Source organism: Synechococcus sp. CBW1006, assembly GCF_015840525.1.
Taxonomy (GTDB): Bacteria; Cyanobacteriota; Cyanobacteriia; order PCC-6307; family Cyanobiaceae; genus CBW1002.
The window spans coordinates 789,551-1,015,606 of sequence record NZ_CP060396.1 but is presented as its reverse complement, the minus strand read 5'-3'; the positions used below and the strand labels follow the sequence as shown (position 1 = coordinate 1,015,606).

The 226,056-nt window shown below is 65.6% G+C and carries 206 protein-coding genes, 4 pseudogenes and 1 riboswitch (2 of these 211 only partly in view); of the genes and pseudogenes, 99 read left to right on the top strand and 111 right to left on the bottom strand.

All coding sequences use genetic code 11. The annotated features are described in order from the left end of the window. The 3 genes in view from H8F26_RS04760 to H8F26_RS04750 are tightly spaced (at most 20 nt apart) and all read left to right on the top strand, a layout consistent with a single transcriptional unit that may run on beyond the window. On the top strand, window positions 1-249 hold the 3' portion of the coding sequence (locus tag H8F26_RS04760; RefSeq protein ID WP_197157865.1) for a GspE/PulE family protein. 1,662 nt of this gene lie to the left of the window's left edge; the window shows 249 of its 1,911 coding nt (coding positions 1,663-1,911); its start codon lies off the left edge, out of view; the stop codon is at window positions 247-249. Between the two features lie 9 nt (window positions 250-258). Continuing rightward, window positions 259-1,338 carry a type IV pilus twitching motility protein PilT gene (locus H8F26_RS04755; protein ID WP_197157863.1) on the top strand — a complete coding sequence of 360 codons (1,080 nt, stop codon included), beginning with the start codon at window positions 259-261 and terminating at the stop codon, window positions 1,336-1,338. Window positions 1,339-1,358: 20 nt separating this feature from the next. Beyond that, complete coding sequence (locus tag H8F26_RS04750; protein WP_197157861.1) at window positions 1,359-2,621, top strand: type II secretion system F family protein; 1,263 nt, start codon at window positions 1,359-1,361, stop codon at window positions 2,619-2,621. 303 nt (window positions 2,622-2,924) lie between these two features. On the opposite strand, the gene H8F26_RS04745 is transcribed toward H8F26_RS04750, so the two are convergent. Then, window positions 2,925-4,193 (bottom strand): NAD(P)/FAD-dependent oxidoreductase, encoded by a 1,269-nt coding sequence (locus H8F26_RS04745; RefSeq protein WP_197158986.1) that lies wholly within the window; start codon window positions 4,191-4,193, stop codon window positions 2,925-2,927. Window positions 4,194-4,199: 6 nt separating this feature from the next. Between H8F26_RS04745 and dusA the strand changes: the two genes are divergently transcribed. After that, window positions 4,200-5,240 (top strand): tRNA dihydrouridine(20/20a) synthase DusA, encoded by a 1,041-nt coding sequence (gene dusA / locus H8F26_RS04740; RefSeq protein WP_197157859.1) that lies wholly within the window; start codon window positions 4,200-4,202, stop codon window positions 5,238-5,240. Between the two features lie 10 nt (window positions 5,241-5,250). Here dusA and H8F26_RS04735 read toward each other — a convergent pair whose 3' ends face one another. The 7 genes from H8F26_RS04735 to H8F26_RS04705 all read right to left on the bottom strand — a co-directional run bounded on the left by H8F26_RS04735 (window position 5,251) and on the right by H8F26_RS04705 (window position 13,051). Then, window positions 5,251-5,775 carry an RNA-binding protein gene (locus H8F26_RS04735; protein ID WP_197157857.1) on the bottom strand — a complete coding sequence of 175 codons (525 nt, stop codon included), beginning with the start codon at window positions 5,773-5,775 and terminating at the stop codon, window positions 5,251-5,253. An 85-nt stretch (window positions 5,776-5,860) separates the two neighbouring features. Then, window positions 5,861-7,336 (bottom strand): argininosuccinate lyase, encoded by a 1,476-nt coding sequence (gene argH, locus H8F26_RS04730; protein ID WP_197157855.1) that lies wholly within the window; start codon window positions 7,334-7,336, stop codon window positions 5,861-5,863. Window positions 7,337-7,441: 105 nt separating this feature from the next. Further along, window positions 7,442-8,938 carry a PP2C family protein-serine/threonine phosphatase gene (locus H8F26_RS04725; RefSeq protein ID WP_231605474.1) on the bottom strand — a complete coding sequence of 499 codons (1,497 nt, stop codon included), beginning with the start codon at window positions 8,936-8,938 and terminating at the stop codon, window positions 7,442-7,444. A gap of 88 nt (window positions 8,939-9,026) precedes the next feature. Next, window positions 9,027-10,547: a signal recognition particle-docking protein FtsY gene (gene ftsY, locus H8F26_RS04720; protein WP_370594687.1), complete on the bottom strand. Its 1,521-nt coding sequence runs from the start codon at window positions 10,545-10,547 to the stop codon at window positions 9,027-9,029. A gap of 443 nt (window positions 10,548-10,990) precedes the next feature. After that, complete coding sequence (nusB, locus tag H8F26_RS04715; protein ID WP_197157854.1) at window positions 10,991-11,614, bottom strand: transcription antitermination factor NusB; 624 nt, start codon at window positions 11,612-11,614, stop codon at window positions 10,991-10,993. Further along, complete coding sequence (locus tag H8F26_RS04710; RefSeq protein ID WP_197157852.1) at window positions 11,614-12,342, bottom strand: DUF502 domain-containing protein; 729 nt, start codon at window positions 12,340-12,342, stop codon at window positions 11,614-11,616. Before H8F26_RS04710 ends, nusB begins: the two co-directional genes overlap by 1 nt. Window positions 12,343-12,400: 58 nt before the next feature. Continuing rightward, window positions 12,401-13,051, bottom strand: a complete 651-nt coding sequence (locus H8F26_RS04705) for an HpsJ family protein (RefSeq protein WP_197157850.1) — start codon at window positions 13,049-13,051, stop codon at window positions 12,401-12,403. 35 nt (window positions 13,052-13,086) lie between these two features. On the opposite strand from H8F26_RS04705, the gene queG reads away from it, so the two are divergent. From queG to H8F26_RS04690, 3 genes are all read left to right on the top strand, one after another. Continuing rightward, on the top strand, window positions 13,087-14,037 hold the full coding sequence (gene queG, locus H8F26_RS04700) for a tRNA epoxyqueuosine(34) reductase QueG (protein WP_197157848.1): 951 nt from the start codon (window positions 13,087-13,089) through the stop codon (window positions 14,035-14,037). Window positions 14,038-14,098: 61 nt separating this feature from the next. Then, on the top strand, window positions 14,099-15,034 hold the full coding sequence (locus H8F26_RS04695) for a tetratricopeptide repeat protein (RefSeq protein ID WP_197157846.1): 936 nt from the start codon (window positions 14,099-14,101) through the stop codon (window positions 15,032-15,034). Window positions 15,035-15,102: 68 nt separating this feature from the next. Continuing rightward, window positions 15,103-17,565, top strand: a complete 2,463-nt coding sequence (locus tag H8F26_RS04690; protein WP_197157844.1) for a DNA topoisomerase (ATP-hydrolyzing) subunit A — start codon at window positions 15,103-15,105, stop codon at window positions 17,563-17,565. A gap of 18 nt (window positions 17,566-17,583) precedes the next feature. On the opposite strand, the gene purF is transcribed toward H8F26_RS04690, so the two are convergent. From purF to H8F26_RS04655, 7 genes are all read right to left on the bottom strand, one after another. Further along, entirely contained in the window at window positions 17,584-19,062 is a 1,479-nt protein-coding gene (gene purF, locus H8F26_RS04685; RefSeq protein WP_231605472.1) for an amidophosphoribosyltransferase, read from the bottom strand. 66 nt (window positions 19,063-19,128) lie between these two features. After that, entirely contained in the window at window positions 19,129-21,558 is a 2,430-nt protein-coding gene (purL, locus tag H8F26_RS04680; RefSeq protein WP_197157840.1) for a phosphoribosylformylglycinamidine synthase subunit PurL, read from the bottom strand. Window positions 21,559-21,632: 74 nt separating this feature from the next. Next, window positions 21,633-22,442 carry an RNA methyltransferase gene (locus H8F26_RS04675; RefSeq protein ID WP_197157838.1) on the bottom strand — a complete coding sequence of 270 codons (810 nt, stop codon included), beginning with the start codon at window positions 22,440-22,442 and terminating at the stop codon, window positions 21,633-21,635. Window positions 22,443-22,447: 5 nt separating this feature from the next. Next, window positions 22,448-23,593, bottom strand: a complete 1,146-nt coding sequence (gene dnaN, locus H8F26_RS04670; protein WP_197158983.1) for a DNA polymerase III subunit beta — start codon at window positions 23,591-23,593, stop codon at window positions 22,448-22,450. A 496-nt stretch (window positions 23,594-24,089) separates the two neighbouring features. Then, window positions 24,090-25,148 carry a threonine synthase gene (thrC, locus tag H8F26_RS04665; RefSeq protein WP_197158982.1) on the bottom strand — a complete coding sequence of 353 codons (1,059 nt, stop codon included), beginning with the start codon at window positions 25,146-25,148 and terminating at the stop codon, window positions 24,090-24,092. Between the two features lie 123 nt (window positions 25,149-25,271). Next, window positions 25,272-25,871 (bottom strand): alpha/beta hydrolase, encoded by a 600-nt coding sequence (locus tag H8F26_RS04660; protein ID WP_231598119.1) that lies wholly within the window; start codon window positions 25,869-25,871, stop codon window positions 25,272-25,274. 97 nt (window positions 25,872-25,968) lie between these two features. After that, the gene (locus H8F26_RS04655; protein ID WP_231605471.1) at window positions 25,969-28,071 is read right to left on the bottom strand and encodes an AarF/ABC1/UbiB kinase family protein; all 2,103 of its coding nucleotides are present in this window, start codon (window positions 28,069-28,071) and stop codon (window positions 25,969-25,971) included. A gap of 98 nt (window positions 28,072-28,169) precedes the next feature. Between H8F26_RS04655 and recN the strand changes: the two genes are divergently transcribed. The 5 genes from recN to uvrA all read left to right on the top strand — a co-directional run bounded on the left by recN (window position 28,170) and on the right by uvrA (window position 35,945). Further along, window positions 28,170-29,876, top strand: a complete 1,707-nt coding sequence (gene recN / locus H8F26_RS04650; RefSeq protein ID WP_197157834.1) for a DNA repair protein RecN — start codon at window positions 28,170-28,172, stop codon at window positions 29,874-29,876. A 36-nt stretch (window positions 29,877-29,912) separates the two neighbouring features. Continuing rightward, window positions 29,913-30,881 (top strand): oxidoreductase, encoded by a 969-nt coding sequence (locus H8F26_RS04645; protein WP_231598121.1) that lies wholly within the window; start codon window positions 29,913-29,915, stop codon window positions 30,879-30,881. Window positions 30,882-30,938: 57 nt separating this feature from the next. After that, window positions 30,939-32,075, top strand: coding sequence for an IS5 family transposase (locus H8F26_RS04640; RefSeq protein ID WP_197153730.1), 1,137 nt, complete (start codon window positions 30,939-30,941; stop codon window positions 32,073-32,075). Window positions 32,076-32,278: 203 nt separating this feature from the next. Next, a complete protein-coding gene (locus H8F26_RS04635; RefSeq protein WP_197171295.1) occupies window positions 32,279-32,866 on the top strand; it encodes an alpha/beta hydrolase in 588 nt (195 codons plus the stop codon). 76 nt (window positions 32,867-32,942) lie between these two features. Beyond that, window positions 32,943-35,945, top strand: coding sequence for an excinuclease ABC subunit UvrA (uvrA, locus tag H8F26_RS04630; protein ID WP_197157828.1), 3,003 nt, complete (start codon window positions 32,943-32,945; stop codon window positions 35,943-35,945). 44 nt (window positions 35,946-35,989) lie between these two features. Here uvrA and H8F26_RS04625 read toward each other — a convergent pair whose 3' ends face one another. From H8F26_RS04625 to H8F26_RS04615, 3 genes and pseudogenes are all read right to left on the bottom strand, one after another. Next, window positions 35,990-36,394, bottom strand: coding sequence for an adenylate/guanylate cyclase domain-containing protein (locus H8F26_RS04625; RefSeq protein WP_255518588.1), 405 nt, complete (start codon window positions 36,392-36,394; stop codon window positions 35,990-35,992). A gap of 325 nt (window positions 36,395-36,719) precedes the next feature. Beyond that, a pseudogene (locus tag H8F26_RS20075) lies at window positions 36,720-36,815 on the bottom strand (2Fe-2S iron-sulfur cluster-binding protein); the annotation flags it as partial. 117 nt (window positions 36,816-36,932) lie between these two features. Further along, window positions 36,933-37,538, bottom strand: coding sequence for an HD domain-containing protein (locus H8F26_RS04615; protein WP_197157824.1), 606 nt, complete (start codon window positions 37,536-37,538; stop codon window positions 36,933-36,935). Between the two features lie 75 nt (window positions 37,539-37,613). Here H8F26_RS04615 and H8F26_RS04610 point away from each other — a divergent pair, with 75 nt between their 5' ends. Then, window positions 37,614-38,171, top strand: coding sequence for a hypothetical protein (locus tag H8F26_RS04610; protein ID WP_197157822.1), 558 nt, complete (start codon window positions 37,614-37,616; stop codon window positions 38,169-38,171). A 34-nt stretch (window positions 38,172-38,205) separates the two neighbouring features. Here H8F26_RS04610 and H8F26_RS04605 read toward each other — a convergent pair whose 3' ends face one another. Then, on the bottom strand, window positions 38,206-39,147 hold the full coding sequence (locus tag H8F26_RS04605) for a DUF389 domain-containing protein (RefSeq protein ID WP_197157820.1): 942 nt from the start codon (window positions 39,145-39,147) through the stop codon (window positions 38,206-38,208). Window positions 39,148-39,349: 202 nt separating this feature from the next. Here H8F26_RS04605 and H8F26_RS04600 point away from each other — a divergent pair, with 202 nt between their 5' ends. The 6 genes from H8F26_RS04600 to H8F26_RS04575 all read left to right on the top strand — a co-directional run bounded on the left by H8F26_RS04600 (window position 39,350) and on the right by H8F26_RS04575 (window position 47,916). Continuing rightward, complete coding sequence (locus tag H8F26_RS04600; protein WP_197157818.1) at window positions 39,350-40,144, top strand: FUSC family protein; 795 nt, start codon at window positions 39,350-39,352, stop codon at window positions 40,142-40,144. Window positions 40,145-40,146: 2 nt separating this feature from the next. Further along, complete coding sequence (locus tag H8F26_RS04595; RefSeq protein ID WP_197157816.1) at window positions 40,147-41,178, top strand: FUSC family protein; 1,032 nt, start codon at window positions 40,147-40,149, stop codon at window positions 41,176-41,178. 39 nt (window positions 41,179-41,217) lie between these two features. Then, window positions 41,218-42,414 (top strand): phosphatidylserine/phosphatidylglycerophosphate/cardiolipin synthase family protein, encoded by a 1,197-nt coding sequence (locus H8F26_RS04590; RefSeq protein ID WP_197157814.1) that lies wholly within the window; start codon window positions 41,218-41,220, stop codon window positions 42,412-42,414. A gap of 91 nt (window positions 42,415-42,505) precedes the next feature. Beyond that, window positions 42,506-44,023, top strand: a complete 1,518-nt coding sequence (locus H8F26_RS04585; protein ID WP_197157812.1) for an alpha/beta fold hydrolase — start codon at window positions 42,506-42,508, stop codon at window positions 44,021-44,023. 352 nt (window positions 44,024-44,375) lie between these two features. Further along, on the top strand, window positions 44,376-46,643 hold the full coding sequence (locus H8F26_RS04580; RefSeq protein WP_197157810.1) for an HAD family hydrolase: 2,268 nt from the start codon (window positions 44,376-44,378) through the stop codon (window positions 46,641-46,643). A gap of 7 nt (window positions 46,644-46,650) precedes the next feature. Beyond that, window positions 46,651-47,916, top strand: a complete 1,266-nt coding sequence (locus tag H8F26_RS04575) for a DUF389 domain-containing protein (protein WP_231605470.1) — start codon at window positions 46,651-46,653, stop codon at window positions 47,914-47,916. A 47-nt stretch (window positions 47,917-47,963) separates the two neighbouring features. Here the strand turns inward: H8F26_RS04575 and H8F26_RS04570 are convergent, their stop codons facing one another. Continuing rightward, complete coding sequence (locus tag H8F26_RS04570) at window positions 47,964-49,073, bottom strand: LCP family protein (RefSeq protein ID WP_197157808.1); 1,110 nt, start codon at window positions 49,071-49,073, stop codon at window positions 47,964-47,966. A gap of 111 nt (window positions 49,074-49,184) precedes the next feature. Then, window positions 49,185-50,378: a formate-dependent phosphoribosylglycinamide formyltransferase gene (gene purT / locus H8F26_RS04565; RefSeq protein WP_197157806.1), complete on the bottom strand. Its 1,194-nt coding sequence runs from the start codon at window positions 50,376-50,378 to the stop codon at window positions 49,185-49,187. A gap of 128 nt (window positions 50,379-50,506) precedes the next feature. Here purT and H8F26_RS04560 point away from each other — a divergent pair, with 128 nt between their 5' ends. Further along, on the top strand, window positions 50,507-50,674 hold the full coding sequence (locus H8F26_RS04560; RefSeq protein ID WP_197157804.1) for a cytochrome B6: 168 nt from the start codon (window positions 50,507-50,509) through the stop codon (window positions 50,672-50,674). A gap of 16 nt (window positions 50,675-50,690) precedes the next feature. On the opposite strand, the gene H8F26_RS04555 is transcribed toward H8F26_RS04560, so the two are convergent. The 3 genes from H8F26_RS04555 to H8F26_RS04545 all read right to left on the bottom strand — a co-directional run bounded on the left by H8F26_RS04555 (window position 50,691) and on the right by H8F26_RS04545 (window position 52,453). After that, window positions 50,691-50,939: a hypothetical protein gene (locus H8F26_RS04555; RefSeq protein ID WP_197157802.1), complete on the bottom strand. Its 249-nt coding sequence runs from the start codon at window positions 50,937-50,939 to the stop codon at window positions 50,691-50,693. A gap of 44 nt (window positions 50,940-50,983) precedes the next feature. Beyond that, the gene (mraY, locus tag H8F26_RS04550; RefSeq protein ID WP_197157801.1) at window positions 50,984-52,087 is read right to left on the bottom strand and encodes a phospho-N-acetylmuramoyl-pentapeptide-transferase; all 1,104 of its coding nucleotides are present in this window, start codon (window positions 52,085-52,087) and stop codon (window positions 50,984-50,986) included. Between the two features lie 81 nt (window positions 52,088-52,168). Further along, complete coding sequence (locus H8F26_RS04545) at window positions 52,169-52,453, bottom strand: DUF3134 family protein (RefSeq protein WP_197157799.1); 285 nt, start codon at window positions 52,451-52,453, stop codon at window positions 52,169-52,171. 213 nt (window positions 52,454-52,666) lie between these two features. Between H8F26_RS04545 and H8F26_RS04540 the strand changes: the two genes are divergently transcribed. Beyond that, on the top strand, window positions 52,667-52,978 hold the full coding sequence (locus H8F26_RS04540; protein ID WP_231605469.1) for a hypothetical protein: 312 nt from the start codon (window positions 52,667-52,669) through the stop codon (window positions 52,976-52,978). 18 nt (window positions 52,979-52,996) lie between these two features. Continuing rightward, window positions 52,997-54,208 carry an argininosuccinate synthase gene (locus H8F26_RS04535; RefSeq protein ID WP_197157797.1) on the top strand — a complete coding sequence of 404 codons (1,212 nt, stop codon included), beginning with the start codon at window positions 52,997-52,999 and terminating at the stop codon, window positions 54,206-54,208. Here the strand turns inward: H8F26_RS04535 and H8F26_RS04530 are convergent. From H8F26_RS04530 to H8F26_RS04520, 3 genes are all read right to left on the bottom strand, one after another. Continuing rightward, on the bottom strand, window positions 54,147-54,833 hold the full coding sequence (locus H8F26_RS04530) for a hypothetical protein (RefSeq protein ID WP_197157795.1): 687 nt from the start codon (window positions 54,831-54,833) through the stop codon (window positions 54,147-54,149). The genes H8F26_RS04535 and H8F26_RS04530 overlap by 62 nt on opposite strands. Window positions 54,834-54,977: 144 nt before the next feature. Then, window positions 54,978-55,337: a 30S ribosomal protein S6 gene (gene rpsF, locus H8F26_RS04525; protein ID WP_197157793.1), complete on the bottom strand. Its 360-nt coding sequence runs from the start codon at window positions 55,335-55,337 to the stop codon at window positions 54,978-54,980. A 113-nt stretch (window positions 55,338-55,450) separates the two neighbouring features. Beyond that, entirely contained in the window at window positions 55,451-55,918 is a 468-nt protein-coding gene (locus tag H8F26_RS04520) for a Tic20 family protein (RefSeq protein ID WP_197157791.1), read from the bottom strand. A 206-nt stretch (window positions 55,919-56,124) separates the two neighbouring features. Between H8F26_RS04520 and H8F26_RS04515 the strand changes: the two genes are divergently transcribed. Then, window positions 56,125-56,751: a glycosyltransferase gene (locus H8F26_RS04515; protein ID WP_197157789.1), complete on the top strand. Its 627-nt coding sequence runs from the start codon at window positions 56,125-56,127 to the stop codon at window positions 56,749-56,751. Between the two features lie 96 nt (window positions 56,752-56,847). Further along, entirely contained in the window at window positions 56,848-57,048 is a 201-nt protein-coding gene (locus H8F26_RS04510) for a hypothetical protein (RefSeq protein WP_197157787.1), read from the top strand. 16 nt (window positions 57,049-57,064) lie between these two features. Here H8F26_RS04510 and H8F26_RS04505 read toward each other — a convergent pair whose 3' ends face one another. Continuing rightward, a complete protein-coding gene (locus H8F26_RS04505; RefSeq protein ID WP_197157785.1) occupies window positions 57,065-58,093 on the bottom strand; it encodes a UbiA family prenyltransferase in 1,029 nt (342 codons plus the stop codon). After that, window positions 58,090-59,481, bottom strand: coding sequence for a cytochrome P450 (locus H8F26_RS04500; protein WP_197157784.1), 1,392 nt, complete (start codon window positions 59,479-59,481; stop codon window positions 58,090-58,092). The genes H8F26_RS04505 and H8F26_RS04500 overlap by 4 nt, the downstream gene beginning before the upstream one ends. A 46-nt stretch (window positions 59,482-59,527) precedes the next feature. On the opposite strand from H8F26_RS04500, the gene H8F26_RS04495 reads away from it, so the two are divergent. Beyond that, window positions 59,528-60,427, top strand: a complete 900-nt coding sequence (locus H8F26_RS04495) for a hypothetical protein (RefSeq protein WP_197157782.1) — start codon at window positions 59,528-59,530, stop codon at window positions 60,425-60,427. Between the two features lie 55 nt (window positions 60,428-60,482). Here the strand turns inward: H8F26_RS04495 and H8F26_RS04490 are convergent, their stop codons facing one another. Further along, window positions 60,483-61,022 carry a bifunctional 2-polyprenyl-6-hydroxyphenol methylase/3-demethylubiquinol 3-O-methyltransferase UbiG gene (locus H8F26_RS04490; RefSeq protein ID WP_197157780.1) on the bottom strand — a complete coding sequence of 180 codons (540 nt, stop codon included), beginning with the start codon at window positions 61,020-61,022 and terminating at the stop codon, window positions 60,483-60,485. Window positions 61,023-61,106: 84 nt separating this feature from the next. On the opposite strand from H8F26_RS04490, the gene H8F26_RS04485 reads away from it, so the two are divergent. Beyond that, window positions 61,107-61,985, top strand: coding sequence for a sulfotransferase domain-containing protein (locus H8F26_RS04485; protein ID WP_197157778.1), 879 nt, complete (start codon window positions 61,107-61,109; stop codon window positions 61,983-61,985). A 307-nt stretch (window positions 61,986-62,292) separates the two neighbouring features. Here H8F26_RS04485 and H8F26_RS04480 read toward each other — a convergent pair whose 3' ends face one another. Genes H8F26_RS04480 through H8F26_RS04470 form a run of 3 tightly spaced genes read right to left on the bottom strand, consistent with a single transcriptional unit; the run spans window position 62,293 to window position 66,193 of the window. Beyond that, a complete protein-coding gene (locus H8F26_RS04480; protein WP_197153730.1) occupies window positions 62,293-63,429 on the bottom strand; it encodes an IS5 family transposase in 1,137 nt (378 codons plus the stop codon). Window positions 63,430-63,475: 46 nt separating this feature from the next. Continuing rightward, window positions 63,476-65,254, bottom strand: a complete 1,779-nt coding sequence (locus H8F26_RS04475; protein WP_197157776.1) for an ATP-grasp domain-containing protein — start codon at window positions 65,252-65,254, stop codon at window positions 63,476-63,478. Between the two features lie 3 nt (window positions 65,255-65,257). Further along, window positions 65,258-66,193 carry a shikimate dehydrogenase gene (locus H8F26_RS04470; protein WP_197157774.1) on the bottom strand — a complete coding sequence of 312 codons (936 nt, stop codon included), beginning with the start codon at window positions 66,191-66,193 and terminating at the stop codon, window positions 65,258-65,260. Window positions 66,194-66,339: 146 nt separating this feature from the next. Here H8F26_RS04470 and dnaK point away from each other — a divergent pair, with 146 nt between their 5' ends. After that, window positions 66,340-68,253: a molecular chaperone DnaK gene (dnaK, locus tag H8F26_RS04465; RefSeq protein ID WP_197157772.1), complete on the top strand. Its 1,914-nt coding sequence runs from the start codon at window positions 66,340-66,342 to the stop codon at window positions 68,251-68,253. Between the two features lie 84 nt (window positions 68,254-68,337). Here the strand turns inward: dnaK and H8F26_RS04460 are convergent, their stop codons facing one another. Beyond that, the gene (locus H8F26_RS04460; RefSeq protein ID WP_197157770.1) at window positions 68,338-69,519 is read right to left on the bottom strand and encodes an FAD-binding oxidoreductase; all 1,182 of its coding nucleotides are present in this window, start codon (window positions 69,517-69,519) and stop codon (window positions 68,338-68,340) included. 5 nt (window positions 69,520-69,524) lie between these two features. Further along, window positions 69,525-70,031: a photosystem II protein PsbQ gene (psbQ, locus tag H8F26_RS04455; RefSeq protein WP_197157768.1), complete on the bottom strand. Its 507-nt coding sequence runs from the start codon at window positions 70,029-70,031 to the stop codon at window positions 69,525-69,527. A 109-nt stretch (window positions 70,032-70,140) separates the two neighbouring features. Between psbQ and purU the strand changes: the two genes are divergently transcribed. Then, window positions 70,141-71,028: a formyltetrahydrofolate deformylase gene (gene purU, locus H8F26_RS04450; RefSeq protein WP_197157766.1), complete on the top strand. Its 888-nt coding sequence runs from the start codon at window positions 70,141-70,143 to the stop codon at window positions 71,026-71,028. 29 nt (window positions 71,029-71,057) lie between these two features. Further along, window positions 71,058-72,383, top strand: coding sequence for an O-antigen ligase (locus H8F26_RS04445; protein WP_231605583.1), 1,326 nt, complete (start codon window positions 71,058-71,060; stop codon window positions 72,381-72,383). Between the two features lie 18 nt (window positions 72,384-72,401). On the opposite strand, the gene H8F26_RS04440 is transcribed toward H8F26_RS04445, so the two are convergent. Next, the gene (locus H8F26_RS04440; protein ID WP_197157762.1) at window positions 72,402-74,054 is read right to left on the bottom strand and encodes a radical SAM protein; all 1,653 of its coding nucleotides are present in this window, start codon (window positions 74,052-74,054) and stop codon (window positions 72,402-72,404) included. A gap of 76 nt (window positions 74,055-74,130) precedes the next feature. Here H8F26_RS04440 and H8F26_RS04435 point away from each other — a divergent pair, with 76 nt between their 5' ends. The 7 genes from H8F26_RS04435 to H8F26_RS04410 all read left to right on the top strand — a co-directional run bounded on the left by H8F26_RS04435 (window position 74,131) and on the right by H8F26_RS04410 (window position 79,659). Next, entirely contained in the window at window positions 74,131-74,622 is a 492-nt protein-coding gene (locus H8F26_RS04435; RefSeq protein ID WP_197157760.1) for a hypothetical protein, read from the top strand. Then, window positions 74,571-75,200, top strand: a complete 630-nt coding sequence (locus H8F26_RS19850) for an ISAs1 family transposase (protein ID WP_197154053.1) — start codon at window positions 74,571-74,573, stop codon at window positions 75,198-75,200. Before H8F26_RS04435 ends, H8F26_RS19850 begins: the two co-directional genes overlap by 52 nt. Beyond that, the gene (locus tag H8F26_RS19845; RefSeq protein ID WP_197158914.1) at window positions 75,197-75,736 is read left to right on the top strand and encodes an ISAs1 family transposase; all 540 of its coding nucleotides are present in this window, start codon (window positions 75,197-75,199) and stop codon (window positions 75,734-75,736) included. Before H8F26_RS19850 ends, H8F26_RS19845 begins: the two co-directional genes overlap by 4 nt. A gap of 409 nt (window positions 75,737-76,145) precedes the next feature. After that, a complete protein-coding gene (locus H8F26_RS04420; protein ID WP_231597702.1) occupies window positions 76,146-77,489 on the top strand; it encodes an IS110 family transposase in 1,344 nt (447 codons plus the stop codon). A 99-nt stretch (window positions 77,490-77,588) separates the two neighbouring features. After that, the gene (locus H8F26_RS19220; RefSeq protein ID WP_197157219.1) at window positions 77,589-78,098 is read left to right on the top strand and encodes a transposase; all 510 of its coding nucleotides are present in this window, start codon (window positions 77,589-77,591) and stop codon (window positions 78,096-78,098) included. Next, window positions 78,095-79,153, top strand: coding sequence for an IS3 family transposase (locus H8F26_RS04415; protein WP_231605467.1), 1,059 nt, complete (start codon window positions 78,095-78,097; stop codon window positions 79,151-79,153). The genes H8F26_RS19220 and H8F26_RS04415 overlap by 4 nt, the downstream gene beginning before the upstream one ends. Before the next feature lie 263 nt (window positions 79,154-79,416). Beyond that, the gene (locus tag H8F26_RS04410) at window positions 79,417-79,659 is read left to right on the top strand and encodes a hypothetical protein (RefSeq protein ID WP_197157758.1); all 243 of its coding nucleotides are present in this window, start codon (window positions 79,417-79,419) and stop codon (window positions 79,657-79,659) included. Window positions 79,660-79,709: 50 nt separating this feature from the next. Here H8F26_RS04410 and H8F26_RS04405 read toward each other — a convergent pair whose 3' ends face one another. Further along, entirely contained in the window at window positions 79,710-81,200 is a 1,491-nt protein-coding gene (locus H8F26_RS04405) for an IS66 family transposase (RefSeq protein ID WP_197153750.1), read from the bottom strand. 159 nt (window positions 81,201-81,359) lie between these two features. On the opposite strand from H8F26_RS04405, the gene H8F26_RS04400 reads away from it, so the two are divergent. Then, window positions 81,360-81,569, top strand: coding sequence for a hypothetical protein (locus H8F26_RS04400; RefSeq protein ID WP_197157756.1), 210 nt, complete (start codon window positions 81,360-81,362; stop codon window positions 81,567-81,569). Window positions 81,570-82,177: 608 nt separating this feature from the next. On the opposite strand, the gene H8F26_RS04395 is transcribed toward H8F26_RS04400, so the two are convergent. Next, window positions 82,178-83,596 (bottom strand): ClC family H(+)/Cl(-) exchange transporter, encoded by a 1,419-nt coding sequence (locus tag H8F26_RS04395; protein ID WP_197158977.1) that lies wholly within the window; start codon window positions 83,594-83,596, stop codon window positions 82,178-82,180. 26 nt (window positions 83,597-83,622) lie between these two features. Then, the gene (acnB, locus tag H8F26_RS04390) at window positions 83,623-86,274 is read right to left on the bottom strand and encodes a bifunctional aconitate hydratase 2/2-methylisocitrate dehydratase (RefSeq protein WP_197157754.1); all 2,652 of its coding nucleotides are present in this window, start codon (window positions 86,272-86,274) and stop codon (window positions 83,623-83,625) included. A gap of 153 nt (window positions 86,275-86,427) precedes the next feature. Here acnB and H8F26_RS04385 point away from each other — a divergent pair, with 153 nt between their 5' ends. Continuing rightward, on the top strand, window positions 86,428-87,501 hold the full coding sequence (locus H8F26_RS04385) for a 3-deoxy-7-phosphoheptulonate synthase (RefSeq protein ID WP_197157752.1): 1,074 nt from the start codon (window positions 86,428-86,430) through the stop codon (window positions 87,499-87,501). Between the two features lie 138 nt (window positions 87,502-87,639). Then, window positions 87,640-87,963 carry a hypothetical protein gene (locus H8F26_RS04380; protein WP_197157750.1) on the top strand — a complete coding sequence of 108 codons (324 nt, stop codon included), beginning with the start codon at window positions 87,640-87,642 and terminating at the stop codon, window positions 87,961-87,963. Window positions 87,964-87,974: 11 nt separating this feature from the next. Here the strand turns inward: H8F26_RS04380 and H8F26_RS04375 are convergent, their stop codons facing one another. The 4 genes from H8F26_RS04375 to H8F26_RS04360 all read right to left on the bottom strand — a co-directional run bounded on the left by H8F26_RS04375 (window position 87,975) and on the right by H8F26_RS04360 (window position 93,285). Further along, window positions 87,975-88,673 (bottom strand): diacylglycerol/polyprenol kinase family protein, encoded by a 699-nt coding sequence (locus H8F26_RS04375; protein ID WP_231598125.1) that lies wholly within the window; start codon window positions 88,671-88,673, stop codon window positions 87,975-87,977. Window positions 88,674-88,687: 14 nt separating this feature from the next. Next, window positions 88,688-89,692, bottom strand: a complete 1,005-nt coding sequence (locus tag H8F26_RS04370; protein WP_197157748.1) for a sigma-70 family RNA polymerase sigma factor — start codon at window positions 89,690-89,692, stop codon at window positions 88,688-88,690. A gap of 133 nt (window positions 89,693-89,825) precedes the next feature. Beyond that, the gene (ppk1, locus tag H8F26_RS04365) at window positions 89,826-91,958 is read right to left on the bottom strand and encodes a polyphosphate kinase 1 (protein ID WP_197157746.1); all 2,133 of its coding nucleotides are present in this window, start codon (window positions 91,956-91,958) and stop codon (window positions 89,826-89,828) included. Between the two features lie 67 nt (window positions 91,959-92,025). Then, on the bottom strand, window positions 92,026-93,285 hold the full coding sequence (locus H8F26_RS04360; protein WP_231605466.1) for an MFS transporter: 1,260 nt from the start codon (window positions 93,283-93,285) through the stop codon (window positions 92,026-92,028). Window positions 93,286-93,380: 95 nt separating this feature from the next. Here H8F26_RS04360 and H8F26_RS04355 point away from each other — a divergent pair, with 95 nt between their 5' ends. The 12 genes and pseudogenes from H8F26_RS04355 (at window position 93,381) to H8F26_RS04300 (ending at window position 107,323) form a co-directional block, all read left to right on the top strand. Next, window positions 93,381-94,043, top strand: coding sequence for a succinate dehydrogenase (locus H8F26_RS04355; RefSeq protein WP_197157742.1), 663 nt, complete (start codon window positions 93,381-93,383; stop codon window positions 94,041-94,043). Beyond that, complete coding sequence (locus tag H8F26_RS04350; protein ID WP_231605464.1) at window positions 94,040-96,007, top strand: fumarate reductase/succinate dehydrogenase flavoprotein subunit; 1,968 nt, start codon at window positions 94,040-94,042, stop codon at window positions 96,005-96,007. Before H8F26_RS04355 ends, H8F26_RS04350 begins: the two co-directional genes overlap by 4 nt. Beyond that, complete coding sequence (locus tag H8F26_RS04345) at window positions 96,004-96,753, top strand: succinate dehydrogenase/fumarate reductase iron-sulfur subunit (RefSeq protein WP_197157740.1); 750 nt, start codon at window positions 96,004-96,006, stop codon at window positions 96,751-96,753. Before H8F26_RS04350 ends, H8F26_RS04345 begins: the two co-directional genes overlap by 4 nt. A 118-nt stretch (window positions 96,754-96,871) precedes the next feature. Beyond that, complete coding sequence (gene moaC / locus H8F26_RS04340; RefSeq protein ID WP_197158974.1) at window positions 96,872-97,327, top strand: cyclic pyranopterin monophosphate synthase MoaC; 456 nt, start codon at window positions 96,872-96,874, stop codon at window positions 97,325-97,327. A 61-nt stretch (window positions 97,328-97,388) separates the two neighbouring features. After that, window positions 97,389-97,775 (top strand): YbjQ family protein, encoded by a 387-nt coding sequence (locus tag H8F26_RS04335; RefSeq protein ID WP_197157738.1) that lies wholly within the window; start codon window positions 97,389-97,391, stop codon window positions 97,773-97,775. Window positions 97,776-97,792: 17 nt separating this feature from the next. Then, window positions 97,793-99,076 carry a molybdopterin molybdotransferase MoeA gene (locus tag H8F26_RS04330; RefSeq protein WP_231605463.1) on the top strand — a complete coding sequence of 428 codons (1,284 nt, stop codon included), beginning with the start codon at window positions 97,793-97,795 and terminating at the stop codon, window positions 99,074-99,076. A 118-nt stretch (window positions 99,077-99,194) separates the two neighbouring features. Then, window positions 99,195-101,378 (top strand): HAD-IIB family hydrolase, encoded by a 2,184-nt coding sequence (locus H8F26_RS04325; RefSeq protein WP_197157736.1) that lies wholly within the window; start codon window positions 99,195-99,197, stop codon window positions 101,376-101,378. A gap of 65 nt (window positions 101,379-101,443) precedes the next feature. Then, the gene (locus H8F26_RS04320) at window positions 101,444-102,304 is read left to right on the top strand and encodes an HAD-IIB family hydrolase (protein ID WP_197157734.1); all 861 of its coding nucleotides are present in this window, start codon (window positions 101,444-101,446) and stop codon (window positions 102,302-102,304) included. Between the two features lie 105 nt (window positions 102,305-102,409). Next, window positions 102,410-103,339: pseudogene (locus tag H8F26_RS20070) on the top strand (alpha-amylase family glycosyl hydrolase); the annotation flags it as partial. Between the two features lie 183 nt (window positions 103,340-103,522). Next, complete coding sequence (locus H8F26_RS04310) at window positions 103,523-104,659, top strand: IS5 family transposase (protein ID WP_197153730.1); 1,137 nt, start codon at window positions 103,523-103,525, stop codon at window positions 104,657-104,659. 192 nt (window positions 104,660-104,851) lie between these two features. After that, on the top strand, window positions 104,852-105,739 hold the full coding sequence (locus tag H8F26_RS04305; protein WP_197157732.1) for an alpha-glucosidase C-terminal domain-containing protein: 888 nt from the start codon (window positions 104,852-104,854) through the stop codon (window positions 105,737-105,739). 186 nt (window positions 105,740-105,925) lie between these two features. After that, a complete protein-coding gene (locus H8F26_RS04300) occupies window positions 105,926-107,323 on the top strand; it encodes a carbohydrate porin (protein WP_231605462.1) in 1,398 nt (465 codons plus the stop codon). 42 nt (window positions 107,324-107,365) lie between these two features. Here the strand turns inward: H8F26_RS04300 and H8F26_RS04295 are convergent, their stop codons facing one another. The 3 genes from H8F26_RS04295 to H8F26_RS04285 are packed head-to-tail and all read right to left on the bottom strand — an operon-like array spanning window position 107,366 to window position 108,871. Then, entirely contained in the window at window positions 107,366-108,097 is a 732-nt protein-coding gene (locus tag H8F26_RS04295; RefSeq protein WP_197157728.1) for a sulfite exporter TauE/SafE family protein, read from the bottom strand. Further along, window positions 108,097-108,591 (bottom strand): molybdenum cofactor biosynthesis protein MoaE, encoded by a 495-nt coding sequence (locus tag H8F26_RS04290; protein WP_370594670.1) that lies wholly within the window; start codon window positions 108,589-108,591, stop codon window positions 108,097-108,099. Before H8F26_RS04290 ends, H8F26_RS04295 begins: the two co-directional genes overlap by 1 nt. Further along, a complete protein-coding gene (locus tag H8F26_RS04285; RefSeq protein ID WP_197157725.1) occupies window positions 108,584-108,871 on the bottom strand; it encodes a MoaD/ThiS family protein in 288 nt (95 codons plus the stop codon). The genes H8F26_RS04290 and H8F26_RS04285 overlap by 8 nt, the downstream gene beginning before the upstream one ends. Before the next feature lie 414 nt (window positions 108,872-109,285). Here H8F26_RS04285 and H8F26_RS04280 point away from each other — a divergent pair, with 414 nt between their 5' ends. The 6 genes from H8F26_RS04280 to H8F26_RS04255 all read left to right on the top strand — a co-directional run bounded on the left by H8F26_RS04280 (window position 109,286) and on the right by H8F26_RS04255 (window position 114,465). After that, the gene (locus tag H8F26_RS04280; RefSeq protein ID WP_197157723.1) at window positions 109,286-109,879 is read left to right on the top strand and encodes a nucleoside deaminase; all 594 of its coding nucleotides are present in this window, start codon (window positions 109,286-109,288) and stop codon (window positions 109,877-109,879) included. Window positions 109,880-109,893: 14 nt separating this feature from the next. After that, window positions 109,894-110,847: an antibiotic biosynthesis monooxygenase gene (locus tag H8F26_RS04275; protein ID WP_197157721.1), complete on the top strand. Its 954-nt coding sequence runs from the start codon at window positions 109,894-109,896 to the stop codon at window positions 110,845-110,847. A gap of 80 nt (window positions 110,848-110,927) precedes the next feature. Further along, window positions 110,928-112,316: an FAD-binding oxidoreductase gene (locus H8F26_RS04270; RefSeq protein WP_197157719.1), complete on the top strand. Its 1,389-nt coding sequence runs from the start codon at window positions 110,928-110,930 to the stop codon at window positions 112,314-112,316. A gap of 53 nt (window positions 112,317-112,369) precedes the next feature. Further along, a complete protein-coding gene (gene moaB / locus H8F26_RS04265; RefSeq protein WP_197158972.1) occupies window positions 112,370-112,915 on the top strand; it encodes a molybdenum cofactor biosynthesis protein B in 546 nt (181 codons plus the stop codon). Next, window positions 112,912-114,222 (top strand): diacylglycerol kinase family protein, encoded by a 1,311-nt coding sequence (locus tag H8F26_RS04260; protein ID WP_197157717.1) that lies wholly within the window; start codon window positions 112,912-112,914, stop codon window positions 114,220-114,222. Before moaB ends, H8F26_RS04260 begins: the two co-directional genes overlap by 4 nt. A gap of 30 nt (window positions 114,223-114,252) precedes the next feature. After that, window positions 114,253-114,465: a hypothetical protein gene (locus H8F26_RS04255; protein WP_231605461.1), complete on the top strand. Its 213-nt coding sequence runs from the start codon at window positions 114,253-114,255 to the stop codon at window positions 114,463-114,465. Between the two features lie 329 nt (window positions 114,466-114,794). Here H8F26_RS04255 and H8F26_RS04250 read toward each other — a convergent pair whose 3' ends face one another. Together H8F26_RS04250 and H8F26_RS19210 are read right to left on the bottom strand one after the other, a co-directional pair. Continuing rightward, a complete protein-coding gene (locus H8F26_RS04250) occupies window positions 114,795-115,622 on the bottom strand; it encodes an FMN-binding glutamate synthase family protein (protein WP_231605460.1) in 828 nt (275 codons plus the stop codon). 59 nt (window positions 115,623-115,681) lie between these two features. Then, window positions 115,682-116,050, bottom strand: a complete 369-nt coding sequence (locus tag H8F26_RS19210; RefSeq protein WP_231605459.1) for a CDGSH iron-sulfur domain-containing protein — start codon at window positions 116,048-116,050, stop codon at window positions 115,682-115,684. Between the two features lie 658 nt (window positions 116,051-116,708). Here H8F26_RS19210 and H8F26_RS04245 point away from each other — a divergent pair. From H8F26_RS04245 to H8F26_RS04235, 3 genes are all read left to right on the top strand, one after another. Next, window positions 116,709-118,259, top strand: coding sequence for an IS5 family transposase (locus H8F26_RS04245; RefSeq protein ID WP_197157713.1), 1,551 nt, complete (start codon window positions 116,709-116,711; stop codon window positions 118,257-118,259). A 634-nt stretch (window positions 118,260-118,893) separates the two neighbouring features. Beyond that, window positions 118,894-120,129 (top strand): IS256 family transposase, encoded by a 1,236-nt coding sequence (locus H8F26_RS04240; RefSeq protein ID WP_197154771.1) that lies wholly within the window; start codon window positions 118,894-118,896, stop codon window positions 120,127-120,129. Between the two features lie 341 nt (window positions 120,130-120,470). Beyond that, window positions 120,471-121,961, top strand: a complete 1,491-nt coding sequence (locus tag H8F26_RS04235; RefSeq protein ID WP_197153750.1) for an IS66 family transposase — start codon at window positions 120,471-120,473, stop codon at window positions 121,959-121,961. A gap of 168 nt (window positions 121,962-122,129) precedes the next feature. On the opposite strand, the pseudogene H8F26_RS04230 reads toward H8F26_RS04235, so the two are convergent. From H8F26_RS04230 to H8F26_RS04160, 15 genes and pseudogenes are all read right to left on the bottom strand, one after another. Further along, window positions 122,130-122,381 (bottom strand): annotated as a pseudogene (locus H8F26_RS04230) (transposase); the annotation flags it as partial. Window positions 122,382-122,469: 88 nt separating this feature from the next. Next, window positions 122,470-123,072, bottom strand: coding sequence for a CatB-related O-acetyltransferase (locus H8F26_RS04225; protein WP_197157711.1), 603 nt, complete (start codon window positions 123,070-123,072; stop codon window positions 122,470-122,472). An 834-nt stretch (window positions 123,073-123,906) separates the two neighbouring features. Continuing rightward, the gene (locus H8F26_RS04220) at window positions 123,907-125,427 is read right to left on the bottom strand and encodes a DUF1254 domain-containing protein (protein WP_197157709.1); all 1,521 of its coding nucleotides are present in this window, start codon (window positions 125,425-125,427) and stop codon (window positions 123,907-123,909) included. Window positions 125,428-125,471: 44 nt separating this feature from the next. Beyond that, window positions 125,472-126,422, bottom strand: coding sequence for a DUF1254 domain-containing protein (locus H8F26_RS04215; protein WP_231605458.1), 951 nt, complete (start codon window positions 126,420-126,422; stop codon window positions 125,472-125,474). A 64-nt stretch (window positions 126,423-126,486) separates the two neighbouring features. Further along, the gene (locus H8F26_RS19840) at window positions 126,487-127,026 is read right to left on the bottom strand and encodes an ISAs1 family transposase (protein WP_197158971.1); all 540 of its coding nucleotides are present in this window, start codon (window positions 127,024-127,026) and stop codon (window positions 126,487-126,489) included. After that, window positions 127,023-127,652 carry an ISAs1 family transposase gene (locus tag H8F26_RS19835; protein ID WP_197154053.1) on the bottom strand — a complete coding sequence of 210 codons (630 nt, stop codon included), beginning with the start codon at window positions 127,650-127,652 and terminating at the stop codon, window positions 127,023-127,025. The genes H8F26_RS19840 and H8F26_RS19835 overlap by 4 nt, the downstream gene beginning before the upstream one ends. Then, window positions 127,601-128,290: a DUF1254 domain-containing protein gene (locus H8F26_RS04200; RefSeq protein ID WP_231605457.1), complete on the bottom strand. Its 690-nt coding sequence runs from the start codon at window positions 128,288-128,290 to the stop codon at window positions 127,601-127,603. Before H8F26_RS04200 ends, H8F26_RS19835 begins: the two co-directional genes overlap by 52 nt. Before the next feature lie 129 nt (window positions 128,291-128,419). After that, window positions 128,420-128,755, bottom strand: coding sequence for a type II toxin-antitoxin system PemK/MazF family toxin (locus H8F26_RS04195; RefSeq protein ID WP_197157707.1), 336 nt, complete (start codon window positions 128,753-128,755; stop codon window positions 128,420-128,422). Continuing rightward, window positions 128,749-128,988 (bottom strand): AbrB/MazE/SpoVT family DNA-binding domain-containing protein, encoded by a 240-nt coding sequence (locus tag H8F26_RS04190; protein ID WP_231605456.1) that lies wholly within the window; start codon window positions 128,986-128,988, stop codon window positions 128,749-128,751. The genes H8F26_RS04195 and H8F26_RS04190 overlap by 7 nt, the downstream gene beginning before the upstream one ends. A 153-nt stretch (window positions 128,989-129,141) precedes the next feature. Then, window positions 129,142-129,450, bottom strand: a complete 309-nt coding sequence (locus tag H8F26_RS04185) for an addiction module antidote protein (RefSeq protein ID WP_197157703.1) — start codon at window positions 129,448-129,450, stop codon at window positions 129,142-129,144. A 9-nt stretch (window positions 129,451-129,459) separates the two neighbouring features. Further along, entirely contained in the window at window positions 129,460-129,750 is a 291-nt protein-coding gene (locus H8F26_RS04180; protein ID WP_197157702.1) for a type II toxin-antitoxin system RelE/ParE family toxin, read from the bottom strand. Window positions 129,751-129,904: 154 nt separating this feature from the next. Next, window positions 129,905-130,132 carry a type II toxin-antitoxin system HicA family toxin gene (locus H8F26_RS04175; protein ID WP_197157700.1) on the bottom strand — a complete coding sequence of 76 codons (228 nt, stop codon included), beginning with the start codon at window positions 130,130-130,132 and terminating at the stop codon, window positions 129,905-129,907. Window positions 130,133-130,134: 2 nt separating this feature from the next. Beyond that, on the bottom strand, window positions 130,135-130,344 hold the full coding sequence (locus H8F26_RS20065) for a type II toxin-antitoxin system HicB family antitoxin (protein ID WP_197157698.1): 210 nt from the start codon (window positions 130,342-130,344) through the stop codon (window positions 130,135-130,137). 1,206 nt (window positions 130,345-131,550) lie between these two features. Next, window positions 131,551-132,183: a tyrosine-type recombinase/integrase gene (locus tag H8F26_RS04165; RefSeq protein ID WP_231605455.1), complete on the bottom strand. Its 633-nt coding sequence runs from the start codon at window positions 132,181-132,183 to the stop codon at window positions 131,551-131,553. Between the two features lie 124 nt (window positions 132,184-132,307). After that, a complete protein-coding gene (locus tag H8F26_RS04160; RefSeq protein ID WP_197157696.1) occupies window positions 132,308-133,216 on the bottom strand; it encodes an MBL fold metallo-hydrolase in 909 nt (302 codons plus the stop codon). Between the two features lie 99 nt (window positions 133,217-133,315). Here H8F26_RS04160 and H8F26_RS04155 point away from each other — a divergent pair, with 99 nt between their 5' ends. Beyond that, on the top strand, window positions 133,316-134,329 hold the full coding sequence (locus H8F26_RS04155; RefSeq protein ID WP_197157694.1) for a methyltransferase: 1,014 nt from the start codon (window positions 133,316-133,318) through the stop codon (window positions 134,327-134,329). Window positions 134,330-134,347: 18 nt separating this feature from the next. Next, window positions 134,348-135,769 carry an adenylate/guanylate cyclase domain-containing protein gene (locus H8F26_RS04150; protein WP_197157692.1) on the top strand — a complete coding sequence of 474 codons (1,422 nt, stop codon included), beginning with the start codon at window positions 134,348-134,350 and terminating at the stop codon, window positions 135,767-135,769. 23 nt (window positions 135,770-135,792) lie between these two features. Here H8F26_RS04150 and H8F26_RS04145 read toward each other — a convergent pair whose 3' ends face one another. From H8F26_RS04145 to H8F26_RS04135, 3 genes are all read right to left on the bottom strand, one after another. Further along, window positions 135,793-136,914, bottom strand: a complete 1,122-nt coding sequence (locus tag H8F26_RS04145) for a GTP 3',8-cyclase MoaA (RefSeq protein WP_231605581.1) — start codon at window positions 136,912-136,914, stop codon at window positions 135,793-135,795. 98 nt (window positions 136,915-137,012) lie between these two features. Then, entirely contained in the window at window positions 137,013-137,636 is a 624-nt protein-coding gene (locus H8F26_RS04140; RefSeq protein WP_231605453.1) for a molybdenum cofactor guanylyltransferase, read from the bottom strand. Between the two features lie 171 nt (window positions 137,637-137,807). Beyond that, complete coding sequence (locus H8F26_RS04135) at window positions 137,808-139,031, bottom strand: transposase (RefSeq protein ID WP_197157690.1); 1,224 nt, start codon at window positions 139,029-139,031, stop codon at window positions 137,808-137,810. 323 nt (window positions 139,032-139,354) lie between these two features. On the opposite strand from H8F26_RS04135, the gene H8F26_RS04130 reads away from it, so the two are divergent. Together H8F26_RS04130 and H8F26_RS04125 are read left to right on the top strand one after the other, a co-directional pair. Then, complete coding sequence (locus tag H8F26_RS04130; protein ID WP_197157688.1) at window positions 139,355-140,917, top strand: MFS transporter; 1,563 nt, start codon at window positions 139,355-139,357, stop codon at window positions 140,915-140,917. A gap of 93 nt (window positions 140,918-141,010) precedes the next feature. Further along, on the top strand, window positions 141,011-143,215 hold the full coding sequence (locus H8F26_RS04125) for a molybdopterin oxidoreductase family protein (protein ID WP_197157686.1): 2,205 nt from the start codon (window positions 141,011-141,013) through the stop codon (window positions 143,213-143,215). On the opposite strand, the gene H8F26_RS04120 is transcribed toward H8F26_RS04125, so the two are convergent. Then, complete coding sequence (locus H8F26_RS04120) at window positions 143,176-143,646, bottom strand: nitrate reductase associated protein (RefSeq protein ID WP_197157685.1); 471 nt, start codon at window positions 143,644-143,646, stop codon at window positions 143,176-143,178. The two genes, H8F26_RS04125 and H8F26_RS04120, sit on opposite strands and share 40 nt — an antisense overlap. Further along, a complete protein-coding gene (locus H8F26_RS04115) occupies window positions 143,636-144,751 on the bottom strand; it encodes an anthranilate phosphoribosyltransferase family protein (RefSeq protein WP_197157683.1) in 1,116 nt (371 codons plus the stop codon). Before H8F26_RS04115 ends, H8F26_RS04120 begins: the two co-directional genes overlap by 11 nt. A gap of 423 nt (window positions 144,752-145,174) precedes the next feature. Here H8F26_RS04115 and H8F26_RS04110 point away from each other — a divergent pair, with 423 nt between their 5' ends. Together H8F26_RS04110 and H8F26_RS04105 are read left to right on the top strand one after the other, a co-directional pair. Then, window positions 145,175-145,378 (top strand): hypothetical protein, encoded by a 204-nt coding sequence (locus H8F26_RS04110; protein ID WP_197157681.1) that lies wholly within the window; start codon window positions 145,175-145,177, stop codon window positions 145,376-145,378. 314 nt (window positions 145,379-145,692) lie between these two features. Beyond that, a complete protein-coding gene (locus H8F26_RS04105; protein WP_197158968.1) occupies window positions 145,693-147,261 on the top strand; it encodes a ferredoxin--nitrite reductase in 1,569 nt (522 codons plus the stop codon). Here H8F26_RS04105 and H8F26_RS04100 read toward each other — a convergent pair. Then, window positions 147,191-147,631: a hypothetical protein gene (locus H8F26_RS04100; RefSeq protein ID WP_197157679.1), complete on the bottom strand. Its 441-nt coding sequence runs from the start codon at window positions 147,629-147,631 to the stop codon at window positions 147,191-147,193. The genes H8F26_RS04105 and H8F26_RS04100 overlap by 71 nt on opposite strands. Window positions 147,632-147,768: 137 nt before the next feature. Here H8F26_RS04100 and H8F26_RS04095 point away from each other — a divergent pair, with 137 nt between their 5' ends. From H8F26_RS04095 to H8F26_RS04080, 4 genes are all read left to right on the top strand, one after another. Continuing rightward, the gene (locus H8F26_RS04095) at window positions 147,769-149,019 is read left to right on the top strand and encodes a hypothetical protein (protein ID WP_197157677.1); all 1,251 of its coding nucleotides are present in this window, start codon (window positions 147,769-147,771) and stop codon (window positions 149,017-149,019) included. Next, on the top strand, window positions 149,016-149,804 hold the full coding sequence (gene cobA, locus H8F26_RS04090; protein WP_197157675.1) for a uroporphyrinogen-III C-methyltransferase: 789 nt from the start codon (window positions 149,016-149,018) through the stop codon (window positions 149,802-149,804). The genes H8F26_RS04095 and cobA overlap by 4 nt, the downstream gene beginning before the upstream one ends. A gap of 94 nt (window positions 149,805-149,898) precedes the next feature. Beyond that, complete coding sequence (locus H8F26_RS04085; protein ID WP_197157673.1) at window positions 149,899-150,822, top strand: SWIM zinc finger family protein; 924 nt, start codon at window positions 149,899-149,901, stop codon at window positions 150,820-150,822. Then, window positions 150,815-151,360: an MEKHLA domain-containing protein gene (locus H8F26_RS04080; RefSeq protein WP_370594669.1), complete on the top strand. Its 546-nt coding sequence runs from the start codon at window positions 150,815-150,817 to the stop codon at window positions 151,358-151,360. Before H8F26_RS04085 ends, H8F26_RS04080 begins: the two co-directional genes overlap by 8 nt. 10 nt (window positions 151,361-151,370) lie before the next feature. Here the strand turns inward: H8F26_RS04080 and H8F26_RS04075 are convergent, their stop codons facing one another. Both H8F26_RS04075 and H8F26_RS19830 read right to left on the bottom strand, forming a co-directional pair. Continuing rightward, window positions 151,371-152,711 carry an NRAMP family divalent metal transporter gene (locus H8F26_RS04075; RefSeq protein ID WP_231605580.1) on the bottom strand — a complete coding sequence of 447 codons (1,341 nt, stop codon included), beginning with the start codon at window positions 152,709-152,711 and terminating at the stop codon, window positions 151,371-151,373. A 5-nt stretch (window positions 152,712-152,716) separates the two neighbouring features. Next, window positions 152,717-152,851 (bottom strand): hypothetical protein, encoded by a 135-nt coding sequence (locus H8F26_RS19830; RefSeq protein ID WP_255518225.1) that lies wholly within the window; start codon window positions 152,849-152,851, stop codon window positions 152,717-152,719. Between H8F26_RS19830 and H8F26_RS04070 the strand changes: the two genes are divergently transcribed. After that, on the top strand, window positions 152,850-154,598 hold the full coding sequence (locus H8F26_RS04070) for a diflavin flavoprotein (protein WP_197157671.1): 1,749 nt from the start codon (window positions 152,850-152,852) through the stop codon (window positions 154,596-154,598). The genes H8F26_RS19830 and H8F26_RS04070 overlap by 2 nt on opposite strands. A gap of 34 nt (window positions 154,599-154,632) precedes the next feature. On the opposite strand, the gene H8F26_RS04065 is transcribed toward H8F26_RS04070, so the two are convergent. Next, window positions 154,633-155,772: a branched-chain amino acid ABC transporter substrate-binding protein gene (locus tag H8F26_RS04065; protein ID WP_197157669.1), complete on the bottom strand. Its 1,140-nt coding sequence runs from the start codon at window positions 155,770-155,772 to the stop codon at window positions 154,633-154,635. 129 nt (window positions 155,773-155,901) lie between these two features. Here H8F26_RS04065 and H8F26_RS04060 point away from each other — a divergent pair, with 129 nt between their 5' ends. Beyond that, window positions 155,902-157,725: a diflavin flavoprotein gene (locus H8F26_RS04060; RefSeq protein WP_197157667.1), complete on the top strand. Its 1,824-nt coding sequence runs from the start codon at window positions 155,902-155,904 to the stop codon at window positions 157,723-157,725. 181 nt (window positions 157,726-157,906) lie between these two features. After that, window positions 157,907-158,617: a rubrerythrin family protein gene (locus tag H8F26_RS19975; protein WP_197157665.1), complete on the top strand. Its 711-nt coding sequence runs from the start codon at window positions 157,907-157,909 to the stop codon at window positions 158,615-158,617. Between the two features lie 217 nt (window positions 158,618-158,834). On the opposite strand, the gene H8F26_RS19200 is transcribed toward H8F26_RS19975, so the two are convergent. Both H8F26_RS19200 and H8F26_RS04050 read right to left on the bottom strand, forming a co-directional pair. Then, window positions 158,835-159,026, bottom strand: coding sequence for a transposase (locus H8F26_RS19200; protein ID WP_231605579.1), 192 nt, complete (start codon window positions 159,024-159,026; stop codon window positions 158,835-158,837). 99 nt (window positions 159,027-159,125) lie between these two features. Continuing rightward, the gene (locus tag H8F26_RS04050) at window positions 159,126-159,869 is read right to left on the bottom strand and encodes an IS5 family transposase (RefSeq protein ID WP_231605452.1); all 744 of its coding nucleotides are present in this window, start codon (window positions 159,867-159,869) and stop codon (window positions 159,126-159,128) included. Between the two features lie 252 nt (window positions 159,870-160,121). Here H8F26_RS04050 and H8F26_RS19815 point away from each other — a divergent pair, with 252 nt between their 5' ends. The 4 genes and pseudogenes from H8F26_RS19815 to H8F26_RS04035 all read left to right on the top strand — a co-directional run bounded on the left by H8F26_RS19815 (window position 160,122) and on the right by H8F26_RS04035 (window position 163,401). Beyond that, window positions 160,122-160,250, top strand: a complete 129-nt coding sequence (locus H8F26_RS19815) for a hypothetical protein (protein WP_255518591.1) — start codon at window positions 160,122-160,124, stop codon at window positions 160,248-160,250. Between the two features lie 132 nt (window positions 160,251-160,382). Beyond that, complete coding sequence (locus H8F26_RS04045; protein WP_197154771.1) at window positions 160,383-161,618, top strand: IS256 family transposase; 1,236 nt, start codon at window positions 160,383-160,385, stop codon at window positions 161,616-161,618. Between the two features lie 284 nt (window positions 161,619-161,902). Beyond that, a pseudogene (locus tag H8F26_RS04040) lies at window positions 161,903-162,943 on the top strand (IS5 family transposase); the annotation flags it as partial. A 242-nt stretch (window positions 162,944-163,185) separates the two neighbouring features. Then, window positions 163,186-163,401 (top strand): hypothetical protein, encoded by a 216-nt coding sequence (locus H8F26_RS04035; protein WP_197157663.1) that lies wholly within the window; start codon window positions 163,186-163,188, stop codon window positions 163,399-163,401. Window positions 163,402-163,518: 117 nt separating this feature from the next. Here the strand turns inward: H8F26_RS04035 and H8F26_RS04030 are convergent, their stop codons facing one another. The 4 genes from H8F26_RS04030 to H8F26_RS04015 all read right to left on the bottom strand — a co-directional run bounded on the left by H8F26_RS04030 (window position 163,519) and on the right by H8F26_RS04015 (window position 168,705). Continuing rightward, window positions 163,519-163,716, bottom strand: a complete 198-nt coding sequence (locus H8F26_RS04030; protein WP_231598237.1) for a hypothetical protein — start codon at window positions 163,714-163,716, stop codon at window positions 163,519-163,521. 172 nt (window positions 163,717-163,888) lie between these two features. Further along, window positions 163,889-166,846 carry an aminomethyl-transferring glycine dehydrogenase gene (gene gcvP, locus H8F26_RS04025; protein ID WP_231605577.1) on the bottom strand — a complete coding sequence of 986 codons (2,958 nt, stop codon included), beginning with the start codon at window positions 166,844-166,846 and terminating at the stop codon, window positions 163,889-163,891. 116 nt (window positions 166,847-166,962) lie between these two features. Next, window positions 166,963-167,352 carry a glycine cleavage system protein GcvH gene (gcvH, locus tag H8F26_RS04020; protein WP_197157659.1) on the bottom strand — a complete coding sequence of 130 codons (390 nt, stop codon included), beginning with the start codon at window positions 167,350-167,352 and terminating at the stop codon, window positions 166,963-166,965. 72 nt (window positions 167,353-167,424) lie between these two features. After that, complete coding sequence (locus H8F26_RS04015; protein ID WP_197157658.1) at window positions 167,425-168,705, bottom strand: methionine gamma-lyase family protein; 1,281 nt, start codon at window positions 168,703-168,705, stop codon at window positions 167,425-167,427. Window positions 168,706-168,913: 208 nt separating this feature from the next. Between H8F26_RS04015 and H8F26_RS04010 the strand changes: the two genes are divergently transcribed. Beyond that, window positions 168,914-169,813, top strand: coding sequence for a fatty acid desaturase (locus H8F26_RS04010; RefSeq protein ID WP_231598239.1), 900 nt, complete (start codon window positions 168,914-168,916; stop codon window positions 169,811-169,813). A gap of 31 nt (window positions 169,814-169,844) precedes the next feature. On the opposite strand, the gene H8F26_RS04005 is transcribed toward H8F26_RS04010, so the two are convergent. Continuing rightward, a complete protein-coding gene (locus tag H8F26_RS04005; protein WP_197157656.1) occupies window positions 169,845-170,654 on the bottom strand; it encodes a hypothetical protein in 810 nt (269 codons plus the stop codon). Between the two features lie 58 nt (window positions 170,655-170,712). Here H8F26_RS04005 and H8F26_RS04000 point away from each other — a divergent pair, with 58 nt between their 5' ends. The 4 genes from H8F26_RS04000 (at window position 170,713) to H8F26_RS03985 (ending at window position 174,971) form a co-directional block, all read left to right on the top strand. After that, entirely contained in the window at window positions 170,713-171,738 is a 1,026-nt protein-coding gene (locus H8F26_RS04000; RefSeq protein WP_197157654.1) for a fatty acid desaturase, read from the top strand. A 36-nt stretch (window positions 171,739-171,774) separates the two neighbouring features. After that, window positions 171,775-172,233 carry a 50S ribosomal protein L9 gene (gene rplI / locus H8F26_RS03995; RefSeq protein WP_197157652.1) on the top strand — a complete coding sequence of 153 codons (459 nt, stop codon included), beginning with the start codon at window positions 171,775-171,777 and terminating at the stop codon, window positions 172,231-172,233. 115 nt (window positions 172,234-172,348) lie between these two features. Then, the gene (gene dnaB, locus H8F26_RS03990) at window positions 172,349-173,755 is read left to right on the top strand and encodes a replicative DNA helicase (RefSeq protein WP_197157650.1); all 1,407 of its coding nucleotides are present in this window, start codon (window positions 172,349-172,351) and stop codon (window positions 173,753-173,755) included. Between the two features lie 349 nt (window positions 173,756-174,104). Beyond that, entirely contained in the window at window positions 174,105-174,971 is an 867-nt protein-coding gene (locus H8F26_RS03985) for a polysaccharide pyruvyl transferase family protein (RefSeq protein WP_197157648.1), read from the top strand. A 111-nt stretch (window positions 174,972-175,082) separates the two neighbouring features. On the opposite strand, the gene H8F26_RS03980 is transcribed toward H8F26_RS03985, so the two are convergent. From H8F26_RS03980 to ruvB, 8 genes are all read right to left on the bottom strand, one after another. Next, the gene (locus tag H8F26_RS03980) at window positions 175,083-176,231 is read right to left on the bottom strand and encodes a hypothetical protein (protein ID WP_197157646.1); all 1,149 of its coding nucleotides are present in this window, start codon (window positions 176,229-176,231) and stop codon (window positions 175,083-175,085) included. Between the two features lie 236 nt (window positions 176,232-176,467). After that, the gene (locus tag H8F26_RS03975) at window positions 176,468-177,943 is read right to left on the bottom strand and encodes a glycosyltransferase family 25 protein (RefSeq protein ID WP_231605451.1); all 1,476 of its coding nucleotides are present in this window, start codon (window positions 177,941-177,943) and stop codon (window positions 176,468-176,470) included. Window positions 177,944-178,331: 388 nt separating this feature from the next. Continuing rightward, window positions 178,332-179,732 carry a phosphomethylpyrimidine synthase ThiC gene (gene thiC, locus H8F26_RS03970; protein ID WP_197158963.1) on the bottom strand — a complete coding sequence of 467 codons (1,401 nt, stop codon included), beginning with the start codon at window positions 179,730-179,732 and terminating at the stop codon, window positions 178,332-178,334. A gap of 76 nt (window positions 179,733-179,808) precedes the next feature. Beyond that, window positions 179,809-179,924, bottom strand: a riboswitch (TPP riboswitch). Window positions 179,925-179,959: 35 nt separating this feature from the next. Then, entirely contained in the window at window positions 179,960-180,592 is a 633-nt protein-coding gene (locus tag H8F26_RS03965) for a HEAT repeat domain-containing protein (protein WP_197157642.1), read from the bottom strand. Next, window positions 180,585-180,818 carry a DUF3188 domain-containing protein gene (locus tag H8F26_RS03960; protein WP_197157640.1) on the bottom strand — a complete coding sequence of 78 codons (234 nt, stop codon included), beginning with the start codon at window positions 180,816-180,818 and terminating at the stop codon, window positions 180,585-180,587. Before H8F26_RS03960 ends, H8F26_RS03965 begins: the two co-directional genes overlap by 8 nt. Further along, window positions 180,815-182,092, bottom strand: a complete 1,278-nt coding sequence (locus H8F26_RS03955; RefSeq protein ID WP_197157638.1) for an amidohydrolase — start codon at window positions 182,090-182,092, stop codon at window positions 180,815-180,817. The genes H8F26_RS03960 and H8F26_RS03955 overlap by 4 nt, the downstream gene beginning before the upstream one ends. Before the next feature lie 11 nt (window positions 182,093-182,103). Further along, complete coding sequence (locus H8F26_RS03950) at window positions 182,104-182,946, bottom strand: tetratricopeptide repeat protein (protein ID WP_197158962.1); 843 nt, start codon at window positions 182,944-182,946, stop codon at window positions 182,104-182,106. A 47-nt stretch (window positions 182,947-182,993) separates the two neighbouring features. Next, on the bottom strand, window positions 182,994-184,091 hold the full coding sequence (ruvB, locus tag H8F26_RS03945) for a Holliday junction branch migration DNA helicase RuvB (RefSeq protein ID WP_197157636.1): 1,098 nt from the start codon (window positions 184,089-184,091) through the stop codon (window positions 182,994-182,996). A 69-nt stretch (window positions 184,092-184,160) separates the two neighbouring features. Between ruvB and smpB the strand changes: the two genes are divergently transcribed. Continuing rightward, window positions 184,161-184,658, top strand: coding sequence for an SsrA-binding protein SmpB (smpB, locus tag H8F26_RS03940; protein ID WP_197157634.1), 498 nt, complete (start codon window positions 184,161-184,163; stop codon window positions 184,656-184,658). Window positions 184,659-184,677: 19 nt separating this feature from the next. Here the strand turns inward: smpB and H8F26_RS03935 are convergent, their stop codons facing one another. Both H8F26_RS03935 and H8F26_RS03930 read right to left on the bottom strand, forming a co-directional pair. Beyond that, window positions 184,678-186,765 (bottom strand): phosphotransferase, encoded by a 2,088-nt coding sequence (locus H8F26_RS03935; RefSeq protein WP_197157632.1) that lies wholly within the window; start codon window positions 186,763-186,765, stop codon window positions 184,678-184,680. Beyond that, window positions 186,765-187,769: a cysteine synthase A gene (locus H8F26_RS03930; RefSeq protein WP_197157630.1), complete on the bottom strand. Its 1,005-nt coding sequence runs from the start codon at window positions 187,767-187,769 to the stop codon at window positions 186,765-186,767. The genes H8F26_RS03935 and H8F26_RS03930 overlap by 1 nt, the downstream gene beginning before the upstream one ends. Window positions 187,770-187,849: 80 nt before the next feature. Here H8F26_RS03930 and H8F26_RS03925 point away from each other — a divergent pair, with 80 nt between their 5' ends. Genes H8F26_RS03925 through H8F26_RS03905 form a run of 5 tightly spaced genes read left to right on the top strand, consistent with a single transcriptional unit; the run spans window position 187,850 to window position 191,952 of the window. Continuing rightward, window positions 187,850-189,259 carry an ergothioneine biosynthesis protein EgtB gene (locus H8F26_RS03925; RefSeq protein ID WP_197157628.1) on the top strand — a complete coding sequence of 470 codons (1,410 nt, stop codon included), beginning with the start codon at window positions 187,850-187,852 and terminating at the stop codon, window positions 189,257-189,259. Then, on the top strand, window positions 189,256-190,272 hold the full coding sequence (egtD, locus tag H8F26_RS03920; RefSeq protein WP_197157626.1) for an L-histidine N(alpha)-methyltransferase: 1,017 nt from the start codon (window positions 189,256-189,258) through the stop codon (window positions 190,270-190,272). The genes H8F26_RS03925 and egtD overlap by 4 nt, the downstream gene beginning before the upstream one ends. 16 nt (window positions 190,273-190,288) lie before the next feature. Further along, on the top strand, window positions 190,289-190,552 hold the full coding sequence (locus H8F26_RS03915; protein ID WP_197157624.1) for a hercynine metabolism small protein: 264 nt from the start codon (window positions 190,289-190,291) through the stop codon (window positions 190,550-190,552). A 10-nt stretch (window positions 190,553-190,562) separates the two neighbouring features. After that, entirely contained in the window at window positions 190,563-191,138 is a 576-nt protein-coding gene (locus H8F26_RS03910) for a hercynine metabolism protein (RefSeq protein ID WP_197157622.1), read from the top strand. A 16-nt stretch (window positions 191,139-191,154) separates the two neighbouring features. Continuing rightward, on the top strand, window positions 191,155-191,952 hold the full coding sequence (locus H8F26_RS03905) for a YdcF family protein (protein WP_197157620.1): 798 nt from the start codon (window positions 191,155-191,157) through the stop codon (window positions 191,950-191,952). A 12-nt stretch (window positions 191,953-191,964) separates the two neighbouring features. On the opposite strand, the gene H8F26_RS03900 is transcribed toward H8F26_RS03905, so the two are convergent. The 7 genes from H8F26_RS03900 to H8F26_RS03870 all read right to left on the bottom strand — a co-directional run bounded on the left by H8F26_RS03900 (window position 191,965) and on the right by H8F26_RS03870 (window position 198,722). Beyond that, entirely contained in the window at window positions 191,965-192,228 is a 264-nt protein-coding gene (locus H8F26_RS03900) for a hypothetical protein (RefSeq protein ID WP_035832975.1), read from the bottom strand. Between the two features lie 59 nt (window positions 192,229-192,287). Then, window positions 192,288-193,814 (bottom strand): lysine--tRNA ligase, encoded by a 1,527-nt coding sequence (gene lysS / locus H8F26_RS03895; RefSeq protein ID WP_197157618.1) that lies wholly within the window; start codon window positions 193,812-193,814, stop codon window positions 192,288-192,290. 104 nt (window positions 193,815-193,918) lie between these two features. Further along, a complete protein-coding gene (gene rpaB, locus H8F26_RS03890; protein WP_197158961.1) occupies window positions 193,919-194,674 on the bottom strand; it encodes a response regulator transcription factor RpaB in 756 nt (251 codons plus the stop codon). Window positions 194,675-194,889: 215 nt separating this feature from the next. Continuing rightward, entirely contained in the window at window positions 194,890-196,284 is a 1,395-nt protein-coding gene (locus H8F26_RS03885; protein WP_231605450.1) for an extracellular solute-binding protein, read from the bottom strand. A gap of 10 nt (window positions 196,285-196,294) precedes the next feature. Next, window positions 196,295-196,924, bottom strand: coding sequence for a rod shape-determining protein MreD (locus H8F26_RS03880; protein ID WP_197157616.1), 630 nt, complete (start codon window positions 196,922-196,924; stop codon window positions 196,295-196,297). Beyond that, entirely contained in the window at window positions 196,924-197,670 is a 747-nt protein-coding gene (gene mreC / locus H8F26_RS03875; protein ID WP_197157615.1) for a rod shape-determining protein MreC, read from the bottom strand. Before mreC ends, H8F26_RS03880 begins: the two co-directional genes overlap by 1 nt. 5 nt (window positions 197,671-197,675) lie before the next feature. Then, window positions 197,676-198,722 (bottom strand): rod shape-determining protein, encoded by a 1,047-nt coding sequence (locus tag H8F26_RS03870; RefSeq protein ID WP_197157613.1) that lies wholly within the window; start codon window positions 198,720-198,722, stop codon window positions 197,676-197,678. 171 nt (window positions 198,723-198,893) lie between these two features. On the opposite strand from H8F26_RS03870, the gene H8F26_RS03865 reads away from it, so the two are divergent. Continuing rightward, window positions 198,894-199,286 (top strand): single-stranded DNA-binding protein, encoded by a 393-nt coding sequence (locus tag H8F26_RS03865; protein ID WP_197157611.1) that lies wholly within the window; start codon window positions 198,894-198,896, stop codon window positions 199,284-199,286. Window positions 199,287-199,342: 56 nt separating this feature from the next. On the opposite strand, the gene ahcY is transcribed toward H8F26_RS03865, so the two are convergent. After that, on the bottom strand, window positions 199,343-200,770 hold the full coding sequence (ahcY, locus tag H8F26_RS03860; RefSeq protein WP_197157609.1) for an adenosylhomocysteinase: 1,428 nt from the start codon (window positions 200,768-200,770) through the stop codon (window positions 199,343-199,345). A 141-nt stretch (window positions 200,771-200,911) separates the two neighbouring features. On the opposite strand from ahcY, the gene tsaE reads away from it, so the two are divergent. Then, window positions 200,912-201,367 carry a tRNA (adenosine(37)-N6)-threonylcarbamoyltransferase complex ATPase subunit type 1 TsaE gene (gene tsaE / locus H8F26_RS03855; RefSeq protein ID WP_197157607.1) on the top strand — a complete coding sequence of 152 codons (456 nt, stop codon included), beginning with the start codon at window positions 200,912-200,914 and terminating at the stop codon, window positions 201,365-201,367. Here tsaE and H8F26_RS03850 read toward each other — a convergent pair. Genes H8F26_RS03850 through H8F26_RS03825 form a run of 6 tightly spaced genes read right to left on the bottom strand, consistent with a single transcriptional unit; the run spans window position 201,364 to window position 209,009 of the window. Next, window positions 201,364-202,383: a carbohydrate kinase gene (locus H8F26_RS03850; RefSeq protein ID WP_197157605.1), complete on the bottom strand. Its 1,020-nt coding sequence runs from the start codon at window positions 202,381-202,383 to the stop codon at window positions 201,364-201,366. The genes tsaE and H8F26_RS03850 overlap by 4 nt on opposite strands. A gap of 50 nt (window positions 202,384-202,433) precedes the next feature. Beyond that, window positions 202,434-203,639 carry an 8-oxo-dGTP diphosphatase MutT gene (gene mutT, locus H8F26_RS03845; RefSeq protein ID WP_231605449.1) on the bottom strand — a complete coding sequence of 402 codons (1,206 nt, stop codon included), beginning with the start codon at window positions 203,637-203,639 and terminating at the stop codon, window positions 202,434-202,436. Then, window positions 203,626-204,363 carry a putative 2OG-Fe(II) oxygenase gene (locus H8F26_RS03840; RefSeq protein WP_197158959.1) on the bottom strand — a complete coding sequence of 246 codons (738 nt, stop codon included), beginning with the start codon at window positions 204,361-204,363 and terminating at the stop codon, window positions 203,626-203,628. The genes mutT and H8F26_RS03840 overlap by 14 nt, the downstream gene beginning before the upstream one ends. 43 nt (window positions 204,364-204,406) lie before the next feature. Next, window positions 204,407-206,197, bottom strand: coding sequence for a glycosyltransferase family 39 protein (locus H8F26_RS03835; RefSeq protein WP_197157601.1), 1,791 nt, complete (start codon window positions 206,195-206,197; stop codon window positions 204,407-204,409). Next, on the bottom strand, window positions 206,194-208,350 hold the full coding sequence (locus H8F26_RS03830; RefSeq protein ID WP_231605448.1) for a glycosyltransferase family 39 protein: 2,157 nt from the start codon (window positions 208,348-208,350) through the stop codon (window positions 206,194-206,196). Before H8F26_RS03830 ends, H8F26_RS03835 begins: the two co-directional genes overlap by 4 nt. A 26-nt stretch (window positions 208,351-208,376) precedes the next feature. Continuing rightward, a complete protein-coding gene (locus H8F26_RS03825) occupies window positions 208,377-209,009 on the bottom strand; it encodes a cysteine hydrolase family protein (protein WP_197157599.1) in 633 nt (210 codons plus the stop codon). Between the two features lie 77 nt (window positions 209,010-209,086). Here H8F26_RS03825 and H8F26_RS03820 point away from each other — a divergent pair, with 77 nt between their 5' ends. After that, window positions 209,087-210,496: a glutamine synthetase family protein gene (locus H8F26_RS03820; protein WP_197157597.1), complete on the top strand. Its 1,410-nt coding sequence runs from the start codon at window positions 209,087-209,089 to the stop codon at window positions 210,494-210,496. 2 nt (window positions 210,497-210,498) lie between these two features. Here H8F26_RS03820 and H8F26_RS03815 read toward each other — a convergent pair whose 3' ends face one another. The 3 genes from H8F26_RS03815 to H8F26_RS03805 all read right to left on the bottom strand — a co-directional run bounded on the left by H8F26_RS03815 (window position 210,499) and on the right by H8F26_RS03805 (window position 214,350). Continuing rightward, window positions 210,499-211,485, bottom strand: a complete 987-nt coding sequence (locus H8F26_RS03815) for an RpoD/SigA family RNA polymerase sigma factor (protein ID WP_304623210.1) — start codon at window positions 211,483-211,485, stop codon at window positions 210,499-210,501. A 145-nt stretch (window positions 211,486-211,630) separates the two neighbouring features. Further along, window positions 211,631-213,073 carry a magnesium transporter gene (gene mgtE, locus H8F26_RS03810; protein ID WP_231605447.1) on the bottom strand — a complete coding sequence of 481 codons (1,443 nt, stop codon included), beginning with the start codon at window positions 213,071-213,073 and terminating at the stop codon, window positions 211,631-211,633. 122 nt (window positions 213,074-213,195) lie between these two features. Then, window positions 213,196-214,350, bottom strand: coding sequence for a nucleotide disphospho-sugar-binding domain-containing protein (locus H8F26_RS03805; protein ID WP_197157594.1), 1,155 nt, complete (start codon window positions 214,348-214,350; stop codon window positions 213,196-213,198). Window positions 214,351-214,697: 347 nt separating this feature from the next. Between H8F26_RS03805 and H8F26_RS03800 the strand changes: the two genes are divergently transcribed. Then, the gene (locus tag H8F26_RS03800; protein WP_197157592.1) at window positions 214,698-215,447 is read left to right on the top strand and encodes a sulfotransferase family 2 domain-containing protein; all 750 of its coding nucleotides are present in this window, start codon (window positions 214,698-214,700) and stop codon (window positions 215,445-215,447) included. 120 nt (window positions 215,448-215,567) lie between these two features. After that, window positions 215,568-216,047, top strand: a complete 480-nt coding sequence (locus H8F26_RS03795) for a glutathione peroxidase (RefSeq protein ID WP_197157590.1) — start codon at window positions 215,568-215,570, stop codon at window positions 216,045-216,047. 1 nt (window position 216,048) lies between these two features. On the opposite strand, the gene H8F26_RS03790 is transcribed toward H8F26_RS03795, so the two are convergent. Genes H8F26_RS03790 through gyrB form a run of 4 tightly spaced genes read right to left on the bottom strand, consistent with a single transcriptional unit; the run spans window position 216,049 to window position 219,134 of the window. Next, window positions 216,049-216,462: a CrcB family protein gene (locus H8F26_RS03790; protein ID WP_231605446.1), complete on the bottom strand. Its 414-nt coding sequence runs from the start codon at window positions 216,460-216,462 to the stop codon at window positions 216,049-216,051. Beyond that, window positions 216,455-216,820, bottom strand: a complete 366-nt coding sequence (locus H8F26_RS03785; RefSeq protein ID WP_197157588.1) for a CrcB family protein — start codon at window positions 216,818-216,820, stop codon at window positions 216,455-216,457. Before H8F26_RS03785 ends, H8F26_RS03790 begins: the two co-directional genes overlap by 8 nt. Window positions 216,821-216,831: 11 nt before the next feature. After that, window positions 216,832-217,176 (bottom strand): SH3 domain-containing protein, encoded by a 345-nt coding sequence (locus tag H8F26_RS03780; protein ID WP_197157586.1) that lies wholly within the window; start codon window positions 217,174-217,176, stop codon window positions 216,832-216,834. After that, a complete protein-coding gene (gyrB, locus tag H8F26_RS03775; protein WP_197157584.1) occupies window positions 217,176-219,134 on the bottom strand; it encodes a DNA topoisomerase (ATP-hydrolyzing) subunit B in 1,959 nt (652 codons plus the stop codon). The genes H8F26_RS03780 and gyrB overlap by 1 nt, the downstream gene beginning before the upstream one ends. Before the next feature lie 188 nt (window positions 219,135-219,322). Here gyrB and miaA point away from each other — a divergent pair, with 188 nt between their 5' ends. Together miaA and infC are read left to right on the top strand one after the other, a co-directional pair. Beyond that, complete coding sequence (miaA, locus tag H8F26_RS03770; protein WP_231605445.1) at window positions 219,323-220,264, top strand: tRNA (adenosine(37)-N6)-dimethylallyltransferase MiaA; 942 nt, start codon at window positions 219,323-219,325, stop codon at window positions 220,262-220,264. Between the two features lie 61 nt (window positions 220,265-220,325). Next, complete coding sequence (infC, locus tag H8F26_RS03765; RefSeq protein ID WP_322757840.1) at window positions 220,326-220,994, top strand: translation initiation factor IF-3; 669 nt, start codon at window positions 220,326-220,328, stop codon at window positions 220,992-220,994. A 53-nt stretch (window positions 220,995-221,047) separates the two neighbouring features. On the opposite strand, the gene H8F26_RS03760 is transcribed toward infC, so the two are convergent. Then, window positions 221,048-221,905, bottom strand: a complete 858-nt coding sequence (locus H8F26_RS03760) for a dienelactone hydrolase family protein (protein ID WP_197157582.1) — start codon at window positions 221,903-221,905, stop codon at window positions 221,048-221,050. A gap of 145 nt (window positions 221,906-222,050) precedes the next feature. On the opposite strand from H8F26_RS03760, the gene H8F26_RS03755 reads away from it, so the two are divergent. The 4 genes in view from H8F26_RS03755 to H8F26_RS03740 are tightly spaced (at most 44 nt apart) and all read left to right on the top strand, a layout consistent with a single transcriptional unit that may run on beyond the window. Further along, window positions 222,051-223,046, top strand: a complete 996-nt coding sequence (locus H8F26_RS03755) for a GntR family transcriptional regulator (protein ID WP_197157580.1) — start codon at window positions 222,051-222,053, stop codon at window positions 223,044-223,046. A gap of 24 nt (window positions 223,047-223,070) precedes the next feature. Then, window positions 223,071-223,811 carry a serine O-acetyltransferase gene (cysE, locus tag H8F26_RS03750; protein WP_197157579.1) on the top strand — a complete coding sequence of 247 codons (741 nt, stop codon included), beginning with the start codon at window positions 223,071-223,073 and terminating at the stop codon, window positions 223,809-223,811. A 23-nt stretch (window positions 223,812-223,834) separates the two neighbouring features. Then, window positions 223,835-224,662, top strand: coding sequence for an ABC transporter permease (locus H8F26_RS03745; protein ID WP_197157577.1), 828 nt, complete (start codon window positions 223,835-223,837; stop codon window positions 224,660-224,662). 44 nt (window positions 224,663-224,706) lie between these two features. Beyond that, window positions 224,707-226,056, top strand: partial view of an ABC transporter ATP-binding protein gene (locus tag H8F26_RS03740; protein ID WP_197157575.1) — the 5' portion only. 63 nt of this gene lie beyond the right edge of the window; only the first 1,350 of its 1,413 coding nucleotides appear in the window; its start codon is at window positions 224,707-224,709; the stop codon falls past the right edge of the window.

Below are 226,056 nucleotides of genomic sequence, written 5' to 3'. Positions count from 1 at the left end.
CGAGCCACCACAGACGTCCTGAGGCGCCTGGCTCTCGAAAGTGGCATGAAGACCTTGCTCGGCTATGGCCTCGATCTGGTTCGCAACGGCGACACCACCCTCGAGGAGGTGGAACGGATGCTGCTCACAGACACGGGTCTGGAATCAGAGCGGCGGGCGCGGATGCTCTCCACGCTCACCTGTGCAGGCTGTGGTGCTGGGCTGCGGGAAGAGTGGCTGGAATGCCCCTACTGTCTGCAAAGCCGCTAAAGACGTGCCATGGACCTGATGATCGAGGATCTGATGGGCAAACTGGTTGAAGATGGCGGTAGTGATCTTCACCTCAGTGCCGGGATGCCTCCTTACGGACGCTTCAATGGCCAGCTTCGTCCGATGACGGAGACAGCGTTGAAGGAGGAAGACTGCAACAGACTGATCTTCATGTTGCTGAACAACGCCCAGCGCAAGCAACTGGAGCAAACCTGGGAACTGGACTGCTCCTATGGCCTCAAAGGCGTCTCCCGATTCCGGGTGAACGTCTATCGCCAACGCGGCACCTACGCCGCTTGCCTGAGAGCTCTTGGCAACAAGATTCCCACTCTGGACATGCTTGGACTTCCACCGATTGTGGAAGAGATGAGTCGTATCCCCAAAGGGCTGGTACTGGTAACCGGTCCGACAGGCTCCGGAAAAACCACCACTCTGGCGGCAATTCTGGATCACATCAACCACACCCGAGCTGAGCATATCCTCACGATCGAGGATCCGATCGAGTTCACCTACCGTTCCGATCAAAGCATCATCCACCAACGTGAGCTCAGTCAAGACACCCGCAGTTTCGCCAATGCCCTGCGGGCAGCTCTTCGCGAAGATCCGGACGTGATCCTGGTTGGTGAGATGCGGGACCTGGAGACGATCCAACTGGCAGTGACCGCAGCCGAAACTGGGCACCTGGTGTTCGGCACCCTGCACACCAGTTCCGCCTCCCAGACGGTGGATCGGATGGTGGACGTTTTCCCGGCGGGCCAGCAGGATCAGATCAGGGTGCAACTCAGCAGCAGCCTGATGGCTGTGTTTTCCCAGACTCTCTGCAGGCGCTGGAATCCGAAACCCGGCCAATTCGGCCGGGTGATGGCTCAGGAGATCATGATCAACACTCCTGCCATCTCCAATCTGGTGCGCGAAGGAAAAACTGCCCAGCTTTATTCCCAGATGCAGACCGGGGCCAGCCTCGGCATGCAGACCCTGGAGAAGGCCCTGGCCAATCTGGTGCTTTCCGAGGAGGTGAAACTGGAGGAGGCTCTCAGCAAGACTGCCAAACCGGAGGAACTACGCCGCCTGGTGGATCAGCTTTCCTGAACACTTACACCTGAACGGCCGTGCCCACTTTCATTGCCACCTACAAGACAAACCGCGGCAAGCAGGTCAGCCTCAATGTGGATGCGGCTGACGTGATCACGGCCAAGCGCAACCTGCGGCGGCGCGGGATTCAAGCCACATCAATCAAACAACAGGTCGACGCCAGATCATCTGCTCTCACCCGGTCAGCCAAGGGAAGCAGCGGCAGCAACCTGATGGACCAGATCAACGGGTTGCTTGAGGGAAAACCGGGCATCAAGGAGAAAGCCTTGTTCGCCAGCAAGATGGCGGCCCTGGTGGATGCGGGGGTTCCGATCGTGCGGGGCCTCAATCTGATGGCCGCCCAACAGAAGCATCCCCTGTTCAAGCGGGCCCTTACCGCCGTCAGCCTGGAAGTGAGCCAGGGAGACAGCCTTGGTGCCGCCATTCGCCGCTGGCCGAAGGTATTCGACAAGCTCACGATCGCTATGATCGAAGCCGGGGAGTTGGGCGGCGTCCTGGATGACACCCTGAAACGTCTTGCCAAACTACTGGAAGATAACGCCAAACTCCAGAATCAGATCAAGGGAGCCATGGGCTATCCCATCGCTGTGCTGGTGATCGCCATCCTCGTCTTTCTGGGCATGACGATCTTTCTGATTCCCACTTTCGCCGAAATTTTCGACAGCCTGGGTGCTGAGCTGCCGGCCTTGACCCAGATGATGGTGAATCTGAGCGCTACGCTGAGATCCAGCTTCTCACTTTTCCTGGTTGGAGGTTTGATTGTAAGCGCCTGGCTTTTCGGACGGGTTTACGCCACGCCGAAGGGTCGAAGAAATATCGATGCAAGCATTCTGAGAATCCCCCTCTTTGGCGAGCTGATCCGCACATCGGCTACGGCTCAATTCTGCCGCACCTTCAGCTCCTTAGCCAAGGCAGGCGTCCCGATTCTATTGGCGCTTGATATCGTCAGAGAAACAACAAGTAACACCATCATTTCGGACGCGATCGATGCAAGCCGAAGAGACATCCTCGAGGGCATTCCTCTCAGCGTCGCCATTGCCCGGAAAAATGTGTTTCCAGAGATGGCCGTTGGCATGATGGCCATCGGCGAAGAAACTGGTGAACTGGATACAATGCTCAACAAGGTTGCAGATTTTTACGAAGACGAAGTTTCGGCTACTGTCAAAGCACTCACCTCCATGCTGGAGCCCGCAATGATCGTTTTCGTGGGAGGCATTGTTGCTTCGATTCTCCTGGCAATGTATCTTCCAATGTTCTCCGTATTTGACAAAATTCGATGAAAGATTAATTTGTTTAGAGAATAAATTATGACCACTATTCGATACTGCTACTTCATGAATTAATTGGTATGAATTGTCCCAAGAGAATGATTGTTCTCCCAGGGGTGTCCTGAGTCCTTGTCATTCAGACTTGTCCGACCATGCCTGGGTTGATCATCAACCCGTCTGATTGACACGGAACACTGGCGGATGCACTGGTCATCTCCGCCCTTCCACGAGTCTCAGGACCCAACTGCCCAACTGCCCAACTGCCCAACTGCCTGGTTTGCACAGGATCGCTGACTGCTTTGAATCGGATCATGATCAGCGGTTCTCAGCTCCAAGCCCCTGACCGGCCAGCCAGCCCGAACTCCAGCAGTGCTGGAAGTTGAATCCTCCGGTCACCCCATCCACATCGAGAAGTTCGCCCACCAGATACAGGCCTTTCTGTTGCCGACTCTCCATCGTGGCCAGGTTCACCTCGCCGAGGCAGACGCCACCGGCAGTGACGAATTCCTCCCCGAATGGCCCGCGGCCCCGCACCGTGTAGCGACTGGCGCGCAGGGCCGTGATCAAACCCTTTTGACCGCGAGCGGGCAGATCAGCCCAGCGCAGCTGCCGATCCAGGCCCTGCTCCTCCAACAGATGCCACCAGAGGCGCCGGCTCAGCTCCGGCCAGGGCCGGGCCGTGGCCAGCTGGCGCCTGGCCTGCTCACGGCGCAACCTGCCGAAGAGCAGCTCCAGATCGACCAGACTCCGGCCACCGCTCCAGTCCACCTGCAGGAGACCGCGATAACCCTGCTCCTTCAGGGCTCGGGCGGCAAAAGCCGTGAGCCGCAGACAGGCCGGACCACTCAGGCCCCAGTGGGTGATCAGCACGGTGCCACGCTGGCGGAAACGCTCACCAGCAGCACGCTCAAGACCTGGCAGCAGCTCCAGACCCACAGGGTCCATCACCACCCCGGCCAGCTTCGTGAGAGCCGGTGCCTCCAGGGCCAGAGTGAACAACGAGGGCACCGGCGGCACCAGGGTGTGGCCCAGGGAGGCGGCCAGCTGGCGCCCGCTCGGATGGCTGCCGGTGGCCAGCACCAGCTGGACACAGTCGAGCCGGACGCGAACACCGGCACCGGTCCGCACCTCCAGGCTGAAGCCACCACCGCTGCGGACCTCCGCCCGTTGCAGCGCCGCTCCAGTGCAGAGGCGCACTCCGGCGGCAGTCGCCGCGCGCCGCAGGGTCTCGATCACCGACTGGGAACGGTTGGAACGGGGAAACAGGCGACCGTCGGCCTCCTCCACCAGCTCCAGGCCATGGGCATCGAACCATGCCACCGCATCGCCGCAGGCAAACCGGGAGAAGGGGCCCCGCAGCGCCCGGGCACCCCGCGGATAGTGGCCGACCAACTCGGCCGGATCCCAGCAGGCATGGGTGACATTGCAACGGCCACCGCCGCTGATCCGCACCTTGTGGAGCGGCTCCGGCGTGGCTTCCAGCAGCAGCACATCGCCGCGACCCGCCTCGGCTGCAGCCACGGCCGCCATGAAGCCGGCCGGACCGCCGCCCGCCACCACCACGGCAGCGCGACTGGGCAGCATGGGGTCATGGCACACACCGTCGACAGCCGTCACCCGATCACCAGTCATCGCTTCAGTGTGGCGCCGATGCTGGACTACACCGATCGGCACTTCCGGGTGCTGATGCGCCAGGTGAGCCGCCGTTGCCTGTTGTACACGGAAATGGTGGTGGCGCAGGCGCTCCACCATGCCAGCCGCCATCGCGATCCGCAGGAGCGGCAGCGGCGTCTGGAGCGGCTGATCGGTTTCGATCCGATCGAACATCCCCTGGCACTGCAGCTGGGCGGTGATGATCCGGTGCTCCTGGCGGAGGCCGCCTCACTCGCTGCCGCCTGGGGCTACGACGAGATCAACCTCAACGTGGGCTGCCCCAGCCAGAAGGTGCAGCAGGGGCGCTTCGGCGCCTGTCTGATGGCTGATCCTCAGCGGGTGGCCCGCTGCGTGGCGGCCATGGCCGAGGCCAGCGGCCTGGCGGTCACGGTGAAACACCGGATCGGCATCGATGACCATGACTCCTACGAGGCGCTGCTGGACTTCGTCGACACGGTGGCGTCGGCCGGCTGCCAACGCTTTGCCGTGCATGCACGGAAAGCCTGGCTGGAAGGGCTCGATCCCAAGCAGAACCGCACCATCCCCCCCCTGCGCCATGCGCTGGTCCATCGGCTCAAGGCCGATCGTCCCGCCCTCACGATCGAACTGAACGGTGGTCTGCAGACGCCGGCGGCCTGCCTGGAGCACCTCGATCTCGTGGACGGGGTGATGGTGGGCCGGGCGGCCTATGACCATCCCCTGCGCTGGGCACGTGTGGACGCCGATCTGTTCAACGACACCGCACGACCGATGGCCCGGGCCTCCACCGTGGTGCGGGGCGTGATGCCCCACGCCGAACGCTGGTGCTCAAGCGGCGGGCGCCTCTGGCCGATCGCTCGTCACCTGGTGCAGGTGGTGGAAGGCGTGAGTGGGGCACGCCACTGGCGGCGGGACCTCACCAGGGCAGCCGGGTCACGCCAGGCCGGCGTGGAGGTCCTGGAGCAGGCCGCGCTCCAGCTGGAGGAGCGCGGCTACTGAAGCAGCCGGTTCAGCCTTCGGCTCCGCTGTAGTGGCCACCATCGGCAGCACCGGTCTCAGCCGATCCGCCGCCGCTGCGGCGACGGCGGGTGCGGCCAGCTTCAAAGCCATCCGAGGCGCCGCCATAACCACCGGAAGGAGCGCCGCCGCCACCGCCGTAGCTGCGGTCTTCCCAGCCACGGGCTCCGGATCCCCGATCGGCGGCATAGCCGCCACCACCGCCTGAGTCGCCCCGGCCATAGCCGCCGCCACCGCCGCCGCCGTACCCACCACCACCACGACGCGGGGCGCTGCCACGGGGTTCGGCCTTGTTGATCCGCAGGGGGCGACCCATCAGCTCGGCACCCTGAAGGCCCTCGATGGCACGGGCTTCGGTCTCCTCATCCGCCATCTCGACAAAGGCGAAGCCACGCTTGCGCCCCGAATCCCGCTCCAGCGGCAGCGCACAGCTGCTCACCTCGCCGAAGGGGGCAAACAACTCCGCCACATCTTCCTGCTCCGCGCGGAAGGGGAGGTTGCCAACGAAAATACTCACGGACCTGGGGGGCGCCACGCGGCGCCGACGACCACAGAAGCCTAGGAGCGAAGTGGCCAATCGCCGGGATTCCGGCGGGCAGAGGTCACGGCGTGCAACGGTCCTGGGGCAACAGCCGCTGCCGCATCACCTGCAGCCGCGCCTGCACCTGCTCGAAGCCCGTGCCACCCTCGCTGCGGCGGGCGGCCACCACCTGCCGCGGTGCGATGGCGGCGTAGATGTCGTCGGCGAAAGCCGGATGCAACGCCTGCCAGCGCGGCAGGGGCAGATCCCGGAGCAGCACTCCCTCCTGCAGGCAGGTCTTCACCAGACCACCGACAAGCTGGTAGGCCTCGCGAAAGGGCACCCCCCGAGCCACCAGGTAATCGGCCACATCGGTGGCATTGGAAAAATCAGCGGCTACAGCCGCCTCGAGGCGTTGCGGACGGAAGGCCAGCCCCTCCTCGAACAGGATCGCCATCGCCTCAAGGCAATCCAGGCAGGTACGCACCCCGTCGAACAGGGCTTCCTTGTCTTCCTGGAAATCTTTGTTGTAAGCAAGCGGCAGCCCCTTGATCATCGTGAGCAGGCCCATCAGATGGCCGAACACCCGGCCGCTCTTGCCCCGCACCAGTTCCGGTACATCGGGGTTCTTCTTCTGGGGCATCAGGCTGCTACCCGTGGCACAGCGGTCGGTGAGGGCCACAAAGCCGAACTCTTCGCTGGCCCAGAGGATCACTTCCTCGCTGAGGCGGCTGAGATGCACCAGCACCAGGCTGGCGGCGGCCATGAATTCCACGGCGAAATCGCGGTCGCTGACCGCATCGAGGCTGTTGGCGTAGATGGTGTCGAAACCCAGCTCGGCGGCCGTCTGACGGCGATCGATCGGCACCGGCGTCCCCGCCAGGGCCGCCGCCCCGAGGGGGCAGATGTTGACCCGCCGCCGCACATCCGCGAGGCGGGAGCGATCGCGCTCGGCCATCTCGATGTAGGCCAGCAGATGGTGGGCCAGGCAGACCGGCTGGGCCCGCTGCAGGTGGGTGTAACCGGGGATGAGCACCTCGGAATGGCGTTCGGCCTGGGCCAGCAGGGCGCGCTCAAAACGCGCCAGGGCCGCATCGATGGCATCGATCTGCTGCCGCAGCCAGAGGCGCAGATCGGTGCCGACCTGATCGTTGCGGCTGCGGCCGGTGTGGAGCTTCTTGCCGAGGGGGCCGAGCCCTTCGATCAGGCGCCGTTCCACGGCGAAGTGCACGTCTTCGGCCTCCAGGCCCGGCTGGAACAGGCCGGCGGCCGCCTCGGCCCGCACGGCTTCCAGACCCTCGATCAGCTGATCGGCTTCCTCCGCGCTGATCACGCCGCAGCGGCCCAGCATGCGGGCATGGGCCACGGAGCCATCGAGATCCTGCTGCAGCAGAGCGATGTCGAACCCGATCGAGGCATTGAAACGCTCGATCGCCGGATGCAGCCCCTGCTCGAAACGATCGCTCCAGCTGCCGGCCGTTCCGCCGGTCACACCCCGATCCGCAGGCTCGCCGGTGGCCGCACCGCTGGTGGAGGGGGAGGGGGAGTCGGCTGCCATCGGGCCAGGCACTGGGGCGATCCGTCAGCTTGCCACCCAGGGCCGATGGGATTCAGCCAGGGCCGCTGGCCTCAGCGGCGGTCGGGCCTTGCTGCGGCCAGCGTTTCACCGCAGACCGGCTGCGGCGGGCAGGGACGGCAGCATCACCTCCTCGCGCACCTTCAGCACCACCAGGGAGGCATCGTCGTCGGGCTGGCGATCGTCGCCGACGAAGCGATCGAGGCGGGCGAACAGGTGATCGAGGATCCCCTGGGCACCCACCCCAGACCGACAGGCGGCATGCAGTGCCCGCACGAGACGCTCCTCCTCGAAGCGCTCGCCGGTGAGACCGGGGGCTTCGGTGACACCATCGGTGTAATAGAGCAGCACGTCTCCGGGTTCCAGCACCAGCTGGCCGCAGCCGTACTCGGCCTCGCTCTGCAGACCGATCAGCAGACCCGGGGCATCGAGCCGCTCCACCCTGCCGCTCTGGCGCCGCCAGATCAGTGGTGGATTGTGGGCGGCATTGGCGTAACGCAGCAGGCGGGTGCGGGGGTCGAAATCGGAATAGAAGAGCGTCACGAAGCGGTGCGAGTGGGCCAGGTCTTCCTGGGCCAGCTGGTTGAGGTCGTGCAGGATCCGATCCGGCGCGTGGCCGCTCAGCACCTCCGCCCGCAGCATGCCCCGCAGCAGGGTCATGAGCAGACCCGCCGGCACCCCCTTGCCCATCACATCGCCCATCACCAGCGCCCAACGCCCCTGCTCGCGGCGGCGGCCCATCAGTTGCGGCCGGGTGGGGATGAAGTCGTAGTAATCGCCGCCCACCTGGAAGGCCGGCCGGCAACGGGCCGCCAGTTCCACCCCCTCAATCACCGGGCAGTGGTCGGGCAGCAGCTGGGCCTGGATCTCGGCACCACTGCTGAGCTGGCGATCGAGCCGCTCGTGGCGCCGCATATCCGCCAGCAGCAGCTCGTTCTCCAGGGCAACACCGGTGAGATCGGCCACCAGCTGGATGTGGCGTTGGTTCACCTCGCTCCAGCACAACCCATCCGGGCCACTGAACACGTAGAGCCGCCCCCGCTGATTGCTGCGGGCCACCACCGACGTGCCGAACACCTGAACCTCACCGAGCAGTCGGGCGACCAGCTGATCGAGCAGCTGCACCACCGCTTCCTCACTGGCCTGGGCCTGGAGGTCGCTGTCGGGCAGAGCGGCGATCTGGCGCAGCAGCTTGGCGCAGCGATCCGGCGGCGAGGCCTGCAGCTGCTCGCGCCAGAGCCGACCATCGGGGTGAAAGACCACCAGCAGGGCCCCCTCGGCCTCCACCAGCCGCGCCGCCACCAGGGCCACCAGCTCGAGAAAACGGCTGAGGTTGGTGAAGCTGCGCAGGGCGAAACCCAGCGACGCCAGCAGTTCGCCGTTGCGGCGTTGCTCGCGACTGAGGCTGTCGAGCAGCTGCCGCAGCGAAGCTGTGGCCGTGAGTGGTGCAGAGGCGGGGGGCGCGATCGCCTCGGGGTCCGGTTGCACGGCGGCAGGATCGGCGCTGGCGGGTAGCGGCGACGGGGCCATGGCGGCCCTGGGCGGCGGCTTGGTGCTCAAGGAGCGGCCGCGGGGAGCTCGCAAGGTAGCAGTGGTTTCCGATCGCCATGGACGCCATCGCAACCGGGGCACCACGGCGGCACGGCTGCGGCGCAAGCCTGGGTCGAACGGCTCAGACCGCCAGCAGGGCCTCGACGAACTCGAAGCTGTTGAAGGGCCGCAGGTCGCGGATTCCCTCGCCGGCGCCGATGAAGCGAATCGGCAGACCGGCCTCGTGGGCCACGGCGATGGCCACACCGCCCCGGGCACTGCCATCGAGCTTGGTGAGCACCACGCCCGTGAGTCCGGCGGCCTTGGCAAAGGCCATCGCCTGGCGCAGGCCGTTCTGACCCTGGCTGGCATCCAGCACCAGCAGCGATTCCACGGCGGCATCGGGGGCCAGCTTGTCGATGATGCGCCGCACCTTGGCCAGCTCCTCCATCAGGTTGTGCTTGGTCTGGAGGCGGCCGGCGGTGTCCACCAGCACGAGCTCGGTGCCCTTGGACTGGGCCGCGCCGATGGCGTCGTAAACCACGGCAGCGGGATCGGCATTGGCGCTCGGGTTGGCGATCACCGCCACGCCGCTGCGCTCACCCCAGATCTGCACCTGCTGCACGGCGGCGGCCCGGAAGGTGTCGGCCGCGGCGATCAGGCAGCTGTAGCCACTGCGCACCGCCAGGTTGGCCAGCTTGCCGAGGGTGGTGGTCTTGCCGACGCCGTTGACCCCCACCATCAGCCAGACGTTGAGCCGTTCCCGCTCGGGGGCGAGCAGGGGAACGCCACTGGCGGTGATCGGTTCGTCCAGGAGGCCACGCAGCTGTTCCTTGAGGAACCGGATGCCTTCAGCCGGGTCCACCACCTCCTCGTTGAGGCGCTGCCTCAGGGCCTCGAGCACCTGATCGGTGGCCTGCACGCCCACATCGGCGCGCAGCAGGGTGGTTTCGAAGTCGTCGAGCACCTCGGGGGTGAGCGGATCGTCGCCGAGGCGATCGAGCAGCTGGGTGACGAAACCGCGCCGGGTCTTCTCAAGGCCGCGGCGCAGACGACCCAGCCAGTCGATCTCCTCCAGGGAGATGTCGTCGAGCTGGCGGCCCTGGGCGGCCAGCACCTCGGCCGACCAGGTGAAGGTGTCGTCGAAGGCGCCGAGGCTGGGTTCGGCGGCATCCGCCTGCGGCGAGGGCTGAGCAGGAGCGACTGCAGGGGAGCCGGAAGTGGAAGTGGAAGTGGAAGTCTCTGAGGGTGCGGGAGCAGAGCCGGTGTCAGCCAGCTCCGCGGAGGCGATCAGCTCCTGCTGACGCTGGCGCCGCTGGGCCGCGGCTTGCTCAAGCAGGGACAGACCGGCCGCGGGTGCAGGGGAAGCTTGCGGCGATGGGGCGCTGGGGGAGTTGTCTGGTGACGACGCTGCAACGTCTGACTCCTCAAAGGAAGCTGAGGCAGAGGGTGCAGAAGCAGAAGCAGAAGAGGCGGTGGCAGAACCACCGGCATCAATCGGCGTGGTGGCACTAGCTCTGGCGCTGGACTCCTGAGGCGGCAGTTCCTGGGCCACATCAACGGACGCAGCACTGGGCCCGGGGGGCTCAGTCGGAACCTGCTCAGGCAGGGGCTGCGGTGGGGGGGCCTGCTCAGGGGTGGGTGGCGCTGCAGACGCTGGCAAGGCCCCCGGCTCGGGAGCCGGGGGGGCTGGAACGGCGGCAGGCTGGGCTGGGGCAGGCTCCGCGGCGGCGGCGGCAGCCTGCTGCTGGGCCTTGAGCCGAGCATAGGCCTGACGGGCCCACTCCAGAGCGTCCTGATCGACGGAGGGGCCGCTCGCCGGGGAACCGGAGGGGCTGGGTGCTGGGGCAGCCGTTGCCGGCTCGATCGGGGCTGACGCCGGCTGGGAAGGCTCCGAGGTTGCGGGTTCGGAGGGCCCCGGAGGCTCGAGCGACGCGACGGACCCGTCTGCAGCCCGTCCGTCCGGTGACCCGGGCTCCGCAACCTCAGGAGCGATCGCCTCCGAATCCTGGCCGGGGACAGGCGGCACCGAAGCCGGTTCGGGCTCCTGCTGCGGCTGGCTGCGAGGGACCAGGTTGCGCTTGAACCAGTCGAACACCATGGCGATCAGCTCGCGGAGACGGACCGGGTGAAGCGGCGCAGCACGCCGTTGATCATGCGGCGGCCCTGCTCGTCGCTGTAGCGGTTGGCCAGTTCCACCGCCTCGTTGCACGCCACCGCCGGCGGCGTCTGGAAGTGCTCCAGGTCGACCACCGCGAGGCGCAGGATGTCGCGGTCGATGCGGGGCAGGCGGCCGAGACGCCAGCCCTCCATCACGCCATCGAGACGGGCATCCACAGCCTCGCGCTGCCGCAGCACCTCCCGGGCCCGCTCCAGGGCACCACGACGCACGTCGTCCTGGTCGGAGAGCAGCAGCAGGCGCGGCAGCTCCAGGCTGGCCGACAGCCGATTCAGGGCCTGCTCCGCCTGGGCGATGCCCTCCTGCAGATGCTGGCGCACCTTCGGCAAGCTGGCCTCGCCGCTGTCCTGCAGCTCGCTGTCGAGCAGCTGCTGCTGGGCACCCTGCAGATCCTCCGCGGAGCGATCGAGCGATTCACGCACGTGCTGGCTGAGGCTGGCCATGGCCTGCTGCAGCAGGGTCTCGAGCGAGAGATCGGCCGCTGGAACGCGGTCGTTGGTCTGGCCGAGCATCAGCAGGGCCAGTTCGCGGGCAAGGGTGCGGCTCTGCATCAGGAGAGTTGGGGGGCGCGCAGCTGGGCCAGCAGGCTGGAGAAGCTGCGATTGGACGTGGGCTCGCGTTCGTCGGGGCTGACGATGCCGGCCGAGATGATCGTGCGGAAGGCATCCTCCACCGAGATGTCGATGTCTCTGACGGAGCTCTCGGGCACCACTGCATACCAGCCGGTGGTGGGGTTGGGAGCGGTGGGGATGAACACGCTCAGCATCGGCTCGGTGAAACTGGCCTGGAGACTGGTGGCCAGGGTGGCGGTGACGAAGCCGAGCGCATAGAGACCCTCGCGTGGATACTCGACCAGCACCACCCGGCGGAAGCGGCCGGAATTGCCCTGCAGGAAGGTTTCCAGCAGCTGCTTGAGGGTTTTGTAGACCGAGCCGGCCAGGGGGATGCGCAGCAGGGTTCCCTCGCCGAACTCCAGCAGCCAGCGGCCCACGATGTTGCGGGCCATCAGGCCGATCAGCAGGATGCCCAGCAGCGGCACCAGCAGACCGACGCCGAGGTTGATCAGCTCCTGCAACACCGGGTTGAGGGTGTTGAAGGGATTGAACTGCTTCGGGATCGAGGTGAGGAACGCCAGCACGAAGCGGCTCACCGTGGTGGCCAGCCAGATGGTAGTGGCCAGCGGGATCACCACCAGCAGACCGGCGATCAGATCGTTCTTGAGATCCTGCTGGAGGCGATCGCCCAGCGGCTGATCAGGCCTGGGACTGGATGGAACCAAACGACAACCCGGAGCTCCGGCCTATAGCAACCTGCTGGCAACTTAGCCAGGCACCGCTTCAGAGCAGAGCGACGAGGGCCACGAGTACGAAGGAGACCGCCAGAACAACGGCTGTGCCGGTACCGCCGATGCGGCGTTGATTCACGGCCAGATCGCGGGCCCGCTCCTGCTGCCGAAGCTGCTGCTCGGCCTGGTCAAGCTGGCGCCCCATCAGCTCCTTGACCATCTGACGCTTCTGCTCATCGGTGCCCTGGGCGGGCAGCTGGCCGGCCTGCTCGGCCTGCTGGACGAACTGCTGAATCGCCTCGGGGTTCTCCATCTGGGCCCGGGCCATCTCCAGCTGGCCCTTCTTGGCCGCCAGGCCCTGATCGGTCTGATCGGCCATGGCCCGATCGCCGCTGATCGACATCGGCACCGCCACCAGCAGAGCGATGGCAAGCACGGCGCTCAGGACCGCCACCACCCAGCGCAGGGGGGTGCGGCCTGCAGTGGGCTCGTCGAGGCGGCCACCGAACAGCATCAGCAGCACACCCACCAGGGCCATCGGCGACTGGGTGACGAGCCGATCGACGACGAGCTGGCGGTAGCCCTCCTCGCCCCAGTTCCAGAGGGGCAACAGCACCGCCAGCTGCAGCAGCAACAGCACCACCAGCGTGATTCCCAGCCAACGGAGCAGAAAGCCGAGGCGACCGAAGGTGGCGGAACTCACAGGCAGGATGACGGGATGGAGCAACTGTACGGGCCGTGAGCCGGGCCGCCCTGGCGGTCGCCCTCAAGCAGCAGGCGACGGCGCTCGGCTTCGCGGCGGTGGGCATCGCCGCTGTGCCCCCCGGCCCGCGACTGGCTCTGCGCACGGCGGCGCTGCAGCGCTGGCTGGAGGCCGGCCACCAGGGCTCCATGGCCTGGATGAGCGATCCGCGCCGCCGCACTGCGGAGGCCCTGCTGCCGGGGGTGCGCAGCCTGCTGGCGGTGGGCCTCAGTTACTACGTGGCGGCCGAGCGGGCACCCGGCAGCCTGGCGGTGGCCCGCTACGGCTGGGGGCGTGACTACCACCGGGTGATCGATGGTCGCCTGCGGCGTCTGGGGCGGTGGCTCGAGGCCGAAGCACCGGGCACCGGCTGGCGTGCCTGCGTGGACAGCGCGCCGCTGCTGGACAAGGCCTGGGCCGAGGAGGCAGGCCTCGGCTGGATCGGCAAGAACGGCAACCTGATCCATCGCCAGCATGGATCCTGGCTGCTGCTGGGCCATCTGCTCACCACCCTGGACCTGCCGGCCGACCACCCCGCCGAACCACTCTGCGGCTCCTGCAGCCGCTGCCTCGAGGCCTGCCCCACCGGCGCCCTGCCGGAACCCTTTGTGGTGGATGCCCGCCGCTGCCTCGCCTTCCACACGATCGAAAATCGCGATTCGGAATTACCGGAGCCCATCACCGCGGCGATGGGCCCCTGGGTGGCCGGCTGCGACATCTGCCAGGACGTGTGTCCGTGGAATCAGCAGCCGCTGGAGAGCAGCCCCGACCCGGAGGTGCAGCCGCGGCCCTGGCTGCTCAACCTGCGGGCCGAGACGGCCCTGGGCTGGGATGACGCCACCTGGGACGAGCACCTGCGGGCCTCGGCCCTGCGCCGCATCAAGCCCTGGATGTGGCGCCGCAATCTGCGGGCGGCGGCGGCAGGCAGGGCGAGCGGCTGTCCCTAGGGTGGAGCCTCCCTGTTGGGCAGTTGTGATCCGGCGCTGGTGGCAGTTCAGGAGCAAAGGGATGGCATCTGAGTTCACGCCGGCCGCGAGCCTGGCGAGGCGGAGTCTGCGGACCTGGGCCCTGGCCATGCCGCTGGGGATCGGCCTGTGGGCCACTCAGATGGCGCCGGCCCGGGCGCTGGTGCCCTATGTGTTCGTCCCCCAGAGCCCGGAACTGGCGGGCGCTGGTCTGGGAATTGCCCAGGCGGCCGGCCGGCTGCTGCGGCTTGGCCAGGCCGAGGACGCCGCGCGACTGGCGGCGCTCACCGTGCAGCTGCTGCCCCAGGATCCGCGCGGTTGGCTGCTGCTGGCGGAAGCCCAGCTGCGCAGCAACCAGCTCGACGAGGCCGCCGCTGCCCTGGCCCGGGCCAAGGAACTCGATCCGCGCAATCCCGGCATCTGGTTCGCCCAGGGATCCCTGGCCCTGCGCAACGGCGAACCGCAACAGGCGGTGGGTCTGTTGCAACAGGGGATCAAGCTGGATGGCCGCAATCCCGGCGCCTACTTCGATCTGGGCAACGCCCATCTGCTGCTGGGCGATTCCGGCGCAGCTCTCTCTGCCTTTGAGCGGGCCTCCGGCCTGCGCAAAGACTTCTGGGAAGCGATCAATAACCAGGGTCTGGTGCTCTACGAGCAGGGCCGCGGCAAAGAGGCGATCGATCGCTGGCGCCGGGTGCTGAAGATCCGACCCGAAGCCGCCGAACCCAGCCTGGCGCTGGCAGCCGGCCTCTACGCCAGTGGACCGCAGCAGCAGGCAGAGGCTCGCCAGCTGGCGGCCCAGGCCCTGGATGACGAACCCAATTACGTGCTCGACAGCTTTCAGAAAGAACAGCTCTGGGGCGACAGACTGAGGGCCAGCACCCGCCGGCTTCTGGAGGATCCAGAGCTCAAGAGCGTGGTGGACCGCGCCAACGCCAACGCAGAATCCAGCACGGATCCGGAGGAGTCGACACCTTGACCTCGGGGAGAAACCGCACAGGATCTGTAGGCTGAGCCCCACTTTTCGCCCTCACACCGAAGACCCGGATGGCCGAGGAGCGCGTTCAGCCCATCGCCCTGCATCAGGAAATGCAGCGCTCCTACCTCGAATACGCGATGAGCGTGATCGTGGGACGGGCCCTTCCGGACGTGCGCGATGGGCTCAAGCCAGTGCAGCGGCGCATCCTGTTCGCGATGCACGAGCTGGGACTGACCCCGGATCGGCCCTACCGCAAGTGCGCCCGGGTCGTAGGCGATGTGCTCGGCAAATACCACCCCCACGGTGATCAGGCGGTCTACGACGCCCTTGTGCGGCTGGTGCAGACCTTCGCCAGCCGCCACCCGCTCCTGGACGGCCACGGCAACTTCGGCTCCGTCGATGACGATCCGCCGGCGGCGATGCGGTACACCGAAACCCGGTTGGCTCCGATCGCCCATGAGGCGATGCTTGAGGAGATCGGCAGCGACACGGTCGATTTCGCCCCCAACTTCGACGGCTCCCAGCAGGAGCCCACGGTGCTGCCGGCCCAGCTGCCCTTCCTGCTGCTGAATGGCTGCACCGGCATCGCCGTGGGGATGGCCACGAGCATCCCGCCCCACAACCTCGGCGAGGTGGTGGATGCCCTGATCGCCCTGGTGCGCAAGCCCGACCTCAGCGACGAGAAGCTGCTGCAACTGGTGCCCGGCCCCGACTTCCCCACCGGCGGCGAGGTGCTGATCGGCAGCGGTCTTCGCGACACCTACCTGGGCGGCCGCGGCAGCATTCCGATGCGGGGGGTGGCCCACACCGAGGAGGTGCAGCCCGGCAAGGGTCGCCACCGCCGCAGTGCCGTCGTGATCACCGAGCTGCCGTATCAGCTCAGCAAGGCCGGCTGGATCGAGAAGCTGGCCGACCAGGTGAATGAGGGCAAGATCGGCGGCATCGCCGACATCCGCGATGAAAGCGATCGCGAAGGCATGCGAGTGGTGGTGGAACTGCGCCGTGATGCGGACGCCACCAAGGTGCTGGCCGACCTGCAGCGCCGCACCGCCCTGCAGAGCAATTTCGGCGCCATTCTGCTGGCCCTGGTGAACGGCCAGCCGGTGCAGCTCACCCTGCGGCGCATGCTGCAGGAATTCCTGGAATACCGCGAACTCACCCTGATCCGCCGGACCAACCATGCCCTGCGCCGCTGCGAAGACCGGCTGGAGGTGGTGGAAGGCCTGATCCGGGCCCTGGAGGCGCTCCAGCAGGTGATTGCCCTGATCACCGCGGCTCCCGATTCCGCCACCGCCCGCGCCAGCCTGCAGGTGCAGCTGGATCTGAGCGAGCGCCAGGCCGATGCGGTGCTGGCGATGCCGCTGCGGCGGCTCACGGGACTGGAACAGGAGAGCCTGCGCAAGGAGGTCGAGGAACTGCGGGTCGAACGCAGCCGTCTGCGCACCCTGCTCGACGACCGCGACGCCCTGCTTGACCATCTGGTGGCCGAACTGAAGCGCCTGCGCAAGCGCTATGCCACGCCGCGACGCACCCGCCTGATCGAGGGGGGCGATGAGCTGGTGGCGCAGCGCAGCGCCGCCGTGCGTCCCAACGCCGAACTGCAGCGCCAGCAGGCCTTCGAGGCCCTGGCCAGCGACAGCCGCCTGCTGATCCTGGCCGATGGATCCGTGAAGATCGTCGGCCCGCAGCTGCTGGGCCGCCTCCATCTCGAGGAACCCGCGCCACTGGCGGAACAGCCACCGCCAGCCCGGCTGATCCTGCCGACCGCCGGCCAGCCCAACCTGCTCGCCTTCACCGCCAATGGCCGGGTGGCCCTGCTGCGCTGGGAATTTGCCGGCCAGCAACAGGGAGGGCTGGAGCGCTTCCTGCCCGACAGCCTCGAGGGCGAAACGGTGGTTCAGGTGCTGCCTCTGCCCAGCCAGGCCAGCGGCACAAGCCTCGGTCTGCTCAGCAGCGACGGCCGCTTCAAGCGGCTTCCCCTGGAGGACTTTCAGGAACTCTCCGGCCGGGCCGCCACCGTGCTCAAGCTCAAGGAGGGCGTCCACCTGCTGCGGGTGGTGCCCTGCCATGACGGCCAGGATGTGGTGGTGGCCAGCAGCACCGGCCGCCTGCTGCGTCTGGCGGTGGAGGAAGCCAACCTGCCGCTGATGGGACGCACCGCTCAGGGGCCGGTACTGCTGCGGTTGCTGCCGGGCGAGGCAGTGGTGGGCGCCGCCGCCGTGGCCACCGGCGGAGACGTGCTGCTGGCCAGCCGTCTGGGCCTGCTCAAGCGCCTGGCCGTGGAGAATCTGCGGCCGTGTCAGCGGGGTGATCTGGGCCAGATCGCCATCCGCTTCCGCGATCGCCGTGATGCCCTGGTGGATCTCTGCGGAGCCGAAACGGCCATGGTGAGCGTTGTGATCTCAGAGATCCGCAGCGTGCGGCTCGCCACCGCAGAGCTGGAGCGCCAGGACAGCAGCGGCGACGGCGAACTGCTGGGCCTGCGCGAACGGGAAACGGTTCAGGCCCTGGTGCCCCTGATCACCGGCTGAACAGCGGAGAATCTCGCTTCAGCCGACCAGCGCCAGACCGGCCGGTTCGAGCATCAGCTTGCTGGCCCTGACTTCGTCCGGCAGGTCAATCGGATAGGCACCGTCGAAGCAGGCGGTGCAGAAGTGGCTGGAATTGGCCTGGGCCGCGTCCACCATGCCCTGCTTGCTGAGGTAGGCCAGCGAATCGACGCCGAGATGGGCGCTGATCTCAGCCAGGGTCAGACGGGCGGCGATCAACTGATCCTGGGTGTCGGTATCGATGCCGTAGAAGCAGGGGTGGGTCACCGGCGGTGAGCTGATGCGCATGTGCACCTCGGTGGCGCCGGCCTCCCGCAGGGCCGCCACCAGCTTGCGGCTGGTGGTGCCCCGCACGATCGAGTCGTCGATCACCACCACCCGCTTGCCGGCGAGCACATCCGGCAGGGGGTTGAGCTTGACGCGGATGCCCGCTTCCCGCATCGCCTGGGTGGGCTGGATGAAGGTGCGACCGACGTAGCGGTTCTTGATCAGACCGTCGGCGAAGGCGATTCCACTGACCTGGGAGTAGCCGATCGCGGCCGGAATGCCGGAATCGGGCACGCCGATCACCAGATCAGCCTCCACAGGGGTTTCACGGGCCAGAGCTTCGCCGATGCGGACGCGGTAGCTGTAGAGCGATTCGCCGAAGAAACGGCTGTCGGGGCGTGCGAAGTAGATCATCTCGAACACGCACAACTTGGCCGGCTCTTCACACCAGCGGCTGCGCAGAGGTTCAGGTTCACCAACACGGAAGTGAATGATCTCGCCGGCACCCACATCATCGATGTAGGTGGCGCCGATGATATCGAGCCCACAGGTTTCACTGCTGGCCACCCAGCGGGCCTCCTGCCGCTCACCGATGTGGCCGAACACGAGGGGACGGATGCCGTGGCCGTCGCGCAGGGCAAACAGGCCCTCGGGGGTCCCGATCACCAGACTGAAGGCACCGCGGCACTGGCCGGCGGCCGCGCGGATGGCCTCATCCCAGCCCAGGCCCCCGTTCACGGCGTGCTGCACAGCGAAGGCGATCAGCTCCGAATCCGTGGTGGAGGTGAACTCACCGGCGAGGTGATCCAGCGAGAGGCGCAGCTCCGCCGCATTGACCAGGTTGCCGTTGTGGGCCAGCGCAAAGGGCCCGAGGCGGGTCATCAGCACCACCGGCTGGGCATTGCAGACCTTGCTGCTGCCGGTGGTGGAATAGCGGTTGTGGCCGATCGCCAGGTCGCCGGGCATGCGTTCGAGCACGTCCTGGTCGAACACCTGGCTGACCAGGCCCATGTCCTTGTGCAGCCGCACCTTGGGGCCATCGAACACGGCGATACCGGCCGACTCCTGGCCGCGGTGCTGCAGGGCGTAGAGACCGAAGTAGGTGAGGTTGGCCACCGGCTGACCGGGGGACAGCACGGCGAATACCCCACAGGCCTCCTCAGGCTTGTCGGGCCTCAGCTCATCACGGGCAACGGGCTGGTGTTGCTGCAAGACCCTGCCCACCTAAAGCTTGACTGCATCATTGTGCATCAGCCGCGACATCAGGGCTCGGACCGGCTAAACGCTGGGGGGCAGCGCCTGGCCCAGGCGCCGCGGGATCGCCTGTTCAAACGCCTCACCAAGGTCGTCCACGGCCAGGTTCAGCAGGGTCGTGCCGCCGCGGTTGAAGGTCAGGGCAGCAGGGGCCCCGGAGGCGGCCTGCACGGCACCGAGGCACTGGGCCGGAATGGCGGCACCAGCGGCGGCGGCCTGATCGAGGGCCTGCTGCCAGGCGGCGGCATCGGCGCCCGCGATGCTCACCAGCACCCGGGCACCGCCTTCGGCGAACAGCAGACGATCCGGCCGGAGGTCACCGGCCGGCAGCTGCAGCTCTGCCCCCAGACCGGAGGCGATGCAGGCCTCGGCCACGGCCACGGCCAGCCCTCCGTCGCTGAGATCGTGGGCAGATGCCACCAGGCCCTGCGCAATCGCCTGACGCAGGAAGGCCTGGACGCGCTTCTCCAGCTGCAGATCGATCAGCGGCGGCCGACCGGTGACGGCCCCGTGAATGCGCTCCAGGTAGCTGCTGCCGGCCAGGCTGACCCGCTCATCGGGCTCCGAAGCCGTGGCAGGTGCCGAGGCGGTGGCGTCCAGCGGCACCCCCAGCAGCCAGATGGCATCGCCGGGCTGACGCCAGGCCAGGCCACGGACCAGCGCGAGATCGGACACCAGCCCCACCATGCCCACCACGGGGGTGGGGTGAATCGGCTGCATCTGGCCGTCTGGAAGCCGGGTCTCGTTGTAGAGGGAGACGTTGCCACCGGTCACTGGGGTCTCCAGGGCGCTGCAGGCCGCCGAGAGGCCGCGGCAAGCCAGGGCCAGCTGCCAGTAGCCGGTGGGGGTCTCAGGCGACGGGAAGTTGAGGTTGTCGGTCACGGCCAGGGGTTCGGCACCGACGCAGCTGAGGTTGCGGGCCGCTTCGGCCACAGCCGCCATGCCGCCGCGCTCCGGATCGAGGGCCACCCAGCGGTTGGGGCAGTCCACCACCGCCGCCACACCGCGGCTGGCGGCCTGCATCGCCCCCTCTCCCCGCTGGGGCCGCAACCGCACCACGGCCGCATCCGCTCCGCCGGGCAGCACCACGGTGTTGGCCTGCACCTGATGGTCGTACTGGCAGAACACCCACCGCTTGGAGGCGATGGTGGGGTCGTCGAGCAACTGCAGCAGCACCGCACCCCAGCCCAGGCTCTGACCGGCCAGGGGGCCGTTCACCGGCGTGATGCCAGCCTGGGTGGCCTGCGGCAGCTGGGCCTCGCTCCAGCGCCAGTGGGCCTGGATGGCGGCGGGGGGCTCGCTGAGCAATGTGTGGTGGTTGATCGGGGTGTCGTCGGCCAGGGCACTGGCGGGCACCTCCGCCGCCACCGACCCGTGCTGCAGCACCCGCACCACGTTCTCCTCGAGCACCCGGCCCACCTCCGCCGCCTGCAGGCCCCAGCGGGTGAAACGCTCCATCAACGCCTGCTGACGCCCGGGCTTCACCACGAACAGCATCCGCTCCTGGGACTCACTCAGCAGGAACTCGTAGGCGGTCATGCCGCTCTCGCGGGCGGGCACCCGGTCGAGATCGAGCTCGATGCCCAGCCCCCCCTTGGCGGCCATCTCGGAGCAACTGCAGGTGAGGCCGGCGGCGCCCATGTCCTGGGCGGCCACCACATCACCGCTCTGGAAAGCCTCGAGGCAGGCCTCGATCAGACCCTTCTCCAGGAAGGGATCGCCCACCTGCACGGCGGGGCGGTCGTCGAGGGAGGCCGCGGTGAGCTCGGCACTGGCGAAGCTGGCACCGCCCATGCCATCGCGACCGGTGGTGCTGCCCACGTAGACCACCGGATAGCCAACCCCCTCGGCGCCGGAGCAGACGATCTCCTCGGTTTCCATCAGCCCCAGGGCCATGGCATTCACCAGCGGGTTGCCGGAGTAGCTGGGGTCGAAGGCCACCTCACCGCCCACGGTGGGCACACCGACGCAGTTGCCGTAGTGGGCGATGCCGGCCACCACGCCCTCCATCAGACCCACGTTGCGCTCATCTTCGAGCGGCCCGAAGCGCAGGGCATTGAGCAGGGCGATCGGCCGGGCGCCCATGGTGAAGATGTCGCGCAGGATGCCGCCCACCCCCGTGGCCGCCCCCTGAAACGGCTCCACGGCCGAGGGGTGGTTGTGGCTCTCGATCTTGAAGGCGAGCCGCTGCCCTTCGCCCAGGTCGACCACGCCGGCGTTCTCACCGGGGCCCACGAGGATGCGGGGGCCGGTCGTGGGGAACTGGCTGAGCAGTGGCCGTGAATTGCGGTAGCAGCAGTGCTCCGACCACATCACGCCGAACATGCCCAGTTCGGCCCGATTCGGTTCCCGCCCAAGCCGCCGCACGATCTCGTCGTAATCGGCCTGGCTCAGGCCTTCCTTGCGCAGCGCCTCGGGCAGCGAAAAGGAGGCGGAAGCCGCGGGGGACGGCATGGTGGCAGCCAGGCAACGGTGCTCCACTCTGGCCGAGGGGCCGACCAACCCGGCTGGGCAGGCGGATCGGGCCGTCAGACCCAGGGATCGGCATCAGCGCCGGGATCCCTGCGGGAGCGCGGCTGGGAGCGGGGCAGTGCCTCGTCGGGATCAGAGTCGCTCTCCCACTGATCCCAGGCCTCGCGCTCCGGCCTGCGCTCCAGGGGATCCTCGGGGTCCTCCCGCCAACGCCCCTGGGGCTCCCAGGGGGGCTCCTCCAGCCAACCCTCCAGCCGGCCTTCAAAGCGATCCCCCACCTGATCGATCTGGTCGCGCCAGCGGCCGGTCTCCTGTTCCAGCTGCTCCTTCCAGCGCCGTGAGCGGCGCAGCAGTTCCTGCCGCACGCTGGCGCGGGCCAGGGGCAGCTCGTCGAGGCTGCCCAGGGCCGTGCGCACCATGCCGGGCTGTTGATCCACGATCCGCTCGGGGGTGAGGCGCCAGCGGCTGCTGCCCGGCAGCCGCGGATCACTGCGGGCAATCAGGTAGTGGCGGATGCGGCCACTGCGCAGCTCCACCGCCGCATCCACCACGCTGCCGAGGGGCTGGCCCTCCTGGCCCAGCAGGGCGGCATCGAACAGGGTCGGCAGCCGCTCCAAAGTGGCCGGATCCGTCTCGGCCGGCTCTCCCTGCACATAGGCCTCACCCTCCCCGAGCCCCCGCAGCTGATTCAGCCGCCAGACCAGCCGTTGATTGCCGAAGGCCGAGGGCCTGGTGACCCAACCGAGCAGACGGTGGACCGGCGGATGCATCCAGCCGATCAGGCCGGGACCGTGATCCAGGCCCTGGTCGCAGCGGACCCGGCGTTGCAGCAGATCGCTGAGCAGCAGCTGCTCGGGAAGGGCCACGCCACTCAACCGCGAATCTGAACAGGCATCACCAGATAGGTGAAGGCGCCCTCATCGGCCGTCGAGAGCACCGCCGGCGTGGTCGGTCCGTTGCAGTGCAGGATCACCCGCTCGCTGGCCATCACCTTGAGCCCTTCAAGCACGTAGCGCACGTTGAAGGCGATTTCGATCGGCTCCCCTTCCAGCTGGGCCGCCAGGGTCTCGGCGCCGCTGCCCACGTCCTGGGCGTCGGCGCGGATGTGCACCTGAGCGGAGGCCGGCTCGGTGCTGATCTTGACCACGTTGTTGTGCTGATCGGCCAGCACCGCCACCCGCTCCAGAGCGGCCGTGAAAGCCCGGCGATCCATGGCGATGCTGCGCCCGAAGCTGTCGGGGATCAACTGGCGATAGTTGGGATAGGTGCCATCGAGGGTGCGGCTGGTGAGCACCTGATCCGCCGAGAGGAACACCACCTGGCCGCGGTCGCAGAAGAGGTTGAGCGGATCATCCGACTGACGCACACTCAGCAGCCGCTCCAGCTCCCGCAGGGACCGGGCCGGCACGGTGACGGCAAAGGATTCGCTCTCGACCTCGGGATCGATGCGCAGGGCCTGATCCAGCTTGAGCACGGCCAGCCGGTGGCCATCGGTGGCGGCGCACTCGAGTGAGTCGTTCTCGAGGCGGAGATGGACGCCCGTGAGCACCTGCTTGGCCTCATCGGCGCTGCTGGCGAAGATGGTGGCGCGCAAGCCCTTGACCAGGGCCTCGGCATCGAGACGGATCGGGGTGCCGGCCTGCACCAGGGGCAGATCGGGGAAGTCATCGGCAGGCATGCCCCGCATGCGGTAGCTGCCCGAGAGGGAGGTGAGCTCCACCTGCTCGGTGCCGTCGTCGCAGTGGAGCGTGATCGGACTGTCGGAGGAGAGACGGGAGACGATCTCGCCGAACAGCCGGGCCGGCAGGGTGATGGCGCCGCTGGCCTCCACGGAGGCCGGCAGGCTGGTCTGGATGCCGAGGCTGAGGTCGAAGCCGGTGAGGCTGAGACGACCGGTGCCGGCATCGGCGGTGAGCAGCACGTTGGCCAGCACCGGATGGGTGGGCCGAGCGGAGACGGCCCGGCTGACCAACTGAAGGCTGGCACTGAGTTCGGCCTGGGAACAGACCAGCTTCATGGGGGTTTCTGGAGGCCTGGCGGCCGGCAGATCGGCCCCACCACCGTTCCACAGGGCGGCGCCAAGCGCAACGCACCGGCTGGCCGGATTCCCGCTTTCCACCCCACTTTCCCCAACCCGACTGCCAAAAGGATTGATTTTTTTCTGAATAACAATCCCAACCCGTAGTCGTAGAGCCTGGGGAATCGGGGGAAAACAGCATTAAACCCTTTGCGCTGCAACTGTTTTGCTCTCACAGGCATGAGGAAAACGCCGGAGGAAAACCCTGGAAATCGCAGCTTTCCACCAAATCCCGGCCCTGGGGAAAACCAGGGCCGTCCCGGGTGTCCGGTCGCGTTCATTTTCCCCAGCTCAGGGAATCCCTTTTCCCGGGGTTTTCAGCAGGCGGTTTCAGGGTTGGCTGCGTCCTGAGATCCCGCTGATTCGCAACAAAAAAGCCCCCGATCGGGGGCTGATGACCAGAGCCGCGGTCGCGCTGATCCCAGGGCCGTGAGGCTCAGAAGCCCATCACCTTGGCCACTGTGGCCGTGTCGGGTTCGATGCCGGCGTGGAACTTGGCGTCGTTGTGTTCAATGGCCGTGGTGGGGTCCTTGAGGCCATTGCCGGTGAGCACGCACACCACCGTGGCGCCGCTCGGTACCTCCTCACGTCGTTTGAGCAGCCCCGCCACCGAAGCGGCGCTGGCCGGTTCGCAGAACACGCCTTCTCCAGCCCCGAGCAGCTTGTAGGCCTCAATGATCTCGGTGTCCGTCACGGCCATGAAGTCACCGTTGCTCTCGGCCCGGGCCTTGAGGGCGTTCTCCTTGTTCACCGGGTTGCCGATGCGGATGGCGGTGGCGATCGTGTCGGGTTGCTCCACCGTGTGGCCCAGCACAAGCGGGGCGGCTCCGGCGGCCTGGAAGCCCATCATCCTCGGCAGCTTCCAGCTGCGGCCTGCCTGGCGGTACTCGCGGAAGCCCATCCAGTAGGCGCTGATGTTGCCGGCGTTGCCGACCGGAATGCAGAGCCAGTCGGGCGCTTCGCCGAGGGCGTCCACCACTTCGAAGGCGGCGGTCTTCTGCCCCTGAAGGCGGAAGGGATTGAGCGAGTTCACCAGGGTGACGGGGTAGCGGTCAGCCACCTCCCGCACGATCGCCAGGGCCCGGTCGAAGTTGCCCTGCACCGCCAGCACTTCGGCGCCGTACAGCAGGGCCTGGGCCAGCTTCCCCTGGGCCACGTAGCCATCCGGGATCAGCACGAAGGCCCGCATGCCACCCCGGCGCGCATAGGCCGCGGCCGCGGCGGAGGTGTTGCCGGTGCTGGCGCAGATCACCGCTTCCGAACCCGCTTCCTTGGCCTTGCTGATCGCCATGGTCATACCCCGGTCCTTGAAGGAGCCGGTGGGGTTGAGACCGTCGTATTTGAGGAACACCCGCACGCCACGGCCGATCCGTTCGGCGATCGACGCAGCCGGGATTAGCGGCGTGGCTCCTTCCCGCAGGGTCACCACCGGCGTGGCATCGCTCACCGGCAGCCAGGCGCGGTAGGCCTCAATCAGGCCCGGCCAGTCCTGCATCACCGGCTGGGCGCCGAAGGGACCGGTGCCATGGCGCCGGAAGGAACGGAGCAGGGGCACGGGGCAGGGTCTGGAGGCTGGAGGCGAATCTACGGCGCGACTCAGGCTGACCCTGGCCCGGATTCAGGAGCCAGGCTTGGCACCGACATCACCTCGCAGGCCATCAAGGGGAGATTCCGAGAAGAAGCGCACCAGGTCGGTCACGGAGCTCGCCTTGCTCATCAGCCCCAGCAAGGCAGGAATGCTGACCTCGATCTCGTTGGTGGGGTAGGCCTTGAGGAAGCCGATTGGCGACAGCTTGCCGGAGTCTTCAGCGGCACCCAGCACCAGCGCCGATCGCATCGCCTGCACCCCCACCGTCTCAGCGTTGAGTGGGTAGATGATCTGGGCGGCCCGCGCCAGGATCGCCTCGCCGATGCTGGTGTTGAGCAGGCGGCTGACCAGCACGACCGGAACGGTCATCGATTGGTTGAGCAGTTTGGCGGCTTCTTCCGGCTTCTGCTTGCTGAACTTGAGCACGTCCGCGAGCAGACCGCGGGCCTCTCCGGTGGTGGCCAGGTGCTCCAGATCCGCCACTGGAATCGAGCGGCGGAAGGCCCCGCTCACGAACACCAGGTTCTCGCCGGCCAGGGCCGCAGGGGAGCTGGCCCAGAGCCCGAGTCCCAGCAGGGCGGCCCCCAGACGGTGGCACTGGCGGGGCTGCCGCCCGGACCGCTTCTGCACGGAACTCTCCGAAGAATGGCCTTCATCGTAGGAGCAGTGTTTGGGTGGGAGCTGAGTGGCGGCTGCGGGACAGGCCGGTTCACCGCCCCCGCTCGCTTCAGGCACTGGCCAGATCGGCGCTGCGCTGGGGCGCCACCAACACATCCCGCAGCAGCCGCACCACGCCACGTTCGGCCAGCCCCCGGGCGACCTGGGCCCCCATGCGGCGCAGATCGGGTTCCCCCACCAGACGCGGCAGCCGCTTCAGCAGCAACTGGGGTTCGAAGCCGGGCAGGGCCCGCAGGATCAGCACCAGCTGCCGCACCGGTTCCAGATCCAGCAAGGGCTCGCTGGCTTCCCAGGGATCGCGGCGGCGCAGACCGGGTGGCTGCAGCCTGGTCGGCAGCCGTTGGCCGAGCCGCAGGGTGGCCTGCCAGGCCACCGCATCCATCCGCTCCACCACCGCGTCGACCAGCTGCTGACGCAGCAGACCCCCCTGGGGAGAAAAGAGGAAATCGAGCACCTGGTCGAGCAGGGTGTCCAGATCGAGCTGGCTCCCCTTGGAGGCGCTGGCGATGAGGTTGTCGAGGCGCTGCCAGCGGAAGATCTCGCCATCGAAGAGCATTTCCTTGAGGCTCTGCCGCAGGCTGGGATCGGGATCCTCCATCAGGCGGCGGGCGAAGTAGGGATAAGCGGCACCGAGGATCTTGAAATCAGGATCCACGCTCAGGGCGATGCCCTCGAGGGTCACCAGCGAGCGGATGATCAGGGCGTAGTAGGGCGGAACCTGGAAGGGGAAGCGATACATCACCCCGGAGAGATCATCGGTCACCGCTTTGAAATCCATCCGGCTCACGCCCATCTCCAGCGCCTGGCCGAAGACGCTCTCGAAGGCGGGAACAATCGGTTCCAGGTTCACATCCTCTGCCAGAAAGCCGAGGCTGACGAAGTCCTTGGACAGGGCGCTGAAGTTGCGATTCACCAGATGAACCACCGCCTGAATCAAGCCCGTACGGGCCTCACGGCTCACCTCGCTCATCATGCCGAAATCGAGATAGGCCAACCGCCCGTCGCTCAGGGCCAGCAGGTTGCCGGGGTGGGGATCGGCGTGGAAGAATCCGTGCTCCAGCAGTTGCTGCAGGCTGCAGTCGACTCCGATGCTCACCATCACATCCGGATCGATGCCGAGGGCCTGGACCGCCTCGAGGTTGGTGAGCTTCACCCCTTCGATCCACTGCATCGTGAGCACCCGGCGGCTGGTGGCCTGGTGGTAGATCAAGGGAACGGCGATCAGGCGGTTGTGGGCGTGCAGCGCGCGAAAGCGGTCGGCATTGGCGGCTTCATGGAAATAATCCATCTCCTCGAATACCCGCCGGCCCAGCTCATCGATCAGCCCGACCAGATCGCTGCGGATCAGCCGCACGTTCTGATTCAGCCAAGCGGCGATATTGCGCACGATGTAGAGATCCAGCGTGATCTGCTCCCTCAGTCCTGGACGCTGCACCTTCACGGCCACCCGCTCACCGGTACGGAGAACGCCGCGATGGACCTGTCCCAGGGACGCAGCCGAGATCGGCTCCCGTTCAAGGCTGGCGTAGATCGCTTCGACCGGTGCGCCCAGATCCTCTTCGATGCAGGCCATCGCCAGGGCTGAATCGAAGCCCGGCAGCTGGTCCTGCAGTTGGGCCAGTTCCTCCAGCAGCATCGGCGGAACGATGTCCGGCCGGGTGGAGAGGGCCTGTCCGGCCTTGATGAACGCGGGCCCCAGATCCACCAGCAGGTTGGCGCATTCGCGGGCCCTGGCCCGGGAGCGTTCAGGGTTGGCCAGCATGCCCAGCAGCCAGTCGGTCCCCACACCGAGCAGATAGAGGCCGATCGGAATCAGGGTCTGGGCCAGTCGGCGCAGGAGCCGCTGGGGATGTCCGGCATAGATCCTGGTGATCGCTGCCGGGTCGTACTCCAGCAGGCCGGCGGCTTCAATGAAATCGCCCAGCTCGGGCGAGCCGCCTCGAGCGGTGGTGCTCAGATCCGGCCAGGGTGTCGATCCTCCAGCCTCCCCTCCTGGACGCGCTGATGAGCGTGGAGTTGCCGAGTGGACTGCATCTCTGAAAACACTGTCCTGATGCGCAGCCTCTTCGAGGACCCTCTCTTCCACGCCAGCCTCTCCGAAGACAGCGGCGCGCATGGCGTCGGCAGCGGCGTCAGCGGCGGTTCGAACCATGCCCCAGCGCCTGTGGCGCAATCCCGTACACCCTCTTCTAGAACAATCGCAAGGCCGCTACGGTCGGGGCGAACACGTGTTCCATACCGGAGGCCGGGGTGCTCACGGGGCTGCGCCTGGAGAACATTGCCCTGATCGAACAGCTGGAGCTCGGTTTCGCGCCGGGGTTCACCGTGTTCACGGGAGAGACGGGGGCCGGTAAGTCGCTGTTGCTCGATGCCCTCGATGCCCTGCTGGGCGGTGCCCAGGGCAGTGCCGGTGCCCGGCTGCTGCGCCCTCGGGCGGAGCGGGCCGTGATCGAGGCCAGCTTCAGCCTCGATCCACCGCTGGAAGTCTGGCTGGCCCAGCAGGAGATCGAGAGCCAGGAGGGTGAGCTCTGGCTCAGCCGGGAGTGGCGCCGCAGCGAGGAGCGCCTCACCAGCCGCAATCGCCTCAATGGCGTGCTGGTCAGCCGCGCTCAGTTGCAGGAGCTGCGGCCCCTGCTGCTGGATCTCACCGTGCAGGGACAGACGCAGCAGCTGGCCCGCCCCGGTCTGCAGCGGCGTTGGCTGGATCGCTTTGCGGGTGAGCCGATCCAGTTGCTGCTTGATCCGGTGCGTCAGGCTTTTGGCCAGTGGCGTGATGCGGTCGAGGCGCTGGAGGCGGCGCAGCGCGATCGCGATCAGCTGGAGCGCGAGCGGATCGCTCAGGAGCAGCGGCTTGAGGATCTGGAGGCGGCGGACCTCGACGACCCGTTTGAGGTGCAGCGCCTCCAGAGCGAGCAGGACCGCCTCGCCCACGGGGTGCGTCTGCAGGAGGGGGTGATGAGCTTGCAGGGGCGCCTGGTGGAGGGGGCCGAGCAGGCGCCTTCGGTGTTCGATCACCTGGCTGCCTGCGAGCAGGAGCTCGCTGTGATGGAGGGGCTGGATGGTTCGGTCAGCCCCCTGCGCCAGCGCTGCACCGAGGGTTTCGTGCAGCTTCAGGATCTGATGCGCGATCTCGATCGCTACGCCGCTTCGCTGGAGAGCGATCCAGCCAGCCTGGCCCAGCTCCAGGACCGCCTCGCCACCCTCAAGGCGCTGGAGCGCCGCCACGGCTCTGATCTCGCTGGCCTGATCAGCCTGCGGGACGCGCTGCGCCAGCAGCTGGCTCCCGGTGGCGCAGCGGCGTCCCTGGCTGCCCTTGAGCAGCGGGAACAGCAGGCGCGTCAGCGGCGGGATGGTCTCAATGCCGCCCTGCACGAGCGGCGCCAGGCGGCGGCCCGGACGCTGGAGCAGCAGCTGATGCAGGCCCTGCGGCCCATGGGTCTGGCCAATGTGCGTTTTGAGGTGCGGGTGGAGGCCGCCCCGGCCGGTGAGGAGGGCGCCGATGCGGTGCAGTTCCTGTTTTCCGCCAACCCGGGTCAGCCCCTGGCGCCCCTGGCGGAGGTGGCCTCGGGGGGGGAGATGAGCCGCTTCCTGCTCGCCCTCAAGACCTGCCTGGCCGCGGCCGATGCCCACGTCACCCTGCTGTTTGACGAGATCGATACGGGGGTCAGTGGCCGGGTGAGTGGGGCGATGGCGGAGTTGCTGCAGCGCCTGGCCCTGCAGCGGCAGGTGTTCTGTGTCACCCACCAGCCCCTGGTGGCGGCTGCGGCGGATCACCACTACCGCGTCAGCAAGCAGGTCGTCGACGGCGTCACCCACACCCAGGTGTCCCACCTGCGGGACACTCGCGCCCGCCAGGCGGAGCTGGCCGAGCTGGCCGGCGGTGATTCCGGTGACGCCCGCCTGTTTGCCGCCAGCCTGCTGGATCGGGCCGCCGCGCCGCCGCGGCCGGATCGCTAGAACCACCCTGCCGCCGCTCCGCTTTCCGTGCCTGCCGTGCCGCCGCGCTGGACCGCCGCTGCCATCCCCGATCTGAGCGGCCGCATTGCCCTGGTGACCGGTGCCAACAGCGGCCTGGGCCTGGAAACCGCCCGGGCCCTGGCCCACCATGGCGCCACCGTGGTGCTGGCCTGCCGCAACCGGCGCCGCGGCGAGGAGGCTCGCCAGGCCTTGCTGCCGGCGGCCCGTGGGCCGCTTGATCTGCTGGAGCTGGACCTGGCCGATCTGGCGCAGGTGGTCGCGGCGGCCGGTTGGATGGAGGAGCAGTACGGCCGGTTTGATCTGCTGATCAACAACGCCGGTGTGATGGCGCCGCCCCGCACCCTCAGCCGTGATGGGTTCGAACTGCAGTTCGCCACCAACCACCTGGGTCATTTCGCCCTCACCCTGGCCCTGCTGCCTCTGCTCGAGGGCCAGCCCGATGCCCGCGTGGTCACGGTCACCTCCGGTGCCCAGTACTTCGGCCGCATCGCCTTCGATGATCTGCAGGCGGAGCGCTCCTACGACCGCTGGCGCGCCTACGGCCAGAGCAAACTCGCCAACGTGATGTTCGCCCTGGAGCTGCAGCAGCGTCTGGAGCAGGCCGGCAGCACGGTGCGCTCCTTCGCGGCCCACCCCGGCCTGGCCCGCACCAATCTTCAGCCCGCTTCGGTGGAGGCCAGCGGTGCCCGCTTCGAGGCCCTGGCCTACCGGTTGATGGATCCCCTCTTCCAGAGCGCCGCCATGGGGGCTTTGCCCCAGCTGTTTGCCGCCACGGCCCCGCAGGCGGAAGGTGGCGGCCATTACGGCCCCGATCAATGGGGTGGTCTGCGGGGCTGGCCCGCGGCGGTGCGGGTTGCCCCGGCCGCCCTCGATGGCCAGCAGCGCCGCCGGCTGTGGGAGTGCAGTGAAGCGCTCTGCGCTGCCGCCAGCCCTGCGCTGGCCACCCGGATGTCGGCAGTGGGCACTGCAGTGAGCCCTGCCTAAGAGTTTGCTGAAAAACCCCGCCGCCTCTGCGAAAATAGGGCAACTGCCCCAGGTTTGATGCGAGGTCAGCAGGAGCGCAGCGGCTCCTTGTTCTCCTACGTCTCGATCGAGGAGCGGATCCCGACCAGCCATCCACTCAGGCGGATTCGCAAGCTGGCGGATCAGGCCCTCGATCGACTCAATCCCACCTTCTGCAGGTTGTATGCCTCAGAAGGGAGACCATCGGTGCCGCCAGAGCAGCTGCTGCTGGCCTCGTTGTTGCAGGCGTTCTACGGCATCCGCTCCGAGAGGCTGCTGCTGGAGCAGGTCCACTACAACCTGCTGTTCCGCTGGTTTGTGGGCTTGAGCCCTGACGATGCGATCTGGCATCCGACCACATTCACCAAGAATCGTGATCGGCTCCTCACTGACGACGTCATGGGGCTGTTCCTGGAGAAGCTGATGGGAGCACCCGAGGTCAAACCGCTGCTCAGTGACGAGCACTTTTCGGTGGACGGCACGTTGCTCCAGGCCTGGGCGTCACACGCTTCCTTGGAGCGGATCGATGGCCAGGAGGATCCTCCGCCTCCGCCCACAGGTCCTGGCGAAGGATTCGGTGCTCCCAAAGAGGGAAAGAAGCGCGCCAAAGGGGACTTTCGCGGCATCAAGCTCAGCAACGAGACCCACCGCTCCAGCACCGATCCTGAGGCACGGCTGGCCCGGAAATCGAATGCCCATCCAGCGCAGCTGAGCTATCGGGGCCATGTCCTCATGGACAACCGCCACGACCTGATCGTCGATTGCCGCGTCACCCAGGCCACGGGCACCGGTGAGCGGGATGCCGCCAAAGAGATGGCAGCAGACCTCACCGGTGCCCACCAGAAGACCGTCGGCGCCGACAAGAACTACGACACCAAAGGGTTTGTCGCTGAGATGCGGCGGATCGGTGTCACGCCCCACGTGGCCCAGAACACGGCCCGCAGCGGTGGCTCAGCCATTGATGGCCGCACCACCCGTCACGTGGGCTACTCCAAATCGATCAACGCCCGCCGGGGGATCGAAAAGGTGTTTGGTTGGATCAAGGCGTTCGGAGGGCTGCGCCAGTTCAAACTGCGCGGTACCGAGAAGGTCGGCGCCGTGTTTGGCCTGCATGTGATCGCCTACAACCTGATCCGCCTGGGCAACCTGCTCAAGCCCGCGATGGAGGCGGCATGAACAGCCCGTTGTCCAGAGGTGTGCCCAATAGGCCTCAACCAATGCCTTGCAGAGAGGCCAACGATGCCGAAATCGGGCTGTTTGCGGCTCTGATAGCCGCCGATCCGTCTTTTTGAGCCGGAAATCCACTGATGCCTGTGGAAAACTGGCTCGTGGGTTGGTTTTTCAGCAAACTCCTAAGTTGGCCGCAGCTCCTGGGTGTCGTGGTGCCGCGTCTTCGTTCCCTTGCCGCCCCTCTGGCTGCCGGTCTGCTGCTGTTGCCTGCGCTGGCACCGCCCGCCGCCCATGCGGCCGAGCAGGTGGTGTTCGTCAGCGGGGCCTTCCGCCGCTCGATTCCGGTGGCGGATCTGGCCCATCTTGCGGAAACCGGCGAAGCGCGAGGCCTGCTGGGGGATGTGCTGCGGCTGGGACGGCAGAACCCGGCTGAGCTGGCCAAGCTCCTGAATGTGCAGATCCGCCTGCCCCTGGTGCTCACCAGCCGTCTGCTCGGCACCCGCATCGGCGAGGCGGCCCTCAACCGGGTCGCCCGGATCGTCTTCCCCCTCAAGGCACCGGGCGTGGCGGTTCCGGCCCTGCGGGCCGCCACGATCCTGGGGCTGGAGAAGGGGGACGGCAGCCTGTCGCCGCTCGGCTTCCTGCAGGCCTATCCCAACCAGGATCTGGCGGTGAGCTTGCCTCAGCTCAGGATTGCTTTCAACCGACTCAACTCGGTCACCGATGTGGTGCGCGGCTTTTTGGAAACGGATCTGGGCGGCCAGAGCGGTGCTGCCGGCAATGGCACCGCCCCCTAGCCGGGCCAGGAGGGTGCTGGATCACTGAATGGGTCAGGCCAGCGCGCCTAGAATCCACCGTTCACCAGGCCGCCGCATGCCCCGCGCCACAGCCTCTGCCAGCCCCGCGGCAACAGCAGCGGCCCCGAACGGCGCCACCAGTGCCAGCGAGGCTGCCCTCACCCTTAACGGCGGCAGCCTTGAGGATGTGATCCGGGTGCGGGGCGCCAGGCAGCACAACCTCAAGAACGTCGATCTCACGATTCCGCGCAATCGCCTGGTGGTGTTCACCGGCGTGAGCGGCAGCGGCAAGAGCTCGCTGGCCTTCGACACGATCTTCGCCGAAGGGCAGCGCCGCTACGTCGAGAGCCTCTCGGCCTACGCGCGCCAGTTCCTCGGCCAGGTGGACAAGCCGGATGTGGATGCGATCGAGGGGCTCTCGCCGGCGATCTCGATCGATCAGAAATCCACCAGCCACAATCCCCGCTCCACCGTGGGCACGGTGACCGAGATTCAGGACTATCTGCGCCTGTTGTTCGGTCGGGCTGGTGAGCCCCACTGCCCCCAGTGCGACCGCTCGATCCGGCCCCAGACCATCGACGAGATGGTCGACCAGATCCTCACCCTTCCCGAGGGCACCCGCTACCAGCTGCTGGCGCCGGTGGTGCGGGGCAAGAAGGGCACCCACGTGAAGCTGCTGGGGGGCCTGGTGGCGGAGGGCTTCGCGCGGGTGCGGATCAACGGCGAGGTGCGCGAACTGGCCGACAACATCGAGCTCGACAAGAACCACGCCCACCACATCGAGGTGGTGGTCGACCGGCTCGTGGCCCGCGATGGCATCCAGGAGCGGCTCACCGATTCGCTGCGCACGGCCCTGAAGCGCGGCGACGGTCTGTCCCTGGTGGAGGTGGTGCCCAAGACCGGCGAGGAGCTGCCGGAGGGGCTGGAGCGGGAGCGCCTCTATTCGGAGAACTTCGCCTGCCCGGTGCATGGCGCCGTGATGGAGGAGCTCTCGCCGCGGCTGTTCTCCTTCAACAGCCCCTATGGCGCCTGTCCGGATTGCCATGGCCTCGGCCACCTGCGCCAGTTCACCGAGGATCGGGTGGTGCCGGATCCGTCGCTGCCGGTCTATGCGGCGATCGCCCCCTGGAGCGACAAAGACAGCTCCTACTACTTCTCCCTGCTCTACTCGGTGGGGGAGGCCTTCGGTTTCGAGATCAAGCTGCCCTGGAGCGAACTCAGCCAGGAGCAGCGCCAGGTGCTGCTGCATGGCAGCAGCGAGCCGATCCCGATCCAGGCCGACAGCCGCTACCGCAAGAGCCAGACCTACGAGCGTCCCTTCGAGGGCATCCTGCCGATCCTGGAGCGGCAGCTGCGCGATGCCAGCGGTGAGGCGGTGCGGCAGAAACTGGAGAAGTACCTCGAACTGGTGCCCTGCTCCACCTGCCAGGGGCTGCGGCTGCGGCCCGAGGCCCTGGCGGTGCGGGTGGGTCCGTACCGGATCCACGAGCTCACCAGCACCAGCGTGGGCGAGAGCCTGGCCCGGATCGAGGCGCTGATGGGGGTGGGGGCCAGTGCCGGGGCGCCGCCGCTGCTCAGCCCCCGCCAGATCCAGATCGGCGACCTGGTGCTGCGGGAGATTCGCATGCGCCTCAAGTTCCTGCTCGATGTGGGGCTCGACTACCTCAGCCTCGACCGCCCGGCCATGACCCTTTCGGGCGGGGAGGCCCAGCGCATCCGCCTCGCCACCCAGATCGGTGCCGGCCTCACCGGCGTGCTCTACGTGCTGGATGAGCCGAGCATCGGCCTGCACCAGCGGGACAACGATCGCCTGCTGGCCACCCTGCTGAAGCTGCGGGATCTGGGCAACACCCTGATCGTGGTGGAACACGACGAGGACACGATCCGCGCCGCCGACTATGTGGTGGACATCGGTCCCGGCGCCGGGGTGCACGGCGGCCGCATCGTGTCCGAGGGAGGTCTTGAGCAGCTGCTGGCGGCGGAGGATTCACTCACCGGCGCCTACCTCAGCGGCAGGCGCTCGATTCCCACCCCCGCGGAGCGCCGCCAGGCCTGCACCCGCCAGCTCACCCTGGTGAACTGCCGCCGCAACAACCTGGACGACATCAGCGTTGAGATCCCACTGGGGCGGCTGGTGTGCGTGACCGGTGTGAGCGGCAGCGGCAAGAGCACCCTGGTCAATGAGCTGCTCCATCCGGCCTTGGAGCACAAGCTCGGCCTGAAGGTGCCTTTCCCCTCGGGGCTGGAGTCGCTGAAGGGGATGAAGTCGATCGACAAGGTGATCGTGATCGACCAGAGCCCGATCGGTCGCACGCCCCGGTCCAATCCAGCCACCTATACCGGCGCGTTTGATCCGATCCGCCAGGTGTTCGCCGCCACGGTGGAGGCCAAGGCCCGCGGCTACCAGGTGGGTCAGTTCAGCTTCAACGTCAAAGGGGGGCGCTGCGAGGCCTGCAGCGGGCAGGGCGTCAATGTGATCGAGATGAATTTCCTGCCGGATGTGTATGTGCAGTGTGATGTCTGCAAGGGGGCGCGCTACAACCGCGAGACCCTGCAGGTGACCTACAAGGGCTTCACCATCGCCGATGTGCTGCAGATGACGGTGGAGCAGGCTGCCGATGTGTTCTCCGCTATCCCCCAGGCGGCGGATCGATTGCGCACCCTGGTGGATGTGGGTCTGGGCTACATCAAGCTCGGCCAGCCGGCGCCCACCCTCTCTGGTGGGGAAGCGCAGCGGGTGAAGCTCGCCACCGAGCTCTCCAAACGTGCCACCGGGAAAACGCTCTATCTGATCGATGAACCCACCACTGGCCTGAGCTTCTACGACGTGCACAAGCTGATGGACGTGATGCAGCGGCTGGTGGACAAGGGCAATTCAATCCTGGTGATCGAGCACAACCTCGATGTGATCCGCTGTGCCGACTGGATCATCGACCTCGGGCCTGAAGGGGGCGACAAGGGCGGTGAGATCGTGGTCTGCGGCACCCCGGAGGAGGTGGCGGAACATCCCACCAGTCACACCGGCCGGTACCTCAAGCAGGTGCTGGAGCAGCATCCCCCTGTGGAGGTGGCTGCCTGATCGTTGGCTGCCTGGCGGTTGGATGTGCCGGTGATTCCTGCCTGTCAGACAGGGATACGAGCGGGATAGACCGTCATCGTCTGGCTGACGCCCTTGAGGGGCACCTCATGTTTTTCCTGGATTAGATCGCGGGATTCCGTGAGGTTGTCCCAGACGGCCTGGCTGATCAGGATGTCGCAATTGAAATCCCTGGTCTTGCGCTCAATTCGGCTGGTGATATTCACGCAATCACCCACAAGCCCGAAGCGCAGGTCGTCTACCGGGCCAGTGTTCTCCACGACGGTGGGTCCGTAATGGATGCCGATGCCAACGTCAACAGAGCGATTGAATTCCTTTCGGAGTGCTTCGGAGAGCACGAGGATTCTTTTGCGGATTGCAAAGGCGGTTTTCACAGCATCTTCGCAATAGGATCCTGAATCGGTTTCCTGGATGCCGAATACACAGCTCAGTTCGTCGCCAACCCAGAGGTTGATCGTTCCATGGTTTTAGACAATCTCCTCCTTCAGTGCCGTGAAATAGCGATTCAGGATATACACCAAGTCGAACGCGGGAATGCTTTCTGAAAGGGGGGTGAATCCTTTGAGATCCACGAACAGGATCGCCAGGGATCGAACAACGCCTAACCCCCCCCTGTTTGGCTTTTCGTTTTTCCGCTTTCCTCTCCCCGGGAGGTTTGATCAGTCGCTTGATCTTCACCTTTCCTCTGTCGCGAAATCTCGTCGCACAGCCCAGCCGTATGTTATCCGGCCAGTGGAGGCGCTCGGCAATGCGTGCTTCCTCAGGGGTTCTTGGCTCCAGATAATCCAGCCCTTCGAGAACCTCAACCTTGCAGGAGCTGCAGATGGTTTTTCCTCCGCATGCCGAAACCATTTCGATATCGGATTCGATCGCGATATCGAGCAGCGTCTTGTCCGGGTGATGCCAGGGAGTGCTCAGCTGAGCGCATGCCCAGTTGATCTCCATGCGCGATAGAGTGTTTTAGCAATTCTAGTTCAACTCTCCTCCTCTTGTCTCTGGCTCCGGCGCCGGGGGATCCCACGGTCTGCGCAGAACGCGGCGGACCATCGGAATGAAGGTCTCGATTGGTTCTTGGGGATAGTCCGGATCGAATGAGACCTCGTCGTACAGGGCGCAGAATTCAGCGGTGTAGGCGAAGTGCGGGCTCTCCCGGTAGGCCTCCCGGCCGTTCGGGTCGATGCCCACCTGGCTGCCGTAGAAGTAGGTCTGGAACACCGGATGGTGGGCGAGCATCCAGTGGTTCTCCTCCCGGATGAACGGCTTGAGGATGGCGGCGATCACCTCACCGTGATTGAGGGGGCCGAGTGCCTCCCCCACGTCGTGCAGCAGGGCCACCACCACGGTTTCCTCGTCGCGGCCGTCCCGCAGGGCCCGGGTCGCCGCCTGCAGGGAATGGGTGCGGCGATCCACGGGATAGGCCTCGTCCCCGCCCAGCCTCTCCAGCAGATCGAGCAGCAGATCCGGGAGCTGCAGCAGGTTCTGCTCATGCACCGTGCGCAGCAGCCGGAAATCGTCCGGGCTCATCTCGTCCATGCGGTGGAACCGCATGCGCTCGCCCTGCGGCGTTGGCTCCATGGTCTGCGGAAGTACCCTCATCCTCACCCTATGGAGCAGGCCTCCCACCGGGTGGAGGGAGCTGTGAACAGTCCCATGGCGTTCGGACGCTCCGGTGCCACCATCCAGGGATCCAGGCACGCGGATGCCCGCTTCCGGAGCCAGTTCCCCATGTCCTATCGACAGGCCGACGAACCCCTCCGCTGGCGGTGGCGTTACCGCGGCACCGGCACCAGTACAGGCAGTGGCAATGGCGAACGCATCCGGGCCCAGGGCCGCTTCCTCACCGATCGGGACCCCGACGGGGATGGCTTCCACGAAATTCTGCGCATCCGTGGCCAGCGCAACGGGGACCGGATCACCGGGCTGGTGCCCGCTGGCACCTCCATCCCCGGTAATGCCCCCTACACCGGCGACAACCTCGTGCGCTACGAGCCCCGGCGCTTGCCGGAGGGGCGGAAGAGCGATCCCCAGCTGACCCAGAGCGGCATCCAGTTCGCCCTGGCGGATGGCACCTACTCGAACGTGTTCCACGCCGGCTTCCTCACTCCGCCCACGGGCCTGGACTTTCATTCCGTGCCGCCCTTCCCCCAGGGGCCCACGCCCCCCAACAGTGAATCTCCCGTGCTGTTCCGTGCCTGGGTCGTGGGTTGACGCCTTCCGGTGCGGTGTGCGGTAACTGGGGAGTTCAGGGGGCGAGCGTGCTGCGGTAGCTCCTCACTTCCGTGGGGACATGCCGGATCGTGGTGGTGACTGTGCCGAGGCCACTCTTCTCCAGCACCTGACTCAATTCCCCGTGCAGCTGATCCAGGATCTGATCATCGAGCAGGCTGGATGGGGCATAGAGCTGGAAGTCGACCTTCACCCCTTTGGAATTTGTCTGGACGCTCAGATTCTTGAGCTGAATCACTTCGCGGTAGTGGGGATACCGCTCCCACAGTTTCGCGATCTGGCTGTCGATCCTTTTCTCCAGGATGAATTCCCCCATCGCTCCACTCAAGGGCCCGCTCACCACGGCCAGCAGGAGCCCCAGAGACACCAGGCTCACCCCCGCCCGTCGCCAGTGGCCGTACCGCTGCCACAGGAAGACGAGGGATGCGGCCACGGTGATGCCGATCAGGTTGGCGCAGAAGAGCAGCAGGGCTCCCGTTGTGACCTGATTGCCGATCCCGATGGGTACGGCGGTTTCCACCGAGACGCCGATGTCGTCGTGCAGGCCGAGGCCGATTCCTGCGACACACAGCGGCGGGACCAGGGCCACGGCGATCGCGACGCCTGCGATGGAATTGGCGATCTTGGGCCTGGTCAGGGAGAAGGCGCCGGCGGCACCGGCCGCCAGTGCGATGCCGAGATCCACGATGTTGGGTGTGGTGCGGGCGATGATTTCCTGGCTGAGGATCGTGGCCGGCACCGCTTCATCCAGAGCCCAGGCCAGAAGCATCACCGTGGCACTGCCCAGCAGAATCGTGACCAGGGAGCGTTGAATGAGGATCCCGTCGGAGGTGCTGATCCCGAAGGCACAACTCAGGATCGGATTCATCAACGGAGCCACGATCATGGCCCCGATCACCACAGCCGGGCTGTCGACCAGAAGCCCCAGTGTTGCAATGATCGTGGACGTGATCAGCAATACAAAGAACGACAGGCTTGGAAAGGAGGATTCCACCCTGTCTTCCTGCAGGGAGTCATGGCTGATCGGCGGCTCTGCTGGGGTGTTCCGGCTTCGGCGAAGGCCTCCGAGGAACTTCAGAGCGCGTGGGGGAAGTGTCACGAAGCCGCTGAGTTTCTGTTTCGCAGTGTGGTCGGGATGATCCACTCCTGACCACAGCAAGATGCCGTTGCGCTCCCTCTCCCCGCAGCAGACCAGAAACGCCCTTCTGGTGGGGTTCGCCGGTTTTCTCGCCACTGCCCTCTACCTCTGGTCCGGGCCTGCGGTAGCGGCCGAACAGGGCTTCTATCTGGTGTACGGAGCCGTGCGCAGCCTGCTGCCCAGCCGGGATGCCTCCCTGCAGGCGGCCCAGGCACGGCTGCTGGGCACGGCCTTCGGCGGGGTGGTGGTGTTCCTGGTGATGCTCGCCTTCCGCGACTGGCTCGCCATGGGGGTGGCCTACGTGCTGATTCATCGGATCGGTCGGCGCTGCGGCTTCAGCAGCGCCACCCTTGTGAACGCGGGGGTGATGGTGGTGCTCCTGCTCGGTGTGCCCGCCTACGGGGCCATGGGGTTCCGCTATGTCTTCGATCGCACCCTCTGGCATGCCCTGGGCCTCGGGATCGGCATGGCCGTGGAGCGTCTGTTCTGGCCGGATGCGCCACTGCAGCGCCTGATCACCAGCGAACGGGCTCTGGTGCAGCGGCTGCACGATCTGCTGGCCGGCCGCCAGGTTTGCTCGGCCGAGTCCCTGATCGCCAGCTATGCGGAGCACCGGGCGGTCCGCTCGGAGGTTCTGCGGGGCAGCGAGGCGGCCCTGCTGCAGTCCCCCTCCTACCGCGATCGCCACGACTGCCTCGAGATCGCCCTGCGCCACGCCGTGGCCATGCTGCGCGGCCCCACGGTGCTCAAGACCCTGGATGAACGGGCCTGCCGGGAGGCCCTGGGGCGCTACGGCACCTTCCCGGAGCTGGCCTGAGCATGGCCTCCTCCCCCTCGTCGTCCTCGCCCGCGCCCCTGGCGCTGATCCTCCGCAACGGCAGCGTGCTGGCGCTGCTGATGGCCGCCGCCGCCTTCCTGCGCCTGCCCGAGGGGCTGTTCCTGGCGCTGGGGGCCCTCACGGTGCTCGAGTCCGACCTCGGCCAGGGCGTGCTGGCCGGCCGGGAGCGCCTGCTCGGCACCCTCTGCGGCCTGGTGGCGGTGGTGATCGCGGCTGGCGCCCTCGGCGGCGCACCGCTGCCCCTGGCGATCTTCGGGGGGCTCACCCTGGTGCGTCTGTTCAGCTTCGCGGCGGGCCTGCGCAGCGGCTACATCGTGGGCGGGCAGGTGGTGGCGGGGAGCCTGCTCCACCACGGCCTCGAGTGGTGGCCCTATGCCCTGTTCCGCACGGTCACCACCCTGCTGGGGGTGGGGATCGGCATTCTCGTGTCGCGGCACATCAACAGCCAGCGCAGCCTGCTGCTCTGGCAGGCCGACTGCCGCCAGTGGCTGCTCGACCTGGCCGATGCCCTCGAGCGTGTGGCCCTGACCCAGCACTCGGAGGAGCCCTATCTGCGGATGCGGGAGCGGCGCGATGGCCTGCGCCGGCGCCTGCCGCAGCTGGCGGCCGAGCAGGGGGTGCTCCATCTCAGCGGCGAGGATCCCCTCAACCTGGCGCAGGATCTGCTGCTCCAGGCCGGCACGGTGCTCAGCTGTGCCCGCGATCTCCACCCCATCCTTGCCGCGGCCGGGCCCGGCTCCGCCGCGGCCACCTTCCCCTGGGCTCCCCTGATCAGCTGTGGGGCGGCCCACTTGCGCGCCTCTGCCTGCGGCTCCGATGGGCGCCGCAGCCGCCGGGATCTGCAGGCTCTGCGGCAGCGGCTGCAGCGCCAGCTGGAGGATCAGCCCCCCTCAGGCGAAGGCGAGCTGCTGCTCTGCAGCCGCCTGCTGATGCTCAGCGATGCCCTGCTCAGCCTGCGCAGACTTCCCGCTGGGGCCCGGCCTGCCCTGGCCGGCCCGGTCCGCGCTCCTTAGCCTGAGATCCCAGTGGCAGGAGTGTCTCCGGCCTCGTCCATGCTTGAGTCCCTCTCCCCTGCGCCCTTCCTGGAGCCGGATCCCCGGCCCGCCTTGCCGGACTGGGCCCGCTCCGCTTCTTCCTCCTCCGCCCTCTTCCCGTTCGGGACACCGCCGGAGCCGCCGGCGCCCGAGGGGGCCATGCTGTCCTGGTCCGCGGAGCCGGAGCGCGACGCCCGGGGCAGCCGCGGCGATGCCGCCGATTCCTCCCGTGATCCCCTCACCGGGGAACCCTTCGATCGTCTGCAGGTGCTGCCCGAGGATGGCCGGCGCATCTACCGCAAGGCCTTCGCCCTGGCTGAGCGGCAGATCCGCATCGAGATCTGCGTGCTGGAGGATCCGAAGATCCTGGCCGGCCTGCGGGATGCCCTGGACCGCGGCGTGCGGGTGCGGGCGATCGTGGACCGGGGCAAATACGAGGCGCTGGAGCCGGAACGGCAGAACCTGGCGGCGGAGTTCGTGGCCGCCGGCGGGGAGCTGCACCTCAGCAATCCGATCTTTCCGCGCTCTTTTCCCAAGACGATCCTGATCGATTCGAAGCTGCTGGTGTACGGCTCCGCCTGCCTCGACTCCACCACCTTCGCCCAGTACCGCGATTTCGCCCTCAGCAGCACCGATCCCACCGTGCTGCGCACGATCCGCCGCCTCTTCGCCAACGACTGGGCCTATTCGGCCCCGGTGGGACAGGAACCGCCCGCCTTCAATCCCACTCCCCCAGTGGAGCCGCCGGAGCTGCTGATCGCACCGCGCAACGCCGCCTCCGGCATGGCGGATCTCTACCAGCAGGCCGAGCGGCGGCTGGATGTGTACACCGAGGAGCTGGGCAATGCGGCCCTCGAGAGCGAACTGGTGGCGGCGGTGGCCCGCGGGGTGATCGTGCGTCTGATCACCCCGGTACAGGTGAACGGCGCCAGTGAGGAGCAGAACCGCCAGCACACCGCATCGATCCAGGCCCTCGCGGCCGCCGGCGTGCGGGTGCGCACCAGCGGGCCGCTCGAGAGCTTCGATGCGCCCTACATGCATGCCCGCGCCGCCCGGGTGGATGGGCGCCTCGCCTATGTGGGCTCGATCAGCCTCTCCCCCGACTCGGCGACCCTGAACCGGGAGATGGGTCTGATCGAGGACGATCCCACCATCGTGGCCCAGCTCGGTCGCCAGTTCGTCAAGGATTTCCGGCGCCTGACCCCGGCAGCCTGACCCCGGCAGCCTGTGGCGCCGGTTGCTGTTGCCGGGGTCGGATGGATCACAATTCCCTGCAGGCCTTTCCCTCCCGACCTCCTCTCCTCCGATGCGCGTTTCCAGTGTCCGGCTTCGTCGCATCGGCTGGCTGGCGGCCGGGCTGGCCCTGGCCACTGCTGCGGCTCCCGCCCGCTCCCTGGAAACGGTGGTGCTGCAGTTGCCCTTGATGGAGACCAGCTTCAGCGTCAAACTCAGCGAGCTGGAGCAACCGGCCAGACTTCTGAGCGGCAGCAGCGATCTGGCTGAGCTTGATCGCGCCACCAATGGTGCCGTGGGGCGGCAGTTGCTGGAGGTGTTCAATCGCCCCCTGCCCTTGCAGGTGGAGGCTGTGGTGGATCAGGCCAGCGGCACGCCCCTGCTCACCCAGGCGCTGCTCGCCGTGTCCGCCCTGGGCCAGGTGGAGGGGCTGCCTGCGGGCGCCGACATCGGCGGGGACCAGCTGGCAGAGGCTGTGCGGCAGGCGGCCTCCGGCGGGCAGCTCACCCTGCTGTCCCTGCTGCGCGCCCTGCCCGGCGACTCCGTGACTGTGGACCTGGGGAAGGCTCTGTCGGCAGCCCGTCGGCTGCAGAAGCAGCAGGCCCCCGCCGTGGAGCTGGTGCGCGACCTCCCGCCCGCAACCCAGGATCCAGCCCTCTCCGCGCCTGGTGCCTTCACCCCGGTGCGCAGCAGCTTCACCCTGCCGGTGTCCTATCGCCCTGAACCCCTGAACGTGGTGCTGTTCAAGCCCTCCCATGGGGGCAATGGCCAGCTGGTGGTGATCTCCCACGGCCTCTGGGATGCTCCCGAGAGCTTCGAGGGCTGGGCGCGCCACCTGGCCAGCCACGGCTACACCGTGGTGCTGCCTCTCCACCCGGGCAGCGACCGCGACCAGCAGCGGGCCATGCTCTCAGGAGAGGCGAAGCCCCCCAGCCCGGAGGAGCTGCGGCTGCGCCCGCTCGATGTGAAGGCCATTCTCGATGGCTTCACCGGAGCCGATACTCAGAACGCTGTGGTGATCGGTCACTCCTGGGGCGCCACCACCGCTCTGCAGCTGGCCGGGCTGAAGCCCAGCAGCAGTCGGTTGCATCAGAGCTGCAACGACAGCAAGGATCCCGACCGCAACATGAGCTGGGTGCTCCAGTGCAGCTTCCTCAGCAGCGCCGATCGCTCCAACGTGGCTGATCCACGGGTGATCGCCGTGGCGGCGGTGAGTCCGCCCCTTTTTCTGCTGTTTGATCAGGGAAGCTCCGCCGGCATGTCGGCCCGGACCCTGCTGGTGACCGGAAGCCGTGACTGGGTTGTGCCTGCCGGCCCCGAGGCGATCGCTCCCTTCAGTCGCTCGCGCCCGGCCGGGCATCAGTTGGTGGTGGCCGGTGGCGGCGACCATTTCAACCTGCGTGGACCAGCGACTGGCGATGGCGGCCCACTCCGGGGTCTGTTGCTGGGCTGGGTGAACGGGGCCTATGCCGCCGGTCCCAACGTGCGGCCGGCTCCCGGTGCTCCGCCCCTGCTTCCAGCCGACGGCTGGGGGGATGCTGACAAGCCGTTGGTGGATGCCACCACCAGCGTGCTTCCGTTGCAGCGCTGAGCGTCGCAGCGCAGACCACACTCCACCTGCGGTGGGCAGCCTCGGCTGGGTGTCCTCGGTGCGGCGGAGCCCATTCTTTGTCTGTGAACGCTGACAGGGCTGGGCCGGGGCCCTTGCGTGGCCGGGCGGCCTGATGCCGTACTCGTGCGGGATCTGTGCCCGATGCAGCCATGCTGCGCCTGCGCTTGGCCGGTTTTCCCTGCAGCGTGATTCCGAAAAGTTGGCTATTGATCCCTTACGTACTCAATCACTTCCACCCTCTTGTCACGGCTGACGCCGTGGTCATTGACCACCCCTGACGCCGTGGTCATCGACCACTGCTCACCCGTTTGTCCACCACTTCGGGGCCGCCATGGGTTTCAACATCCTCCACCTGCATCTGCACGGTCTGTTTCGAGGTCATGACCTGGAGCTGGGTCGTGATCCCGATACCGGTGGCCAGACCACCTACGTGCTGGAACTGGCCCGGGCAATGGCAGCACGGCCCGAGGTGGAGCGGGTCGAGGTGGTCACCCGGCTGATCCGCGACCGCCGCGTTTCGTCCGATTACGCCCGGCCGTTGGAGCCGATCGGGCCTGATGCCGCCATCCGTCGCCTTCCCTTCGGTCCGCCGCGCTATCTGCGCAAGGAACTGCTCTGGCCCCACCTCGACGAGCTGGCCGACGCCCTCACGGAGGTTCTGGTGGCTCAGCCACGCCTGCCGGACTGGATCCACGCCCATTACGCCGATGCCGGGTATGTGGGGGCCTTGCTGAGGCGCCGGCTTGGCATCCCGTTGGTGTTCACGGGCCATTCGCTCGGACGTGAGAAGCGCCGCCGGCTGATGCTCTCCGGTCTCGATCCTCGCCAGATCGAGCAGACCTACGCCATGGCCCGTCGCATCGATGCCGAGGAGCTGGTCCTGGCCCATGCGTCGATGGTGGTCACCAGCACCAGCCAGGAACGGGAGCAGCAGTACGCCCGCTATGGCCGCTTCCGGCTGGAGCAGGCCCGTGTCATCCCTCCCGGTGTGGACGCCCGCCAGTTCCGGCCGCCCTTGAGCGGTGAGGTTGAAACGGCGATCGAGCAGTTGCTCCAGCCCTTTCTGCGCGATCCGGCCAAGCCTCCGGTGCTGGCCATCTGCCGTGCCGATCACCGCAAGAACATCCCGGCCCTGGTGGAGGTGTTCGGCCGCTCCGAGCACCTACGCAAGAACCACAATCTGGTGCTGGTGCTCGGCTGCCGCGACGACCCCCGTGAGCTGGAGAAACAGCAGCGCGAGGTGTTCCAGCAGGTGTTCGAGCAGGTGGACCGCTTCGATCTCTACGGCCAGGTGGCCTATCCGAAGCAACACCGACGCGACCAGATTCCGGCCTTCTACCGCTGGGCGGCCCAGCTGGGCGGCGTCTTCGTCAATCCTGCGCTCACCGAGCCCTTCGGTCTCACCCTGCTGGAGGCGGCGGCCTGTGGCCTGCCGATCGTGGCCACCGATGATGGCGGCCCCCGCGACATCCTCAGCCGCACCGACAGCGGTCTGCTGGTGGACGTCTCCGATCTCGATGCCCTGCAGCAGGCGCTGGAGGCAAGCCTGGCGAGTCCCCTGCTCTGGCGTCGCTGGTCGGAGAACGGCATCGAAGCGGTCAGCCGCCATTTCAGCTGGAATGCCCATGTCTGCAGCTACCTGGGTGAGGCCGCTGCCGCTGCCGCTGCCGCTCGCCATGCCGAAGTGGTGCGACACTCCGCTGCTGCCGCCAGCTCCGATGCCAGTGTGCCGGGAACATCCGGTCCCATGGTGGTTCCCCCCAGACGCTTGGCTCCGCCCCAGCGCCTGCTGCTCTTCGATCTCGATGTCTTGCTGGCTTCGCCCGATGACGCCAGCCTTGTGGAGCTGCGCCGTCGGCTGGAGGCTGACCCTCGCCTGTCGGTGGGTGTGTTCAGCGGCCGTTCCTTCAAGGCGGCCTGCCAGCGCTTTGCCGAGCTGCATCTGCCGGCACCTCGCGTCACGATCACCCAGGCCGGTACTGACATCCGTTTCCGCGATCTGTCTGGTCCTGAGCTGGGCTGGTGCGATCCGGGCCTGGGCGATGTCGAGCCTGGCGGCGAGAGGGTCGCACCTGGCCTTGAGATCGCCGACCTGGTGCTGGACCCGCTCTGGCAGCAGCAGATCGGCCGCAGCTGGCAGCGCCAGGAGGTGGTTGCGGCCATGGCTGAGCTCGAGCCGCGCCTCTGCCTGCAGGACGAGAGCGAGCAGGGGCCTTACAAGGTGAGCTATGTGTTGCAGGAGCCTGATCAGGGCATCCTGCCGCTGGTGCGGCAGGCCCTGCGCAATCATGCCCTGCAGGCCAGGCCCCATGTGTTTCAGCACTGGTTCCTGGATGTGCTGCCGCTCACGGCTTCCAAGGCGGAAGCGATCCGCTACGTGGCGCTGCGCTGGAAGCTGCCGCTCAGCAGCATTCTGGTGGGGGCCAGCCAGCAGGGCGACGGGGAACTGCTGCAGGGCCTGCCCCTGGGCGTGGTGCCTGAAGACCATGATCCCTCGCTCGAATCCCTGAGGGGGCACCGCCGTGTGTACTTCTCCTCAAAGCCCCAGGCCTGGGGCCTGCTGGATGGTTTAGATCACCATCGATTCCTGCGCCGCTGAGCCTGGCGTGCCACCAGATCTTGATGATCGCAAAGCCCCGTCGGCATGGTCACGGGGTGATGCCCCAGACAACCCCTTCCTGAAGCGACTGCGCCGGGAGTTTGAGGCTGACGCACGCCTCAGCCAGGTTTTCCTCGTGCTCTCGGTGGGCGCGAGCCTGATCGCCACCTTCGGTCTGCTTTCCAACAGCGCCGCCGTGGTGATCGGCGCCATGGTGGTGGCGCCCTGGATCCTGCCCCTCCAGGCGATCGCTTACGGCATCCTGCGCGGCCGCTTCAACCTGGTGCTGCGGGCCTTGATCACCTTGATGCTGGGGGTGACGACCACGGTGATCCTGTCTGTGGGGATCGGGCGCCTGCTTGGTTTCGCCACCTACGGCAGCGAAGTACTCAGCCGCACCAACCCCAACCTGCTTGATCTGGCCATCGCCCTGGTGGCCGGTGCCCTGGCCATTTATGCCAAGTTGCGCCGTGATGCGGTCTCCTCTCTGGCTGGCCTGGCGATCGCGGTGGCGCTGGTGCCGCCCGTTTGCAGCATGGGCCTGGTGCTGGCCAGTGGTGATTTCAGAAGCGCCCTCGGCGCCGGTCTGCTGTTTGTGACCAACCTGCTGGGCATCCTCAGCGGTGCGCTGGTGGCCCTCGCTGTGGTTGAACCCAGCTTCCGCCTGGTGCTGCTGCGCAGTCGGCTGGGCCTCACCAGCCTGGGCCTGACGGCCTTGCTGCTGGTGCCCCTCACCGGCAGTCTGGTCGGGCTGTTGCGCCAGGCCCGCCAGGGGGCGAGTCTGCGCCAGGTGGAGCAAGCGATTGCGCAGAGTCTGCGCAATCGCACGATCACCCTCGGCCGCGATGCCCAGCTGGTGGGTGTGAACATCGACTGGGCCCAGAATCCTCCCCTGATCCGCGCCTATGTGCGGGTGACCGATCCGACGCTTCCGACGCCGGCTCAAGTGGCAGCGGTGCAGAAGTTCATCAACAGCCAGCAACCCATCCGCTACCGGCTGGTGGTGCAGAAGTCCGCCATTGTGGTGGTGGGTCCCGAGGCCAAGCCCAACCCCTCGCAAAAACTGCCGATCGGATCGGAGATTCCGCCGCCGCCCCTGCGGGAAGGCGACGCTCCGATTCCGCGGATTCCGCCCCCGCCGGCACCGCCTCCGGTACCGGACGAGTCAGAACGACAAAGCACGCCCCCGTCCGAAGCGTCGGTGGGGTCCGAGGTGGGCGGCTCGTCCGATGGTGCTTCAGCAGAATCCGTGCCGAAGAACCAGGAGCCCTGAACCCGTCTCCTCCGCTGTCTGCTGGCTGGTCAGGGTCGCTCGGCTGCTCAGTAGCGGCTCTCTCCTGAAGGCTGGAATTCGGCAGCGGCGCGAACCCCCTCGCTGGTGCCGTCCGCAGCAGCCCCATCCTGGCCGCCTTGGCCTGCTCCAGGCTCGGGCATCCAGTAACTGAGATCGTTGTACCAATACAGGTGGCCGGGCAGTTGCTCGGTCTTCAGCCTCGTGGTGGCCATCGACCCCATCAGCCGAGCGAGATCCACCGGAGACAGGTCCGTGCGGATGTCGTCTCCGGCGATGCGGAGCAGCTCCGGCAGGCGGGTCACCGTGCCGGGTTGCACCAGCTTGCGGAACACGGCTGAGAGCACCAGCTTCTGGCGCTCGAGGCGGCCGATGTCGCCGAGTTCGTCGTGACGGAAGCGGAGGAATCCCTCCAGGTTCTCGCCTTTGAGAACCTGCACGCCGGGGTAGAGGTCGATGTAGAGGCCCTGGCTGTTGTCCACGTAGTACATGCGCTTGGGCACATCCAGCTCCACTCCGTCGAGGGCGTCCGCCAGCCGCTGCACGGCGCGCAGGTTCACCTTGAGGTAGTGGTCCACGGGCGCGTCCAGCAGCTGGGTCAGTTCCCGCTTGACCGCCTCAGGGCCGCCAAGGGCGTAGAGGGCGTTGGCCTTCTGGACGCCGAAGTCGGGTGTTTCGATGTAGGTGTCGCGGGGCACCTGGGTGAGCTCGGTGGTGCCGTCCTTGACCTGGACCGTGAGCATCACATCGGTGCTGCCGCTCACCGCATCGGTCCCGAGCACCAGGATCCGGCGTTGTTGGGCGAGAGGATTGATCAGGCTGGTGACACTGCTCGATCCTTGTTTCAGCCCTGCCACCACCGGTGTGATCCAGTGGGGCAGTGGACCAGCCAGGGCATAGCCGAGAACGGCACCCAATCCGAAGGCCAGCAAGGGTGGGCGGCGCCGACCAGACGCCGCGCCGGTCTGGACTTCGGCCACTGTCGCCTTGCCGGGTCGTGCCTGGTTGCCATCGACCGGTGGACCCAGCGCTTTGCTGGCGCGTTGCTGGCGCCGCCGGCGGGTGAGGTCTGTGATGGCGGCAGCGCCCCTGGCCGCGGCCTCCCGATTGGAACGGGGTGTGGGTTGGGCCTGGCTCATGGTGGGTCCTGATCGGCGCACCTTACGGGCGATGCTCGCTTCCGGCCAGTGGCCTGAGGCGCTTTGCCGAGCGGTTCCTGTCCGTTGTCATGCCCGGAATCCGTCCCCAGATCAGATGGCGCCCACCCGCACGCAGGCTGCTGCGGCATCGGCGCGCCGCCGTGCTTCGGTCAGATCTGCGCCCCGAGCCAGAGCCACGCCCATGCGTCGCTGCGGGTGGGCCTCGGGCTTGCCGAACAGCAGAACCTCGGTGTCCGGCTCGGCCAGAGCTGCGGCGACGCCGTCGTAGCGCACCGTGCTGGCCTTGCCCGGCGCCAGGATCACCCGGCTGGCGGCGGGGCCGAGCGAGCGGATCTCCGGGATTGGCAGGCCCAGAACCGCCCGCAGATGCAGGGCGAATTCGCTCAGGTTCTGGCCCACCAGGGTCACCAGCCCGGTGTCATGGGGGCGTGGCGAGAGTTCCGAGAACACCACCTCCTCACGACCGGGTTCGCCACAGAGGAAGAATTCCACGCCAAACAGGCCAGCACCGCCCAGGTTGTCGGTCACGGCCCTGGCCATGGCCTGCGCGGCCGCCAGCTGCTCGCGTCCCAGTGCCGCCGGCTGCCAGCTGCACTGGTAGTCGCCCCGCTCCTGAAGATGGCCGATCGGCGGGCAGAACAGGGTTGGACCCTGCCACTGCTTCACCGTGAGCAGGGTGATCTCCAGATCAAACCGCAGGAACTCCTCCACGATCACCCGGGTTCCCGCCCCGCGCGCCCCTGCCAGGGCGGCCTCCCAGGCGGCGCCGATGCCCTCGGGACCCTGCACCACGCTCTGCCCCTTGCCGGAGGAACTCATCACCGGTTTGACCACCACCGGCCAGCCCAGGGGAGCCGCGGCCGCCGCCAGCTCCTCGGCGCTGGCGGCGTAGGCGAAACGGGCTGTGCGCAGGCCCAGTTCAGCGGCGGCCAGGTCGCGGATGCGGTCGCGGTTCATGGTCACGGCCGTGGCCCGCGCCGTGGGGATCACGGTGATGCCCTCGGCCTCGAGGGCGGCCAGGGCATCCACAGCCAGTGCCTCGATCTCCGGAATCACCAGATCGGGTTGGTGGCGCCGCACGACGGCCGTCAAGGCCGCGGCGTCGCCCATGGCCACCACCTCCGCCTGATCCGCCACCTGCATGGCCGGTGCGTTCGGGTAGCGATCCACCGCGATCACCCGGCAGCCCAGGCGCTGGGCTGCGATCGCCACTTCCTTGCCCAGCTCACCGCTGCCCAGCAGCATCAGGGTGCGGGGGAAGGGGGCACTGCTGGGATCGGGCATCGAGGGGGATCCTTGGGAGCTGGGTTGGTGGACCTTGATCCTCGCCTCCGCCGGTCCAGCCTGTCGCAGGAGCCTGGGGTGGCGCTGCTAGAGAGGGGCTCGCCTTCGCTTCCGGCGGACTCTCCCCCATGCGCGCCGATCTCCCCCTGGCCTTCAGCACCGCCGGCGATGCGGCCGGTGGATTGCTGTTCGGCTGGGACATCGCCACCTTGCAGCAGGGGGCGCTGGTCTACCTCGGCCTGTCGTCGCTGGCCTTTGTGGTGGTCTGGGTGGTGGGCTACCTGCGCCGCGGCTGAGGCCTTCTGCAGCGCTTCAGCTCTCCAGGCCGGACATGAGCGTGAGCTGCCGCTCCGGCTTTTCCTCACTGATGAAGCCATAGGACTCGAACACGGCCGGATCGGGATGGGTGATCCGCTGGCCTGTGCTGTCGCGTTCCAGCCGGAAGCCCTCGGTTGCCATGCGGCGCATCAGGGCCGCCGCTTCTTCGAAACGGGCTGCCATCGCCTCCAGGCTGGCGCAATCGCCGGTGAGCCCTTGTTCCTTCCAGGTGAAATAGGCCATGACGGGTGCGGTTGAGGGTGACGGTGGGCTCAGGGATGGAGGGCTCAGGGCAGGAGCACCAGGCCCATCAGCACAAGTAGCAAGCTTGCGCCCCAGAAGCTGAACACCACGCGTTGTTCGCTGATGCCGCCCAGCTCGAAGTGGTGATGCAGCGGCGCCATCCGAAACAGGCGGCGGCCCTGGCCATCGGCACCCTTGGTGGCCTTGAACACCCAGACCTGCAGGATCACCGACAGCGATTCCGCCAGGAACACGCCCCCCATCAGCAGCAGCGGCCAGAGGCTGTTGCTGAGAAGGGCCACGGCGGTGAGCGCCGCGCCCATGGCCAGGGAGCCCGTGTCCCCCATGAACAGCCGGGCCGGATGGCGATTGTGGGCCAGGAAGCCGAGCCAGCAACCGGCCATCGCCACGCAGAAGGCCGCCAGGGCCGGATCCCCTTCGTGACCTCGCAGCATCAGTTGCAGGCCCATGCCGGTGAAGACCACCGCGCCGCAGCCCGCCGCCAGCCCATCGAGACCATCGGTGAGGTTGGTGGCGTTGCTCTCCGCCAGGAACACGAACAGGCCCAGGGGCCAGATCAGCAGCCCCAGGGGCAGAATCCAGCCGAAGGGCAGGGCGATGTCACCGCCGTCGGCGCCGCCGAGCCACTGGCCCTGGGCGGCCCAGAGCAGGAACAGCAGGGCCGCGCCGGCCTGCAGCATCAGTTTGCCGCGGGGGCTGAGGCCGGTGTTGGTCAGTTTGGTGAGGCTGCGCCAGTCGTCGACGGCGCCGATCGCCATGTAGGCCAGGGTGATGGCGGCTATCGCCAGCAGCCTGGGGTCCTCAGGGCTCACCAGGCCTCCCACCAGGACCCCCACCGGCACCACCAGCAGGCCCCCCATGGTGGGGGTGCCGGCCTTGCTGAGATGACCCTGCGGCCCTTCCTCGCGGATCACCTGGCCGAGCTTGAGCCGGCGCAATCGAGGCACACCCCAGGCGGTGGTCAGAGCGCTGATCGCCAGGGCCACCACCAGGGGCAGACTGAGCATCGAGTTGGCCACCAGGGCGTCGCTGAGCAGGCAGGCGCCCAGCAGCACCAGGCTGAGCACGGCTGCTGCCGTTCTGGCGGTGCGCGGCCTGGAGCGATCGGCAGGACTGGCGGCTGTCACGGACACTGCGGGAGAGGGCGCTCAGTTTCCCGCAGCGCTGGTTCCCGCAGCACTGGCTGCTTGCCGGAGCGGCCCGGGGCTTCAGTCCTCCCAGGCCTCGTCGTTCTGGTCGTCGGCCGCGTTGTAGTCCTCCTTCTCGCCCATCAGGGCGGAGAGTTCCTCCTCCTCCACCGTGCTCACTTCCGTGCTGGCGGTTTCCTCGTCGGCCACGAGCCGGCCGGTGGTCTCCAGCCAGCTGAGCAGATCGGGCTCGTCCCGCAAGGGCAGCACCGGAGCCGGGTCCACGCGGCGGTAGCGGGTCAGCGAGGGGTTGATGCTGTCCAGCGATCCCGTCAGGGTGCCGGAGGTGGAGGCGAGATCACTCATGCCGTCGCGCGGACTCTTCAATGGCCAATCAGACACACTAGCTGCCAGCTGATCGATCGACCCGATCAACCCCTTGGATCAACCCCCCGGCTTTGCAGCCCAGCCGTTCGGCCGGACTGGTTTCGGGTCCACAGGCTCCGCGGTGCCCGGGTTCTGCTCCAGTGGCGTCGTTGAAGCAGTTTTCGGTGGAGCGACTCTTCTTCAGTCGTTCCTGTGCAGCTGTTCTGGCGAAGAAGCGGCATCCTGGTTCTGGCCGTTCTCCCGGCGTTCGCCCCCCTCGTTGTCCCCATGGCCCTCAGCAGCAAGCTCGCCTCGGTGCTGCGCCTCTGGACCCTGGCCCTGGCCCTCAGCGCCCTGCTGGTCGCGGCCGGCCAGCACTGGAGCGCCGCGCTGGTGCCGCGTGCCTGGCTGATCGGCGTGCTGTTGTTCAGCCCGTCCCTGGGGCTGGCGCTGTGGATCGCCGCGCAGTGGCGTCTCCCCCCGCACGGGACCCCGGTCGGTGAGGGGGGAGAATCGGGCGACTAAGTCCATGGAGACGGGTTGATGGGTCGGGCCAAGAAGGCGGTGCTGGCGTATTCCGGCGGCGTCGACACCAGCGTCTGCATCCCCTACCTGATGAACGAGTGGGGCGTGGAGGAGGTGATCACCTTCGCCGCGGATCTCGGCCAGGGCGATGAACTGGAGCCCATTCGCCAGAAGGCCCTCAATTCCGGAGCCAGCCAGTCGATCGTGGGCGACCTGATCGAGCCCTTCATCACCGAGTTCGCCTTCCCGGCGATCCGGGCCAATGCCCTGTACGAGGGTCGCTATCCCCTCTCCACCGCCCTGGCCCGCCCCCTGATCGCCCGTCGCCTGGTGGAGATCGCTCGGGAGGTGGGAGCGGATGCCGTGGCCCATGGCTGCACCGGCAAGGGCAACGACCAGGTGCGCTTCGATGTGGCCATCGGTGCCCTGGCTCCTGATCTGAAGGTGCTCACCCCGGCCCGGGAGTGGGGCATGAGCCGCGAAGAGACCATCGCCTATGGCGAGCGTTGCGGCATCCCCTCACCCGTGAGCAAGGGATCTCCCTATTCGATCGATCTCAACCTGCTCGGCCGCTCGATCGAGGCCGGTCCGCTGGAGGATCCGATGGTGGAGCCTCCCGAGGAGATCTACGCCATGACCTGCTCGGTGGAAGCGGCTCCGGCAGACCCGCAGCTGGTGGAGATTGCTTTCGAGCAGGGCAATCCCGTGGCGATCGATGGCGTCCGCCTCGATTCGGTCAGCCTGATCCGCCAGGCCAATGCCCTCGCCGGTGGCCACGGTTTCGGCCGGCTGGACATGATCGAGAACCGGGTGGTGGGCATCAAGAGCCGCGAGATCTACGAGACCCCCGGCCTGTTGCTGCTGATCCGGGCCCACCAGGAACTGGAAAGCCTCACCCTGGCCGCCGATGTGCTGCGCACCAAGCGTCAGCTCGAAATGCAGTGGGCCGATCTGGTGTATCAGGGCCTCTGGTTCGGCCCGCTCAAAGATGCCCTCGACGGCTTCTTCGATCGCACCCAGTCCAGCGTCAATGGGTTGGTGCGGCTGCGGTTGCACAAAGGCAACGCCACGGTGGTGGGCCGCAGCAGCAGCAGCGACAGCCTCTACGTGCCGGATATGGCCACCTACGGCTCCGAAGACCAGTTCGACCACAGAGCCGCAGAGGGCTTCATTTACGTCTGGGGTCTTCCGACCCGTTTGTGGGCAGGCCGCCATCGCTCCGGCGGCTGACCGTCTTGCGGTTCCGCCGGCTCAGACTGAAGGCGTGGCGGACCGCCTGGGGGATGCGGGGCCGTTGCGGCAGCTGGGGCAGTAGCGGTGCGGGCTCTGCTGTCTCAGCGGCACTCGTTGTCCCCGGCCCTTTCCCGGCATCCGATGAGGAAGACGCTGTGGGTCGGCCAGAGCCCACCCGCGCCTGAAATGGTGTCCACTGCAGGGGTGGCCGTGGAGGCACCTCTGCGGGATTGGCTGCTGTCGGTCCAGGGAGAGGCGTGGGAGGGGTTGAGGGTGTTGCGTTGGCGGGATCGCCAGTCACCACGGACTCAGCTGGCTGCAGCAGACGCATCTGGGAGCGCAGTCCTTCATTTTCGCTGAGGAGCCGCTGCTGGTGGGCGAGCAGGGGCTGGAGCCGTTGTTGAAATTTTCGCTCGAAGATCTCCGGCAGTTCCTGCAGAAGCTCCTGCATCGCCTCGAGCTCCGCGCGGGTGCTGGCCAGTTCCCGCTCCAGCATCTGCTGCTGCCAGGCCTGCTGCTGCATCTGCTGCGGGCTGACCGTCTGCTGCCAGGTCGAGAGAGGCCCACCAGCCTGTGGCGGATCGGGCGGCAGATGCGGAGGGTGGGAACGATCCGGCTCCATGGCGCGACCTTACTGGCCTCCTGGGACCATTACAAGACATGGCGAACGGTGGAGCTGTGGCCCTGTCGCCGCCAGCCCATGGAAAAGCCCCGGCCAGAGCCGGGGCTGAAGTTCATCGCGGATCTGTCGGGAGACAGGCAGGCTTCAGGCGCCGGCGGGTTGTTCCTGAGGCTCGCCAGCGGCACCGGTCGTGCTCCGGGGCGCGGGCATGGGACCATCCTGCTTGACGGTGAGATAGCGGATCACATCTTCCGAGAGGCGCATCGCACGCTCCAGGGGGGCGACCTGCTGTCCGTCACCGTTGTGATTGAGCTGGACGTAGATGCCTTCGCGGTTCTTGGCGATCGAATAGGCCAGACGGCGCTTGCCGCGCATCTGGCAGTCGAGCACCTCGCCACCGGCCTCGGTCACGAGGTCGCGGTATTTGGTCACATGGGTTTCCACCTCCTCTTCCGGAATGTCCGGACGGAGGATGTACATGGTTTCGTAATAAGGCTGCGTCATGGTCGCCTGTCGGGAATCGCCGCGTCGGGCATGGGCTGAAGGGACCTTGGCAGGACCTTCAGCGACGGATTGACCATCCTATCAGCGCACCCTCTCTGGTCCTGGGCGCCGACTCAGTGGAGCTGCATCCGCACCGCCTCGGAGAGGCTGGGGATGTCGGCTTCCTTGCCCCGCAGGCACTGGATCACGGTGAACAGCACCAGAACCAGCGTGCCAAGGAAGATGGTGTTGCTGAGGGTGCGCAGGGCGAAGCCGCCGCCGAGAGGTGCCAGCAACACGTTGAAAGCCAGCGAAATCAGGATCAGCACGATGTCGATCAGGATCGCCTGCAACGCGTTGAAGCGGATCAGGTAAGGCACCTGTGGATTGCGGACCACCGCCAGGAACAGCACCAGGAACAGGAGAAAGCCGCCGAAGGGGATCTGGTTCTGCAACAGCGCCAGAGGAAGCGCCGGCAAGGTGAGCCACTGCAAGGCTGGGAACAGGCCAAACAGAGCGCGTCCGAAGGGAACGGCATCGGCCCAGGGCAGCGCATAGATCACTGCGGCCAGCAGCCGTTGCCAGATCGGGGGTGCCTGCATCGCCAGGGTGCTGCCGGTTGACCCGGAATAAGTTGGACAAAAGTTTAGGGTGGAAGCATTCGGTCCACGCTTCCTGTGATCGGTCGGTGCGCCTCCGTCCCGCCCTCATCTGGATCTGATCCATAGTGTTGGCTTGACCATGGGGCCCGAGGTTATGGATTTAATCTGGTGCATGTTCGATCGGTGATCTCGATGGTGCCCAACTGATGGATCTCACCCTCTGCATGGTGGTGAAGAACGAGATCAAGAATCTCCCAGAAGGATTAGGAAAAATCCGGGATCTTCTCGATGAAGTGATCGTGGTGGATACCGGTTCCACCGATGGTACTCAAGCCTACTTGCGTGAAGAGCTGGGCATCGAACCCTTGCAGACAACAATGCAAGTCAGCACGGCCTATTCTAAGTCGCCTTCGCGTAACATGGCAATCGCTAGGGTGCGCACCGAATGGGTGTTGAGCCTCGATGCGGATGAGCGAATTGCGCCGCAGGTGCTGCAGTTTCTGGGTGCACATCAGCCGGCATCTGAGGAGGCTGGTTTCTTCGGGTTGTGGCGCAACCATGTGGCCGAAACCCCCAGCTTTGATGATTACAAGCTTTTCCTGTTTCGTCGGCAGTATCGAAAGCGTGGTCTGGTTCATGAGAATGTCCAGGTTGATATTCGCGAGTCTGGGCATCGTGCTCGCTGGCTCAAGGAACTGGTGGTGGACCATTTCCCCGATCCCGGTCTGCATCGCCATAAAACCACGTTTTATCAGCAGCGACTTGAATCTGCGGTCGCCATGGATCCGTTATGGATTCGTCATCACTGGTTTTTAGGGTATATGCACTTTTAGCAGGGTGATCTGGAACAGGCCATTCCCTATCTCGAAACCGCTCTTTATTCCGATCATCCCCTCTTTCCGGTTGAGCGGCTGAACAGTGCCATGGTGTTGGCGACAATTCTGGCCAGGCAGACAGAGCAGGAGGCGCTCGGCACTGTGCTGAAGCAAGTGTCTGATCTGTATCAGAGCGTGCTGAATGATTTTGAGGTGCAGATCAACCGGGCTTTTGCTCCATGGCTGGAGCGCACGATGTCCTGCTGGCAGGAAGGGCGGCTGGCCGCTATCGACTGTGCGCGTTTCGCTCGTTGAGAATGGCCACTTGTCCTCAGGGCGCACCGGAGAGAATCCGGACCTTCTCCTGAACTTCCGGGATCAGCCAGAGAGCGATACAGACGGCTACTGTCACGCCCGCGACGGCATCGACATGGTTGCTGAAGGCGAAAAGTACAGCCAGATAGAGGGGCATGAAGATGTTGTAGAGCCCGGAGAATGGGGCATAGCTGGAGCCATCGATCACCCTCAGGCGATGAGAGGGAAGCAACAGCAGATACCCAGCGAGTATGGCCAGATAGGCGGGCAGGAACCAGGCCAGCATGGGAATATCCCGCTGCAGGATCAGTAGCGCGATCAGCAGTGTCAGCGTTTCGAGGGGGAAGAGCAGGAAGCGCCCGAGGCGCCGCATGCTCGCCAGTCCCTGGGAAGTAGCGAGGGTTTCAGTGCTGCTTCTCAGGTCGGCCTGATAATCATCGATCTGGTGAGCAAGGATGTAGCGGAGTCCTACCAGGCCGTTCAGAAGGCAAAGCAGCAAGGCCGCCGGGCTCCACGTACCCAGGGCCTGAAAGATCAGGATCACCGGCAGGAATCGCTGGGCTGCACTTGCGGTGATCAGGCCCAGAGCACCTCGTTCCTTCAGTCGCAGGGGTGGGGCCGAGTAGGCCGTGGATGAGCCGTAACAGGCCAGCAGCAGCAGCAGCACCGCTCCATCCGAGGCGAACTGGAGAATGCCGAGGCTTGCCGCAGCCCCCAGCCAGCAACCCAGAAGCGTTCGTCCTTCTCCCACCCGCAGATGGGAGAAGGCGTTCGGTTTGCCAGCAGCGCCATCGCTCCTGACATCATAGAAGGAGTTCACCATGTAGCCGTAGGCGGCCAGTAGGCAGAGCTGAAGAAACAGCAACGCGATCGCCAGCGGATCGGCAGGCTCTTCCCGGCTATCCGCCTGCAGCTGGGTGATCAGCAGACAGGAGATCAGAAAGGGCAGCTTGGACGTGGCCCACTCTTTCCAGCGGGTGAGGGCCTGGATCTGGCGGATGAAGCGGCCCAGGCCATTGGCTCTCGGTGGCGGTGAAGTGGTCACGCCGTGACAGGTGGCCGTTGGGTGGCCGTAACCATCGAGTGCTGGCCCAGGACGCGTAGTTTCAGGGATTCGGGTGGGGCGAGCAGCACACCTCGCCGGACAGGCAGCCATGCAGGCTCTCCCACCACTTCAAGATCCCATGAGCGGATGACCTGAGCAATCACCAGCTTCATCTCGATCAGGGCCAGCGACATGCCAAGACATTTGCGTGGACCCTCTCCGAATGGCCAGAATTCATAGGGCGAAAAGGCTTTTTCCAGAAAGCGTTCCGGTCGGAACGACAGGGGATCCTGGTAGATGTCCTCCCGCCGATGGGTGAGTTGCATGCATGGCACCAGTCGAGTGCCGGCAGGCAGGATATGGCCCTCAACCACAAGGGATTGTTGTAAGACTCGTGGTGTCTCCACCGGCCCCGGATAAAGCCGCAGCACCTCGTGGCACACAGCTGTGAGATAGGGGAGATTCAGGATGCCCTCTGGTGCGCGAGCACTCTCGACCTCCAGCTCTTTGCGCAACTGGCTCAGCACCCCTGGATTGGCGTAGATCAGCGCCAGCGCCCAGGCCAGGGCTGACGCTGTCGTCTCGTGTCCAGCAAAGAGCAGGGTGATGACCCGGTCCACCAGTCGCCGCTGCGATTGTTCCGGATCGCTGGGATCGAGATCCTGAAGCAACGTGCCGAGCACAGTGTCATCGGCCGAGGTCAACTTTTTCTCAAGATGAAGTTTTGCCTCCTCGCCGATCGCCTCCTCAAGTCTTTTTCGCACTTTCACAAGTCGGTTCCAGGGACTCAGCCAGGGCAGACTCCAGGGGGGAAGAAGCAGAAAGATCACCGTCAGGAGTCGATGATTTACCAGCGCCACACTGCGAATCAGTTCACGTTTCACTTTCAATACTCCTACTGTGTCGTGGCTGCCGAGTACGAGATCGAAGATCACCCGAAGTGTTACCTCCTGGGTGAAATCTCTGGCCCTGAAGGTCGTTCCTGCTTTCCAATCCCCTGTGAGTTCATTGCAGATCTGCAGGATTTCGCTGCAGCTGCTGAGGATGCGTTCGCCCTGGAACAGGGGGGCCAACAGGCGGCGATCCTTTCGATGGTCGGCTCCATTGCGGTACTGAATGGATTGACGGCCCAGGAGGCCGACCAGCACCCGAGCACCGCGACGGGGTTGGTAGAGGCCCGGGTTGGCCGTCATGATCTGACGTACGGCTTCCGGGCTTCCGAAGAAGACCGAGGGTTGTGGTCCCTTGGATCCAAGGCTGAACGGGTCTCCGTAGCGCTGGCTCCACTGGCGCAGCGATGGCATCGGACGAAGCAGCAACTGCAGTTGGTCGAGCCAGGCGGGGCGCCCCGGTCCAGGAGGGAGTGTCATGCCGGAAGGATGGTTCACGGATCAACCTAGGTGGCATGATCCCTTTCCCCCTCCCATCAGCCCCGTGCTCGACCAGTGGGAGATTTTGCTTATGGCCCCTACTTCAGCCCGGCTTCAGTCCAGCCTTGTCAAGGGCAGGAGAGCGCTGGAGTCCCTGCAGAGCAGGGATGGCAGCTTTGCGTTTTTCCAGCAGCAGCCAATCGACCACGCCTTCATGCCTGGCGGCCCACCGACCGATCCACTGTTTGCCACGCTGACGGTTCTGTTGGCCGCAGGGGATCAGCTCTCGAAGCCCAGTCTTGAGCGGGCCGTGATGTCGATTGCAATCCGGCGGGGTGCTGATGGACACTGGAATTACGATCCTGCTCTTGGGATTCCGTCGGACTCTGACGATACGGCTTGTGCCCTGGCCGTGTTGGCCCGATTCTCTCCAGAGCAGATTCGGGTCAGCGATGCAAAAATGCTGCGTAGCTACTGGCGGAGTCCGGCTGGGCCCTTTCGCACCTGGAACAGCCAGGAGCTTCCCTGGGATCGATCGGATCGTGACGATGTGGTCGTCAACTGCAACGTGGCTTACGCTCTGAAATGTATGGGCGCTCCACTCAATAGAGCGGAGCGCTGCTGCCTGGAGTCGATGCTGAGCATGGCAGATCAGCGCTCGCGTTATTACTGTTCCGTGCTGACAGTGGGTTATGCGGCGCGGCGGGCTGGCTTTGATCCTTACCTTTCGAAGTGTGTGCGCCTTGCGAGCTCAGCCTTGTCGCTCAATTCCCTGGAGATGGCCCAGTCGCTTCTAATTGCGGGGGGCCAGGATGCATCGCTTTCCGATGCGTTGCTCACTGGCCAGGCCAGCGACGGGACCTGGCCTGCGGCCCCATGGTGCGATGGTGAGGGATTTCGCCCCTGGGGTTCCCGTGCGATCACGACGGCCTTGTGCCTAGAGGCACTGCAACAGCTCAAATGATGACCTGCAGCTGGTTTAGGGTGCACAGCCGGGACAAGGGTCGATCATTGCCTGTTCAATTCTGATCGCGTCGACGGAAGATCAGCAAGGGACTGAGCTTGGTAAAGTTAGCGAAAAGCATAAATCTCCATAGAATGTCTGCAGTTTTTTCCTGCAGATATCTGGTGTATTGTTTTCCGAATCTGGCAACAATGTATTGGGGGCTCAGAGTGAGTTTTTCCGACAGCAGGGAATCGCCCCCGCTCGGGCGACGCAACTGAAGATGCTGGTGTAGTGCAAGATAAAAGACAGTATCAGATTTCTGTTTTGTTAATCCCAGCTGGGCAAGGGCATTGGGAATGGAAAGATCCTGCTCGATTACAGTGGCTTTATACTGGCAAAGTATCTGGCGTGCAGTGAGAGTGCACTGTGGATCACTGTCCACAGCCGTGACATGGGAGGCACCCACCTGCAGTGCCTCAAATGAATTCAGGCCAAAGTGACAGCCTAGATCGAGAACGCGTTTTCCTTGGCAGATAGCTCTCAGCGGCTGGAAATCGAGTGAGCGCTCCCAGTTGCTCAGGCCGATGAAGGCCTTGTGAGGCTTGTCAGCCATGATCCTTCCCAGCTATCCATACGGTAACCGGGATCAATTTCTGATAAGTCCTGTGCTAAACTTTGTTTAAAAGACGTCGTGCTAATGACCGCTAAGCCTGTGTTTCTTCTTGGCTTTGGTGCCATGAAGGCTGGCACCACGTGGCTCTATCGCTATTTGCGAGATAATGAACTCGTCTCCTTTGGTCCCTCCAAGGAGATGCATGCTTGGACGATGTACTTTGACCCGTCTCGGTCACGTATTTCCCTTAGGCTTGGCAATGCCTTGAAAGGGTATGTTTGCGCCGACGCTCGTCGTGCTGGTGTCGCCCGTGCAGAGCTTCTGCGGGAGGTGAAGCTGACATCGTTTGGACTAGACCCAAGCAGCTATCTGCGCCTTTTTCAGCAGCTCGCTGCTTCACATTCGCGCCCAGTGGCAGATATCACTCCGGATTATTCACGCTTGCATCCGCAACAGGTCTCCAGCATACGTGATTTTCTGGAGCCTCATTTCGAGCTTCGCCCCCTGTTCCTGATGCGCGATCCGGTTGACCGACTATTCTCGGATTGCAAGCATGTAGCCCGTCATCATTCAACTGGCTCCAGCTCCGATACGGTCGTGACTGGTGTCTCTCTCTTCCGCGCCAAGCTGGACAGACGCGACCGCCTTCCGGGTGGACTTAAGTCGAATTACAAACATGTTTGTGAGATGTTGGATGCGGCCTTCGGCGATCAGAAGTCATTGTATCTCTTCTATGAAGATCTCTTCTGCTCGGAGTCAATCCGGCGGGTGACGGATTTTATTGCTGTTCCATTTGTAGAACCAGATCCCCGGGTCCGTTTTAATGCCGATCCAGAGCAGATCTGCCTCGCTCCTGAGTTGATGCGAGAGGCGGTTCAAATGCTTTTGCCTGTTTATCGATTTGTGGAAGCTCGTTTTGGATCGTTGCCTCGGCGTTGGCAGGAGAATCTGAGTTTGCTCTGAACCTTCTCGGCTGTTTGGAGAACAGTCGTGTGGAATCTGTCATCAGATCAAGGCATTTGCCGCTTCAGGATCATCGGGCTTGATGCGCAGTGAGCTTCTGAAAAGGAAATCGCAGTACGAAGTAGACTTAAGAGTTTGCTGAAAAACCAACCCACGAGCCAGTTTTCCACAGGCATCAGTGGATTTCCGGCTCAAAAAGACGGATCGGCGGCTATCAGAGCCGCAAACAGCCCGATTTCGGCATCGTTGGCCTCTCTGCAAGGCATTGGTTGAGGCCTATTGGGCACACCTCTGGACAACGGGCTGTTCATGCCGCCTCCATCGCGGGCTTGAGCAGGTTGCCCAGGCGGATCAGGTTGTAGGCGATCACATGCAGGCCAAACACGGCGCCGACCTTCTCGGTACCGCGCAGTTTGAACTGGCGCAGCCCTCCGAACGCCTTGATCCAACCAAACACCTTTTCGATCCCCCGGCGGGCGTTGATCGATTTGGAGTAGCCCACGTGACGGGTGGTGCGGCCATCAATGGCTGAGCCACCGCTGCGGGCCGTGTTCTGGGCCACGTGGGGCGTGACACCGATCCGCCGCATCTCAGCGACAAACCCTTTGGTGTCGTAGTTCTTGTCGGCGCCGACGGTCTTCTGGTGGGCACCGGTGAGGTCTGCTGCCATCTCTTTGGCGGCATCCCGCTCACCGGTGCCCGTGGCCTGGGTGACGCGGCAATCGACGATCAGGTCGTGGCGGTTGTCCATGAGGACATGGCCCCGATAGCTCAGCTGCGCTGGATGGGCATTCGATTTCCGGGCCAGCCGTGCCTCAGGATCGGTGCTGGAGCGGTGGGTCTCGTTGCTGAGCTTGATGCCGCGAAAGTCCCCTTTGGCGCGCTTCTTTCCCTCTTTGGGAGCACCGAATCCTTCGCCAGGACCTGTGGGCGGAGGCGGAGGATCCTCCTGGCCATCGATCCGCTCCAAGGAAGCGTGTGACGCCCAGGCCTGGAGCAACGTGCCGTCCACCGAAAAGTGCTCGTCACTGAGCAGCGGTTTGACCTCGGGTGCTCCCATCAGCTTCTCCAGGAACAGCCCCATGACGTCGTCAGTGAGGAGCCGATCACGATTCTTGGTGAATGTGGTCGGATGCCAGATCGCATCGTCAGGGCTCAAGCCCACAAACCAGCGGAACAGCAGGTTGTAGTGGACCTGCTCCAGCAGCAGCCTCTCGGAGCGGATGCCGTAGAACGCCTGCAACAACGAGGCCAGCAGCAGCTGCTCTGGCGGCACCGATGGTCTCCCTTCTGAGGCATACAACCTGCAGAAGGTGGGATTGAGTCGATCGAGGGCCTGATCCGCCAGCTTGCGAATCCGCCTGAGTGGATGGCTGGTCGGGATCCGCTCCTCGATCGAGACGTAGGAGAACAAGGAGCCGCTGCGCTCCTGCTGACCTCGCATCAAACCTGGGGCAGTTGCCCTATTTTCGCAGAGGCGGCGGGGTTTTTCAGCAAACTCTTAAGGTCTTCTTGTTCTTTCCCTCTGGCCCGTCCGGGAGGATCCGCAGCGATGTGATGTGGTTCGTCGGCAAGCCATGCTCCACAACTTCGCTTGCACTGAGGCAGCACAGAGCTCGATCCAGAAGTGGTTCATTGAGCAGCAAACGGGCAGCCTGAGCTCCGTTGGCATGGTTCTGGGAAAGGATGCTTTTCTCATAGTAAACTCTGCTGCGGGTGGAATAGCCCGAACATCGCAGTTCTTTGGCCAACTTCCTGGCTATCTCCTGCAGTTCTGGTTCTGATCTTTCCGCTTCGCTGATCAGGAGATGCACTTCGATTCTGCCGAGTTCTGGCAGGGTTTCCCGCAGGATCTGTTCGAAGGGTTCCAGGCTTCCTTCCCCGCCAATCTGGGGAATGCCATTCACTTCCAGCACCACGCCGCCACCCTCGAGCCAACTGCGCGCTCCGTCTTCCAGCAGTAGGTCGACTCCAGCGATGTTCAGCCTCAGAACGGCGGCACAGCGGCACGCCAGCAACAGGTTGTCTGGATGCAGGCGGGTCGGATCGATCAGAACCTGCTCTCCTCCTGTGGAAACATTGGCTTTACGTCGCAGCGGCAGAAAGATTCCCTCGGCTGGCACGCTCTCAGGTGTAAGGCCAGCTTCTGCGAGCAAGTCGAGAGCCTCGTGATCGAGATCAATGCTGAAGCGTCCATTCGCAAGATGCTCTGCCTGATGTCGCGGTGACGCCTGGACGATGGCCATCAATTCGGTCACCGTAGAGTGTCCATCTCCGCGGACACCCCCAGGGTGGCGAAGGATCACCTTGACTACCTTGCCCTCTACCACGGTGATTCGGTAGTCCAAACCCCGCACGAACTGCTGAACGAGAACCTTCTGCGAGAGGTTCCGGGCTTCGGCATAGCTCTTCAGGAATTGTTCTTCCGTGCTGATGCCGGCGTTCACTCCAATGCCCCCATCCGTGTCATCCGGCTTGATCACGAGGGGATAGCCGATGGTCTGTGCGGCCTGGAGGGCTTCCTCTGCGGTGGTCACCACAAGGAAGGTGGGCACTGGAATCCCATGGCCCGTCAGCACTTCTCCTGTATGACTCTTTCTGCGGGCTATATCGATGCCGATGCCGGAGGTTTTGCAGGTGACCGTGCTTCGGAACAGGCGTGCATGGCATCCATCTCCCAGTCTGTATATCTGATTGATGTAGTTCGAGGCACGAACTCCCAGTTGGGCAGCTTTTCTGAGCAGGTGGACAGTGTTGATCCCCTGGCACCCATGGGTTTGAAATTTGCGGCGCAGCTGATCCAGTGCGGCTGTCTGGGACGTGAGGACCTGACGCTCCTGTTGTGGATGTCTCAGAAGAAGCTCGATTGTGCTTTGACTCCAAAGAATCAGTTCTTTCGCCATGTCAGGACTCCAGTAATGGATCACCAACAGGGCGTTTTCCCAGAGGGCGGGGCTCTTGGAGCCAAGGGTCATCAGGTGTTGCCACGGATAAACTGGGCAGCGGATGCCACCATGAGCCCGGTAATAGGACTCCACCAGCAGCGGCAACAGGCTGGTGCCGGCAGCATCCACGAAATGAACCTGACCTCTGTCGAAGGGTCTGCTGGCGAAGATGGCCGTCAGGGCACTGTTGACCCTTTGTTGCACCTTCTGTTCCACGATGCGCGAGCTCACCCTCGCCACCAGGGCCGGCTGTACTGAGCCGTAGGCGTATCCCGGCAGAGTCTTCGCCTGCAGCTTGATCCAGGAGCTGTTGTTCTTGTCCACGGTTCAGCTCTCGCCCTGTTTGATTTCGATTTTCAGCTGCTGCAGAGCCGCCTGTCGCATCGCCGTGACGGGCACCTCGGTCAGGCCGCTCCACAGCCGCAGGCTGGCTGCCCCCTGCTGGACCAGCATCTCCAGCCCGTCCAGGCTCTGGCATCCCCTGGCACTGGCGGTCTGGAGCAGGGCCGTGGGCCGTGGCGTGTAGATCAGGTCGTAGACGGTGCTGCCCGGCCGCAGGGTCTCCAGGTCGCCAGGGCTGAGTGGGCACCGCCGAGCTGCGTCGGGGTCAGTAGCCGAAGCCATACCCACCGGGGTGGTGTTGACCACCAGATCCGCATCGGCCAGAGCGTTCTGCAGGGCTCGGTTGCTGGGAGTCCATTGCAGCCCCTGCAGCGGTTTCGCCCAACTGCGGCAGGGGGCGAGCAGGGCCTCGAGGTGTGCGCTGCTGCGGCCGGCCACCTGAATGGCTGCACAGCCCAGTTCCACCAGACCGGCGATCACGGCTCGGGCACTGCCGCCGCAGCCCAGCACCACGGCACGCTGGCCTTGCCAGCTGCTTCCCCCTGCACGCAGGGGTGCCAGGAATCCCTCCACATCGGTGTTGTCCCCCAGCCAGCCGCCGTTCGGGAGGCGCACCAGGGTGTTGACAGCGCCCACCCGCTCGGCCAGGGGTGAGAGCTCCCGGCACAGGGCTGCCACGGCCTGCTTGTGGGGCAGGGTCACGTTGAGGCCGCGGCAGTCCATCGCTTCGAGGCCCCGCAGCACCTCGCCCAGGTGCTCGGCCGGCGTCGGTAGGGCGAGGTAGACCCAATCGAGCCCCAGCCCCTTCAGGGCGGCGTTGTGCATCACCGGCGAGAGCGAGTGACGCACGGGATCGCCCAGCACGCCCACCAGGGAGGTGCTGCCGCTGATCGGCTGAGCGAAGCGGGAAACGAGGGCCATGGCGACAGCGCCGGAGGCCCAGACCGTAGGGATTCACAGGGCCCTGTACGGCAGCGGTTCGGGAACCACACCTCGCCTTGGTCAGGCCTCGCTGCTGAAGATGCCTTCATTCAGAACTTGCTTCTCCACTCAGGAGGTGGGAACCCATGGGAAAGGTTGTTGGCATTGACCTCGGCACGACGAACAGCTGTGTCGCCGTGATGGAGGGCGGCAAGCCCACGGTGATCGCCAACGCTGAAGGGTTCCGCACGACGCCCTCAGTGGTGGCTTACACCAAAAATCAGGATCAGTTGGTCGGTCAGATCGCCAAGCGTCAGGCGGTCATGAATCCGGAGAACACTTTCTATTCCGTGAAGCGCTTCATCGGCCGCCGTGTCGATGAAGTCAACGAAGAATCGAAGGAAGTGAGTTATGGCGTCGAGAAGGCCGGCTCCAACGTCAAGGTGAAGTGTCCGGTGCTGAACAAGCAGTTCGCACCTGAGGAAGTGAGTGCCCAGGTGCTGCGCAAGCTGGCGGAAGACGCTGGCAAGTATCTCGGTGAAACGGTCACCCAGGCGGTGATCACCGTGCCCGCCTATTTCAACGACTCGCAGCGACAGGCCACCAAGGACGCCGGCAAGATCGCCGGCCTTGAGGTGCTGCGCATCATCAACGAGCCCACGGCCGCGGCTCTGGCCTATGGCCTCGACAAGAAGAGCAACGAGCGCATCCTCGTGTTCGACCTGGGCGGCGGCACCTTCGACGTGTCGGTGCTGGAGGTGGGTGACGGTGTGTTCGAAGTGCTCTCCACCTCCGGTGATACCCACCTGGGTGGCGACGACTTCGACAAGGTGATCGTCGACTACCTCGCAGACAGCTTCAAGTCGAACGAGGGCATCGACCTGCGTCAGGACAAGCAGGCCCTGCAGCGCCTCACCGAGGCCGCCGAGAAGGCCAAGATCGAGCTCTCCAGCGCCACCCAGAGTGAGATCAACCTGCCGTTCATCACGGCCACCCCTGAAGGTCCCAAGCACCTCGATCTCACCCTCACCCGCGCCAAGTTCGAGGAGCTGGCCAGCAAGCTGATCGACCGCTGCCGCGTGCCGGTGGAGCAGGCCCTCAAGGACGCCAAGCTCTCCTCCTCAGAGCTCGACGAAGTGGTGATGGTGGGCGGCTCCACCCGTATCCCCGCCGTTCTTGAGCTGGTCAAGCGGGTCACCGGCAAGGATCCCAACCAGACCGTCAACCCCGATGAGGTGGTGGCCGTGGGTGCCGCCATCCAGGGCGGTGTGCTCGCCGGTGAGGTGAAGGACATCCTGCTGCTGGACGTCACGCCGCTCTCGCTGGGTGTGGAGACCCTCGGTGGCGTGATGACCAAGATGATCACCCGCAACACCACCATCCCCACCAAGAAGTCGGAGACCTACTCCACCGCCGTGGATGGGCAGACCAACGTGGAGATCCACGTGCTGCAGGGGGAGCGCGAGATGGCCAGCGACAACAAGTCGCTCGGCACCTTCCGCCTCGATGGCATCCCCCCCGCTCCCCGCGGCGTGCCCCAGATCGAAGTCACCTTCGACATCGACGCCAACGGCATCCTCAGCGTCACCGCCAAGGACAAGGGCAGCGGCAAAGAGCAGAGCATCTCGATCACCGGCGCCTCCACCCTCAGTGATAACGAGGTGGAGAAGATGGTCAAGGACGCCGAAGCGAACGCCTCCGCCGACAAGGAGAAGCGCGAGCGCATCGACCTCAAGAACCAGGCCGAAACCCTGGTTTACCAGTCCGAGAAGCAACTCGGTGAGCTGGGCGACAAGGTGAGTGCCGACGACAAGGCCAAGGTGGAGGGATTCTCCAAGACGCTCAAGGAAGCGATCGACAAGGAGGATTACGACACCATGAAGAGCACCCTCGAGCAGCTCCAGCAGGCCCTCTACGCCGCCGGTGCCTCTGTGTACCAGCAGGCGGGCGCTGAAGCAGGCGCCGAGGCCCCCGGTGGCAACGGGGCGTCCGGTTCCAACGGAGCCTCCGCCGCCAGCAGCGACGATGTGATCGACGCCGAATTCACCGAGAGCAAGTGAGCCTGCGGGCGGCCCTGCCGCTCCGATTCCGATCCGCTCCCTGATCCAGCCCCCCTACTTGGGGGGCTTTTTGCTGGCAGGTGCTCAGGTCCCAGCCGCCGGAAGTGTTGCTGGCTCCAGTTGCTGGGCCACCCACTCGGCGCTGGCCGGCGCCAGCAGCACGCCGTTGCGGTAGTGGCCGCTCACCAGCAGCAGGCCGTCTGCCAGGGCTTCCAGCAGGGGTGCCGGCTTGCCCTGGGGACGGCAACGGCACCCCTGCCAGCTGTGCAGAAGCCGTGCCTGTTGCAGCCACGGGGGTGCCTCCCCTTTCAGGCTGCGCAACCGCTCCAGGGCCAGCGGATCGGCCCGCTCTCCCGGCTCCAGGGTGGCGCCCAGCCAGAGGCGCCGACCACCGGTCAGATCGGGCCGGGGCACCAGGTTGAGGCCGCGCCACACCAGCGCTCCCGGCCAGCTCCACAGGGCTTCATCGTTCGCGTCTGGGCCTCGTTCCAGCTCCAGGGCCTGGCCCAGCACCGGCTCGAGCGGCGGGATGGCAGCAGCCCCCGCGAGCTCTGGCACCTGGCGCAGCAGCCCCGCCGATCCCAGGCCGGCGGCGATCACCACCCAGTCGGCCCGGTGGTGGTCGCCGCCGGCGAGCACGGCGCTCCAGCCCCCGTTCACCGGTCGCTCCAGGCGCAGCACCCGCTCGGCCAGTCCTTGCACTCCTTGCCGCAGACCATCCCCCAGCAGGGCCTCCAGGGCGGCGATCGGATCGATCTGGCCATCGCGGGGGGAGTACAGCCCGCCCAGGGCGGCGGCGGGCACCAACGGATCCAGCCGCTCCAGCTGCGGCCGCTCCCACCACTCCAGCGGCACCCCTCGCTTTTGCCGCTCCAGCACCAGCCGCTGCTGGCGCTCCTGGGTCTCGGCATCAGCGGCCAGCACCAGCAGGCCCGGACGGCGTGGCACAGGCCAGCCAGCCTCCGCCAGCTGCCGGCACCACAGGTCCCAGAGGATGCGGCTGCGCTGCCGCAGGCGCCAGCCCCGGCCACTGCTGCGCTGTGCGACATCGGCCATCAGCAGCCCCAGGGCCGCGCGGCTGCCACTGCGAACCGCTGGGTCAGGCTTGCCGACCTCACTCCCCTTGGGCCCAGCCAGGGCGGGATCGATCAGAACGACGGCATGGCCCTGCTGCTGCAGCCACCAGGCGGTGGACGCACCAACAAGGCCCGCCCCGATGACGATCACGTCAGCGCGGCGGGCCCCGCAGGTGCTGGCCTGGTGCAAGCGGGTCAGGCCTGCTCGGCGGCGTCGAGAGCTGGGGCAGGAATCACTTCGGCATAGGAGCCGAAGCCGCTGGCCACCTGGATGTACGACTTGCGCAGCCGCTCGCCGTCCTGGAGGCGGGCGGCTTCATCGAGCTGGGCCAGGGCGCTCTTGAGCTGGTCGGCGCGCTTGCCGGCTTCGGCCCGGTCGGCGGGCAGCAGGCGCTGGTTGATGTAGAGCATCTCGCGGCCCACTTCCTGCATGGGTCCGTGGATCAGGTTGCGGGTGAAGACCCAGTCGCGCTGGTTGACCAGATTGGCCAGCTCAGGCAAGCGATCCTTGGCGGCGAGGAAGCCCTCGGCCTGACGGGTGATCAGGGCCATGTCCGCCGGGCTGATGCTGGGGGCCTTGCGGCTCTGGCCGCCATCGCAGGCCGCCAGCGACACCGAAAGCACCAGGGCGACGCCGATCATCACCAGGCGGCGCAGCAGGTCGAAGACACCCGTTCTGGAGGCAGTGCTGGCAGCAACCATGGGAATTCGCCGACCGGGCGTTCAATGCGGCGTGATTTTACCCGTGGCCCCTGTCGGCGGAGATCGGCGTTCCGCTCGGCACAATTGCGGTTCCGCCCTTCGCGCCGGCATGAGCTCCCCCACGGCCATCCTCCAGGTCATCTGTCCGGACCGTCCGGCCCTGGTGAGCGAGCTCTCCGGCTGGGTGGCCGCCAACGGCGGCAACATCCGCCACGCCGATCACCACACCGATGCCGGTGCCGGCCTGTTCCTCAGCCGGATCGAGTGGGCGCTGGACGGTTTCGGGCTGCCGCGGCAAGCGATCACGCCCGCGGTGCTGGCCCTGGCCGAGCGGCTGGGGGGGGAAGGACAGGTGCACTTCTCCGATGAAACGCCCCGGGTGGCGATCTTCGTGAGCAAGCAGGACCATGCCCTGGTGGATCTGCTCTGGCGCACCCGGGCCGGCGAGCTGCCGATGCTGGTGCCGCTGGTGGTGTCGAACCATCCGGATCTGCGGCAGGTGGCCGAAGGCTTCGGGGTTCAGTTCGTCCATCTGCCGATGACGACGGAGACCAAGGCCGAGGTGGAGCTTCAGCAACTGGCCCTGCTGGAGCAGCACGGCATTGAGCTGGTGGTGCTGGCCAAGTACATGCAGGTGCTCAGCCCGGCCTGGCTCGAGGGGTTCATGGGCGGGGGACGCTCCAGGTCAACGGTCCAGCGGCAGGTGATCAACATCCACCACTCCTTTCTGCCGGCCTTCAAGGGGGCGCAGCCCTATCACCGTGCCTGGGAGCGGGGCGTGAAGCTGATCGGCGCCACCGCCCACTACGTCACCGAGGATCTCGACGGCGGCCCGATCATTGAGCAGGCCACCGTGCACGTCAGCCACCGCGACGATGTGGACGATCTGATCCGCAAGGGGCGCGACACCGAGCGGCTCGCCTTGGCGCGGGCGCTGCGCTTGCATCTGCGCCGGCAGGTGATGGTCTATCGCGGCCGCACGGCCGTGTTCGATTGATGGCAACTGATCTGAGGCCGTTGGCCGCGATTCGCCTGGCCGCGCTCGATGCGCACCTGCTCGGTCATCGACCTGCTGACGCGTCCCCCCTGGGCTGGCGATGTTTTCAGCTGGGTCTGTTTCTGTTGGCCAGCAGTGCCTTCCTGGGGGGATTGCTGCTGTTCGTGGCCCTGATCCAGGGGAGCCGCGGTCGCTCCTCGCTCTGGCAGGACGGGAGCAATCGGGTGCTGCTGCTGATCGCCCTGCTGATGGTGGCCGGCTGCTTCGGGGCCCGCAGCGGCGGCCTGGCCTGGGTGGGACTGGGCAACTGGTTGCCGTTCTTCTGGGCGTTCTGGGGCTATCAGCCCTATCTGGCCACGCCGGCGGCCCGGCGGCGGGTGGCCCTGTGGCTGGTGGCCGGCACCGTGCCCGTGGTGATCACCGGCCTGGGCCAGCTCTGGTTTGGCTGGAGCGGCCCGTTTCAGGTGTTGGGGGGTCTGATCATCTGGCACCTCAAGGCAGGCGGCAGCCCGGACGATCGTCTTGCCGGCCTGTTCGACTACGCCAACATCGCCGGCTCCTGGCTGGTCCTGGCCTGGCCTCTGCAACTGGCGGCGCTGCTCGAGACCTGGCAGCGCTGGCGCCAGGGGGTGCGGGATCCCGCTGGTGGCGGCGTGCCATCCCGGTCAGCCGGGATCCTGCTGGCCCTGGCCCTGCTGATGGCGTCAGGCGTGGTGGCGGCCGTGTACCTCACCGATTCCCGCAACGCCTGGGGTGCCCTGGTGCTGGCGGTGCCGCTGGTGGTGGGGCCAGCCAGCTGGCTGTGGCTGCTGCCCCTGCTGACCCTGCTGGTGGTGCTGGTGGCGCTGGCCAGCGTGCAGGGGGTGCCGGAGCTGGTGCAGGAGCCCCTGCGCCAGCTGGTGCCTGAAGCGATCTGGGGCCGGCTCAGCGACCTGGAGCACAGCGGCGATCGGGTGCAGGCCTCCACCCGGCTGGCCCAGTGGGGTGTGGCCCTGGAGTTGATCGGCGAACGCCCCTGGCTCGGCTGGGGCGCGGCGGCCTTCAGCCTGATCTATCCGCTGCGCACGGGCCAGTGGCATGGCCATCCCCACAATCTGCCGATCGACCTGGCCGTGAGCCACGGTCTGCCGGTGGCGGTGCTGCTGGTGGGCTTCGTGCTCTGGCTGTTGCTGCGTGCCGCCTGGTTCGGCATGGCCGCGTCCAGCCTGTTCGAGCGGGCCTGGTGGACGGCGACCCTGGTGCTGGTGGCCTTGCATGCCACGGATATGCCCTTCTATGACAGCCGCATCAATGTGGCCGGCTGGGTGCTGCTGGCCGGGCTGTCCCAGGTGGGCCGCCCGCCGGCGTCCCACTGAGACCTGGTCGGAGCGGGTTCAGCCGATGGCCTCCTGCCTGGGCAGTGCGTCCTGCCGGTGCCGCTGCAGGGTGGCTTCAGGCAGGGGACCCTGCAGATGTGCCCAGGGCAGCACCCGGCCCGGTTCCCATTCGGCGTGCACCACCTCCTCCCAGGCCGGTGGCCGTGGCAGCGGCGAACCGGCAGCCGGCTCCAGTTCGCCTGCCTGCGCCGCCCGGTAGGCCTTCTTCCAGCCCCCCAGGCTGTCGTGACTGCCGCGGGCGGCGGCGATCACCGGCGCGAGCCGCCGGTCGCTGCGCGACAGCAGGGCCTGGATCACGCTCCAGCCATAGCTTTCCGGCCGCAGCTCGATCCCCTTGGGCTTGAGCCGCTTGGCCAGCAGCTTGAGCCGTTTCTCGGCCTCCGGCCGCACGCCCTGCCACTGGAACGGAGTGTGGGCCTTGGGCACGAAGGTGCTCACCCCCAGGGTCAGCCGCAGCCCCGGGGTCGCCTTTTTCAGCGCCAGCATCAGGGCGGCGGTGGCCTCCACATCGGCCTCCTCCTCGCTGGGCAGGCCCACCATGCCGTAGAGCTTCAGGCCGCTGAGGCCACCCTCTCGGGCGTAGCGAGCCGCGGCGTCGATCTCCTCGGTGGAAAGTTTCTTGTTCACCACCTGCCGCATCCGCTCGCTGCCGCTCTCGATCGCGATCGTCAGCGACTTGCTGCCCCGCTTCGCCAGGATGCGCCCCAGCTCGGCGGTCACCGTGGCGGCCCGCACCGAGCTGACGCTCACCCGGGTGCCCTCAAAGCGGTCCTGATCCAGCCACTGCAGCAGCTCCGGGAACTGGGGATGCTGCGTCACCGAAGCCCCCAGCAGCCCCAGGCGCTTCGTCACCGCCAGACCCTTTTCCACAGCCGGGATCAGGCCGTCGTCGAGGGATGGCGTGCGGAAGGGCAGGGTGAGATAACTGGCCAGGCAGAAGCGGCAGAGTTCCGGACAGCTGCGCACCACCTCCACCATGTGGATGTCGGGCCAGGCGGCCTCCGGGGTGATCACCGTGGAGTGGCTGAGGGTGTTGCCCCGCCAGGTCTGTTTGGCCACCGTGGACGGCACGCCCGCCTCGATCGGCTCCACCGCCAGCAGTGCACCGCCGACTGCATAGCGGGGGGCATAGAGGCTGGGCACGTAGATCCCCGGCACCTGGGCCAGGGCCCGCAGCCGCTCCGCCCGTGGTTGATCCCGATGCTGCTGCACGGCATCGATGAAGGCCGGCAGGAGCTCCTCGCCATCACCGAGCAGCACCACATCGAAGAAAGGCGCCAGCGGCTCCGGGTTGGCGGTGAGCACCGGTCCGCCGCCGAACACGATCGGATCACTCTCGCCGCGCTGCTCGGCCCAGAGAGGGATGTGTTGCTGCTCCAGCAGATCCAGCAGCACCGGCCCGTCCAGCTCCCAGCTCAACGACAGGCCGAACAGGTCGCCATGACGGTGGGGTGGGTCACTGCGATCCGTGAACAGGCGCCGCACATCCACGTCGGCGCGCCGCGCCAGGGTCGCCCAGACCACCTGGTAGCCCAGGCTGGTGATCCCCACGGAGTAGGTGCTGGGGAAGGCCAGCACGGCCCGCAGGGCACCGGCGACGGGCTGGGCGGGCTCGAACAGCAGGGTTTCCTGGTTCAGGGGGAGGGGCATGCCAATCGATCAGTCTCACGGATCCCTGGTGCCGGTTGCCTGGCCTGGCTAGAGCGGGGGCTGCTGAACGGGTGTCATGCCGAAGCTGCAGGTGATCTCACCGTTTGAATACAACCCCACGCAGGATCCCGCTAATGTCACCTTCCTGCAGGGGATCAAGGGAGGCGATCAACGGGACACCTATCTGCTGACCGGCAGCATCAATGCCACCGGCCCGGGTTCTGTCGGCCTTGTCTACGAGGGTCCGCTCGACTCGGTGCAACGTGATGGGGTGAGTGGTTCCGGCACCTGGTACACCATCAACGTTCCCGAAACAGGCGCCTTCACCAACGTCAATGGCACCAGCGTCTACGGCCCCGACAACCTCGGCGCTGGTCTGGTCGATCTGGTGGGGGCTTACACGCGCAATGTCAGCGGCGGGTCGGCCTCAGGGGCAGGGCCGCCTGAAAGTCCGTCCAGCTTGCCCTTGGCGCCCCTGCCGCGGCCTGGTTTGCTCGCGGGACCAGCCCCTCAGCAATGCCCCAGACCGCTGCTCCCGCTGTTGATTTCAACGCCGATGCCGACCTGATCAGCTTCCTCAAGGCCATCCCCGATGGCCGTTACCGCCGCGGGGTGCGCTACCCGCAGTGGTACCTGCTGCTGGTGGCGGTGCTTGGGATCCTCAGCGACTGCCGCAGCTCCCGCGATCTGGAGGCGTTCGCCAGGCGGCACCGGGAGGTGTTGAACCAGGCCCTGGGGCTGAATTTCAAGCGCTGGCCTTCGGACGCCACCTTCCTCTACCTGTTCAACAAGGCGCACCTGCAGCAGTTCGGCGAGGTGCTCCAGGCCTGGATGATCAGCCATATCCCAGGCGGTACAACGGCTGTGGAGCAGTTGGTGTGCGATGGCAAGACCCTGAAGGGTTCAGCCATCGAGACCGATGACGGCAACCACCGCTTTGTCGCCCAGGTGACGGTCTACGCCCGAGCCCTCGGTGTCGCCTTGGCTCAGAAGGCCTACGACACCCATGAATCGAGCGAGCGAGCAGCGCTCAAAGAGCTGCTGAGCACGATGGATTTAGAGGGCAAGCTGATCCAGGCGGATGCCCTGCACACGACGCAGGCGTTTTTCGCTGGTGCCTCGAGCAGGGAGCCGACGTCGCCCTGACCGTCAAAACGAATCAGCCCAGGCTCCATCGGCAGATCAGCCGCCAGTTCGAGGGAAAACGTCGGATCCCTTTCACTGCAACGGATCAGGAGAAACGCCATGGGCGTGACACGCGCTGGGAGCTCAGGGCCAAGGAAGCCCCCGATCACATCAAGGAAGCCTGGCCGGGCAGCGCCTGGATCGTGGAGCTGATCACCACGACCACCAAGCGCAACGGCAAGCACAGTGTCACCAGGCACTTGTTCATCACGACCGTTCGCACAGCTCCAGAAGGCCTGCTGCGCCTGATCCGGCAACGCTGGAGCATTGAAAACGAATGGCACTGGGCCCGCGACACCCAGCTCGGTGAGGACGCCCACCGCTATACCCATCGCATCGGTGCACCGGTGTTTGCGTTCCTGCGGACCGTGGTCATGAACCTGCTGCGGCGCGGCGGCTACCGCTCGATCCGACGGGGGCTCCGGGAACTGGCTTACGACATCAGAGGGATGCTGGCGTTGGGCGGGGTTCAGCTCGCGGGAGCGAGGTTGGAGTGACTTTCAGGCAACCCTGGCCTCAGGGGAGGATCCCAACACCGTGGGCTTTCTCTATACCGGTGCCATTGATGGCTCCACCAGTTCCGGCTACCGCAGCTTTCAGGGTCAGACCCCCCCAGTGTCAGCAAACGAACCAGTACGCGCGTACGCCCTCGCGCCCGAAACACCCACGGCCAAGCCAGAGCGCCCTTGCCACTCTGGTCATGAGGACATCGGGCCATGGCCGATGACATCTTTGGAGGCCTGACCCCGAAAGCAAACGTGGCCTGGGATTCGAATTGCGCTCCCTGCCCTGGCGACGGCTCGACTGACCAATGAGTTAGTCGGCCGATCCCGATTAGGAATTTGCTGATTTTAGTGCGCGAATCCTGCCTGATGCCCTCCCGATCACCTAGTGAGTCCTTAAGCCATGGGAGAACCAATTTCAGCAGGCAAGCGCCGAGCTCGTCTGAAAGTCATTAACCCTCGTTCCGCTGGAATTGATGTCGGCAGTAGATTCCACGTTGTTGCTGTTCCTGTCGAGCTTGATCCGAATCCCGTCCGCAAGTTTTCAAGCTTCACAAAGGATCTAATCGCACTCGCCGAATGGCTGCTGGCAGTTGGAATTAGCACCATTGCCATGGAGTCCACTGGAATCTACTGGGTTCCGCTTTACGAGATTCTCTCTGGCAAAGGCATTGACGTCTTTCTTGTTAATGCCAGGCACGCCAAGAATGTTCCGGGCCGCAAGACGGATATCAACGATGCACAATGGCTTCAGCAGCTCCACAGCTACGGCCTGGTGAGAGCAAGCTTTCGTCCAGACCAAAAAATCACAGAACTACGCTCATATCTGCGGCAGCGTGATCAACTTGTTCGATACCGCTCGTCTCATCAGCAACACATCCAGAAGGCGCTGATGCTTATGAATCTTCAGCTTCATCATGTTGTCAGAGATATCAGCGGACTAACCGGTAGGCGAATCATCGATGCCATACTTTCAGGTGAGAGGGACCCCGAAAGACTCGCTTCTCTCCGAGACAGACGCTGCAAGGAGAGCGCGGCAACAATTGCGGCTGCTCTTGAGGGGAACTACCAAGACGATCACTTGTTCTCTTTGAAGATCGCAGTTGAGCTCTTTGACACCTATTCAGAGAAGATCAGGGCCTGCGAGCTTGCGGCACAATCATTGATGACAGAGCTTGCCGGCTCGGACTATCAAGATCCAGGCAGTCAACCTGGGGATTGGAAGATATGCGGACATGGCTTTGCATTTAACCCAACCCACCTAATTCAAGCCTTGTCAGGCCACAATCTTCTAAGGCTTCCGGGATTAGGACCAACAACAGTTCTCACGCTCATTAGTGAGTGTGGGTTGGACATGAAGCGCTGGCCCAGTGCCCAGCATTTTGTGTCATGGCTGGGACTCAGTCCTCAGAACAGGATCTCAGGGGGAAAGGTACTTTCTTCACGAACACGACAGGGCACTACGCGAGCAGGTAGTGCCTTTTGGATGGCTGCCGTACCGCTGGGAAGAACGAATACTGCACTGGGTGCTTTTCAACGTCGTCTGGCAGCACGTGCCGGAAAGAGTAAAGCATTAATTGCTACTGCCCGAAAGCTTGCCATTCTTTACTACAAGACGCTCCGTGATGGTTTGGTATATCAGGATCCCGGTGCTGCCGCATATCAGGAGGAATCAAGGGATCGTCAGATTCGTGGTCTCCAGCGACGCGCCATTGCCCTTGGTTTTCAACTTGTTGCCTCTGCTTGAGGTGTGGTCAGTCAGCCGAGATCCCTGTTGGCCGTTGGTGTTTCTTAGGAAGAAGTCCGCTCGGTTTGACCCGTCCACCTGGGGGCCCAACCGACGACTATGCAACCGCCCTATGACGCCGCTCTGCGGGAAGCCGTCCGCCTGCGGATGAGCCCTCCGAACCTTGAGAGCGTGGCTGAGATCGCCCGCGACACCGGGATCACGGCGCAGACCATCTACAACTGGCGGAGCCAGTGGCAGAAGCAGGGCCAGCTGGTGCCTGCCACGAACCGGCCGCCGGAGCAGTGGAGCGCTGCCGACAAGCTGGCAGCCGTGATCCAGGCCGCAGGACTGAACGGAAGCGAGCTCGGGTCGTTCTGCAGGGAGCGGGGGCTGTACCCCAAGCAGGTTGCCCGTTGGCGCCAGGCCGCCGAGGATGCCAATGGCCCCAGCGCGCCGAGCATGGCTGATCAGCGGGAACTGCAACGCAAGAATCAGGAACTGGTCCGGCGGAATCGCCAGCTGGAGCGTGAATTGCAGAAGAAAGAAAAAGCACTGACAGAAGCGGCGACGTTGTTGATGCTCTCAAAAAAGTTCAACCAGATCTTTCAACCGGACGAGGATCCTTGATTCCGTCTGGCGATCGCGGTGCGATCGTCGCGCTTCTACAGGAAGGCATCAGTCGTGGCCTTTCGGCCAAGGCCATTGCTGATCTTTTCGGCCTGGCGACACGCACGCTGAGGCGATGGGGCTTGATGATTCGGACCCAGGGATTCAGCTGCGATCAACGCAAGGGAGCGTCCAGGCATGTCATGCATCGTTTCAGCGAGGAGGAGCGCCAACAGGTGTTGTCCACTGTCAACGATCCACGCTTTGCCGATCTCACGCCTGGTCAGATCGTGGCGATCCTTGCCGAGGAGGGAGTCTACGTGGGATCGGAGTCAACGATTTACCGCATCATGCGCCAGAAAGGCCTGTTAAATCATCGCGGCAGGAGCCGCCCACCGCGGGAGCCAAGAGAGCCACCCGTGCTGGAGGCAACGGGCATCCATCAAGTGCTGGCCTGGGATATCACCCTGTTGCCGGGGCCTGTGAAGGGTCAATTCTACTACCTTTATATGGTGATGGATGTGTGGAGCCGGCGCATCCTTGGCGTTGAGGTGCACGATCGTGAATGCGGCGAACTGGCCAAGCACTTCTTTGATCGTGTCTGCCGTGATGAAGGGATCAGCTCGGGGTCGACCACGATCCTGCACGCCGATAACGGAGCACCCATGCGCTCCTACACCTTGGCCGCCAAGCTGGCCGAGCTCGGCATCTCCCTGTCATTCTCGCGGCCGCGGGTGAGCAATGACAACGCCTACGTTGAGTCATGGTTCCGAACCATGAAATATCACCAGAGCTATCCAGTGCGTCGTTTCCGGGATCTTCTCTCAGTGCGTGCCTGGGTCGATGGTTTTGTTGACTGGTACAACGCTGAGCATCGTCACAGCGGCATCAAGTATGTGACGCCCAATCAACGTCACTACGGAGAAGCTGACGCGATCTGCAGAGTCCGTCAGCAGACCTATGAGCAGGCGCGTGCGCAACATCCACGCCGCTGGGCCAGGCCACCTCGCGATTGGGCTCAGCCAACAGTCGTGCGGGTCAACCATCCCAGACCGCAGGACACTGTCGCTGCTTGAAGATCAGAAACCCAGGCCCCAGGGGGTTGTGGTTGGACCGCCCGCAAGAGGCGGGCCGGCCTCAGCCTCCGACCGGGGGCCGGCCGCTCAAGCCTGCGCTCCTGATCAACGCGCGATGACGATCAACATCCGATCTCGAAGCCCATGATCCTCCATCCGGAGTAGGCTTTCTGAGGTACTCAGATCAGTACCCTGAGCGGACATCTTTGCTGATAGGCGCCGACCCGCAGCGGTGAAGCAGCTCCTACACCTTTGTCCACAGCGTGGATGGGGGGCTGGCCGTGGGCAACTGCGACATCGCTTCCGCCGATTCCCTGACGGGTTACAGCCTTGTCTCCACCGCCTTTCTTGTGGATCTGGACAGCGGCCGGCAGATCAACATCCGCTTCCCCGACTTGGGTCTGGATATCACCCATACGGCCTATGGCATCTGGGAGAATGGAGATGACTCCTACACCGTATGCGTTCAGGGGTCGGGACGCCCCACCGCACGAATGCAAGCCTGATCGCTCACCGCTGAGCGATCAGAGACTCTTCCTTGTCCTTTCTTCTGCCTTCAGGGATCGCTCAGCAGTGACGGCATCACCCCATCGCGGTGATGGGCGATCCAGGCCTGCTCCAGGAACTCCCAGACATCCCGCCCCTGTTGCCTGAGGGTAGTGGTGACCGTGAGCAGGCGGCTCCGGCAGATCGCACCTTGGCGGGATTGGACTCCTTGACTGATCTTGCGCTGAATCACCGATTGGCGCAGGGCACGTTCTGCGGCGTTGTTGGTGGGCTCTATTCCCTCGTTCTCCAGGAAGGTCCACAACCCACCTGTCACCTTCTGGAGCTGCTGGCACGTGCGCACTGTGCTGGCCCAAGGCGTTCGCTCGCCGCGCTGGTAGCCGAGCTCTACTACCCGCTGCAGCGTGGTCTCAAAGGTCTGGCGGATCGGCCGGCAGCTTTGCTGCAAGGCGGGCCAGTCAATCTTTCCCTCCTTGTAGCGGTGCCAGTGGCCAAACAGCTGCTGCTGCAGGCCCAGCAGCTGGGCTCCGAATTCAGCGCTGGCGCCCGGGCGTTCGGCGATGGCCGTCAGGTCGCGGATCAGGTGCGCCCAGCACAGCTGGCGCTGCTTGGTGGGCAGGTGGTTGTAGGCCGAGAAGCGATCGCTCACCACAATCCCGCCAAAGGCGTTCCCCAGCAGCTCGATGGCAGCGGTCGTCGATCGACTCAGCCCTTGCACAAATACCGTCACCACGGCGGTGACCATGACCCACTGCCAGCCCCGCTTTCCAGTGGGATTGTTGCCGTCGGCATTGCCGGTGGGGGCGCCAGTTTCATCTACGTAGGCCACCGGCTGCACGCGGGCAAAAGCAAGGGCCTCCTGCATGGGCTGCTCCAGTGCTGCACTCAAGCGCTGGCGGACCCGTGCAATCGCGCCGCGGCTCATCTCCACTCCTACCAGCTGCTGGAGCAGGGCCTGGGTCTTGCTGAAACTCAACGGAAAGGCACTGCCCAGCAGGCCCACCAGTGCACTGAGCCTTGGGCCGTAGTGACTGGCCTCCACATCCGCCGGCAACGAGGCGCAGGTGCTGGTGGAACAGCAGGGGCAGACCAGGCGATGCAGCCGGTGCTCGATCACCAGCGGGGTAATCGGCGGGATCTCGATCACCTGATGGCGCAGGGGATCGAGATCCTCTCCCTGGAGCAAGGTGCCACAGCGGCGGCAGGCATCAGGGTGGTGATCCACCACCTGATCCACCCGCTCGATCGACAGCAGCTCTGGTCCGGATCCGGGATGGCCCTGCTGGCCGCCCCGCTTGCGGCCACTGCCCTTGCGCCGTTCTGGCGGCTTAAAACCCAGACCATCACTGGAGGGAGGTTTGGATGAGTTGCGAGAGCTGCGTCCGATCCGCTCACGCAGGTTTGCCAACTCGGTGGCCAAGGAGGTGAGTTGGCCGCGCAACAGCTCGATCTCCTGCTGCTGGGCGTTGATCAGCGCTCTGACGCTGGCGGGAGTTTCCAGCCAGTCGGCTTCTGGAATTCCAGCCGGATGTGCGGTCATCACAGGCGGGTCTCTACCTGAGATGCAACCGGAAATCAAGCTGTCGTCAAGGGTTCAGCAGGGCCGATGTTCGCCGCGAGCTGTCACGCCCCCTGAACGGATACCCTACACCATTGCTCGACTGATAATGGTAAGTACCGCCTGCCTGCCGCCTCCGTGGTGACGGTCAAACGCAAGTCCTCCGAGGCTTTCAAAGCCAAAGTCCGCTGGCGCGATCTGGACGTGGTGAAGAGCGATTCCTGCGTTCCCAGTGTGCTCACCACCGCTAACTCCCAGTATGGCGATGTGACCGTGGGTTTTGCCAATTATCCCAATCCTGACGGCACTCTCGCTGCTGCCGACTTCGTTGCCCAGCCCTTGATTCTCTGAGCCTGCTCAGCGACACGACAGCGCCTGTCTGCCTGGATTTACTCAGCCCGTCAACAGGCGCCTTTGCGCTGATGATGAACTTGCGATAATGGAGGATTCGAGTCTCTCCTTGGCCGGGCTCAATGCTGAGGTAACGCAGTCAGTCGTGCTTTGTTTACGGAAGTCAGAAGGGTTGCAGGTGCGCCTGGATAGCTTGCATGGAGATGGCCAAAGTCGGTATGGTGAGCATGTTGCGCTTGGCGCTGGATTTCGCGCAGGCAACACCTTCTTGGTAATGCAGTCGATGGAGAATGCTTGCAAGACAGTGGAACTCCATCGTCTGGCGAATTGAGTTGCGAGGGTGCCGCTGGAGGCCCTTTTTCTGACGTTGATGATCTGGCAGTCAGACGCGCCTGTATCGAGGCAGAAGCCGCGCATCTGGGAGTGAAGTTTCGCTGCAATCGTGATGACGGAGGCTCGTAGGATGATGGCATTGTTGCCGGCATCCATCAGGGAAAAATCCTTGAGGTTGGATCCTGTCGCGTCATCACTGAACATCAGGCCGGCTCATGAAGTCCATCAACGCTCGCGCCAGAGGGCCCGGCCGGACTGGATATTCCCAGCCACGATCAGGTCGACGAATTGCTCGGCTCAGCGATTGAGTGGTGAGCCGCCGCTGTCCCTTTTCCGTTGGCGTCGAAGGCCCGCAGCAGCTCGATCTGGCGTTCGTAGATCGATTGTCCATGCAGGACCTGGGTCACCAGGAAGCTGGCCAGGCAGGCCACCAGGATCGGCTTGAGGATCAGCAGGTCTTTGGTGAGGGCGAAGGCGAGGAACACGGCGGTGATCGGCGTGCGGGAGCAGCCCGCCACAAAGGCCCCCATGCCCGCGAACACGAAGGTGGTGGGCACGTGGCCGGTGAGGTGCTCGGCCAGGCCCCCGCAGGCCAGGCCGATGGTGGCCCCCAGGGTGAGCATCGGCGCGAACAGGCCCCCGGGAGCTCCGGACGCTGCGGAAAGACCCGTGCTGAAGAACAGCAGGACGAAGATCCCCAGCGCCGTGCCGATTTCCACATGGCCCTCAGCCACGGCCTGCTGCAGGCCGGCATTGTTGCGGAATTCCGGCGGCAGGCAGGCATACACCAGGCCGAGGAGAACCCCGGCGATCACCATGCGGCTCACCAGATGCGGGGCGAACCAGCGGTGGCTCAGCCACTGCATGCGGATCACGTAGCGGCAGTAGAGCTCTGCCAGCAGACCCACCACGATCCCGAGCGCGATCAGGTAGAGCAGATCCACGGGCAGGAACCGGAGCATGGGGGTGAATTCCCTGTCCAGCAGGAAGCCCTTGACGTTCAGACCGCTGGACTGAAGACCCAGGGCCGTCAGTCCCATCACATCGGCCCAGGTGTCGGCCAGGAAGGTGGTGACCAGCACCAGCAGGAGCACCACCGGCCGGGCACCGCGCAGCAGTTCTTCCACGGCGTAGAAGAAGCCGCCGATCGGAGCGTGAAACACGGCCGCGATGCCCGCCCCGCCGCCGGCGGCCACGATCACCCTCAGGAAGGCCGCAGGGGCCCGCAGCACCTTGGCCAGCCGCCAGGCCACCGATCCCCCCATCTGTACCGAAGGTCCTTCGGGACCGAGCGGAAAGCCCGAGCCGATGGCCAGGATCCCCGCCACCAGCTTCACCATTGCCACGCGGAAACCCATCGGCATGGGACGTCCCTTGAGGAAGACCATCACCTGGGTGATCCCCGATCCCGCCGCCGTGGGGGCCAGCTCCCGGATCAGCAGCGCCGAGACCAGACCCCCCAGCCCGCCCATCAGGGGCAGCACCAGGGCGGCGGGAGCCATCTCCAGCAGCCTCAGTCGCCAGGTGCCCAGCCAGCCCACGCCGGTCTTGAACAGCAGGGCGGCGGCGGCGGCACTGAAGCCGGTGAGCAGCAACGCCAGGGCCACAGCCCACCAGCGCTCCTCGATGAGCCTGCGGATGCTCCGGGTGGATTGCCAGCTGTCCCTGTCGAAGTGGAAGGCCCTCAGCCGCAGGGACCGCAGGGCCTCGATGGGTGGAATCAAACTCCTGCCAGCACCTTGGCCTCCTCCTCGCTGCTCACCACGCGGCCCTGGTCTTCGAAGCCCTCGATCTGGTCGAAGTTGAGGTAGCGGTAGAGCGTGGCGCCGTTGGGGTCGATCTTCTCGGCGGCGATCGCCAGGTAGTCCTCCTTGGTGGGGATGCGGCCCAGCTGGGCGCACACCGCCGCCAGTTCGGCGCTGCCCAGGTACACCTGCGCACCGTTGCCGAGGCGGTTGTTGAAGTTGCGGGTGCTGGTGGAGAACACGGTGGTGTCGTCTTCCACCCGGGCCTGGTTGCCCATGCACAGCGAGCAGCCCGGCATCTCCATGCGACTGCCGGCCGCCTCGAAGATCGCGTAGTAGCCCTCCTGCCTGAGCATCTCCTCGTCCATGCGGGTGGGGGGGCAGACCCAGAGGCGGGCGGCATTGGCGCCCTGGCCCTCCAGCACCGTGGCGGCGGCCCGGTAGTGGCCGATGTTGGTCATGCAGGAGCCGATGAACACCTCATCGATCGGCGCGCCCGCCACCTCCGAGAGCGTCTTGACGTTGTCGGGGTCGTTGGGGCAGGCCAGGATCGGTTCGGTGATCGCATCGAGGTCGATTTCGATCACGGCGGCGTACTCCGCATCGGCATCGGCCTCCATCAGCACCGGCTTGGCCAGCCAGGCCTCCATCGCCTGGATCCGGCGGGCCAGGGTGCGGGCATCGCCGTAGCCGCGGGCGATCATGTTCTTCAGCAGAGCCACGTTGCTGCGCAGGTATTCGCTCACCGTTTCCACGCTGAGCTTGATGGTGCTGCCGGCGCAGGAACGTTCGGCGGTCGCATCCGTCAGTTCAAAAGCCTGCTCCAGCTTGAGATCGGGCAGGCCCTCGATCTCCATGATCCGGCCGTTGAACACGTTCTTCTTGCCCTCCTTGGCCACCGTGAGCAGCCCCTGCTGGATCGCCACGTAGGGAATCGCGTTCACCACATCGCGCAGGGTCACGCCCGGCTGCAGGGAACCTGAAAATCTCACCAGCACCGATTCGGGCATGTCGAGCGGCATGGCGCCGATGGCGGCGGCGAAGGCCACCAGGCCCGAGCCGGCCGGGAAGGAGATGCCCAGGGGGAAGCGGGTGTGGCTGTCGCCGCCGGTGCCCACGGTGTCGGGCAGCAGCATGCGGTTGAGCCAGCTGTGGATGATGCCGTCGCCGGGTCGCAGCGCCACGCCGCCGCGGGAGGCCATGAAGTCGGGCAGTTCGGCGTGGGTCCTGAGGTCCACCGGCTTGGGATAGGCGGCGGTGTGGCAGAAGCTCTGCATCACCAGATCCGCCGAGAAGCCGAGGCAGGCCAGCTCCTTCATCTCGTCGCGGGTCATGGGCCCGGTGGTGTCCTGGGAGCCCACGGTGGTCATCAGCGGCTCGCAGCTGGTGCCCGGCCGCACGCCCGCCAGGCCACAGGCCTTGCCCACCATCTTCTGGGCCAGGGTGAAGCCCTTGCCGGTGTCGGCCGGGGCCACCGGCCGGATGAACAGATCCGAGGCGGGCAGGCCCAGCTGGGCGCGCACCTTGTCGGTCAGGGAGCGGCCGATCATCAGGGGGATGCGGCCGCCGGCCCGCACCTCGTCGGTGATCGTGCTGGGCTTGAGCTCGAAGCGGGCCACGATCTCGCCGGCGTTGGCTTCACCGGCCGCCCGCTCGATCGTGCCGGCATAGGGGCGGATCGTGATCACATCGCCGGAGTTGAGGGCGGTCACGTCGCACTCGATCGGCAGGGCGCCGGAGTCTTCAGCCGTGTTGAAGAAGATCGGCGCGATCTTGCTGCCCAGCACCACGCCGCCGCTGCGTTTGTTGGGCACATGGGGGATGTCGGTGCCGGTGTGCCAGAGCACCGAGTTGATGGCGGATTTGCGGGAGCTGCCGGTGCCCACCACATCGCCCACGTAGGCCACCGGGTGGCCCTTGGTCTTGAGCTCGGCGATCAGCTCCAGGCCGCCGGGCATGCGGGTCTCCAGCATCGCCATGGCGTGCAGGGGGATGTCCGGCCGGGTGGTGGCGTGGGTGGCGGGGGAGAGGTCGTCGGTGTTGGTTTCGCCCTCCACCTTGAACACCGTCACGGTGATCTCGGCCGGCAGCTCGGGCTTGGCGGTGAACCACTCGGCGGCGGCCCAGCTGTCGATCACCCGCCTGGCGTAGGGGTTGCGCTCGGCCAGCTCGAAAACGTCGTGGTAGGCGTCGTAGACCAGCAGGGTGCGGCTGAGGCCCTCGGCCGCTGTCTCGGCGATGGTGCTGTCGTCGCTGCTGAGCAGTTCGATCAGGGCGCCCACGTTGTAGCCGCCGATCATGGTGGCCAGCAGCTGCACGGCTTCCACCGGGCTCACCAGGGGGCTGCTGACGCTGCCCTGGGCCACGCCGCTCAGCCAGCCGGCCTTCACGTAGGCCGCCTCATCCACCCCCGGCGGGATGCGCTCGCTGAGCAGGTGCAGCAGAAAGGCCTCCTCCCCGGCTGGCGGTGCCGCCAGCAGCTCGGTGAGGGCCTGGGTCTCGGCGGCGTTCAGGGGCAGGGGCGGCACCCCCAGGGCCTGCCGTTCCGCCGCGGCGGCGCGGTAGCTGCTGAGGACACTGGCCGGATCGGGGGAGGAGCTGGCAGGGCTCGAGCTGGCAACGGTCATCCCAGGGGTTTCGGCTTCTGCCCTCCATTGTTCTTGCCAGCCCGGCCGGCTGTTGGTGGCGACCGTTGCCAAAGGTTCACTCCGAACGGCCCGCGGAAGCCGATGACTAGGGTGAAGTCCGTTCCGCGGCGCCAGACGAGCAGCCCAGGGTTCATGACAGCCACCTCCGATCTGCACGTGGTGGAGACCCGGCCCCTCGTTCCACCGGCACTGCTGCACCGGGATCTGCCGATCACGGAGACCTCTTCCGCCACGGTGCAGCAGGCCCGCGAGCGCATCAAGGCGATCCTGCGCGGCGACGATGCCCGCATGCTGGTGATCGTGGGTCCGTGCTCGGTGCACGATGTGGCCGCGGCCCAGGAGTACGCCGCGGCGATTCAGGAGCTGCGCCAGCGCCACCGCGGCGAGCTGGAGGTGGTGATGCGGGTCTATTTCGAGAAGCCCCGCACCACCGTGGGCTGGAAGGGGTTGATCAACGATCCCCATCTCGACGGCAGCTACGACATCAACACCGGCCTGCGCCGCGCCCGCACCCTGCTGCTCCACCTCGCTGAGATGGGACTGCCGGCCGCCACCGAGCTGCTCGATCCGGTGGTGCCCCAGTACATCGCCGACCTGATCAGCTGGACCGCCATCGGCGCCCGCACCACCGAAAGCCAGACCCACCGGGAGATGGCCTCGGGACTGTCGATGCCGATCGGCTTCAAGAACGGCACCGATGGCAGTGCCACCACCGCCATCCATGCCATGCAGGCGGCGGCGCGGCCGCACCATTTCCTGGGCATCAACAGCGAGGGGCAGGCCTCGATCGTGACCACCACCGGTAATCCCGATGGTCATCTGGTGCTGCGCGGCGGCAAGACCGGCACCAACTACAACCGCGAAGCGATTGAGGCGGCCTCCCTCTCCCTGGAGAAGGAGAACCTGCCGGCCCGGCTGATGGTGGATTGCAGCCACGGCAATTCCAACAAGGACTACCGCCGTCAGGGCGAGGTGCTGGAGCAGGTGGCCGAGCAGCTGCGCCAGGGCTCCCGGCGGGTGATGGGCGTGATGCTGGAAAGTCATCTGGTGGCGGGCAGTCAGAAGATCCCCAAGGACCTCAGCCAGCTCGCCTACGGCCAGAGCATCACCGATGCCTGCATCGATCTGGCCACCACGCGGCAGTTGCTCGACCATCTCGCCGCTGCGGTGCGCCAGACCTGTGATCGGCAGCTGGCGGCGGCATGACGACCTGAATCCTGCTAATTGGCACTCAAGGATTGCGAGTGCCAAAGTATGATGATTCCATCGAAATGTTCCTTGTGGACATGCGATCTCTTGGATCTCGGTACGTTTGGACTCCTCGTGTGATTCAGGAGTTCCGTGATGAGCTATCTCCTGCAGTTCTGTGGCCTGACCGACCCTCTCCAGCTCTTCTATCTGGAGCAGACGGCAGGGCCGGCCTTCGGGGGCTTCCGCCCCTTCCAGCTCGACGACCTGCTCGCCTGGGCCGTGGACACCGCCCGTGGCCGCTGCTGGGATCCGGCGCTGATCGAGCGCACCGTGCTGGATGAGTGGATCGAGCGGGCTGATGTGATCCGCCAGTGGCAGCTGCGGCTGCGGGAGGAGCCGGCGGATCGGATGGTGGTTGCCGGACTGGGCACGCAGCGCGACTGGGAATGCCGCTGTGAGCACTTGCTGCAGGCCTGAGGGCTCGGCGGCTACAGGCTGGCTCCGGGGTAGCAGAGGCTCCAGAGCCAGCCCACGGCCAGGGGCACCGTGAGGTTGTCGAGGCCGAGCAGGGCCGCCTGCTCCAGCAGGCAGGCCACCAGGGCGATGCCGATGGGGACCAGCCAGGTCGTGGCGCCGCCGACGGCCGGGCTGGGCACTGCCGAGAAGGCCTGCAGCAACAGCAGCACGCTGAGGCTGGCGGCGGCCATGGCGCTGGTGCCCGCCACGGATTTGCGCTGGCCCCAGAGACGCCAGCTGGGCGAGGCGACCGAGACACCCACCAGGCCCGCCAGGCCATCCCCCCAGGCCATCACCAGCACGCCCGCTGCCACGGCAGCGGCCTGATCCGGCCAGTACAACCACAGCAGCAGGGTGACAGCGGCTCCGTAGGCCACGGTGCCGTAACTGGCGCGGCCCACGTCTTCGATGGCGGGCAGCACCCGCAGGCGGTGATTGAGAGCGGCCAGGGCGGTGATCAGCCCAGCCAGGCCGATGGCAATGTTGCGGTCGATCCCCAGCCACCAGGCCAGCAGGATCACCGGACCGCAGCCCACATGCACGACCTTGCGGCGCCACTCACGTTGCTCAGGCCAGCGCTTCGCCATGGCCGTGGCGGCTCCTGCCAGCAGGCCGAGCCAGAGGGCCAGGACGCCGATGCCGACCAGCTGGCTCAGGGCCCAGTTGTCCACCGGAAGGGTCGTGCTCAGGCAGCCTGCTGTCCGTAGGTGGTGCGGTTGCTCATCAGCCGCAGCTTCATGATCGCCTTGGTTTCAAGCTGCCGCACCCGCTCGCGGGAGACGTTGATCTGGCGGCCGATCTCGGCGAGGGTCTGGGGTTCGGTGCCCTCCAGACCAAACCGCATCTGCAGGATGCGGCGCTCGCGTTCGTTCAGCTGGGCCAGCCAGGTGCCGAGGTGCTCCTTCTGGAACAGGCGGTCCATCGATTCGATGTGCGCCCCGCTGGCCGGATCGGCGATCAGTTCCCCCAGGGTGCTGCGGTCTTCGTCGCCACGGGCGTGGGCGTCGAGGGAGGCGCAGGGGGCGCTCTGCGAGACGAGGTCTTCGAGTTCGTTCGGAGGGATGCCCATGGCATGGGCCAGCTCCAGCCGGTTGGGCTGACGGCCGAGCCGGTGGGAGAGCTCGCGCGAGATCCGCCGCATCTTCGAGAGTTTCTCGCTGATGTGGATCGGCAACCGGATCGTGCGGGCGCTGTTGTCAATCGCGCGGGTCATGCCCTGGCGGATCCACCAGTAGGCATAGGTGGAGAATTTGTAGCCCATGGCGGGGTCGAATTTGTCGACGGCCCGCTCCAGTCCGATCGCGCCCTCCTGGACCAGGTCGAGCAGCTCCAACCCCTGATTCTGATATTTCTTCGCCACGCTCACCACCAGGCGCAGGTTGGCGGCCATCATCCGGTCCCTCGCCCGCTGGCCCATGCGGATCTGGCGGCGCTGCTGGGTCGTGAGGGTGTCAGCAGGCAGCTCCAGCAGACGCTTGCCCTGTTGCACGTGATGGGCCAGCTCAATTTCTTCAGCCGGTGTGAGCAGTGGCACACGGCCGATCGTGCTCAGGTACCAGCCGATCGTGTCGGCGCTGATGCGGCCGACAGCCTGCTTGGCAGCACTGGCGGATTTGCTTGGTGTGCGGCGCCCGCTGACGTTCTCGGTGTTGGCGATTACGTCATGAGCGGAACGCTGAGGCGTACTCATCACCCCGGCCTCCGTGAGTTGGTGGCCGGAATGTAGCAGCGTTATTGCTGGGATGAGGAATGTAAACGAAAGACATCCTGTAAGCAAGACAACGACAGGGTGGTGCTTGTGTAACGGATGTTGCTGTTTCGCTTCAACGTGCAGAGCTGAGGCCGCCGCGCCAGAGCCGGATCAGAGTCTCCTGGGTCTGGAGACCATCCCCTTCAGGCTGCAACTGCTCAAAGCTGCCATCGCTGCGCATGTGCCAGGCGCCCGTGTCGCCCAGATAGAGCTCCAGCAGATCCTCCAGCTGCCCGCGCAGCCGAGCGTCTTCCACCGGCGCCACCGCTTCGACCCGTCGATCCAGGTTGCGGGGCATCCAGTCGGCGCTGCCGAAGTACATCTCAGGGTTGCCGCCATTGGCAAACCAGAACAGGCGCGAGTGTTCGAGAAAACGACCGATCACGCTCACCACCTGGATGTTCTCGCTGATGCCCTCCACTCCGGGCCTGAGGCAGCACATGCCACGGATCACCAGCTCGATTTTCACACCGGCCTGGGAGGCTTCGTAGAGCAGGCCAATGATCGCCGGATCAACCAGCGCATTCATCTTGGCCCGGATGTGACCACCCTGGCCAGCCTTGGCGAGGTCAATCTCGCGGCGGATCAGCGCCTCCATGCCCTTGCGCAGGGTGACCGGCGCCACCAGCAACTTGCGGAAACTCTGTTGTTTTGAGAAGCCGGTGAGGTAATTGAACAGCTCCACCAGGTCCTGGCCGAAATCGGTGTGGGAGGTCAGCAGTCCCACGTCGGTGTAGAGGCTGGAGGTGCGGGAGTTGTAGTTGCCGGTGCCGATATGCACATAACTGCGCAGAATCTGCTTCTCCTTGCGCACCACCAGCAGGATCTTGGTGTGTGTCTTCAGACCGAGCACCCCGTACACCACATGCACGCCGGAGCGTTCCAGCCGCCGGGCCCACTGGATGTTGTTGTCTTCATCGAAGCGGGCCTTGAGTTCCACCAGGGCCATCACCTGCTTGCCGTTCTCTGCCGCCCGGATCAGGGCGGCCACCACCGCCGAATCCTTTGACGTGCGATAGAGCGTCATCTTGATCGCCAGCACCGACGGGTCGTCGGCGGCCTGGTTGAGGAACTCCTCGACCGAGGTGGCGAACAGGTCATAGGGATGGTGCAGCAGCACATCGCCCTGGCGAATCGTCGCGAAGATGCTCTGGAAGTCCTCCTCCTTCAGCGAGCCGTCGTCCAGATGGCTGCGCTGCGCCCGCGCCAGCGCCGGCACGGTGCGGCCCTGGAAGGGCTTGTCTTTCAGCTGGGGCAAGGGGATCGCCAGCAGGCTCATCAGGTCATCGAGGCCGAGTGGACCGTTGACGCGGTAGAGGTCCTGCGCCTCCACGTTCATCCCTTCCATGAGCACGTGGATCACGTCATCGGGCATTTCGTCGGCCACCTCAAGCCGCACCACCTCGCCGCCCTTGCGCCGCTTGCGCAGGCCCTCCTGCAGGGCCTCCATCAGGTCGTCGGCCTCAAGGTCGCGCAGCTCCAGGTCAGCGTCGCGGGTGACCCGGAAGAAGTAGTGCCCCTCGATCGTCATGCCCGGGAACAGCAGTTGCAGGTTGAAGGCCACCACCTGCTCCAGCGGCACCGCGGTGAACACCGGCTTGGGCCGCTTGCCGCTCAGATCGCTGGGGATCTCCACGAAGCGGGGCAGGATCTTCTGGGGAACCTTGACCCGCGCGAACTGCTGCTGGCCCGTGTCTGGGTCGCGCACCAGGGCCGCCACGTTGAGGCTGAGGTTGCTCACGAACGGGAAGGGATGGGCCGGATCCACCGCCAGGGGGGTGAGAACCGGGAAGATGGCGGTCTGAAAGGTGTGATCCACCCACTGCCGCTGGCGGTTGCTGAGGTTGGCGTAATCGATCAGATGGACGCCGTACTCGGTCAGCTGGTTCTTGAGCGAATGACGGTAGTGCTGCTGCTGCAGATCCAGCAGGGGGCGGAGTTTGGCCTGAATCGCCTCCAGCTGCTGCAGGGGTGTGCGGCCATCGTCGCTGAGGCTGGTGACTCCGGCTTCGAGTTGCGACTTCAGCGACGCCACCCGCACCATGAAGAACTCATCGAGGTTGTTGCTGAAGATGGCGCTGAACTTGGCCTGCTCCAGCAGCGGGGTGTGTTCATTCAGCGCCTGGGCCAGCACGCGCCGATTGAAATCGATCCAGCTCAGCTCGCGGTTGATGTAGAGCTCGGCAGCGACGGCGGGCTCGCCCATGGTGTTCTGCTGTCGGCGGTGCTGACGCGACGCACGCTGCCGGTTCCTCTCCGGCAACGTAGCAATCTCACTCCGTTGCTCCCGGTGACGCCGTTGCTTGACCGGGCAGCCCCCCGGCCACCAGCAGGGCCACCCCCACCATCAACACGGTGCCGAACCAGAAGGGGCTTTGCTGCCCCACGGTTTCGTAGGCCAGGCCCGCCAGCGGAGGCCCCACGAAGCCGGTGAGGCTCTGCAGGCCCTGGAGGCTGCCCAGGGCGGCTCCCTGACCACCCTCATCGAGCCGGCGGGAGACGAGGCTGCGCAGGCTGGGGGTGACCAGACCGGTGCCGGTGGCCAGGATCGCCAGGGCGATGAACACCTGCGGCTGGGCGTTGCCGACCGTGGTCAGCAGGATCAGCAGAAACCCCACGATCACCAAGCCGATGCCCGCCAGGGTGAGGCGCCATTCACCGAAGCGCTGCACCAGCGGTCCGATCAGGCCGCCCTGCACCAGGGTGGCCACCACACCCACCACCAGGAAGGCCAGCGCCGACGTGGTGGGTCCCCAGCCGAAGGCCTGCTTGAAATAGAGCACCAGCACGGCCGTGAAGCCGTTGAAGGCCAGAAAAAACAGGAAGAAGGCCGCACTCAGGCGACGCACCTGCGGGTTGGCGAGCACCCGCGCCAGCTGGGCGAAGGGTTGCAGATCGCGCTTGCGCGGCAGGGGTGATCGGGCCTCTGGCGGATGGGTTTCGGGCAGCAGCAGGACCACCAGCACCAGGTTGAGGGCGGCGATCGCCACGGCCAGCAGCAACGGCAGGGTGATGGTGATCCCGGCCAGGGCGCCCCCCAGCGCCGGTCCGAGGATGAAGCCCAGCCCGAAGGCCACCCCGATCAGCCCGAAGGCCTTGGCCCGCTGTTCCGGTGCCGAGATGTCCGCCAGCACCGCAGCGGCGGTGGCGGCGGTGCCGCCGCTCACCCCATCGATCAGCCGCGCCGCGAACAACAGCCCCAGGGGCCAGCCGGCCGCCGCCGCCGCTGGCCAGAGGCTGGCCCAGGGCAAGGCCAGGGTGAGGGCAAACATGCTCAGCCCCAGCAGGGAGCCCGTCACGCAGACCATGATCACCGGCCTGCGGCCGTAGCGGTCGCTCAGGGCGCCGATCAGCGGTGTGAAGCCGAACTGGGCCAGGGCATAACTTCCGGCCAGCAGCCCCAGCACCCGTCCGTCATTGGTGATCCCCGCCAGCAGGTAGGGCAGCAGCGGAAACACGATGCTCTCGCCCAGCCGGTCGTTGAGCAGGGTGATGAAGACGCACAGGAGGGTGGAGGGGCGCGTCCAGCGCACGGCGAGGGGCCCAGGGGGGGCCTCACATTCCCATGGCCCTCTGCAAGGGAGGCGCGCTGGGCGCCACCATGGGGGTCGCTGTCGCCGCGCCATCCATGGACGCAGGAGCCGAGGGGGCGGCCATCCGGCCGATGATCGCCGTGCTCGGCCTGGCCTTGGTGCTCTTCCTGGTGCTGCACCTGGCGGGTGTGGGGGTGGCCCTGATCGATCCGGACGCCTTCGGCCGGCTGGTGACCGTTCTGCACAGCGCCTGGTGGTTGCCGCCGCTGGAGCTGGCCCTGGCGGCGGTCGGGCTCGGCCATGGCCTGGCGGCGCTCCTGCGGGTGAGCCGCAACGCCCGCGCCGCCGGTGCGCAGCGGCCCCTGGTTCTGCGCAGTCGCCGGGCCGCCGCCGGGCCCGCGGAGGCCCTCGCGGCCCTGGCGGCCCGCATTGCACCCTGGAGTGGCGCCCTGCTGCTGCTGTTCCTGGTGGTGCATCTGCTGCAGTTGCGCTGGCACCGTCCACCGGCCGCGGCGGAGCTCGCGGCCCTGCGGGCCGTGCTTGCGAACCCCGGCGTGCTGCTGCTCTACGGGGCGGCCGGTGCGGCGGCGGGCCTGCATCTGCTGCATGGCGTCGAGAGCGCCCATCGCAGCCTCGGCTGGCTCGATCCCGCCAACGCCGGTCCCATCCGCATGGCCGGTCGGTGGCTGGCGCTGCTGCTGGGGGGCGGCTTCACGCTGCTGCCGCTGGCGCTGGTGCTGCAGGGGGTGGGCCGATGACGGCAGCCCCCATGGCGAACGCCTCCCCTGACGATCTCCGGCTGGATCCGTGCCTGCCGGCGGGGCCGCTGGCCACGGCCTGGGAGCGCACCCTGCTGGATCTGCCACGGATCAGCCCGGCCAACAAACGGGGTCTGCGGGTGCTGGTGGTGGGCAGCGGCCTGGCGGGGGCCTCGGCCGCCGCCACCCTGGCGGAGCAGGGCTACGCGGTGGACGTGGTCACTTATCACGACAGCCCCCGCAGGGCCCATTCGGTGGCGGCCCAGGGGGGCATCAATGCCGCCAAGAATTACGCCGGCGATGGCGACAGCATCGAACGGCTGTTCCGAGACACGGTCAAAGGAGGCGACTTCCGGGCCCGCGAGGCCGGCTGCCATCGCCTGGCGGAGATCAGCGGCCGCCTGATCGACCATTGCGTCGCCCAGGGGGTGCCCTTCGCCCGGGAGTACGGCGGCACCCTCGCCAACCGCAGCTTCGGCGGTGCCCTGGTCAGCCGCACCTTCTATGCCCGCGGCCAGACGGGCCAGCAGCTGTTGTATGGCGCCGTTCAGGCCCTGCTGCGGCAGGTGGAGGCCGGTCGGGTGCGCCTGCTCTGCCGGCGCGACATGCTCGATCTGATCACGGTCGACGGCGTCGCCCGGGGCGTGGTGTGCCGCCACCAGCTCAGTGGCGCCCTGGAGTGCCACACCGCCCACGCCGTGCTGCTGGCCAGTGGTGGCTATTCCAACGTCTATTTCCTCTCCACCAATGCGGTGAAGTCGAATGCCACCGCGCTCTGGTGCGCCCATCGCCGCGGCGCCTGGTTCGCCAACCCCTGCTTCACCCAGGTCCACCCCACCTGCATCCCCAGCGGCGGCGCCTTCCAGAGCAAGCTCACCCTGATGAGCGAGAGCCTGCGTAACGACGGGCGGGTGTGGCTGCCCCTGCGCCCCGGCGACGACCGGCCGCCGGCGGAGATTCCCGAGGCCGAGCGCGACTACTTCCTCGAACGTCACTACCCCACCTACGGCAATCTCGTGCCCCGCGATGTGGCCTCCCGCCGGGCGCGCGAACGCTTTCTCGCCGGCCAGGGGGTCGGCCCCGGCGATGGCGGCTCCGGCGGCGCCCAGGGGGTGTATCTCGACCTGGCCGAGGCGATCGCCCGTGATGGCCGGGCCGCGATCGAGGCCCGCTACGGCAACCTGCTGCAGATGTATGCGCGCATCACCGGCGAGGATCCCTTCGCCAGGCCGCTGCGCATCGCTCCCGCTCCCCACTACACGATGGGCGGGCTCTGGGTGGACTACCACCTGATGAGCACGATTCCCGGTCTGTTTGTGCTGGGGGAGGCCAATTTCTCCGAGCATGGTGCCAATCGGCTCGGGGCCAGCGCCCTGATGCAGGGCCTGGCGGATGGCTATGTTATTGCCCCGGCCACGGTGACGGCCTGGCTGGCGGGGCATCCCCAACCGGAGGTGGGGCCCGAGCACCCGGCCTGCCGCGCGGCGATCGCGGCCGTGCGCGCCCGGATCGATCACCTCACGGCGATCGGCGGCAGCAGCTCGGTGGATGGGCTGCATCGCGAGCTGGGGCTGCTGATGCTCGATGTCTGTGGCATCAGCCGCCAGGCCGACGGCCTGCGTCGCGGGCTGGAGGAGGTGGCGCAGCTGACGCGGCGTTTCCACGACGATCTCCGCCTGCCCGTAGTGAACACCCCCATCCAGGGCGAACTGGAGAAGGCCCTGCGGCTGGAGGATTTCCTCGGCCTGGCTGATCTGATGCTGCGCGATGCCCTGGCCCGGGAGGAATCCTGTGGGGCCCATTTCCGCGAGGAGCACCAGAGCGAAACCGGCGAAGCCCTGCGTGACGACGCCCATTTCGCCCACATCGCCGCCTGGGAGCATCGCCAGGGCAGCGTGCCGCAGCGCCACATCGAGCCCCTCCGCTTCAGCGCCGTGGTTCCCCAGGCGCGTGACTACCGATGAGCCGCACCCTCTGCCTCACCCTGCGGATCTGGCGCCAGGCCGGCCCGGATGCTCCCGGGGGCTTCGAGAGCCATCGGCTCGAGGGAGTGTCTGCCGATCTCTCCCTGCTGGAGGCCCTCGATCAGCTCAATGAGCAGCTGATCGCCGCCGGCCAGAGGCCCGTGGGCTTCGATCACGACTGCCGCGAAGGCATCTGCGGCAGCTGCGGCTTTCTGGTGAACGGCCAGGCCCACGGACCCCTCGCCGCCACCACGGTCTGCCAGCTGTATCTGCGCCACATCGACGACGGCGCCACCCTGGTGCTCGAACCCTGGCGGGCCAGGGCCTTTCCGGTGCTGCAGGATCTCTGCGTCGATCGCTCCGGCTTCGATCGGATCCTGGCGGCGGGGGGCTACTGCTCCGTGAACACCGGCAGTGCGCCGGAGGCCAACACGATGCTGATCGGGCGCGAGCAGGCGGCCTCGGCCTTCGACACGGCCACCTGCATCGGCTGCGGAGCCTGCGTGGCCAGCTGCCGCAACGCCTCCGCCAGCCTCTTCGTGGCGGCCAAGCTGGCCCACCTCGGCCAGTTGCCCCAGGGCCAGCCGGAGCGAGGGCAGCGGGCCCGCGCCCTGCAGCAGCGCATGGCAGACGAAGGCTTCGGCAGCTGCAGCAACACCCTGGAGTGCGAGGCGGTCTGCCCCCAGCAGATCTCCGCCGACTGGATCAGCTGGATGCACCGGGAGGCCCGGCATCACGCTGGCTGAGGCGCGCCATGATCAAGGCTGTGGCGCTTTCGGTGCCTTGAACGCAACTCCAGCTCCACGATCCGCGTCAGAGCCGATCCCCTCGCTGAGCCACCTCAACGCCGCCGGTGAGGTGCTCATGGTGGAGGTGGGTGATCGGCCCGCCACCGATCGCCGTGCCGTGGCCGAGGGCTTTCTTGCCATGGAGCCGGCGGTGCTGGCCCTGGTGCTGGAGGGCCGGGCCCCCAAGGGCGACGTGCTGGCGGTGGCACGGGTGGCGGCGATCCAGGCTGCCAAGCGCACCTGGGAGCTGATCCCCCTCTGCCATCCGATCGCCCTGAGCGGAGTGGGGGTGCGGATCGAGCCTGCCGCCGATGGCAGCGGCCTGCGCCTGGAGGCGACGACCCGCACCACCGCCCCCACCGGCGTGGAGATGGAGGCCCTCACCGCCGTGCAGGTGGGGCTGCTCACCCTCTACGACATGCTCAAATCCGCCGATCCGGCGATGACGATCGGCCCGGTGCGGCTGCTCACCAAGGAAGGGGGACGCCATGGCCCCTGGCAGCGCCCATCGGTCAGCCCTGCCCCAGGCTGAACCTCGCGCCCCCTGTCCTGAGGGCGCCCCTTCGATCCCGGCCACCCCCTCGCGCCCAGTCATGGTCAAGCCCGTCTTCGTGACCACCACCTTCACGATTGAGGGTTACGCGATTCGTGAGTACAAGGGCATCGTGCGCGGCATCGTGGTGCGCTCGCCCACCCTGATCCAGGGCTTTCTCGGTGGCCTCAAGTCGATGATCGGCGGCCGCATCGGTGCCTACACCGAGATGTGTGAACAGACCCGCCAGCAGGCCTACGACCAGATGGTGGCCCATGCCCGCCAGCTCGGCGCCAATGCCATCGTGGGCACCCGCTACGACGGCTCCGAGGTGGAGAGCGGCGCCACCGGTGCCACCGAAGTTCTGTGTTATGGCACGGCCGTAGTGGTGGAGCGCCTCGCTGCCGGGCCGCCGCCGGTGCCCACGTCGCCCTTTCCGCCCACCTGAGCCCATCCCCGCCGCCGATGTCGTCTGCCCTTCCCGCCGGCCTGCCGACGCCGGCCGATCCCTTCCCGCCCGAGGGCCTGCCCCTCGAGCAGGCGCGGCGTCTGGTGCTGGAGAGCCTGCAGCCCCTGGCCGGCTGCCGCACCCTGCCCCTGGAGCAGTGTCTCGGGCGGGTGTGCGCCGCGGCGGTGATCGCCCCGGCGGCGGTGCCGGGCTTTCGGGCCTCGATCCTGGATGGCTACGCGATCGCCAGCCCAACGGCGGAACCCGGCCAGTGCTGGCCGCTGGTGGGGCGTTCCGCCGCGGGAGCTCCGTTCGATCGGGCCTTGGAGCCCCACGAGGCGATCCGCATCCTCACTGGTGCCCCCCTGCCGCAGGGCGCCGTGCGGGTGCTGCCCCAGGAGCTGGTGGTCGTGGAGGCCGGCGAGCTGCGCTTGCTGCAGGCCCCCGGTGCCAACCCCTGGATCCGCAGCGCCGAGGAAGAGGCGGCACCGGGCCAGCAGCTGCTGGCCTGCGGTGAGCGGCTGGGGCCGGCCGATCTGGCCCGGCTGGCGGGCTGCGGCGTGGCGGAGCTGGCCGTGGCGCCCCGGCCGCGGCTGGGTCTGCTGGTGAGCGGCGATGAACTGGTGCCGGCGGGAACACCGCGCGGCCCCGGCCAGATCTGGGAGAGCAACGGCACCCTGCTGGCGAGCCTGTGCCAGCGGCTTGGCTACCCCCTGCTGGAGCGGCGGGTGGTGGGCGATGATCCGATCGCGCTGCGCCAGGCGCTGGCCGATCTGGCGGCCTGCTGCGACGTGGTGGTCAGCACCGGCGGGGTGTCCGCCGGCGACACCGACTGGATCCGGCCGCTGCTGGCGGAGCTTGGCTCGGTGGCCTTCTGGAAGCTGTTTCTCAAGCCAGGCCGGCCCTTTGCCTACGGGACACTGCAGCGTCCTGCCGGGGGCGGCAGCGTGCCGTTCTTCGGACTGCCGGGCAATCCGGTGGCAGCGGCGATCACGGCGCTGCAGCTGCTCTGGCCGGCGCTGCAGCAGCTCGAGGGTGCTGAGCCCGATCCGTTGCCCCGCTTGCGGGTCAGGCTGGCGGGGCCGTTGAAGCGTGGTGCCGGACGCCCGGAACTGGCCCGGGCCCGCCTGACGGTGGGTCCCGCCGGTGAGCTCCTGGCGGTGGTGGAGGGCTCCCAGGCCTCCTCCCGCATCGGTTCGCTCCAGGGTGCCGATCTGTTGCTGGAGATCCCGGCGGAGCTCGGCAGCCTCACGGCCGGTCAGGAACTCTGGGCCCAGCTGCTGCGCTTGCCCCTGTTCTGAGGTCGTTCAGTGGGGTCAGACCCGTGATCGGCTGGTGGGCATTGGCGTGTGGACCTCACCTTGTGAAAGGCACCAGTCCTGAGCAGGCTGGCTTCAGGTCTTTGACGTGCTTGGCTCCATGGCCCTCCCCCCAGCCAGTGCCCCTGGCGGCACGCCGCAGGCCTCGGAGGTGCCCCAGGAGCCGCTCAGGATCCTGTTGATCAGCATCCATGGCCTGATCCGGGGCACGCAGCTCGAACTCGGCCGGGATCCCGACACGGGCGGGCAGACCAAGTACGTGGTGGAGCTGGCCAAGGCCCTGGCCCGCAGCCCCTGGGTGGCGGGTGTGGATCTGGTCACCCGCCGGATCGAGGATGCCGCCGTCAGCGGCGACTATGCCGAGCCCCTGGAGCCTCTGGCAGACAAAGCGAGGATCGTGCGGATCGACGCGGGCCCGCCTGATTACCTCCGCAAGGAGGACCTCTGGGATCACCTCGACAGTTTTGCCGACCATCTCTTTACCTGGATCCAGAATCAGCCCGCCAGGCCGGATGTGGTGCACAGCCACTATGCGGATGCCGGCTACGTGGGCGTCAAGCTGGCCCGTCTGACGGGGCTGCCCCTGGTGCATACGGGCCACTCGCTGGGGCGTGATAAGTACCGACGCTTGATCTCCATGGGGCTCGCCCTTGAAAAGATCGAGGGCGATTACAATATTTCCAGACGGATTGATGCCGAGGAAGAGGTGATCAATCAGGCGGCGCTCGTGATCACCAGTACGCGCAATGAAATTGAAGATCAGTATGAACTCTATGACTGTTACAACCCTGACAAGATGGTGGTCATTCCGCCGGGCACGGATCTGCAGCAGTTTCATGTTGCCGATGGATCGGAGCCGGTGCAGGGCTCGGGCTTTCTGGAGGGGCTCCAGGTTTCACTGAAAGATCCGACCAAGCCCATGATTCTGGCGCTCTCCAGACCGGATCTGCGCAAGAACATCATCACGCTGCTGGAAGCCTACGGAGAGTCGAAGCCACTCCAGAGACTCGCCAATCTGGTGATCGTGGCCGGCAATCGTGATGACGTGCGGGATCTCGATGAAGGCCCCCAGGCGGTGTTCACCGAGTTGCTGATTGCCATGGATTCCTATGACCTCTATGGCCTGGCCGCCCTGCCCAAGCACCACAGCTCCGATGAGGTTCCCCTCATCTATCGCCTGGCCGCCAGCACCCGGGGTGTGTTCGTCAATCCTGCCCTGACGGAGCCCTTTGGCCTGACCCTGCTGGAGGCAGCCGCCAGTGGCCTGCCGTTGGTGGCCACGGAGAATGGTGGCCCGGTGGACATCATTGCCAACTGCCGCAATGGCCTGTTGGTGGATCCCCTCAACAAGGAGGCGATTGCCCAGGCCCTGATCACCATTCTTGAAGATGCCAACCAGTGGCAGGCTTTCTCACGCAATGGAGTGCGCCATGTGGCCCAATTCTATTCCTGGGATGCCCATGCCGAGGCCTATCTCCATCAGCTCAACCAGCTGGTTCAGCAGCAGCGATCGCCCCTGGCCTCCTCGCGAATCCTCAGCGGCGACCGCCGGCGCACCAAGGCCATCTTCACGGCCATTGACAACACGTTGCTGGGGGATCGAGACGGCCTGAGTCTGCTCAGCCAGTTGATCCGTGAGCGCCGCAAGGGCTGCCTGTTCGGGATTGCCACCGGGCGGCGTCTCGATTCCGTCCTGACGATCATTCGCGAGTATGATATCCCTGTGCCGGATATCTTGATCACCAGCCTAGGTACGGAAATTTACTATGCTCCCCACTGGCTACCCGATCTAGCCTGGGCCAAGCACATCAATCACCTCTGGACCCCCCAGGTGCTCAGGGCGACGCTGAAGGAGCTACCTGGTCTGCAGCCTCAGTCGAGAAAGGAACAAAGTCAATTTAAGTATTCCTATCACTATGACAGTCAACATGCACCGTCTCTGGATCAGGTCAGGGCCATTCTCAGACAGCAAGATCTATTGGTCAATGTGACTCTGTCATTTGGTCAGTATCTCGACTTTGTGCCTGTCCGGGCCTCCAAGGGGCAGGCCTTGCGATTCATTGCCCAGCGCTGGAGTATCCCGTTGGATCGGATCCTGGCCACCGGGGGGTCCGGTGGCGATGAAGACATGCTGCGCGGCAACACCCTGGGGGTTGTTGTTGCTAACCGTCACCGGGAGGAGTTGTCCATTCTTGGCGATACCGAGCATGTCTATCTCGCGGAGCAATCCCACGCCAGGGGGATTCTTGAAGCCCTTGAACACTATGACTTCTTCAATCTCTAGGCTCCTGTTGTTCGCGATCGCCCCGATTCTGTCCGCGATGTCCCCTCTGCCCCCGCAGGCTGTCCATGGCTGCTGACCCTCCGGCCAGGTTGTTGCTCTGCACGGATCTCGACCGCACCCTGATCCCCAATGGGCGGCAGCCCGAGTCGCCCGCCGCCAGGAGCCTGTTCGCACGCCTGGTTCAGCGGCCCGAGGTGACGCTGGCCTATGTCAGCGGCCGCGATGCCGCCCTCGTGGCGCAGGCGATTGCGGACTATGCCCTCCCATCACCGGACTGGGTGGTGGCCGATGTGGGCACCACGCTCCTGGAGGTGGCTCCCGATGGCTGGCGGGCCCATCGCGGATGGCACCAGAGCATCAGCGTGGACTGGGCCGGTCGCACGGCCCAGGATCTCCACCAGTTGCTGGCGGATCTCTCCCCCCTGCAATTGCAGGAGCCCGCCAAGCAGAACACCTACAAGTTGAGCTACTACCTCCACCTTGATGTTGACGTTCCCAGCCTCTGCGCTGATATCGAGCGGCGGCTGGAGCTTGAACAGCTGCGCGCCAGTCTGATCACCAGCATTGATGAGCAGGCTGAGATCGGCTTGCTGGATGTGCTGCCGCCTGCAGCCACCAAGTTGCATGCGGTGCGTTTTCTGATGGAACTGCTGGGTTTTGATTCCTCCGAGACCCTCTTCTGTGGGGACAGCGGCAATGATCTGCCGGTGATGACGAGTGACCTCCCTTCGGTTCTTGTGGCCAATGCCGATCCTGCGCTGATGGCCCAGCTAGGCTGTTCTGCGGGGGAGCGATCCGCTCGGGAGACTCTCTATCTGGCTCAGGGCGGCTTCATGGGGATGAACGGCAACTACGCCGCCGGAATTGTGGAAGGAGTGCTTCACTTCCACCCGCAGTTTTCTAGCTGGTTGGCCGAGCCTTGTTGAGTTTAACCCGCTGGCATCGTCAGGTGCCGATGAAAACAGATTGGGCAGCTTGAATGCAGCCGAACAGTGTGTTGACGATTCTTTTCTCTTGCCTGCACTCGAATCATGTATGAACAGGTCTCCCACTCGCTGCTCAACGCAATTCTTGATGACCTGAAACCTGAGATCCGACGTCAGGATCTCAGACACTTCTATACGCGCTTGGGTGCCAACTTTTATGCGATTTACTCGCTATTCTTCCGTCTCTATGGTCACAGGCCTGATTTCAAGCACCAGATGCTGGGCTTGGTCGAAACGATGGCGGAAGGCTATATCAATCGTTCGCCAGAGCTGGAGGCGCTCGACATAGCCCGGGAGAAGGACCACAACTGGTTTCTCTCCCAGCAATGGGTCGGCATGGCCCTTTACACCAATGGCTTCGCCAGAAACCTGCGAGATCTGGCTGACAAGACCGAGTATTTCCAGGAACTCGGGGTCAACATGATTCATGTGATGCCGATTCTGAAGTGTCCAATCGGCAAAAGTGATGGTGGCTATGCCGTGAGCGACTTCAGGCAGATCGATGATCGGGTCGGTGATCTGGCGGATCTTCAATATCTTGCCTCGGAGTTGCGTCAGCGCCAGATCCTGTTGGTGCTTGACATCGTGATGAATCACACTTCGGATGAGCATACCTGGGCTCGGAAGGCCGTCGCGGGAGATCCTGCCTATCAGGATTACTACTATATGTATGAGAGTCGCGATATTCCTGACCTTTTTGAGCGGTCAATGCCTGAAGTCTTCCCGGAGTCTTCGCCGGGCAACTTCACCTGGAACGAGCAAACCCAGCGCTGGGTCATGACGGTCTTCCATGATTACCAATGGGATCTCAATTACAGCAATCCTGAGGTCTTCATTGAAATGCTTGGTGTTGTCCTGTTCTGGGCCAACAACGGGGTTGACATCATGCGCTTGGATGCCGTCGCCTTCCTTTGGAAGGAAATCGGCACCGACTGTCAGAACGAGCGTAATGCCCATCTTCTGCTCCAGCTGATGAAGGACTGCTGCCAGGCCACGGCCCCGGGAGTGTTATTCATTGCTGAGGCGATTGTCGCCCCTGTCGAGGTGATTAAATATTTCGGCGAAGATGCGATCAGCGCCAAGGAGTGCGAGATTGCTTACGAGTTTGCTGAAAAACCCCGCCGCCTCTGCGAAAATAGGGCAACTGCCCCAGGTTTGATGCGAGGTCAGCAGGAGCGCAGCGGCTCCTTGTTCTCCTACGTCTCGATCGAGGAGCGGATCCCGACCAGCCATCCACTCAGGCGGATTCGCAAGCTGGCGGATCAGGCCCTCGATCGACTCAATCCCACCTTCTGCAGGTTGTATGCCTCAGAAGGGAGACCATCGGTGCCGCCAGAGCAGCTGCTGCTGGCCTCGTTGTTGCAGGCGTTCTACGGCATCCGCTCCGAGAGGCTGCTGCTGGAGCAGGTCCACTACAACCTGCTGTTCCGCTGGTTTGTGGGCTTGAGCCCTGACGATGCGATCTGGCATCCGACCACATTCACCAAGAATCGTGATCGGCTCCTCACTGACGACGTCATGGGGCTGTTCCTGGAGAAGCTGATGGGAGCACCCGAGGTCAAACCGCTGCTCAGTGACGAGCACTTTTCGGTGGACGGCACGTTGCTCCAGGCCTGGGCGTCACACGCTTCCTTGGAGCGGATCGATGGCCAGGAGGATCCTCCGCCTCCGCCCACAGGTCCTGGCGAAGGATTCGGTGCTCCCAAAGAGGGAAAGAAGCGCGCCAAAGGGGACTTTCGCGGCATCAAGCTCAGCAACGAGACCCACCGCTCCAGCACCGATCCTGAGGCACGGCTGGCCCGGAAATCGAATGCCCATCCAGCGCAGCTGAGCTATCGGGGCCATGTCCTCATGGACAACCGCCACGACCTGATCGTCGATTGCCGCGTCACCCAGGCCACGGGCACCGGTGAGCGGGATGCCGCCAAAGAGATGGCAGCAGACCTCACCGGTGCCCACCAGAAGACCGTCGGCGCCGACAAGAACTACGACACCAAAGGGTTTGTCGCTGAGATGCGGCGGATCGGTGTCACGCCCCACGTGGCCCAGAACACGGCCCGCAGCGGTGGCTCAGCCATTGATGGCCGCACCACCCGTCACGTGGGCTACTCCAAATCGATCAACGCCCGCCGGGGGATCGAAAAGGTGTTTGGTTGGATCAAGGCGTTCGGAGGGCTGCGCCAGTTCAAACTGCGCGGTACCGAGAAGGTCGGCGCCGTGTTTGGCCTGCATGTGATCGCCTACAACCTGATCCGCCTGGGCAACCTGCTCAAGCCCGCGATGGAGGCGGCATGAACAGCCCGTTGTCCAGAGGTGTGCCCAATAGGCCTCAACCAATGCCTTGCAGAGAGGCCAACGATGCCGAAATCGGGCTGTTTGCGGCTCTGATAGCCGCCGATCCGTCTTTTTGAGCCGGAAATCCACTGATGCCTGTGGAAAACTGGCTCGTGGGTTGGTTTTTCAGCAAACTCTTACAATGCCACCTTCATGGCCCTGCTCTGGGATGCGGTGGCGACCCAGAACGCCAGGCTGCTCACCCGGGGGCTCAGGAGTCTTCCCAATAAGCTGGATCGTGCCACCTGGCTCAACTATCTGCGTTGTCACGACGACATCGGCTTCGGTTTTGATGACCAGGATGTGTTGGCTGTCGGTTATCAGCCCAGGTCCCATCGGCGGTTTCTGACCGACTTCTTCTGTGGTGAGTTTGAGGGATCTCCCTCCCGGGGACTTCCATTCATGCGCAATGAAGTCACGGGGGATGCTCGCATCTGTGGCTCCCTGGCCTCCCTTGCGGGTCTGGAGAAGGCGATGCAGGAAGAGAATCCGGTGGCAATCAATATCGCGATCAGTCGAATTCTGATGCTGCACAGCCTGATCTTTTCGTTCGGTGGTATTCCCTTGCTCTACAACGGTGATGCCCTTGGCCTGCTGAATGACTATAGCTATCAACAGGATCCAGCCAAGGTCTCAGACAACCGCTGGGTGCATCGGCCAAGCATTGATTGGCAGCATGCCGAGCGGCGTCATCAGAGCGGCACAGTGGAGAATCGACTGTTCACGGCGTTACGGTGGATGATCGCTATTCGTAAGTCACTGGATGCCTTTGCCGATTTCAACAACCGAGAGTTGTTGGATACGGGGAACGAGCATCTGCTCTGCTTCTTGCGTTCCTATCAGCAGCGTCCCTCCGAGCAGGTCTTGGTGGTGGCCAACTTCCATTCCACTCCGCAGGCTCTCCCTGTTGATGTGCTGCGGCGGCGCGGGCTCGATTTCACGGCTCCGCTGATTGATGTGTTCACCGGTCGCAGGCCCCACCAGATCGAGGAGAATATCCTGCTGCAGAGCTATCAATTTTACTGGCTGAAGCAGGTCTGACACCCACTGCTTCGACACTCACAGGCCCCTCATCCAGGTCTGTTTCTGCATGGGTTCGCTGCAGGGGGGCGGTTGCAAAGGCTTGGCCCAGCTGCTGCGACTGGCGCTGTCTTGATGCCAGGGTGCTGGGCATTCTTGTCCGACTAGCCCGCGTTCATGTTGCCTGAGGCTGTTCGTGCGGCGCGCTTGTGGCGCCTTTGGCTGCCTGTCTGCCTCCTGCTGCTCGGTCCAGCCGCTGCGGTCGCCGCCGAAGGCGATCAGGCTGATGGGGAGGAAGCGGCGCCGGCGGCCCAGGTTCCGGCCGCGGGGGCAGCAGAGCTCGGGCCCGAGCTGCGCTTGCCCTCCGCCAACCCGGCTGCCTCCACGGCTGCCCCCGGCACTGGCCAGCTGGGCCGCTGGCTCGGCCTGCCGGTCGATTCCCCCCTGCGCTTTGGTGGGGTGTGGGTGGGCAATGGCACGTCCCAGATCGTGGGGGGTGTTCAGTCGGCGCCGGCCAACGGGCTGGCCCAGCAGCTCCTGGTGGACGCCACCCTCGATCTGGAGAAGGCCGTGGGCTGGCGTGGCGCCCGTGTGTGGGTCCAGGGCCTGCAGGTGAACGCCGGCGCCGGGGCTGCCCTTCCCTCGGGCAGCCTGCAGGGCAGCAACAGCCTCGTTGCCCCACCGCCGCTGGATCGCACCGAGCTCTACAGCTACGTGCTGCGTCAGGACCTCTGGGATCGCCAGCTGAAGATCCTGGTGGGCAAGCAGGCGGCCAGCATCGAATTCGCCAACGTCACCCGTCCGGACTTCACCCGCAATCCCACCTATGCGGTGCCGGCGCTCAGCGCCCTGGCGTTCACGCCCCTCTATGCGATGCCCACCCTGCTGGGGCGCATGCCGGGCTACCCGGATTCGGCCCTGGGGGCCTCGCTGAGCTGGCAGCCCAAGGCTCTGAATCGGAAGGTGTATCTCAATGCCGGTGTGTTCGACGGCCGCGGCGGGGTGGGGGATGGATCGATCCGCACCGGCCTGGCCGTCCCCAGCCTCAGCGGGCCCCTGTTCTCGGTGGCGGAGCTGGGGGGTGGCTGGTCCCTGGGTGATGCAAATCGACCCGGGTCCGCCAGCTTGGGGGCCTGGTTCCAGGGCGGGGAGTCACGCCGATGCAATGGATTCGGCCGTGACCAGGACTGCCTCCGCGAGAACGGAGCCCATGGCTTTTACGGAACCCTGGCGCAGCGGCTGGTCAACTTCCGCTACGGCCGTGACCACAGCGGCCTGGTGGGCCTGGTGAGCGCCGGCTGGACGCCCTCGATCACCAACCTGATGACTAAATCGGTCACCGCGGCTCTGACGGTGTTCGCGCCAATGGAGAGCCGTCCTCAGGACAGCTTCGGCGTCGGTCTGTCCTGGGCGCGGGTCAATGATCGGAGCTTTCTCGGGGAGGTCTTCAGGCCTGCGGAGTTGATGCTGCAGGCCTATGGCCAGTTCCACCTGGGCGGCACCACCTACGTGCAGCCTGCCGTCACTTACCTGCCCCAGCCGGGCCTGGCCAGTGCCGCCTACAGCTCCACCAACGTGATGCTGCAGCTGATCACATTGTTCTGATCACATTGTTCTGATCGCTTGTTGCTTTCGGTCCCTGGCGCCTCACTCCCCAGCCAGCAGCCGCAGGCCCGCCAGGGTCAGCACCACCGCCAGGCAGCGACGGATCACCGGCACCGGCAACACCCGGCTGCCCAGGGCAGCGCCGCCGCCGCCGAGCAGCACCACCACCGGGATCAGCGGCCAGGCTTCCGCCGGCACGCTTCTGCCGGTGGAGATCAGGCCCGCCAGCCCGGCCAGGGAGTTCACCAGGATGAAGACAACGGCCACGGCCGCTGTTTCGCGGGTGCGGCTCCAGCCCGCCAGCAGCATCAGCGGACTGAGGAACACACCCCCGCCCGTTCCGGTCAGCCCGGCCAGGAACCCCAGGCCACCGCCCACGGCCACCAGCGTCGCCGGACCGGGTGGCTGCACCTGCTCCGGATCCTGGGGTCTCTGCAAAAACCGCAGGGCCGAACCCAGCAGAATCACCCCCACCAGGCTCTGGAACACCCGCTTCGGCAGGGCCAGGCTGCCCCCCAGGAAAGCCCCAGGGATCGAGAGCAGCACCAGCGGCCAGAAGCGTCGCCAGCGCAGGTGGCCCGCCTGGATGAACTGCCAGCTCCCCAGCGCCGCCACCACCACGTTGAGCAGCAGGGCGGTGGGGCGGATTGTCTCCGGATCGGTGCCGAACAGGCTGAGGGCTGCGATGTATCCGGAGGCCCCTGCGTGGCCCACGCTGGCGTAGAGGAAAGCCACCAGGCCGATGGTGAGCCACAGACCTGGTTGGGCCTCCATCACGGCTGCTCCCGCCGCTGGTCCGCCAGAGGTGTATTGCCTTCCACCCACCGACCGATACCTTCCACCCCCACCTCCTTCTTCCAGAAGGGGGCCTCGTGCTTGAGCGCTTCCAGCAGCTCCTGGCAGCACCGCTGGGCGGGGCCGCGCCGATCAGCGGCCACCGCCACCAGCACGATCGCTTCTCCCGGCTGCACCCGTCCCACCCGATGGCGCACCAGTACCGCCTGCACGGCGTGGCGGGCGGCGGCGGCGATGGCAAGTCGCTCCAGCTGGGCTTCGGTCATTCCCGGGTAATGCTCCAGCTCCAGGGCCACCAGGGGGTCACCGGCTGCACTCCAGCCCCGCACTCGGCCGATGAAGTGGGCTTCGGCTGCCGCCGCGCTGCCGGTGCTCCAGGGCCGCAACACTGCGAAGGGATCGAAAGGCCCGGCTTCCAGGGCGATCGAGAGGGTCGCGCTGCTCTCGCTCCGCGGCGGGCCGGGATCAGCCACCGGTGATCGGCGGCAGGTAAGCCACCTCATCGCCGGGGGCCAGGACCCGGCCGGGTTCGGCGAACTCACGGTTCACCGCCACCCGTACCCCCGTAGGCCAGGGGCCGAGGCCGAGCCTCTGCCACAGCTGGGCGGCTGTGGGGGGAGAAGCTCCGTCGCCGGCGCCTGGGGCCGACGGCCCGTGGAGTGTTAATTGTCGCTCTCCCCAGCCGGCCTGCTCGCGTACTCCGGCAAAGAGCCGCACCAGGAGGTGGGGCGGACCGGCAGGATCGGTGGTCATGGCGGTGCGGTCTGGCCGGGGTCTTGCCCCTGTTCAGGCCCCATCTTGGCTCCCTGTGGTTGCCGTGCAGCCGAAGCAGGAGCGTCGTGAAGGTGCAGTGCGGGGGTGCTGACCTGGGAGCAGAGCATGGCGAGACGAATCGATTATTACGTTTAGTGAAACGAAAGAGAGGTGGGCGATTGCCTTTCTACTTTGACTTTCGAAATCACCCACTCTTCCTGCCTGTCAGGTTCTTGGTTTTGCTGGGCTGACGATCGTCAGGCCTGGTCTCTTTCTTTGGAAAAGGATCGGCTTTTGGGGATCACTTTGTTTCCCAGGGGATGATGATCCTCGGCGATAGGTCTCCAAGGTGATGTGTGGTGAGAGCGCTCGTTGCCGGCGCTCGTCTCTCCCGTTCTTTTCCTGAATTCGACTATGGCCTCTCAGGATATTGAAAGCAACGAGTACAAGAAGCAGTTCCTTCATGAGGCCACCCGTCTTGCCATTGAATCCGTGGAGAAAGGTTGGGGAGGTCCTTTCGGTGCAGTGATTGTCAAGGATGGTGAGATTATCGGCCGAGGTCAGAACCGGGTGCTGCTCACGGGAATCCCTGTGTATCACGCGGAGGTCACGGCCATTATCGACGCCTGCTCAAGAATCAATACCAAGGCGCTGCTCGGCTCGGAAGTCTATGAGGGGAATCTGAAGATGATCCCTCGTCCAGAGGGTTCTCCCGATCCAGTTCCGGAACGGGCGCAGATGCTCAAGGGCTGTGATCTTTATGTGAACGGGGCTCCCTGCCCCATGTGCATGAGTGCCATCTACTGGGCCCGGATTGATCGCGTGTACTTCGGTACCCGCTTGGAAGACACCAGTAAGATCGGCTTTGATGACGAATTTCAGTACATCGACTTTCGTCTCCCCTGGGAACAGCGCAAGGCAATTCAGTGTTTTCCGGATTTTGAGCGCGATTTCGCCCTTCAGGCCTGCCAGGCCTGGATGAACAAGCCTGATCGCCATCCCTACTGACGGTCTCCTCCTTCATGGCTGACTCCGTCACCCTGATCACCTCAGCCTTGGTTCGGCCCGGTATGGGCCAAGCCTTGGCGGCCTGGCATGCACGCCAGGCTGAGGCCCTCAGCCGGCAGAGCGGTTTCATCAGCACCAACCTGATCCCGCCTCGCCCCAGTGGCTCTGAGCGGCGCTGGTGCATTGAGATCACGTTTCAATCCTCCGACAGTCTCGAGGCCTGGCAAGGCTCCATCCCCTGCCGGAAGTTGCTCGAGGAGGCCGAACCCCTGCTTGAAGGTGGGGAATTTCAGCAAAGCCTGAGGGAGGAGCACCTCGATCCAGATCGTGGAACTGATGTCACCGAGGTCATCTTCTCCAAGGTCAAAGCTGGAATGTCCGAGCAGTTCCGAGACTGGGCCCAGCGCATCCAGGCTGCGCAGGCGCTGTATCCCGGCTATCTCGGCATGTATCTCCAGCCTCCCTCTGGAGATGGCGATGGCCATTGGATGACGATTCTGCGCTACGACTCCGCGATCCACCTTGAGGCCTGGATGCATTCCAGTCAACGGGCTGCACTTCTGCAGGAATCGAAGGAGTTCATGGAGCGGGAGGAACTGCTGCGCATCTCCACGTCATTTCCTGGCTGGGTTCCCATCGATCCCGTCTCCGGGCAGGGACCACCCAATTGGAAAACGGCGATGCTCGTGCTGCTGGGGTTGTATCCGATCGTGATGCTGCAGCTGCGGCTGCTCCATCCAGTTCTTGTTGCTGCCCGGCTCCCTCCGGCGGCGGGAACTTTTCTTGCAAATGCAATCAGCGTGGCGCTGACCAGCTTCCTGACGATGCCGTTCTTCGTGCGGACGTTTGATTGGTGGTTGTTTCCCGGTGTCGCCTCGCCACGGGCCAAGACCCGGCGCGGCCTGCGTCTGATCGGTCTTCTGTATCTGCTGGAGATCCTCGTTCTCTGGAAGCTGTTGCCGTTCTGATCAGTCCTGTCTGTATCAACCTGAACCTGCTCCTGTCGATCATGGATGTGTCTTCGCTGCAATCACGCTGCCGTGGGGTGATGGCCCAGCCCGGAGATCCTGCCTATGAGGCCATGGTCTACGGAGATCTCTGGAATCGGGTCATTCCTGAGCGGGGTCCGGAACTGGTGGTCAGGGTGGAAGAGGAGCAGGATGTGAAGGCCGTTCTTCGTTTCGCCAGAGAACGGGGTCTCAAGGTGGTCGTTCGTGGCGGGGGCCATAACTGGTGCCAGCCAACCCTTCGCCAGGGTGGGATTCTGATTGATCTTTCCTGCCTGAATCGTGTCCTATCCATTGATGCTGAGCAGCGCAGGGCCGTTGTTCAGCCGGTCGTGAGCAACCGTGATCTTCAGGCGGCACTGAATGCCCAGGGGTTGACATTCCCCAGTGGCCACTGTCCCCAGGTGAAGCTGAGCGGCTATCTTCTCGGTGGCGGCATGGCCTGGAATCAGGGCGTCTGGGGTGCTGGAACGGAGAGTGTCGAGGCGATCGACATGGTCACCCCTGCGGGGGAATTCCTTCAGGCCAGCAGGGATCATCATGCCGATCTGTTCTGGGCCGCACGCGGTGCCGGGCCTGGCTTCTTCGGGGTCGTGACCGCCTTTCACCTGCGGCTCTATCCCTTGCCGAGCGCCATTCTCGGCAGCACGTTCTACTTCCCTCTCTCCGCGGCCGGTACCGTTGGAGATTGGCTGGCCAGCCTGGCCCCTTCGCTCTCCGCCTCCATCGAGCTCAGCCTGTTTCTCCTGCAGGCTCCGGCAGCACTCCAGGAGGCTGCCCGTTCCGATGGTGGCATCGTCTGCATGGTCACGGCGGTTTCGTTCACGGATTCCGTTGCCGAGGGGCGCAGGCAACTGACACCCCTGGAGTCACCGCCCACGCCTCCCCTCTCCCAGGAGTGTGCGGTGCCACTGGATTTTCCCCGCCTCTTTGATGCCTCCGGCTCCCTCTGGCCGGAGGGGCAGAGAAGCCGTGTGGAGGCCCGCTTTTCGATGGCCTCCCCCGGGGATCTTGCCCGGGCCGTGGTCAGCTCCATGCAGAGGTGTCCCTCCCCCACGACGCTGGTGTTGTTCACCGTCTTCACCGGTCCCTGCCCGGGTCCAGAGGGAGGAGCCACCGCTTACTCAATGCGGGCGCGGGTGTATGGGGGCCCATGGACGATGTGGCTCGATCTGGCGCAGGACGCGGAGAACATGGCCTGGCACCAGGACTGCATCGATCGCCTGCGGCCGTACACGGTGGGTAGCTACATCGGAGAGTCTGATTTCATTCGTCGTCCGGCCACGGCTGTGGAGGCCTTTCTGCCGCAGTGCTGGAGTCGTCTGGCTGATCTTCGTTCACTCCACGATCCCGACCGGTTGTTTTTCGACTTCTTCGAAGGTCTTGCCGAACCGGCCCTTCCCTCCCAAACAGGCTCCTCCTGTCTCTGAACAGCACACCTGAGGTGCTGCCTACGATCGAGCCGCCGCCTGGCCCGATCATGGTGAGCCTCGCCATCGCCCTGCTCACGGTCTCCGACAGCCGCACCCTGGCGGACGACCCCAGTGGCGACGCCCTGTGGCAGCGTCTCGAGGCCGCTGGCCATCGCCTGGTGGCGCGCCGACTGGTGCCTGACAACCGCTATCGCATCCGCGCTGAGGTGAGCGGCTGGATCGCCGATCCGGCGGTGCAGGTGGTGATCAGCAGCGGCGGCACAGGCCTCACCGGCCGCGACGGCACACCGGAGGCGGTGGCGCCGTTGCTCGATAAGACGATGGAGGGCTTCGGCGAGCTGTTCCGGGTGCTCTCCTTCGAGACCATCGGCACCAGCAGCCTCCAGAGCCGCTGCCTGGCGGGGGTGGCGAACGGCACGGTGCTGTTTGTGTTGCCGGGCTCCCTCGATGCGGTGACCACCGCCTGGGATCGCCTGATCGCCGCCCAGCTTGATGGCGCCACCCGGCCCTGCAACCTGGTGCAGCTGTTGCCCAGGCTTACGGAACCGGTGGATCACCCGGCCGTGCGGCCGTCCGCTGGCGCAACGCCGGGATGAGCGTTCCGCCTGGGCTTGTGCTGCTTGCCTCCCCGGCACGCCGGGACGCTCTGCTCGCTTGGGTGCGTCGGCACCGGGCCCTGCTGGCCCCCTTTGCCCTGCGCCTCACCGCCGACCTGGCGGAGCCGCTGCAGCTCGAGGTTTCCACCGCCGACCTCCGCCTGGAGATGGCCGGCACGCTGGAGGCCGGCGGCGACATCAGCCTGGCCGCGGCGGTGCTTGCCCAGGAGGTGATGGCCGTGGTGGCGTTCCTGGATCCGGCGGCGCCCGTGGGTTCGCCGCCGGAGCTGCCGATGCTGCTGCGGGCCTGTCAGGTGCGTGATGTGCCGCTGCTGCTGAACGAGGCCAGCGCCACCCTGGCCCTGCGGGGCCTGTCGCGGGGCCGCCTGGCCACCCTGATCTTCAATCCGGTGGCCGGGCAGCGCGATCCGAACCAGGATCTGGCCCAGATCCGCTCGATCCTCGAGCCGCAGCTGCAGGTGCATGTCTGCTTCACCCAGCCGGATCTCGATCCAGCTGAGCAGGCCCGGGCGCTGCTGGGTCCGCTGCGGGCCCGTCAGGCCCGGCGGCCGGATTCGGCCCTGATGATCGCCTGCGGCGGGGATGGCACCGTGTCCGCCGTGGCCGGAGCCCTGCTGGACAGTGGCCTGCCTCTGGGGGTGATCCCCCGCGGCACCGCCAATGCCTTCGCCGGAGCCCTGGGCATCCCCACCGATCTGCCCGGAGCCTGTCGCACGGTGCTGGCGGGGCACATCCAGCGCATGGATGCGGCCCTCTGCAACGACACGCCGATGGTGCTGCTGGCGGGGGTGGGGTTCGAGGCCGGCATGGTGGACCGGGCCACGCGCGAACTCAAGAACCGGTTGGGGCCGTTGGCCTATGTGCTGGCCGGCGCCCAGCAGTTGGTGAACCAGCAGCCCTTCCAGGCCCACCTGGAGATCGACGGCAAGGCCATCAGCCTGCAGGCTTCCGCCATCACCGTGGCCAACGCCGCCCCCGGCACCTCGGTGTTGGCCCAGGGCTTCGGGAGGGTGATTGCGGACGACGGCCTGCTGGAGGTGACGATCGCCACCTCCACGGACCGGCTGCAGGGCCTGCAGGCCCTGGCCAGCCTGGCGGCCTCCGCGGTGGTGCAGACCCCGGCCCAGCACGGTGACCTGCTCTGCCTGCGCGCCCGCCGCATCACCATCGCCACGGCAACACCCCAGAAGCTGGTGGTGGACGGCGAGATGCTTGAGGGCGACCGCTTCTGCTTTGAGTGCTTGCCGGGGAGCCTGCGGGTGCTGGCCCCCTGGCCTCTGCCGTAGTGGATGCGTGTTGGGTCCGTCTCTGGAGCTGTGTTCCGCGCGGGCGATGCTGCGCCCGTGCGCTTCCCCGCTGAAAGCCATGGCATGCACTGCACGCTGCATGACGCGTCCAACCTGGCCCGGCAGCTGTCTCTGGACTATCACGGGGCTGTCGATGTCAGCAATCACCCTCCCAAATCCCTCGGGCCAGCAGGAAGGAAACGGATCGAGCAAGGTGTTTTCACCGGCGAAATGCCCTGGTGAAACAATGCAAAGATACGCTGGAGTTGTCTGGGTATTGAATCATCAAGGAAATAGGAAGAAGTGCGCCCTCAATCTCCAATCCGCGTCCACTTCGGGCTTCGCATGGATGGATTGATGTGCTTCGGTTGGTGACTGGCGACAATGATCTTGCCCAGGGCGTAGATCGTCTCGCTTGGCCGGTCTTCCAGCGGATTGTCCGGTCCATCCGCTCTTTGGCTGTCCGATCCCGTGGGGCAGGTCCGCGTGATCGGCGGGGGCGTTTGCCGTGCTCCTGCCAGCTGGTCGAGCAATCGGCATTGAGCTTGCTCTTCTCGCACGACTCGATGTGCTCAGTGCTGCAGGACTCCGCAGCCACGATCAGCTCGTCCGGCCGCCGGTCTCATGGTTGCGTCGGAGCCGCCGCTCCGCTCCCGGCGATGCCGGCTCATGCGGTTCAGGTGGTCGTGGCCGCAGGCCCGCGCCATCACCTGCACCAGCGCCACCGTGGCCCGGAAGAAACGATCCAGGCGCTGGCCGGCAGGCTCCACCTGCAGACGGCGGCGCAGCTCGGGATCCTGGGTGGCCACTCCCGTGGGGCAGCGGTTGGTGCGGCAGATCCTGGAGCCCACGCAGCCGATCACCTGGATCGCGGCACTGGCCAGCGCGATCCCATCGGCCCCCAGGGCCAGGGCCTTGATGCAGTCGGCCGGTTGTCCTTCGGGAATGCCGCGGACCCTGGCGATGTGGGCGGTGACCTTGGCGCCGGGCAGATGACCGCCCGCGCCGGTCTTGGCCGCCTGGGCGGCCTTGAAGTGAAAGGCCTGCACCCGGGGTAGGAGGTCTTCGCGGTAGCCGAACATCGCCGGCGCGAGTTCGTAGAGGTAGCGTTGGTTGGCGGCCTGCTCCTCGCTCAGCATTCCCCCTTCGCCGGAGCAGATCCCAGTGCCGGCCCGCTCCGCCCCCGTGGCCAGGGCCCGCTTGGCCTCCTCGGAGAGGGTCCCGAAGCTCATGTCCGACACCAGCAGGGGGATCTCCAGCCTCAGCGGCCGCCGGGCCCGGGGACCGATCACCAGCTCCGTGCCCACCGGGGCGGATTCGGCCAGGGACCGCCGTGCCAGCTGGGCCGTGAGGATCTGGATGTCATCCCAGAGGGGAAGCTGGGAGCGGGGCAGCCCCATGGACACCACCGGCCCCAGGGCGCCCACCCGCGCAAGGCCGTGCTCGGCCAGCTTGTGGATCAGCTCCAGGTTGGCCTCCTCCTCCGTGGCCTGGCCTGGGTCGTCCTGCCGACGGGGGAACCACCACTTTCCGGCTTCTCGTTATCACCGTCTTCGTCAACAGCAAAGGTGGTGCCCACCCGGTCGGCGGGAACACGGGCATGGGTGCCATCGCAATAGGGAGGTGTGGCGGTCTGCTTGCAGCGGCAGAGCAGGGCCCTGCCGTTGGCCTCGGCAACGAAGGCCAGGGGTGTGAAGCCGCTGCCCTGATGGGATCCGTCGCAGAACGGCTGATCCGAGGATCGGCCGCAAGCGCAGTAGAAGTACTTCGTTCCTTCCTCCAGGCTGACGGTGATGGGCGTACTGGCGGCAACCGTCGGCGTTGTCATCACACGTTCAGCGAAGAGCACAGGGCGTGGAGGCCCTCCCTCGGTCTGAGTACCCAGGTGGCTCAGCTGTGTGTTCCTGGAGGTGCTGCGGGTCTTCGGCGGTCCGTGGCTTTCAGATTATCGGCCACTTCATGAGCCTCGTCGTCGCGACTGGCAAAGTCTTCCAGCAACCATTCAACCGTTGCCGACCAATCGAATTGCTCTAAAATCAACTGTAGAGCAGGCGAATTATACCAAGATCACTATGTAAAAGGCAGGACGGATTGTCAGCAGGCATCTGTGCGAAATGATAATGCCTCAGGCTCAAGATCAGCGGCGGGCAACATGCCTGTGGGTTGCGCAGGCATGTTGAACTCCCATCCGCTGAATCTTGAGACCAGCTTGCCGTTCTAACTTGAAGGGCTATTCTGCAACTACGAGAGCAAAATTTGACGACCGGAATATCCCACCATTGGGGGGTCTGTGAAGTTGACATCTTCAGGGCCATGCATCCAGTTTTTCCGACCGCGAATGCCAGCGAACAAAAATGGCTCTGCCTTCGTAGGGACTCCTGAAAAATCCAGATCCATTGCGCCGCAGCTGGTCTCATGCATGAGAAACCGCTAAAGTGGCCGTGAATCAGGCAATCCGTGATTGCCTTTACTCCTGATCGCTCCATATGTACCGGAGGCACAATAACGGTCAGATCTCAATCAAGGAGTTCCACTTGCCATTTGGCGGCACACTTGATCCCGAGAATCGCTGGGTTCAACTGGAGGGACTGATCCCATGGGATGAGCTGGAAGAAACCTATGCCCCTCAATTCAGCGCCACAATTGGCGCTCCAGCCAAATCAGTGAGAATGGCCTTTGGTGCTCTCTACATCAAACAGAAGTTAGGGCTCACCGACGAAGAGACAGTCCATCAGATCAGAGAGAACGCCTATATTCAGTTCTTTCTCGGCTTTGCGGGCTACACAGCCAAGGCACCGTTTGATGCCTCGATGATGGTGCACTTTCGCAAGCGCTTTTCTGACGAGGATCTGCGCCGTATCAACGAGCTGGTGGTGCAGCGCGGCAAAGAGATCCTTCTAGAAGCACTTGCTCAGGCAGCAGACGATGACGACCATGATGATCGTGATTCCAGTGGAGGAGGCGCTCAGCTAGAACTTGATGCGTTGATCAAGCCTGCTGACTGGCCAGAAGGAAGGAATTGGGGCACTCTCACGATTGATGCCAGTTGCACTCCAGCCGACATCACCTATCCCAGAGACCTCAAGCTCCTCAACGAGGCTCGCACAACGACCGAGCGAGTCATTGATGATCTGTGCAGTCAGTCATCGGGATTCAGGAGACATCGACCTCGCTACGACCGTGGCCTTGCTCGTGCTCATTTCCTGAGAGTGGCGAAGCAAAAACGACCACGTCGCCGCAAAGTGAAGGCTGCCATTAAACATCAGCTTGGCTATGTGCGGCAGAATCTCAAGGCCATTGATGCTCTGATCGGCTGCGGGGCAAGGCTTTCCGAGCTTAAGAGGCATTGGTGGCAGAAGTTGTTGGCCTGCAGCGAGTTGGAGCGGCAACAGGGCCTTCTGCTCGCCTCTCAGACCAACAGCATTCCAGACCGCCTGGTGAATCTTGTGCAGACCCATATCCGCCCAATGGTGCGAGGCAAAGCACGTGCTGCGGTGGAGTTTGGAGCCAAAATCAGTGTTTCGGTTCATAACGGCTTTCCGTTCTTGCACCGCATAAGCTGGAACCCCTACAACGAAGGAGAAGACCTGATCGCTCAGGCGGAAAAATACAAGTTGGATACAGGATCTTACCCAGAGCGCATCTGCGCCGACCGGATTTATATCACGGCCAAGAATAGGCATTTCTGCACGAGGAACGGTATTCGCCTCTCCGGCAAGCGATTGGGTCGCCCGCCCAAGGATCCTGATGTCACCACTGCACACATGCACCAGCTCCGATCTGATCAAGCTCGACGCAATGAAGTGGAAGGCGTCTTTGGCTCTGGAAAGCGCAAGTATTCCCTGGATCTGATCATGGCTCGTCTACCAGCTGGTGCCGAATCCTCCATCTCGATGGCCTTTGTCGTGATGTGCGCGGAAAAGGTCTTGAGGCTGCTGCGCCTCTTTTTTGTCCTTCTTTATGGGTGGATCTACAGCTTTTTGATGGCCTGGTCAGCGATCAGAGCGCCTGAGGGCATCTGCAAGCCAGGCTTTTGAGATCTGGCCGACTTGATGTCATCGCGCTTGCCAGCCTGATTAACGCGAAGCAAACGGACGAATCCGGCGCCGATGGGCCGAGAATCTTTTTCAGGAGTCCCTTCGTATAAGGGCACATGCGCTGCCGTGTTCGTGAACTTGTAGGTTGCTTGCTCCTTAAAGGTCTGTGCACTGGCGCTACCCGTAACTGCTAGAACAGTAGTGATGCCCAGGAACATTTTCTGAAGATCGTGAAAACGAATTGGGTGGATTGGGGAATTTGGCTTTCCAGGAAGATGCAAGCCAAATCAGCCTTGGCTTGTTTCAGCACTATTTGTCAATGACTAATCTTTTCGGCCAGGGCTTGCGATGTGCAGAGGTGAATCAGCTTCTGTAAGGCCCCATTCTGAGGGGCCTCGTCTACTTGGGGCCTCTAGAAAAAGGTATCCGTTCAGGGGGCGTGACAGCTCGCGGCGAACATCGGCCCTGCTGAACCCTGCTTGCGTCCCCTGTGTTGGTGTAAATCCCTGGGGACCTCAACCCCGGCGTAGCCGGGGTTGAGCGCGCACCTCAGACGTTCCGCTCAGCGGCCAGCGTTGCAAGGGGTGGGCAGGCCCGTGACCCTGGTTTGAGCACTACCTCAACCAGACGAACCATGCCCACGTCCAATCGTGCCGCAATTGAGCTGGCGCCGCTACTGGATGGCAGCAGCGCCGGTGAGCTGATCCCCGAGCTGGTGCGCCACGGCCTGCAGCAGCTGATCGAGCTGGAGGTCGCTGCCGTGCTCGGCGCAGAGCGCCATGAGCGCAGCGAGGAGCGGCTCGGCTACCGCAACGGCTACCGGCCGCGCACCCTGGCCACCCAGGTGGGGGACATCGATCTCCGCATCCCCAAACTGCGCTCCGGCAGCCACCTGCCCTCGATCCTGGAGCCGCGCCGCCGTGTGGACCAGGCCCTCTACGGCGTGGTGATGGAGGCCTATGTCGGCGGCATCTCAACGCGCAAGGTCGACGCCCTGGTGGCCGCCCTGGGAGTCCAGAGCGGCATCTCCAAATCTCAGGTGAGCCGCATCTGCGCTGACATCGACATCCAGGTGCAGGCCTTCCTGAACCGCCCCCTTGAGGCCACCGGCTACGCCTACCTGTACCTCGATGCCACCTATCTCCACGGGCGTCTCGGCAAGGCGATGCAGGTCTGCTCCAGGGCTGTGGTGGTGGCCATGGGCGTCAATGCCGATGGTCGCCGCGAGCTGCTCGGCATCAAGGTGGGCGACAGCGAAACCGAGAGCTTCTGGAGCGAGTTCATTGGCTCGCTCAAGGAGCGCGGCCTCACTGGGGTCAAGCTCGTGATCAGCGACGCGCACGTGGGCCTCACCAAGGCGATCCGGCGGATGCTGCAGGGCAGCTGCTGGCAGCGCTGCAGGGTCCATTTCGCCAGAAACCTGCTCCAACGGGTGCCCAAGGCCCACCAAGGCATGGTCACCGCTGCCTTGCGCTCAGTGTTCGCCCAGGAGAAAACGGACGAAATCGAGGCCCGCTGGGACGATCTGGCCAGCTCACTGGTGGATCGCTTCCCCAAGGCTGCTGAGCTCATGCTGCACGCCCGGGAAGACGTGCTCGCCTTCCGTCACTTCCCGCCTCAACACTGGAAAAAGACTTGGAGCACCAACCTGCTCGAGCGCCTCAATGAGGAGATCAAACGCCGCACTCGGGTGGTTGGCATCTTCCCGAATGACGCCTCGATCACCCGCTTGGTGGGGGCTGTGCTGCTGGAGCAGGACGAGCACTGGCAGCTGGAGGGCCGGCGCATGTTCTCCGCCGAGAGCATGGCCGCCATCCCCTCACTGGCGGAGCTGCCCACGCAGCCTTCCTTGCAAGAAGCAGCGGCCTGAGCCTCAGGCCCCAGGAGATCGCGCCGTAGCGCCCCCACAGGGCGCAGCGGCGGCGATCACCGCCCGGGGGCCGGCACCGCAGACGTCACGACCAAGATTGCAGGTGTAGCCCACAACCGATCGGCAATCCAGACGAAAGACTTGACAAGTCAATCGTCTGGATTCATCGTGAAATAACGAGGTGCACATGCGCCTCGAGAATGACAGCCCGTCATTCACCCCTGTTCTCCCTCAGTCCAGGGCAATCGGGCCTCGGGATTTACACCACGCCAAGGGACGCGGCCTGAACCCTTGACGACAGCTTGATTTCCGGTTGCATCTCAGGTAGAGACCCGCCTGTGATGACCGCACATCCGGCTGGAATTCCAGAAGCCGACTGGCTGGAAACTCCCGCCAGCGTCAGAGCGCTGATCAACGCCCAGCAGCAGGAGATCGAGCTGTTGCGCGGCCAACTCACCTCCTTGGCCACCGAGTTGGCAAACCTGCGTGAGCGGATCGGACGCAGCTCTCGCAACTCATCCAAACCTCCCTCCAGTGATGGTCTGGGTTTTAAGCCGCCAGAACGGCGCAAGGGCAGTGGCCGCAAGCGGGGCGGCCAGCAGGGCCATCCCGGATCCGGACCAGAGCTGCTGTCGATCGAGCGGGTGGATCAGGTGGTGGATCACCACCCTGATGCCTGCCGCCGCTGTGGCACCTTGCTCCAGGGAGAGGATCTCGATCCCCTGCGCCATCAGGTGATCGAGATCCCGCCGATTACCCCGCTGGTGATCGAGCACCGGCTGCATCGCCTGGTCTGCCCCTGCTGTTCCACCAGCACCTGCGCCTCGTTGCCGGCGGATGTGGAGGCCAGTCACTACGGCCCAAGGCTCAGTGCACTGGTGGGCCTGCTGGGCAGTGCCTTTCCGTTGAGTTTCAGCAAGACCCAGGCCCTGCTCCAGCAGCTGGTAGGAGTGGAGATGAGCCGCGGCGCGATTGCACGGGTCCGCCAGCGCTTGAGTGCAGCACTGGAGCAGCCCATGCAGGAGGCCCTTGCTTTTGCCCGCGTGCAGCCGGTGGCCTACGTAGATGAAACTGGCGCCCCCACCGGCAATGCCGACGGCAACAATCCCACTGGAAAGCGGGGCTGGCAGTGGGTCATGGTCACCGCCGTGGTGACGGTATTTGTGCAAGGGCTGAGTCGATCGACGACCGCTGCCATCGAGCTGCTGGGGAACGCCTTTGGCGGGATTGTGGTGAGCGATCGCTTCTCGGCCTACAACCACCTGCCCACCAAGCAGCGCCAGCTGTGCTGGGCGCACCTGATCCGCGACCTGACGGCCATCGCCGAACGCCCGGGCGCCAGCGCTGAATTCGGAGCCCAGCTGCTGGGCCTGCAGCAGCAGCTGTTTGGCCACTGGCACCGCTACAAGGAGGGAAAGATTGACTGGCCCGCCTTGCAGCAAAGCTGCCGGCCGATCCGCCAGACCTTTGAGACCACGCTGCAGCGGGTAGTAGAGCTCGGCTACCAGCGCGGCGAGCGAACGCCTTGGGCCAGCACAGTGCGCACGTGCCAGCAGCTCCAGAAGGTGACAGGTGGGTTGTGGACCTTCCTGGAGAACGAGGGAATAGAGCCCACCAACAACGCCGCAGAACGTGCCCTGCGCCAATCGGTGATTCAGCGCAAGATCAGTCAAGGAGTCCAATCCCGCCAAGGTGCGATCTGCCGGAGCCGCCTGCTCACGGTCACCACTACCCTCAGGCAACAGGGGCGGGATGTCTGGGAGTTCCTGGAGCAGGCCTGGATCGCCCATCACCGCGATGGGGTGATGCCGTCACTGCTGAGCGATCCCTGAAGGCAGAAGAAAGGACAAGGAAGAGTCTCTGATCGCTCAGCGGTGAGCGATCAGGCTTGCATTCGTGCGGTGGGGCGTCCCGACCCCTGAACGCATACAGAAAAAGCTACTGCTCGGGCCTGTATCTGATCCAGAGATGCCTGCACCGTGATCATCTCAGCTCGTAGTTTAAATCAGTCCCGATGAAATGAGTAGTGTGGGGTGTCTCTTGGAGACGATGCATGCAGTTGACGCGCCTTGGAATATGGCAATCAAGACACAAAGAAGTTCTGGGAGCTTCTCGAGGTTCATGACCAACAGATTCATGGCGATGATGCAACCTCGGGTCTCGGCCAGCTTCTCACGAACGAGCCCAAGTCCGAAACGGCGCTTGCCTTGGTCGAACTTCCCCTCTACACCGTTGCGCCGCCTCTGATCATCATCCCGCCATAGAAGTGCCCAGGTCAACTGCACTGCAAGCGGTCTGCTGATCTTCAGGAAACTCTACTCTTTTGTTTGGCTGCATTCCTCAGTGGCCTAGACTCTCTTTCTTGAAGCCTCTCGTCACTTCGACTAAATCGAGAAGCAGCGCTTCAGTCGGCTCGGCACACAACTTCTCGTTTATCTCGCGGATCGCATCCAACGGCAAGTCCCACCAATGCAGTTCCAGTAGCAGACTGATGAGCGAATCGTCGAATCTTCTTCTTATCAAGGCAGCTGGATTGCCGCCGACGATTTCATATGGTTGTACGTCCTTGGTTTCCGTCGCGTTGGCCGCCAAGACCGCACCGTCACCGACCGTCACTCCGGACATGATCGTCACGCCGTGACCCACCCAGACGTCGTTCCCAATCACCACATCACCTTTCGTCGCTGGATGTCCAATGATGTCAGCCCCGCCCAGTTCGGATTGGAAGATGTGGCCGAATGGGAACGTGGTGATCCAATCAGTACGATGGTTGCCCCCAAGAAATACCATCACCGAAGATGATATTGAGCAAAACGCTCCGATCCTCAAGGCCGCACCTTCCCCCCACTCTCGAACAAGGATGTTCTCCACGCCGTATGTGAACCGACCAACGGATACAGGACTATTGCCGACCGTTCCCGATTGCAGGGAGCTTGCACTCATGATCCATTGGCCGAGAGGGTAGGGTGCCAATGTTTCATGCGCCACAGCTCTTGAAATAGTGAAGAACTTCAGGGCTATGCCTGATAGAGGCCAGCTGCTTTTTGTATGGTGACTTTGGGCGTCCTCACAATGAGCGCAGGGGTACCATGGCCTGGAGCTGCTTGTCAGTAAGCGACTGGGCATCATGATCAGACTTGGTAGCAGCATGAATCGCCTGATCCTCTTCGGGAGTTGGGATCTGCACGCAGCCTTTCTTCTGTTGCTTTGGCATAGTGCTTCGCGTCTCGACGGTCTGCTCTGCGAAGGCTGATGATTCTTCGGACCGTTGAGCGGTCTACGAAAGCCGCGAAATCCAGGATCGCTGTCTTGCGTGCTAATGCGATCATCCGAGCTTCGCCGTAGTCAGTTCAATCATCAACCCAAGCCAGAGCGGCATCTCAGTCGAGCTCAGCAGCAAGCGGGGGCGTCCCGCCGAGTGGTGTCAATCCTGAGGAGCAGCACAGGCGTAGCCGGTTCTGGCGGTCTTCTCCTCCAAGCCCCTGCGGGGGAATGGGTGGGCTGGTCTGTGACCCTGGTCGGAGCATTATTCCCTTCCTGAGACCAGATCATGCCCTTCTCCGGTTTCTCCACCGGTGAGCTCATCCCTGCACTGGTGCGCCAGGGTCTGCAGGCCCTGATCGAGGCTGAGCTGCAGCAGCCCTCGGTGCGGACCGCCACCAGCGCACGACGGAGCGCCGTGGCCACCGCAACGGCAGCTGTGGGCGGTGAGAGCGTTATCCAGAGGTTCCTTAGCTGTCCGATAGAATCGATCTACTCAAGATTTGGAAGGGAGACTCACGTAACTGGCTCGAAATCACCTGGCATCCAGGTCTTGTTGAACCAGGGTTCCAGCGGGCCGTACAGGCGCAGCAGCACGTTGTAGCCCTTTCCAGGCATGGTCTGGATCCAGTTGCCTTCATGTCCTCTTGGCGCTTTCGGGCCAAACCACATCGTGTAAGAACCATCGGCATTAGCCTTCACGGACGGGTTGTTGCTGTCCAGGCCACCGGTCTTCTGATCGGTCTCGAGTACCGAACGAGTCTGGTTGTCGTAGACCATGAAGGACCAGAAGTCCTTGGCGGGCACGGGACCCGGGAGGGTGACCTTGTAGGTCTTGCCGCCATCGAGGTAGTTGCCTTTCGAATCGTGCGCACCAATGGCGTAGACAGAACCGGTGCCGACCGCCGGCTTGGCCATGGCCGGGGTGATGCCGGTCGCGTAGTAGTGGAACATGATCCGATCGTCCAGGACCAGTTCGCCGTTGTTCATGAACTCGTGACTGCCACCCGTGAAGCTTGAATACCACCGGCGCTTGCCTGGGTAGAAGTAGGCACTCTCGTCGCGGGGTCGGAACGTGATCGATCGGGCCGTTGGATTGCCGATGGCCACGCCCTCGGTGAGGATCTTCTTCATGCGGGCGTCCGGAGCGAAGGGCTTGCCTTTCTTGATTCCGACCGACGCGAACTGGCCGACGACTTCAGGATTGAAGGCATCGGCCGGCTCATACTGGACGACCGCGTTCAACTCCGCCCAGTAGTCGTAGTCGTTCGCGTGGATGGTGTTGATCTTCGCACCCGAAGCATTGACCACCCTTCCCTTGGGCGGGTTGTTCAACTTCGAGAGGGGATAGATGCGGAACTGCGTTCTGAGCCCCAGCGTAGCTGCTTCCAGGTCGCCGTCCTGGACCAGCGCGCGCAGGAACATGAAGTTGCGGTAGGTGGGGGTCTTCACGACGCGATAGCCGTCGGGAAGCTGACCCTTGTAGTCCGGACAGATAAAGACATACTTACCGCCCTTGCCCTGGTTCGGCCCGGTGACCCCGAGGTCCGTGACCCAGCGGAAGAAGGCATCATCCACAGCACCGACCAGACGCCCGGCAGGCACCTCTGCGATGACCGGTTCATCCTTCACGTTGATCTCGGCAAACGCATAGGGCGTAGTTGTCTGGGGCGTCAGGAGCAGGCTTCGCGCGTCGTAGAGGTTTTCCCACAGCACCAGATCGCCCGGTTTCGCGCCTGCCTGCTTCAGACCTTCCAGCATGGCGTAAACGGAGGTGGCCGGAATGCCGTTGAGAAACGCGTCGACGGCGCGAGACAGGTCGATGAAGTCGTAGGTCTTCCTGACCGTGGCCTCGCTGGGCATGCCGTCCCTGAACGTGAGCTCGCCGAGAAGTTCGGTCTGCACCTTGTCTGGTGTGATCAGGCTCGAAGGCACATCGGCCTTGTACTTGGGCTCGGCCCTGGCGGCCGAGGCGAGCAGCATGGTCGCGCATGCCGCAGCGGCGATGCGGGCCGAGAGAAAGTGGCTTGTCTTCATGTCAGAGTCCTGTTTCGTTCCTGATTGAGCATCACGCGGCAGTCCTACTTCACGAGCTCGAAATCGCCCGGCTTCCAGGTCTTGTCGAACCAGGGCTGGAGCGGGCCATAGAGGCGCAGCAGGGTGTTCCAGCCCTTGCCCGGCATGGTCTGCACCCAGTTGCCTTCCTTGCCTTTCGGTGCCTTGGGGCCGAACCAGATGGTGTAGGAGCCGTCGTCGTTCGCCACCAGGCCGCGGCTGTTGCTGTCGAGGCCAGCGGACTTCTGGTCAGTCTCGAGCATCGACCGGCTCTGGTTGTCGTAGACCATGAACGACCAGAAGTCCTTCATCGGGATCGGTGCGGGCAGCGTGATCCTGTAGGTCTTGCCGCCATCGAGATAGTCGCCGTTGGCGTCCCGTTCGGCATAGGCATAAACCGATCCTTTCCCGACCACCGGCTGCGCCATCGCGGGCGTGATCCCAGAGGCGTAGTAATGGAACAGGACACGGGAATCGAGCATCCGTTCGCCGTTGTCGTAAAACTCGGAACTACCGCCGATGAAGTTGGTCTTCCACTGACGGTCCGGGTAGTAGAAGCCGCGCCTGTCGCGCTGGGCGAAAACGATTGCCCGCGCGGTGGCGTTGCCGACCGCGACCGCGTCGGTAAGGATCGCGCGCATCCTGTCATCGGGCGCGAAGGGCTGGCCCTTCTTGATGCCGATGGAAGCCAGCGTGCCGACCAGTTCAGCCGGCAAGGCATCGCCCGGTTCCTTCTGGATGACGGCGTTGAGCTCTTCGTAGACCTCGAAATTGTTGGCGTGGACCGTGTTGAACTTCAGCCCGGACAGGTTGACGAACTTTGTTTTTGGCGGGTTGTCACGCTGCGCCCATGGGTAGACCCGCATCGTGTCCTTGACCTGTTGCACGCCCGCCGCAAGATCGCGGTTCATGATCCGGGTCAACTGCCAGACCGTATAGGTGGGCGAACGGACGATGAAATAGCCCTCGTTGGGCAACTCGCCCTTGTATCCCGGGGGAACCAGTAGGTATTTGCCCCCCTTCCCCAGGGTTGCCTGAAAGTCACTCCAACCTCGCTCCCGCGAGCTGAACCCCGCCCAACGCCAGCATCCCTCTGATGTCGTAAGCCAGTTCCCGGAGCCCCCGTCGGATCGAGCGGTAGCCGCCGCGCCGCAGCAGGTTCATGACCACGGTCCGCAGGAACGCAAACACCGGTGCACCGATGCGATGGGTATAGCGGTGGGCGTCCTCACCGAGCTGGGTGTCGCGGGCCCAGTGCCATTCGTTTTCAATGCTCCAGCGTTGCCGGATCAGGCGCAGCAGGCCTTCTGGAGCTGTGCGAACGGTCGTGATGAACAAGTGCCTGGTGACACTGTGCTTGCCGTTGCGCTTGGTGGTCGTGGTGATCAGCTTCACGATCCAGGCGCTGCCCGGCCAGGCTTCCTTGATGTGATCGGGGGCTTCCTTGGCCCTGAGCTCCCAGCGCGTGTCACGCCCATGGCGTTTCTCCTGATCCGTTGCAGTGAAAGGGATCCGACGTTTTCCCTCGAACTGGCGGCTGATCTGCCGATGGAGCCTGGGCTGATTCGTTTTGACGGTCAGGGCGACGTCGGCTCCCTGCTCGAGGCACCAGCGAAAAACGCCTGCGTCGTGTGCAGGGCATCCGCCTGGATCAGCTTGCCCTCTAAATCCATCGTGCTCAGCAGCTCTTTGAGCGCTGCTCGCTCGCTCGATTCATGGGTGTCGTAGGCCTTCTGAGCCAAGGCGACACCGAGGGCTCGGGCGTAGACCGTCACCTGGGCGACAAAGCGGTGGTTGCCGTCATCGGTCTCGATGGCTGAACCCTTCAGGGTCTTGCCATCGCACACCAACTGCTCCACAGCCGTTGTACCGCCTGGGATATGGCTGATCATCCAGGCCTGGAGCACCTCGCCGAACTGCTGCAGGTGCGCCTTGTTGAACAGGTAGAGGAAGGTGGCGTCCGAAGGCCAGCGCTTGAAATTCAGCCCCAGGGCCTGGTTCAACACCTCCCGGTGCCGCCTGGCGAACGCCTCCAGATCGCGGGAGCTGCGGCAGTCGCTGAGGATCCCAAGCACCGCCACCAGCAGCAGGTACCACTGCGGGTAGCGCACCCCGCGGCGGTAACGGCCATCGGGGATGGCCTTGAGGAAGCTGATCAGGTCGGCATCGGCGTTGAAATCAACAGCGGGAGCAGCGGTCTGGGGCATTGCTGAGGGGCTGGTCCCGCGAGCAAACCAGGCCGCGGCAGGGGCGCCAAGGGCAAGCTGGACGGACTTTCAGGCGGCCCTGCCCCCTTCCCCTGGTCAGGGCCGGTTACGCCCACGTCAACGACGTGCCGGAAATAGGCGTCGTCCAGCGGTCCGAGCAGGCCGGGCGACGCTTCCAGAACGATCGGACCGTTTTTCAGGTCAAAGCAGAGGGTGACATAGGAGGTTGTCGTCTGGGCCGTCAGAAAAACCGACCTGGCGTCCATGAGCGTTTCGAAAATGCCAACCGTCTGATCGTCGACCCCGGCTCCTTTCTTCAGGCCGTTGCACATCGCATAGATTGATGCCGCTGGCATGCCGTCAAGAAAGGCTTGGACGCCCCGCATGAAATCCAGGTTGTCGTACACGGTCTTGACGGTCGCATCGTCCGGTGCGCCATCCTTGAAGCGCAAGGTCCCGAGCCGGGTCTTGACGCTGTCCGGCGTAAGAATCGACCCGGGAACGTCTGCCTTGTACTTAGGCTCCTCCGCTGAAACCGCGACAGATGGGGACATCAACAGCAGGGCACTGGACGCGATACTTAACAGGGTTCTACTGACGTTCACGGTTTTGCTTTCTCCTTGATTGTCGGTGTGCATACTCTGGCACAGGAAAGACAGCTAACGCTGGCCATCACCGGCCCGCAGAAAGCTTCTGGTTCGGGATCTCGTTGGGCTTTGGGAAATTGAAGGTGGCGGGTCAGGTGCATGGCTGTGTTAGCCAGGCATCTACACAGCGAACATCGCCTGAAGAACACTCAGCAGTTCATTCAGCGTAGTCTCCGACAGACTCCCCAACCGCTTGACTAGACGGTCTCTGTCTACAGCTCTCAGCTGATCAGCCACAACATGGCCGTCCTTGCCATCAAACCTGCAACGCACACGAAATGGGTATGGATGGCCGCCAGTTGTGAGCGGCGCAACAATGAAAGTGCGAAGGTGAGCATTAAGCTCGTCCGGCGACACTACGGCACAAGGCCTCGTCTTCCTGATTTCAGATCCTCGCGTGGGATTCAACGCGACAAGGAAGATATTGCCTCTTGAGACGTGTTCTTCAGTCACCATGACCACTCTTCGTCATCAAACTGGGTGGCGCTCATTTCATCCAGAAGTCCCTCTGGCTCCAAAGACGATGCCGCCTCTGCCCAGCCAGCCCTCGGATGAGCGGATGGCCTGATGGTCAGAACCCCTGGAGCCGCTTCGATCTCGACTTCGTCAGCGAGCCCCGCAACCTCAAGCAGTGGCTTGGCGAGGCGGATCCCTCTCGAGTTGCCGATTTTGACCAGCTTCGCTCGCACCACGACTACACCCAGCACACGTGCTCACATTGTAGCCACGGTGGCGACTTCCGCGCATCCCCCTGCTCTGTCTAACGCTGTCCCTGAGTGGCAGGCAAGAAGAATGAAGATTCAGCTGATTCCTTTTGGTGGCCTGTCCACTCGAGGGGCTGGTTAGACAGCCATTTTCGCATTGTCAGTAGCGCTGACATGTAGTTGCAAGCCTAGTGCCGAGATAACCTTCAATACCGTGGCTAATTCTGGATTTCCTGAAGAGGATAGGGACTTGTACAGACTCTCCCTGCCTAGACCCGCCTCACGTGCGATTTGGCTCATCCCTTTGGCCCTAGCAATATCGCCAAGAGCAGCGGCTACAAGCTGAGGATCTCCATCTTGAAGCGCAGCTTCCAAATAAGCCGCGACATCATCGGCAGTGGTTAGGTGTGCGGCCGGGTCCCAGATAGTCGTGATTGTTTTTGTCATTGAAGTCTCCTAGAGGTTGCGAGCAAGATGCTTGGCGAGACGAATATCCTGATCTTGAGAGCTCTTGTCCCCGCCTGCAAGAAGGATGACGATGGCCTCTCCTTGCATTGTCAGATAGATCCGATAGCCGGGGCCGTAATGGATTCTTAGCTCTGATACGCCCTCTCCTACAGGGCGAACGTCGCCTGGGTTGCCCAAGGAGAGACGCCTGATGCGAATGTCGATACGAGCTTTGGCTGTCCGGTCACGCAGGGAAGAAAACCACGTGGCATAGGCAGACGTCTCCCGGATCTCGAGCATGCTCCCACTGTATCCCAGGAGATACGAGGGGCGCAACCGGCTGCCTGGCCTGTCTAACGCTGCCCCTGAGTGGCAGGCTGGGAGCCTGCGGTGTCGAAGAAGATAGTTTGCGGAGGCCTGTCCACTCGAGGGGCTGGTTGGCCGGCCTCTTCGCTCAAGAAAGCAGCTCCTCTAGTTCATCTCTGGTTTGCTCAGTATCACGAAGGATTTTGGAAAGCAACCCAGGTCCCAGCGTTTCACCAGAATGAATAGGGACTACAGTCGTTCGCCCGTCGGGATGTCGCAGAAAATGATGACTTCCCTTTATTCGCAGAACTTCAAAGCCAATCCTTCGAAGGGCCAGGATGAGCGCCTTGCCTGTGACGGCGGAGTAAGTTGACACGTCTAGACGGTCACTCGCTGAACACCAACGAAGTCAAGTTGTTCCGCCATTCCGTCCTGAACCTCGAGGCAGAGCTCAATAGCTTCTCTGATCCGACCCATCAACTCATCAAGAGACCGAGCCTGTGTGTGGCATCCGGCTAGAGCGGGCACGCTCGCAACATAAAAGCCCTCTGAGTCTCTCTCAACCACCACATCGAACTGCTTTGCCATGGGAGTCACCTGCATCCTCTCACGATAGCCCCGCCACAGCCTGTCGGTAGCTCTTCACTGGGACCGGCCAACGCTCCAGATCAGAAGCGGGCCAGTATGTCGGCACTGAAACAATCCTTTAGACCCGTCTTCTGTATCTGGATGTTAGAATTCCAATAGACTAGTACCTGCAAACTAGAGATAGAACCTTCCATCTGACCGAGCAAACAGCGCAAGTCTTGCCGGTAAATCACCTAAGCCAATCATTTTATTCTCCTGCATACTCACTAGTCTTAGGGAATTATTCTGAGTGATTCAGGGGCTTTAGGCTTCCGAAAGTCTTCGCGAGGCTCGAGAAGACTTGAGCCAAATGAGGTTAATCGCGTTAAGGAGCTATCCGATTCAGAGGAGATGGGCTTGATTTCACTTTCGACCCAGGATAGAGCCGAATATGAATTCCTGGCATTAAAGTCAAGAAGATCATTGCTCTTGTATTCATCATCTAGAGACTCAATAAACATCCTTACATCAAGCTCGTTGTCAAGGTCTTCTGAAATCACCCTTCCGACCATATTTCGTATTAGCTCTCCTTCGCGATCATGTATTCTGCGATCCGTACCCAATAGTGACTTGCATTTATGCTTGTCAATTCGTCGACATAATCGGCGGATACGCTCAGGAGTCGTCTGGCGACGCGTAATCTCACTAATCTTCTCCTCGGGTAGTCCATCCTTAATCAAGGTCTCCTGAATATATTCACTCACCGCTTTGCCGTCCTTTATAATATAGTCAATTCCGGATCTTAGTGTTCCATAGCCGCCGATCGCCAAGTATAATGCGCCGGCTACCGTTAGGACTGCCTTAAAGCTTCCATGTCAGTACTCTATTCTGACCTCTACGCTCTGCCGGAATAACAAAGAAGCGTATTCTTGGGTGACCTTTAGGAGGTATTCCTCAAGCTCTTTGACGTCACCGTCTGTGAGTGTGAGATCTAAAACCATATAGGTTTTGGAAAGTACGCTCATGCTTGCTGCTCTCTAGCCAAGGTAATGATAACTGTATTTCGGCGGGTCCGGTATCCCCTCCCTGCTCAGTGCCTGCGGCTGCATACGAGCCCTAAGTCTCCCAAGGCGATGGCTGAAATGCGTTCCAGCATAAGGCCCTTTCTGGCATTGCTCTATCGCTGACGGGAACTTGGGCGGGTCCGAGAGCCAAATGTTTGGGCCGCTACAAAAGGTCGACGGGGCTCATCACCCCGCAAGGGCCTCGATTCAGTACATGTGTATAGATCATCGTGGTCTTCACGTCGCTGTGCCCAAGCAATTCCTGGATCGTGCGGATATCCTGGCCGCGCTCCAGTAGATGAGTCGCAAACGAGTGGCGAAAGGTGTGGCAGCTGGCCGCCTTGCTGATGCCGGCACGCAGGATCGCCCGCTTCACGGCCTTCTGGATCACGGATGGGTCGATTTGGTGGCGGCCTGCTTCCAGGTCTGCACGGTGAATCTGTCGCACCGCCTGTAGATGCGCCTGCAATGGCTCCGCGAGGCTGGTTGGATGCACGGTGATCCGGTCCTTGTCCCCTTTGCCGCTGCGAACGGTCACGTGCCTGGCCTCGAAGTCCACGTCCTGGACCCGGAGCCGCAGGGCTTCCATGAGCCTCAGGCCGCCGCCATACAGCATCTGCGCCACGAGTTGTTCGGTGCCCTCGAGTTGTTGCAGCACAGCCTTCGTCTCCGCCACCGTGAACACCACCGGTAGCCGCTTGGGCTGCCTGGCACGGACCACTCCCTCCAGGTTGCCCACATCACCGCCCATCTCACGCGGATGGCGCATCCCGTGAAAGTGCAGAAATCGTTTCACCCATTGGGAATAGATAGGTGCTGATCGTGCAGCGCGCGTAGTGCCGCACCTGTAGCTCCTCCCGGTATCGATCCATCAGCCTTGGGCCTTGACGAGGAGTCATGTCTGCGGTGCGGAACCACCTTCAGGGTTCCCCGCCCGGTCCCTGCCGCCCTCGCGCCAGCGTTGCCTCCAGTTCCCGGCGCCATTCGCCCGGGGTAAAGTTGTGCCAGCGGCCGTGGCCGGGCAGCAGCCAGCGCACGTCCAGATCCAGCAACCGCTCCACCGAACGCAGCTGCTCCGGCCAGTTCCACCAGCAATAGCGCTGGGACGCCACCACCCCCGGCGGATCAACGCCCCACCAGAGGTGGTCGCCGCTGAACAGCACCTGCTTGGCGAACAGCACCGCCACTGAGCCGGCCGTGTGTCCCGGCACCGGCAGCACCAGCAGGTCGGCATCGAGCCGGATCGGCTCCGTGCCTTCGAAGCGGTGCTCCGCCTGCGGCGCGGCCTCCGCATCAGCGCTGTGGATCCAGCGTTCGGCGCCGAACCGCTTGGCCCAGGCCTGGTGATCGGCCACATCGTCGCGGTGGCTGAGCAGAATACGGCTGACGCCGCCCAGGGCCTCGATCCGGCGGGCCAGCGCTGCGCTCCAGCGCGGTGAATCGATCAGCAGGTTGTCGGCGTTGCCATCGGGGCGTCGCCGGGTGATCAGCCAGCTGCTCGCCCCGAAGCTCCGGCGCGACGCCCAGCCGCAGTAGTGCACCTCCCCCTGCGGCAGGCTCACCACCAGCGATGGGAAGCCATCGGCTGGCGTGAGCGCCAGCAGGTCCCGGCTGGTGCCGATCGCGGCCACCGGGCAGGCCTGCAGCGCCAGCAGGGCGGCGCGGGTCTCGGCATCGCCCTGGGGCTGGGCCCAGACGTGCGAGGTGCTGCCAGTGGGGGCGAAGTGGGCCGGATCGAACTGCCAGCAGGTGCCGCAGTCGATGCAGCTGGCATCCACGTAGAAGGGGCCGCCGGCATTGGCGGCCAGGCGCTCGCTCGCACGGGCCATGGCGGTGAGGCAACAACCCCCTCAGCCTGGTGGATCGCTCCGCTCTGGCCCACGGTCTGGTGCTGGGGCTATAGAGCAACGGCACCCTGTTCCGGCCCGATGGACCCCCGCGCGGATCTCACCAGCCACTTTCTCCAGCTCGCCAGCGGTAACTGGGTCACCAAGATGATCCACGTGGCTGCCGAACTGGAGCTCGCCGACCATCTGGCCGCCGCCAACCCCGAGGGCCTGACCGCCGAGGAGCTCGCCGCCCAATGCGGCGCCGATGCCGATGCCCTGTTCCGGCTGCTGCGGGGCCTGGCCAGCCTGGGCCTGTTCGCCGAAACCGAGCCGCGCTCCTTCGTGCTCACCCCCCTGGCCGACCTGCTGCGCAGCGACCATCCCGCCTCCCAGCGCCAGTTCGTTCGCATGCTCGGCGGTGAGCACTACGACGCCTGGGCCGACCTGCTCCACAGCGTGCGCACCGGCGAGAGCGCCTTCCGCCACCATTACGGCGAACCCGTCTTCCCCTGGTACGGCCACAATCCCGAGCGCGGCGCCATCTTCGACGGCGCCATGACCGACTTCTCCCGCGTGGAGACCCAGGGCCTGCTGGCGGCCTACGACTTCAGCGCCATCACCCACCTGGTCGACGTGGGCGGTGGCTGGGGTCAGCTGCTGCAGGCGGTGCTGCGCCACCACGGGCACCTGCGCGGCACCCTGTTTGATCAACCCTCCGTGGTGGAGCCGGTGGTGGTTGCGCCGGAGCTGGAGGGGCGCTTCCAGGTCGCTTCCGGCGATTTCTTCCACTCCGTGCCAGCCGGAGCCGATGCCTACCTGCTCAAGCACATCCTCCACGACTGGGGCGATGACGCCTGCCTCACGATCCTGGGCCACATCCGCGCCGGCCTCGCCCCCGGCGGCCGGGTGCTGATCCTCGAGCAGGTGATTCCGCCGGGCAACGATCCGGCCCCCGCCAAGATGCTCGACCTGAACATGCTCGTGATGACCGAAGGCGGCCGCGAGCGCACCCCCGGCGAGTACGCCCAGCTGCTGGAGCGGGCCGGCCTGCGTCTCGAGGCGATCACCGCCACACCCTCGCCGATCAGCGTGGTGGAGGCGGTGCTGGGCTGAAGCTGCCAAAGTTGTGCGATGACCGCCAGCTTCCCGTGGGTCCGGGCGCGCCTGTCGCGCCGCATCGCCTTCTGGATCTTCCTCAATTTCCTTGTGGTGGAGGCGATCGTGCTGGTGCCGTCGGTGCTGCGCCAGGCCGAGCGGCTGGGCCTGCAGCTGCGGGAGGTCACCAGCGCCAAGATCCAGTGGCTGGTCACCATGCAGGCGCCAGGAAGTCCTGAGGCGCTCCTGCAGGAGGTGAAACGGCTGCAGGGGCCCACCATGGTGGCCGATCTGAAAGGTGCGGCGCTCTACCGCGCCTCCACCGGTGAGCTCCTGGGGGGCTTCGGTTCTAAACCCAGCCTCCGCTCGGCTGCGGCTGCCGATGCTTCGTTGCAGGGGCGCTGGTTTCCCGGCGAGAACGCCTACGACGGCCTCTGGAGACCCCAGGTTCTGCGGGGCAACGACCTGGTGCTGATCGTGCGGCACAACGATGCCGCCCTGCGCCAGGGCCTGCTGATCTACGTGCGCAACATCGTGCTGATCGTGCTGGGCATCGCCAGCGTTCTCACCCTGATCACGATGGTGGTGATGCAGCGCCTCGTGATCGGCCGGGTGCTGCTGCTGCATGATCACCTGCTCCGATCCGGCACCGCCTTTGAGCAGGGGATGCCAGCCGATCCAGACAGCTTCCTGATCCCGGTCGCCGCCTCACGTCGCGCCGATGAACTCACCGACGTGATCGAGGCTTTCAACCGTTCCTACCAGCGCACCAGTGGCGAGATGGAGCGGCGGATCGCAGCGGAGGCCTCCGCCCAGGCCGAGCGGGACCGCTCCGAGTCGCTGTTGCTCAACATCCTGCCGGCGCCGATCGCTGAGCAGATGAAGCGTGGCAGCCACACGATCGCCGAAACCCACGCCGATGTGACGGTGCTGTTCGCCGACATCGTGGGGTTCACCGCTCTTTCCTCCCGGATTGATGGCGACGCCCTGGTGGTGCTGCTCAACCGCGTCTTCTCGAGCTTCGACGACCTGAGCGAGCGCCACGGGCTCGAGAAGATCAAGACGATCGGCGACAGCTACATGGTGGTGGGTGGCCTGCCGACCGCACTCGACCACCACGCCGAGGCCGTGGCGGAGATGGCCCTGGCGATGCAGGCGGCGATCGCCCAGGTCGAGGCTCCGGTGGCAGGGTCGCTCGCTCTCCGCATCGGGATCCACAGCGGGCCCGTGGTGGCCGGCGTGATCGGGCGCCGCAAGTTCATCTACGACCTCTGGGGCGAGACCGTGAACGTGGCCAGCCGCATGGAATCGAACGGGGAGCCGGGCCGGATCCAGATCAGTCAAGCCACCTGCCGCAAGCTGGCCGGCTCCTATGCCACCGAACGTCGCGGCCAGGTGCCGATCAAGGGCGTGGGGGAGATGACCACGTACTGGCTGCAGGGCCGACTTGCGTCGTAGTCGCTTCAGCCGCTTGAGCCGTTTCAGCCGCCGAGGTAGGCCATCTCTGCCGGAGTGGCTCGGCCCGCGGTCGTGCCAACGGCCTCCCTACGGTCTTCGCTGTAGCGATCCTGCCGCTGTTGCCAGAGTGCCCCGATCGCAGCCCGCAGTCCCGCCGCATCCGCTGATGCTCCTGTGGCCGGCCGGAGCCAGGGTTTGAGGTCGCTGCCGCCGCTGGCGAACAGGCAGGTGTAGGCCACGCCGTCGGAGGTGACCCGCAGGCGATTGCAGTCGCCGCAGAAGGGGGCACTGATCGAGGCCACCACCGCCACATGCAGCGGCGCGGCGCCGGCTGAAGACCCTGGGCTGTCGAGGTAGCGCCAGCGGCTGGCGGTGCCCTGGGCGGGACGCCCCACCGGTTGCAGCGGCCAGTGGGCTCCGATGCGCCGCACCATCTCGGCGGCGCTGAGCACCTGCTGCGGGACCCAGCCGTTGCGGTTGCCCACATCCATGAATTCGATCAGGCGCAACTCCACCCCCCGCTGACGCGCCAGGGCCGCCAGCGGGATCAGCTGGTCGTCGTTGCGGCCGCGGGCGATCACCGCGTTGAGCTTCAGCTCCCCCCGGGCCGGATCGAAGCCGGCGGCGCGGGCATGCTCGATCGCCTCCAGCACCCGCTGCAGCAGCCGCTCCCCCCGTGCCACCTCGGCCTCTGCAGGCGGGGCGGTGCTGGCCAGACCGGCCATCCGGGCCACGCTGGCGCCATCGGTGCCATCAAGGCTGAGCGTGATCCGATCCAGCCCGGCCTGCCGCAGCGCCCTGGCCCGTTCCGCCGTGAGCAGCGCCCCGTTGCTGGTCAGGGCGATCTCGCGCAGCTGGCTGCCCTGGCCGCGGTTGCCTTGTCCGCTGGCGGCACCACCTTTCAGCGGCTGCAGGCTGCTGATCAGCTCCTCGAGCGGTGCATAGAGCAGTGGCTCCCCGCCCGTGAGCCGCAGCGAGGAGAAGCCCAGCCCGGCGGCGGTTTCGATCAGCTGCCGCCGTTCCGCCAGGGTCAGCAGCTCGGGCGGATCCCGATCGTCCGGACAGCAGTAGGGACAGGCCAGGTTGCAGCGGGCCGTGAGCGACAGCCGCAGCACCCCCGGCGCGCGGTGGTGGCGATCGAGCAGAGGGACTGGGGGGTCTGAGGCGGCAGGGTCCACGCGGGCATCAGCCCTTGAGGCTTCGGCTCCGCCCAGCCTGCCGGGTTCCGCCTTGGGCTGGCGAGTCACGGCCCGGCTGCCTTGTCCGGTCGTGCGGCTGGCCCGTCGTGTGGCCAGTCGTGCGGATGGTTGCAGTTCCTCAGCTGGGAGGGCTCCAGCCTCACCGGCAGCACCGGCTGGCGATCCAGCCAGCCCTGCAGGCGGCGATGGCCCAGTGCCAGCCAATCCTCCAGATCGCGGCGCACGGTTGGCGTGTTCGGGTAGACCCCCAGCAGGGGCTGCAGGCGCTGGCCGTCGTGGGCGAGGCAGAACTGGTGGGGGTGTTGGTCTGCGGCTTCGAGCAGCTGCCGCAGGCTCTGGGTCTCCAGCCAGGGCATGTCCACTGGCATCAGCAGCAGGATTGCGTCGTCCGGGTGCCGGTGCATCAGCCGCGCCAGGGCCCGCAGCGGCCCTCGCCAGGGGGGTGGTTCCTCGAAGCAATCCAAGGGCACGCCCAGGGGCTGCGCCAACCCTGCGGCCAGGGCCAGGTGGGACGAATGGCGGCTGCAGAGGGTGATCGGCTGCTCCAGGGCGGCCAGCCGCCGCAGCCCCCGCTCCAGCCAGGGGCCGCCGGCCGGATGGGGCAACAGGGCCTTGTCGCGGCCCATGCGGTGGCTGTCACCACCGCTCAGCAGGCAGCTGCGCAGCAAGGATCAGCACTGCTCAGCCGGTGGATTTCGGCAGTAGCTGTTGCTTGCGAGGATCACGCTGCCGTCCACAATCGTCAGAGGTCTGGTCATCACATTCGCTGATCAGATGGCTTGAGAATGCCAAGGAGGGTGGCTGAACCCTGGCTGAGTGACACATCTCAGTCGCAAGACTCACGCGACAGCCAGCTGCGGGTTGTGCTGGCGAGTCGGTCGTGATCGTGGTGGCAGCTCAACCTTGGAGAACCAAGTCCGAGCCTGCTTGTGCTGTGCCTTGCGGCTTGGGATGCAGGGCTCCAGCTCCTGCAGTGGGATCGATAGCCAGGCCATCAACCTGACGGTGGCATCGGCGACGACCATCTGCAGAGCACCCAGGCCGATGCGCAGAAAGCTCATGCCGCGCCTCCAGTGCGGATCCACCTGTCGCCTGAGGCCCGCCAGGCTGAGGGCATAGCCCTGCAGACACCCTGCCAGCACAGCGATGGCGACCACCAGCAGCAGCCGATCAATCCGCTGCGGGTCCCGCAGGCCGCTGTCAGCCAGCTGGAACACCCCGGACTTCTGATCGCGGAACAGCTGTTCGCAGCAGAAGCGCCGTCCGTAGCTCCAGACCAGATCCAGGCTCGGTTCTGCGTTGCTGATCAGGTACCAGGGCTCTTCCACTGGCAGGCCGGTGGGATGGGCCAGCACCAGGTTGGCTGTGTGAGATCCGTCAGCCCAGAGCCGCACGTTCCGGAAGCCACGGCATTGCCCGCGGCGTAGCCGCAACCGCCGCACCTGACAGCCCAGAGGCGCTGCGGTGCCGTGGATCTCGGTGTCGCGGGGCAGGCGCATCACATAGGTCCAGCCGGGTTGGTTCTCCAGCCAGCCCAGCAGTTCAGCGCAGGGAAAGGCCCGATCGGCCAGCAGCGTGATGGCTCCGAATCCAGCCAGGAGCCGATCCACCTTCTCCAGCAAGCCGATCGACACCGCCGCGCTGACGCTGGCGCTGGGATGCTCCAGGGTTTGCCACAGCAGCGGAATGGCCCGGCCGTGGCAGACGACCGAGACCACCACCACGCAGATGCGGTTCCAGAGCATGGTGGTATCGAGAGCCAGATGCAAGGCTTGGCCTGGGTTCTGCCAGCCCTGGATCGCCCAGAGGATCAGCGGGCCATAGAGGCTCTCGGCATCAATTCGGCTGTTGGCCAGCCAGCGCTGACAACGCCGCTGCCAGCTGGCCGCCAGGCAACGCCCCAGCGGCAGGCGCGTCTTCCAGTGATCAAAACAGACCGTTTGACTCAGCAGCAACCCGGCCACCATCCAGCCCAGGAGCACCAGATGCCGCTGGTCGCGAGCCGGGCAGTGTTGACGGAGAAAGCCGGTGAGCTCACAGTGGAGCCGGGCGTGGGAATCCACGAGGGATTGGCTTGGTGTGACAACCCCAACCTCTCACGGCTCCCTGCCCACCTAATCAACTGAGACCCGTTCTGTTGCAACGGGTCTCGGACTTGTGTCGGGCAGCCAGGGCTGAACCATTGCTCTGTCTTCCTGGTCTGTCTTCCTGGATCGATACAAGCAGCGATGCAGTCCGGCATGAAGGCTGCTCGATGACCATCCGTAACTGTGGCTACATCGCGGGTTTGGTGTGAGCTGGTCTAATGCCTGAGCGGTTGGCATGGTGCGCCGCTCAAAGGCTCCGCCCGATTTTCGAGAGGTGAGGGTCGCCATCTTGATTTCACATGCTTGCCGAACTCTGGTCACTCCAGGGCAGATATAAGACACTGCATCTCACCTGGTTTGCCTTTTTCCTTACTTTCGTTGTCTGGTTCAACCTTGCACCCCTGGCCACCACGGTCAAGGCCGAATTTGGGCTCAGCGTTCCTCAGATCCGCACCCTGGCGATTTGCAACGTTGCCCTGACAGTGCCCGCCCGCATTCTGATTGGAATGCTGCTCGACAAGTTTGGACCCCGAATTACCTACTCCACGTTGTTGGTGTTTTCGGCGATCCCCTGTCTGATGTTTGCGGCCGCTCAGGATTTCAACCAGCTGGTTGTGGCCCGCTTGTTGCTTTCTATCGTGGGCGCCGGGTTTGTGATCGGCATCCGAATGGTGGCTGAATGGTTTCCCCCCAAGGAGATTGGCGTTGCCGAAGGGATTTATGGCGGCTGGGGAAATTTCGGCTCGGCTTTCTCTGCCTTGACCCTGGTGATCGTGGCCGGCTGGCTGTCATTCTCCGGCGGTTTTGAAGTGGATGGTGCTGTTCTGAACTGGCGAGGTGCAATTGCTTTGACGGGCATCATTTCGGCCGTCTATGGATTGATTTATTATTTTAATGTAACCGATACGCCCCCCGGAAAAACCTATCAAAAGCCCCTTAAGACTGCTGGTCTCGAGGTGACATCGATCAAGGATTTCTGGGGTCTGATCGGCATGAATGTGCCGTTCGCGGCGATCCTGGCGGTGCTGGCCTGGCGCCTCCAGAAAGTGAAGTTCCTTGATGCGGGTGGATATACGATTGCCCTGCTCCTGGTGCTGGTTTTCTTTGTCTTCCAGACTTGGGGCATTATCCGCACCAACAAGGCCCTGATCCTGGGTCAACGCACCTACGACAAGGACGATCGCTATCAGTTCAAGCAGGTGGCGATCCTGGAGCTCACCTATATCGTCAATTTCGGGTCTGAGCTGGCGGTGGTGTCGATGCTTCCCACCTTCTTTGAAACCACCTTTGACCTTCCCAAGGCAACGGCGGGCATCCTGGCCTCCGCTTTTGCCTTCGTGAACCTGATCGCCCGACCTGGCGGCGGCCTGCTGTCCGACAAGCTCGGTTCACGCAAGTCGACCATGGGATTTCTCACCATCGGCCTGGGTATCGGCTATCTGGTGATGAGCATGATCAAGCCCGGCACTTTCACCGGCAATGCTGGCATTGCCCTGGCCCTGGTGCTCACGATGGCCTGCTCGTTCTTTGTGCAGGCTGGCGAAGGCTCCACCTTTGCCATGGTGCCTCTGGTCAAGCGCCGGGTCACCGGCCAGATCGCTGGCATGGTCGGGGCTTACGGCAATGTGGGGGCCGTGGCTTACCTCACGATCTACAGCCTGCTGCCCGTCTGGATGGGTGGCGCTTCGGCGGAGCCTTCGCCTGAAGTGATTGCTGCTTCCAACAGTGCCTTCTTCCAGATCCTGGGAGTGGCTGGCTTGATCGTGGGCTTCATGTGTTACTTCTTCCTCAATGAACCCAAGGGCTCCTTCGCTGATCAGCATGAGGGTGAAGCCGTTGCTGCCGCCTCTCCCGTGGGCTGATTGCCCGCTGTTTTGAGGCCTGGTTCTCCACCACGACCGTCGACATCAGGCAGGCCGATGGCCTGCCTTTTCCATTGTGATCGTTGTCTGTTCATGGTTGATTCCGCTGCCTCCTCCCTGCGCTCCCAGTGCCCCTATTGCGGAGTTGGGTGCGGGCTTGAGCTGATGCCGCCGGCCTCGAAAGGCAAGCCAACCCGTCGAGGTGACGATGGCCTGCCGGTCTGGGGTGCCCGGGGCGATCGGCAGCATCCCTCCAGTCTCGGACAGGTCTGCGTCAAGGGAGCTACGGTCTGCGACACGCTGGATGGGGGAAGGCAGCTGCAGCCCCTCTATCGCGCCAGCCTGGATGATCCGTTGGCGCCGATCTCGTGGGATCTGGCCTTGGAGCGGATTGTGCACCAGATCAAGGCGAGTCTGGCTGGCAAGGGGGCAGACGCGATCGCCATGTATGGCTCCGGCCAGTTTCACACCGAGGACTACTACCTCGCCCAGAAACTGTTGAAGGGGGCGATCGGGACCAACAATTTTGATGCCAATTCACGCCTGTGCATGAGTTCGGCTGTTGCCGGCTATGCCCGCAGCCTGGGCTCTGATGGCCCGCCCTGCAGTTATGACGACCTTGACCACTGCGGCGTCGCCTTTCTGATCGGCACCAACATGGCGGAGTGCCATCCGGTGCTGTTCCAACGTCTGCTCAAGCGCAAACGGCGCCAGCCTGGATCCCTGCAGCTGGTGGTGGTGGATCCGCGCGCCACCGCCACCGCTGCCGCCGCCGATCTGCATCTGCCGATTCGCCCGGGCACCGATCTCGTGCTGCTGCACGGAATTGGCCATCTGCTGTTGCGGCAGGCATGGATCAATTTTGAGTTCATCGAGGGGGAAACCGAGGGGTTTGCGGCCTATGCGCAGTTGATCCAGGCCTGGACTCCCGATCGGGTGACGCGGATCTGTGGCATCACCGAGGAGCAGTTGCAGGCTGTGGCCTCCCTGTGGGGTGGTGACGGTCCGGTGCTCAGCCTCTGGTCCATGGGCGTCAACCAGAGCGTCGAAGGCACTGCCACCGTGGCGGGGATCATCAACCTGCATCTGATCACCGGTCAGATCGGCCGTGTCGGCGCCGGACCGTTCTCGCTCACGGGACAGCCCAATGCGATGGGGGGGAGGGAGGCCGGTGGCCTCTCCCATCTCCTGCCCGGCTATCGCACGGTCGCGGATCCTCTGCATCGCCGGGCGGTGGAGCAGGTCTGGGGGTTCCAGCCTGGTGCGATCAGCCCCGCCCCCGGGCTCACGGCCTGGCAGCAGGTGGAAGCGATGGAGGCGGGCGAACTCGATCTCTGGTGGGTCGCCGCCACCAATCCGTTGGTGAGCCTGCCCAATCTTGAACGGGTCAAGGCGGCGCTGCCGCGTTGTCCCCTGGTGGTGGTGAGCGAGGCCTATGCGGAGACGGAAACAGCTCAGTACGCCCATCTGATCCTGCCCGCTGCCCAGTGGAGCGAGAAGGAGGGTGCCATGACCAACTCCGAGCGACGGGTCACCCTCTGCCCCTGCTTCCGCCCCGCTCCCGGCCAGGCGCGTGCCGATTGGCAGGTGTTTGCCGAGGTGGGTCGCCGCCTTGGTTTTGTGGATCAGTTCACCTATGCCTCAGCCGCCGAGGTCTATGCCGAGTTCGTGCAGCTCACCGCCGGTCGTCTTTGCGATGTCTCCGGTCTGAGCCACGATCTTCTCCGTCTGGAGGGGCCCCAGCAGTGGCCCTTTCCGATCGGCACCGAGCCCACCACCGAAGCCCGGCGGCTGTACACCGATTGGCGCTTCGCGACCCCCAGTGGGCGCGCCCGCCTGATCGCTGAGCAGCCGATGGGGCTGGCGGAGCCCCCCAGCGAGGCCTATCCCCTGGTACTCACGGTGGGGCGCTACCTCGGCCACTGGCACACCATGACCCGCACGGCCCGTGTTCCCCGGCTCACGGCGATGCATCCCGAACCCCTGCTGGAAATCCATCCCGACGATGCCGAATCCCTGGGCCTGGAGAGCGGAGCTCTGGCCTCGATCAGCTCACGCCGGGCCAGCATCACCGCCAGGGTCGACATCACCGAACGGATTCGGCCAGGCACGGTTTTTCTGCCGATGCACTGGGGATTCATGCAGGAGCAGGCCTGTGAAGTGAATGCCCTGTTGCATGAGCAGGCCTGCCCGATCTCGAAGCAGCCTGAACTCAAGGCAGCGGCGGTGTGTGTGCGGCGGCGCAGTCGCGAGCAGCTTCAGGGGAAGACTTCCGCCAGCGCAGCCGCCAGGTTGTGATGGTCGTGCCCGGGGCGGGCCAGCTTGCAGAGGGCGAAGCGCTCCAGTTCTGACAGGGCAAGCCAGCACTCCGGGCTGAGGCTGTATCCCAGTTCGGCGGCGGCCGTCGTTGCCGCCACGGGCGGTTCACCTCCCTGCTGCCAGGGTTCCTGGCTGGCGATCGGCAGGTCTGTGGCTTCGCCATCCGGCAGGTCCCGGGTGCGCTGCTTCAGATGGGTGGCCAGGGCCCGGAGTGCCTCGGCATCGTCGCCCCAGAGCACCAGCTCCTGCCGCTCCGCTTCGGGCATCGCCAGCCAGTGGCTGAGGCGAAGTTTGATGCCGGCCAGATCAAGTTTGCGCCTCACACAGAGAGGGATGCAGCGCCAGTTGCCGACGAAGTCGTGCTCAAAATCAAAGCAATGGCTGCCCTGACTGGCCTGGTCAGGACGCATCGGCCCTCCACTGGATCAGACGCTGCAGCTGGGTCAGACCGGCGCCGCTGTTCACCAGGTTCCGGGCCATGGCCAGGCCACGCTCGAGATCGGCCTGCACCCCCGCCAGAGAGAGATAGACGCCTGCATTCCAGATCAGAGCCGTTGTCAGCGGGCCCTGTCCGCCCAGGGCCGCCAGCGCCTGTTGGCTCCAGCTGTCCAGCTCGAGCCAGGGCACATCGTTGTCGTAGCAGCCATGGTCACGGGGATGGAGGATCATCCGTACGATCTGGTCACCCCGCGCACGGGCGGTGATGCAGGCCCGGCTGATCGGCAGGTCTGTGCTGCCTTCCAGGCCTTTCACGGTGATCACCTCCTCCTCTCCCGCCAGATCCAGTGCTTTCCATGCCCGCGATTCGGTGGGGGGATGCACGAAGCCGCTCACCAGGAGATGGGGACCGCGGTGGGCGGTCCAGAGCAGTTCGAGGCTGGCGACGGGTGGGCGCTTCCCCAGATCTTCCCGAATCTCGGTGAGCCGCTCCGCCAGGGGGAAATGATCGGGCTGATGGATCAGGGCCAACCGCTGCTGAGTGAGCCCCTCCTGAACGGTGGCCAGCGGCAGGTGCAGCAGATCGAGGCCCAGGGAGGCGAACAGTTCCATGGCCGTCACCCCGTATTTGACCGGCATCCGGCTTCCGCCCTGCAGCACCACCGGCAGGCCGGCGGCAGCCAGCACCAGGCTGGTCAGCGGGTAGATCGGCGCTGTGCGGGTGCGGCCATCAAAGGGCATGCCGAAGCTGACCGCTCGCTCGGTGGTGTGGAGGGCGGGGCCGAGGTCCCTGTAGAGATCCAGCATGCCGGCGAGTTCCTGGGTCTCCGGTCGTCGAATCCGGTGGGCGATCAGGAAGGCACCGATCTGGGCTGGACTGGCCAGGCCCCGCAGCATCAGCTCCAGAGCATCCCGCGCTTCGCTGCGGCTGAGGCCCTGGCTGGTGTGCTCACCGCTGCCGATTTTCTTGAGATAGAGCTTGAATCGCTGGCGTTCACCACTGGGCTGTCTGGCAAATGCTGCTGCGGCTTCCAGGGTGGTCGTGGGATCTGGCGCGGGATTCGAGGTGGCTGGCATCAACATGGACGGTCGGCACTGAATCCACCAGCACCAGTATTTTCCACAGCTGAATGCGGAACTGTGCGGGTTGTGGCCTGAGCCGCACGGGGCCCAAGCGCACGGTGTCAGCCCATCACTGCGAAGAAGTATCAAGCGATACTGATTCTTTCCTGAAGAGGCGAGGGGGCGATCAGGTCGATCGGTTCGGTACCAACCATTGCATCGAGGCGCGTCGTGGGCCGAGAGAGTCACCCGAACGTCCCCTGTTCCTGTGCGTCTCGCCGCTTCCTTTGGACTGTTGCTCGGTGTCCTGCATGGCTGGAGCGTTCTGGATCTGAGGGCCTCCCAGGCGGCCGCCCCCTTCGCAGGCCTCTCGGAGGCGGCGCCTCTCCAGGATTCGGGCCGCTCATACTGACGCCATTCATCAGCTTGGTTGCTGCCATGGCTGCGCCGCTGCAGGTCACCCGCGCCCAGGCCTCGCCCCTGGGGGTGGCCCTCGCCTTCCTTGGCATGTTCGTGGTGGGCTCGCTCGCTGTTCAGCTGCTGGCTTCGCTGCCGCGCTCCTCGGGAGCGGCTTCCCGGTCGGCTCCGGCGCCGGTGATTGCCCATCAGGCGACGCTCTGGCAGACCCTCGGCGAACGCTGAGTCTCGGCGGGTCGGATTCAGGGAGTGTCCCGGGCCAGCCTGGTCTGGGAGCTGGGATGGGGGCGCGGCGAGATTCCGTAGCGGTAGTGACACGAGCCCTGAAGCTTCCGCCTCAGGATGTGGCGATCGCGTGATTCGGGTACTGGCGCTGCTGTTTCGGCTGCCGTCTCCGACTACTCTTGCCGGCTGCGTATCCCTCATTGGCGCTCGCCGGCCCCACCGCTCTGCTGGATGCCGGCGTGGTGGGGCTTTCGAGGTCACGTCATCCCTCCGCCGCTTCCTGTTCCGGCGCCGTATGGGCGCGCTACTTCTTTATGCAGACCCCTCCCGTAACCGATCTGTCAGCTGAGCCCAAGCTCAGTAAACTCGAGCAGGCCAAAGCCGACTTCTGTGGCCTCGATCTGGAGCCCCAGCTTGCAGATCTCGCTCTACAGGGGTGGGAATCCCTGGATGAGGCCACCCTCACCATTCATCTCAAGTGGCTGGGCATCTTTTTCCGGCCGGTTACGCCGGGGCGCTTCATGCTGCGGCTGCGGCTGCGCAATGGTGTGATTCAGGCGGAGCAGTTGGAGGTGCTGGCCGAAGCCGTGGATCGCTGCGGCGAGCATGGCAGCGCCGACATCACCACCCGCCAGAACCTGCAGCTGCGGGGGTTGTTGTTCGAAGACATGGCCCCGCTGCTGGCGGCGATGGAGCGGGTGGGCCTCACCAGCCGTCAATCCGGCCACGACAATCCCCGCAACATCACCGGCAATCCACTGGCCGGCATTGATCCCGAGGAGGTTTTCGATACACGACCACTGGTGAGCGCGATTCAGGAGCGGCTCTTCGCTCCGGATGGTCCCCGCAACCTGCCCCGCAAGTTCAATGTGGCGGTGGGAGGGGCGCCAGACAGTTTCCTTCTGCATAACGATCTTGCCTTTCTTCCGGCCTGGAGCGGTGGGGCCAGTGGTGGTGAGCTTGGCTTCACGGTGATGGTTGGAGGCTTCTTCTCCGCCCAGCGCAATGCCCTGGCTCTCCCGCTGGGCGTGTGGCTTCCTCCGGAGCACTTGCCCACATTCACGCTTGCGGTGCTTCGCCACTTCGAGGATCAGGGCAACCGGGAGGTGCGCAACAAGAGCCGGTTGATGTATCTGATTGATGCCCTGGGGCTCGACGACTACCGCACCGCCGTGCTCGCCCGGTTCGCTGCATTCGCCGGTATCGCGGCGGCCGACACGGTGCGGCCGCACGATGGCAGCAACCTCGTCTGCCGCGCCCCGCGTGATGGTCTGGGGGTGCATGCCCAGAAGCAGGACGGCCTGCATTGGGTGGGCCTGCATGTGCCGATGGGCCGGTTCCGTGGCGCCGACCTGTTTGAGCTGGCGCGCCTGGCGTGCACCTATGGCAGCGGAGAGCTGCGTCTGACCGAAGCCCAGAACGTGCTGTTGCCGAATGTGCCGACTGACCGCCTGGAGGCGCTGCAGCAGGAGCCGCTGCTACAACGCTTCCGTCTCGATCCCGGAGCCCTGCAGGCCGAGGCGGTGAGCTGCACCGGCAATGCCTACTGCAGCTTTGCCCTGATCCCCACCAAGGGCCTGGCCCAGGATGTTCTCGATGCGCTGGAGACGAGGATCGATCTCCCTGAGGCTGTCCGCATGCACTGGACCGGTTGCCCCAACGCCTGCGGCCAGCCCTACATGGGTCAGATTGGCCTGATGGGTGCCAAGGCTCGCAAGGATGGCGAGATGGTGGAGGCCGCCAAGATCTTTCTGGGAGGTTCCATCGGCCAGGAACCGAAGCTGGCGGAGCTCCACGACAAGGGGGTCCCGCTCACCGACCTGACCGATGTGTTGGAGCAGCTGCTCCTGGAGCGCTTCGGTGCCACGCCGAAGGCTGCCTGACCGCCCCCGGCCACCAGGCAGGGCGACGCCAGCCGTGCTGCTGGCGTTGCTCCTGCCGCCAGACCCGATCGATCGCCTCCAGTGCGGCGGTGTCGTGGGGGTCCTGCCCGCCGTAGAGGAGACGGGTGAGCCGCTCAGGGTCGAATCCCATCAAGGCCGCTTCCTGCCACAGGCGGCTGCTACGGGCCGTATCGCCGAGGGCGAACTGGGCTCGATCGAGATCGCGCACCCATCGGAACAGCAATTGCCGCTCCTTGAGCGCATCCAGTCCGTCGAGCTCCGCCCCTGACGCCGAAACGCTGGCCGATTGCACCCCAACGCCGCGCTGTCGTGCCCGATCGAGCCCTGGGTCTGCGGTGGTCCGGATCATGCGATTGGCCATGGGGTCGTTCGAGCAAGCCTGCACTTGTGATAGACGCCATGGACGCCACCACCCTCTCCATCACATCAAACGTATCGATGGCTACGGTTTCTGAGCCAGGGTGGTGCCCGCCCCATCCCCGTGCCATGCCGGAGCTGTTGCCGCCACCGGGCAGTCCGGAACGCTGGCCCTGGCTTCAGCAGCTGCGCCGCCGGCCGAGTCTGGATCTTGAGCCCTGGTTGGTGGCGATTGAAACGGGCCGATTGCAGCCGGAGGCCGATCTTCTGGCCGTGTTGGCGGAACGCGTCGACGGCCAGGCCACGGTGCGCCTGCTGGCCTGGTGGTTGGCGGAGCCCAGCGCTGATCCGGAGTGCCTGTCCGTGATCGCTCGGTTGCGCCATCCCGGCTGTGCTGGGCTGCTGCGCCAGGCCCTGGCGACGGCTTCCTCCGACCGTCAGGAGCTGCTGGTGCCGCTGCTCGGCCATCAGCGGGATCCAGCTGATTTCAACCGGCTGTGCTCCCTGGCCCTCGAGCCAGGGCCGTTGCTGTTGCGCCGGGCAGCACTCGAGGGTCTGGCCCTGGGACTGCCGGCATGGCCCACCGAATCCCTGCGGCAGGTGCTGCGGAGCTGCGCCGTTGATCTCGATCCCCTCCTGGCGGGGGCAGCCGTGGACCTTCTGGCCCGGCTGCCGCACGGCCGCCGCAGCCTGTCTCGCCTCGATCCGTCGCGGCTGGACGGGGCCGTGGCCAGGCGGCGGCAGCGGCGCCTGGCCGGTCTGCGCCGCAGTGCCCTGCTGCTGGTCGTGCATGGACGGCGGGGGGGTGTGATCCCCGAGGAACTCGGCACCCTGGCCCGGGAGGTGGAGCGTCTGCGGGGCACCCCGGTGCATCTGCACGCCCTCACTGCAGACCCCTGCCCCGCGCCGGGCGACGGCGGGGACCTCACCCTGGTGCCCCTCTTCCTGCTGCCGGGCACCCATGTCCGCCACGACCTGGCTGCGGTTGCGGCCCGATGGCGAGGCCGCGGTGCCGTGGGTCGCGTGCCCTTCCTGGGGGCCTGGCCCTGCTGGCAGGAGGCCCTGCGTGAGGAGCTGGCCGAGCTGGCCGGTTCGGCTGCAGTGGGATCATCCCCTTGGCTCATCCATCACCCCATGGACGGCAAGCTGGGATCTCGGTATCTGCGGTATCTGGAGCGGAGTCTGGGGGTCCGTTGCCGGTCCGCTGTTGCCGATGGGCAGGAGCCGCTGCCGGCGATGGAGGACGGAGCGCCCGTGCTGCCGCTGGTCCTGGCCGCCAATCGGCTCACCGACAGTCTTCCGCAATGGCTCGGGCAGCCCCTGCTGCAGCGCTTCCGCTTCCGTCAGCTGCTGCTGACGCAGCTTGAGGCCCTGCCATGACCACGCCCCCCTCGCCGGGCACCGTCTATCTGGTGGGAGCTGGTCCGGGTGACCCCGAATTGCTCACCCTCAAGGCCCACCGGTTGCTGCGCTGCTGCGACGCCCTCGTCTACGACTCCCTGGTGCCGAAGGCCCTGCTGGATCTTGTGCCGGAGGGCTGCGAGCGGCAGTTCGTCGGCAAGCGCCGCGGCTACCACTCGGTGCCGCAGCCGAGCACCAATGCGGTGCTGGTGGAGCTGGCCGGTCGCCATCGCACGGTTGTGCGGCTCAAAGGGGGCGATCCCTTCCTGTTCGGCCGCGGCGGCGAGGAGGCGGCCCACCTGGCGGCGCGCGGCATCCCGGTGCAGGTGGTGCCCGGTGTCACCGCGGGGATCGCCGCACCGGCCTATGCCGGCATTCCGGTGACCCATCGCCGGGCGGGTTCGAGCGTCACCTTCGTGACCGGCCATGAGGAGATCGACAAGGCGCGCCCCGGCGTCGACTGGCAGGGGCTGGCCCGCTGCAGTGACGGCCTGGTGATCTACATGGGCCTCCATAACCTCAGCCGCATCTGCAACGAGCTGATCGCCGGTGGCCTGGCGCCCGACACCCCGGCCGCCGTGATCCAGCAGGGCACGGTGCTGGGGCAGCGGGATCTGGTGGCCCCGTTGGGCGAGCTGGCCGATCGGGTGGCGGAGCAGGGGTTCGTGTCGCCCTCGATCGTGGTGGTGGGGCAGGTGGTGGCGGAACGGGTGGCGGCCTGCGCCCCCGCGCCGGCCGATGCCGAGATGCCGATTCCCTTCTGAGCATCAGCCCCGACGCCGCTGTGTCGCTCGGGCCTCCCTTCGGCAAGACTGGTGGGTGAGGCCTGGACTGTCTGGGCTCGGCACCCTTCCAGCCATGCCCGCTCCCGTGTCCGCCACCCCAGCCATCACCACCCAGCTGGGAGACCAGGGACTGGGACAGCAGCCCTGGTGGGTGGAGCAATGGATGGAGCTGATCAACTCCTTCCGCTACAAGAAGCGGCTGGAGCGCGCCTGGGCCTACGCCCGCGAGGGCAACGTCCTGTCGATCCGCTTCGAGGGGCGGCGGGTGCATGCCCGCGTGCAGGGCACCGAACCCGAGCCCTACAAGGTGAAGCTCTGGCTCGATGTGCTCAGCGAGGAAGACTGGGGCTACGTGCTCGAGGCACTCACCCAGAAGGCCCGCTGGTCGGCCCAGCTGCTGGCCGGCATCATGCCGCAGGACATCGAGCGCGCCTTCGCCGCCAGTGGCAAGCGCCTGTTTCCGTTCAAGCTGCAGGAGGTGCGCAGTGAGTGCACCTGCCCGGACAAGGCCAACCCCTGCAAGCACACCAGCGCCGTCTACTACCTGATGGGGGATCGCTTCAGCGAGGATCCCTTCGTGCTGTTCCAGCTGCGGGGCCGCACCCGATCCCAGCTGCTGGCCGATCTGGCGGTGCGCCGCCGCAAGGCCCTGGCGGAACGGGCGGCGGCGCTGCGGGCCAGCGCTGCGGACGGCACTCCAGCCGGATCGCTCCCGGCCCCGGACGCCGGCCAGTCGCCCCATCCCACCCATCCAGCCATCGGGGATCCGAGCCGCTGGTGGCGCTACGACGCAGCCCTCGATCCGGATCTCGTGGTGATCACGCCGGCCCTGGAGGGGGACACGGGGCTCGATGCCGCCGGTCCGCTGCCCCTGGCGGAGGAACCCCGCTTCCCCGAAGCCAACCGCCGCTTCCTCGACCATCTGCGCAGCCAGGGCCAGGCCAAGGCCAACCAGGCCATGGCCCTGGCCATGGGCGCCGGGGTTGCCGGTGGCTGAGCCGGATCTGCTGGCTGTGTCGCATCCGATCGCTGAGCCGCCCTCGGTGCTGGGTTCAGCGCTGGAGCCCGCCTGGTTGGCGGAAAGCGTGCTGGAACGGGTGGCCTGGATCCTTGCCTCCCACCAGGCGGCCTTCGGTCGCCCCCTGATTCCGGCTGCGGCCAACCGGCGCCTGGCGGCCCAGGAGCTGTTCGTGGCCCCGGTGGTGGTGCTCGCCCATGACGATCCTGGTGAGAATCCGATCGGGCCGCGGCTGATCTATGCCAACGCCGCCGCCCTGCGGCTCTGGCGTCGCCCCTGGGCCACGATGGTGGGCCTGCCCTCGCGGCTCACGGCCGAGCCGGTGGCGCGGGCGGAGCGGGCCCGCGCTCTGCGGCAGGCCTGGCGCGACGAGGCGATCGCCCACTACAGCGGTGTGCGCATCGACAGCCATGGCCGCCGCTTCCAGATTCGCGGAGCCCGCCTCTGGACCCTGCGCGATGCCGCTGGCCAGCGCCGCGGTCAGGCCGCCTGCTTCAGCGATTGGTACTGGTTGTAGGAGCCTGGATTCAGCCCTGCGAGAGGCTGATGCCGAACAGCACCACGAAGGCGCTGAGCACGATCAGGCTGATGCGTGCCACCAGCAGTTGCACGGTTCCGAACCGATCGGCAGGGGCCACCTGGCGGCCCTGCATCACCCGCAGGTTCATCCAGGCCAGCACGGGAGTGGTGAGGAACGAGACCACCATCGCCAGCTGGACCAGCGCTCCCATCGAACCGGGCCAGAAGGCGAGCACCGCGGCGGCTCCGACACCGTGCAGCACCATCCAGATGCCGTGATCCCGCCGGTCATGGACGGCGTGGCCGCGGAAGCCGCGCAGCAGCCGAAAGCCGGCGGAGGTGGAGCGGGGATAGCCGTCCAGGCAGGTGAGGGTGGTGCTGAACATCGTGGTGAAGGCCGCGATCGCGATCACCGGATAGGCCCAGCCACCGAGGCTGGCGGTGTAGAGGGTGATCAGCTGCTGGGCGAAGCGCGCGCCGCTGGGGGAGAACGCCTGCCCGGTGCCGTGCATCACCCAGGCGCCCAGCAACAGAAACAGCACCGCCATCGCCACCGTGAGCAGGTAGCCGAGGTTGAAGTCGGCTTCCACTTCGGCGCGGGAGCCGCGATGGCCTGAGTCGTCCTGCCGCGCGAAGATCCACAGCGACGACCAGGCCGCCAGATCGAGCGGGCAGGGCATCCAGCCCATCAGGGCCACCAGGAACGGCAGGGCCGTCAGGCTCCAGGGACTGGGGCTGAACAGGTCGGCGTTGCCGGCGACCGGTCCCCGACCCAGCACGGCCACCGCCGCCACCACCGTGCTGATCGTGAGCAGCAGCACGATGCCCTTGCTGAGTCGATCGAGGCTGCGGTAGTGGCCGAGCAGCAGCACGGCCACGCAGACCCCCACGATCAGCAGGGCCAGCCCCGCCGGCGTGCTCAGCCCACCGGGCAGGTTCATCGGCACCATGCTGGTGGCCAGGCTGCCGCAGACGGAGGCCACCGCCGCGATGTTGGCCACGCCGGTGGCCAGGGTGATCAGCAGAAACAGGGGCAGGTACCAGGGCCGCTGGCGCTGATAGCCCTCCAGCAGGCTCAGCCCGGTGACGGCCGTGAACCGGCTGCCCACCAGCAGGAAGGGGTACTTGAACAGGTTGGCCAGCAGCACAAAACCCAGCAGGCCGAGGCCGAAGCGGGCTCCCGCCTGGGTGGAGGCCACCAGGTGAGACCCGCCGATGGCGGCGCCGGCCAGCAGGATGCCGGGCCCCAGGCTCTGCCGAAAGCCCTTGAGACTGAGCGGCATGCCCGGTTTCGGGGCCGCCTGCGACTGGTCGTTCGGATCCGGCGGTCCGGCTTCGCCTGCCACCATTGTGATCACGCCCCCAGGGTGCGCTCCAGCTTGGCGGCGCCTTGGCCGGCTGGCATCGAGGGCTGACCGAGGGCTCGCCCCATGCCGCCAGCCGGAGGGCCGGTCTGCCTACAGTTCTGGCCCCCGGAGGAGACGATCATGAGCGTTGTCGCACCACCGCGCCTGAGCCTCCAGTGCGAGGTGATCGCCGCCGATACCACCACGATCCGCTCCCTCGACTGGGATCGCAGCCGTTTCGATATTGAGTTCGGTCTGCGCAACGGCACGACCTACAACGCCTTCCTGGTGCGGGGAGAGCGCACGGCCCTGATCGACACCAGCCACCTCAAATTCGCCGACACCTGGCTGCCGCTGCTCGAGCAGGAGATTGATCCTCTGGCGATCGATCATCTGATCGTGTCCCATACCGAGCCAGACCATTCCGGCCTGATCGGCCATCTGCTCGACCGCAATCCCGAGATCGAGATCGTGGCCTCCAAGGTGGCGATCCAGTTCCTTGAAGACCAGGTCCACCGCCCGTTCCGCAGCCGTGCCGTGAAGAGCGGTGACACGCTCGATCTGGGTACCAATTCCGCCAGCGGGATTCAGCACCGCTTCGACTTTCTCAGTGCTCCCAACCTGCACTGGCCGGACACGATCTTTTCCTTCGATCACGGCACCGGTATCCTCTACACCTGCGACGCCTTCGGGCTGCATTACTGCAGCGAGGAGCTGTTCGACAGCGATCCCGGCGCCATCGCCCCGGATTTCCGTTTTTATTACGACTGCCTGATGGGGCCGAACGCCCGCAGCGTGCTGCAGGCGCTCAAGCGCATGGAGGGGTTGCCGGAGATCACCACGATTGCCGTGGGCCATGGCCCCCTGCTGCGCCAGCACCTCAGCCTCTGGGTGGGTGACTACCGCGACTGGAGCAGCCAGCGCAGCAAGGGGGAGGCTTATGCCGCTGTCTGTTATCTGAGCCAGTACGGTTTCTGCGATCGGCTCAGCCAGGCGATCGCCCGTGGCATCGGCAAGGCCGAGGCCCAGGTGCAGCTGGTGGATCTGCGTGCCACCGATGCCCAGGAACTCACTGCGCTGATCGGCGAGGCCAGTGCTGTGGTGGTACCCACCTGGCCAGCCGCGCCCGACGCTGAACTTCAGGCCCAGGTGGGCACCCTGCTGGCGGCCCTCAAGCCGAAGCAGTGGGTCGCCTGCTACGACGCCTACGGCGGCAACGACGAGCCGATCGACACGGTCGCGGCCCAGCTGCGCAGCCTCGGCCAGAAGAGCGCCTTCGATCCGCTGCGCATCCGTCAGGTGCCGGACGGCCAGGATTACCAGCGCTGCGAGGAGGCCGGCACCGATCTGGGCCAGCTGCTGACCCGCGAGAAGACGATCGCGGCCATGAAGAGCCTTGACGGCGACCTCGACAAAGCGCTTGGCCGCCTTTCAGGAGGCCTCTATGTGGTGACGGCACGCCAGGACGATGCCGAGGGCGGCAGCCGCAGTGGTGCGATGGTGGCCAGCTGGGTGAGCCAGGCGAGTTTTGATCCCCCGGGGCTCACCGTGGCGGTGGCCAAAGACCGCGCCATCGAGGCCCTGATGCAGGTGGGCGACCGCTTCGTGCTCAACATCCTGCGGGAGGACAACCACCAGGTGCTGCTGCGCCATTTCCTCAAGCGCTTCCCCCCCGGTGCCGATCGCTTCGCCGGCGTCACCACCCTGGACGGCGTCGCCGCTGGCGGCCCGGTGCTCGGCGATGCACTGGCCTACCTCGGCTGCCGCGTTGTTCAGCGGATGGAGGGTCCGGATCACTGGATCATCTACGCCGCCGTGGAGCAGGGCACCGTCTCCGATCTGGAGGCCTCCACCGCCGTGCACCACCGCAAGGTGGGCAACCACTATTGAAGTGGGGCAAGTGGGGCCCAAGCCCACCCATGGCTCAGCCTTTGATCGTGTAGACCCCCTCCGCGTTGACCTGAAGGATGAACACGGGCACCTTCAGTCGGTTGCCGGTGATCGGATCGATCGTGATGGTGCCGGTCGCCCCCTGGTAGTTGCGGGTCTGCAACAGCGCATCAAGGGCAGGCTCAAAACGGTTGCTGCCGGCCTGCTCCATGGCTTCGGCCAGCACCTGCAGGGAGTCGTAGGTGAAGGTGCCCCAGACGCCAGGGGTGCGATCGAAACGCTGCTCATAGGCCTTCACGTAGACCTTGGCCGTGGGTAACTGGGCGGCTTCAGGGGTACCGCTGAACACAAGGGACTGGGCCACCTCCAGCCCGGCCAGCTTCACAAAGGCCGGATCCACGTTGGCCAGACCCATGAAGCGCTGGGCGTCGCTGCCACTGGCGGCCAGCCCTTTGGCGATGACACTGCCCTCCGGGAAATAGGTGCTCACGTAAACCAGGCCGGGGTCACTGGCCAGGGCCTGCTGGATCGCGGCACTGTAGTCCTCGGCCCCCGGGGTGATGCTGAATCGCTCCACGTCCACCCCATTTGCCCTGAGGGCCGCCTCGAGCCGATCCGCCATCCCCGTGGTGAAGGTGGAAGGATCCACCAGTATCGACACCGTCTTGATGCCCTGGGAGAGGATGTAGGCCTCCTCCACCGGAGCGATCTGGCTGTTCTTGGGCTGCACGGTGACACCCTCGCCATCGGTGTCATCCGTGGACGTGAGATGTACAGGAACGATCTCATTCTCGAGGTAGTAGGGCAGGTTGAGGATGCCCACGCCGGAGTTGTAGGGGCCGATCACCGCATCGGCCCCCAGGCGCTTGAGCTTCCCGGCCACGGGCAAAGCCCGCTCCGGATCGGCCCTGTCGTCGGCCTTCACCAGCTCGATCGGGCGTCCCAGAATTCCGCCCTCGAGATTCAGCTCCTCAGCTGCCAGTTTGGCGCCGCGCCACATGTCGCGCCCATTGGCTTTCTGGGAGCCGCTCAGCGGGGCCTCCAGACCAATCACGATCGGCTCCTGATCGGACGACAGTCCACCACCGTTTGAATCAAGCCCGTAGCCAAACCCGGCCAGAATGGATGCAACGGGATTGCCTGCCAGCTGCAGTTCGATGAACAACGGTTCCATGCACGGCCCTGCCCGGATGGCCGACCTTACCCATGGCCTTGGGACAGCACCATCAGTCAGTGGTGTCAACCCAGGCGGGATTGAGATCGTCGCCCCTCCTTAGAGTCACCGCCACCGGAACGGCGAAGCATGGGCGCGAGTGACGCAGAACGCCGGGTGATCCAGCTGGCGATCGAACCCGGTCTGGTCTGCCTGCGGGGGCTCAGTCCCAAGCGGCTGCGCTTCGAGGTGGAGTACGGCCTGGAGCGGGGCACCAGCGCCAACAGCTTTCTGTTCACCGCCGGAACCACCGCGACTGGCCAGCCGGTACCGCCGGTGCTGGTCCATCCGCCCGGGGAATCCTTCGCCGCCCCGTTCCTGGAGCAGTTGGCCGGGTTGGTGCCGGCCGAGGCGGCCCTGAAGGTGGTGGTGGGTCACGTCAACCCCAACCGGGTGAGCCTGCTGCGGCGCCTGGCCAGCCAGTGGCCCCAGCTGATGCTGGTGGCCTCCAATACCGGTGCCAAGCTGCTGGCGGAGCTGTGGGACCAGCGCAAACCGGCCCCTCCGGGCAGCACCCAGCCCGAACCGGTGATTCCCCCCCTGCCCGCCATCGATGTGGTGAAGCAGGAGGCGACCCGTCCGCTTGGGGATGGCCATGAGCTCACCTTGATCCCCACCCCCACGCCCCGCTGGCCTGGGGCCCTGATCGCCTTCGAGCAGAAGACCGGCCTGCTGATGAGCGGCAAGTTCTTCGCCGCCCACCTCTGCAGCGAGGCGTTGGCCGAAAGCGACCGCAACAGCACCGAGGAAGACCGCCGCTATTACTACGACTGCCTGATGGCGCCGATCGCCCGCCAGGTGGAGGTCGTGGTCAACCGGCTGGATGAGCTGCCGATCCGCACCATCGCCCCCGGCCACGGACCCGCCATCGCCGAGAGCTGGCGCAGCCTGCTGGCCGATTACCGCCGCTGGGGCGAAACCCAGGACCGCGCCAGGCTGTCGGTGGCCCTGCTGTTCGCCAGCGCCTATGGCAACACCGCCGCCATCGCCGATGCCCTGGCCCAGGGGGTGGGACGCACCGGCGTGCGCGTCGAGAGCATCAACTGCGAATTTGCCCCCGCTGACCAGCTGCTCTCCGCCATCCGCTCCTGTGACGCCGTCCTGATCGGTTCCCCCACCCTGGGGGGGCATGCGCCCACGCCGATTGTGTCGGCTCTGGGCACCCTGCTGGCGGAGGGGGATCGGGCCAAGCCGGTGGGGGTGTTCGGCAGCTTCGGCTGGAGTGGTGAGGCGCTCGATCTGCTCGAGAGCAAGCTGCGCGATGGCGGCTTCCAGTTCGCCTTCGAGCCGATCAAGGTCAAGTTCAGTCCCGATGCCGCCACGATCAAAACGATCGAGGAAACCGGCACGGCCCTGGGCCGCAGCCTGCTGGTGGAGCAGCGCCGCAGCCAGCGCCGCAGCGCCGCCGGTGGTCTGAGCGAAAGCCGCAGCGATCCGGCGGTGCTGGCCCTGGGCCGGTTGGTGGGCTCCCTGTGTGTGCTCACCACCCGAAAGGGGGAGGGGGAGACGCGCCTGAGCGGGGCGATGGTGGCCAGCTGGGTGAGCCAGGCCAGCTTCTCGCCGCCCGGTCTCACGGTGGCGGTGGCACGGGACCGGGCCCTGGAGAGCCTGCTGCACGTGGGCGATGGCTTTGCGCTCAACGTGCTGGCGGCGGGCCGGCAGAGCGGCCCGATGAAGCAGTTTCTGCAGCCGTTCCCGCCGGGAGCGGATCGCTTCGCCGGCCTGGAGCTCCAGGAGAGTCCTGGGGGCTATCCGGTGCTGCCGGAGGCGCTGGCCTGGCTGGAGGGCAGGGTGAAGCAGCGGATGGAGTGCGGCGACCACTGGCTGGTCTATGCCGAGCTCAGCAGTGGCGGCCTGCTGGATCCCACGGGAGTCACGGCCGTCCACCAGCGCCGGAGCGGGGCCAACTACTGAGGGGGCCGCAGGAGGCAGCCCCTCGCCAACACTGTTCGCGCTCTAACCCGAAGTGGTTATGACTTCGTGTAAGCTCTGTAGAACGGTGGGCCCGGTCTCCAGAGCTCTCGCGTTCGATCCTGATCGGGTTGATCCTTCCGGGTCCTTTTCTGCCGCGCTCCATCCTCTGCGTTTTTCCGTCATGGATCTGTCCAACCCCTCCACCCAGGCCAACCTCGAGGCTGCCTTCGGCGGTGAGAGCATGGCCAACCGCAAGTATCTTTTCTTCGCCGATGTGGCCAAGCAGCTGGGCCATGCCGAGCTGGCGAAGCTCTTCCGCGACACGGCCAATCAGGAAACCGAGCATGCCTTCGCCCATTTCCGCCTGCTCCATCCCGAGCTGGTGGTCGCCGATCCCGCCGGCCTGAGCGAGGAGCAGAAGCAGGCTGTGCTGGCCCGCTGCCTGGAGCTGGCGATCGAGGGCGAAACCTACGAGTACACCACCATGTACCCGGAGTTCGAGGCCCAGGCCCGTGTGGATCGGGATGCCGATGCCGCGGCTGAATTCCAGGATCAGATCGACGAATCCGAGGAACACGCCGGCATCTTCCGCAAGGCGGCCAGCAACTTCGGCCTGCTCACGCCGATCGAGCACCACCATGCCGAGCGCTATGGCGTTGCCCTCGAAGCGCTGCAGGGCAAGGGCCAGGCCGGCGAGACGGCCCCGCTGCCCGGGCTGTGGATCTGCAAGGTGTGTTCGATGATCTACGACCCTGTCAAAGGGGATCCCGATTCCGGAATCGCCGCCGGCACCCCCTTCGAGGCCATCCCAGACGACTGGACCTGCCCGATCTGCGGCACCCGCAAGGCCAATTTCATCCCTTATCGCGAGCCCGAACTGCTGGCGGCCTGAGTCATCGGCGATGGGTCGAGGCTCGGCTCAGTACACCTGGATGGAAGCCTCTGTTCATCCAGGTCGCTTCATCATGGGCAATAGGCCACCTAGAATAATCAGCTATTAGCAAGGTCTCTGTGGACACGAAAAAGCCGCCGAAGAGGCGGCAGAGCATGAGAGCCTTATATCGTCTATTGACGAGATCTCCTGAACTATGGGAGCTTCTCTGGGAGATTCATGCAACAGTTGCTATATGGGAAGAGCGCTGGAGATAACGAAGGAAGTTGAAGGTCAGGTTCTTGAGGCCCCACCAAGCATCATTCCTTTCTAGCCCAATTTTTCTTGTCAGTTTTCCACCCATGGACATAGTCATGCAGCCGAAGACATGCTCCACACAAGCTCTGATTGACGACTTGACACGATTCAGTTCCTTGGCTTTGTCGCTGAGAGGATGATTGCGAGCACCTTTTTCATGGATCAGGCTTTCGAAGCCACCTAGACTCAGAAGATCCTCAAAGCATTCACCTCAATACGCTGAGTCTGCCCAAACAAAGTCATGTTCGTTTTCTGGATCCAGCAAGCGTGGGAGCAACTGGCTGTCGTGAATGTTGGCAGGAGTGACAGCATATCGGCGGATGAATCCATGGTCAACATCGATACAGATGCTGTTCTTGTAACCGTAGTAACTGATGCCGTTCTTTTTTGTCCAGCGAGCATCTAAATCCTTCTGCTGCAAGCGATCTGGGTTTTCATCCCAGCCCTCCGGCAGCCTCCCGGCTTTGATTTCTTTGTTCTCCTCGCGGGTATTGCGTTGCTTGGGAACCGGAACAAGAGTTGCATCGATGATCTGGCCACCGCGGGCTTGGAGGCCCTGGGAGCGGAGGTATGCCTCAAACATCTCGAAGAGCTCCTCGATAACTTCCGCCTTGCGCAGTCGCTCTCTGAAGAAGGCGACTGTGGTGGCATCAGGAATGCTGTTCATCACACCAAGCCCGACAAACTCCTCAAAGGAGCGCCTGTCATTCACCTGAAATTCAAGCTCTTCATCGCTGAGGTTGAAAAGCTGCTGGAGAACGAGCATCTTGAAAAGGATCAGCGGATCAATCCTCTTGCGCCCTGCATTAGTCTTGCGCTCATGGACATAGCCCTTGTCAAGCAGTGGGCGGAATGAATCCCAAGGGATCGATTCAGAAAGTCGCTGAAGAACCGGCTTCTTCTCCTTGAGCTTTGCGACTCTTTGCTGTTCGTCCCAGAAGCCTCTCTGACCCACTGCAGAATTAGAATGTCATCAATCTAATATTAGCTCAGATTAGGCATATTGCATTGGCTTGTTGATTTATCGAGGTGCCCAATAGTGCTTCTGATTTCTTCATCCCAATGCGACGTGCTTGACCCGTAATCCGATACATCCGCGACCAATGCACAGGCGGTTGTTGCTTCACGATGGCGTTGTAACGCTCTTTAGGAGTTTGCTGAAAAACCCCGCCGCCTCTGCGAAAATAGGGCAACTGCCCCAGGTTTGATGCGAGGTCAGCAGGAGCGCAGCGGCTCCTTGTTCTCCTACGTCTCGATCGAGGAGCGGATCCCGACCAGCCATCCACTCAGGCGGATTCGCAAGCTGGCGGAGCTTGCGTCCCCTGTGTTGGTGTAAATCCCTGGGGACCTCAACCCCGGCGTAGCCGGGGTTGAGCGCGCACCTCAGACGTTCCGCTCAGCGGCCAGCGTTGCAAGGGGTGGGCAGGCCCGTGACCCTGGTTTGAGCACTACCTCAACCAGACGAACCATGCCCACGTCCAATCGTGCCGCAATTGAGCTGGCGCCGCTACTGGATGGCAGCAGCGCCGGTGAGCTGATCCCCGAGCTGGTGCGCCACGGCCTGCAGCAGCTGATCGAGCTGGAGGTCGCTGCCGTGCTCGGCGCAGAGCGCCATGAGCGCAGCGAGGAGCGGCTCGGCTACCGCAACGGCTACCGGCCGCGCACCCTGGCCACCCAGGTGGGGGACATCGATCTCCGCATCCCCAAACTGCGCTCCGGCAGCCACCTGCCCTCGATCCTGGAGCCGCGCCGCCGTGTGGACCAGGCCCTCTACGGCGTGGTGATGGAGGCCTATGTCGGCGGCATCTCAACGCGCAAGGTCGACGCCCTGGTGGCCGCCCTGGGAGTCCAGAGCGGCATCTCCAAATCTCAGGTGAGCCGCATCTGCGCTGACATCGACATCCAGGTGCAGGCCTTCCTGAACCGCCCCCTTGAGGCCACCGGCTACGCCTACCTGTACCTCGATGCCACCTATCTCCACGGGCGTCTCGGCAAGGCGATGCAGGTCTGCTCCAGGGCTGTGGTGGTGGCCATGGGCGTCAATGCCGATGGTCGCCGCGAGCTGCTCGGCATCAAGGTGGGCGACAGCGAAACCGAGAGCTTCTGGAGCGAGTTCATTGGCTCGCTCAAGGAGCGCGGCCTCACTGGGGTCAAGCTCGTGATCAGCGACGCGCACGTGGGCCTCACCAAGGCGATCCGGCGGATGCTGCAGGGCAGCTGCTGGCAGCGCTGCAGGGTCCATTTCGCCAGAAACCTGCTCCAACGGGTGCCCAAGGCCCACCAAGGCATGGTCACCGCTGCCTTGCGCTCAGTGTTCGCCCAGGAGAAAACGGACGAAATCGAGGCCCGCTGGGACGATCTGGCCAGCTCACTGGTGGATCGCTTCCCCAAGGCTGCTGAGCTCATGCTGCACGCCCGGGAAGACGTGCTCGCCTTCCGTCACTTCCCGCCTCAACACTGGAAAAAGACTTGGAGCACCAACCTGCTCGAGCGCCTCAATGAGGAGATCAAACGCCGCACTCGGGTGGTTGGCATCTTCCCGAATGACGCCTCGATCACCCGCTTGGTGGGGGCTGTGCTGCTGGAGCAGGACGAGCACTGGCAGCTGGAGGGCCGGCGCATGTTCTCCGCCGAGAGCATGGCCGCCATCCCCTCACTGGCGGAGCTGCCCACGCAGCCTTCCTTGCAAGAAGCAGCGGCCTGAGCCTCAGGCCCCAGGAGATCGCGCCGTAGCGCCCCCACAGGGCGCAGCGGCGGCGATCACCGCCCGGGGGCCGGCACCGCAGACGTCACGACCAAGATTGCAGGTGTAGCCCACAACCGATCGGCAATCCAGACGAAAGACTTGACAAGTCAATCGTCTGGATTCATCGTGAAATAACGAGGTGCACATGCGCCTCGAGAATGACAGCCCGTCATTCACCCCTGTTCTCCCTCAGTCCAGGGCAATCGGGCCTCGGGATTTACACCACGCCAAGGGACGCGGCCCTGGCGGATCAGGCCCTCGATCGACTCAATCCCACCTTCTGCAGGTTGTATGCCTCAGAAGGGAGACCATCGGTGCCGCCAGAGCAGCTGCTGCTGGCCTCGTTGTTGCAGGCGTTCTACGGCATCCGCTCCGAGAGGCTGCTGCTGGAGCAGGTCCACTACAACCTGCTGTTCCGCTGGTTTGTGGGCTTGAGCCCTGACGATGCGATCTGGCATCCGACCACATTCACCAAGAATCGTGATCGGCTCCTCACTGACGACGTCATGGGGCTGTTCCTGGAGAAGCTGATGGGAGCACCCGAGGTCAAACCGCTGCTCAGTGACGAGCACTTTTCGGTGGACGGCACGTTGCTCCAGGCCTGGGCGTCACACGCTTCCTTGGAGCGGATCGATGGCCAGGAGGATCCTCCGCCTCCGCCCACAGGTCCTGGCGAAGGATTCGGTGCTCCCAAAGAGGGAAAGAAGCGCGCCAAAGGGGACTTTCGCGGCATCAAGCTCAGCAACGAGACCCACCGCTCCAGCACCGATCCTGAGGCACGGCTGGCCCGGAAATCGAATGCCCATCCAGCGCAGCTGAGCTATCGGGGCCATGTCCTCATGGACAACCGCCACGACCTGATCGTCGATTGCCGCGTCACCCAGGCCACGGGCACCGGTGAGCGGGATGCCGCCAAAGAGATGGCAGCAGACCTCACCGGTGCCCACCAGAAGACCGTCGGCGCCGACAAGAACTACGACACCAAAGGGTTTGTCGCTGAGATGCGGCGGATCGGTGTCACGCCCCACGTGGCCCAGAACACGGCCCGCAGCGGTGGCTCAGCCATTGATGGCCGCACCACCCGTCACGTGGGCTACTCCAAATCGATCAACGCCCGCCGGGGGATCGAAAAGGTGTTTGGTTGGATCAAGGCGTTCGGAGGGCTGCGCCAGTTCAAACTGCGCGGTACCGAGAAGGTCGGCGCCGTGTTTGGCCTGCATGTGATCGCCTACAACCTGATCCGCCTGGGCAACCTGCTCAAGCCCGCGATGGAGGCGGCATGAACAGCCCGTTGTCCAGAGGTGTGCCCAATAGGCCTCAACCAATGCCTTGCAGAGAGGCCAACGATGCCGAAATCGGGCTGTTTGCGGCTCTGATAGCCGCCGATCCGTCTTTTTGAGCCGGAAATCCACTGATGCCTGTGGAAAACTGGCTCGTGGGTTGGTTTTTCAGCAAACTCTTAGGGCGTTGTGTGTGCGCGGAGTGGCAACTCCGAGGCCGCTCCGCCGCATCAGTGCTGTCGTCAATGGCTCCAGTCATCCGGGACAACGTGGTGGTGCGCTATCGAGGATTCGTGCTGATTCCGATGGTTCCAGCCGGTTGGCTGGTGCGTCCTGAGCGCAGCCCGATGGTGGTTCTTCCCTTCCGGTTTCCTGCCGCGTCACTCGATCAGCTGAAGGCAGAGATCGACGGGCGCCTCCTGGATCAGAGCCTGGCTGCTGATCAGGGCTTCGCAGCCTGAGCCGGCTCAGCAGGCGAGCCGCCCATCAGTCCTGCGCAAGTTTCCTGCGCAATTTCCCGACCTGAGCTGGTTCGTGCCAGGTCTCAGGGCGGGATGGATCGTGTCTTGTCCTCGCCCTCAGGCGGCCTGAGGGGGTGGAGGGGTGGAGCCCCCGACCTGGAACGGCAGGACCAGGGTGGCCCAGTGATCGGGCCGAGTCGGCCGGAGACGGCGGGGTTGGCGCACACCGAAGGGAACCCGCACCACGTTGGTGCCATCGCTGCGGGTGGTGGCTTCGCTGCCGCTGCTGCGGTTGATGCTGGGGAGAGGGGGCAGGGAGGGGCCCGGCACCGCCTCGGACTCAGGGCGGTTCAGGGCGCGCAGCGAGCGCCCTGAGTTGGTCTGAGTCCCCCAGCCGTCTTCGCTGTTGCCTCCGCTACCCATGGAACTGGCCCCGAAACGACGCAATGATGCGCTATTACGCCAAAAGATGTAACCCCTCGAACGATCAGGAGGCCAGTTCCTCAACTGTCGGGCAGGTGCACACCAGATGGCGATCGCCGTAGGCATTGTCGATCCGGGAGACAGCCGGCCAGAACTTGTTCTCCCGTTGCTGGGGGCCGGCCGGAAAGGCCGCCTGGCTGCGGCTGTAGGGCCGCTCCCAGCTGTCGGCGGTCACCACGGCCAGGGTGTGGGGCGCCCGCTTGAGCGGGTTGTCGAGCCGGTCGGCGTCGCCGCTCTCGATCGCGGCCGCCTCGGCGCGGATCGCCACCATGGCGGCGCAGAAGCGGTCGATCTCCGCCAGCGCCTCGCTTTCGGTGGGCTCCACCATCACCGTGCCGGCCACGGGCCAGCTCACGGTGGGGGCATGGAAGCCGTAGTCCATCAGCCGCTTGGCCAGGTCGTCGACCTCCAGCCCGATCGAGCGTTTCAGTGGCCGCAGGTCGAGGATGCATTCATGGGCGACGCGGCCGTTGGCACCGCGGTAGAGCACCGGGAAATGGGCATCCAGTCGCTCGGCGATCAGGTTCGCCGCCAGCAGGGCCACCTGGCTGGCGCGGCGCAGGCCGGCTCCCCCCATCATCCGGATGTACATCCAGCTGATCGGCAGGATGCCGGCGCTGCCCCAGGGGGCGGCGCTCACCGGGCCGATCGCCGCTGTGCCGCCGCAGGCCGCCAGGGGATGGCCGGGCAGAAACGGCACCAGATGGGCGGCCACGCCGATCGGGCCCACGCCGGGTCCACCGCCGCCATGGGGAATGCAGAAGGTCTTGTGGAGGTTGAGGTGGCAGACGTCGGCGCCGTAGAGCCCCGGCTTGCACAGCCCCACCTGGGCGTTGAGGTTGGCGCCGTCGAGATAGACCTGGCCGCCGTGCTCATGCACCAGGTCACAGATGCGGCGGATGCCGGTCTCGAACACACCGTGGGTGGAGGGATAGGTGACCATCAGGGCCGCCAGCTCGCCGGCGTGGGCCGAGGCCTTGGCCTCCAGGTCGGTGAGGTCGATATTGCCGTCGGAGTCGCAGGCGACGGCCACCACCCGCAGACCCGCCATCACCGCACTGGCCGGGTTGGTGCCGTGGGCGCTGGTGGGAATCAGGCAGACGTTGCGGTGCTGCTCGCCGCGGCTGGCATGCCAGGCCCGGATCACCAGCAGTCCGGCGTATTCCCCCTGGGAGCCGGCATTGGGCTGCAGCGACACCCCGGCGAAGCCCGTGATCGCCGCCAGCCAGCGCGCCAGGTCGTCCACTAGCCGGCGGCTGCCGGCCAGCTGCTCGGCCGGTGCGAACGGATGGAGCTGGCTGAAGGCGGGCCAGCTGACCGGCGCCAGTTCCGCCGCGGCGTTCAGCTTCATGGTGCAGCTGCCCAGCGGGATCATGCCGTGCACCAGGGAGAGATCCTTGCTGGCGAGGCGCTGGATGTAGCGGAGCAACTCCGTTTCGCTGCGGTAGCAGTGGAACACCTCCTGGGTCAGCCAGGGGCGGTGGCGCAGGGGCAGATCCGGCAGCAGGCTGGCGAGCGCAGGGGGCTCAGGGTTGCCGGTTGTGCCGGGGCTGGCCGTGGCCTGGCCTGGCTTGGTGGCGAAGGCCTCCGCCGGCATGGCTGGTGTGGCGGCCGCATCCGGATCGGCCAGGGCGGCCAGCAGGCGCTCGACTTCAGCCTCGCTGCTGAGCTCATCGAGGCTGATGGCCACGGCTGGCATGGCTCCTGTCGGCGCGGCCCCTGACGCCACACCGCTGCCGTCGATGCCGGCCCGCAGGTTGAAGCCGGCTCCGGCCGCCCGAGCCATCAGGGCGTCGGCGTCGGGACTGTGCACCACCAGGGTGTCGAAGCCGGTGCCGGGTTCCGGCGGCAGGCCGATCGCGCCCAGGCCCGCGGCTAAGCGGGCCCGCAGCGTCACGATCCGCCGGGCGATCGCGGTGAGCCCTTCGGGGCCGTGGTGCACGGCGTAGAAGCTGGCCATCACCGCCAGCAGCACCTGAGCGGTGCAGATGTTGCTGGTGGCCTTGTCGCGGCGGATGTGCTGCTCACGGGTCTGCAGCGCCAGCCGCAGGGCCGGCCGGCCCTCCGCATCGAGCGACTGTCCCACCAACCGGCCGGGAATCTGGCGTTTGTAGGCGTCGCGGGTGGCGAAGAAAGCGGCGTGGGGGCCGCCGCCCATCATCGGAACACCGAAGCGCTGCAGGCTGCCCACGGCGATGTCCGCCCCCAGGTCGCCGACCGGCTCCAGCAGCACCTGGGCCAGCGGATCGATCGCCACGGTGCTGATCACCCCCGCCGCCCGGGCGGCGGCCAGCAGGGCCGTGGGGTCCCAGAGGCGGCCGTCGCTGCCGGGCAGCTGCAGCACCAGGCCGAAGACATCGGCTGCGAAGAGATCGGCGGAGAAGAGATCAGCTGCGAGCGCTGATGACCCGTCACCCCGCCAGCCTGCCGCGTCGATCAGCTCCAGGCGGATGCCGAGCGGTTCGGCCCGCGTCTGCAGCACCGCAAGGGTCTGGGGCAGCACGGCCCGGTCCACCAGGAAGCGGTGGGCCTCCGGTCGCTTGCAGACCGCCAGCGCCAGGGCCATCGCCTCGGCGGCGGCGGTGGCCTCATCCAGCAGCGAGGCGTTGGCGATCGGCAGCCCGGTGAGCTCGCTCACCAGGGTCTGGAAGTTGAGCAGGGCTTCGAGGCGGCCCTGGGCGATCTCCGCCTGATACGGGGTGTAGGCGGTGTACCAGCAGGGGTTCTCCAGCACGTGACGCTGGATCAGAGCCGGCGTGGCCGTGCCGTGATACCCCAGGCCGATCAGGCTGCGATGCATCTGATTGGCCGCGGCGATCGTTGCCAACTCCTTCAGGGCCTCGGCTTCGCCGCAGCCGGTCGGCAGGCCTTCGGAGGCCTCCGCCTCCGGCAGCAGGATGTCGGCCGGCACCACGGAGGCCGTCAGCGCGTCCAGGCTCGGCAGGCCGAGCTCCTCGAGCATGCGCTGTTGCTCCCAGGGCCCCGGACCGAGATGACGCTCCAGGAAGTCCGTGCTCACCGCAGCTGCGCCCAAGGTCGGGCGGGATCCTAGGGAGGCTCGCCAGCTCCCTTGCAGGCTCAGGCGCCTTCCACCTTGGCCCGGTAGCTGGGGGCTTCCAGCAGGGCGTCCAGCTCACCGCGATCGGAGGGACGCACCACCAGCAGCCAGCCCTCTCCGTAGGGATCGTTCTGCAGTTCCTCCGGGCTGGCCAGCACTGCCTCGTTGCGCGCCTCCACCACACCGCTGATCGGCGCCATCAGATCTTCCACCGCCTTGACCGATTCGACGCTGCCGAAGCTCTCGCCCCGCTTCAGGGATGCCCCCACCTCGGGCAGCTCCACGAAGACGATGTCGCCGAGTTGGTCGATGGCGAAGGCGCTCAGTCCAAGCCGCAGCTGGTCGCCTTCGCCGCGCACGTATTCGTGGCTGTCGGCGTAGCGGCAGTCGTCGGGGAAGTGGAGTGCCATGGCCGGAGGCGGGGCTGTGCAGGCTCAGTCTGGAGGAGGGCAGCGCCCGCCGGTGCTGGCGCCGGTTGGTTCCTAGGGAATCAGGTCGTTCGCCTTCAGGGCCGCCAGGGCCCGCTCCAGGGCGATGGCCACGTGGGCGTGGTGGGTGCCGCCCTGGGTGTACAGCACGTAGGGCTCCCGCAGGGGCGCATCGGCGGAAAACTCACTGGTGCTGCCGTCGATGAAGGTGCCGCCGGCCATCACCAGTTCGCTGGCGTAGCCGGGCATCGGCGCCGGTACCGGATCGAGATAGGCCCCCACCGGCGAGGCGGCCTGGAAAGCGCGGCAGATCTGCCGCAGCCGATCGGGATTCCCCAGCCGCACCGCCTGAATGATGTCGCTGCGGCTGGCTCCGGGGCCGGGGTTGGTGGCATAGCCCAGTTCGGCGAACACGGTGGCCACCAGATCGGCGCCGATCAGCGCCTCGCCCACCATCTGCGGGGCCAGGAACAGGCCCTGGAAGAGCAGACGGTGCAGGTCGAAGCCGCTGCCGCCCTCGCTGCCGATGCCCGGCGCTGTGAGGCGGCAGCAGGCCTGCTCCACCAGATCGGCGCGGCCGGCCACGTAGCCGCCGCTGGGGGCGATGGTGCCGCCCAGGTTCTTGATCAGGGAGCCGGCGATCAGATCCGCTCCCACCGCCGTTGGCTCCTGCTCCTGCACCAGCTCGCCGTAGCAGTTGTCCACGAAGCACACCACGCCGCTCTGGAGGGCCTTGACCCGTTCGCAGAGCCGGCCGATCTCCGCCACGTCCAGCGAAGGCCGCCAGCTGTAGCCGCAGCTGCGCTGGATCAGCACCATGCGGGTGGGCAGGGCCAGGGCCTCCGCCAGCCGATCGGTGTCCACCCGTCCATTCGGGGTGAGGGCGAGTTCGTCGTAGGTGATGCCGAACTCGGCCAGCGATCCCTGGCCGCTGCCGCGGATGCCGATCACCTCCTCGAGGGTGTCGTAGGGGCGGCCGGTGAGGGCCAGCAGTCGATCACCAGGGCGCAGCACGCCGAACAGGGCCGCAGCGATGGCGTGGGTGCCGCTCACGAACTGCAGCCGCACCGCGGCCGCCTCCGCCTGCAGCACCCGGGCGAAGACCCGATCCAGCACTTCCCGGCCCAGATCGCCGTGGCCATAGCCGCTCACCGAGGCGAAGTGCTGCACCCCCAGTCCTTCCGCCGCAAAGGCCTCCAGCACCCGCTCGAGGCGGGGACGCACCCCAGCCGTGCGGGCCGCCACCTGGGGGGCGATCCGCTGCAGGGCGGTCTCCACCCGCTGCCGGGCCCAGTCCCGCTGGGCAGCGCTGGGCTTGGCGGCGGGCAGGCCCATCGGCGAACGGTGCATCGGCAGGCCCCATGCTGCCGCCGGTTAGATTTCTTTGGCTGCATTGGCTACAAAACGGAGAAGCCAAGGCACGAGACATCCGGAGAGTTCCTTGGTTTCCAGTCCAGAAGCATTGAGTTCAGTGCCCAACGCGCCGCGATCCGGTGAGCCCGTACTGGTTCACAGTGTTGATCCCGCTGACGGGGCTGAAGCCATCAGCACCGCCCATCGCGAGCGCAAGGAGGCCCGCATCCGTGCCGCCCTGGCGGCACGGCGCCTGCCGCTGCCGCCGCGGCAACGCAAGTTCAAGCTCGGCACCACCGGTTTCATGCTGGCCATCCATGTGGGGGCCGTGTTTGCGTTGCTGCCGCAGTTCTGGAGCTGGCAGGGGCTGGCGGCGCTGGCCTTGCTCTACTGGGTCACGGTTCTTGGCGTCACCCTGGGTCTGCATCGCCTGGTGGCGCACCGCAGCTTTGTGGCGCCCCTCTGGCTGGAGCGCACCCTGGTGCTGATGGGCACCCTCGCCTGCCAGAGCGGCCCGATCGAATGGGTGGGTCTGCATCGCCATCACCACAAATTCTCCGACCAGCCCAACGACCACCACGACGCCGCCCGCGGCCTCTGGTGGGCCCATAGCGAATGGATGCTGCACGAGATTCCGGCGGTGCAGCACGTGGCCCGCTTCACCGGTGACCTGCAGCGCGATCCCTTCTACCGCTGGCTCGACCGCTGGTTCCTGCTGCTGCAACTGCCCCTCGGGGCGGCTCTGTATTGGTATGGCGAAAGGGCCGGCGTGCGGGGCGGTGGCCTGGGCCTGGTGCTCTGGGCGATTCCGCTGCGCCTGGTTCTCGTGTACCACGTCACCTGGTTGGTGAACTCGGCCACCCATGCCTTCGGCTATCGCAACTTCGATTGCCCGGATCTGTCGCGCAACTGCTGGTGGGTGGCGTTGCTCAGCTTCGGCGAGGGCTGGCACAACAACCACCATGCCCATCCCCACTCCGCGCGCCACGGCCTGCGCTGGTTCGAGTTCGACATCACCTGGCAGCACATCAAGTTGCTGCGGGCCTTCGGCTGGGCGCGACGCGTCCGTGTGGCCCACTACCGGGCCTGAAGCCTCAGCTGCCGCCGCGCTGCCTGTTCCTTCAGGCTTCGCCTGATCCTCTCTGCGGCCCTGGCATCGCCCCAAGTTCCCTCCGGATCGCCGCCGCCAGGTCGAGGGAATGGCCGTTCATTCCGAGCCGTTGCTGCCGGGCCCTGTCGCGCAGGAGCTCCAGGAACTGATCGGCGCTCAGCTCCTGCTCTCCCGCCACCCCCAGCGCCGCCAGGGTGCGACGCAGATCGGGCAGTTCGGCATCCAGTTCGCTGGCGTTGTAATCGCTCTGGCCGGCCATCACCTCCGCGAAGCGTTCGCGCCGCTGGCGACGGGCCACCGGATAGGCCTCCAGGAGCAGCGTGCGGCACTGCCGCCACGGCTGGCCAGCGGTGAACAGCCCTGCCAGGGCGGCACTGAGGCCGGCGGCCTCGGCATCGGCGATCCGCAGGTCAAAGGCCGGCGGCGGCTGGCGCACGCCCACGAACACCTCCAGCAGCTCCCCGGGGCCAAGCACACCGCCGTGGGGATCGGTCACGGGCTGGGCGGACACCGCCAGCGCTTCCAGGGCTTCGGGGGTGTCCAGCAGCAACTGGCGCAGTTCGGCGGTGAGCGGTTGCCCGGGTGGCTGGGCCGCCAGCCACTGGTTGACGCTGCCGAGGGCGAGAAACACCTCCGGCCCGGGGGAGGCGAGCTTGCCGTTGCGCAGCATCGAGATCTGAGAGTTGTGCACCTTGCCCAGATCGAGGGCCTCGGCCAGGCCCGGCAAGACGCGGTGACTCCAGTCGTTGCGCTCATGCCACACCTTGATCAGATGGGCGAAGGCGGCGCGGCCCGCACCGAGCTTGTCTCGATAGCCCACTTGCTGATCAGGATCCGTATTGCTACCATCTTATCGATTGATCAGGAGCCGGTCCGTTATGACCGCCACAGCTACACGTTCTCCGGTCGCCGCGGCTGCCGCCTCTGCTGCCGGTCTGCGCAGCCACCAGGCGGCGTCCGTCGCCGCGGTGGATGCCCTGCAGCGCTCCGCCCGGCTGCGTCGCCCCCGCCGCGGTGAGCCCACCCCGGAAATTCCGAGTGGCCGCAGCTGGGTCACCATCGGCTTCATGGCGACGATCCACGTTCTGGCCCTGGTGGCCCTGTTGCCTCGCTTCTGGAGCGTGCCCGCCGTGGCCTCGCTGGTGGTTCTCTATTGGGTCACCGCCTGCCTGGGCGTGACGATCGGCTACCACCGGCTGCTCAGCCATCGGGCCTTCCGCGTGCCCCAGTGGCTGGAGCGCTTCTTCGCCACCTGTGGCGCCCTCAGCTGCCAGCACGGCCCGATCGACTGGGCGGGTCTGCACCGTCACCATCACAAGTTTTCCGATACGGATGCGGATCATCACAACAGCCACCGTGGCTTCTGGTGGAGCCACATGGGCTGGATGTTCAAGGAGATCCCGGCCATGGGAGCCGTGCCTCGGCTCACGGGTGATCTCGCCGCTGATCCCTACTACCGCTGGCTGAACAACTGGTTCCTGGCCCTGCAGCTCCCCCTGGGCGGCCTGCTGTTCTGGATCGGCACCGTCACCGGTGCCGGCGGCTGGGCCCTGGTGCTCTGGGGCATCCCCCTGCGCCTGGTGCTCGTCTATCACGCCACCTGGCTGGTCAATTCCGCCACCCATTGCTGGGGTCGCGTCAGCCATGCCAGCGGCGATGCCTCCCGCAACAACCCCTGGGTGGCGGCGCTCACCTTCGGCGAGGGCTGGCACAACAACCACCATGCCTTCCCCCATTCGGCCCGCCAGGGTCTGGAGCCCGGTCAGATCGATCTCACATGGGAGCACATCCGCCTGATGCGGGCCCTGGGCCTGGCCACCAAGGTGCGGCTGCCCAAGGCGGCCCTCGGCGGCCCCACCCTGGCGGATGCCCAGGAGCGGGGTGCGGTCGGTAGCGTAGGTTGAGCAATCGGTTTTCGTCAGAGCGTCGGTTTCGAATCCATGGCCAAGCGCGTACAAGTCGTACTGAACGAGGACGTCCTCAGCCTGGGCAAGGACGGCGATCTCGTGGATGTGGCCCCCGGCTACGCCCGTAACTTCCTCCTTCCCACCGGCAAGGCCATCCCCGTGACCCCCGCGGTGATGCGTCAGGTGGAGGCCCGCCGGGCCAAGGAGGCCGAGCGCCAGGCCGCCCTCAAGGCCGAGGCGGAAGCCTTCCGCACCGCCCTGGCCACGATCGGCCGCTTCACGATCAAGAAGCAGGCCGGCAACGACGATGTGATCTTCGGCACGGTGACCAACGGCGATGTGGCCGAGGCCATCGAAGCCGCCACCAAGAAAGAGGTGGACCGCCGCCACATCCTGGTGCCCGAGATCCATCGCACCGGCTCCTACAAGGTGCAGGTGAAGCTCCACCACGACGTCACCGCCGAGCTCAATCTCGAAGTGGTCAGCTACTGATCGCTGCGGCGACCATGGCTGCCGCCAACGTCACGCCGTCGGGGCCTTCGGGCCTTGACGGCGTTGTGGTGTGGGCCGTCTACGGTGCTGTTGTCACACCCTCCCATTGCCGCCGATGGTGAGCGCGCCTCCGATTCCCAGCGATGCGGCCGATCCTGGCCCGCGCCGCCGCGCACGGGCCGCCGCAGAGGCGAGCTTCGAGGCGCTGCCCGATTCGGTGCCACCCCAGAACCTGGAGGCCGAGGAAGCCGTTCTGGGCGGCATTTTGCTCGATCCCGATGCGATCGGCCGGATCGCCGACGTGGTGCAGCCGGAGGCGTTCTACCTGGGTGCCCATCGCGAGATCTACCGCACCGCCCTGATGCTGCACAGCCAGGGCAAGCCCACCGACCTCACCGCCATGGCGGCCTGGCTGGCGGACACAGGCCACCTGGAGAAGGTGGGCGGCACCGGACGGCTGGTGGAGCTGGTGGAGCGCACCCTCTCCACCGCCTCGATCGACCAGGTGGCACGCCTGGTGATGGACAAGTACCTGCGCCGCCAGCTGATCAAGTCGGGAAATGAGGTGATCCGGCTCGGCTTCGAACAGAGCAAGCCGATGGAGCAGGTGCTCGATGAGGCTGAGCAGAAGATCTTCGCGATCAGCCAGCAGAAACCCAGCGCCGGCCTCACCCCCACCGCCGAGATCCTCACCAGCACCTTCAACGAGATCGAGAGCCGCTCCCTGGGCACGGCCGTGGCCGGTATCCCGGTCAACTTCTACGACCTCGACGCCATGACCCAGGGGCTGCAGCGCAGTGACCTGATCATCGTGGCCGGCCGCCCCGCCATGGGCAAGACCGCCATCACCCTGAATCTGGCCAAGAACGTGGCCCAGCTCCACAACTTGCCGGTGTGCGTGTTCTCGCTGGAGATGAGCAAGGAGCAGCTCACCTACCGGCTGCTGGCCATGGAGGTGGGCATCGAGAGCGGTCGTCTGCGCACCGGCCGCCTGCAGCAGGAGGAGTGGCCGCTCTTGGGGCAGGGCATCAACACCCTGGGCCAGATGCCGATCTTCATCGACGACAAGCCCAATGCCGGCGTGCTCGAGATGCGTTCCCTCTGCCGCCGTTTGATGGCCGAGAGCGGCAAGGAGCTGGGTCTTGTGGTGATCGACTACCTCCAGCTGATGGAGGGATCGGGTTCCGATAACCGTGTCCAGGAACTCTCCCGTATCACCCGCGGCCTCAAGCAGATGGCCCGCGAGCTCAACGTGCCGGTGGTGGCCCTCTCCCAGCTCAGCCGTGGGGTGGAGTCTCGCACCAACAAGCGGCCGATGCTCAGCGATCTGCGGGAATCGGGCTCGATCGAGCAGGACGCCGACCTGGTGCTGATGATCTACCGCGACGAGTACTACAACCCCGATACGCCCGATCGTGGCATCACCGAAGTGATTGTGACCAAGCACCGCAACGGGCCGGTGGGAACGGTGAAGCTGCTGTTCGAGCCGCAGTTCACCCGCTTCCGCAATCTGGCGGCCTGATTCAGTTGCATGTGCTGGTGCGTCTGCTGGTGTGCCGCTGCGAATCAGGTCGCCAGATTCACCCTGGTCTGAGATGTTGACGCGCCTTGGAGCGAGGTCGTCATCGAGCCATGTCGCGGGGCAATCAAGCGGCCCTGAAAAGGCCGGATTCGACTCGTCAAGATTTTCCCGAATTCTATGTAATGATTCTGGTCACCTGCGTCACAGGAGCTGTAGTCAAGGCTTGAGCTGAATCTGAGAGGCTAGGAGCGGCGCTTGCCGGAAAGCCAACAGCCCACAGACAAGGAGTATTCGGATTGACTGGTATCGTGGTAAGCTGCCAAAGAGTAAATTATATGAAAGCAAAGGGGTGCCAAGCGACAGATCAGAGATTGAAGACTGTTTTGAATTTATCAAGACAAAACAGGACCAAGGGTATGACCTGATTTTCTTCCCGAATCCAGGAAACTCTGGAGACGCAGTCATTGCATGCGCAACAATACAGCAACTTGAGAAGCGCAGGATTCGATGCACGCTTGCAAGGAGCGGTATGCAGCATAAGCCGAGTAATTACTATATTTATGGTGGCGGCGGTAATCTCGTTCCTTTCTATGCCGATGCCGCCAAGGTGCTGGCAAGCTTGTCAAGGCAAAAGGCGGGTTTGTGTGTGCTCCCTCATAGCTGCTTTGGTGTCGACAGCGTCCTTCAGCTCTATGAAGGGGATCTTACGATATTTGCCAGAGAGGCCACGACGCAACACTATTTACGGAGCCTAGATGCTCGGCATCTTACGATCAAGATAGACCATGATATTGGTTTATCCTTGGACATGGAAGACCCTCGTCTTGCAATGCCGAGAACTTTTAACGCCTTGTATGGCAATGCAGGCAGAAGGCAGTCACTTTGTATTCTGCGAAATGATTGCGAATCCGTAGCCAATCCCTTGCTTGCAGGCAAAAATAGCATAGACATATCAAACCTTTGGCCTAAGGGATTCCCCAGCAGGGGCTTTGGAGTGACGTATCTTGATGCTCCCTTGGTATTTAATTGCGTGTCGTGGTTTCTCTCGCTGCTGGCGCCCGCTGCAGTGATCCATACGGATAGATTGCATGTCGGCATCGCAGCAGCACTGCTTGGCAAAGAGGTTTATTTGTACGATAACTGCTACAAGAAGATTAGCGCCGTGTATGAATTCTCATTGAAAAATAGGCCCGGCTTGAATATTAGACTAGGTTGAGATCTTTCAGGATTTTCGGTAATGCTGGGATGGTCACTTCAGGCGGAGCTCCCTTCGGAAACGATCGATCTGGCTCTGGATAGCCTGTGTTTCGTCTTGGCGTTCCTGACATCATAAGGATGAATGATTTGACTGAGATCTTGTCGCTACCTGCTTGCTGATCACTTTTTGCAGTGTCTCCAGCCAGGTACCTGCAATCTCATGTTTCGTTGCAAAAGTGTAAATACTGACTAGTTCATTTAGTTTTGCCACGTTCATCAGCTTATCTCCAAGCCTCATGATCTGCTCATCTGTAATATCCTTCTCAAAAGCCGAGGGCAGGGGCTTGCCGGCTGCGCGAAAGTTCAGGATGGTCCGAATACACTTTTCGCACACGCAACAGTTCGCGCCTGTCTGCGGCCCTTCCCAGCAGACTCGCAGATTATTGACACACTCCAAAGTCTCTGAGATGTGCATTACTTTCTCGGTTCTTGAAAAAGCATGTCCTTCAGCCATGATGGAGAAGATATCACTGGAAAGCATGTGATCAGATATGGGATTAGAGCCCCAAGGCAGAGTCAGTGCGTCGTATCTCGCGTCACTGCTGAGTATGCCTATGGAATGACTGCCATTGAATTGATGTAATACACCAGCGAAAGCGGCTGCAAAGTTCTGCTCCCAGTCGGGCAGCGCCAGCCTTGCGTTGGTCTTGACGCAGACGAGAGGAATATTTGTTGCCGCAAGAATCTTGCGGCAACTTTTGGCGGCTTGGTCAAAAGCTGCCTGAGCCTCAAGACGAATGTCAAATCCATGAACGAGAACGGCAGCATCAATGTTTACGTGATATTTTCCAGGGGATCGATTAACGTGCTTGAAGAGGCTGAAACAGCTATCCACCCCTCCTGAGAAGAGAAGAACTGCTGACTGGCCAGTGTCAACCACTACTTTCTTTTCAATGTGGTCTGCATTGATATCCACGCATTGATATAGATTGGGAAACCATGAGCAAAAAACATGTTGAAACTCTTCGAGATTACGCATTAGGGATTGGCTTGCGCTTCCATGAACATAAATGTCTCTGCCGGTCTTCATGGATGCAAAAAGAATGGCCACTATTGCAAAGTCTAAATTTGCAGTCGACTTAGAATGGCCGAAAAATTCGTAGTAGATGGAATCCCTTGAGATGGATCTGTTGTTATCGAAGCACTCGATTGTGAGATCTCTTCTCAGCACATTGCCGGATGATCTTTCGTCAAGAAATAGGTGAACACTTTTTGACATGGGCCAGCTTGATTTGTCGGGATTCTATCTTGAGATTGGCATCAGTGTGATTGGCTGAAATCCAATGACTTGAATCTGCTGTGCCGATAGGCAGCTACGCAAGCACTATGGAAACTGCTGCGAAACTAGCTATGTGCAATATGCTGCCATGCCAGTCGGTTGATGATCTTCTGCTGTCACCACAGAGAGCTTATGGCCACATTGTATTACTATTGGCCGTGAATAGAAGAGTGTCCTCAGTGACTGCTCCAACGTTGAGAGGTCATCTTGTGTGCTTGCGCCGTTGCGGAGGCCACGACATCACTATCATTGACAGTGCTGGAAAATTTGCAGTCGAAGCTTACGACCGGATCACAGGCCGTGTAAGTTATCGCCTCTTCGTAAATTAAAAAGTCGGCAACGCACCGAGTTGGCCGATACAACTTCTTTAGATCAAGACAAGTAGAGTCGCGCAGAAAGCGATTGGCCAATCGTCGAGCAATCTTCTTCTTGATTAGATAGCCATAGGTCCCCCAGAATTCGTGCTCCCAACGGATGAAAGGGATGTCATGGTCAGCCAGCTCAAGCAGGCGTGTTAGGAAGCTTGGGTTATTTGTTCCAAGCTGAATGATCTCCCAGTCCGCGGGAAGTTGCTTGAGGAAAGCAGCCGAATTGAAGTCATCACGAAGAATGGCGTCATCTTCAAGCACAAGAAAGACTTGGTTGTTTGGACCGCTTTCGTTGGCAAGAAGTTTAAACAGCATCAAATGACTGGACAGACACGCGAGTTGAGCTGGGCGATTATATACAGGCATGTCAGTGCTAACTTGTGGCAGTGTCTCAGGCGTGATTGCTTTGAAGAAAAAGCAGTCAAGCCCCGCCTGCGCAAGTCTTGCATTGATGATCTCTTGGCGCTGAGAATTTCCTTCAATCGAAATGCACCAAGCATGCTGTAATCCTAGCCTCTGCCATGGAGAGACAGGCTTGCCTTTGGGAGTATTTCTTTCGCCGTCAGCCCGATTGGCACCGGCAATGGCTTGCTCGTAGCGCGATAATATAGATCTCAGGTGTCTTATCACATTGGCTTGCAGTGCAGCGCCAACGGGTCGGAGCTGATCGGTATCGCCAGCGGCTTTGAGCGTTCGAAAATCAGGCCGATGATTATTGTGAGAGATGCAAAGAATCGTGTGATCTGGATCTAGCAGTACCAGTGGTAGCGTGAAGTCCTTCAGGAAACTTTTTTCCTCGCCGGAGGTGACACTGTCGGAGCAGCGCGTTTGCAGCAATAGTTCCCGCTTGAAGGCCCAGGTGGCCGCCGTAGCCTGGTTGTTGCCAAACGGGCCAGCCAGCCACAGCTCTCGCTCCGGCAGGAACAGCACTGGCAGCTGATTGCAGCCCGCCATCAAGCCATCGCCTCCGCTGAGCCGTTGCACCGCATGGGCCACCCGGCCGGTCGGGTAATAATCAGTATCGTTCATCACCACGATGATCTCGCCGCTGCAGAATCCATGGCTGAGATTGCGCACCTGGCCCAACGGCAGCCTCTGCTTCAGGCGCTCATAGCGAATCGTGAGACCCTGGTGGGGATCCGGCTGAAAAGCTTGTGTGCTGTCGTCGCTGTTGTCTACGATCACCCATTCCAGCAGTTCGTGAGGATAGGTCTGTGTCAAGATCTGCTGCTGCAAGAGCGGCAGCAGTCCGGCAGGACCATGCGTGACCGTGCAGAGACTCACGCGTGGAAGCTGCACTGGATGCTGCGAGGCAGAGTGATTCACCTGTCACTTTGGTAGACGACGTGATTCGTGGCTGGTTGCCATCGATAGGGGATTAGCGCATGTATTGGAGGGTTGGAGATTGACAATCGTCGATAATGTGTTCTGGTCTTGGACAGAAAAACAATGGCGTACATATGCTCCTGCTTTCTGCCAGGCTGACTAGTCTCTCGGCACGGGCTCGCGCCCGCGACGAGCCTGTGCAACTGGAGAAAGACCTCAGCGACACCAGGCTCGGTGCCTGCAGCCGCGAGCGCGGCCTGCGTCCTTGGACGGTGATCGATGCAGGCGTCACACAGCCAAGCAGGCAGCCCCACGCGAGCGAACCAGCCAGCCGTTGAAGAGCGACTCAGACCGAAACGGTGATCCCGGCCTGATTCTGCTGCTCAGACTGTTGTTCAGCCAGCACCTCAGCCAGACCCTCAAGATCCGCATCGGTGATCTTGGTCTGCATCGGGCAATGCTTGGGTCCACACATCGAGCAGAACTCGGCCTGCTTGTAGATATCGGCCGGCAGGGTTTCGTCGTGGTACTCGCGGGCCCGTTCCGGATCCAGCGAAAGATCGAACTGCCTGTTCCAGTCGAAGGCGTAGCGGGCCCGGCTGAGTTCGTCGTCGCGGTCGCGGGCACCGGGGCGATGGCGGGCGATATCGGCGGCGTGGGCGGCGATCTTGTAGGCGATCAGGCCATTGCGCACGTCTTCCGGGTTGGGCAGACCCAGGTGCTCCTTGGGCGTCACGTAGCAGAGCATGGCCGTGCCATACCAGCCGGCCATGGCCGCGCCGATGGCGCTGGTGATGTGGTCGTAACCAGGGGCGATATCGGTCACCAAGGGACCGAGCACGTAAAAGGGTGCCTCGGAACAGTCCTCCATCTGCTTGCGGACGTTGAACTCGATCTGGTCCATGGGCACATGGCCCGGACCCTCCACCATGACCTGGATGTCGTGGGCCCAGGCGCGGCGGGTGAGTTCTCCGAGGGTCTTGAGTTCGGCCAGCTGGGCCTCATCGGAGGCATCGTGCAGGCAGCCGGGCCGCAGGGAATCACCGAGCGAGAAGCTGCAGTCGTAGCGTTTGAAGATCTCGCAGATGTCGTCGAAGCGGGTGAACAGCGGATTCTGCTTGTGGTGGTAAAGCATCCACTGGGCCAGGATGCCACCGCCGCGGCTCACGATGCCGGTGAGGCGTCCCTTCACCTTAGGCAGATGCTCAATCAGCAGACCGGCGTGGATGGTCTGATAGTCAACCCCCTGCTGGCAGTGCTTTTCAATGATGTGGAGGAAATCATCTTCCGAGAGTTTCTCGATTGAGCCGTGCACACTCTCGAGAGCCTGATAGACGGGCACCGTGCCGATCGGCACCGGCGAAGCCTGGATGATCGCCGTGCGCACCTCATCCAGGTTGACGCCACCGGTGGAGAGATCCATCACGGTATCGGCGCCATACTTCACCGCCAGCTCGAGCTTCTTCAGCTCTTCGCTCACATCACTGGCATTGGGGGAAGCACCGATGTTGGCGTTCACCTTGCACTTGCTGGCGATGCCGATCGCCATCGGCTCCAGATTCTCGTGGTTGATGTTGGCGGGGATGATCATGCGACCCCGCGCCACCTCCTCCATCACCAGTGATTCGGGCAGGTTTTCCCGCTGGGCCACAAAGGCCATTTCCTCGGTAACCACACCCTGACGGGCGTAGTGCATCTGGCTCACATTGGCGTGACCACGACGCTTCTCAATCCAGGCGCTGCGCATGAGGGGGCGGGCAAAGGTGGACAACATCCCAGCGGACCGATGCAGAACAACGGACACGGACGGATTGGGGCGCAGCTGGAGTTCGTTCTCACTTTCCTGCGCCGGCATGACCCGGATCAGGTTCGGAGGGTGTGATCTCAGCCCTGGGCAGACAGCCGGGAAGGCGTTTGCCGGGCACCCCTAGTGACTTTGGAAACCTAGCAAGGCTGAAACGAAGAGGAGGCTGATCAGCTGCCCTGCAGACCGTTGAGAGCCGCCGCGACGACGCGATGGTCGGGGTCCTGCTGCAGTTCCACCAGCAGACGACGGGCCACGTCGCTGGACGGTGCCGCTGCGGAGGCCGGTGCCAGGGACGATGGCAGACCCGGCTTCTGTACCAGCCGTCCGAGGATCTCGGCACCCCCCACCCGCACGGTGCCGTCGCCATCGGCGATCGCCAGCTGGGCAAGATCGAGCAGCCAGGCATCCGGCATCTCCGGATGTTCGGCCAGGGCCGAGAGGATGCTGCAGCGCACCAGCCACTGGTGATCCACCACAAAAGCCTGGCGCACCAGAGGCCAGGCCTCAACATGGCCATAGCTCACCAGGGAATTGGCGGCTTCGGCGCGCACGTTGGCGTCCTCATCGTGCTGAAGGGCCTGCACCAGGGCCTGGCGGGCGGCATCGCTGCGTTTGACCCCCAGGCCGGCGCAACTGAGCGAGCGGATCATGAAGGTGGTCTGTTCCAGACCCAGCAGCAGCAGGGGAATGGCCTGCTCCGCCGGCACCTGCCTCAGTCCCGCCAGTGCGGGCATGGCCCGGCTGGGATCGCCGGAGGCGATTGCCTGGCGCAGGGCATCAAGATCGATCGACTCAGCCATTGTCCTGTCTTAGGTCACCCAGGAGCTGGGCGCGACGTCGGCGGCGGCCCACCAGGCTGGAGGCCTGCAGCCCCACCCCGATCAACAGGGCCGGAATCGCCTGCATCCGGTCTGCCCCCTGGCGCAGCAGCAGCGCCACCAGGGCCAGCAGGATCAGCAGAAGCGACGACAGCGCCAGCAACGGGCGGACTGTTCGAGCCGGCGAGCCGGCGGGAGGAAGCGTCATGCCAACGGGCCGGCACTGGCCTGGCGCTCCATCCAGCGCAGCAGGCTGAGGGTGAGCACCTTCACCCCGACCGCCAGGGCTGCTTCATCCGGCGCGAAGGTGTTGCTGTGCAGGGGCGTGCAACCCGTGGCACCGGCCACCCCGAGGCGGAACATGGTGCCGCGGGTGCCCTGCTGCAGCTCGGCAAAATCCTCCGCCCCCAGCGAGGGCTGCTCCAGCCAGCGCACCTGATCGCGTCCCAGCAGTTCGGTGGCGGCCTCCGCCACCAGCTCGGTGAGTTCCGGATCGTTGTGCACCGGCGGTGAGATGCAGCGGTAGCGCACCCGGGCTTCGCCGCCATGGCCCCGGCAGAGGGCCTGGACCGTGTCCTCGATCCAGCCAGGCAGCTGGGCATGGAGCTCCAGATCCAGGCAGCGCACGGTGCCGAGCAGACGCACGTGATCGGCGATCACGTTGAAGGCCTTGCCCCCCTCGATCCGGCCGAAGCTCACCACCACGGGATGGAGTGCATCGAGCCGCCGGCTGATCGCCTCCTGCAGACCACTCACCACCCGCGCCGCGATCCAGATGGCATCGGTGGACTGGTGCGGGCGGGCGCCATGACCTCCTTCGCCGAGCACCTCCACCTCCAGCTCGCCGGCTGCGGCGGTGAGGCTGCCGCAGCGCACCCCGATCGAACCCACCGCCAGGCTGGGGAACACGTGCACCCCGAACAGGGCCTGTACCCCCTCCATGGCGCCATCGGCCCGCATCCAGGCTGCACCCTGGGCCGTCTCTTCGGCGGGCTGGAACAGCAGCCGCACCCGCGCCGTCAACAGCCCGGCAAGGGGAGCCAGCACGTGCGCCACCCCCAGTCCCACGGCGGTGTGCAGATCGTGACCGCAGGCATGCATCAGCCCCTGGCGGGTGGAGGCGTAGTCGAGGCCGGTGCGCTCCTCCACCGGCAGGGCATCCATGTCGACCCGCAGGGCCACCAGATGCACGTCCGGCCCCTCAGGCCCCAGTTCGGCCAGCACGCCGGTGCGGCCCACCCCCTCACGTACCCGCCAGCCCCAGCGACGCAGCTCGCCGGCCACCAGGGCAGCGGTCTGCTGCTCATGGCCGCTGAGCTCGGGATGGCGGTGGATGTGGCGGCGCAGCTGAATCAGCTCCGGCAAGACCTCGGCCAGGCTGGCCTCGAGGCCGAGACGCTGCCAGTCGGCCAGCGGATGGGCACCGCAACCGGGCGCCGCGGCTCGGGGGGTGTCGGATCCGGTGGCGAGGGGCAGGGGCATCGAGGGGGTTGTCAGGAGGCCAGAGCCAGGAACTGGGCCAGAGCCTGCACGGGCACGGGTGGCCAGCGCCGTATCCGCAACAGCCATTCTTCCTGGCGATAGCGCGGATCGAGACCGGAGGCCGCCGCCCAGTTGCTCTCGGCTTCCCCCTGAGCCCCCTGCCGCCAGAGCAGGGCGGTGAGACCGGCGCGGGCATCGGCGAACAGGGGGTAACGGCGGATCAGCTGGCGGAACTGGCGTTCGGCGGCCTCGAGATCCCCCAGCTGGAAAGCGGCCAGGGCAGCACTGGAGCGAGCCATGGCGAAACCGGGACGGGCCAGGTCAGCCGAGTCATAGCAGCGTCGCGCCTCGGTCCAGTCGCCCTGGGAGCCGCGCACGTTGCCGAGGTTGTAGAGCGCCGAGGCGTCAGCGGGATCCCGCTCCAGGATCCAGGTGTAGTCGGCGGCGGCGGCCTGCCAGCGCTGCAGTGCCTCCTCGGCCGTTCCCCGGTTGAGGTGGGGATCGGGGTTGAGCGGATCGAGCGCCATGGCGCGGCCCTGGTCTTCGATGGCGCCCTCGGGGTCGCCCAGGGCCAGCCGCACATTGCCGCGGTTGCTCCAGGCCGCGGCCTGGCTGGGGTCCTGTTCCACCACACCATCCCAGAGAATCAGGGCTTCGCTGAAGCGGCCGTCGCGGCTGGCGGCCAGGGCCTGCTCGAACTGCTCGGGCAGGCTCACGCCAGGCCTGGCTGAAATCGGAGCGGCAGCGAGGGCCGGCAGAGGCAGCAGCAGGATCAGGGCCAGCGCCACCGCCAGGATCAGCAGAGCCGCGGCCAGATGACGCCCAGCCCCGCCCGGGGTCGCCGGTGACGGCATGGTGGAGTCGGTGGTGTCGGTGGTGTGGGTGGCCACAGTGGCGTCAGTCATCGCGGCCCCTCCGCGCCGAGCTGGGCCGCGCCAGGGCCAGAGCCGGCCGCGGCGAGATGGGCACGGCCCGCCTCGGTCACCACCCGACCCCGTGGGGTCCGCTGCAGAAAACCCAGCTGCAGCAGGTAGGGCTCCACCACCGCTTCCAGGGTGGTGGGGTCTTCACCGAGGCCCGCCGCCAGGGTGTCGAGCCCCACCGGCCCGCCTCCATACCCCTCCAGCAGCAGGCCGAGCAGGCGCCGGTCGCTGGCATCGAGACCGCGCCCATCGACCCGATGCAGCCGCAGAGCCTGATCCACCAGGGTCGCGTCGATGCGGCCATGACCCGCCACCTCCGCCACGTCGCGCACACGGCGCAGCAGCCGGTTGGCGATGCGGGGCGTGCCCCTGCAGCGACGCGCCACCTCGAGCGCGGCTTCCGGCTCCAGCGCGATCGCCAGCAGCCCCGCCGCCCGCTGCACGATCGCCTGCAGATCGGGCAGGTCGTAGAACTCGAGCCGCTGGATCAGGCCGAAACGGTCCCGCAGGGGTGAACTCAGGGCGCCGGCCCTGGTGGTGGCCCCCACCAGGGTGAACGGCGCCACCGGCAGGCTGCGGGTGCGGGCCGTGGCGCCCTTGCCCACGGTGAGATCCAGGCGGAAGTCTTCCATCGCCGGGTAGAGGATTTCCTCCGCCACCCGGTTGAGCCGGTGGATTTCGTCGATGAACAGCAGATCGTGGGGCTGAAGGTTGACCAGCAGCCCCACGATGTCGCGCGGGCGCTCCAGGGCAGGGGCGCTGGTGATCCGGCAGCGCACGCCCAGTTCCTCGGCCAGCACCAGGGCCATGGTGGTCTTGCCCAGGCCTGGCGGGCCATGCAGCAGCACGTGATCGAGGGCCTCCTGGCGGCTGCGGGTGGCCTCCACCGCGATGCCGAGCACCTGCTTGAGTTCGTGCTGGCCGATGTAATCGGCCAGGCGTTTCGGCCGCAGCCCGTCTTCCCGCAGCACTGGAGCGGTCTGTTCACCCGTGTCGGGGGCGGCTGGATCGACCAGCCGGGCGGCGACACTGCCCCGGCGGGGAGCCGCACCTGCGCCGGAGGAGACGATCGCCATGGTTGGAGGGTACCGGCCGCTGCCTAGGGTCGGGGGGTAGGCGATACCCAACGGACAGGCGGCAGGGAGATGGCGAAGGGCGGAGGAAAGAAAGCCGCCAAGGCACGGCGCGATGCCGCCAACAGGCTGCTGGCCGACAACCGCTTTGCCCGGCATCAGTACGAGATCCTCGAAACCCTCGAATGCGGCATCGAGCTGCTGGGCACCGAGGTGAAATCGGTGCGGGCGGGCCAGGCGAATCTGCGCGATGGCTTCTGCCTGATCCGCAGCGGCGAGATCCAGCTGCACAACGTCCACATCTCGCCCCATAGCCACGCCGGCCGCTACTTCAACCACGAACCGTTGCGGGTGCGGCGGCTGCTGGCCCACCGGCGCGAAATCGACAAGCTGCGCAGTGCCCTCGACCAGAAGGGCCTCACCCTGATCCCTCTTAATTTGCATCTGAAGGGCTCATGGATCAAGGTGACCCTCGGCCTCGGCAAGGGCCGCAAGCTGCACGACAAGCGCCACGAAGAGAAGAGCAAGCAGGAGGCCAAAGAGGCCCGGGCGGCCATCGCCCGCCTCTGATCAGCACCAGCCCCTGGGCTCAGGGGGTATCGGTGGGCGGCGGTGGTGGCTGGATCGGGGCTGTGGATGGAACCGTGGGACGGATGGGGGCCGCAGAGCCGGGTGTCGGGGATGGGGTGGAGTTCTGCTCCTGAGGCGCGCCAGGGATGCGTGTCTCGGGTGGCTCGGCCTCGGGAACGGCGTTCTGGGGCTCTGGTTCCGGCTCCTGGGGGGGTGGCGGATCAGCTCGCAGCGACAGGGTGATCTGGGCCGGCGCCAGCCCCTCGTTCGTGACCAGCAACTGCACGGGCGAGCGGGCCTGCGCCGGCAGACTCACCACGCGCAAAGGACCACTGGCCTCGAGCACACTGCCATCGGCGGCGAATACGGTCATCTGCATCAGGGGTGAGCCGTTCACGCCCAGCACCAGGCGGTGGTTGGCGGGGAGCTGGATCGGAAACAGACGGGCACCACCGGCGTCCACATCGGCCGAGAGGGCCTGAACGTCCTGGGATCGGGTCTTGATCGGCTCGATCCGCATGCCGGCCAGGCCCTGCTCCGCAGCGGCGTACCAGAGCTGGCGGAAGGGCTCCGGCGGAATCTCGGTGCCGATGCGACCGGGCAGCAGGTTCTGGGCGCTGCCGGAGACGAGCTGGCGCAGCACGGCGGAACTGAGGCCCTGCCCCACCAGAGCCTGCTGCCGCTGCTCCCAGTCGGCCTGGCTGTAGGTGCCGAGGCGGCGACGCACCGCCAGTGGCAACTGCTCTACCCGTGCCAGCCATTCTTCGGCCAGTTCGTTCCACACCTTGCGCAGCGGCGCGTCTTCGCTGGAATCGCTGGGCAGCCGTCCGCGCCGCTCCGGGAACTGGGCCAGCAGGCTGGCATCCACGAGCCGCAGGAACCAGGGCCGATCCACCTGCATGGCCCGCAACCGATTGAGCAGCTGCTGACGTTGGTCCACCTCCTCGGGGGGCAGGCTCTCGCCGGCGGCCAGACTCGCCTCCGGGATCCTGGGGGCGGCCGTGCGGCCGCGGCTCAGCCACCACCAACCGCCGGCCGTGCCCACGATGGCCGAGAACACCAGGGCCAGCACCACCGGCCAGACGCCGTTCTCGGCCTCCTCCTCCTTGGCCTCCTGGCGGCTGCGCCGCGGGGCCGCCGCCCCCATGGCGGGCAGCGGCTGGCTCTCGGCCAGGCCGACAAGGGGCAGTTCCGGCGCGACGGGGCCAGGCAGCGGTGACGGTGCAGGCGCCACCAGCACCAGCGTGCGATCCGCGCGGGGCACCGGGCCGGTGCTGTCCGGCATGGGGAGAGCCTGCAGTGCTGCCAGAGCCTGGGCGGCACTGGCGAACCGGCTGGCCGGATCCCGCTGCAGCAGTCGCTCCAGCTGGAGGCGCAGCTCTGGTTCGGCGTCGAGGGTCGCCGGCCAGCGCCAGACCAGGCTGACCGGATCGAGCAGGGAGGCCGGCGGCTCGCCGCTCAGCAGCACCAGGGCCGTGACGCCGAGGGCATGCAGATCCATCCAGGGCTGAGCTGCGCCGCCCTGGGCCAGCTCCGGGGGCGCATAGCCCGCTGTGGCCACGACGCCGCCGCCCACCAGGCCGAAATCCAGCAGCACCGGCTGGCCATCCCGATCGCGGCGCAGCAGATTGGCCGGACAGAGATCGCCGTGGACCAGCTCCTGGCTGTGCAGGGCCACCAGCACCGGCAGCAGCTGGCGAAGCAGCAGCAGCAGCTCCCCCCCGCCGAACACAAGCTGGCGCTCGGCGCGGGCCTCGAGCAGCTCCTGGTAGGTGCGCCCGTCCTGCCACTCCCGCACCAGCCAGAGGTCATCGCCCGCGGTGATCGCGCCACCGAAACGCGGCACCTGCGGATGGAGCACCGTCTGCAGCTGGCTCCAGCGGCGCCGAGCACCCTCCTGATCCGCCGCAGGACCCAGCTGGCGCAGGGCCATCAAGGCCCCGCCAGCCAGCTGGTCACTGGCCCGCCATAACCGCCCCTGAACCGGGGCGGCGTCATCGCTGGGGGCACTGAGGCACTGCTCCAGCTGGTAGCGCTCGCCGATCAGATGGCCAACCTCCGGCGGAGCAGGCGCCTCGGCGGGGCTGGGATCGGAAGGGGTCGCCATCAGGACGGGGATTGAGCGCCGTCGCGGTCGGGCTGATGCAGACCGCGGCTCTCCAGCCAAGCGCGGTCGTAGAGCCGCGAACGGTAGCGGTCACCGCTATCGCACAGCACGGTCACGATGCGATGGCCAGGCCCGAGGCGGCGGGCCGTTTCCACGGCCGCGGCCACGTTGATGCCCACCGAGCCGCCCAGAAACAGACCCTCCTGCCAGAGCAGCTGGTAGATCGTGTCGAGGGCAGCCTGATCGTCGATGCGCACGGCGTCATCGATCGGCGCCCCTTCCAGGTTGGCGGTGACGCGGCTGTTGCCGATGCCCTCGGTGATCGAGCGGCCCTCGGCCTGCAGTGCGCCGGTCCTGGCCCAGCTGTAGAGGGCGCTGCCGTGGGGATCGGCCAGCACGCAGCGCACCGCCGGATTCTTCTCCTTGAGATACAGGGCCACGCCGGCGTAGGTGCCCCCCGTGCCGGTGGCGGCCACCCAGGCATCCACCCGACCTTCGGTCTGCTCCCAGATTTCCGGAGCGGTGCTGTTGTAGTGGGCGCGGCGATTGGCCAGATTGTCGAACTGGTTGGCCCAGACGGCTCCGGGGGTTTCGGCGGCGATGCGGCCCGAGAGTCTCACGTAGTTGTTCGGGTCGCGGTAGGGCACCGCCGGCACGGTGCGCACTTCGGCGCCGAGGCTGCGCAGCAGGCCGATCTTCTCGGCCGACTGGGTGTCCGGAATCACGATCAGGGCCCTGTAACCGCGGGCATTGCAGAGGTGGGTCAGACCGATGCCGGTGTTGCCCGCCGTGCCCTCCACCACTGTGCCGCCGGGCTGCAACAGCCCCTGCTCCTCCGCTTCCAGCAGGATGCCGAGGGCGGCCCGATCCTTGACGGAGCCGCCGGGGTTCATGAACTCGGCCTTGCCGAGGATGTCGCAACCGGTGAGGGCGCTCAGGGCCGCCAGGCGGATCAGGGGGGTGTGGCCGACTGCGCCGACAAACCCCTCAGTCGTACCGCCCATCGCGCTGGCCTTCTCGAACAACGTTGCTGTGGGCGGATCGTAGGCAACTCCCTAGGGTCAGCCCAGAGGGCACGGCAGTGATGGTTCCCCGGACGGGCACGGCGAGTGGACGGCCATCGCTGGTGACCCTGCGGCAGCGGCTGCGGCAGGTGCGCCAGATCAGCGAGCGCCTGATCGCTCCGCTGGAACCGGAAGACCTCTGCCTGCAGGGCATGGCCGACGCCAGTCCGCCCAAGTGGCACCTGGGCCACACCACCTGGTTCTTCGAGGAATTCCTGCTGCGGCCGGAACAGACCAGCGGCGCAGCGGCCCCGGAGCTGTGGCGTTATCTGTTCAACAGCTACTACGACGCCGTGGGAGCGCGCCATCCGCGGCCGCAGCGGGGTCTGCTCAGCCGACCACCGATCGACGCGGTGCTGGCCTGGCGGCAGCAGGTGGATCAGGCCCTCGAGCTCCTGCTCGACCGAATGGAGGTCTGGCCCGAGGAACGGGCGCGCCCCACGTTGGCGCTGCTCGAACTGGGGTTGCAACACGAGCAGCAGCATCAGGAGCTGCTGCTGATGGACCTGCTCGACGGGTTCAGCCGCAATCCCCTGGAGCCGGCCTACCGCGGCACTGGTGGCCGTGACCGGCCCAAGACAGCCGCTGCACTGATCAGCGATGGCCTCGACAACAGCGCGGTGGCCGTGCCTGCCTGGCACGACGACCCCGAAGGCCGCTTCCGCGCCCTGGCGCACGCGCACGACGGCCCTGGCCACGAAGGCGCCGCTGCAGACGGCGGCAGTGGGCTGGCTGGGTGGCTGAGCTTCGCTGAGGGCCTGGTGGCGATCGGCCACCTGCCGGGCAGCGGCGGCCCCGAGAGTTCGCCCGGCGGGTTCGCCTTCGATAACGAGGGCCCCCGTCACCGCGTCTGGTTGGAGGGCTTCCAGATCGCCGAGCGGCTTGTGACCAACGCCGAGATGGCCGCCTTCATCGCCGCTGGGGGTTACGACCAGCCCGAGTGGTGGATGAGCGAAGGCTGGGCGGTGGCCCGCGACCGCGGCTGGCGGGCTCCCCGCTACTGGCGCGGCGACGACGAATTCACCCTGGCGGGCCGGCAGCCGCGGGATCCCCAGGCCCCGGTGCGGCACCTCAGCTGGTTTGAGGCCGATGCCTACGCCCGCTGGGCCGGGGCGCGGCTGCCCAGCGAAGCCGAGTGGGAAGTAGCGGCCGCCAGCGGCCGCCTGCCCCAGGCTTTCGGCCTGCTCTGGCAGTGGACCGCCAGTCCCTACCGGCCGTACCCGGGCTTCCAGCCCGCGGCCGGCGCCGTGGGCGAATACAACGGCAAATTCATGAGCTCCCAGATGGTGTTGCGCGGCAGCGGTTTCCTGACGCCACCGGATCACCAGCGGCTCACCTACCGGAACTTCTATCCGCCCGCCAGTCGCTGGATGGCGGCCGGACTGCGGCTGGCCCGCGATGGCGCCATGCGGGCCGGGGAGGCGGCATGAGGGCCCACCTCGAGCAGCGTCAGCCGGACTGCAGCCGCCGCTTCATCGACCTCCATCCGCAGCCGGCCGACATGGCCCGCCTGGTGCGCCAGGGCATGGCCCGCAAGCCGCGGCAGCTGCCCGCCTGGCTGCTCTACGACGCCGAGGGTTCGCGGCTGTTCGAGGCGATCGGCGCCCAGCCGGAATACAGCCTTACCCGCACCGAGACAGCCCTTCTGGAAGACATGGCGCCGCAGCTGGCGGCGGCCCTGGGCGCCGGCGTGCTGGTGGAATTCGGCGCCGGTAACGCCCGCAAGGTGGGTCCGTTGCTGAACGCCCTGCGGCCGGCCGCCTACGTGGCCCTCGACATCAGCGCCGACCACCTGGCCGACGCCTGCGACGCCCTGCAACGGCGCCATCCGCCCGTGCCGGTGCTGGGCATCTGCTGCGACTACAGCCAGCTGGAGCAGCTGCCCGCCCATCCCCTGCTGGAAGGTCAGCCGTTGCTGGGCTTCTACCCGGGCAGCTCCCTGGGCAACTTCGATCCGGAGGAGGCCCGCGCCCTGCTGCGCCAGTTCGCCCGGCTGCTGGGCCCGAGCGGTCGCCTGCTGATCGGCATCGATCAGCCCAAGGCACCGCAGCGGCTGGAGGCCGCCTACGACGACGCGGCGGGGGTCTCGGCCGCCTTCGCCTTCAACTTGCTGGCCCGGCTCAATCGGGATCTGCAGGGCAGCTTCGACCCCACCCAGTTCCGGTACCAGGCCCGCTGGCAGCCGCAGCACAGCCGCATCGCCATGGCGCTGGTGAGCCGGCGGGAGCAGATGGTGCAGCTGGCCGGATCCAGCTGGCCGTTCGCTGCCGGGGAGCCGCTGATCACCGAATACAGCCACAAGTACACGCCTGAGGCGTTCGCGGCGCTGGCGGCCGACGCCGGCTGGCGGGGCACCCGCCGTTGGAGCGATCCGGCCAACGACCTGTCCCTGCACCTGCTGGTGCAGGCAGACTCGGAACCAGCGACAACGGTGGGGCGATGAGCCTCCAGGAGCAGCCATGAGCCGGGACGAACAACGGGCGGCGATGCGCCAGGTGCGCGAAGGGCTGATCGAAGAACTGGAGGGGCTCTACCACCAGGCCTTCGATCGGATCGGCCGCGTCGAGCTGGGGGAGGGGGCCGTGGCGCGGCTCACCCAGCTGCTGCTCCGCTCCCGGGAAGCGGCGATCACGCCGCTGCAGGAGGAAATCGAGGCGCCCTTGATCACCCGCGCCCCCGGGGAGTCACCCCCGGCCGCCGCTGACGAACCCACCGAGGCCTGAGACCAGACGCATGGCTAGCAGCTGGTTCGAAGAGCTGGAGGCACGGCTGGAGCAGCAGCTGGAGGCTTTCCTGCAGGCCAACCCCGAGCAGGACGCCCTGCTGGCCGAGCAGGAGGCCCGCGATCGCCAGCTTGAGCTGCAGAAGCGGCGGCGCAGCCTGCAGGCTCAGGCTGAGCAGCGGCGCCAGGAGCTGCTGCGGCTGGCCGGTGAGATTCGCCAGTGGCAGGAGCGGATCACGTGGGCCCGCGCTGCCGGCGCCACCGAGCTGGCCGATCAGGCCGCCGCCCGCTGCGAGGCCTTGATGGAGCAGGGGCGCCGCGCCTGGCAGGAGCTGGCGGACCTGGGCCAGAGCTTTGCCGCCACCGAGGCCGCCCTCGAGGAGCTGACCGCGCGCGCGCGCCAGAGCCGCCCAAGCCAACAGCCCCGCCAGCAGACCACCGGCAGTCCCGCGGCGGGCGCGCCAGTGGAGCCGGCCCAAGCCGCAGCGCCAACGTCCGGCGGCGACAACCTGGAGGCCGCCTGGGCCGCCTTCGAGACCCGGCAGGAGCTGGAGGCCCTCAGGCGCCGCCAGAGCCATACCACCTGAGGAGGCGCACGGCCTGATGGGATTTCTGCTGAGCAAGCTGCTGCCGCTGGGGCTCTACCCCCTCGGCCTGGCCCTGGTGCTGCAACTGGTCGGCCTGGTCGGCCGGCGGCGGCGCTGGGGACCGTGGCTGTCGGGCGGTGGGGTGCTGCTGCTCTGGATCGCGGCGATGCCGTACACCAGCCGTCAGCTGGTCTGGGGGCTGGAGGAACCGGCGGCGGCCCTCACCCCTGCCGTGATCCCCCGCGCCGATGCGGTGGTGGTGCTGGGCAGCGGCCTCAGACCCGCCCTGGCGCCGCGGCGCCAGGTGGAGGTCAACGAGGCGGGCGACCGGCTGCTCACCGGCCTGCGGTTGCTTCGGCAGGGCAAGGCACCGGTGCTGCTCACCAGCGGCGCCAAGGTGCACTTCGCCAGCGGCGACCCTGCCCCCGCCGAGGCGGAGGTCGCCCGCCAGCTGGCGATCGATCTGGGGGCTCCGCCCGCGGCGATCCTCACCAACCCGGGCTCGCGCACCACCGCCGAAGAGGCCCGCGACATCGGCCAGCTGGGCCGCCAGCGGGGCTGGACACGCATCCTGCTGGTGACCAGTGCCACCCACATGCCGCGCTCGCTGGCCACCTTCCGGCGCCGCAGCGGCCTGGAGGTGATTCCGGTGGCCTGCGATTTCCAGCTGACCAGCCGCAGCAACTACGGCGGCCCAACGGCCGCCAGCGTGGTGCTGGATCTGGCTCCCGATGCCGGGGCGCTGCTGTTGACCAGCCAGAGCCTCAAGGAACACCTGGGACTGCTGGTCTACCGGCTCAAGGGCTGGAGCTGAACCGGCCCGGGCTCACTTCTTGGGAGCAGGGGGCACCAGGCTGACGCCCTCGGGCGGCGGGGTGGGGTCGGGATCGGCGATCAACATGTGCTGCAGCACGATCTCAGGACGTTCGCTGTCGCGCCAGCGGATCCGATAGGCCGGCATCTTGGTGCCACGGCTGGTGGTCTGCTCCACCGGCTCCATCACCCATCCCCGGCGCGAACGACCCTGGGGGTTGCGCTTCACGACCGCATCTGCGTGCTGGAAGCGGAAACCGACGCGCTCGCCACTCATGGAATCGCTGCCCCCGTTGGGGGAGATTGCCTACCGAAGTGATTATCCCATTGCGCCCCTCAGGCCTCACCGCCCTGCTCGGGGCGGGTCTCCGCCCGCTGCTCCGGCCGCAGCAACGGAAAGGCGATCACGTCGCGGATCGAGGGGCTGTCGGTGAGCAGCATCACCAGCCGGTCGATGCCGATACCAAGACCGCCGGTGGGGGGCATGCCCACCTCGAGGGCCTGCAGGAAATCCTCATCCACACCCTGGGCCTCCAGGTCGCCGGCCGCCTTGCGCTCCTGCTGGGCCTCCAGGCGCTGGCGCTGATCCACCGGGTCGATCAGTTCGCTGAAGGCGTTGGCGGTTTCGCGCCCCACGATGAACAGCTCAAACCGCTCCACCATCCCGGGCTTGCTGCGGTGGGCCCGCGCCAGGGGTGAATTCTCCACCGGGTAATCGAGCACGAAGGTGGGCTGGATCAGGCTCTCCTCCACCCGCTGCTCGAAGGCCTCCACCAGCAGGCGGCCGACGGAATCGGCCAGGGCCGGCGCCACGAGGCCCTGGCTTTCCATGGCGTCGGCGGCCTGCTGCCGCGTGGAGAAGGTGGTGAAGTCGAGCCCGGTGGCGTCCTGCACCAATTCCTGCATGGTGGCGCGACGCCAGGGCGGCGTCAGATCAATCGCGGTGCCCTGGTAGGTGATCGCGGTGGTGCCGCACACCTGCTGACAGACGTGGGCGATCAGCTGCTCGGTGAGCTCCATCATGTCGGTGTAGTCGGCGTAGGCCTGGTAGACCTCCACGGACGTGAACTCGGGGTTGTGGCGGGTGCTCACCCCCTCGTTACGGAAGATGCGGCCCAGCTCATAGACCCGCTCGAAGCCGCCCACCACCAGCCGTTTGAGGTGCAGCTCGGTGGCGATGCGCAGGGTCAGGGGCAGATCGAGGGTGTTGTGGTGGGTCTCGAACGGCCGGGCATCGGCACCGCCGGGCTGGCTCTGCAGCACCGGTGTCTCGATCTCCAGGAAATCCCGCTCATCCAGCCAGCGGCGCATGGCACTCACCGCCAGGGCGCGACGCCGGAAGGTCTCGCGGGTGTGGGGCGACACGATCAGATCGAGGTAGCGCTGCCGGTAGCGCTTCTCCACATCGGCCAGGCCGTGCCACTTGTCCGGCAGCGGCTGCAGACTCTTGCTCAACATCGACCAGCGCTTCACCTTCACCGAGAGCTCGCCCCGGTCGGTGCGGCGCAGGCTGCCCTCCACACCGATCAGGTCACCGGCATCGACCAGGGACGTGAGGTGGGCAAAGGCCTCAGGGTCCTCCGGCAGGGAGGCGGCCAGGGTGGCCTTGTCGATGAAGAGCTGGATCGGGCCGCTCTGATCGGCCAGGGTGAAGAAGGCGAGCTTGCCCATCACCCGACGGGTCATCACCCGACCTGCGATTGCAACGCTGAGGTCACGCTCCTCGCCCTTGGGCAGATCGGCATGGGCGGCCTGGAGCTCAGCGGTGCTGTGGCTGGGCTCGAAACGCAGGGCATAGGGACCCTGGCCCAGCGCAGCGAGGGTCCGGGCTTTCTCCAGGCGGGTCTCGCGCAGCTCCGACAAGGGTCTGACGACTATCTGATGGCGCCCCATCCTGCAGGATCGAAGGTCAGGCGATGACCTGGATCTCTCGGGGTCTGGGTCTTCAGAGGCCTCGATCTTCCGGGTCAGCCAGCAGCCGCCAGGCTGGCGTCACCCATCCGCTGGGAGGCGTATCCGGTGCCCCGCACGGTGAGGATCAGCTCAGGGTTGCGCGGATCGGGCTCCAGCTTGCCCCGCAGCCGGGCCACGTAGACATCCACAACGCGCAGATCGGCGGCGCGGCGCGGCGGGTAGCCCCAGAGCTGCTCGAGGATCTCGGCCCGTGGGACCACTCGGCCAGGCTCGCGGAACAGCAGTTCCAGCAGGCTGAATTCGGTGTAGGTGAGGGCAATGCGCTCGCCGTCGCGGGTCACCTGGCGTCGATTGGTGTCCACCACCAGATCACCCAGGCGCATCACACCGCTGCCCACCGGCACATCGCGGGGTTCACTGCCGGCCGAACCGCGGCCTACCCGGCGCAGGATCGTGGCGATGCGGGCCTCGAGCTCCTTGGGGCTGAAGGGCTTGGGCAGGTAATCGTCGGCCCCCAGATCGAGACCGGCGACCCGCTCGGCGATGGCATCGAGAGCCGAAAGAAAGATGATCGGCACGCAGGATTCCGCCCGGAGCCGGCGGCAGACCGCGAAGCCATCCAGCTTGGGCAGCATCACATCGAGCACCACCAGATCGGGCTGCTCCTGGTGGAACAGGGCCAGGGCCTCCTCGCCGTCCTCGGCGCAGACCACCCGATAGCCGGCGATCTGCAGCCGCATCACCAGCACCCGCCGCACGGCAGCTTCATCGTCCACCACCAGAAGGGTGGCCCTGGGATCCGATGGCATCTCCTGATCGAAACTCCCCCCAGGCAAGCCTTCAGCCTGCTGCGGTCGCTGCTGAGGCTGAAGCTCCACGGGCATGGGCCACGATCAAAGTGAAGAATCGCAACCCTACCTGCTCACTTTCCCCCTCTGCCGCCAACCCAGCCGGCCAGCCCGGTGATTCGGTTGAGGCTTAAGGATTTCTGCGGAACTTCGCCTGGGGGGGATTCGACGGCGTCTCAGGGCCAGCGGGCCTCGGCGTAGCGGTTCCACTCCTGCTCCGCTGCCGCCAGGGCCTGATCGCTGCCCATCTGCCCCAGCATCGCCCGCTGCAGCTGGGTGTAGAGGATCGCCTGGAGCCGCTTGACGCCCGGGCTGGCCGGCACGAGCACCCGCGCCTGGCCCAGCGTTTCGGCGGAGAGCATGCGGGCCTGCCGCACCAGCTGGTCAGGCCGACCCTGGGGCCGCTCCTGCGCCAATGCCGCCTCCAGCTGGTCCAGCGCGCCCGTCGCCGAGGGCAGCACCCGTGCCTGCTCGGCGAAGGCCAGCTGGTTGGTGGCGTCCGTGAGGAACAGGGCGAAGCTGAGGGCCTCCTTCGGCAACCGGCTCTGACGCGGCACCGCCAGGTTCATCACCGCCACATTGGCCTCGCCGCCGGCACCGGTGAGTGGTGGGAACGGGGCCGTGACCGCCGCGATGCCGGGGGCGTTGGTCTGGATGCTGCGCAGGAACTCGGCGCCGCTGGCCACCTGGGCCAGCTCCCCGCTCTGGTAGAGCTCGATCGCCCGGCGGTAGCCCTGGCTCACCACCTCCCGTGGCAGCAGGCCGCGGCGGTAGAGGTCGGTCCAGAAGGCGAAGGCGCGGCGGCCCTCCGGGCTGTTGAAGGCCGCCCGCTGACGTCCGTCCAGCAGGCGCACATCCATCTGCACCAGGGATTCGAGCAACTCAGCTGAGTCGTCCGGCACCACGGTCACGAACAGGGCGTAGCGACCGGTGCGGCGTTTCACCGCCTCGGCGTAGGCCGGCACCTCCTGCCAGCGCAGGGGCGGGCGGCTGTAGCCGGCCTTGGCGAGCAGATCCCGGTTGGCCAGGGTGATCCGGGCCGTCAGATACCAGGGCACGGCGAACTGGCTGGGCGGGCCGCCGGGGCCGGGCAGCTGGCCGGCCTTCCAGACCTTGGGCAGATAGGTCTGGGCCGCATCGGGCGGCAGCAGGGGATCGAGGGGCAGCAGGCCCCCCTTGCTGGCCAGGTTGGCGGCGAAGAGCGGATTGAGGTTCACCACGTCCGGCGCGGTGCGGGCGAACACCGCCGCGAGGAGCTTGCGCTCCACCGAACTCCAGGGCAGGTCGGTCCAGCGCACTCGCACACCTGGATTCCGCTGTTCCCAGGCGGCGATCACCCCACGGATGTAGTCGTTGAAGCGGGGCGCCAGATCCAGGGTCCAGAACTGGATCTCCGGCTCGGGCGGTTGGGCGGGCCTGCAGGCGGCCAGCCCCAGGGCGGCAGCAAGGGCGGCAGCAAGGGCGAGGCTCGCTCCCAGGCTGAGGCGGCGCAGCAGCGCCCGCCGACCCCAGCGCCGGCTTGGGCGCGGCGCCGATGGAGGCATCGGCTCGGGGCGGGGTGCAGCGGGCATCTCGATCAACTCAGCTCCTCAGGGAAGAGGACTGCTGCCGCCAGAGCAGCAGCAACAGCGAACACAGCATGGGGGCCAGCAACGCGGTGATCAGGGTCTGGCTCAGCAGCGTATGCAGCCCGGCCCCCAGCAGGTCGCTCAGATGCCAGCCCGGGGTGGCGAACAGACGGGGATCGACCCCGAGGTCGGCGCCAGCCTCCACCCCGGCGGCGACCTGGGTGGGGGCAGAGTCTCCGGCCAACCCGGAAGTCCGGCCGCCACGCCAGGCCAGCAGGGCGAGCTGAAGCCAGAGGGTGAGATTCAGGGCCAGGCAGCCCAGCAGGGCCAGCAGGCCGAGATTGAAGCTGCGCTCGATCGGCCGGCCGCGGCGACCGATCCGCCCCCACCACCAGCCCAGCAACACAAGGGCAGGTATCTGGGTGAGCGGGCCGGGGTGAAGTCCATCGAGCAGCAGTGCCAGGCCCAGACCCGCCAACGCTCCGGACACCGGACCGTCCACCAGGGCCCAGGGCAACAGCCAGAGCACGGCCCAGCTCGGGGACACGCCCGCGACCTTCACCAGGCTGGGCGACGCGAGACTGAGCCAGGGCACCAGCAGAGCCGTGGCCACACACCAACGCTGTTGATGAAGACGGGCCATCAGGGCGAGCGGGTCAGCACCTGCACCCAGTCCACCGCATCCACCGGGGCGCTGAGCTGCACCACCGCCTCAGGGGCAGGCACCGCCTTGTCGTCGACCGACTGGATCACCCCCACCGTGAGGTTGGGCGGCACCAGGGTGCTGGCGGGGGACGACACCACGACATCGCCGGGGCGAACCTGAGGGTCCTTCTCGAGGAAGCGCAGCACCGGGCGGCTGGTGCCGACCCCGGTGAGCAGCCCGTGGCGCTGGGTGCGGCCCACCCAGACGCCCAGGTGGCTGTGAGGATCGGTGAGCAGGGTGACGTTGGCAGTGGTGGGGGTGACCTGGGTGATGCGGCCGATCAGCCCACCGGGCGCCAGCACCGCATCGCCGGCCTGGAGGCCCGCCAGGGAACCGCGGCCCAGCAGCAGCTGCTGCCACCAGCCCGCCGCTTCGCGGGAGATCACCGGCGCGGTGATGCGCTGCTCAGCGCTTCGCTGGAGATCCAGCAGGCCCCGCAGCCTCCTGTTGTCCTGCTCCAGCTGACCCAGCCGCGCCTGGTCATCCAGTTGCTGAGCCGAACGGAGCCACTCCTCCTGGGCCGTACCGGGCCAGAAGGGGCGGCTGAGCAGGGCATAGAGATCGTTGAGGAAGGCCCCCTTGCTGAACCGGATCGCACCGAGGGCCAGAAACAGCAGCAACCAGGGGGCGGCTTGCTGAATCAGGCGGAGCGAGGGAAGCCGGGGCCAGCGCAGGGCCGGCATCGGCATCAGACCGTGGCGCGGGCGAAGTCAGGGGTGTCGAGCACCCGCTCCAGCCGTTTGTAGTCCTCCAGAACCATGCCGCAGCCATTGACCACACACAGCAGGGGCTCCTCGGCCACGTGGGTGAGGATGCCGGTCTCGTGGCTGATCAGCTCGCTGATGCCCCGCACCAGGGCACCACCGCCGGCCAGCATGATGCCGCGATCGACGATGTCGGCGGCCAGCTCAGGGGGTGTGCGCTCCAGGGTGCGCTTCACCGCCTCGACGATCACGTTGAGCGGCTCGGCCATGGCCTCGCGGATGTCGCCGGCACGCACGTTGATGGTGCGAGGCAGGCCGGAGAGCAGGTGCAGACCCCGCACATCCATGGAAGTTTCGTCGTGCTCGTCGTCGGGGAAGGCGGAGCCGATCCGGATCTTGATGTCTTCAGCGGTGCGCTCGCCCACCACCAGGTTGTGCACCTTCTTGAGGTAGGTGCCGATCGCATCGCTGAGTTCATCGCCGGCCACCCGCACCGACTCGCTCAGCACCGTGCCGCCGAGGCTCAGCACCGCCACTTCGGTGGTGCCACCGCCGATGTCCACCATCATGGTGCCGACGGGCTCGGTCACCGGCAGGCCGGCACCGATCGCGGCCGCCACAGGCTCGTCAATCAGGTGCACTTCCCGGGCACCGGCCAGGCCGGCTTCGCGCACGGCACGGCGCTCCACACCGGTGACGCCACTGGGGATGCCGATCACCAGACGGGGCGCCACGATGCCGCGGCCTTCATTGCCCTTCTGGATGAAGGTCTTGATCATCTGCTCGGCGGCGTCGAAGTCCGCAATCACGCCATCCCGCAGGGGCCTGACGGCACGGATGTTGCCAGGGGTGCGACCCAGCATCATCTTGGCTTCGTTTCCCACGGCCAGGGGCACGTTGCGCTCCAGATCAAGCGCCACCACGGAGGGTTCCTGCAGCACGATGCCCTTGCCGGACACGTACATGAGGGTGTTGGCCGTTCCCAGATCGATGCCGATATCGCGGGAGAACTGGAAACGTCGGAAAAACACGGGCGGGGTCAGGGGCGTCAAAAAATCATAGGTGGGCCGTTTGACGGCCCCCAGCGGGAACCCGCCATGGTCCGATGAGACGGGGGTGGCACTGAACGGAAGCGGAGGCCCCGGAGCCTGACCGAGGGGTGCCGCATCATTGACCCAACACGATCCAGCAGGAGCAGCGCCATGAGCGTCAATTCCATCACCCTCGTCGGCCGGGCAGGCCGCGATCCCGAAGTGCGCTACTTCGAATCCGGCACCGTCGTCGCCAACCTCACCCTGGCGGTGAACCGCCGCAGCCGCGACGATGAACCCGACTGGTTCAACCTCGAGATCTGGGGTAAGCAGGCCCAGGTGGCGGCCGATTACGTCCGCAAGGGATCCCTGCTCGGCATCATCGGCAGCTTCAAGCTCGACCGCTGGACCGACAAGGCCACCGGCGAAGAGCGGAGCAAGCCGGTGGTGCGCGTCGACCGGCTCGAGCTGCTCGGCTCCAAGCGCGATGCCGAGGCCGGTGGCTTCAGTGGTGGCGGCAGCTATGGCGGCGGTGCTCCCAGTGAGGAGGAAGTGCCCTTCTGAACTGAGCTCGAGCGGGGGAGACGATCGTCTCCCCCTGGCCGCCATCAGGCCAGTGCTCAGTAGCGGTAGTGCTCGAGCTTGTAGGGGCCTTCCACCGGCACGTTGATGTAGGCGGCCTGCTCGGCGGTGAGCTCGGTGAGCTTGGCGCCGATCTTCTCGAGGTGGAGGCGAGCCACCATCTCATCGAGATGCTTGGGCAGCACATAGACTTCCTTGCCGTACTGCTCACCCTTGGTGAACAGCTCGATCTGGGCCAGCACCTGGTTGGTGAAGGAGTTACTCATCACGAAGCTGGGGTGGCCGGTGGCGCAGCCCAGATTCACCAGACGGCCCTCGGCCAGCAGGATGATCCTGTTGCCGCTGGGAAGCACGATGTGATCCACCTGGGGCTTGATGTTGTCCCAGGGGTACTGCTTCAGCGAGGCGACATCGATCTCGTTGTCGAAATGGCCGATGTTGCACACGATCGCCTGATCCTTCATCTGAATCAGGTGCTCGTGCCGGATCACCTGGAAGTTGCCGGTGGCCGTCACGAAGATGTCCACATCGCGCACCACGTCGTTGAGCCGCACGACGCGGTAGCCCTCCATCGCCGCCTGCAGGGCGCAGATCGGGTCGATCTCGGCGATCATCACCGTGGCACCGAGGCCCCGCAGCGACTGGGCCGAACCCTTGCCCACATCGCCGTAGCCGAGCACCAGGGCCACCTTGCCGGCCACCATCACATCGGTGGCGCGCTTGATGGAATCCACCAGCGACTCGCGGCAGCCGTAGAGGTTGTCGAACTTGCTCTTGGTGACCGAATCGTTGACGTTGATCGCCGGGAAGGGCAGCTCACCGCTCTTCTGCATCTGGTAGAGGCGGGCCACACCGGTGGTGGTCTCCTCGGTCACGCCCTGGATGTTGGCGTAGATGCGGGAGTAGAAGCCGGGCTGGGCGGCCAGCTTCTGGCGGATGCTGTTGAAGAGGGCCGTCTCCTCTTCGTTGGAAGGGTGATCGAGAACAGAGGGATCCTGTTCGGCCTTGGTGCCGAGCACCACCAGACCGGTGGCGTCACCACCGTCATCGAGGATCATGTTGGGGGTGCCGCCATCGCCCCACTCGAGGATGCGGTGGGTGAAGGCCCAGTACTCATCGAGGGTCTCGCCCTTGTAGGCGAACACCGGCACACCGGAGGCCGCAATGGCGGCGGCGGCGTGATCCTGGGTGGAGAAGATGTTGCAGCTGGCCCAGCGCACCTCGGCGCCAAGGGCCACCAGGGTTTCGATCAGAACGGCCGTCTGGATCGTCATGTGCAGGGATCCCGCGATGCGGGCACCCGCCAGGGGCTGCTCGGCGCCGAACCTGGCGCGCAGAGCCATCAGGCCCGGCATCTCGGTTTCGGCGATCGCGATCTCCTTGCGACCGAAATCGGCCAGGCCGATATCGGCGATCACGTAGGTCGACGTGGACTGCAGCACAGCTGCCGTGGGCGTTGCCACCATGGGTTGTTCTCCTGAAAACAGCTCACTCCCGGCTGGGAGGGCGTGGGTTGGAAATATCTGCGGAGACGCCGAGGCTTCGGGCTCGCGAAGACGCGAATCTACAGGGGTCCTCAAGGCTCTCGAGAGCCCAGGCCCCCTGCCATGCCCGACCCGGTTCTGCTGCGTGATCTGGCCGCCACCCGTGCCCTCGGCCGCGCCCTGGTCCGGCAGCTGGCTGCCCCCGCACCGATCCTGCTGCTGCAGGGGGAGCTGGGGGCCGGCAAGACCTCCCTGGTGCAGGGCCTGGCCGAAGGGCTCGGCATCAGCGAGCCGATCACCAGCCCCAGCTTCGCCCTGGCGCAGCACTACGCCGGCCAGGGGGAAGCCGGTGCCACGGCCCTGGTGCATCTGGATCTCTACCGGCTGGAGCCGCCGGCGGCGGCCGATGAACTCTTTGCCCAGGAGGAGGAGGAGGCCCGCTCCCTGGGGGCCCTGCTGGCGGTGGAATGGCCGGAACGGCTCAGCCAGCTGCCGGCCGAGGCCTGGCGGCTGCAGCTGGAACTGGCTGATCCAGCCGATCCCGAGCAGGGGCGGATCGCCCGGCTGATCGCGCCTTAGGCCCACGCCTCCAGAAAGCGCTGCACCGCCTCGGTTGAGGGCTGCGGGTCGATCGCACCGGCGCCGCCGCACACCAGCGCGCCACAGGCGCTGGCAAAGCGCATCGCTGCCGTGAGGGTGTCAGCCGAGGGGCTGTCGAGCAGGTCGGGCTGAAGGCAGAGGCAATGGAGCAGCCCCGCCAGGAACGCGTCACCGGCACCGGTGCTGTCCACCACCGCCACCCCGTAGGGGGCGAGGCTGCCGGAGACGCCAGCGCAGTGCCAGCGCAGCGGGGCGCCGCCATCGGTGACCACCACCGCCGGGGCCTGGGGCAAGGACGCGGCGATCTCCGCCGGATCGCGGGTCCCGAACAGCCCCTCGGCTTCCTCTGCCGCCAGCTTGAGCAGATCGGCCCGGGCCAGCAGCGGCCGGATCCGCTCCAAGGCACGGGGAGACGGAGGGTCGTCCGCCGCCGCACCCCAGAAGGTGGGCCGCCAGTTCACATCCAGGGCGACCCGCAGGCCGCGGGCCTCCGCCCGCGCCAGGGCGCACCCCAGGGCAGCTGCCGCCAAGGGGCTGGCCAGGGGGATGGTGCCGATCAGCAACCAGGCCGGGCCCGCTGCCGAGCCAGGCTCCACCAGCTGATCCAGGGCCAGCTCGAGCTCGGCCGCCGCGATCGCCTGATCAGCGAAACCCTCGCCCCGATCCCCGGCGAAACCGCCGAAACTGCGTTCACCGGAGAGATCGCGACGCACCAGCACGATGCGGCTGGGCCGCTGCGGATCCCACTGCAGCGCCGCCCGATTCACGCCCCGTTCGGCCAGCAGACTCGCGAAGGCCTCACCGATCGGATCACGGCCCAGCCGGCCCAGAAACGCCACCGGCGTGCCCAGCCGGGCCAGGGCACAGGCCACATTGGCCGGTGCCCCGCCGAGCCGGTCATCACAGTCTGGATCGGTGGCGGGGTCCCCACCCGGCGGCCCCAGCCGATCCACCAGGGCCTCCCCGAAACAGAGCACCTGGGGCAGGGAATCCATCGATCAACGGCACGGCGATCCCTTCAGCGTGCTCCTCCAGCGCGGATCCGTCAGGCGGCGACCAAGCCCAACCGTTCCAGCAGTGCCGCAATGATGCGGGCATTGGCCGCGGGAAAGGGGTAGTCCTTCAGCTCGGCCGGCTGCACCCAGCGCACCTGCTGGGAGGCCAGCGGCTGCGGCTCGCCCCTCAGCCAGCGGCAGAGATGCACCACGAAGCGCAGTCGCTTGTGGCTGTAGGCGTGCTCGAGGGTGATCAGCTCCTCGCCCACCTCCACCGTGATCGCCAGTTCCTCGATCAGTTCGCGGGCAATGGTGGAGGCGATCGCCTCCCCAGGCTCCTGCTTGCCGCCGGGGAATTCCCACAGCCCCCCCAGCAGGCCCTCGTTGAGCCGCTGATCGATCAGCACCCGGCCGGCGGGGTCGAGCACCACCCCCACGCCGATCACCTGGAACGGTAGGGGTCTGGCGGCATCCTTCACGGGGTAGCGGGCGGGGTCGCCGGCAGCGTAGGCAGCACAGTTCCCCTGCCAGGGACAGACGCCGCAGCTCGGTTGACGGGGCGTACAGACGGTGGCGCCGAGATCCATCAGTGCCTGGTTGAACGCCCGGGGCCGCCGCGGATCGAGCAGGGCCTCACTGAGCCGCCAGAACCCGGCCAGCTGCCGCGCCGGTGGCCGCGGACTGGCCAGCAGTCGCGCCAGCACCCGCTTGACATTGCCATCAAGGATCGCGAAGGGCCGATCAAAAGCCGACGACAGGATGCTGCCGGCGGTGCTGCGGCCGATCCCCGGCAGTGCCAACCAGCCCTCGAGCGTGCGGGGGAAGGGGTCGGGCTGAAGCCCGTCACCGCCTTCGTCACGGCCATCACCACTGTCATCGGCGTCAGCGGCCAGCAGCTGCCGTGCGCCCTGGTGCAACCGGCGGGCGCGGGAGTAGTAGCCGAGCCCCTGCCAGAGCAGCAGCACGTCGTGCTCCTCGGCGGCGGCCAGGCCCTCCAGGGTGGGGAACGCCGCCATCCAGCGGTGCCAGTAGGGCAGCACGACGCGCAGCTGCGTCTGCTGCAGCATCACCTCGGCCACCCAAGCGCGCAGGGCACAACCCTCCTCGCCATCGGCCAGCGGCAGGCCCTCGGAGCTGAGCTTCCAGGGAATGGCATGGCGGCCGTGGACCTCCCACCAGGCCAGCAGGGAGCGGCGCAGCTCAACGGCATCGACCTCCACCCACACCGGAGCGCTGGAGGCGTCAGCCGAAGCCACCGGGCCGGGGTCGGGCGATCGAGAGCGACACATTCGCTGGCGGCGCCTGGTCAGCCCTGCCTGGCGCAGCGACAGCCAATCCGGCGGCAGCAGGCTGATTCACCGGCCGGGGCACCGCTGCCACGTTGAAAGCCATGGACCAGCGCTCCCCCTCGCCGCGGAAAGGGGCGACCGAATGGGGCTGCCAGGCCGGAAACACATAGAACTCGCCGGGTACAGGCAGCACGTAGTGGGCCATGCCGGTGCGGAAGCTCTGGATGTGCCACTCCTCCGGACCGTGGAAGCAGAGCTGGCCATCGAAGCGCTCGCCGGTGATCTGGGGAGGAACCTTCAGGAAGAGCACCCCCGAGAAGCTGCCCCCGTGGGTGTGGGTGGGGTTGTAGTCGCCGGCGCGCTGCACGTTCAGCCACACATCGATCATCTGTAGCCCGTAGCGGCCAGGAATCCAGGGTCCGCGGCCCTGGGGCGGCTGCTGTTCCATCACATGGCTGATCCAGCGGTCGCAGGCAGGCAGGATCACATCGGCGCAGAGCCCAGCCACAGCCGGGAAGTGGGGACCCAGCTCGCGCTGCAGGGCCAGTTGACCGGCCAGCTTCACCGAGGCATCGGTGGTGCCGCGCGGATCGGCCAGCACCTGCTCAGCCAACTGCAGCAGGCCGGTGAGCTGGGCATCGGCCAGGTGGCCCTTGAGCAGATAGCGGGGGAAGAGGCTCTGCACCTCCATCGACAGGTCGTTGGCCACCCGGCCCTGGTCAGCTGAACGGACCCTAACGGCCATGCCCCTGGCCTCCGGCCCGCTGGTGGTGGCGCCGACCCTGGCCAGCGTCGTCGGTGGATCGGCAGCGCAGCAACTGCCAGCCGCCGGCTGCGTCGACAGGCCGGCAGGCCCAGGCGGGCGAAGCGGTGCCGTCCTGGCTGAGCACCCAGGCGCCGCCGCTGGGTCCGGCGGCCGGCAGATCCCGGGCCTTCGCCAGCCGCCGCACCGGCAGGCCCGCATACCAGTTGAGGCTGGGGCGCGCATCCTGGCGCCACATCCCGGCGGCCTCAACCTGATGGCGCTGCAACAGCGCCGCCACCGGCCGTACCGACCAGGTTTCATTCAGTTCCCACAACCAGAACGGGCTGCAGAACAGGGCCAGCAGGGCCAGCACAGACCCAGCCCCGACCACGGCGACACCCCGGCTGCGGCCCCCAGGAGCACGGGCCCGCAGCAGCAGAGCGCCACCCAGGCTCCAGCCCCCACCCATGGCCAGCAGAATCATCCGCTGGGGCGCCAGCGCTTCCGCTGAAGGCCAGCCTGGCGGCAGCAGGGCCGGGGGGATGGCCGAGGCCAGGGCCAGCAGCAGGCCGGCAATCCCCAGCACCATCCAGAGCAGGGGGATGCAGCGCACCACGCTGCGCAGCGGCGGCGCCACGGGCTGACCGGCCGGATCAATCAGCCAGGCCAGCAGCGGCCCGCAGACCAGGGCGAAGGGCAGCCAGAGGGGATGGCTGTACCAGGGCAGCTGGGTGCGCAGGGGCAGCACGGTGGCCGCCATGCCGAGCTGCAGCACCAGCAACCAGCGGCCGGCGGCGCGGTTACGCTCGCGCCAGGCCAGCCCCATGGCGAAGGGCCAGAGCGGCAACCAGGGCCAGCCGCCCTCGAGCACCTCGGTGAGAGGAACACGCCAGCCCAGATCGCTGCCTTCACCGGCCGAGAGCAGCACCCGCCCTGCCCCGTCGCCGAACCACATCCAGGCGGCGGCACTGCCCTGGGCCAGGGCATGCCAGAGATGCCAGCCCAGCCCCGGCAACAGCCCCAGCAGCAGGCCGGCGCCGAGCCGCCGCCAGCGGCGCCAGTCCATCGCCCCATCGCAGGCCAGGGCCAGGAGACCCACCGCCAGCACCGGCAGCAGCAGCGGCGCCTTGAGCAGCAACTGGGCGCTGCCGGCCAGGCCGGCGATGGCGCTCCAGCGCCAGAGCTGCCGCTGCGGCGCCCGCACCTTCAGCAGACTCCACCACAGCAACGCCGTGGCCGAGAGCTGGCTGCCATCGAGCATGGCGAGGCGGCCATGGCGCGCCACCGGCAACAGGCACAGCAGGATCAGGGCCGTGGCCAGGGCGGTGCGGCGCTGGCCCGGCCGCAACTCCCACTGGATCAGGCCCGCCAGGGGCACCACCAGGGTGGACAGCAGGGCCGGCACCAGCCGCACCACCCATTCGGGGGGCAGACCGGAGACCGCAGCCTGGCCAGGCAACAGGCGCCAGAGCTGCACCGCCTGGGCGATCAGCAGATGCAGCCCCGGGGCCTTGTTGGCATAGGGCTCGCCCCAGTAGGTGGGCAACAGATCGCCGTAGCGGGGGGCCTGGCTCAGCTCCAGGGCCACCCGGGCCACGATGCCCTCGTCCCAGTCGCGCAAGGGCAGGTTGCCCAGGCCCACCAGGGCCAGCAGCACCGCCACACCCCAGAGCAGCAGCAGGCCATGGCAGAGGCGGATCCGCCCACCATCACCGCGGCCAACACCACCCAGGCCCCCAGCGTCACGGCCGGCAGCAGCAAAGCCCTCGAACACGCTCATGGCTTCTGGCCAGGGGGTGCGTCGGCCGATTGAGCCTTGCCTGGGGGGTCCTTGAGAGCCTGATCAATGCGGGCATAGGCCTGCGGCAGCGTGCGGCGGGCCGAGCCGATCGCCGTGAGATCGCCACCCACTACAGCCGCCAGGTCTGCGAGGCCCTGCAGCACCGGCTCCTGGCCGTGGCGGGGATGGGTGCGGGCCACCTGGCCCGCCGGCCAGGGCTTCCAGTCGATCAGCAACACGGCACTGCGGTAGGCGGCGGGCCAGGGGTTGTCCGGCAGCAGCCGCTCCAGCCGCGCCAGCCACTGCTCCGCCTGCTGCGGCCGCTCCTGCAGGATCGCGAGCAGGGTGAGGCTCCAGAGGGCCTCGATGTCGTTGGGATCGCGGCCAAGGCGCTGCCGGGCCCAGTCTTCGACCCGGCGCTGGTAGAGGAAATGGGCATCGAGCTGGTGCTGGGGCCCGATCGCCTCGAACACCCGCGCCAGCCCCTGCGGGCCATCGGCGAGTCCCGACGCCATCGCGATGAAGCTGCGATCGAAGGGCGGCACCGGCGGTGCGCTGGGGGTTCGGCGCCACAGTTCAACCTGGCGCCCCTTGCTCCAGGGCCACTGGGCCACCCGCTCGAAGCGACCGTCCTGACGCACCTGCCTGCTGAGCTGACGCACCACGCCGCGGCGGTGACCCTGATCGCCCGTGGCCAGCAGCAGCCACTCGGCCCGCTGCAGCACCAGCGCATGGTCGGCGGGGTTGCGGCCGAGGCTGCGGGCCAGCACCTGGCCTCCCTGCAGACGGCCGTAGAAGGTGGCGGTGTGGTCGTTGAGATCGCTCACGCCCGGCAGCACCAGCAGGGTGAGCGGCTGCCCCGGCTGGATCCGGTTGAGCGTGGCCATCACCTGCGGCAACGGCGACACCTGGCGCCGGGCGATCGCGTCTGCCCGCGGCTGAGCAACGGCGGCGGCGGTGGAGCCGAGGCCGGCGACCAGAGCCGCGGCCGCCAGCCGCGGGCCGCCCCGCTGTCTCAGGGCCAGGCCGAAGCTCCACCAGCCAAGGGCCAGCAGCAGGGCCAGCAGCGGCAGCAGTGGCGCGATGTAGCGGGGATCCTTGTTGGGGCTGAGGGTGATCAGCACCCAGCCAGACAGGCTGCAGCCGATCAGCCATGGCCATCCCGTCGGCAGTTGGCGCACGGGTCGCCGCAGAGCCGCAAGGGGTTGCCAACGGCGCTGGGGATCGCGCAGCACCGGCAGCAGGCCGACCAGCCCACCGATCAGGGCGATGGCCAGCACGGGCAGTCCCAGCTGCTGGGGCCAGAGCCGCGGATACCAGAGCAGGCTTGTCAGGCTGAAGACGGCCGGATCCCCCTCCGCCGCCGCCGACTCGATCACGGCCCGGTTGGTGCCACCGATCGTGGTGATCCAGTTGTGGTGCAGCCAGGGGAGACAGACCGCCAGCACCAGCGCCAGCGCCGCCAGCGCCTGCAGCCGCCGTCCGGGCTGGCCCAGTCCGCGCAACGCCGCCCAGCAGCAGGGCCCGAGCAGCACCAGCAGGGCGCTCTGCTTGACCAGCACTGCCGCGGCCACCGCCAAGGCCGCCAGCAGGCTCTGGCGCCACAGCCCCCCCTGGGGCGCCTGCCAACGACCCAGCAGCCACAGAGCCAAAGTCGTGGTGGCGGCCAGGGACAGATCGAGGGTGAAGACCAGGCGCAACTCAGCCAGGCCGGGCAGCAGGGCGGTGAGGGCCGCGGCCAGCAACCCGAAGCCGGGCGACACCAGCTGCCGCCCCCAGCAGGCCACCACCACCAGCAACAGGCCGTGCCACACCGCCAGGCCGCCGACCGCCTGATCCGGCCGATCCCCCACCAGGGCCATGACGCTGCCGTTCACCAGGGAGGCCAGGGGTGGAATCTTGGGGGAGAGATCCAGCAACCCGTCCCAGCCCGGCCAGCCACCGCCAGGCAACAACCCGAGGGCCCGGCCGTGGTCCACTGCGCTGTTGAGGTAGTCGGCCTCGTCCCAGTCGGGGATGGAATGATCGGCCGCGAGCCAGCTGCGATCCCACAGGGTGGCCAACAGCCAGATCGCCAGAAGGGTGAGCCACCAGAACCAGGCCCTGCGGTGCAGCGGCGGCCGGGGGGTGGAGACGGAGGAAGCCAGAACCAAGCGTCCGTGGTCGCCTCACTCTGGCTTCAAGCCTCCCCCAGCGACACCGCCCACTCCGCCACGCTGCACTGGCGGCCGTAGCCCTGGAAACAGGCCAGGGCGGCCTCATGGCGTTCGGGTGTTTCCGCCTGGCAGGCATCGGTCAGACAGATCACCTGGTAGCCGCGATCGGCCGCGTCCTTGACGGTGTGGTCAATGCACTGATCGGTGAGCAGACCGGCCACGATCAGCTCGCGCACGCCGAGGTTGCGCAGCAGATAGTCGAGCACCGTGGAGGAGAAGGGGGAGGAGGAGCTTTTCGGCAGCACGATCTCGTCAGGATCAGGGGTGAGAGGCCTGATCACCTGTGCCTCCCTGGAACCTGGCGCAAAGCCCATGCCGCAGCGCTGGTAATCAAGGCTGCGGTCGCGGCCATCGCGGGTGAGGTTGGCGATCACCGTGTGAATCACCTCGATGCCCTGGTTCCGGGCCAGGGCCAGGGTCCGCTCCAGGCATGGCAGCGTTCTGGCCTGGAAGCGCTCCAGGAAGGCCGGTCGCCGCTCCATCAGCTCGGGACCGCAGGTGCCGTTCTGGAGATCCACCAGCAGCAGGGCCCGCTGGCCGGCCCTGAGTGCGCGGTCAGGAACCGGCGGCCTGGAGTTCAGGGGCGAGGGGGCCATCACGGGCGTTGCGGCTCCGCCCAGGCTGACGAGCGCAGGGCGGCGGCGCCATCCTGAACGTTCCAGCCCGCCCGCCCATGGCTATTCCCGGGAGCCGTCACCCGAGCCTCGCCCAGCGAGCGGAGGCCCGCGCCAGGCTCCTGCTGCCGGAGCTGCAGCAGCGCGGCCTGCGCCAGCTGGCGATCACCTTCGTGAACCACGGCGGCCTGCCCCTGGTCAAAGGGATCCCCCTGGCCCGCCTGCCCCAGGTGGCCGCCAGTGGGGTGGGTTTCTCACCGGTGTCTGATGGCTTCGGTGCCACCGGCGGCATCGATGGCCTCCAGTCCCTGGCCCGCCCGGACGGGGATCTGCGGCTGATCCCGGATCTCGACAGCCTGGTGCTGCTGGATGTCGCGTCGGGCTGGGGCTGGCTGGCCGGCGATCGCTTCGAGCAGGACGGCAGTCCTTACGCGGCTGACCAGCGCAGCTTCTGCCGCCTCCAGGGCGATGCGGCGGCAATGGCGGGCCTGACGGTGAACGCCGGCTTCGAGATCGAATGGGTGGTGGGCAGTCCCAGCGGTGTGGGCGGCTATCTCAGCCCCACCATTGGCGGCAGCCCCTATGGCGCCGACCGCCTGATCGAGGGGCTCGACTACCTCAGCGCGATCACCGCCGCCCTGGACGCCGCCGGCCTTCCCTGGCTCCAGATCCACCCGGAATACGGTGCCAGCCAGTTCGAACTGTCCCTGGCGGCTGCCGATCCGCTCCAGGCCGCCGACCAGCTGGTGTGCGCCCGGCTGATCATCCAGCGGGTGAGTCTCCGCTTCGGCTGGCGGGCCTCCTTCAGCCCGATGGTGTCATCGGAGCGAGTGGGAAACGGTGGCCATGTGCATCTCAGTCTTGAACGCGACGGAGTGCCCCTGTTCGGCGGTGGCAACGGTCCGGGAGGTCTCACCACCCCCGGCCAGGGCGCTCTGGCCGCGCTGCTGGAACGGCTGCCAGCCTTGCTGGCGATCGCCACCCCGCTGGCGGTCTCCTACCGGCGTCTGGTGCCGGGGCGTTGGGCAGCTCCCTTCCAGATCTGGGGGGTGGAAAACCGGGAAGCGGCCCTGCGGCTGATCCCGGGCGGCCCCGAGGAAAGCAGCCACCTGGAGCTGAAGGTGGTGGATGCCGCCGCCAACCCGTATCTGCTGCTGGGCGCTCTGATGGCGGTCATGGTCCATGGCATCGACCATCCCAGCCCCCTGCCGCCGCCGGTGGTCGGCGACCCCGCCCGCCTGGGGTTGGCTGACACCGGCGAGAATCCGGCCGCCCCGGCCCGGCTGCCTCGCCAGCTGAGCGAAGCCGTGGAGCACCTACGCCGTGACGACCTGCTTGCCGGTGTGATGGGAGAAGCCCTGCATCACACCGTGATCGAAAGCCGTGAGGCGGAGCTGCGCCGCAGTGCCAATCTCTCGGAAGCGGACCTGATCGCCACCACCTGCTGGTGGCCGCCGATCCAGGCCTGAGCTCAGCAGGCCACGTAGTCCTCCACCGCCTCACTGAGGCGGCGCAGCCCGGCCAGGGCATCGCGTTCGAGATTGCGGACCCGGTCGCGGCTGATGCCCAGGACCCGACCGATGCCGGTGAGGCTCATCGGCTCCTCCACATCAATGCCATAGCGCATCTTCAGCACCCGACCCTGGATCACGGGCAGGCGTTCGATCAGGGCCCGCAGGTCGCCGCGCAGGCATTCGCCATCCACCAGCTCTTCGGGCAACACGCCATCACCGGCCAGGAGGTCGAGCAGTTCGGTGTCATCGCCGTCGCCCACCTTGGTTTCCAGGCTGACCGGCTGGCGGGCCCGGCAGAGCAGCTCCTTGACCTCGTCTTCCGGCAGTTCGACAAACACCGCCAGCTCGGTGACGGTGGGGGTGCGGCCCAGCTCCTGGCTGAGCTCCCGTTGCCCCTTCTTGAGCTTGTTGAGGGTCTCGGTGATGTGGATCGGCAGGCGGATCGTGCGGCTCTTTTCGGCGATCGCCCGGGTGATCCCCTGGCGGATCCACCAGTAGGCGTAGGTGGAGAACTTGTAGCCGCGGGTGGGATCGAATTTCTCCACGCCCCGCACCAGGCCGATCGTGCCCTCCTGGATCAGATCCAGCAGTTCCATGTTCCGCTTGGTGTACTTCTTCGCCACACTCACCACCAGGCGCAGGTTGGCGGCCACCATCCGCTCCTTGGCGCGGCGGCCGTTGTGCAGCCGCCGCTTCAGGACGGCCGGATCCAGACCCGCCGCCTCGGCGAGCTGCAACTGGCTGGGCTTGCTGCCGAGGTTGCCCTCCAGATCGGTTTCGAGCTCCTCAAGCGCCATCAGCTCCTGCACCTGGCGGCCGAAGGTGATCTCCTGCTCGTGGGTGAGCAGTGGCACCCGACCGATGTCACGCAGGTAAGAGCGCACCAGATCGCCATCGACCGGAGCGGGGCGAGAGGAGGGACGACCGCCGGACAGAGGCACCACCCTGGAAGTCGGGGCATTTTCGAGCGAGAGGGCTACGGACACGGCACAGAACTTCACGTTCCTGTCAGCATAACCTGAAGAACTGTGAACTCCTCTCAGAATTCGCCGCGACGGGGGCTCCGGCTGGATCGGGGCAGCAGCCAGCTCAGCCCTGGCCCATCCAGCTCAGCAGCCAGGAGGCGGTCTGCAGGTAGATGAACACCCCGGCCACGTCGGTTGCGGTGGTGATGAAAGGGGCTGACATCAGGGCCGGATCCAGCTTCAGCCGATCGAACAGCAGCGGCAGGGCCGCACCCGCCGTCGCGGCCAGGGTGGTGATCGCCAGCAGGCTGATTCCCACGGAGAGCCCCACCAGCGGCCCCTCCCCCCGCCACCAGGCCCAGGGCACCACCACCAGCAGCATCAGCAGGCCAAGCAGGGCACCGGCCACGCCTTCACGGACAATCGTGCGCCAGGGACCCAGAGCCTGGATGCGCTGGGTACTGAGGCCGCGGATCACCACGGTGGAGCTCTGGGCCCCCACGTTGCCGCCGGTGCCGATCAGCAGGGGGATGAAGGCCGCCAGGACAACCACCTGGCTGAGCACCTTCTCCTGCATGGCGATCACTTCGGAGGTGAAGCCATTGGCCACCACCAGCACTGACAACCACACCACGCGCCGGCGGGCCACCGTGAACAGGTTGCTCTGGAAGTAGTCGTCCTCATCGCCGGCCTGCACGGCGCCGGCGGCGTAGAGGTCCCGGGTGGCCTCCTGCTGGATCACGTCGATCACATCGTCGACCGTGACGATCCCCACCAGCCTCTGTTCGCGGTCCACCACCGGCACCGCCAGAAAGTCGTAGCGCTGGATCGCCCGGGCCACCTCCTCCTGGTCGGTTTCGGTGGACACGCTCACCACGTCGCGGGTCATCACATCACCGATGCGGTCCTCGGGATCGGCCGTCACCAGATCCCGCAGCGAGAGGATCCCCGTGAGGTGCCGGGAGGCGTCGGTCACGTAGAGGCTGTAGACGGTCTCGGTGTCGCGGGCCCGGCGACGCACGATGTTGAGCGCCTGGGCGGCACTGTGGAATTCCTTGAGATCGATGAACTCGGTCGTCATCAGACGACCGGCCGTCTCAGGTTCGTAGCCCAGCAGCTGCGCGGTGACACGCCGTTCAGCCGGACTCAGCTCCACCAGCAGGCGGCGCACCACCTTGGCCGGCAGTTCGTCGAAGAGCCGCACCCGATCATCGGGCGACATCTCCTCCACCAGCTCCAGCACCTCACTGGAGCGCAGGCGCTCCAGCAGGCTCTGCTGCACGCTCGGATCGAGGTACTCGTACACCTCAATCGCTTCATCCTTGGGGAGCAGGCGAAAGGCCAGGGCCTGCAGGGTCTGAGGCAGCAGGCCGATCGCCTCAGCCGCATCCACCTCCTGCACCGGCTGCAGCAGCAACTTCACGGCGTCGTAATTGCCGGCCTCCAGCAGGCGCAGCAGCTGCTGCGACACCACATCAGCCAGTGGGGTGCCGTTGGTCGTACCCACAGCACCAGCCAGAGGGGTGGAAGGACCGATGGCAGTTGGTGCCCCGTTGACCTCACGCATCTGGTAAAGGGGGCATGGGCCACGACAGATTGAGCTTAGATGTCAAAGCATCCACAGCAAGACCTGAAAATCGAATGGAGATGCATCGTCTTTCTACGGCTGCAGCGAGAAGATAGGGGCCGCTAAAGGGAAAGTTCTTGCATGAAAGCTCTGACGTGAGAGTTGAAGTAAGCTCCGTCCAGCATTTCTCTGCGCTCTTTGGGAAACTTGATCCGACCCTTCTTCGCCAAGGCAATAGCAGCTTCGAGTTGTTCTCCGTAGCCAGATTGTGATGGTTTGAGTACAAGGCCAGCGCCAATCTTTTCAGCGGCTCTTGCCGTGAAGATCTGCTCAAGCCCCGTTCCTATCAAGAGCTGCGGAACGCCTGCATGGAGGCATCGTGCAACAGTCTGGCTGCCAGCCATATGCACGACGAGATCCGCTTGGCTGCAAACTTCATCCATCGATGCTGGGCTTTCAAGAAAAATATGGCGCTTGAGTTTGCCCTTCAGGGCATTGCTGGCATCACGTGTATAAATCAGCGCAGGCAGGCCGATCGCTTCCATATCCTCAAGAAATGTCTCCCAACCAGGAAAAATCTTCAGGTACGCAAAGACTTTGAGCCTTGCCGCTGCAGGCCAGGGAGGCAGCGCAATGCCGGGAACATCAGATGGCGGCATGCCAACATAGTCTCCTATGGATCTGGCTCCAAAATAATCAAGCTCTGGAATCGTAGTCAGAAGCTGCTTGTCAATTTGCTCGATAATATCTTTGACATTGACGATTGCTGATCTCCCGGTCTGAATCAACGCCTGATTGACAACATCCAAAAATGTCCTTTCAGAATCGTGTAGGCGCTTTTTGACGTCTGGAGTCCCACTGGCATTTGGCATGATGCCCACGAATGGCATATCTGTCCTGGGCATGAAGAACGGCCCTCCCACGGTCCACTTCATGCAGGAGTATTCCAGGCTCGCAAGGAGCGCTGTTGGAGAGGCATCGTAGATGACAAGATCGGGATTGACCAAATCAAGAATGGAATACCATGCCTCAAGAAAGCAGCTTAGTTTTTTGGATCTGCCATACCGCACCATCAGCATCTCTGGCCATGAAATCGGCGTGATGGCACACCCCGGCGTTGTCTCGTATGGCGCCTGGAACACGTGGTGAGGCATCGTTTCATAGACAGCCCGAATATTGGCCAGCTCTTTGACGACAAGGCTGACCTCATGCCCTGCCTCCAGCGCCGATTGAACAAATGGTTTCAGCCGTGTGAGATGGCCCAGTCCGCCACCCATTTCCCAGACACATAGGATTTTCAAGATTTATAAGAGGCTTGTACGGCGACTCAGCATAACAACGACCCTCCATGCAAAGCGCCCCGCTGAATCCGGCCTGTGCAGATGTCTTCCGATTCAGCCTGGAAGCTTTCCAGCTCTGACAGGTTGTTGCAAGCACTCCAGTTGCTGCAAGCACCCAGAAGGCATCGTCGCCACACCTCTTGATAAGGGGCGAACCGGCGATGACAAGCCAGTGCCAACCTCAGCGTCAGCAAAGTCTATCTGCGAGATGCCGGCTCCCGAAGCTGCGCTGTGTACTGAATCCCAGCGGACTGCAGGTTGAGTGCACGGGCGGCAGGGCCACAATGGCTTCATCGCTGAAGAATGAGTTAAGACAGAGCTGGCAGTTACAGATGCGCTATCGTGCCGGAAATCATCGCAATAGCCAGCCGAATAGGATGGGGTATGCCCTGTGCGCCAATGCCAAAGTTATCTATCATCCCGCTCCCAAGAATGCAGGCTCTTCCATGCGCCAGCACCTCTTCCGCATCGACAATGGCAGGTTCTATGAGCCCATGGTGATTAATGGCCTCAGGTTTGAGCTCTACATGATCTATGGCAAGCCAACCTGTTTTGAGCCCGTAGCCGAGTTGAAGGGTTTTGAAAGAATGACTGTGGTGCGTGATCCGATCTCACGCTTTCTCTCTGCCTATACCAATAAAGTATTAGATCCGCACTGGCGCAACCCGAAGAATGCTCAGCATTGTGAATTGCTGGGGCTTCCATTGGAGCCGGGCCTTGAAACATTTATTGAAAACTTGAATGCCTATCAGGACATTCCTGCAATTGCTCACCACATCAGGGGTCAGCGGTTTTACCTGGGAGATGACCTGAGTTACTATGACAAGGTTTTCAGATTTGAGGAGCTAGATTCGGCCATTGAATGGATTAATACAAGGGCTGGGTTGGTGCTGGAATTCCCGCGACTGAAAACCGATGGGCCAAAGTTGCGCAAGCAGGACATCAGTAGCCTTGCGGTGCGTCGGCTCACAGATTTTCTGCAGGATGATTACGAACTCCTCGGCGGTTTGTACGGCCCGCCGAGTAGCCCCTAGTTTTGAGCCTTCATGGGGCAGAACAGTCTTTGGTGGGGCAGGCCAGCCTTTGGGTTGTCTTATTGCGTCAGTCTACGCTGTCCTGGGATAGTCTTGCTTAGCCTGACGGAATCAACAAGCGTGAGTATCAACATCACTGGGGTGAAAGTCAGAACTGCCAACGGCTCTGAACTCGATCTTGGCGCTCGACATGGTCAGGTGCTGCTGATTGTCAACGTGGCCAGCCGCTGTGGCTTCACGCGCCAGTACGCCGGTCTTCAGGCCCTCCAGGAGCAGTACGGGGCTCAGGGGTTTGCCGTCCTGGGCTTCCCCTGCAACGATTTCGGCGCTCAGGAACCCGGCAGCCTGCCGGAGATCCAGCAGTTCTGCTCCACCACCTATGGCGCCAGCTTCGAGCTGTTCGACAAGGTGCATGCCACCGGCGCCAAGACAGAGCCCTATGCCACCCTCACCCAGGCCGAACCTGCCGGTGATGTGGCCTGGAACTTCGAGAAGTTCCTGATTGGCAAGGACGGCACAGTGCTGGCCCGCTTCAAGAGCAACGTGGAGCCCGATGCCGCTGAACTCACCGCCGCGATCGAGGCGGCCCTGGCGGCCTGATTCAGGCGCGCCAGAGGCGGCGGCTGGTGGCCAGTCCCAGAGCGGCGGCCGCCACGCCGCCGGCCAGGCTCCCGAGCAGCAGCAGCAGGGCGAGCCTGGGCTGGGCCGTCTGCAGCAGCCGCACCAGGTCGAGCATCCAGCTGCTGAAGGTGGTGAGGGCGCCGCAGAAGCCCACCCCCAGAGCCAGCAGCAGAGTGGTGCGCCGCGGGATCGGTCCGCTCAGCAGGCCCAGCAGAAAGGAGCCCACCAGGTTGACCAGAGCGTTGGTCCAGGCCGTCCCCCCCAGCCAGGGGCCCAGCTGCAGCCCCGCCTGCCAGCGCAACCAGGCTCCAGGCACCGCCCCCAGCCCCACCAGCGCCAGCTCCCTCAGGGCGAAGCGCAGGCGGCGCCGACGCAGCAGGTCGGGATCAGCCACCGATCACCAGCCCCAGGCCCACCGCTGCCAGGCCGGCCAGCAGCGAGGCGGCCGCCAGCAGCCACGCCTGCTGCTCCTGGCCGGATTGCAGCGCCTGCAGCAGTTCAACGCAGAAGCTGGAAAAGGTGCTCAGGCTTCCCAGAAAGCCCACGGTCAGCAGCAGAGCCAGCCTTGGCGCCGCCGGCCCGCAGCGCGCCTCCAGAGCACTGAGCAGACCCAGCACGAAGCAGGCCACCACGTTGACCCCGAAGGTGCCCCAGTGACGTCGCGGCACCAGGGGCTGGAAATGGTTGACCAGCCGGAAACGCAGCCAGGCGCCTGGCACTGCCCCCAGGGCCACCAGCAGGGCGTCTCGCATCAGCAGGCGGCTCAGGCTCGTTCACCGCAACCCAGATCTGCCAACCAGCCGCAGGCCGATCCGCTCCTGACGCGCAACCATCGCCGACCATCGAAGCCCGACCAGATCCGCAGCACGTGCAAGGGTTCACCCACGGCCACCGTTGCCAGAGCCGGCGCGCTGCGCTCAGGGGCAATGCGGAGCGCGAGCACCCCAGACGACAGCAGAGGCTCATCCAGCTGGCGTCTTCGCACGGCGGGCACACTGCGCTCCGCACCTCCGGCTGGCAGACCCACCGGAGCAATCAGGGCGAAGCCCAGCAAGACGGACCAGCGCCAACCTGAAGCAGCCGGAGGGTTGATGATGTCAGTGACCATCAGATATCGAGCTGGGCGAGATCCAGCTCGGCGCTGTGGGTTTCGATGAATTCGCGGCGGGGAGCCACCTTGTCGCCCATCAGGATGGTGAAGATGCGGTCGGCTTCAAGGGCATCTTCGATCTCCACCCGCTTCATTGTGCGGGTGGTGGGATCCATGGTGGTTTCCCAGAGCTGCTTGGGCATCATTTCGCCGAGGCCCTTGAAGCGCTGGATGGTGAAATTGGCCTTCTCTCCGAAACCATCAACGGTCTTCTTGAGATCGGCCTCGTTGTAACAGTAGGAATGCTTCTTGCCGCGTTCCACCTTGTAGAGCGGCGGACAGGCGATGTAGATGTAACCGCCCTCCACCAGGGCCTTCTGATAGCGGTAGAAGAAGGTCAGCAGCAAGGTGCGGATGTGGGCGCCGTCCACGTCGGCGTCGGTCATGATCACGATCCGGTGGTAGCGCAGATTCTTTTCATCGAAATCTTCGCCTTTGATGCCGAGGCCCAGGGCCGTGATCAGGGCCTGGATCTCAGTGTTTTTGTAGATCTTGGCGTCGTCGGTCTTCTCGATATTGAGGATCTTGCCCCGCAGCGGCAGGATCGCCTGGAAGCGGCGGTCGCGGCCCTGCTTGGCCGAGCCACCGGCGGAATCCCCCTCGACGATGTAGATCTCCGATTCGCTCGGATCGCGGGTGGAGCAATCGGCCAGCTTGCCGGGCAGGGTGGAACTCTCGAGCACACTCTTGCGCCGCACCAGCTCGCGGGCCCGCCGGGCCGCCTCGGCGGCATTGAAGGCCTGGATCGCCTTCTCCAGGATCAGGTCGATCACGGCGGGATGAAATTCCAGGTATTGGCTCAGCGACTCGCCCACCAGCGAGTCGACAATGCCGCGCACCTCGGTGTTGCCGAGTTTGGTCTTGGTCTGGCCCTCGAATTCGGGGTCAGGCACCTTCACGGATAACACGGCCGTGAGACCCTCGCGGATGTTCTCGCCGGCGAGGTTGGCGTCGGCATCCTTGCGTTTGCCGCGCTTCTTGGCAAAGGTGTTGAGGGTGCGGGTCAGCACCGTCTTGAGGCCCTCGATATGGGTGCCACCATCGACGGTGCGGATGTTGTTGGCGAAGCCGAGGATGCTGTCGGAATAGGCATCCACACACCACTGCAGGGCCGCTTCGACCTGAACGCCTTCCTTTTCAGAGTTGACGTAAATGATGTCGGGATGGAGCGGATCCTTGCCGGCATTCATGTAGGCGACATACTCCTTGATGCCGCCTTCATAGAAATAAATTTCCTCATGGGCGGCATCGTCCGCGCCCCGGGCCGTGGTTCGCTCGTCTCGGAAGACGATGCGCACGCCTCCGTTGAGATAGGCCAGCTCCCGCAGCCGCGCCGACAGGGTGGCGTAGTCGAAGACGATGCCGGTGGAGAAGATCTCCAGATCGGGCAGAAAACGCACCGAGGTGCCGGTACGGCCTTCCTCGCCGGGCTCGGAACGGAGCGAACCGATCGGGTTGCCGCGCTCGAAGCGCTGGCGGTGCACCTGGTTCTGGCGGTACACGGTCACTTCCACCCATTCACTCAGGGCGTTCACCACCGACACGCCCACGCCGTGCAGGCCGCCGGACACCTTGTAACCGCCGGAGCCGAACTTGCCGCCGGCGTGGAGCACGGTGAGCACCGTTTCCAGGGCACTCTTGCCGGTGCGGGGATGGATATCGGTGGGGATGCCGCGGCCGTTGTCGGTCACCGCACAGGAGCCATCCTCATGCAGCACCACCAGAATCTCGGTGCAGTGCCCGGCCAGGGCCTCGTCGACTGAGTTGTCCACCACCTCGTAGACAAGGTGGTGCAGGCCCCGCGGACCGGTGGAGCCGATGTACATGCCGGGCCGCTTGCGCACCGGCTCCAGCCCTTCCAGCACCTGGATCTGCTCGGCGCCGTAGGCGGCCTGGACTTTGGTGGCGTCGCTCATGCGGTTGGGTGTCCCCAGGGAGTCGGCACAGGACGGCGAGATCCCGGGGCAGAGAGGGGCGGAAGCCCTGCTCAGGCCTTGCCGCGGCGGGCAATCTATCACTGGCTTCCTGCAGGGGCTCTCAGCCGCTTCTGCGGCTCCATTTGAACGGGGGATGCAGACTGGCTGCGATTGCTCCCCCTTCCGCCGTGCCCCTCGCGCCCGTCGGCGCCGCCACCGCCGGGGACCCTCGCCCCCTGGTGATCGTGCTGCTCGGCCCCACCGCCAGCGGCAAGACGGATCTGGGGATCGAGCTGGCCGAACACTTCGATCTGGCCGTGCTGTCGGTGGATTCGCGCCAGCTCTATGCCGAGATGGACCTGGGCACCGCCAAGCCCACGCCGGAGCAGCGACGCCGGGTGCGCCATGAGCTGCTGGATCTGCGGCGCCCCGACCAGCCGATCAACCTCCAGGAGTTCCGCATCCTGGCCTCAGAAGCAATCGCCCGGGAGCACGCCCGCCGCGGCGCGGCCCTGCTGGTGGGGGGCAGCGGCCTCTATCTCCAGGCCCTCACCCAGGGATTGGAGCCGCCGCGGGTGCCGCCCCAGCCCGAGCTGAGGGCCCAGCTCAGCTCCCTGGGCCAGCCCACCTGCCACCAGCTTCTGAGCCAGGCCGATCCCGAGGCGGCCGCCCGCATCGCCCCGGCCGATGCGGTCCGCACCCAGCGCGCCCTCGAGGTGCTCTACGCCAGCGGCCAACCCCTCTCCAGCCAGCAGAGCCGCAACCCACCCCCGTGGCGCGTGCTGGAACTGGGCCTCAATCCAGCCGACCTGCACCAGCGCATCGCCCGCCGCACCGGCCAGCTCTATGACGCCGGCCTGGTGGCCGAAACCGAACGGCTGATCGGGCGCTACGGCAGCACCCTGCCCCTGCTGGACACGATCGGCTATGGCGAGGCGCGCAGCCTGTTGCAGGGCCAGTTGAACGAGGCGGAGGCCCGCGCCCTCACCGAGCAACGCACCCGTCAGTTCGCCAAGCGGCAGCGCACCTGGTTCCGGCGCCAGCACCAGCCCCACTGGCTGGGGCAAGCGGATCAGGTTGGTGATCTCCCGCAACAGGCCAGACAAGAGATCGCGGCCGTTCTAGGGTGAAGCTCTGCAGACCCTGGGCAGACCCTCAGGTGTCCAAGCCAGCAAACCTTCGCCCCTCTGAATGCCTCCCCGTCCCCGTTTTGACCGCCGTGCTCCCGTCCGGGAGCTGCCCAACATCAACGACCGGATCAATTACCCCAACCTCAGGGTGGTCGATGCCGATGGCAGTCAGCTGGGGGTGATCACGCGGGAGGCTGCCCTGGCCGTTGCCGTCGATCGGGAACTGGATCTGGTGCTGGTGAGCGAGAAGGCCGATCCTCCGGTCTGCCGGATCATGGATTACGGCAAGTTCAAGTTCGAGCAGGAAAAAAAGGCCAAGGAAGCCAAGAAGAAATCGCATCAGACCGAAGTCAAGGAGGTCAAGATGCGCTACAAGATCGATTCGCACGACTACCAGGTGCGGATCGGCCAGGCCCTGCGCTTTCTCAAGTCCGGCGACAAGGTCAAGTGCACGGTGATCTTCCGCGGCCGCGAGATCCAGCACACCGCCCTGGCGGAGCAGTTGCTGTTCCGGATGGCCAAAGACCTGGAGGAGATGGCCGAGATCCAGCAGTCTCCCAAGCGGGAAGGCCGCAACATGATCATGTTCCTGACGCCACGTAAGCAGGCCGTCGCCAAGTCCGGCGGTGGCGGAGGCAGCGCCAGCCCCAGGCCGAAGGCGGAGATCAGCAAGCCCGAAAAGACGGAAACCAGGGTGATTGAATCCAGGGTGCAAGCCACCGCCGGCTGAAGCACGGCCGTCTGCAAGACCAGCTGGTGGCGTTCGGGCCGAGGGCCCCTGACTCAAAGGGTTTCGGCGAAAAACTCCAGCAGGGCAGCCCAGCCGAGGGCTGCCGCTGCGGAGTTGTAGTCGTCGCGGGCATCGCACAGGAAACCGTGGCCGGCCTCCACCTCCAGATAGCGGTGCAGGGCTTCAGGGGGGCCATCAGCCCTGATCCGGTTGGCCGCCTCCAGGGCTGAGCGGATCGCTGCCGCATCGGCCTGTGGGATCAGGGGATCCTGGCGCCCACAGACGCAGAGCAACCGGCCAGGAATCCGGTCCACCTCCCTGAGGCTGGGGGGACCACCACCGGGGCGGCCGCTGGCCACGCCGGCACCATAGAAATCCGCTGTGGCGGCGATGGCCGGCAACGTTGCGCTCAGCAGGGCGGCATGGCCGCCGAAGCAGAAGCCCAGGCAGCCCAGGCCCACGGACCGCCCCTCAGACTCACTGAGGCCCCCGCTGGAGCCCTCGCCGAGGCCCATGGCCTCCAGCTGCCCAGTCAGCCAGGCGGCGGCCGCCGCTGCATCAGCCAGGATCTGTGCGGTGGTGGTCTGGTCCTTGTGGTGCCTCCCCTCCGCCAGGCTGGCGGCGTCGTAGGGGAGATCCAGTTCCGGCGCCGTGCGCGAGAACAGGGGCATCGCCAGGGCGGCATAGCCCTCGGCCGCCAGGCGCCCGGCCATGCCGCGCACCCAGCCATTCACGCCAAACACCTCCGGCAGCACCAGCACACCACCCCGGCAGAACCCGCCGCGGGCCGGTTCCCACCAGCAACGCAGCTCGGTGGCAGCGACGTCAGCTGAGGCGGCGACCGGGATCGTCACCCAGTCGGCAGCGGCCGGAGCCACAGAGGTCTGAGCAGCGGCGGCATCGGATGTCATGGCGGCGGATCGCTCAGCCGCCATTGTGCGGTCGCCCCGGTTGCAAAAACGGACCAGACCGGCACATGACCGTATGCCAACGGGGCAATTGTCACCGGGGGGTTTGATCCTTAGGGTGGCCGGCGAAAGGTCTGTCCCCTCCGGCGTGCGATTCCACATTCAACAGGAAAGTGATATCCCGGCGTCGACCCAGCTCTACAACCAGATCTGTTTCGCGATCGCAGCCCGCCATTACCCACCCGGCCACCGCTTGCCGAGTACGCGTCAGCTGGCGATGCAGACGGGCCTGCACCGCAACACGATCAGCAAGGTCTACCGCCAGCTCGAGAACGATGGCGTGGTGGAGGCCATGGCCGGCTCCGGCATCTATGTGCGCGACCAGCAGAACCCCCGCGAGATCCGTCTACCCCCCGGTCCGCGTCAGAAGGTCCTGCCGGACATCGACCGGGAGGTGCGACAGAGCGTGGATGGACTGCTCAATGCCGGCTGCACCCTGCAGCAGGCCCGCGATCTGTTCACCCGCGAGATCGACTGGCGGCTGCGCTGTGGCGCCCGGGTGCTGGTGAGCACCCCCCGGGAAGACATCGGCGCTTCCCATCTGATCGCCGAGGAACTGGCCCCCAATCTGGAGGTGCCGGTGGAGGTGGTGCCGATGGAGGAGCTGGAATCGGTGCTGGAGAGCTCCAACAACGGCACGGTGGTGACCAGCCGCTATTTCCTGCAACCGGTGGAGGAGATCGCCAAGCGCCATGGCGTGCGGGCCGTGCCGGTGGACCTCAACGACTTCCGCCACGAACTCAACCTGCTCAAGGAGCTGCGGGCCGGCAGCTGCGTGGGCCTGGTGAGCATCAGCCCGGGGATCCTCAGGGCCGCCGAGGTGATCCTGCACAGCATGCGCGGCAATGAACTGCTGGTGATGACCGCCAATCCCGACACCGGCAGCCGCCTGCTGGCCCTGCTGCGCGCCGCCAGCCATGTGCTCTGCGACCGGCCCAGCCTGCCGCTGGTGGAGCAGACCCTGCGCCAGAATCGGGCCCAGCTGATGCGCCTGCCCGTGGTGCACTGTGCCCAGAGCTACCTGGGGGCGGCCACGATCGACCAGCTGCGCAAGGAGATCGGCCTGCTGTCTGCCGCAGCATGATCGCTGCCGCAGCATGATCTCCCCATGCTGAATGCCATCCGGGCCGATCTGGCGATCATCAAGGAACGGGACCCTGCCGCCCGCGGCACCCTGGAGATCCTGCTCTGCTACCCCGGCTTCCACGCCCTGGTGCTGCACCGCCTCAGCCACCGGCTCTGGGGCGCGGGGGTCCCGCTGCTGCCGCGGTTGTTCAGCCAGCTCTCACGCCTGCTCACCGGGGTGGAGATCCATCCCGGTGCCCGGATCGGCCGGGGCGTCTTCATTGACCACGGCATGGGCGTGGTGATCGGCGAAACCAGCGTGGTGGGCCACAACTGCCTGCTTTATCAGGGGGTGACCCTGGGGGGCACCGGCAAGGAGCACGGCAAGCGCCATCCCACCCTGGAGAACAATGTGGTGGTAGGGGCCGGCGCCAAGGTGCTCGGGGCGATCACGGTGGGGGCCAACACCCGCATCGGCGCCGGGTCGGTGGTGCTGCGCAGCGTTGAACCCAACTGCACCGTTGTGGGCATCCCCGGCCGGGTGGTGCATCAATCCGGCGTGCGCATCGACCCCCTGGCCCACTCGGCCCTGCCGGACACCGAAGCCCGGGTGATCCGCAACCTGATGGAACGGATCGATACCCTCGAAAATGAACTCACGCGCATGCAGGCCTGTCTGCAGGAGGTGGCGGCTGGCCGGCCGCTGCGGGAACCCTGCAGCGGCTTGTCCCAGAGTCTCAAGGACCGGGAGATCCTGGAGTTTCTTGGCGACGAGTCGCCGTGAACGGCAGCACGTAACCTGCCGCGATGCAGGCCGGCTGGCACCGACGGATCACCCCGCGCTTCTGGCGCGCCCTCTGGCGGCAGCGGGAACTCACCTGGAGCCTCACCGTTCGTGAGGTGCAGGGTCGCTACCGCGGGTCGCTGCTGGGCTGGGGCTGGAGTTTTCTCACGCCACTGCTGATGCTGGCGGTGTACACCTTCGTGTTTTCCGAGGTGTTCCAGGCGCGCTGGGGAGATCTGGAGGAGGCCGGCTCGCTCGGTTTCGCGATCAATCTGTTTGCCGGGCTGATCGTGTTCAACCTCTTCTCGGAAAGCGCGACCAAGGCGCCCGGGCTGATCCTCGAGAATGCCAATCTGGTCACCAAGGTGATCTTCCCCCTTGAGATCCTGGCCGCCGTGAGTGTGGCCACGGCCTGCTTCCATGCGCTCACCAGCCTGGTGGTGCTGGCCCTGTTCGAGCTGCTGGCCCAGGGATCGATTCCTCCAACCCTGCTGTGGCTTCCCCTGATCTGGTTGCCCCTGGTGAGCGGTTGCCTGGCCCTGAGCTGGCTGCTTTCGGCGCTGGGGGTCTACGTGCGCGACCTGGGTCAGGTGCTGGGCACCGTGGTGAGCATGCTGATGTTCCTCAGCGCAGTGTTCTATCCCCTCAGCGCCCTGCCGCTGCGCTGGCAGCCCCTGCTCCGCCTCAACCCGCTCGTTGTGGTGATCGAGCAGACCCGCAACGTGGCCATCCAGGGACGGCCCCCGTCCGCCAGCTACGTGGTGCTGGGCGTGGCGCTGGGCCTGCTGGCCTGCGAAATCAGTTTCCGTCTCTTCCAGAAGGCGCGGCGCGGCTTCGCCGATGTGCTCTGACTCCCATGACATCCAGCCCGCAGACCCACGATGCAGAGGTGCCGATGACGCGGCCGTCGGAATCGACCACCGACGCCGTCCTGGTCGAAGGTATCAGCAAGTGTTACCACATCTACAATCACCCACGTGATCGGCTGCTGCAGGCCTTCTGGGGGGACAGGCGCCGGCTGTACCAGCCGTTCTGGGCTCTGCAGGAGGTGAGCTTCCGCCTGGCCCGCGGCCAGACGCTGGGGGTGGTGGGCCGCAACGGCTCCGGCAAAAGCACCTTGCTGCAACTTCTCTGCGGCACCCTCACCCCCACCAGTGGCAGGGTGCGGGTGCGCGGCCGGCTGGGGGCGTTGCTGGAGCTCGGCAGTGGCTTCAACCCGGAATTCAGCGGTCTGGAGAATGTGTATCTCAATGCCTCGGTGCTGGGGCTGAGCCGGGCCGAGACAGAGCAACGGCTGGATCGGATCCTGGCCTTCGCAGATATCGGATCCTTCATCGATCAGCCGGTGAAGACCTACTCCAGCGGCATGGCGGTGCGGCTGGCCTTCGCGGTGCAGGCCCACGTGGATCCCGATGTCCTGGTGGTGGACGAGGCCCTGGCAGTGGGCGATGAGCTGTTCCAGAAAAAGTGCTATGCCCACCTCGAACGCCTCAAGGAGAACGGCACAGCGGTGCTGCTGGTGACCCACAGCTGCCCCCAGATCGTGCAGCACTGCGACAGGGCTCTGCTGTTGCACAAGGGCCGTGCCCGTCTCCTGGAGGAGCCGGCCCGGGTGACGGTGCTCTACCAGCGACTGATTACCGCCGGCGACGCGGAATGGGATGCAGTGCTGGGGCCGGGGCTGCAGCGTCAGTCAGCGAGCGGCTTCCCCGGCGGTCCTGCAGCAACGGCCGAGGCCCTCGAGCCCGCGGCTCCACCCGGACCCCTGCATGCCTGGTTCGATCCCAGCCTGCTGCCCCAGAGCAGCGAGATCTACCCCAGCCACGGCGCCAGGATCATCGACGCCTGGATCGAAACCCTGGAGGGGCAGCGCGCCAACGTGCTGCCCTTCGGTGAAGGCTTTGCCCTCTGCTTCAGCTATCACGCCGACACGGACCTGCAGGGGCTGAGCTTCGCCTGTCACCTGGCCAGCCATACGGGCCAGCGGATCAGTGGTCAGGTCTTCCCCGAGCACCAGACGGCGGCCATGACCCAGCCCGGCCTCGCCTGGTCTGCCGGCAGTGCCTGGAGCCTGCGTTTCACTTTTCAGGGCGGGCTCTGGCCAGGGCTGTATTTCGCAGGGGGGGGCATTTTCACTCTGCACGGCCAGGGCAAGAGCTTCGTGCACCGGGTTGTGGATTATCGCGCCTTACGGGTGGTCGAAGCCGGTGCCACCACGGTGATCGGCGCCTGCCGGCTCCAGCGC

Excerpts from the sequence above, each read along its gene's own strand:
- H8F26_RS04355 (WP_197157742.1), top strand. The coding sequence starts at position 93,381 with ATGGACGCAGGAGCCGAGGGGGCGGCCATCCGGCCGATGATCGCCGTG.
- H8F26_RS20065 (WP_197157698.1), bottom strand. The coding sequence starts at position 130,344 with ATGGCAAAGCAGTTCGATGTGGTGGTTGAGAGAGACTCAGAGGGCTTT.
- H8F26_RS04075 (WP_231605580.1), bottom strand. The coding sequence starts at position 152,711 with ATGGTGGCAGGCGAAGCCGGACCGCCGGATCCGAACGACCAGTCGCAG.
- H8F26_RS04085 (WP_197157673.1), top strand. The coding sequence starts at position 149,899 with ATGCCCGCTCCCGTGTCCGCCACCCCAGCCATCACCACCCAGCTGGGA.
- H8F26_RS19835 (WP_197154053.1), bottom strand. The coding sequence starts at position 127,652 with ATGCCCCAGACCGCTGCTCCCGCTGTTGATTTCAACGCCGATGCCGAC.
- rplI (WP_197157652.1), top strand. The coding sequence starts at position 171,775 with ATGGCCAAGCGCGTACAAGTCGTACTGAACGAGGACGTCCTCAGCCTG.
- H8F26_RS04580 (WP_197157810.1), top strand. The coding sequence starts at position 44,376 with ATGGGTTTCAACATCCTCCACCTGCATCTGCACGGTCTGTTTCGAGGT.
- H8F26_RS03745 (WP_197157577.1), top strand. The coding sequence starts at position 223,835 with ATGCAGGCCGGCTGGCACCGACGGATCACCCCGCGCTTCTGGCGCGCC.
- H8F26_RS04515 (WP_197157789.1), top strand. The coding sequence starts at position 56,125 with ATGGATCTCACCCTCTGCATGGTGGTGAAGAACGAGATCAAGAATCTC.
- H8F26_RS04595 (WP_197157816.1), top strand. The coding sequence starts at position 40,147 with ATGGCCTCCTCCCCCTCGTCGTCCTCGCCCGCGCCCCTGGCGCTGATC.
- H8F26_RS04690 (WP_197157844.1), top strand. The coding sequence starts at position 15,103 with ATGGCCGAGGAGCGCGTTCAGCCCATCGCCCTGCATCAGGAAATGCAG.
- H8F26_RS03935 (WP_197157632.1), bottom strand. The coding sequence starts at position 186,765 with ATGGCGACCCCTTCCGATCCCAGCCCCGCCGAGGCGCCTGCTCCGCCG.
- H8F26_RS04330 (WP_231605463.1), top strand. The coding sequence starts at position 97,793 with ATGTCGTCTGCCCTTCCCGCCGGCCTGCCGACGCCGGCCGATCCCTTC.
- H8F26_RS04015 (WP_197157658.1), bottom strand. The coding sequence starts at position 168,705 with ATGGGCCTGCCCGCCGCCAAGCCCAGCGCTGCCCAGCGGGACTGGGCC.
- H8F26_RS03785 (WP_197157588.1), bottom strand. The coding sequence starts at position 216,820 with ATGCGAGACGCCCTGCTGGTGGCCCTGGGGGCAGTGCCAGGCGCCTGG.
- H8F26_RS03820 (WP_197157597.1), top strand. The coding sequence starts at position 209,087 with ATGGCTATTCCCGGGAGCCGTCACCCGAGCCTCGCCCAGCGAGCGGAG.
- H8F26_RS04600 (WP_197157818.1), top strand. The coding sequence starts at position 39,350 with ATGCCGTTGCGCTCCCTCTCCCCGCAGCAGACCAGAAACGCCCTTCTG.
- H8F26_RS04385 (WP_197157752.1), top strand. The coding sequence starts at position 86,428 with ATGACAGCCACCTCCGATCTGCACGTGGTGGAGACCCGGCCCCTCGTT.
- H8F26_RS04325 (WP_197157736.1), top strand. The coding sequence starts at position 99,195 with ATGGCCCTCCCCCCAGCCAGTGCCCCTGGCGGCACGCCGCAGGCCTCG.
- H8F26_RS03835 (WP_197157601.1), bottom strand. The coding sequence starts at position 206,197 with ATGAGCGTGTTCGAGGGCTTTGCTGCTGCCGGCCGTGACGCTGGGGGC.
- H8F26_RS19220 (WP_197157219.1), top strand. The coding sequence starts at position 77,589 with ATGCAACCGCCCTATGACGCCGCTCTGCGGGAAGCCGTCCGCCTGCGG.
- H8F26_RS03915 (WP_197157624.1), top strand. The coding sequence starts at position 190,289 with ATGAGCCGGGACGAACAACGGGCGGCGATGCGCCAGGTGCGCGAAGGG.
- H8F26_RS04755 (WP_197157863.1), top strand. The coding sequence starts at position 259 with ATGGACCTGATGATCGAGGATCTGATGGGCAAACTGGTTGAAGATGGC.
- H8F26_RS04225 (WP_197157711.1), bottom strand. The coding sequence starts at position 123,072 with ATGAGTGCAAGCTCCCTGCAATCGGGAACGGTCGGCAATAGTCCTGTA.
- egtD (WP_197157626.1), top strand. The coding sequence starts at position 189,256 with ATGAGGGCCCACCTCGAGCAGCGTCAGCCGGACTGCAGCCGCCGCTTC.
- purT (WP_197157806.1), bottom strand. The coding sequence starts at position 50,378 with ATGCCCGATCCCAGCAGTGCCCCCTTCCCCCGCACCCTGATGCTGCTG.
- H8F26_RS04275 (WP_197157721.1), top strand. The coding sequence starts at position 109,894 with ATGGCTGACTCCGTCACCCTGATCACCTCAGCCTTGGTTCGGCCCGGT.
- ppk1 (WP_197157746.1), bottom strand. The coding sequence starts at position 91,958 with ATGGGCGAGCCCGCCGTCGCTGCCGAGCTCTACATCAACCGCGAGCTG.
- H8F26_RS04185 (WP_197157703.1), bottom strand. The coding sequence starts at position 129,450 with ATGACAAAAACAATCACGACTATCTGGGACCCGGCCGCACACCTAACC.
- H8F26_RS04065 (WP_197157669.1), bottom strand. The coding sequence starts at position 155,772 with ATGGAACCGTTGTTCATCGAACTGCAGCTGGCAGGCAATCCCGTTGCA.
- H8F26_RS04035 (WP_197157663.1), top strand. The coding sequence starts at position 163,186 with ATGGCTCCAGTCATCCGGGACAACGTGGTGGTGCGCTATCGAGGATTC.
- dnaN (WP_197158983.1), bottom strand. The coding sequence starts at position 23,593 with ATGAAGCTGGTCTGTTCCCAGGCCGAACTCAGTGCCAGCCTTCAGTTG.
- H8F26_RS04405 (WP_197153750.1), bottom strand. The coding sequence starts at position 81,200 with ATGACCGCACATCCGGCTGGAATTCCAGAAGCCGACTGGCTGGAAACT.
- H8F26_RS04280 (WP_197157723.1), top strand. The coding sequence starts at position 109,286 with ATGGCCTCTCAGGATATTGAAAGCAACGAGTACAAGAAGCAGTTCCTT.
- H8F26_RS04560 (WP_197157804.1), top strand. The coding sequence starts at position 50,507 with ATGCGCGCCGATCTCCCCCTGGCCTTCAGCACCGCCGGCGATGCGGCC.
- H8F26_RS19975 (WP_197157665.1), top strand. The coding sequence starts at position 157,907 with ATGGATCTGTCCAACCCCTCCACCCAGGCCAACCTCGAGGCTGCCTTC.
- H8F26_RS03885 (WP_231605450.1), bottom strand. The coding sequence starts at position 196,284 with ATGCCCGCTGCACCCCGCCCCGAGCCGATGCCTCCATCGGCGCCGCGC.
- H8F26_RS04160 (WP_197157696.1), bottom strand. The coding sequence starts at position 133,216 with ATGGCCCGTGCGAGCGAGCGCCTGGCCGCCAATGCCGGCGGCCCCTTC.
- H8F26_RS04250 (WP_231605460.1), bottom strand. The coding sequence starts at position 115,622 with ATGGGGCTGCCCCGCTCCCAGCTTCCCCTCTGGGATGACATCCAGATC.
- mreC (WP_197157615.1), bottom strand. The coding sequence starts at position 197,670 with ATGCCGGCCCTGCGCTGGCCCCGGCTTCCCTCGCTCCGCCTGATTCAG.
- H8F26_RS04285 (WP_197157725.1), bottom strand. The coding sequence starts at position 108,871 with ATGACCACCGATCCTGCCGGTCCGCCCCACCTCCTGGTGCGGCTCTTT.
- H8F26_RS04545 (WP_197157799.1), bottom strand. The coding sequence starts at position 52,453 with ATGAGTGATCTCGCCTCCACCTCCGGCACCCTGACGGGATCGCTGGAC.
- gcvP (WP_231605577.1), bottom strand. The coding sequence starts at position 166,846 with ATGCTCGAGGAGCTCGGCCTGCCGAGCCTGGACGCGCTGACGGCCTCC.
- H8F26_RS04115 (WP_197157683.1), bottom strand. The coding sequence starts at position 144,751 with ATGCCAGCCACCTCGAATCCCGCGCCAGATCCCACGACCACCCTGGAA.
- H8F26_RS03880 (WP_197157616.1), bottom strand. The coding sequence starts at position 196,924 with ATGGCCCGTCTTCATCAACAGCGTTGGTGTGTGGCCACGGCTCTGCTG.
- cysE (WP_197157579.1), top strand. The coding sequence starts at position 223,071 with ATGCTGAATGCCATCCGGGCCGATCTGGCGATCATCAAGGAACGGGAC.
- H8F26_RS04585 (WP_197157812.1), top strand. The coding sequence starts at position 42,506 with ATGCGCGTTTCCAGTGTCCGGCTTCGTCGCATCGGCTGGCTGGCGGCC.
- H8F26_RS04695 (WP_197157846.1), top strand. The coding sequence starts at position 14,099 with ATGGCATCTGAGTTCACGCCGGCCGCGAGCCTGGCGAGGCGGAGTCTG.
- H8F26_RS03910 (WP_197157622.1), top strand. The coding sequence starts at position 190,563 with ATGGCTAGCAGCTGGTTCGAAGAGCTGGAGGCACGGCTGGAGCAGCAG.
- rpaB (WP_197158961.1), bottom strand. The coding sequence starts at position 194,674 with ATGCCATCGGATCCCAGGGCCACCCTTCTGGTGGTGGACGATGAAGCT.
- H8F26_RS04335 (WP_197157738.1), top strand. The coding sequence starts at position 97,389 with ATGGTCAAGCCCGTCTTCGTGACCACCACCTTCACGATTGAGGGTTAC.
- tsaE (WP_197157607.1), top strand. The coding sequence starts at position 200,912 with ATGCCCGACCCGGTTCTGCTGCGTGATCTGGCCGCCACCCGTGCCCTC.
- H8F26_RS04270 (WP_197157719.1), top strand. The coding sequence starts at position 110,928 with ATGGCCCAGCCCGGAGATCCTGCCTATGAGGCCATGGTCTACGGAGAT.
- H8F26_RS03865 (WP_197157611.1), top strand. The coding sequence starts at position 198,894 with ATGAGCGTCAATTCCATCACCCTCGTCGGCCGGGCAGGCCGCGATCCC.
- dusA (WP_197157859.1), top strand. The coding sequence starts at position 4,200 with ATGGCACACACCGTCGACAGCCGTCACCCGATCACCAGTCATCGCTTC.
- thrC (WP_197158982.1), bottom strand. The coding sequence starts at position 25,148 with ATGCAGGACTGGCCGGGCCTGATTGAGGCCTACCGCGCCTGGCTGCCG.
- H8F26_RS04240 (WP_197154771.1), top strand. The coding sequence starts at position 118,894 with ATGCCCACGTCCAATCGTGCCGCAATTGAGCTGGCGCCGCTACTGGAT.
- H8F26_RS04220 (WP_197157709.1), bottom strand. The coding sequence starts at position 125,427 with ATGAAGACAAGCCACTTTCTCTCGGCCCGCATCGCCGCTGCGGCATGC.
- H8F26_RS04110 (WP_197157681.1), top strand. The coding sequence starts at position 145,175 with ATGGCTGCGCCGCTGCAGGTCACCCGCGCCCAGGCCTCGCCCCTGGGG.
- H8F26_RS19830 (WP_255518225.1), bottom strand. The coding sequence starts at position 152,851 with ATGATCGTCTCCTCCGGGGGCCAGAACTGTAGGCAGACCGGCCCTCCG.
- H8F26_RS03930 (WP_197157630.1), bottom strand. The coding sequence starts at position 187,769 with ATGGGCGGTACGACTGAGGGGTTTGTCGGCGCAGTCGGCCACACCCCC.
- H8F26_RS04490 (WP_197157780.1), bottom strand. The coding sequence starts at position 61,022 with ATGGCTGACAAGCCTCACAAGGCCTTCATCGGCCTGAGCAACTGGGAG.
- H8F26_RS04000 (WP_197157654.1), top strand. The coding sequence starts at position 170,713 with ATGACCGCCACAGCTACACGTTCTCCGGTCGCCGCGGCTGCCGCCTCT.
- H8F26_RS04615 (WP_197157824.1), bottom strand. The coding sequence starts at position 37,538 with ATGGAGCCAACGCCGCAGGGCGAGCGCATGCGGTTCCACCGCATGGAC.
- infC (WP_322757840.1), top strand. The coding sequence starts at position 220,326 with ATGCCTCCCCGTCCCCGTTTTGACCGCCGTGCTCCCGTCCGGGAGCTG.
- thiC (WP_197158963.1), bottom strand. The coding sequence starts at position 179,732 with ATGCGCAGCGCCTGGATTGAGAAGCGTCGTGGTCACGCCAATGTGAGC.
- H8F26_RS04480 (WP_197153730.1), bottom strand. The coding sequence starts at position 63,429 with ATGCGAGGTCAGCAGGAGCGCAGCGGCTCCTTGTTCTCCTACGTCTCG.
- H8F26_RS04100 (WP_197157679.1), bottom strand. The coding sequence starts at position 147,631 with ATGATCCGGACCACCGCAGACCCAGGGCTCGATCGGGCACGACAGCGC.
- H8F26_RS04435 (WP_197157760.1), top strand. The coding sequence starts at position 74,131 with ATGCCGAAGCTGCAGGTGATCTCACCGTTTGAATACAACCCCACGCAG.
- H8F26_RS04745 (WP_197158986.1), bottom strand. The coding sequence starts at position 4,193 with ATGCTGCCCAGTCGCGCTGCCGTGGTGGTGGCGGGCGGCGGTCCGGCC.
- moaC (WP_197158974.1), top strand. The coding sequence starts at position 96,872 with ATGGTGGAGGTGGGTGATCGGCCCGCCACCGATCGCCGTGCCGTGGCC.
- argH (WP_197157855.1), bottom strand. The coding sequence starts at position 7,336 with ATGGCAGCCGACTCCCCCTCCCCCTCCACCAGCGGTGCGGCCACCGGC.
- H8F26_RS04345 (WP_197157740.1), top strand. The coding sequence starts at position 96,004 with ATGAGCCGCACCCTCTGCCTCACCCTGCGGATCTGGCGCCAGGCCGGC.
- dnaK (WP_197157772.1), top strand. The coding sequence starts at position 66,340 with ATGGGAAAGGTTGTTGGCATTGACCTCGGCACGACGAACAGCTGTGTC.
- H8F26_RS04195 (WP_197157707.1), bottom strand. The coding sequence starts at position 128,755 with ATGGTGACTGAAGAACACGTCTCAAGAGGCAATATCTTCCTTGTCGCG.
- H8F26_RS04440 (WP_197157762.1), bottom strand. The coding sequence starts at position 74,054 with ATGCCCCTCCCCCTGAACCAGGAAACCCTGCTGTTCGAGCCCGCCCAG.
- psbQ (WP_197157768.1), bottom strand. The coding sequence starts at position 70,031 with ATGGTTGCTGCCAGCACTGCCTCCAGAACGGGTGTCTTCGACCTGCTG.
- H8F26_RS03850 (WP_197157605.1), bottom strand. The coding sequence starts at position 202,383 with ATGGATTCCCTGCCCCAGGTGCTCTGTTTCGGGGAGGCCCTGGTGGAT.
- H8F26_RS04150 (WP_197157692.1), top strand. The coding sequence starts at position 134,348 with ATGACCGCCAGCTTCCCGTGGGTCCGGGCGCGCCTGTCGCGCCGCATC.
- H8F26_RS04570 (WP_197157808.1), bottom strand. The coding sequence starts at position 49,073 with ATGAGCCAGGCCCAACCCACACCCCGTTCCAATCGGGAGGCCGCGGCC.
- H8F26_RS04350 (WP_231605464.1), top strand. The coding sequence starts at position 94,040 with ATGACGGCAGCCCCCATGGCGAACGCCTCCCCTGACGATCTCCGGCTG.
- H8F26_RS04155 (WP_197157694.1), top strand. The coding sequence starts at position 133,316 with ATGGACCCCCGCGCGGATCTCACCAGCCACTTTCTCCAGCTCGCCAGC.
- H8F26_RS04200 (WP_231605457.1), bottom strand. The coding sequence starts at position 128,290 with ATGCACACCGACAATCAAGGAGAAAGCAAAACCGTGAACGTCAGTAGA.
- H8F26_RS04640 (WP_197153730.1), top strand. The coding sequence starts at position 30,939 with ATGCGAGGTCAGCAGGAGCGCAGCGGCTCCTTGTTCTCCTACGTCTCG.
- H8F26_RS03840 (WP_197158959.1), bottom strand. The coding sequence starts at position 204,363 with ATGGAGGTGCAGAGCCTCTTCCCCCGCTATCTGCTCAAGGGCCACCTG.
- H8F26_RS04125 (WP_197157686.1), top strand. The coding sequence starts at position 141,011 with ATGGTTGATTCCGCTGCCTCCTCCCTGCGCTCCCAGTGCCCCTATTGC.
- H8F26_RS04420 (WP_231597702.1), top strand. The coding sequence starts at position 76,146 with ATGGGAGAACCAATTTCAGCAGGCAAGCGCCGAGCTCGTCTGAAAGTC.
- ahcY (WP_197157609.1), bottom strand. The coding sequence starts at position 200,770 with ATGGTGGCAACGCCCACGGCAGCTGTGCTGCAGTCCACGTCGACCTAC.
- purU (WP_197157766.1), top strand. The coding sequence starts at position 70,141 with ATGAGCTCCCCCACGGCCATCCTCCAGGTCATCTGTCCGGACCGTCCG.
- H8F26_RS04120 (WP_197157685.1), bottom strand. The coding sequence starts at position 143,646 with ATGCGTCCTGACCAGGCCAGTCAGGGCAGCCATTGCTTTGATTTTGAG.
- mgtE (WP_231605447.1), bottom strand. The coding sequence starts at position 213,073 with ATGCGTGAGGTCAACGGGGCACCAACTGCCATCGGTCCTTCCACCCCT.
- H8F26_RS03760 (WP_197157582.1), bottom strand. The coding sequence starts at position 221,905 with ATGACATCCGATGCCGCCGCTGCTCAGACCTCTGTGGCTCCGGCCGCT.
- H8F26_RS04380 (WP_197157750.1), top strand. The coding sequence starts at position 87,640 with ATGAGCTATCTCCTGCAGTTCTGTGGCCTGACCGACCCTCTCCAGCTC.
- H8F26_RS19850 (WP_197154053.1), top strand. The coding sequence starts at position 74,571 with ATGCCCCAGACCGCTGCTCCCGCTGTTGATTTCAACGCCGATGCCGAC.
- uvrA (WP_197157828.1), top strand. The coding sequence starts at position 32,943 with ATGCCCCGCGCCACAGCCTCTGCCAGCCCCGCGGCAACAGCAGCGGCC.
- H8F26_RS04530 (WP_197157795.1), bottom strand. The coding sequence starts at position 54,833 with ATGGAGCCGGATCGTTCCCACCCTCCGCATCTGCCGCCCGATCCGCCA.
- cobA (WP_197157675.1), top strand. The coding sequence starts at position 149,016 with ATGACCACGCCCCCCTCGCCGGGCACCGTCTATCTGGTGGGAGCTGGT.
- purL (WP_197157840.1), bottom strand. The coding sequence starts at position 21,558 with ATGCCGTCCCCCGCGGCTTCCGCCTCCTTTTCGCTGCCCGAGGCGCTG.
- nusB (WP_197157854.1), bottom strand. The coding sequence starts at position 11,614 with ATGCAGAGCCGCACCCTTGCCCGCGAACTGGCCCTGCTGATGCTCGGC.
- H8F26_RS03980 (WP_197157646.1), bottom strand. The coding sequence starts at position 176,231 with ATGTCAAAAAGTGTTCACCTATTTCTTGACGAAAGATCATCCGGCAAT.
- H8F26_RS04060 (WP_197157667.1), top strand. The coding sequence starts at position 155,902 with ATGGGCGCGAGTGACGCAGAACGCCGGGTGATCCAGCTGGCGATCGAA.
- H8F26_RS03905 (WP_197157620.1), top strand. The coding sequence starts at position 191,155 with ATGGGATTTCTGCTGAGCAAGCTGCTGCCGCTGGGGCTCTACCCCCTC.
- rpsF (WP_197157793.1), bottom strand. The coding sequence starts at position 55,337 with ATGACGCAGCCTTATTACGAAACCATGTACATCCTCCGTCCGGACATT.
- H8F26_RS03780 (WP_197157586.1), bottom strand. The coding sequence starts at position 217,176 with ATGGTCACTGACATCATCAACCCTCCGGCTGCTTCAGGTTGGCGCTGG.
- H8F26_RS04095 (WP_197157677.1), top strand. The coding sequence starts at position 147,769 with ATGCCGGAGCTGTTGCCGCCACCGGGCAGTCCGGAACGCTGGCCCTGG.
- H8F26_RS04655 (WP_231605471.1), bottom strand. The coding sequence starts at position 28,071 with ATGGTTCGAACCGCCGCTGACGCCGCTGCCGACGCCATGCGCGCCGCT.
- gcvH (WP_197157659.1), bottom strand. The coding sequence starts at position 167,352 with ATGGCACTCCACTTCCCCGACGACTGCCGCTACGCCGACAGCCACGAA.
- H8F26_RS04310 (WP_197153730.1), top strand. The coding sequence starts at position 103,523 with ATGCGAGGTCAGCAGGAGCGCAGCGGCTCCTTGTTCTCCTACGTCTCG.
- H8F26_RS04260 (WP_197157717.1), top strand. The coding sequence starts at position 112,912 with ATGAGCGTTCCGCCTGGGCTTGTGCTGCTTGCCTCCCCGGCACGCCGG.
- gyrB (WP_197157584.1), bottom strand. The coding sequence starts at position 219,134 with ATGAGCGACGCCACCAAAGTCCAGGCCGCCTACGGCGCCGAGCAGATC.
- H8F26_RS03805 (WP_197157594.1), bottom strand. The coding sequence starts at position 214,350 with ATGGGTGGCGGACTGGGCCATCTCACACGGCTGAAACCATTTGTTCAA.
- ruvB (WP_197157636.1), bottom strand. The coding sequence starts at position 184,091 with ATGGCGATCGTCTCCTCCGGCGCAGGTGCGGCTCCCCGCCGGGGCAGT.
- H8F26_RS04320 (WP_197157734.1), top strand. The coding sequence starts at position 101,444 with ATGGCTGCTGACCCTCCGGCCAGGTTGTTGCTCTGCACGGATCTCGAC.
- H8F26_RS04610 (WP_197157822.1), top strand. The coding sequence starts at position 37,614 with ATGGCGTTCGGACGCTCCGGTGCCACCATCCAGGGATCCAGGCACGCG.
- H8F26_RS03960 (WP_197157640.1), bottom strand. The coding sequence starts at position 180,818 with ATGACGCTTCCTCCCGCCGGCTCGCCGGCTCGAACAGTCCGCCCGTTG.
- H8F26_RS04235 (WP_197153750.1), top strand. The coding sequence starts at position 120,471 with ATGACCGCACATCCGGCTGGAATTCCAGAAGCCGACTGGCTGGAAACT.
- H8F26_RS04305 (WP_197157732.1), top strand. The coding sequence starts at position 104,852 with ATGGCCCTGCTCTGGGATGCGGTGGCGACCCAGAACGCCAGGCTGCTC.
- H8F26_RS04370 (WP_197157748.1), bottom strand. The coding sequence starts at position 89,692 with ATGAGTACGCCTCAGCGTTCCGCTCATGACGTAATCGCCAACACCGAG.
- H8F26_RS03965 (WP_197157642.1), bottom strand. The coding sequence starts at position 180,592 with ATGGCTGAGTCGATCGATCTTGATGCCCTGCGCCAGGCAATCGCCTCC.
- H8F26_RS04485 (WP_197157778.1), top strand. The coding sequence starts at position 61,107 with ATGACCGCTAAGCCTGTGTTTCTTCTTGGCTTTGGTGCCATGAAGGCT.
- H8F26_RS19210 (WP_231605459.1), bottom strand. The coding sequence starts at position 116,050 with ATGACAACGCCGACGGTTGCCGCCAGTACGCCCATCACCGTCAGCCTG.
- H8F26_RS04070 (WP_197157671.1), top strand. The coding sequence starts at position 152,850 with ATGAGCGTTGTCGCACCACCGCGCCTGAGCCTCCAGTGCGAGGTGATC.
- H8F26_RS03900 (WP_035832975.1), bottom strand. The coding sequence starts at position 192,228 with ATGAGTGGCGAGCGCGTCGGTTTCCGCTTCCAGCACGCAGATGCGGTC.
- H8F26_RS04045 (WP_197154771.1), top strand. The coding sequence starts at position 160,383 with ATGCCCACGTCCAATCGTGCCGCAATTGAGCTGGCGCCGCTACTGGAT.
- H8F26_RS04535 (WP_197157797.1), top strand. The coding sequence starts at position 52,997 with ATGGGTCGGGCCAAGAAGGCGGTGCTGGCGTATTCCGGCGGCGTCGAC.
- H8F26_RS04245 (WP_197157713.1), top strand. The coding sequence starts at position 116,709 with ATGTACCGGAGGCACAATAACGGTCAGATCTCAATCAAGGAGTTCCAC.
- H8F26_RS04295 (WP_197157728.1), bottom strand. The coding sequence starts at position 108,097 with ATGGAGGCCCAACCAGGTCTGTGGCTCACCATCGGCCTGGTGGCTTTC.
- H8F26_RS04130 (WP_197157688.1), top strand. The coding sequence starts at position 139,355 with ATGCTTGCCGAACTCTGGTCACTCCAGGGCAGATATAAGACACTGCAT.
- H8F26_RS03925 (WP_197157628.1), top strand. The coding sequence starts at position 187,850 with ATGGTTCCCCGGACGGGCACGGCGAGTGGACGGCCATCGCTGGTGACC.
- H8F26_RS04105 (WP_197158968.1), top strand. The coding sequence starts at position 145,693 with ATGCAGACCCCTCCCGTAACCGATCTGTCAGCTGAGCCCAAGCTCAGT.
- H8F26_RS19815 (WP_255518591.1), top strand. The coding sequence starts at position 160,122 with ATGCGAGGTCAGCAGGAGCGCAGCGGCTCCTTGTTCTCCTACGTCTCG.
- H8F26_RS04590 (WP_197157814.1), top strand. The coding sequence starts at position 41,218 with ATGCTTGAGTCCCTCTCCCCTGCGCCCTTCCTGGAGCCGGATCCCCGG.
- H8F26_RS04555 (WP_197157802.1), bottom strand. The coding sequence starts at position 50,939 with ATGGCCTATTTCACCTGGAAGGAACAAGGGCTCACCGGCGATTGCGCC.
- smpB (WP_197157634.1), top strand. The coding sequence starts at position 184,161 with ATGGCGAAGGGCGGAGGAAAGAAAGCCGCCAAGGCACGGCGCGATGCC.
- H8F26_RS04520 (WP_197157791.1), bottom strand. The coding sequence starts at position 55,918 with ATGCAGGCACCCCCGATCTGGCAACGGCTGCTGGCCGCAGTGATCTAT.
- H8F26_RS03825 (WP_197157599.1), bottom strand. The coding sequence starts at position 209,009 with ATGGCCCCCTCGCCCCTGAACTCCAGGCCGCCGGTTCCTGACCGCGCA.
- H8F26_RS03800 (WP_197157592.1), top strand. The coding sequence starts at position 214,698 with ATGGCTTCATCGCTGAAGAATGAGTTAAGACAGAGCTGGCAGTTACAG.
- H8F26_RS04470 (WP_197157774.1), bottom strand. The coding sequence starts at position 66,193 with ATGGCCCTCGTTTCCCGCTTCGCTCAGCCGATCAGCGGCAGCACCTCC.
- acnB (WP_197157754.1), bottom strand. The coding sequence starts at position 86,274 with ATGACCGTTGCCAGCTCGAGCCCTGCCAGCTCCTCCCCCGATCCGGCC.
- H8F26_RS03955 (WP_197157638.1), bottom strand. The coding sequence starts at position 182,092 with ATGCCCCTGCCCCTCGCCACCGGATCCGACACCCCCCGAGCCGCGGCG.
- dnaB (WP_197157650.1), top strand. The coding sequence starts at position 172,349 with ATGGTGAGCGCGCCTCCGATTCCCAGCGATGCGGCCGATCCTGGCCCG.
- H8F26_RS03950 (WP_197158962.1), bottom strand. The coding sequence starts at position 182,946 with ATGCCGTCACCGGCGACCCCGGGCGGGGCTGGGCGTCATCTGGCCGCG.
- H8F26_RS04180 (WP_197157702.1), bottom strand. The coding sequence starts at position 129,750 with ATGCTCGAGATCCGGGAGACGTCTGCCTATGCCACGTGGTTTTCTTCC.